This window comes from Oryzomicrobium sp. (assembly GCF_036820405.1).
GTDB lineage: Bacteria > Pseudomonadota > Gammaproteobacteria > Burkholderiales > Rhodocyclaceae > Oryzomicrobium.
This window is the reverse complement of sequence record NZ_DAISLS010000003.1, coordinates 110,883-277,248: the sequence shown is the minus strand read 5'-3', so window position 1 is coordinate 277,248 and position 166,366 is coordinate 110,883. Positions and strand designations below refer to the sequence as shown.

The following is a 166,366-nucleotide window of genomic DNA, read 5'->3' as shown; positions in this document are numbered from 1 at the left end:
AAGGCCGGTTCGACGAAACGGCGCTCAAGGCGCTGAACGTGGCGAGCCACCCGCGACCGATGAACGACCTATCGACGCCGGAGCGCGAAGCCCTGACCGGGTGGGGCGAAAACGCCCTGATGGTCAGCAACATCCCGGTGCGCGGCGGCACCATCACGGTCAGCGGCAAGGGCATCAAGCCGGGTCAGCGCGTATCCGCCCTGGGCCTGCCGGTTCCCCTGGATGGCGAAGGCCGCTTCGTGCTGCGCCAGATTCTGCCGGCCGGCCCCCACAGCGTCGAAGTGAACGTCACCGACGCCGAGGGCAAGTCGGCCCTGTTCCGGCGCAACCTGTCGATTCCCGACAACGACTGGTTCTACATTGCGGTAGGGGACCTGACCCTAGGCAACAACACGGTGCGGGGCCCGGCGGCGCTGGTGACCAACGACACCCAGCACTACCAGCAGGAAAGCTACGTTGATGGCCGGGGTGCCTTCTATTTGAAGGGCAAGGTCAAGGGCGACTGGCTGCTGACGGCGGCCGCCGATACCCGCGAACAGCCGCTGAAAGACCTGTTTTCCAACTTCTCGGCGAAGGACCCGCGCTACCTGCTGCGCAACATCGACCCGGACGCCTACTACCCGGTGTACGGGGACGACAGCACGACGGTGGACGACGCGCCGACCCAGGGCAAGTTCTACGTGCGGCTGGAGAAGGGCGATTCCCAGGTGATGTGGGGTAATTTCCAGACTCAGTGGAACGGGTCGGAATTGATCCAGTATTCCCGTGGCCTGTACGGTGCCCGCGCCCTGTACCGGGCCGAGGAAAGCACCTCGTTCGGCGAGCGGCGCAGCAACGTCGAGGCGTTTGCCGCCGACCCGGGCACCCTAGGGAGCCGCGACGAATTCCGTGGCACCGGCGGTTCGCTCTATTACATGCACCACCAGGACGTGACCCGGGGTTCGGAACGAGTGTGGGTGGAAGTGCGCGACAAGGATTCGGGCCTGGTGCTCGACCGCCGTTTGCTGACGCCGGCCCAGGACTACGAGATCAATTACTTGCAGGGCCGCATCATGTTGCGCGAGCCCCTGTCGTCCACCGCCGGTGCCAGCAGCCTGATCTATACCAGCGGCCTGTCCGGCAACCCGCTGTACCTGGTGACCACCTACGAATACGTGCCGGGCATCACCGCGGTGAGCAACCTGGCCACCGGCGTGCGGGCCAGTCACTGGGTGAACGACTACCTCAAGCTGGGCCTGACCGGCTACCACCAGGGCGAGAGCGGCAACGACCAGACCCTCAAGGGCGTGGACGTGACGGTGCGGGTGGCGGCGGGGACCACGGTGAAGGCCGAGGTGGCCCGTTCCTCGGGGCCGGGCAACACGACCATGAGTTCGGTGGATGGCGGCTTCGGCTTCAATGGCCAGAGCAGCAACACCACCCAGGACGCCACGGCCACCCGGGTGGAGGCCAACGTGGACCTGGCCGAGGTGAGCGACGGCGGCAAGGGCAAGGTCAGCGCCTACGTGCAGGACCGGCAGCGGGGCTTCTCCGGCCCGGGCCAGATCGCCCTCAACGGCGAGGCCATCCGCCAGGTCGGCGTGCGCGCTGCGGTGCCGGTGGGCGATGCCACCGAAATCCAGGTCAAGGCCGACGACCGCCGTGCCGACACCCAGGACTTCAGCAACGGCGAGGTCGGGGTGCGGCAGAAGATCAACGAGGAATGGGCCCTGGGCCTGGGGCTGCGCCACGACAACCGGACGACCCACATCGCCAATGCCAGTCCGATCCTGTCCCAGAACGGTGCCCGCACCGACGTGGTGGCCCGGGCCGAATACCGTCCCGACAAGGAAGGGGGCAAGCCCGGCGAGAAGGAAGACTGGTCGGCCTACGGCTTCATGCAAGGCACGGCGGCGCGCAGCGGCAACCGGGACGAAAACAACCGGGCGGGGTTGGGGGGCAGCTGGCGGGTGAACGACCGGGTCAAGCTCAACGCCGAAGCCTCCGAGGGCAGCATGGGGGCGGGCGGGTTGCTGGGCGCCGACTACCGCATCTCGGACCGCAGCAACGCCTACCTCAACTACCGGATGGAAACGGAAAGCCCGGACGTAACCTACCGGGGCCGTTACGGCAGCTGGATCAGCGGCAGCGACTACCGGGTGAGCGACGAGATGCGGGTGTTCGGCCAGACCCGCACGACCAGTGGCGCCGGTCCGCAAAGTCTGACCCAGGCATTCGGGGTGGACCTGGCGCCGAACGACCGGTGGAACTACGGGGCGAAGGTGGAGTTCGGCAAGATCAGCGACCCCCTGGCCGGCGACCTGGAACGTCGCGCCCTGGGGCTGTCCACCGGCTACAAGTTTGGCGGCATCAAGTACACGGGGGCCCTGGAGTTCCGCAGCGACGAAACCACCAGCAACACCAGCGGCGACAGCCGCCGCCATACCTGGCTGATGCGCAACACCTACGGCCAGCAGTTGGACAAGTCGTGGCGTCTGCTCGGCAAGCTCAATGTCTCGCGCAGCAGCAACAGCCAGGGGGCCTTCTACGACGGCAACTTCCACGAAATCGTGGTGGGCGCCGCCTACCGGCCGGTGGACAACGACCGCTGGAACACCCTGTTCAAGTACACCAACTTCTACAACATGCCCTCCGCCGGCCAGGTCACCGGCACCGGTACTGTGGCCGACTATGCCCAGAAGAGCCAGGTGCTGTCGGTGGACACCATCTGGGATGCCAAGCCCTGGCTGTCCCTGGGCTTCAAGTACGGCCTGCGCATCGGCGAGCTGCGGGCGAGCAAGACCGAGGGCGAATGGTTCTCCAGCCGTGCCGACCTGGTGGTGCTGCGCGCCGACTGGCACTGGATTCGGGAGTGGGACATCGTGACCGAGCTGCGCAACCTGCGGGCCAAGGAGGCCCAGGATGCGCGGGCGGGCGCCCTGGTGGCGGTGTACCGCCACGTGGGTCAGCACGTGAAGGTGGGGGCGGGCTACAACTTCACCACCTATTCGGACGACCTGACCAACCTGTCCTACCGCAGCCGCGGCTGGTTCCTCAACGTCCTCAGCACCATGTGAGCGAGATGTGGAGCCGCCTGGGGCGGTGCCGCCAAACGCACGAGGGCCGGTTTCCCGCAAGGGGCCGGCCCTCGTTGCGTTTGCTCTGGCGCCGGGGATCCCGGCGTCCGGGAGTGGTTATTCCCTATGAATTTTATTGTTTGAATATGGGGTAAATCTTATAAGGTCATTTAAGGTTCGAATATGACCAAAAAATTATGGTGCAAACCTTGTCAGATAAAGGAATAACGAAGTAACGCCGTAAATATGCGACAGTGAAAAAATTCCTTGCTTCGTTCTGACTAACGACTGACCGAGACGCGGGGAGAATGTTGAAAATCGACCGCTACACCGGCACAAGCGCCGGTTTTTTTATTTCATTCTATTGTTTTTAATGGGGAAATAAATTTACCGTGCACTGCACTAGCGATTGCCCCCGGGACGGAATGCCTGACTTTTGCCTGCCGGGAAGCGTGACATTGGCGTAAACGCAATGTTGCCGTGCCCCGGCGTTGTGCATTCCAGATTTGGTAAAAAATCACGAAAAATCGATATTAAAAGGCAAGTGCCAGCTTTTGACAGCTTAAGCCGGTTGTCAACCTTTAGCATGCGCGTCATCCCAAATTGCATTTTTGGTTTCGCTCATGCCGTCGCCCGTTCTTTCCACCGTACTGTCCCTCTTCCGGCCCCAGCCTGGTTCTGCCGGAGCCATCCTTAGTCGCCGCCCGGCCATCCTGGCGCGACGCCTGCTGACCGGGGGCGCCTTGTTCCTGGGCCTGACGGGGGCGGCGCTGGCAGGGGTGGACCTGAGCGTCTCGGCCTACACCTGGAGCCCGGACCCGGTGGTACGCGGCGGCACGTCGCTGTTCACCGTCGAGGTGACCAACAACGACATCACCGACGGGACCAGCAACCTGACCCTGACGGTGGAGCTGCCTGCCAACGTCGATTTCTCCACGATCACGCCGCCTGCCGGCTGCGCCTTCAATCTGGCCGCCACGCCCAAGCTCCTGACCTGTACCCAGGCCAACCTGGCCGCCCAGTCCAAGTGGACCACCCAGTTCAACGGCATCGGCTCGGCCGCCGGCGTCCAGTCCACCCGGGCGCTCATCGCCGCCAGCGGCAACGTGGACCCCAACCCGGACAACGACGACCTGACCAAGAACACCACGGTGATCAGCGGTGCCAACCTGGGGGTCGTCAAGACCGGCCCGGGCACCGCCACCGCCGGCGACACGGTGAACTTCTCCATCGTCGTCAGCAACACCAACGGCCCGGACCCGGCGACCCGCTTCCGCGTCACCGACAACCTGCCGGCCACCAGCGACTTCACCTACCAGAGCGCTAGCGGCTCCAATTGGTCGTGCAGCCGTGCCGGCCTGGTCGTGACCTGCGATTACACCGGTGCTCCCCTGGCTGTCGGCGTTTCCGCTCCGGCCATCACCATCACCGGCCGCATCATCACTTCCGCCGGCACCATCACTAACGGTGCCGTGGTGGCCAGCACCGATTCGTCGGTGGGCGATCCGGACCAGAGCAACAACGGTCCTTCCCTGGCGGTGGTGACGGTGAGCGCCGGCACCACCCTGGCCGCGGCCAAGACCATGGTGTCCGCCGCCACCGGCCAGACCACCTTCGCCACCGGCGAAACCGTTAACCTCAGCCTGTCGGTGACCAACCAGGGGCCGCAGAACGCCACCGGGGTGACCATCACCGACGTGGTGCCCGCCGGCTTCACCGCCATCGCCGCCGTCAACCCGGCCGCCCAGGGCAACTGCACCGTCACCGGCCAGACCATCCTGTGCACCGTGGGCGCCCTGGCCAACGGCGCCACCTCCTCCACGTATACGTTTACTGCCGTCGCCCCCCTCGTCGCCGGTAGCAGCAGCAACACCGCCACCGTCGGCCGGACCGGGCCGACCAACGGCAACAACATCGCCGCCACCGTCAATTACACGGTAGTGGCCCCGTTCGCTCACCTGACCCTGACCAAGAGCAAGGCGCCGACGCCGATCCAGGCCGGCCAGAACATCACCAACACCATCCGCGTCACCAACGCCAGTTCGTCCACCTCGGCGGCCACCGGCACCATCCGGGCCACCGATGCCCTCAGCCCCCACGAAACCTTCGTCTCTTATTCCGGCACCGGCTGGAGCTGCTCGGGCGTGGCAGTGGGCACCACCGGCACCGTGGTGTGCGACTACGCCGGGGCCAACCTGGCCCGGGGCGCCTCCCTGCCCGACCTGGTGATCGTCACTCTGGCCGAGGCGGGCTACCTGGGCAGCATTTCCAACACCGCGTGTACCGGCCAGACCGCCGGCTCGCCCCACCTGCCCTCGGACAACCTGTCCACCGGCAACTGCGCCACCAAGACTGTCACCGGCACCAACCGCAACGTGGACCTGGCCATCGTCAAGTCTGCCTCCACGCCGCTGTTGGCCAGTACGGACAACACCCTGTCCTACACCCTGGACATCGTGAACAACGGTCCGGACATGGTGCCCACGGTCAACGTCAGCGACGTGATCAACGCCTGGTACAACAGTTCGGCGGGTACCACCGGCGGCAGCGCCGTGATCGCCGGAGCCACCGCGGGCGAATCCTGCGCCTTCGGCAGCACGATCACCTGCACCCTGCTCAACCTGGACGTGGGGGCCGGCAACAAGCGCACCATCACCATCACCCTCAACCGCCCCCTCAAGGACGGGGCGGCCATCGGCAACACGGCCACCGTGTCCACCCCGGACGCCATCGACACCGTGCCGGGCAACAACTCCAGCTCGGTCAACGTGCAGATCGACCCGATCGCCGACGTGGCGGTGACCGCCATTGCCGGCAGCCCCAGCCCGGTCAAGGTCGGGGTGAACCTGGTCTACACCACCTCGATCAAGAACAACGGCCCAAGCACGGCGGCCAACGTGGTACTGCGCCACCGCCTGCGCCCGGCGGCCATGTCGCCGGCGCGGATGCAATTCGTGCCGGGCAGCGCCAGCATTTCCGGCACCTCCGCCAGCTGCAGCTACGTCACCTTCGCCGACGGCCTGTTCGCCGGCGACGAGGGCATCGAGTGCTCCGGCTTCGCCCTGACCAACAATGAATCCCGCCAGCTCACCTTCACGGTGATCCCGGCCTACTACGACCCCACCGGCTACCCGGACCCCCTCAACGGCAACTGCGCCCCGGACGGCAGCGGTAGCACCTGCGCCGACTTCGCCTCCGCCGCCACCATCACCACCACCACCGCCCAGAGCCGTACCGACAACGACAGCGGTGCCAACACGGTGAAGGTGACCACCAAGGCCATCGACCTGTCGGTCAGCGACAACGACACCGGTTTCGATCCGACGCCTTTCGGCGACTACATCGTCTACACGGTCACGGCCCAGAACAACGGCCCTTCCCAGGCCACCGGCTTCAAGCTGACCGTCACCCCGACGCCTCCGGCGGGCGCCACGCCCGACCCCTACACCATGACCTTCAGCACCGGCACGGGCTACGCCGTGCCGAGCGGTGCCACCTGCTCCCCCTCGGGCGGCGACGTGGTCTGCTACCTGGGCGCCAGCCAGGCGTCCAGCGTGCTCGCCGCCGGCACCAGCAAGATCTTCCAGCTGCGCTTCGACACCGGCCCCATCACCAACAAGCCGACGGGCAGCGTCACCTACAAGACCACCGCCAAGGTCGAGTCCTACGAGACCGGCGGTTCCGGCAGCGGCTTCTCCGGCGACAGCCTGCCGGGCAACAACGTGGTGTCCGAAACCACCACCGTGCTGCCCAAGACCGACCTCAAGGTCATCTCCAAGGCGGTCTCCAAGTCCCCGGTCAGCCTCAACGAACCGTTCAACTACACCGTCGTGGTGGGCAACCTCGGCCCCTCCGTGGCGCCCGGCGTGCGTGTCACCGACGCCCTGCCCAGCGGCCTGGCGGTCAACGGCACCATCACCGCCACCATCGGCAGCGGTAGCCTGACCACCAATACCTGCTCCACCTCGGGCACCGCCGCTTCCGGCGTTACCGTCAGCTGCGACCTGGGCCCCCTGCCGGTGGCCAGCAGCGATGCCGACGTCGCCGACCTGGTGACCATCACCATTCCGGTGAAGGCCGCCCGCGGCACCTACAAATCCGCCCACGGCTTCGACAGCGACCGGCCCAACACCGCCAGCATCGCCGTGCTGACGGTGGCCGGCGTGCCCGTGTCCTACGACCCGAATCCGGGCAACAACACCTCCAACGCGGTCAACGTCCGCATCCAGAAGTCGAGCATCGCCGGCTCGGTGTATGCCGACAACAACCAGAACAACGCCCTCGACGCCGGCGAGAAGATCGCCGCCGCCGTCACCTTCAGTCTCTACGGCAAGGACGCCTGGGGTAACGACATCGGCACCGCCGGCGCCCCCATCGTCGTCAGTTCCAGCGGCGGCGACTTCCTCTTCGACGAACTGCCGACGGCGGACGCCACCGGCTACACCGTGGTCGAGACCCAGCCGTCCGGCTACCACGACCGCTTCGAATTCCTCGGCACCTGGGCCGGCGCCGCCGCCGGCGACACCGGCGTCAAGCCCGCCGACACCTGCGACGGCGTGACCAACTGCGCCGCCAGCGCCGCGGCCAACACCATCGGCGCCATCAAGCTGCCCCTGAACACCGCCGCCACCGGCTACCTGTTCCAGGAATACCAGCAGGCCAAGGTGAGCGGCCACGTCTACAAAGACCTGAACAACGACGGCAACCGCAGCGGCGCCGGCGAGACCGACATCACCGGCATCCAGCTCAAGATCGCCGGCACCACCTACTGGGGTGCCGACCTGTGCACCTTCCTGGGCAGCGCCTGCACCCAGACCACCAACGGCTCGGGCTACACCTTCACCGTGCCGCCCAGCGACGGCACCGCCTACACCGTCAGCGAGCAGAGCCTGCCCGCCGGCCACTTCGACGGCAAGGACCAGAACGGCAGCGGCGTCGGCAACGTGATCGCTAACAGCGACAACCGCACCGCTCCCGAGGACATCGTGGTCGGCCCGGTCAAGCCCAACGACAACCTGACCGAGCGCAACTTCGGCGAACTGCCCTTCTCGTCGATTTCCGGCAGCGTCTTCGTCGATCCCAACACCAACGCCATCAAGGACGCCGGCGAAACCGGCGGGGTGCCCGGCATCACCATCACCCTGTCCGGCACCGACTACCTGGGCCGCAACATCTGCACCGTGCTCGGCTCGTGCACCTTCATGTCCGACCCCAGCGGCAACTACCAGATCACCGGCCTGCCTCCCGGCACCTATCAGCTGATCGAAACCCCGCCCACCGGCATGACCCACACCGGGGCCCAGGCGGGTAGCGCTGGCGGCACCGGCGGCGTCGGCAGCGGCGTCACCACCATCACAGGCATCACCCTCGGCGCCGGCGTGGACGCCACCAACTACAACTTCGGCGAGTTCGGCCAGGCCATCTCCGGCCGGGTCTACGTGGACCTCAACCGCAACGGCCGCTGGGATTCGGGCGAGCCCGGCATTCCCGGGGTGCAGATGACCCTGTCTGGCACCACTGCCGGCAACATCAACGTCTGCGCCGCCATCGCCCCCAGCCCCTGCACGGTGACCACCGCGGCGGACGGCGGCTACAGCTTCTCCGCCCTGCCGGCGAGCAACGGCACCGGCTACACCGTCACCGAGCAGAGCCAGACCACGGCCCCCCTCAACAATTACCAGGACGGTCCGGAAACCGTGGGCCAGGTCAATGGCACGGTCACCGGCAGCGCCGCGGTCAACGACCGCATCTCCGGCATCGTCATCGCCATCGGCCAGTCCGGCGTCGGCTACGACTTCGGCGAATGGGCCGGCAGCCTGTCCGGCCGGGTCTACCTGGACGCCAACGACAACGGCAGCTACGACGGCGGCGACTCGGGCCTGGCCGGGGTCCAGCTGACCCTGGCCGGCACCAGCCAGGCCGGCACGGCGGTGAGCCTGAGCGCCACCACCGCCGCCGATGGCACCTTCAGCTTCACCGGCGTGCCGGCGAGCAACGCCACCGGCTACACCCTGACCGAGACCCAGCCGGTCAACTACGCCGACCGCACCACCACCGCCGGTTCGGTGGGGGGCACGGTGAACAGCGGCACCGCCATTGCCGCCATCCGGCTCAACCCGGGCGTGGATGCTACCGGCTACCTGTTCGGCGAGAAGCTGGGCGGCCTGTCCGGCTATGTTTACTACGACGCCAACAACAACGGCGTGAAGGATGCGGGCGAAACCCCCATCGCCGGCGTCACCCTGACCCTGTCCGGCCTCACCGCCGCGGGCCAGAACGTCTGCGCCAGCGTCACCTGCACCGTCACCACCGGGGCCGACGGCAAGTACAGTTTTGCCAACCTGCCCAACGCCGGGGCGGCGGGCTACGCCGTCACCGAGACCCAGCCGGCGGCCTACGCCGACGGCAAGCAGAGCAAGGGCCTGATCGACGGCGCCGTGTGCGCGGCCTGCAACATCGCCACCGCCAACGTCATCGGCGCCATCCCCTTCAATGCCGCCTCGGCGTTCACCGAGTTCAACTTCGGCGAAGTCACCACCGGCTCCCTGTCCGGCCGCGTCTACCACGACGCCAACGACAACGGTGTCTATGACGCGGGCGAGGAACTGGCCGGGGTGCTGCTCACCCTGTCCGGCACCGACGACCAGGGCACCGCCGTGTCCCGCACCGCCACCACCGGCAGCGACGGTACCTACAGCTTCACCGCCGTCCGTCCCTCCAACGGGGCCGGCTACACCCTCAACGAGACCCAGCCCGCGGGCATCAACAACTACCCCGGGGCGACCGGCACCCAGGTCGGCACCCTCGGTGGTGCGGCCGTGGGCACCGCCGCCATGGACGTCATTTCCGCCATCGTCTTTCCCTCCGGCGGCAGCGGCATCAACTACAACTTCCGCGAGAACGCCTCCAGCATCGCCGGCTTCGTCTACCTGGACAACAACGACGACGGCGTGAAGGATGCGGGCGAAATCGGCCTGGCCGGCGTCACCGTCACCCTCACCGGCGGCAGCCTGCCCCCGGGCGGGCGTACCGTGGTGACCGGCGCCGACGGCAGCTACCGCTTCATCGGCCTGCCCGCCGGCGTCTACACCCTGACCGAGACCCAGCCCGACAGCTACCTGGACGGCAAGGAAACCGCCGGCAGCGTCGGCGGCACGGTCAACAACGGCAGCTTCGGCGCGGACCCCAGCCAGAACCGCATCAGCGCCATCTCGCTGCCCATGGGCGTGGCCGCCACCGGCTACCTGTTCGGCGAGCGGGGCGGGGTGCTGCTCGGCTTCGTCTATGCCGATGCCAACAACAACGGCGCCAAGGACCCGGGCGAGGACGGCATCCCCGGTATCCGCGTCGCCCTCTACGACAACGCCGCCACCCTCAACAGTGACGCCGCCTTCTGCAATCCGCCGGCCCGCTGCGCCACCACCGACGCCACTGGCGCCTTCCGCTTCGACGGCGTTCCCCCCGGCACCTACAAGCTGTGGGAAAACCAGAACGACGTGAACCTGATCGTCGACGCCGGCGGCAAGCCGCGCTACACCGACGGCAAGGAAACCGCCGGCGTGGCCGGGGGCACGGTCAACAACAGCTACTTCGGCAGCCAGGCCGCCTACAACTCCATCGGTTCCATCGCCATCACCCCCGACGTGCTGTCGGCCAACGCCGGCAACGTGGGCGGCTACCTGTTCGGCGAAGTGCCGCGCCAGTCCACCCCCGGGGTGCTCAAGCCGCCCATCGTCAGCGGCTACGTCTATTTCGACCGCGCCCACAACCGGGTCCGTCCCAGCGACGCCCTGGCCGACGACCGGGTCAAGGGCTGGGTGGTCACCCTGACCGCCGCCCGCAGCGACGGCACCAGTGAGGTGATCTGCCAGGTCAGCACCGACGACAAGGGCTTCTACCGCTTCGACAACCTGGTGTGCGGCGACAAGTACCCGAAGTGGGCCAACGGCCTGCCGACCACCGGCGCCTCCGCCGGCGGCGCGACGACCTACGGCACCTTCTCGATCGCCTTCGGCAGCCCGGGGGGCAACGGCTTCAACACCCGTCCCCAATCCGGCGGCGATGCCGGCGTCACCACCGCGGTGCCCGGCCAGATCACCAACATCTCCCTCAAGCCGGGGGACGAGGTGGCCGAGCAGAACCTGCCCCTGGACCCCTCCGGCGTGATCTACGACGCCGAGACCCGAACCCCCATCGCCGGGGCCACCATCGAGATCCTGGGCCCCTCCGGCGCCCCGGTGCCGCCGGCCTGCCTGAGCTCGGGCCAGAACCCGGTGACCACCGCCGCCAACGGCTACTACGAGTTCCTGCTGCTCAACGGCGGCGGTTGCCCGGGTTCGGGCACCTACCGGCTGCACATCGTCAGCGCTCCGGCCCGTTACAAGACCACCGCCTCGACCCTGGTGCCGGCCTGCCCGAGCACCCTGACGGTGGCGGCCCTGCCCAACCCGGCCGTGGTCCAGAACAACGCCAGCGCCCCGGCGCCGGCCACGCCCCTGGCCGCCGCCGTGCCCGGCGCCTGCCCGGCCGGTTCGGCGGGCCTGGCTGCCGGTTCCGGCTCCACCCAGTACTACTACAGCTTCGCCCTGGATTTCGCGGCGCCCTCGGGCAACGTGGTGAACAACCACATTCCCCTGGACCCGATGCAGTCCGGGGACCTGGTGGTGACCAAGACCACCCCCATGGTCAACGTCGCCAAGGGCGACCTGGTGCCCTACACCATCAGCGTGCGCAACAACCTGGCGGAGACCAAGGTGGTGGACGTGTGGGACCGCATGCCGCCGGGCTTCAAGTACCGCACCGGCTCCGCCACCCGGGAACTGCGCGGCAGCGCCCGCCAGCCCGCCGAACCGGCGGTGAACGGCCGCGACCTGACCTGGCGCAGCCAGACCCTGGGCGGCAACCAGACCTACGACTACCGCCTGGTGCTGATGATCGGCGCCGGCGTGGGCGAAGGCGAGTACGTGAACCAGGCCTGGGCCGTGGTCACCGGCAGCCCGATCACCTCCAACCTGGCCTCGGCCACGGTGCGCCTGATCCCGGACCCGACGTTCGACTGCTCGGACATCATCGGGAAGGTGTTCGACGACAAGAACGCCAACGGCTACCAGGATCAGGGCGAGCCGGGGATTCCGAACGTGCGCGTGGTGACGGCGCGGGGCCTGTTGGTGACGACGGATGCGGAAGGCCGGTTCCACGTGGCCTGCGCGGCGATCCCGCAAGCGGACCGTGGCAGCAACTTCGTGATGAAGCTGGACGAACGGACGCTGCCGTCGGGCTACCGGCTGACGACGGAGAACCCGCGGGACGTGCGGGTGACGCGCGGGAAGATGGTGAAGCTGAACTTCGGGGCGACGGTGCACAAGGTGGTGCGGCTGGAAGTGGACGGCCGGGCCTTCGTGGCCGGCGAGACGGCCCTGGCGCCCCAATGGGAGAAGAGCCTGTCCGGCCTGCTGACCCAGCTGCGCGAACGCCCCAGCGTGCTGCGCATCGCCTACCGCGTGGGCGATGAAGGCCGGAGCCTGGCGGTGGACCGCCTGTCCGAGCTGACCCGTCGCATCAAGGCCGGCTACGCCGACCTGACCGCCAAGGAAAAAGAGCAGGGCCGGGAGGTGCCCCCGCTCTTCATCGAAACGGAAACCCTCGGCAACGCCCAGGGGGGCCGGCAATGAAATCCCAGAAAATGAAGATCAAACGTTCCGTCGCCGCCACCCTGGCGGCCCTGTCCACCCTTTGCACCCTGGGCGGCGCCAGCGACGCCTGGGGCCAGGAAAGCACCAGCATCGACGAGCGCCGGCACAAGGCCGGGGGCGAATCGGCAAGCAGCGGCCCGCAATCCGCCTCCGCCAGCCTCGCCTACCCCCTGCCTGCCGGGATCACGCCGAATGACGTGCTGGCCATGCGCAGCGCCGCCGCCGGCCTGCCCCGGCGGGCCGCCGACGGCCAGGACACCCTGAGCGAAAGCGACCTCGGCGCCCTGTTCGAACCCGGCACGGCCAACCTCACCCCGGCGGCCCGGGAGGCCCTGGAGCGGCTGGCCCGGCGTTATGCCGGCAAGCCCGGCCTGCACTTGGCGGTGGCCGGGCACACGGACGGACGCGGCCTGTCCGCCCAGACCCGGCGCTTCTTCAAGGACAACCAGAGCATTTCCGAGGCCCGGGCCTTGGCCGCGGCCGATTTCCTGCGCCGCCAGCTGGGACTGCCGGTCGGCGACGTGGCCATGGCGGGCCGGGGCGAGGGCGAGCCGGTGGCGAGCAACGCCACGCCCGAAGGCATGGCGCGCAACCGCCGGGTGGTGGTGTCGGTCTGGTTCGATCCCCAGCCGGTGCGTGCCCCCCTGGCCCAACCGCAGCCCCAGCCCCTGCCCGCGCCGGCCGCGCCCGTGGTGCCGCTCCCGGCCGCAGGCATGGAAAACACCGCGGCGCCGGGCAAGCGCATCGACAACGGCCGGGTGGAAGTGCATCCGGTGCCGCCCCCCGGGGAAGTGCAGCCGGACGGCTTCGCCTACCCGCTGCCCTCCGGCGTGACCCTGGCGGAAGTCCGGGCCATGCGCGCGGCCGCCGCCGCCCTGCCGGCGCGCCGCGCCCAGCAGCAGGAAACCCTGAGCGAAAGCGGCGTCGGCGCCCTGTTCGAATCGGGCAAGGCCGACCTGCTGCCTGCGGCGCGGGCCAGCCTCACAGCCCTGGCCAAGAGCTACGCCGGCAAGCCCGGCCTGCGCCTATCGGTGGTGGGCCACACCGACAACCAGCGCATGTCCCTGCCGACCAAGCGCCTGTTCAACGACAACCAAGGCCTCTCCGAAGCCCGGGCCCTGGCCGTGGCCGACTACCTGCGCCGCGAGCTGAACCTGCCGGCACAAGCGGTGGCCATGGGCGGCAAAGGCGAAACCTCCCCGGTCGCCAGCAACGCCACACCCGAAGGCATGGCGCGCAACCGCCGGGTGGAAATCGCCATCTGGTACGAGGACGCGGCCCAGCAGGCCGCCACCCCGATGGCGGCGCCGGCCGAGCCTGCGGCCCCCTGCGCGCCGCAGACCGGCGACGCAGACCTGCCGTTCCGGATCACGGTGGACGGCGAAGACATGAGCGGCGCCCTGGTCAACGAAGCGGACCGCCAGCGCTGCACCGACGTAGCCCTGGAACGGGCCGACATCCAGGTGAAGTACGACGACCTGGCAGCCAAGCCCGGGCTGAACGTGTGGCCGGACAAGGACCTGGTGTTGCGCGGCACGGAAGCCAGCTTCCGCGGCTGGAGCAACTACCAGTTCTGGGTGAAGCGAGCCGAAGTGCGCCTCTTCCGCAAGGGCCAGCGTCCCGATAGCGCCCCTCTGGCGGTGATCCCCTTCGACTGGTCGAAAGGCGCCAAGTGGCCCGTGCCGGCCGAAGGCAACGACGAATACGCCTACCTGCTGCGGGTCTACGACGAGCAAGGCCGGTTCGACGAAACGGCGCTCAAGGCGCTGAACGTGGCGAGCCACCCGCGTCCGGTAAACGACCTGTCGACACCGGAGCGGGAAGCCATGACCGGCTGGGGCGAGAACGCCCTGATGGTCAGCAACATCCCGGTGCGTGGCGGCACCATCACCATCAGCGGCCGCCAGATCCAGCCCGGCCAGACGGTCAAGGCCATGGGCCTGCCCGCCCCGGTGGATGGCAACGGCCGCTTCGTGCTGCGCCAAATCCTCCCCTCCGGCCCCCATTCGGTGGATGTCCAGGTGGTGGAGGCCGACGGCCGCACCGCCAGCTTCCGGCGCAACCTCTACATCCCCGACAACGATTGGTTCTACATCGCGGTAGGCGACCTGACGCTGGGCAACAACACGGTGCGGGGCCCGGCGGCGCTGGTGACCAACGACACCCAGCACTACCAGCAGGAAAGCTACGTTGATGGCCGGGGTGCCTTCTATTTGAAGGGCAAGGTCAAGGGCGACTGGCTGCTGACGGCGGCCGCCGATACCCGCGAACAGCCGCTGAAAGACCTGTTTTCCAACTTCTCGGCGAAGGACCCGCGCTACCTGCTGCGCAACATCGACCCGGACGCCTATTACCCGGTGTACGGTGACGACAGCACGACGGTGGACGACGCGCCGACCCAGGGCAAGTTCTACGTGCGCTTGGAGAAGGGTGACTCCCAGGTGATGTGGGGTAACTTCCGCACCCAGTGGAACGGTTCCGAACTGATCCAGTATTCCCGCGGGCTCTACGGCGCCCGGGGCGTCTACCGCTCGGAAGAGGCCACCGGCTTCGGCGAACGGCGTAGCAACGTGGACGCCTTCGCCGCCGACCCGGGCACGGTCGGCACCCGGGACGAGTTCCGTGGCACCGGCGGTTCCCTCTACTACCTGCGCCACCAGGATCTGACCCGGGGTTCGGAACGGGTGTGGGTGGAAGTGCGCGACAAGGATTCGGGCCTGGTGATCGACCGCAAGCAGCTGACCCCGGCCCAGGACTACGAAATCAACTACCTGCAGGGCCGCATCATGCTGCGCGACCTGCTGCCCTCCACCGCCGGGGGCACCAGCCTGTTCTACACCAGCGGCCTGTCCGGCAACCCGCTGTACCTGGTGACCACCTACGAATACGTGCCGGGCATCACCGCGGTGAGCAACCTGGCCACCGGCGTGCAGGCCAACCACTGGGTGAACGACTACCTGCGCCTTGGCCTGACCAGCTACCACCAGGGCGAGAGCGGCAACGACCAGACCCTGAAGGGCGTGGACGTGACGGTGCGGGTGGCCCCGGGCACCCGGGTGAAGGCCGAGGTGGCCCGCTCCTCCGGCAGCGCCGGCGTCAGCACCACCTCCATCGACGGCGGTTTCGCCTTCGCCAACCAGAGCAGCGGCGCGGCCCGCGACGCCACGGCCAGCCGCGTGGAAGCGAGCGTGGACCTGGCCGAGGTGAGCGACGGCGGCAAGGGCAAGGTCAGCGCCTACGTGCAGGACCGGCAACGGGGCTTCTCCGGCCCGGGCCAGATCGCCCTCAACGGCGAGGCCGTGCGCCAGACCGGCGTGCGCGCCGCGGTGCCGGTGGGCGAGGCGGTGGAAGTCCAGGTCAAGGCCGACGACCGCAAGGCCGACACCCAGGACTACCGTAACGCCGAGGCCGCCGTGCGCGTCGCCGCCACCGACGAGTGGGGTGTCACCGTCGGCGCCCGCCAGGACGAACGCATCACCCGGGTGGCCAACGCCAGCCCCATCCTGTCCCAGAACGGCAACCGCACCGACCTGATCGCCAAGGTGGACTACCGCCCCAACAAGGAGGACGGCCAGCCCGGCGAGAAGGAAGACTGGTCAGCCTACGGCTTCATGCAGGGCACGGCGGCGCGCAGCGGCAACCGGGACGAAAACAACCGGGCGGGGTTGGGGGGCAGCTGGCGGGTGAACGACCGGGTCAAGCTCAACGCCGAAGCCTCCGAGGGCAGCATGGGGGCGGGCGGGTTGCTGGGCGCCGACTACCGCATCTCGGACCGCAGCAACGCCTACCTCAACTACCGGATGGAAACGGAAAGCCCGGACGTAACCTACCGGGGCCGTTACGGCAGCTGGATCAGCGGCAGCGACTACCGGGTGAGCGACGAGATGCGGGTGTTCGGCCAGACGCGGACGACCAGTGGCGCCGGTCCGCAAAGCCTGACCCAGGCGTTCGGGGTAGACCTGGCGCCGAACGACCGGTGGAACTACGGGGCGAAGGTGGAATTCGGCAAGATCAGCGACCCCCTGGCCGGCGACCTGGAACGCCGCGCCCTGGGGCTCAACGTAGGCTACAAGAATCAGGGCACCAAGTACGCCGGCGCCCTGGAATTCCGCTCCGACGATACCTCCCTCGGCGGCACCCGCCACACCTGGCTGATGCGCAACACCTTCGGCCAGCAACTGGACCGGGCCTGGCGCCTGCTCGGCAAGTTCAACATCTCGCGCAGCAGCAACAGCCAGGGGGCGTTCTACGACGGCGATTTCCACGAGATCGTGGCGGGCGCCGCCTACCGTCCGGTGGACAATGACCGCTGGAACACCCTGTTCAAGTACACCAACTTCTACAACCTGCCTTCCCCGGGCCAGGTGACCACCACCGGAACCACCGTGGATTACGCCCAGAAGAGCCAGGTGTTCTCGGTGGACACCATCTGGGACGTCCGTCCCTGGCTATCCCTGGGCCTCAAGTACGGCCTGCGCATCGGCGAGCTGAAGACCGGCAAGGTGGACGGTGAGTGGTATTCGAGCCGTGCCGACCTGGTGGTGCTGCGCGCCGACTGGCACTGGATCAGGGAGTGGGACATCGTGACCGAGCTGCGCAACCTGCGGGCCAAGGAAGCCGGGGACGCCCGGGCGGGCGCCCTGGTGGCGGTGTACCGCCACGTGGGCCAGCACGTGAAGGTGGGGGCGGGCTACAACTTCACCACCTATTCGGACGACCTGACCAACCTGTCCTACCGCAGCCGCGGCTGGTTCCTCAACGTCCTCAGCACCATGTGACCGTTCCGCCGCCATGGCGGCAAGACGGCGAGGCGGTGTCCGGCGGGCCGGCTCCTTCGGGACCGGCCCGTTGTCTTTGGACTTTTCCAGCACTGCCATCCGATGTGTCGTTTGCGGAGCGGGCGGTCAGGGGGCGGGTTACTCCTCAGCTTCCGCCGGGGCGGCGCAGGCGTCGAGTTCGGCCCGCTCCCGGGCGTCGAGCTGGGCCACCAGCCCGGTTTCCCAGGCCAGGTAGCGGCGTGCCGCCTCCCGGTTGCCGTCGTGGCGGTCATGCACGAAGAACAGGTAGTCGATGCAGTCTGCGTCGGCGGGCAGGGCCGGACTGGGGACCAGGGGATGGCCAGCGGCCTCCCAGGCGGCGGTGCCGCCGGCCAGCAGTTCCACCGTGGCGGCGCCCAGGCTGCGGGCTTCGTCTGCCGCCAGGGCGGCCACGGCCGGGTCGTCGGCCACCAGCACCAGGGCGCGGCCGGCCAGGGGCAGGGCGGCGAGGCGCGGCCGGATCGTCCACAGCGAGCCGGGAATGCGCCCCCGGCGGTGGGCCATGCTCGGGCGCAGGTCGAGGAGCAGGGCGCCCCGGTCGAGACGCTCCTGCACCGCCGGCGGTGCGATGGTGGGGAGGGCCGGTGGATCGGCAACGGGCGGGGCGACGGGCGTGAAGCCCGGGGCGGCGAGCCCGCCCCCGGCCGTGGCTTCCACCCCTGCCAGCACCCAGGCCTCGAAGCCCAGGCGGGCCAGCCAGGCGGCCACCACCGGGGCGCGGATGCCGTCGTCGTCGAACAGCACCAGCCGGGCGCGGCGCACTCCCACGTACTGGTCGGTGGCCTGGATGAGCTGGCCGCCAGGGGCGGACTGGGCGCCGGGCAGGGTGCCGGCGGCGAATTCTTCGGGGCTGCGCACGTCGCACAAGAAGGTGCTGCGCCCGGGGTCGGCGAGCAGGGCGGCGGCCCGGGGGCCGTCGAGGCGGCCCACGCCCCAGCGCCGCGCCAGGCGGCGGGCCTGGTGGCGGCGGGCCTCCGGGTCGGCCGGGTGGGCGTCGTCCGGGTAGCGCCGGGCGCTGCCGTGCTCCAGGGCCCGCTCGGCCAGCACCCAGCCCTGGGTGCCGTTCTCCAGGGCGTACACCGGGTTGGGCAGGCCCAGGTCGATCAGGGTCTGGGCGCCGATCAGGCTGCGGGTGCGGCCGGCGCAGTTGACCACGATGGTGGTGTCCGGCCGGGGGGCCAGGGCGTCGATGCGCAGGGCTAGCTCGCCGTTGGGGCAACACACCGCCCCGGGGATGTTCATCTTGCGGTATTCGGCGAAGGGGCGGCCGTCCACCACCACCAGGTCGCGGCCTTCGGCCTGCCAGGCGGCGAGCCGGTCCGGGGTGACGCGGGGCGTGTGGCAGCGGTGCTCGACAAGCTCGCCGAAGGTCTTGGAGGGCACGTTCACCCCGGCGAACAGGGCGAAGCCGGCGGCGGCCCAGGCGGCGGTGCCGCCGGCGAGCACCTGGGGCCGGTAGCCCAGGGCGGCCAGGCGGGCCGCCGCCCGGTCGGCCACGCTGCCAGTTCCTCCGCTACCGCTGCTGCTGTCGTCGCACAGGACCAGGCGCACCCGGCGGTTGGGCAGCAGGCGCGGGGCGTCCAGTTCCAGCCGGCTGTAGGGCAGGGGCACGGCGTGGAGCAGGTGGGATTCGCCGAATTGGCCGGCTTCGCGCACATCGCACAGGGCGAGCTCGGCGCCGTCGTGGAGCCAGTCCTTGAGGGTGGCGGGGGCGATGCGAGGGGCGGTCATGGGCGATGCGCTGCGGCGGCGTCAGCGCCGGGTGGCGACGCCGATGGCCATGGACTGGCAGGTGCCGGCATCCACGTCGAAAACGGTGCGCCCGGTCAGGGTTTCCAGGGCACGGCCGTACATGTGCAGGTGGCGGATCACCTGGTCGCCGCGAATTTGCACGGCGTGGATGTCGTCGGGCATCAAGGCGATGCCGTTGCCCGGGCCCACCACCACGGTTTCGCGCAGGCGCAGCTCGGCCCGGCCCGGCACCGCGCCGTCGTCCAGCCGGTCGTACACCTCGTTGTGCTCCTCGCCCGCGACGGCGGCGACGCAGGCCCAGGTGGTGTGGTCGTGGGGCGGGATGCGCTTGCCCGGGCGCATCACGTTCAGGTACAGGGCGAAGCTGCGGTCCGCCTCTTCGTGGATGAAGTAGCGGGCCTGGCGCTCCCCCTCCTCGGGCGGGGCGAACTCGGCACCGCTCCACCACTCGGACCGGGCGGCCAGGGCCTTCACCTCGTCCAGGATGGCGGCCAGGGCGGCCCGGTCGAAGGGCTGGCGGGCGGCCAGGCGCTGCATGGCGGCGATGGCCTGGGCCACGGCGTGGCGGCGTTCGTCGGCGAGGGACATGGGCGATCCTTGAAAAAAATTAATATATCGGGACGGCAAAAAGTTTAAGGTCCGCGCCAGTCGTGGGGCAATTGAATTATCCTGTCGGGAAACATGAAGGAAATTAATATATGAAGACCTTGGATCTGGCCCTGCTGCGCACCTTGCAGACCGTGGTGGACCACGGCGGTTTCGCCGCCGCCGCCGTCCGGCTGCACAAGACCCAATCCGCCGTCACCCACCAGATGCACCGGCTGGAGGCGGAACTGGGCTTCCCCCTGTTCGAGAAATCCGGCCGGAGCCGGCGCCTCACCGCCCAGGGCACCCGGCTGCTCGGCTACGCCCGGCGCCTGCTGGCCCTCAACGACCAGACCCTGCACGCCCTGGCCGGGGCGGGGGAGGGGGCCACCCTACGCATCGGCGCGCCCCATGACGTGGCCGACACCCTGCTGCCCGGGCTGCTCGCCGGCTTCGCCAAGGCCTATCCCCAGGTGCAGATCCAGATCCACGTCGGGCGCAGCCCCTTCCTCATGGACGACCTGCGCCGCGGCGACCTGGACATGACCCTGTCCACCCGCCTCGACCCGACCCTGCCCGGCCTGACCCTGCGCACCTCGCCCACGGTCTGGCTGTGCGCCGAGGAATTCTCCTACCGGCGCGGCGACCCCCTGCCCCTGATCCTGGCCGACGAGCCGAGCATCTTCCGCCAGCTCGCCTTGCAGACCCTGGAGGCCCAGCCCGCCGACGCCGCCGTGCCCTGGCGCATCAGCTACGAATCCCCCACCCTGATCGGCATCAAGGCCGCCCTGCGCGCCGGCTTGGGGGTCACCGCCCGCAGCATCGACCTGCTCGACCCCACCCTGCGCGTGCTCGGCCCTGTCGAGGGGCTGCCCCGGCTGCCGGACGTGGCCTACCACCTCTACCTGCGCGGCGACGGCGGCCACCCCATCGCCCGCCGCCTGTTCCTCGACCTGGCCGCCGGCGGCGTTCCCTTCGGCCCGCCGGTGGACGACGGCCCGGCGGAGTGACCGGTCCCGCCGGTCGCCAACCGCCCCCGCCAACCCTGCGGACGCCCCGCCCATGCTGGCCGCGCTGACCTCCCTGCCGCGCACCGTCTGGCTGCTCGGCCTGATCAGCCTGGTCAACGACAGCGCCAGCGAGATGCTCTACCCCCTCGTGCCGCTCTACCTGTCGTCGGTGCTGATGGCCGGCCCCCGGGCCCTGGGGCTGATCGAGGGCATCGCCGAGGCCACCGCCAGCCTGCTCAAGCTGGTGTCCGGCGTGGTGGTGGACCGGACCCGGCGCAGCACTCCCTGGGTGGTGTTCGGCTACGGCCTGGCCGGGGCGGCCCGCCCCCTGATCGCCTTCGTCACGGCCTGGCCCTGGCTGCTGGCGCTGCGCTTTGCCGACCGGGTCGGCAAGGGCCTGCGCACCTCGCCCCGGGACGCCCTGCTTGCCACCAGCGTGCCGCCGGAGCGGCGCGGCCTGGCCTTCGGCCTGCACCGGGCCATGGACAACGCCGGGGCGGTGGTCGGCCCCCTGCTGGCCGCCCTGCTGCTCGGCGCCGGCCTGCCGTTGCGCGACGTCTTCCTCTGGTCGGCCTTGCCGGCGGTCTTGTGCCTGGTCCTGGCCGCCGGGCTGCGGGAGCCCGCCGGGGCCGTGTCCCGGGAGTCCCGGAAGATCGACTGGCACCTGGCTCGGCTGCCCGGCCGGCTGCGCCGCTACCTGGCGGTGGTGGCTCTGTTCACCCTGGGTAACTCGTCCAACATGTTCCTGCTGCTGCGCGCCCGGGAACTGGGAGTGCCCGAGGCCCAGGTGCCGCTCCTGTGGGCCGCCGTCTCGGCGGTGGCGATGCTCGCCTCGACGCCCCTGTCGGGCCTGTCCGACCGGGTCGGCCGGGTGCGGCTGCTGGTGGCCGGCTACCTGGCCTACGGCCTCTTCTACCTGGGCCTGGGGCTGATCGGCGGCGACGGCCCCCTGCTCTACCTGCTGTTCGCCGGCTACGGCCTGTTCATGGCCGCTACCGAGGGAGTGGAAAAGGCCCTGGTGGCCGACCTGGCCCCGGCCGGCCGCCAGGGCACCGCCTTCGGCTGGTTCAACCTGACGGCGGGCGTCTGCCTGCTGCCCGCCTCCCTGGCGTTCGGCGCCCTGTACCAGGGCGTCGCCCCCTGGGCCGCCTTCACCTTTTCCGCCGCCTGCGCCCTGGCCGCCGCCCTGCTGCTGTGGCGCTGGGTGGGTGCGGAGGCGGAGACGCTGCGGCCGGCTTGATTCGGCCCGCTACTACGGGCGCGATGCCCTGGCTGTAACCGGGCGCGGCGACACTGGCGCCCGGCCGGTTCGGCCCCTGGCGCCGGACGCCTTTCTGGAGACCCCATGGAAGCCTTGAACAACGTCAACCTCTCCTCCCTGCTCGATTCCCTCGTCAGCCTCACCGCCGCCTTCGTCCTCGGCGGCCTGGTGGGGTTCGAGCGCCAGTACCGGCAGCGCACCGCCGGGCTGCGCACCAACGTACTGGTGGCGGTGGGGGCGGCCATCTTCGTGGACATGGCCAACCGCATGAGCGGCCACGACGGGGCGGTGCGGGTGGTGGCCTACGTGGTCTCCGGCATCGGCTTCCTCGGCGCCGGCGTGATCATGCGCGAAGAGGGCAACGTGCGCGGCCTCAACACCGCCGCCACCCTGTGGGGTTCGGCGGCCATCGGCGCCTGCGCCGGGGCCGACCTGATCCTGGAGGCGGTGGTGGGCACGGTCTACGTGCTGGCCGCCAACACCCTGCTGCGGCCGATCGTGAACGCGGTGAACCGCCAGCCCCTGGACGTGGCCTCGGTGGAAGTGACCAACACGGTCTACGTGATCGTCGAGCGGGGGCGCCAGAAGGAAGTGCTGACCATGCTCGAGGCGGCCCTGGAAGGGGGCGGCTACCCGGTGCAGGACCTGGAAATCCACGCCTTCGGCGAGGACGCGGTGGAAATCGAGGCCACCCTGGCGGCCACGGCGGTGGACGGCGACCATCTGGACGGCCTGGTGGCCCGCCTGGCCGCCTCGCCCCTGGTCAGCCAGGCGTTCTGGAGTCCGAGCACCAGCGAGTAGGGGGAACGGGCGGAACCGGCGGCTGCGCCATGTCGACACTGCCCGGCGCCGGGCGGGGCGGCTATGCTGAACGGAGGGCGGTGCGGGCGGCTTGCGGACCCAGGGTCAGGATTGACCGCCGGCCGGAGGTTCGGGCGCTGCGGGAGTTTCCGGCAACGCCTCGCCGAGCACCGTCCAGGCGTACATCAGGCTGGCCTCGCTGAATTCCCGGCCGCTGTCCCGGTCGCGCCACCAGGTGCCGGTATCGTCCTCGCCCAGGTACTGCCAGTGCCGCCGCTCGCCGCTGCACAGCTCGATCAGGTAGGTCCGGCGGGGAACGAGGAGCGGGGCGGGCATGGCGTATCGCGGCGAGGTCGGGGGTCCAAGGACTATAAACCGGCGCCGGCGCAATGCAATTGCGGCAATCGCCGACGCGGCGTCGGCACCCATCAGCAACGTAGCGGGAGGACGCACCATGGCACACCACGATCCAACCGGGCTGCCCGACGGCCCCCTGGCGGCCCTGCTGGTGGCCCACATGGCCGAGGCCCTGGTCTTCGCCGACAAGGAGGGGGTGATCCGGGCCTGGAACCCCTCGGCCGAGGCCCTGTTCGGCTTCACCGCTGCCGAGGCCCTGGGCCGCAGCCTGGACCTGATCATTCCCGAGCGGCTGCGTCCCGCCCACTGGCAGGGCTACGACCGGGCCCTGGCCCAGGGCGCCACCCGGCTCGGCCGGCGCGTCCTGGTCACCCGGGCCCAGACCGCCGCCGGGGGCACCCTGTACGTGGACATGAGCTTTGCCGTGGTCGCCGACGCCCAGGGGCAGGTGCTGGGCGCCCTGGCGGTGGCCCGGGACGCCACCGCCCGCTACCAGGAAGAAAAGGCCCTGCGCGCGCGCCTGGCGGCCCTGGAAAAGGGCGGCGGCGCGGACTAGCCGTGGAGCGGTTGTGAGGCTGTGAGATTGTGAATCGCCGCGCCCGGCGTGCCCCGGGCGGCTAGTGCGTCTGCTGGTCCAGCTTGTGGGCCAGGGCCCGCAGCGGCGCGCTGATCTGCACTTGGTAGGGCGTGGGCGCCGGGTCCAGCCGGCGCAGTTCGGCAGGGAGCAGGGCCAGTTCGGCGTCGGCGTGATGGCGCAGGAGGTCCAGGGGCTCCAGGGGCGGCTCCCGGCGGCCCTGGTGCATTACTTGGTGCAAGAGGGCCCGGCTGTGTTCCGGTGGCGGCGGCTCGCAGGCCAGGGCCACCACGTCGTAGCTGGGCCGGCCGTCGTCCCGATACACCCGGTAGACCTGCTTTTCCCCAGGCCAGGTGGCCTTGCCCGGGGAGCGCTTGCGCCGCGACTTGCCGGCATAGACCTGGAGCTTGTAGGCCGAATCCAGGTAGGGCGCATCGGCCGAGGTGGACAGGTGGGTGCCCACGCCGAAACCGTCGATGGGGGCGCCGGCCGCGACCAGCCGGGCGATCTCGCGCTCGTCCAGGTTGCCGCTGGCGAAGATGCGCACCTCGGCCAGGCCCGCCTGGTCGAGAATGGCTCGCACCCGCCTGGACAGTTCCGCCAGGTCGCCGCTGTCCAGGCGCAGGGCCTTCAGGCTCACCCCGCGTTGGCGCAGATCCGGGGCCAGGACCGCCACCTTGGCTGCTGCCGCCTCGCTGTCGTAGGTGTCCACCAGCAGGGTCACGTCCCGGGGGTGGGAAGCGGAAAAATGGCTGAAAGCCTGGGCCTCCCGGTCATGGGCCTGGATGTAGGAGTGGGCCATGGTGCCGAACAGGGGGATGCCGTAGCGCCGCCCGGCGAGCACCGTGGCGGTGCCGGCAAAGCCGGCCAGGTAGCTGGAGCGGGCGGCGAGCAGCCCGGCCTCGGCCCCGTGGGCGCGGCGCAGGCCGAAATCCACCAGCTGGCGCCCCGGCGCCGCCAGCACGCAGCGGGCAGCCTTGCTCGCCACCAGGCAGGAATAGTTGAGCAGGTTGATCAGCCGGCTCTCGACGAACTGGGCCTGGGCCAGGGGGGCCACCACCCGCAGCACCGGCTCGTCGGGAAAGAACACGGTGCCTTCGCGCATGGCGTAGACGTCGCCGGCGAAGCGGAAGTCGCCCAGCCAGTCGAGAAAAACCGGGTGGAAGCGGCCGGTGTCGCGCAGCCAGCGCAGGTCGTCGTCGCGGAAGCGCAGGGTGGCCAGGTAATCCACCGCCTGCTCGATGCCCGCCGCCATCAGGAAGTTCCACGACGGCGGCAGGGCACGGACGAAGAATTCGAACACTGCCGTGTCGGCCATGCCCTCGTCCAGGTAGGCCTGCAACATGGTCAGTTCGTACAGGTCGGTGAGCAGGGGGCTGCAATCGGTGTTCATGGCGCGACCTCGTCCCAGATCAGGGGGAATGCGCCGAGGCGCAGCATTTCGTCCTCGGCCCGCTGCCCGTCGCCGGGGCTGACGTCCACCGGTCGCACCGCGTCGCGCAGCAGCACTGCTTCCAGCCCCTGGACCAGGGCGTCGCGCACCGTGGCCAGCACGCAGTAGTCGGTGGCCAGGCCGCCGACGAAGACCCGGCGGCAGCCCAGGCGTTGCAGGTAGGCCCCCAGGCCGGTGCCCTGGAAGGCGGAATAGGCGTCCGCCTCGGCGCTGGCGCCCTTGGAGACGACGGTGGCCCCGGCCGGTATATGCAGGCCGGCGGGGAAGGCCGCCCCCGGGCTGCCGGCGACGCAGTGGGGGGGCCAGGGGCCGCCCCGGGCCTGGAACGAGCAATGGTCCGGCGGATGCCAGTCCCGGGTGAACACCAGGGGCAGTCCCGCTTGCAGAAAGAGGTGGATGTAACGGTTGAGGGGGGCGATCACCCGGTCCCCGTCGGCCACGCCCAGGGCGCCGCCGGGCAGGAAGTCGTTCTGCACGTCCACGACGAGCAGGGCGTCGCCCGGGCCGGGCAGGCGCGGCAGGGCGGGGGCGTCCGAGGGCGGTGGCACGGCAGGGCCTCGCAGATGGGGTGCCGGGGGGCCGGGGCCAGCAGGGGGCCGTCGCGGTTGGGGCGGTCAGGCGGTCCAGTGCACCCGTAGCAGGTTGCGCCCCGGGCTGTAGCGGAAGTCCAGGGTGCCCCGGCAGGCCCGGTGCAGGGCCTCGCCGATGCGCCGGGCCAGGTGGGTGTCGGTGGTGGTCACCAGCCACTCTCCCTCGCCTTCCTCGATGGCCATGACCCGGGCCTGGGCGCTGCCGTCGCCGCCTTTACCGTTCCGTCCGGCTTCCTCGTGGCGGATCAGGCGCAGCAGTTCGCCGCGCCGGGCGCCGAGGTCGGCACCGTGCAGGATCACGTAACCGGCGGGGAAGTGGTCGCGCAAACGCAGGCAGGCCGGGCATAGGGTGTTGCCGGCCGGGGCGTCCTCGTCGGGATGGCGGACCCAGCGGCCCTGGCGGTACACCGCGCCGCAGCCGGTGCAGGCGGCGGGCTGCCGCAGCTTGGCGCTGCGCCGGTAGCTGTCGTGAATCTTCTCTTCCCAGAGCTGGTGGCGTCCGGCGGAAACCGGGCCCCGGGCGGGCAGGTGGTGGGTTTTCATGGCGGGGGCTCCCGGCGGCGGCGACGCTTCCGCCATGGTGCTCCGGCCGCTGGCCGGAGCCGGGCGGGGCGGCCTGGATGGACTCCCACTTCACTATATATGCCGGCTCGGCGAGGGAAAGGCCATTTTGCTGGACGATGGCGACGGCTGTGCTGTAATCAAGAGAAGGCCCGGCGGCCGGGGCATCGCGCCGCCGCGCCGGCCCTGAGGAGGCTGCCATGGAGCGTCCCGCCGGAACCCGAACCTGCCTCTATTCCCCCGCTCAGCTGGAGGCGGTGGTGGCTGCCATGGCCGCCCGCCTCGCTCCCCTGGTGGCCGGCCGGCCCCGGCTGGGGGTGGTGGGCATCCTGCGCCGGGGTGCGCCCCTGGCGGACCGCCTGGCGGCGGCCCTGGTCGGTTTGGGCGTGGCACCGCCGCTGCGCCTGGACCTGGCGATCAAACGCTACGCCGACGACCTGACCCTGCTCCACCCGGACACCCGCTTCACCGAACAGGCCGGCCAGGCCGAACTGGACTTGGCCGGCTACACCCTGGTGGTGGTGGACGACGTGCTGTACACCGGCCATTCCCTGCTCCGGGCGGTAGGCTACCTGGCCGCCAAGGGGCCTGCCGAGATTCGCGTCGCCGTGCTGGTTGACCGGGGCGTGGCGCGCCTGCCGCTGCGCGCCGACGTGGCCGGGCTGCGCCTCGACGTGGCGCCGCCGGACGTGGTGGAGTGCAACGTGCCGCCCTACGAGGCGGATTTCCGCATCGAACTGCTCCAACTGGAGCGGCGGCCCGCCGCCTGAGCCGGACGGGGGGATGCGCCATGTGGTTCGCCGACCGGGATGACGCCGCCGACCTGCTGGCCCGGGCCTTGGCGCCGTGGCGGGGGCAGCATCCCCTGGTGCTGGCCGTTCCCCGGGGCGGGGTACCGATGGGGCGGCGCATCGCCGCTGCCCTGGACGGGGAGCTGGACGTGGTGCTGGTGCGCAAGCTGGGGGCGCCGGGAATGCCCGAATTCGCCATCGGCGCGGTGGACGAGTCGGGCTGGACTTGGCTGGCCGACCATGCCCGGCTGGCCGGGGCGGACGACGCCTACGTGGCCCGGGAGAGCGCTGCACAACGGGAGGTGATGCGCCGCCGCCGCGCCCGCTACACCCCGGTGCGCCCGCCCATCGATCCGGCCGGCCGGGTGGCGATCGTGGTGGACGACGGCCTGGCCACCGGCGCCACCATGCTGGCCGCCCTGCACGCGGTGCGTGCCCGGGGACCGCGGTGGCTGATCTGCGCCGTGCCCGTGGCCTCCCGGGAGGCCCTGGCCCTGGTGCGCCCCTGGTGCGACGAGGCAGTGTGCCTGTCCGTGCCCGACGACTTCGCGGCGGTGGGCCAGTACTACCGGGAATTCGACCAGGTGGACGACGATCGGGTGGTGGCCGCCCTGGCAATGCCGGCGCGACCGGAGCCGGAGCCAGGTTCCGTCTCCGATCCCGACGCCAACTCCAATTCCAATTCGGGCTCCGGCGCCTGAGGGGCCGGGCCGCGCCGCATCAGAGGAAGCGGTCGAGAATCTTGCGGCTGCCCTTGTCCAGGGCCGCCAGGTCGCGGATCAGGTAGTGGATGCCGTGGCTGTCGGCGATCAGCAGCCGCCCCTGGGCGAGGCGGCGGATGTCTTCCTCGCCCTTGAGGACGAAGGCGGTGGCGCCCCGGTCCGTATCCACCTCCCAGGTGCTCGGCGTGACGAAGCTGGAGACGGCGCGGATGCGCTGGATCAGGGGCATGAACTCGCGGCCGGCCAGTTCCTCGGCGACCAGGCTGCGCGCCGGCTCGGGGAGGGCGTCGAGGCGGTCGATCCAGACCAGCTCGTGGCCGTCGGCGGAAACCAGGGACAGGCCGCCGTCGGGGGCGGAGATGGGGAAGGCGCGCACCGGCACCACGCCGGCGTGGGTTTCGCCGGCGGCGTCGGTCAGTTCCAGCCGGCCGTTGGCGGCGCGGCGCAGGGTGAAGGCGGGCAGGGGGGCGGGGGTGGCGGTCATCGCGGGGTCTTTCGCGGGGCGCGGTCAGTCGTTTTCGCCGGCGGCGGAGGGGGAGGAAGATTCCTCGCTGTCGGCGTTGCGCGCCTGGGCCTGGTAGAGGCGGTAGTAGTGGCCTTCCAGGGCCATCAGCTCGTCGTGGTTGCCCACTTCGACGATCTGGCCCCGGTCCATCACCACCAGCCGGTCGGCCTTGCGCAGGGTGGACAGGCGGTGGGCGATGGCGATGGTGGTGCGGCCCTGCACCAGGTTGTCCAGGGCCTTCTGGATTTCCTTCTCGGTGGTGGTATCCACCGACGAGGTGGCTTCGTCCAGGATCAAGAGGCGCGGGTTGATCAGCAGGGCCCGGGCGATGGAGATGCGCTGGCGCTCGCCGCCGGACAGGGCCTGGCCGCGCTCGCCCACCAGGGAGTCGTAGCCGTGGGGCAGGCGCAGGATGAAGTCGTGGGCGTGGGCGGCCCGGGCGGCGGCGATGATCTCGTCGCGGGTGGCGTCGGGTTTGCCGTAGGCGATGTTCTCGGCGATGGTGCCGAAGAACAGGAAGGGTTCCTGCAACACCAGGCCGATGTTGCGCCGGTAGTCGGCGATGGGCACCGAGCGGATGTCCACCCCGTCGATCAGGATCGCCCCCTCGGCCACGTCGTAGAAGCGGCAGATGAGGTTGACCATGGTGCTCTTGCCCGAGCCGCTGTGGCCCACCAGGCCGATCATCTCGCCCGGGGCGATGGACAGGTTCATGCCCCGGATCACCGCCCGGTTGCCGTAGCGGAAGCCGATGTCGCGGATGTCGATGCGGCCCTTTACCTCGGGCAGGAGCACCGGATGGGCCGGCTCGGGCACGCTGGAGACGTGGTCGAGGATGTCGAAGATGCGCTTGGCGCCGGCGGCGGCCTTCTGGGTCACCGAGACGATGCGGCTCATGGAGTCGAGCCGGGTGTAGAAGCGGCCGATGTAGGCGAGGAAGGCGGTGAGCACGCCGACGGTGATCTGGTCGCGGGAGATCTGCCACACGCCGAAGGCCCACACCACCAGCAGGCCCACCTCGGTGAGCAGGGTGACGGTAGGGGTGAACAGGGACCACACCTTGTTCACCCGGTCGTTGACCGCCAGGTTGTGCAGGTTGGCCTCGCGGAAGCGTGCCGCCTCGCGCTTTTCCTGGGCGAAGGCCTTGACCACGCGGATGCCCGGGATGGTGTCGGCGAGCACGTTGGTCACCTCGGACCAGATGCGGTCCACCTTCTCGAAACCGTGGCGCAGCTTGTCGCGCACCACGTGGATCATCCAGGCGATGAAGGGCAGGGGCAGCAGGGTCACCAGGGCCAGCCAGGGGTTGATCGACACCAGGATCGCCGCGGTCATGACGATCATCAGCACGTCGGTGGCGAAGTCGAGCAGGTGCAGCGACAGGAACACGCAGATGCGGTCGGTTTCGGAACCGATGCGCGCCATCAGGTCGCCGGTGCGCTTGCCGCCGAAGTATTCCTGGGACAGCTTGAGCAGGTGCTCGTAGGTGGTGGTGCGCAGGTCGGCGCCGATGCGCTCCGACACCAGGGCCAGGATGTAAGTCTTGGCCCAGCCCAGGCCCCAGGCCACCAGGGCGGCGCCGAGCAGGCCGCCCAGGTACAGGGTGACCAGGCCCACGTCGATGGGGGTGCCGTTCTGGTAGGGGATCAGCACCTTGTCCATCAGCGGCATGGTCAGGTAGGGCGGCACCAGGGTGGCGGCGGTGGACGCCAGGGTGAGCAGGAAGCCGGCCAGGAGCCGGCCGTTGTAGGGCTTGGCGAAGCGCCACAGGCGGAACAGGGTCCAGGTGGACGGCGGGGTGGCGGTCTCCCGGGTGCAGATCGGGCACTCGTCCTGGCCGGCGGGCAGGGGCGCCTTGCACTGGGGGCAGATCCCGGCGTCGGGCACCGCTTCCGGCGTGCCGCTCACCAGGCTGTCGCGCAGGCTCTCGAAGCGGTCGATCAGGCGCAGGGCCGCCGGGTTGTGGCCCAGGGTGTAGCGCCAGGCGGCCAGGTGCCGTGGGGCGCCGCCGCTGGTGTCGATCAGTTCCAGGGTGCCCACGCCGGCGTGGTCGGAATGCTGCACGGCGAGGCCAGCACCCAGGTTCCAGGACTGCCAGGTCGTGTCGCCGGGGGCGCGGGCGAGCAGGCGCCGGTCGGTCAGCGCCACCAGGCCGGGGGCGAAGCGCAGGCGCGCATCCAGGTCGGTTTCGACCCAGGCTGCCAGGGTCTCGCCGGCGGCGACGGGGGGCGCGGCGTCGCCGGCCCAGTGCCCGGGCAGGGCGGCGGGGGCGGCGGAAAGGGCGGGGAGGCTGGTCGCAGCGGAAGAAACGGTGCTCATCGGGAAATACCTTTCCGCGCCGGGGCGGAAAGCCAGGAAAGTGACGCCGCCGTTCCGGCGGGGACGGCCCGGTGCGGCGACGTGAATCCGGAGCATTGCCCTCCCGCGGACGGGAGCGCGAGAGGGTGATAACGCCGGGGAAACGGCCGGGCGGCGGGGCGTTCGCGCCATGCCGGCGAGGGCGGGCGGAAACACCGGCGGGGCCGGGCCAGGGGCACAGTATACCGAAGCACCGGCGGCGGTTTTTCACCGTTGTTGGCGGAAAAATCGCCGCCGCCGCGCGCGGGGCGCGACGAAGGGGGCGGCGGAGTTGTATGATCCCCGTTACAGCACGTTACACGGTGGCGGACCGGTGCAGTAAACCCAATCCGGGCCTGCCACGTTAATGGGTTGGCGAACTTCCCCTTTTAGTTTTGCCGCGCACCCAGCCAGTACGTCCGGCCACACCCTTGGATTTATGAAAAAGAAAGACATTGAGTTCCTGCGCATCGTTTCCCTGCGCGGACCGAATATCTGGACCTACCGGCCGGCTCTCGAAGCCTGGGTCGATATCGGCGAACTGGAGGAATGTCCCTCCAACACCATCCCCGGCTTCTACGAGCGTCTTTCCAGCTGGCTTCCCTCCCTGATCGAGCACCGGTGCAGCTACGGCGAGCGCGGCGGCTTCCTGCGCCGGGTCCAGGAAGGCACCTGGCCGGCCCACATCCTCGAACACGTCACCCTCGAATTGCAGAACCTGGCCGGCCTGCCCGGCGGCTTCGGCAAGGCCCGGGAAATGTCCACCCGCGGCGTCTACAAGGTGATCGTCCGCGCCTGGCATGAAGAGGTCACCCGCGCCGCCCTGCACGCCGCCCGGGACCTGGTGATGGCCGCCATCGAGGACCGGCCCTTCGACGTCGCCGCGGCGGTCGAGCACCTACGCGACCTGACCGATTCCCTGTGCCTGGGGCCGAGCACCGCCTGCATCGTGGATGGCGCCGACGACCGGGACATCCCCTACACCCGCCTGTCCGAGGCCAACCTGGTGCAACTCGGCTACGGCGCCGCCCAACGGCGCATCTGGACTGCCGAGACCGACCGCACCAGCGCCATCGCCGAAGGCATCTCCCGGGACAAGGACCTGACCAAGACCCTGCTGTCGTCCTGCGGCGTGCCGGTGCCCGAGGGCCGCCTGGTGGACGACGTGGAGGACGCCTGGGACGCCGCCGAGGACATCGGCCTGCCGGTGGTGGTCAAGCCCTACGACGGCAACCACGGCCGGGGCGTGTTCACCAACCTGACCACCCGCGAGGAAGTCGAGGCCGCCTATGCGGTGGCCGTCGATGAAGGCAGCGGCGTCATCGTCGAGCGCTTCATTCCCGGCAACGAGCACCGCCTGCTGGTGGTGGGCGGCAAGATGGTCGCCGCCGCCCGGGGCGACATGGCCTGCGTGGTCGGCGACGGCCGCTCCACGGTGAGCGAACTGATCGAGAGCCAGATCAACTCCGACCCGCGCCGCGGCCGCAGCGAGGACCACCCGCTCAATTTCATCCGCCTCGATTCCGCCGCCCGTCTGGAACTGTCGCGCCAGGGCCTCTCCGGCGACGCGGTGCCCGCCGAGGGCCGCACCGTGCTGGTCCAGCGCAGCGGCAACGTGGCCATCGACGTCACCGACGAGGTCCATCCGGACGTGGCCGCCGCCGTCTCCCTGGCCGCCCGGGTGGTGGGCCTGGACATCGCCGGGGTCGATCTGGTGGCCGAGGACATTTCCCGTCCCCTCGAAGAACAGGGCGGCGCCATCGTCGAGGTCAACGCCGGCCCCGGCCTGCTGATGCACCTCAAGCCTGCCGAGGGCAAGCCCCGCCCGGTGGGCCGGGCCATCGTCGACCACCTCTTCCCCGAGGGCGAGGACGGCCGCATCCCCATCGTCGGCGTCACCGGCACCCACGGCAAGACCGTGGTCGCCCGGGTGGTGTCCCGCCTCCTCAGCCTGAGCGGCAAGCACACCGGCCTGGCGTGCAGCGACGGCCTGTTCCTCGACCGCCGCCAGGTGGAAAAGGCCGACAGCGCCAACTGGGCCGCCGCCCGCCGCGTGCTGCTCAACCGCTCGGTGCAGGCCGCCGTGTTCGAGAACAGCCCCCGCGCCATCTTCAGCGAGGGCCTGGCCTACGACCGCTGCCAGGTGGGTGTGGTCACCAACCTCAACGGCGCCGAGGGCCTGGCCGATCTGGACGTGTTCGAGCCGGACCAGGTGTACAAGGCCCTGCGCACCCAGGTGGACGTGGTGCTGCCCTCTGGGGTGGCGGTGCTCAACGCCCGGGACCCCCAGGTGGTGGAAATGGCGCCCCTGTGCGACGGCGAGGTGATCTTCTTCGGCCTGTCCGCCGACCTGCCGGCCCTGGCCGAGCATCGCGCCGCCGGCGGCCGCGCCGTGTTCGTGGGCGATGGCCAGGTGGTTCTGGCCAAGGGAAGCGACGAGACGCCGCTCACCGCCGTCACCGCCGTGCCCCTGGTGGCCGCGGGCGGCAGCGTGGACGACCTGCAGGTCGAGAACCTGCTCGCCGCAGTCGGCGCCGCCTGGGCCCTGGGCATTGCCCCCGAGCTGATCCGGGCCGGGGTCGAGACCTTCGACGTGCTGCCCGGCGAGCCGGGCAAGCGCGCCTGAGCGATCCGTCGCGGACCCGACACCCGTCCCCATCCGAACGAGGCCGACCTCATTCTTCATAGCGGCCGCCGCCCGATGACGCGAGGCGCGGCGGCCGGGACCAACAGGAAATCGTCTTCATGGAAGTTACGCGAATCCGCGCCCTGCGCGGCCCCAACCTGTGGAGCCGGCACACGGCCATCGAGGCCATCGTCACCTGCGACGAGCCGGAGCGCTCCCTGGCCAGCCTGGGCGAGTTCGAGGCCCGTCTGCGCGCCCGCTTCCCCGAGATCGGATCGCTGCAATCCATCAGTCAGGCCGAGCAGATTTCCCTGGCCCACGCCCTGGAAGCCGCGGCCCTGGGGCTCCAGGCCGAGGCCGGCTGCCCGGTGACCTTCAGCCGTACCGGCGCCACGGTGGAACCCGGGGTGTACCAGGTGGTGGTCGAATACACCGAAGAGGCGGTGGGCCGCCTGGCCTTCGACCTGGCCGAGGCCCTGTGCCGCGCCGCCCTGGACGACGCCCCCTTCGACCTGGCCGGCGCCCTGGCCCAGTTGCGCGAACTGGACGAGGACGAGCGCCTCGGCCCCTCCACCGGCTCCATCGTCGCCGCCGCCGTGGCCCGGGGCATCCCCTTCCGCCGCCTGACTTCGGGCAGCCTGGTCCAGTTCGGCTGGGGCAGCAAGCAGCGCCGCATCCAGGCCGCCGAGACCGACCTGTCCAGCGCCATCGCCGAATCCATCGCCCAGGACAAGGAGCTGACCAAGAAGCTGCTCCACGCCGCCGGGGTGCCGGTGCCCACCGGCCGGCCGGTGAAGGACGCCGAGGACGCCTGGGCCGCCGCCCAGGAGATCGGCGGGCCGGTGGTGGTCAAGCCCCAGGACGGCAACCAGGGCAAGGGCATCACCGTGAACATCCAGACCCGGGAACAGGTGCTGGCCGCCTATGCCGCCGCCGTGGAGTTCCGCGACGACATCATGGTCGAGCGCTTCCTGCCCGGCCAGGACTACCGGGTGCTGGTGGTGGGCGACAAGATGGTCGCCGCCGCCCGGCGCGAGCCGCCCCACGTCATCGGCGACGGCGTGCACACCGTGCGCGAACTGGTGGACCTGGTTAACAGCGACCCGCGCCGCGGCGAGGGCCACGCCACCTCCCTGACCAAAATCCGCTTCGACGACATCGCCCTGGCCCGCCTGGCCGAGCAGGGCTACACCGCCGAGTCCGTGCCGCCCAAGGGCGCCCGGGCGATCCTGCGCAACAACGCCAACCTGTCCACCGGCGGCACCGCCACCGACGTCACCGACGACGTGCACCCCGAGCTGGCCGCCCGGGCCGTGGCCGCGGCCAAGATGGTGGGCCTGGACATCGCCGGCGTGGACGTGGTCTGCGAGACCGTGCACAAGCCCCTGGAAGAGCAGGGCGGCGGCATCGTCGAGGTGAATGCCGCCCCCGGCCTGCGCATGCACCTGCAACCCTCCTACGGCAAGGGCCGCGCCGTGGGCGAGGCCATCGTCGCCAACATGTACAAGGACGGCGACGACGGCCGCATCCCGGTGGTGGCGGTGGCCGGCACCAACGGCAAGACCACCACGGTGCGCCTGATCGCCCACTTGCAGACCGTCTCCGGCCTGCGCGTCGGTATGACCGGCACCGACGGCGTGTACATCGCCGGCCGGCGCATCGACACCGGCGACTGCTCCGGCCCGAAGAGCGCGCGCAACGTGCTGCTCCATCCGGACGTGGATGCCGCCGTGCTCGAAACCGCCCGGGGCGGCGTGCTGCGCGAGGGCCTGGCCTTCGACCGCTGCAACGTGGCGGTGGTGACCAACATCGGCATCGGCGACCACCTGGGCCTGTCCTACATCAACACCGTGGAAGACCTGGCGGTGGTCAAGCGCGTCATCGTGCAGAACGTGGCGCCCAGTGGGGTGGCCGTGCTCAACGCCGCCGATCCCCACGTGGTCGTCATGGCCGATTCCTGCCCGGGCACGGTGACCTTCTTCGCCCTGGACCGCAGCCATCCGGTGATGGCCACCCACCGCGCCCAGGGCAACCGGGTGCTGTACCGGGACGGGGACTCCATCGTCGCCGCCCAGGGCGCCAACGAAGTGCGCCTGGCCCTGGCCGGGGTGCCGCTGACCCGCAACGGGGCGATCCTCTTCCAGGTCGAGAACGTGATGGCCGCCGTGGGCGCCGCCTGGGCCCTGGGCCTGGACTGGGACGTGATCCGCCGCGGCCTGGCGACCTTCGTCAGCGACGACAGCACCGCCCCGGGGCGTTTCAACCTGTTCGACTACAAGGGCGCCACCCTGATCGCCGACTACGGCCACAACCCGGACGCCATCCAGGCCCTGGTGAACGCCGTGGACGCCCTGCCGGCCAAGCGCCGCTCGGTGGTGATCAGCGGTGCCGGCGACCGCCGCGACGAGGATATCCGCCGCCAGACCGAAATCCTCGGCGACGCCTTCGACGAGGTGCTCCTCTACCAGGATGCCTGCCAGCGCGGCCGCGCCGACGGCGAGGTGCTGGGCCTGCTGCGCCAGGGCCTGGCCAACGCCAAGCGCACCGTGACGGTGGACGAGATTCGCGGCGAATTCCTGGCCATCGACACCGCCCTGGAGCGCTTGCAGGATGGGGACTTGTGCCTGATCTTGATCGACCAGGTGGAAGAGGCCCTGGCCCACATCAAGCAACGCATCGCCAACGCCTGACCTTGGGCCCCTCGCATTGAGGGGTGCCAACGACAAGGCCCGCCGGGATGACCGGCGGGCCTTGTCGTTTTTTCGTCCTGCCAAGCGCGGGGCGGGGCGGCCTTCAGCGGCCGGTGAGCCAGGCCGGCGGGCGCTTTTCCAGGAAGGCGGCGATGCCTTCCCGGCCCTCGTCGCTGGCGCGGATGGCGGTGATGCGTCGGGCCGTGTCCTCCATCACCGCCGGGCCGATCGGCTGGCCGGCCACGGCGCCGATCAGGTCCTTGCACGCCCCCACGGCCTGGGGGCTGTTGGCGGCCAGGGCGCCGGCCAGGGCGGCCACCTTGGCGTCCAGTTCGGCCTCGTCGCCGGCCAGTTCGTGCACCAGGCCCAGGCGGTGGGCGGTGCCGGTATCGAAGCGCTCGGCGGTGAGCATGTAGCGGCGGGCCTGGCGCTCGCCCAGGGCGGCGATCACGTAGGGGCTGATCACCGCCGGCAGAATGCCCAGCTTGACCTCGGTCAGGGCCAGAGGCTGGCCGGCCAGGGCCACCGCCATGTCGCAGGCGGCGATCAACCCGACGCCCCCGCCGTAGGCGGCGCCCTGGACCCGGGCGATGGTCGGTTTGCCCAGGCTGTGCAGGGTGTGCAGCATGGCCGCCAGGCGGCGCGAGTCGGCCAGGTTCTCGTCGCTGCTGTAGGCGGCGGCCCGCTTCATCCAGTTCAGGTCGGCGCCGGCGCAAAAGCTCTTGCCAGCGGAGGCCAGCACCACCACCCGCACGGCGGGGTGGGCGGCCAGTTCCTTGAGGGCGGCGTCGAGTTCGCCCACCAGCACGTCGTCGAAGGCGTTGTGCCGCTCAGGGCGGTTCAGGGTCAGGGTGCCCACCGGGCCGTCCCGGTCGAGGCGCAGGGTGGCGTAGGCGGAGAATGCGGGGTCGAGGTCGGACATGGGGAGTACCTTCGGGAGCGTCCGGGGGAAATTCCGGGCAAAAGAAAGGCCGCCCGCGGGCGGCCCCAAGGGGAGAGACGGGGAGGCCTTACTGGACCAGGGTCCAGTCGCCGTTCTTGATTTCCAGCAGGCGGAAGGCGGACAGGTCGAGGCCCATGTGGTCGGTGGGGGACATGGTCACCTTGCCGCCGGTGCCGATGTAGCCCTTGGTGGCTTCGATGGCGTCGCGCACCTTGGCCTTGTCGGTGCCGCCGGCGCGCTTGATGGCGTCCACCGCCAGCATCAGGCCGTCGTAGGCGTGGCCGCCGAAGGTGGACACGTCGGCCTTCCACTTTTCGTTGAAGGCCTTGGTGTAGGCCACCACCACCGGCTTTTGCGGATCGCTGGCGGGCAGCTTGTCGGCCACCAGCAGGGCCGCGGCGGGCAGGCGCACGCCCTCGGCGGCGGGGCCGGAGAGCTTGATGTACTCCTCGGAGGCCACGCCGTGGGACTGGTAGAGGGGCAGGGTGATGCCCAGCTGCTTGTAGTTCTTGGTGACGATGGCCGGGCCCTGGCCGAGACCGAACACGAACACCGCCTGGACGCCCGGGGCGTTCTTGATCTTGGTCAGCTGCGGGCTGACGTCGGTGTCCTTGGGTCCGTAGGTTTCGTTGGCCACCAGGGTGATGCCGTACTTGCCGGCCACCGCCTCGGTCTCCTTCTTGCCGGACTGGCCGAAGCCGCTGGTTTCGGAGAGCAGGGCCACCTTGGCGATGCCGCGCTTCTTCATGTCCTCGAACACCTTCTCGGCGGCCATGCGGTCGGTGTGGGGAGTCTTGAACACCCACTTCTTCACCGGCTCGACGATCACGACCGCCCCGGCCAGGGAGATGAAGGGCACGCCGGCGCGCTCGACCAGGGGCACCATCGACATGGTGGAGCCGGTGGTGGTGCCGCCGACGATGACGTCCACCTTGTCGTCGTCGATCAGGCGCTTGGCGAAGCTGTTGGCCTTGTTGGCGTCGCTGCCGTCGTCGTAGTGCACCAGTTGCAGGGGACGGCCCAGGACGCCGCCCTTCTTGTTGATGTCGTCCACGTACATCTGCAGGGTCTTCAACTCCGGGTCGCCGAGGAAGGCGGCGGGGCCGGTGACCGACAGGATGGACCCGATCTTGATCGGATCGGCGGCGAAGGCGCCGGAGATGCCGCCCAGTACCAGGGCGCTACCGGCCAGCAGGGTTTTCCAGGACTTCTTCATGGGTGTCTCCTCCACTCAAGTGGTGTTACGTATTGTAGAAAGAATTCTATATAAAAAAATTCTTTTGGCTATACCCGTTCGATGATCAGGGCTATTCCCTGGCCTACGCCGATGCACATGGTGCACAGGGCGTAGCGGCCGCCGCGCCGGTGCAGCTCGTACATGGCGGTGGTGACCAGGCGGGCGCCGCTCATGCCCAGGGGGTGGCCCAGGGCGATGGCGCCGCCGTTGGGGTTCACCCGGGCCTCGTCGTCGCGCAGGCCCAGGTCGCGCAGCACGGCCAGAGCCTGGGCGGCGAAGGCCTCGTTGAGCTCGATGACGTCCATCTGCTCCAGGGTCAGGCCGGTTTGGGCCAACACCTTGCGCACCGCCGGCGCCGGGCCGATGCCCATGATGCGCGGCGGTACCCCGGCGGTGGCCATGCCCACCACCCGGGCCTTCGGCGTCAGGCCGTGGCGTTGGGCGGCGTCGGCCGAGGCGACCAGCAGGGCGCAGGCCCCGTCGTTCACCCCCGAGGCGTTGCCGGCGGTGACGGTCAGTTCCGGGCCGTTCACCCCCTTCAGCTTGGCCAGGCTTTCCAGGGTGGTGTCCGGGCGGGGATGCTCGTCGGTGTCCACCACCTTGGGCTCGCCCTTCTTCTGCGCCAGCACCACCGGCACGATCTCGTCGGCGAAGCGGCCGGCGGCGTGGGCGGCGGCCCAGCGCTGCTGGGAGCGCAGGGCGAAGGCGTCCTGGTCGGCCCGGGCGATGGCGAAGTCGGCGGCCACGTTGTCCGCCGTCTGGGGCATGGAATGGGTCTCGTAGAGCGCCTTCATGCGCGGATTGACGAAGCGCCAGCCGATGGTGGTGTCGTAGATCGCCGCCTGGCGCGAGAAGGCGCTGTCGGCCTTGCCCATGACGAAGGGGGCGCGGGACATGCTTTCCACCCCGCCGGCGATCAGCAGGCCGGCCTCGCCGGCCTTGATCGAGCGGGCGGCCAGGCCCACCGCGTCCATGCCCGAACCGCACAGGCGGTTCACCGTGGTGCCCGGCACGTCCACCGGCAGACCGGCCAGCAGGGCCGACATGCGCGCCACGTTGCGGTTGTCCTCGCCGGCCTGGTTGGCGCAGCCGTAGATCACGTCGTCCACCGCCGCCCAGTCCACCTTGGCGTTGCGTTCCATCAGGGCCTGCATCGGCATCGCCCCCAGGTCGTCGGCGCGCACCCCGGAGAGGGCGCCGCCGTAGCGGCCGATGGGGGTGCGGATGGCGTCGCAGATGTAGGCCTGGCTTGCAGAATGATTCATGGCTTATCCCCGCTGCTGGCGTTCGTCGATGACGCGCTTGGCCTTGCCCACCTGGGTGCGCGGGATCTGGCCGAACTCCAGCACCGTGACCTTGGAGGACACGCCGATCAGGGTCTTGATCTGGTGCTGCAAGGTCTTGGCGATGGCCTGGATCTCGCCGGCCGAGAGGATGCCGGACTGGGGCAGTTGCAGCTCGCAGCGCACCTCCAGCTCGTCGAGCAGGCCGGAGCGGGTCACCACCAGCTGGTAGTTCCCGGACAGGCGCGTCTCGCGCAGGATCTGCTCTTCGATCTGGGTGGGGAAGACGTTCACGCCGCGGATGATCAGCATGTCGTCGGAGCGGCCGGTGATCTTGCCCATGCGCCGGAAGCTGCGCGAGGTGGGCGCCAGCAGCCGGGTCAGGTCCCGGGTGCGGTAGCGGATGATCGGCATCGCCTCCTTGGACAGGGAGGTAAACACCAGCTCGCCCTCGCTGCCGTCGGGCAGCACCTCGCCGGTGGAGGGGTCGATGATCTCGGGGTAGAAGTGGTCTTCCCAGATCACCGGGCCGTCCTTGGATTCGATGCACTCGCTGGCCACGCCGGGGCCCATCACTTCAGAGAGGCCGTAGATGTCCATGGCGTCGATGCCCAGCTTGCGCTCGATTTCGGCGCGCATCCCCTCGCCCCAGGGTTCGGCGCCGAAGATGCCGACCTTGAGCGAACAGGCGGCCGGGTCCAGGCCCTGCTTGATGAACTCCTCGGCGATCACCAGGGCGTAGGACGGGGTCACCATGATGATGTCCGGCTTGAAGTCCTGGATGAGCTGGATCTGCTTCTCGGTCTGGCCGCCGGACATGGGCACCACGGTGCAGCCGGCCCGCTCGGCGCCGTAGTGGGCGCCCAGGCCGCCGGTGAACAGGCCGTAGCCGTAGGCCACGTGCACCATGTCGCCGGGGCGGCCGCCGGCGGCGCGGATCGAGCGCGCCACCAGGTTGGCCCAGGTGTCGATGTCCTTCAGGGTGTAGCCCACCACCGTCGGCTTGCCGGTGGTGCCGGACGAAGCGTGCACCCGGGCGACCTTCTCCCGCGGCACGGCGAACATGCCGAAGGGGTAGTTGTCGCGCAGGTCGTGCTTGGTGGTGAAGGGAAACCTGGCCAGGTCGGCCAGGGTCTTCAGGTCCTCGGGATGGACCCCCACTTCGTCGAACTTCTTGCGGTAGTGGGGGACGTTCTCGTAGGCGTTGCGCAGGGTGGTCTTGAGCCGTTCGAGTTGCAGGGCGGCGATCTCGTCGCGGCTGGCCTTTTCGATCGGCTCCAGGTCGCCGGGTTGGGGCTGCTTCACAGGCATGGGTTTGTCTCCAGTGTTTTAGTAGTGCGATGCCGCTCTTAGGACTGGCGGCTCGTGGTGGTCTCGGCGGCGCCCGCCAGGCCGGCGATCACCTCGCCGCTGATGCGGTACGACTTGCCCCGGAACAGGGCGACGGTCTTGCCGTGGCGGTTGCGCACGGTGATGTCGTAGACCCCGGTGCGGCCCGACGCGGAACGTTCCACCGCCTCGGCTTCCAGCTCGTCGCCGACCTTGGCCGGGGCGAGGAAGTCGATGTGGCAGGCCGAGGCCACCGTGTTCAGGTTGTAACTATTGCACGCGTAGGCGAAGGCGCTGTCGGCCAGGGTGAAGATCAGCCCGCCGTGGCACATGGCATGGCCGTTGGTCATGTCCGGGCGCACCGTCATGGCCAGGGTGGCCCGGCCCGGGCCGACGCCGACCAGGCGCATGCCGAGCGTGCGGGTGGCCTGGTCCCGGGACCACATGGCGTCGGCGACCGCCTCGGCCAACTGCTGGGCGGCCTGGGGGTCGTGGGAGGTGTGGGAGTGGCTCATCAATGCAGGTCCTTTCCGGCGTGAACCCGTTGTTGCAGGAAGGGCGAAATCCGGTAGCGGTCCTCGCCGTAGGTGGCGGCCAGATGGCCCAGCACGGCCACCACGGCGGCCGGGCCGACGCGTTCGGCCCAGGCCAGGGGGCCGCAGGGGTAGTTGGTGCCCAGGCGCATCGCCGCGTCCACCGCGTCAGGGGAACAGACGCCCTGGTTCACCGCGTCGGCGGCCTCGTTGGCGAGCATGACCACGGTGCGCATCAGCGCCAGGCCGGGCACGTCGGCCAGCTCCGCCACCGCGAACCCGGCGGCCTGGAGCAGGCCGATCGCCGCCGCGCGCACCGCCTCGGGGCATTGCAGGGCGCAGGCCAGGGCCAGGCGCGGGGCGGCGGCGTAGTCCAGGGCCAGATCGATCAGTACCGTCGCCGCCACGCCGCTTTCCGCCGCCCGACGTGTGGCGGTGCGCCCGTCGGTGACGTACAGCACCGCCCCGTCGGCCTCGGCCAGGCGGCCGTCGTCGGCCGCCGGGCTGCGGCCGTGGGCCACCCCGGCGGCGCTCAGGCGCTGGGCCAGGGCGTTGGCCGCCGGGCTGGCGCCGAACAGGGTGATCTTGGCCGGGCAGGGCGCCGCGGCGGAGCTGACCGGGGCCGCAGCCGCTGTGCTTGCGCCTTCGCCGTAGGCGTAGAAGCCCCGCCCGCTCTTGCGCCCCAGGTAGCCGGCGTTGACCAGTTCTTCCTGGACCAGGGAGGGGGTGAAGCGCGGGTCGTGGTAGTAGGCCTTCCACACCGACGAGGTGACGGCGAAGTTCACGTCGTGGCCGATCAGGTCCATCAGCTCGAAGGGCCCCATGCGGAAACCGCCGGCCTCCCGGTACAGGGCGTCCAGGGTGGCGGTGTCGGCGGCGCCCTCGCTCACCAGGCGCAGGGCCTCGGCGTAGTAGGGGCGGGCCACCCGGTTGACGATGAAGCCGGGGGTGGAGCGGGCGTGGACCGGGGTCTTGCCCCAGGCGGCGGCGGTGGCGAACAGGGTGTCGGCCACGGCCGGGGCGGTGGCCAGGCCGCTGACGATCTCCACCAGGGCCATCAGCGGCGCCGGGTTGAAGAAGTGCAACCCGGCCAGGCGCTCCGGCCGGGCCAGCCCGGCGGCGATGGCGGTGACCGAGATCGACGAGGTGTTGGTGCCGAACAGGCAGTGCTCGCCGACCCGGGCTTCCAGGTCGCGGAACAGGGCGCGCTTGGCTTCCAGGTTCTCGACGATGGCTTCCACCACCAGGGCGGCGTCGGCCAGGCCGTCGAGGGACTCGACGGCGGCGAGCCGCGATGCGGCGGCATCGGCCTGGGCGGGGTCGAGCTTGCCCTTGGCGGCCAGCTTGGCCAGGGTGGCGCGCAACTCGTCCACCGCGCGGGCGGCGGCGCCGGGGCGGTTGTCGAGCAGGCGCACCGGATGGCCGGCCAGGGCCGCCACCTGGGCGATGCCGGCGCCCATGGCGCCGGCGCCGACCACCGCCACCGGGGCGGAGGGGGGCAGGGGGGCAGCAGCGGTGGTGGCGCTCATCACTGCCCCGTGAAGCGCGGCGCGCGCTTTTCCATGAAGGCGGCCACGCCTTCCCGGTAGTCCGGCGACTGGCCCAGCTCGCGCATGGCGTCGCGCTCGGCGTCGAGCTGGGCGGCCAGGTCCTGGCTCATGGAGGCGCGCATCAGCTGGCGGGTGCGCACCAGGGCCAGGGTCGGGGCGCTGGCGAACTGGGCGGCCAGGGCGTCCACCGTGGCGGCCAGCTCGGCGTCGTCCACGCACTGCCAGATCAGGCCCCATTCGGCGGCCTTTTCCGCCGGCAGCTTTTCCGCCAGCAGGGCCAGGCCCATGGCCCGGGCCATGCCGACGCGCTGGGGCAGGAACCAGGTGCCGCCGGTGTCCGGGATCAGGCCGATCTTGGAGAAAGCCTGGAGGAAGCTGGCCGAGCGGCCCGCCACCACCACGTCGCAGGCCAGGGCCAGGCTGGCCCCGGCCCCGGCGGCCACGCCATTGACGGCGCAGACGGTGGGCACGCGCAGGTTTTGCAGGCGCAGCACCAGGGGCTTGTAGTTCTTTTCCACCGAGGCGCCCAGGTCCGGGGCGGCGTCGCCGGCGGAAACCGAGCGGTCGTTCAGGTCCTGGCCGGCACAGAAGCCCCGGCCGGCCCCGGCCAGCACCAGGACGCGGATTGCCGGGTCGGTCTCGACCCGGCTCAGGGCTTCGCGCACTTCCTCGTGCATCCGGTCGGTGAAGCTGTTGAGCCGGTCGGGCCGGTTCAGGGTGAGGCGGGCGATGCCGGCCTCGACGGTGAAGGCGATAGTTTCGAAGCTCACGGCGCCCTCCTTAGACGTGGTAGCGCCGCTGCACGACGCGGAAGCGGTTGGCGACGAAGGCCGAGTCGGCGTAGGAGGCGTTGGCCGCCGGGTTGCCGCCGGTGCCGTGGTAGTCGGAGAAGGCCGCCGACTGGTTCACGAACACGGCGCCGGTGAGGTTGATCGACAGGGCCACCTTGCCGCGCCAGGTGGCTTCGGTCATGGCGTCGATGACCTCGGGGCGGGTCGAGTAGAGGCCCACGGTGAGGGCGCCGTGCTGGCGCACCACCCGCTCCGACAGGGCGATGCCGGCGGCGGTGTCGGCCACCTTGACGACGAAGCTGATCGGACCGAAGCGCTCTTCCATGTAGGCGGCCTCGTCCGTGGCGTCGCAGGCCAGCAGCACCGGGGTGCGCACCTCGGCCAGGGGGAACTCGGGGTTGGCGATCTTCTTCGAGTCGAGCACCACCTTGCCCAGGGACGGGGCGCTGGCGATGCGGTTGAGGGTGTCGGCGGACTGGATCGCGCCGAGCACGGCGGTGGCCACTTCCGGCTTGGCCAGGAAGGCGTCGATGGCGCCGGCCAGGTCGGCGCACACCTCGTCGAAGCTCTTGTGGCCCTCGTCGGTGTCGATGCCGCCGGCGGGGACGAACAGGGCCTGGGAGGTGGTGCACATCTGGCCAGAGTAGAGGGACAGGGTGAAGGCCAGGTTCTTGAGCATGGCCCGGTAGGCGTCGGTGGAATCGACCACGATGTTGTTCACCCCGGCCAGCTCGGCATAGACCTGGGCCTGGCGGCAGTTGTCGACCAGCCACTGGCCGAAGGTGTTGCCGCCGGTGAAGTCGATGGATTTCACCGCCGGGTGGGTGGCCAGCTGCTGGGTGGCGGCGCGCTGGGGGATCACCGCCAGGGTCACCAGGTTGGGGTCGATGCCGTTTTCCGCCAGCACGGCGCGGATGGTGCGCACGGTGATGGCCGCCGGCAGGATGGCGTTGCTGTGCGGCTTGACGATCACCGGGTTGCCGGTGGACAGGGCGGCGAACAGGCCCGGGTAGGTGTTCCAGGTGGGGAAGGTGCCGCAGCCGATCACCAGGGCCACGCCTCGGCCGACGATCTCGAAGTGCTTCTGCATCACCAGGGGCGGGTTCTTGCCCTGGGGCTTCTCCCAGCGGGCCTCGGCGGGGACGAAGCTCTGCTCGCGCCAGGCGTAGGCCACCGCCTCCAGGCCCCGGTCCTGGGCGTGGGGGGCGCCGGCCTGGAAGGCCATCATCCAGCCCTGGCCGGTGGTCATCATCACCGCGTGGGCCAGTTCGAAGCTCTGCTTGTTGAGGCGGTCGAGAATTTCCAGGCAGACCCCGGCGCGGCCGGCGGCGCCGATCTTCTGCCAGCCGACCATGGCCGCCAGGCCGGCGTCGATCAGGGCCTGGGGGTCGCATTGCGGGTAGGAGACGCGCAGCGGCAGGCCGTAGGGGGAGGCCTCGTCGCCGGCCCAGCCGGTCGTCCCGGGCTGGTCCAGTTCGAAGCGCTTGCCCAGGTGGGCCTCGAAGGCGCGCTTGCCGTCGTCCATGGCGGTCTCGCCATAGACCTTGGGGCTGGGCATTTCCGCGTAGGCGGACCAGTAGCCGCGGTTCTGGATGGCGGCCAGGGCGCCGTCCAGGGTGGCCCGATGCTTTTCGAACAGGGGGTGAACCATCGTTGTCTCCATCTTTCCGTTGGGGTGGGCGCGAGGGCCTGGTAATCAGTGGTGCCCAGGACCCCGATGGGGAAGGGCATGAATTACACGTTACAAAACGAGTTACGCCGTGTCAATGGTTTGTATCATATCGAGCGGCGGACAGGAAACTTGTGCGCCCGCGGCGGCTCATCCCCGGAATGGCCCGGAATAACGTGTTCATGCCGCTTTGTGGCTGTTCAAGGCCCATAACGAGGGGGGTAGAGGAGGGGCGGAAAACGCCGGGTCCCGATTCGTCGCCCGCTGCCTGGCCAAAAAATACGATACAAAAAACGTTGACAAACGATTTTGTAGGTAACATGATGAATTGGACGGCACGGGTGACGACGCTCGGCCGGGCACCTTGAAACCACACATAGCTGGAGGAGATATGGCAAACCACAAGGAACGTTTTTCCGATTCGATGGAGCTCCCGCCCGAGACTCAGCAACCGAACGTCTACCCCCTGTCCTGGCACTCCCACACCAAGAAGCTGCAAGAAGTCTGGGAGGCCGCCCTGCGTGAGAACTGGGACCCCGAAAAGCTGCCCTGGGACACCCTGGACGTGGACAGCTATTCCTGGGAAGAGCGGGAAGCCATCGCCTACTGGTGGACCCTGCTGTCGGTGTTCGACGCGTCCGCCCCCCCGGTCTTCGCCGAGGCCCTGATCAAGACCTACGAGGTCCATGAAGAAGATCCGGTGCGCAAGTGCTTCTTCTCCGTGACCCGCGACGAGCAGAACCACGAAATCATGTGCGGCCTGGCCATCACCAAGCTGCTCGCCCACCCCGATCCCATCACCTACGAGCCCAAGACCGACCTGGGCCGTCGCCTGCAGAAGAACGCCAAGTGGCTGTACTTCAACGGCGGCCGCTACTGGACCGGCTACAAGCAGGCCGTGCCCAAGTACGACCTGGCCGTGCTGTTCAGCTCCTTCCTGATGGGCGAGATTGCCGCCGCCACCATCTTCAAGCAGATGTACGACAACTCCCGGGAAGCGGTCTTCAAGGAAGGCTTCCGCAACATCGGCCGGGACGAAGGCCGCCACATGGCCATCTGCATGGCGGTGATGGAGCGCGACTATCCCAAGCTCAACCAGGCCAACAAGGACGTGGTGACCAAGCAGATCCGCGCCGGCTACCTGTTCCTCTCCGCCGTGCTGTTCGAGCCGCCGATGGAGTTCTGGGACCTGCCCTCCGACTTCATCGCCACCCAGCGCGAAGCCGAGGAAGTGGCGCGCATGGCCGGCTTCGGCATCCCGACCTACGAGATGAAGCTGGAAAACTGGCGCAACGCCATGCTCAACCTGAAGGGCGTACTCGACCGCTACGGCATCGAGTTCCCGGCGATCCCCGAAGTGGGCATCACCGGCAAGGAAATCAGCGACGTCGAGATGGACGACATCATCCCGGTGTTCTGATCGCCGCCCAGCCGGCAGCGCGCAGTACCGAAAGGGCCGGCCGGGTGGCCGGCCCTTTCACCCCAAGAGAAACCGATAAAAGCAACGAGGAGAGACGTTCCATGGCCCGTATCGTCATGCAACCTTCCGGCCGCGCGGTCGAATGCCGCTCCGGCGACACCGTCCTGATGGCCCTGGAGAATGCGGGCTACGCACTGCCCAACAACTGCCGGGCCGGCGCCTGCGGCGAATGCAAGGTCAAGGTGCTGTCCGGCCAGTTCGACCAGGGCATCGTCCTCGACATGGCCCTGTCCGCCGACGAGCGTCGCCAGGGCTACGGCCTGATGTGCATGGCCAAGCCGATCTCCGACGAACTGGTGATCGAGTGGGGCACCGAGGACGCCCGGCCCAAGCTCTTCCCGCCCAAGGAAAACGCCCTGTTCGTGGTGGTGGACAAGCGCCTCATCGCCAACCGGGTGATGGAACTGCGCCTGCGCCCGGTGGCGCCGCCGCTGCGCTACTGGCCCGGTCAGTACGTCACCATCGGCAACCCCGGCGCCGACATCCCGGCCCGCGCCTATTCGATTTCCAACGCCCCCCGCCCCGACGGCGAGCTGGTGCTCCAGGTGGCCCGCGCCGACGGTGGCCTGACCAGCGCCTGGATTCACGACAGCCTCAAGGTGGGCGACAACGTCAAGATTTCCGGCCCCTACGGCACCTTCATCGGCGACCCCTCGGTGGATGCCCCGGTGCTGTGCCTGGCCGCCGGCACCGGCCTGGCGCCGATTCTGGCCCTGGCCGAGGCGGCCCTGCGCCGCGGCTACCGCAAGCCGGTGAACCTGCTCTTCTCGGCCCGCACCCGGGACGACGTCTACAGCCAGGGCATGATGGCCTGGTGGCGCACCAAGCACCGCAACTTCGACTACAAGGTGACCCTGACCCGGGAAGAGGCCGAGGGCTACCTGCACGGTCGTCTGGACGCCCTGCTGCCCAAGCTCTACCCGGACCTGTCCAAGCACACCGTGTTCGTCGCCGGCAGCCCGGAATTCACCGACGCCTGCGTTGCCGCCGCCAAGGCCCTGGGGGTGCGCGACGACATGCTGCACACCGAAGGCTTCTTCTCCCAGCAGCAGATCGAGGTGGCCGATCCGGCCCACCTGCTGTCGGCCTGAGTCCTGGTCTAGGTCCTGGCCTGACTCTCGGCCTGACTCTCGGCCGGATGCGCAGCCCGATGCCGGAACAAGACTTTTGCCCGGACTTTTTGGCCGGATTTGCGGGGCGCACTGGCGATGCCGGTGACGCCCCGTTAACATTGCCCGCTTTCGCCCTTACCCCGACCCCGCCGTGACCGAATCCATCCGCCGTCGCCTCGATGCCTTCCGCCAGCAGCGCCGCGTCCAGGCGGGGTCCCTGATCACCTCCGTGTTCGGCGACGCAGTGCTGCCCCACGGCGGCCGCATCTGGCTGGGCAGCCTGATCCGCCTACTCGAACCCCTCGAACTGTCCGAACGGCTGGTGCGCACCTCGGTGTTCCGCCTGGCCAAGGACGAGTGGCTGCGCGCCGAGGCCAAGGGCCGCCGCGCCGACTACGAACTGACCCCGGCCGGCCATCGCCGCTTCGAGGAAGCCTCGCGGCACATCTATTCCTCCCACGCCCCCCAGTGGGACCGGCGCTGGCGACTGATCCTGGCGGTGGGCGAGTTCGACCCCCGGGAGCGGGAACGGCTGCGCAACGCCCTGTTCTGGCAGGGCTTCGGCGCCCTGGGGGCGGACTGCTTCGTGCACCCCAGCGCCGACCTGACCGCGGCCCTGGACGCCCTGGTGGCCGAGGGCATGGCCGACTTCCTCGGCCGGCTGATGCCGCTCTTGGCCGCCGATTCCCTCTCGGGCCTGTCGGCCAACGACGCCGACCTGGTGCGCCGCGCCTGGGACCTGGAGGACCTGGCCGCCGACTACGGCGAGTTCGTCGCCACCTACCTGCCGATCCTGGCCGACCTGCGCCGCGACCGGCACGCCGAAGTGGGGGACGAAGAGGCTTTCCTGTTGCGCATCCTGCTCATCCACGACTACCGGCGCATGCTGCTGCGTGACCCGGAGCTGCCCGACGTGCTGCTGCCGCCGGACTGGCCCGGCCAGCGCGCCCGGCTGCTCTGCCGCGACCTCTACCGGCGTCTGGTGGAGCCTTCCGAGCGCCACCTGCAAGCGCACCTGCGCCTGGCCGACGGGGGCTTTCCGCCCCTGGACCCGTCCTTCGCCGACCGCTTCCCGGACGACGATCCCCTCGCCGCCATCGCCCTGTAGGGCCGCGGCGTGCCGGGGTGGCGGAGCGGTTCATTCCGCCGCCGCCGTTCCCCTGCGGTTTTCGCATTGCCTCCCCGCTGTTCCGCACCGCCCGCCGGCATCGGCCTCGCTCCGGCCGGGGCGGCGTTGCGCGGGCCGGGCGGCCGGAGGGTTAGGGGATTGGCTGGTCGTGGGGGCCGTGGGCGTACCGCGCCCAGCCTTCGGTTTTTGCGTAGGCTGGCGGAGCGCAAATGGCCAAACTCAAATACTGTCGCGGACCTTGGCCTTTTCGGTGGGCCAATCCTTCGGATTTTCCGAAGGCTAAAGCCGAAGCGGCTTAACCCTTGCCCTGCTTGGCCTCCACCAGGGGCACCACGCCGGGGATGTGGATGCGCGGCCGGTCCGGCTCCACGGCGGCCAGCGGCGCGGTTTCCACCAGGGTGGCCAGGCAGCGCTTGGTCAGATCCTGGTAGGTGCGGGTGCCGGCCACCTTCCAGGCGATCTCCTCCTCGCTCAGTTCCCGCACCACCTTGGCCGGTACCCCGGCGGCTAGGTGCCGGGCCGGGATTTCCGCACCGGCCTTGACGAAGGCGCAGGCGGCGACGATGGCCGCCTCGCCCACCACCGCGTTGTCCATGATCACCGCGTTCATGCCGATCAGGGCGTTGCGGCCGATGCGGCAGCCGTGCAGCACGGCGCCGTGGCCGATGTGGCCGTCCTCCTCGACCACCGTGTCGGTGCCGGGAAAGCCGTGCATGACGCAGGTGTCCTGGAGGTTGGCGCCGGCCTCCAGGATCAGCCGGCCGAAGTCGCCGCGCAGGCTGGCGCCGGGGCCGACGTAGCAGCCCGGGCCGACGATGACGTCGCCGATCAGCACGGCGCTGGGATGGACGAAGGCGCTGGGATCGACCACCGGGACGATGCCGTCGATGGCGTAGACGCGAAGGGTGGGGGCGCTGGACATGGTGTGAGTCTCCTGGGGGAATGGCATAATTCCATTTGGTGGAACATGTTTTGAAATTCAGAATATCAAGGAATGCGCATGAGTGACGAGTCCGACGGCAAACACGGGGTCCAGTCCCTGGAGATCGGCATGGACATCTTCCGGGTGATGGTGAACGGCCAGCGCTCCATGGCCCTCAAGGACATCGCCGCGGCGGCGGGGATGCCCGCCTCCAAGGTGCACCGCTACCTGGTCAGCCTGATCCGCTCCGGCCTGGTGGAGCAGGACCCCCACACCTCCCGCTACGACCTGGGCTCCTTCGCCCTCAACGTGGGCTTGGTCTCCATCGACCGGCTCGACCGCATCCGCCTCGGCCTGGCGGCGATCGCCGCCCTGCGCGACGAGATCAACGAGACCACCGCCCTGGCGGTGTGGAGCGAGCACGGCCCGGTGATCGTGCGCTGGGAACGGCCGCGCCGGCCGATCACGGTCAACGTGGTCACCGGCACCGCCCTGGAAATGCTCACCTCGGCCAGCGGCCGGGTCTTCGCCGCCTACCTGGCCGAGGACGCGGTGCGGCCCCTGATCGAGCGCGAGATGGCCAATCCGGAGCTGCCCGATGAGCTGCGTACCTGGCCCAAGGTGCGCGCCATGCTCGACGCGGTGCGCCAGGACGGTTTCGCCGCCGTGTCCGGCTACTACCTGGTGCCCGGGGTCGAGGCCCTGGCGGCGCCGGTGTTCAACTTCAAGGGCGAGCTGACCATTGCCATGCTGGTGGTGGGGGTGCAGGGCATGTTCGACATGGCGGCGGAGGGCAAGGTGGTGCGCGCCCTGCGCACTGCCGCCGCCGATCTGTCGAGCCGGCTGGGCCACACGGGCCAGCCGCCGGGGCCGAAAATGTAGAAAATCCATTGATAAACAATCAAATAGCCGCATCGATACGTTTATTTCGATGCGGCTATTTTTTTGTATCATTTTCGATTGACAGAATTAGTTACGTATTCCAGAATGAGTTTCGGGAGGCTCGGGACCAGCCGCTGACTGCCCGCCACAAAAAAGGAGGTCACATGAAGGAGACAAACCAGGCCCGCCGCCGGGCCGCCATCGCTTGCGCGAACGGGGGGCTGTGATGCTTGCCCAGTTCCTGCAATTCCTCTTTTCCGGGGTCACCGTCGGCGCCACCTACGCCCTGGCCGCCCTGGGCTTCACCCTGATCTACAACGCCAGCAACGTGATCAACTTCGCCCAGGGCGAATTCATCATGCTCGGCGGCATGCTCGCGGTGTTCTTCTCCCAGATGGGCCTGCCCATGCCGGTGGCCCTGACCCTGGCGATCCTGGTGCCGGCCGTGGTCGGCGTGGTGGTGGAAAAGCTGGCCATCGAACCGGTCAAGGGGGCCGAGACGGTGACCCTGATCATCATCACCATCGGCGCCTCCCTGGTGATCCGCGGCCTGATCCAGGTCTGGCTGGGCAAGGGCACCTTCTCCCTGCCGGCCTTCTCCGGCAACGAGCCGATCGAGGTGCTGGGCGCCACCCTGCAACCCCAGAGCCTGTGGGTGCTGGGCGTCACCGCCCTGGTGGTGGTGGGCCTCTGGTACTTCTTCAACCGCACCCTGTACGGCAAGGCCATGCTGGCCACTTCGTACAACCGCCTGGCCTCGGAGCTGGTCGGCATCAACACCAACTGGGTGCTGTTCATCAGCTTCGCCATGTCGGCGGCCCTGGGCGCCCTGGGCGGCATCCTGGTGACGCCGATCACCCTGACCTCCTACGACGTGGGGATCATGCTCGGCCTCAAGGGCTTCGTCGCCGCGGTGGTGGGCGGCCTGGGCAACGGCCTGGGGGCCGTGCTCGGCGGCCTGCTGGTGGGGGTGGTGGAGGCCATGGCCGCCGGCTACATCTCGTCGGCCTACAAGGATGCGGTGCCCTTCGTGCTGATCCTGCTGATCCTCTTCTTCATGCCCCGGGGCCTGTTCGGCGCCAAAGTCACGGATCGGGTGTGACCATGCGCAAATCCCGTTACTTCGGCCTGGCGGTGATCGTCGCCGTGCTGCTGGTGCTGCCCCTGTTCCTGCAGAACGGCTTCCACTACGACCTGGTCATCCGCATGGCCATCAACGCCGTGATCGTGCTCGGCCTCAACCTGCTGATCGGCTTCGCCGGCCAGATCAGCCTGGGCCACGCCGGCTTCATCGGCATCGGCGCCTACGCCTCGGCCATCCTCACCAGCCACTTCAACTGGCCCCCCCTGGCGGCCATGGCCGCCGGCGCGGCGGCGGCGGGCCTGCTCGCCGCCCTGGTGGCCCGGCCCATCTTCAAGCTGAAGGGCCACTACCTGGCCATGGCCACCCTGGGCCTGGGCTTCATCCTGGCCATCGCCATGAAGAACGAGGCCGCCTACACCGGCGGCCCGGACGGCATGCCGGTGGTGCCGATGAGCCTGGCCGGCTGGGAGATCGCCGGCGAGAAGGCCTGGTACTGGGTGATGGCCCTGGTGCTGTCGATCAGCGTGTGGGCCTCCCTCAACCTGATCGATTCGCCCTTCGGCCGCGCCCTGCGCGCCCTGCACGGCTCGGAAGTGGCCTCCCAGGTGGTGGGGGTGGACGTGGTCCGCTACAAGGTCGCCATCTTCGTCATGTCGGCGGTGTTCGCCTCGATCATGGGCAGCGTCACCGCCCACTACGTCGGCTTCGTCACCCCCAACGTGGCCGATTTCTTCCACTCCATCGAGCTGGTCACCATGGTGGTGATCGGCGGGATGGCCTCGGTGTACGGCTCCGTGGTCGGCGCCGTGCTGCTCACCGCCCTGCCCCAGGCCCTCGCCACCTTCGAAGGCTGGGAGACGGTGGCCTTCGGCGCCATCCTCATGCTCTGCATGATTTTCCTGCCCAAGGGCCTGGTGCCCACCCTGGCCGCCAAACTGGGAAGGAGCGAATGATGCCCCTGCTCGAAGTCCGTCAATTGTCCAAGGTGTTCGGCGGCGTCAAGGCCGTGCAGAACGTCAGCTTCTCCATCGACGCCGGCATCGTCTATTCGGTGATCGGCCCCAACGGGGCGGGCAAGACCACCCTGTTCAACCTGATCACCGGGGTCTATACCCCGAGCGAGGGCGAGATCGTCCTCGACGGCGAGAACCTGGCCGGCAAGTCGCCTAACGAACTGGCCCGGCGCGGCGTCGCCCGCACGTTCCAGAACCTCCAGGTGTGCATGAACATGAGCGCCCTGGAGAACGTCATGGTCGGCGCCCACCTGCGCCTCGACCGCAACCTGATCAAGGCCGCCCTGCGCTTTCCCGGCCTAGCCGGCCGGGACCGCCAGCTGCGCCAGGAGGCCGCCGAACTGATGGCCTTCGTCGGCCTGGAGAAGTACGTCGGCTCCCGGGCCGACTGCATGCCCTACGGCGCCCTGAAGCGCCTGGAGATCGCCCGGGCCCTGGCCATGAAGCCGCGCCTGCTGTTCCTCGACGAGCCCGCCGCCGGCCTCAACCCCAAGGAAACCCTGGAGGTGGACGAACTGGTGCGCAAGGTGGCCGATTCCGGCGTCACCGTGGTGCTGGTGGAGCACGACATGAAGATGGTGATGAACCTGTCCGACCGCATCCTGGTGCTCGATTACGGCAAGAAGCTGGCCGAGGGCACCGGCGAGGAAGTGCGGCGCAACCCGGACGTGATCGCCGCCTACCTGGGCGCCCACGCCTAGGCAACGGGAGAGGGAGACAACTAGATGGAAGCCCTGCGCATCATCAGCGAGGAACATCGCAACCTGTGGCGCATCGCCACCACCGTGGACCACCTGGCCGACGAGCTCGACGGCGGCACGGCGGCGGTGGACGTGCCCTTCTTTACCTCGGTCTTCGACTACCTGGAACACTTCATCGACCGGGCCCACCACCCCAAGGAAGACGATTTCCTGTTCCGCCGCCTGCGCCAGCGCAGCGACGCGGCCGGCCCCCTGCTCGACCAGCTGGAAGCGGAGCACCGCCAGGGGCCGGGCAACCTGGCCACCCTGCGCGCCGCCCTGGCCGCCACCGCCAGCGGCGCGCTGGGCAACCAGGCCTTCGCCACCACCCTGCGCGCCTACACCGCCGGGCTGAAGGGGCACATCCGCACCGAGGAAAAGGAGATCCTGCCCCTGGCCCGCCAGGCGCTCACCGGCGACGACTGGCACGACATCGACCGGGCCTTCCTCGACAACAGCGACCCCCTGTTCGGCGAGAAGGTCCAGGGCGAGTTCCGCGAGCTGTATCACCGGGTGGTCAGCCTGGCCCCCGAATCCGTCGGCCTGGGTAGCCACGAGGCCGGCGTCCTGGCTGCCGGCGAGGCCGCGCCCCGGGGCGACCTGCTGATGTCGGTGCGCGGCGTGCAGAGCGCCTACGGCCGCATCCAGGCCCTGAAGGGCATCGACCTGGAAGTGCGCCGCGGCGAGCTGGTGGCCCTAGTGGGCGCCAACGGCGCCGGCAAGACCACCCTGCTGCGCGCCATTTCCGGCGTCCAGCCCCTCACCGCCGGCAGCATCCATTTCGACGGCCAGGACATCACCGGCCTGCGTTCCGACCTGCGCGTGCGCCGCGGCATCAGCCAGGTGCCGGAAGGCCGCCAGGTGTTCGGCCCCCTGTCGATCGAGGACAACCTGCGCCTGGGCGCCTACACCCAGCCCGCGGCCAATCTGGCCGAGGACATGGAGCGGGTCTACGCCATGTTCCCGATCCTCAAGGAAAAGCGCCACCTGCCCGCCGGCACCCTGTCCGGCGGCCAGCAGCAAATGCTCGCCATCGGCCGCGCCCTGATGGCCCGGCCCAAGCTGCTGCTGCTCGACGAGCCCTCCATGGGCCTGGCGCCGCTCCTGGTCGAAGAGGTGTTCAACGTGGTCAAGACCCTCAAGTCCCAGGGCATGACCATCTTCCTCGTCGAGCAGAACGCCTTCGCCGCCCTGGCCATCGCCGACCGGGCCTACGTGCTCGAAACCGGCAACACCACCCTGAGCGGCTCCGGCCAGGAGCTGCTCAACAACGAACAGGTTCGTGCCGCCTACCTCGGCATGTGATTCCCCCTTAGGAGCCGTCCCCCATGAGCAAGCAATTCGCCTCCGTCGCCGATCTCGAAGAGAAGAAGACCACCTTCACCCAGCTGTCCGAGCACTGCTGGGGCTACACCGCCGAGGGCGACCCCAACGCCGGCGTGATCATCACCGACGAGGGCGTCCTGATCGTGGACGCCCTGGCCACCCCGGTGATGGCCGGCCGCCTGATCGCCGAGATCCGCAAGGTCACCGACAAGCCGATCAAGCACGTGGTGCTGTCCCACTACCACGCCGTGCGCGTGCTCGGCGCCGCCGGCTACAAGCCCGAGGGCCTGGAGCAGATCATCGCCAGCCAGGGCACCTATGAGCTGATCGTCGAGCGCGGCGCCCAGGACATGCAGTCCGAGTACGAGCGTTTCCCCCGCCTGTTCCAGGCCTTCGAGAGCATTCCCGGCCTGACTTGGCCGACCCTGGTGTTCAAGGACGAGATGACCCTGTTCATGGGCGGCGTCGAGATCAAGGTGATGCACCTTGGCCCCGGCCACACCAAGGGCGACACCGTGGTCTGGGTGCCTTCCGAGAAGGTGCTGTTCTCCGGCGACCTGGTGGAGTGCGAGGCGGCCTGCTACACCGGCGACGCCCAGCTCGAGGAATGGCCCGCCACCCTGGACGCCATCGCCGCCCTGGGCGCGGAAAAGCTCATCCCCGGCCGGGGCCCGGCCCTGGACACCCCGGCCAAGGTGGCCGAGGGGCTGGCCTACACCCGGGACTTCGTCAGTACCCTGTTCGCCGGCGCCAAGGAGGCGGTGGCCCAAGGCCTCACCCTCAACCAGGCCATGGCCCACATCCGCAAGGCCATGGACCCCAAGTTCGCCCAGGTCTTCATCTACGAGCACTGCCTGCCCTTCGACGTGACCCGGGCGGTGGACGAGGCCAGCGGCATCAAGCACCCGCGCATCTGGACGGCGGAGCGGGACAAGGAAATGTGGCACGCCTTGCAACAGGCGGGCTAAGCGCTGCGACCCCAGCTAGGAAGCAACACCTGAAGGAGGTACCCCGCCGGCCATAACGACACCAATGACCCAGGACGGCGGGGCAAAGAACGAGGAGACCGGAAGTGCTATCAACCTATCAGTACCCGAAGTACGACTACGTCGCGCCGCCCGAGCAGCGCGGCCAGGGGCCGGGCCGTTACCCGGTGGTGGTGGTCGGCGCCGGGCCCGTGGGCCTGGCCGGAGCCATCGAGCTGGCCCAGACCGGCGTGCCGGTGGTGGTGCTCGACGACGACGACACCGTCTCGATCGGCTCCCGCGGCGTGTGCTACGCCAAGCGCGCCCTGGAGGTGCTCGACCGCATCGGCGTGGGCGACGCCTGCGTGGACAAGGGGGTGAGCTGGAACGTCGGCCGCACCTTCTTCCGCGACGAGGAAGTCTACAACTTCAACCTGCTGCCCCAGCCCGACCACAAGCGCCCGGGCATGATCAACCTGCAGCAGTACTACCTGGAAGAGTTCCTGGTGAACCGGGCCAAGGAGCTGCCCAACCTGGACCTGCGCTTCCGCAACAAGGTGGTGTCCGTGTCCCCCGCCGGCGACGGCGCCTCCCTCCAGGTGGAAACCCCGGACGGCATCTACTCCCTGGACACCGATTGGCTGATCGTCGCCGACGGCGCCCGCAGCCCGATCCGGCGCATGATGAACCTGGAGATCGAAGGCAAGATCTTCATGGACCGCTTCCTCATCGCCGACGTGGTGATGAAGGCCGACTTCCCCGCCGAGCGCTGGTTCTGGTTCGACCCGCCCTTCCACCCGGGCCAGTCGGTGCTGCTGCACCGCCAGGCCGACAACGTCTGGCGCATCGACTTCCAGCTCGGCTGGCAGGCCGATCCGGAAGAAGAGAAGAAGCCCGAGAAGGTCATCCCGCGCATCAAGGCCATGCTCGGCGACGAGCGCGAGTTCGATCTGGAATGGGTCAGCGTCTACACCTTCCAGTGCCGGCGCATGAACGACTTCCGCCACGGCCGGGTGCTGTTCGTCGGCGACGCCGCCCACCAGGTCTCGCCCTTCGGCGCCCGGGGCGCCAACTCCGGCATCCAGGACACCGACAACCTGGTGTGGAAGCTCAAGCTGGTGATGGAAGGCAAGGCCCCCGAAAGCCTGCTCGATACCTACAGCGAGGAGCGGGTGGCGGCGGCGGACGAGAACATCATGAACTCGACCCGCTCCACCGACTTCATCACCCCCAAGAGCAAGACCTCGCTCACCTTCCGCAACGCCGTGCTGACCCTGGCCCGGGACCACGCTTTCGCCCGCGCCCTGGTGAACTCGGGCCGCCTGTCGGTGCCTGCCTTCCTCACCGAATCGCGGCTCAACACCGCCGACACCGCCGCCTTCGGTGGCGACATGGTGCCCGGCGCGCCCATGGACGACGCCCCGCTGCGCGAGGCCGGCAAGAACGGCTGGCTGCTCGACGCCGTGGGCGGCCGCTTCGTCGCCCTGGTCTACGTGGCCGACCCGGCTGCGGTGGACGCCGCCACCGCCGACGCCCTGCGCGCCCTGTCCGACGCGCCGATCCCGGTGGAAGCCGTGCTGGTCGCCCCCCGCGCCGGCACCGCCCCGGCCGGCCTGCGCCTGGTGGAGGACTACGCCGGCCGCTTCGCCGAACGCTTCGACGCCCAGCCCGGCACGGTGTACCTGGTCCGTCCCGACCAGCACGTCGCCGGCCGCTGGCGCGCCTTCGACCCCGCCCGGGTGCGTGCCGCCGTCGCCCGCGCCACCTGCAACGCCTGACCGAGGGAGAACGACATGGCCCACCTCAACCTCAAGCCCAATTTCAGCGAACCCGGTGCGCGCTACTTCCGCGCCTTTTCCCCGGGGGATGACTTCTACGAGCTGCTGATCGACACCCACCGGGATCTGACCGACGAACAGAGCGCCCTGCTCAACGCCCGGTTGATCCTCCTCCTGTCCAACCACATCGGCGACCTGTCGGTGCTGCGCGAGGCCATGACCCTGGCCCGCGAAGGCGTCTGATCTCCGGCCGCCCCATATGGAGCACACCACCATGATCAAGAAGATCCACCACGTGGCCTACCGCTGCAAGGACGCCAAGGAAACCGTGGAGTGGTACGGCAAGTACCTGAACATGCGCTTCATCCTGGCCATCGCCGAGAACGAGGTGCCCTCCACCAAGGAGCCGGACCCGTACATGCACATCTTCCTCGACGCCGGCGGCGGCAACGTCCTGGCCTTCTTCGAGCTGCCCACCAAGCCGCCCATGGGCCGGGACCCCAACACCCCGGAATGGACCCAGCACCTGGCCCTAGAAGTCGACTCGATGGACGAGCTGCTCGCCACCAAGGCCCGGCTCGAGGCCGACGGCATCAGCGTGGTCGGCCCCACCGACCACACCATCTTCAAGTCGATCTACTTCTTCGACCCGAGCGGCCACCGCCTGGAACTGGCGGCCAACACCGGCACGCCGAAGATGGCCAAGATGCTCGACGACGTGAAGTGGGAAATGCTCGAAGAGTGGTCACGCACCAAGAAGGCCCCGCGCCACGCCGCCTGGATGCACGACGGTAGCGCCTCCTGAGCCCTGCCGGGGCGGCCGCGCTGCGTGGCCGCCCCGGATTCTCTTCCGCCTTTCCGAATTCCGATCCCATGGACCGCCTCACCGCCCTGGTCGCCAAGGCCCTGGAAGTGCTCATCGTCGCCTGCCTGGCGCTGATGGCCCTGCTCGTCTTCGGCAACGTGGTACTGCGCTACGGCTTCAATTCCGGCATCGCCTTCTCCGAGGAGGTGTCGCGCCTGCTGTTCGTCTGGCTGGTCTTCCTCGGCACCGTCCTGGCCTCCCGGGAGCACGCCCACCTGGGGGTCGATTCCCTGGTCAGGCGCCTGCCCAAGCCGGCCCGCCAGGCCTGCGTGCTGGTGTCCGGGGTGCTGATGATCGTCATGTGCGGCCTGCTCTTCTGGGGCGCCTGGCAGCAGGCCGGCATCAACCTGGACAACGCCATGCCGGTTACCGGCATCCCCTACGCGGTGCTTTACGCCGCCGGAGTGGCGGCGGCCCTGGGTCTGACGGTGAGCATCTTCTACAACATCTTCCAGGCCCTGGTTCACGGTGAGCGCGAGGCCAACATCGAGATGGTCCAGCACGGCGACCTGATCGAACCGGCCCTGCCGACCCACGAGGACGACCGGGAGGCGCGGCGATGACCCTGGCCGTCTTCCTCGGCTCCCTGCTCGGCGCCATGGCGCTCGGCATGCCCATCGCCTTCGCCCTGCTGGTGTGCGGCGCCAGCCTGATGCTCTACCTGGACCAGTTCGACGCCCAGATCCTGGCCCAGAACGTGGTCAGCGGCGCCGACAACTTCGTGCTGATGGCGGTGCCCTTCTTCATCCTGGCCGGCGAATTCATGAACGCCGGCGGCCTGTCGCGGCGCATCGTGGACATGGCCAACGCCTGGGTCGGCCACATCCGCGGCGGCCTGGGCTATGTGGCCATCGTCTCGGCCCTGGTGCTGGCCAGCCTGTCCGGCTCGGCGGTGGCCGACACCGCCGCCCTGGCCGCCCTGCTCATCCCGATGATGCGCAACGCCGGCTACGACGTGGCCCGCTCCGCCGGCCTGGTGGCCTCGGCCGGCATCATCGCCCCGGTGATTCCACCCTCCATCGGCTTCATCATCTTCGGCGTGGCCGGCGGCGTATCGATCACCAAGCTGTTCCTCGCCGGCATCTTCCCCGGGGTGCTGATGGCCATCTCCCTGGTGCTCACCTGGTGGTGGGTGGCCCGCCGCGACGCCAGCCGGGTGATGCCCCGGACGCCCCTGGCCGAACGGCTGCGCACCGTTGCCCGGGGCGGCTGGGCCCTGGTGCTGCCGGTGATCATCGTCGGCGGCCTCAAGGGCGGCGTGTTCACCCCCACCGAGGCCGGCGTGGTGGCCGCCGCCTACGCCCTGTTCGTCGGCCTGGTGGTGTACCGGGAGCTGACCTGGACGGCGATCTACCACGCCCTCTTGTCCACGGCCAAGACCACGGCGGTGGTGATGTTCCTGGTGGCGGCGGCCTTCGTCTCGGCCTACCTGATCACCGTGGCCGACATTCCCGGCCAGATTTCGGCCCTGCTCGCCCCCTTCATGGGCAGCCCGACCCTGCTGATGTTCATGATGATGCTGATCGTGGTCCTGGTCGGCACCGCCCTCGATTTCATCCCCACCGTGCTGATCCTCACCCCGGTGCTGCTGCCGATCTGCAAGGAGGCGGGCATCGATCCGGTCTATTTCGGCGTGCTGTTCATCATGAACAACGCCATCGGCATGGTCACCCCGCCGGTGGGGGTGGTGCTCAACGTCGCCGCCGGCGTGGGCAAGGTGTCCATGGAAGACGTGGTGCGCGGCGTCTGGCCGTTCATGCTGGCCGAGACCGCCGTGCTGTTCCTGCTGGTGTTCGTCCCCGAACTGGTGACGGTGCCGATGAAGTGGTTCCTGTAGCCGTAGCGCCTGCCCGACCCCGACCGAAGGAGGAGACAACGATGATAAGCAAAAACCGCAATCTGTTCGCCGCCGCCCTGGCCGCCTGCGCCGTCCTGACCGCCCCGGCGGCGGCCCTGGCCCAGACCGTCAACGCCAAGTTCAGCGTCACCCTGCCGGAGAAGTCCCACCAGGGCCAGGGTGCCGCCCGCTTCGCCGAGCTGGTCAAGGAAAAGACCCAGGGCCGGGTGCAGATCAAGGTCTACTACAACGCAAGCCTGGGCAACGACGTGCAGGTCACCTCGGCGCTCCAGGGCGGCACCATCGAATTCGTGGTGCCCCAGACCTCGACCCTGACCGGCATGATCAAGGACTTCGAAGTCCTCGACTTCCCCTTCCTGTTCGACAACGAGAAGGAGGCCGACGCCGTCCTCGACGGCCCCATCGGCCAGAAGCTGCTCGACAAGCTGCCGGCCAAGGGCCTGGTGGGCCTGGCCTACTGGGAGAACGGCTTCTTCAACGCCACCACCAGCAAGCATCCGATAGCCCGCCTCGAAGACTTCGCCGGGCTGAAGTTCCGCGCCGTGCAGGCCCCCATCTCCCTGGAAACCCTGAAGGCTCTCGGCGCCAACCCGGTGCCCCTGGCGGTGCCCGAGGTCTATTCGGCCCTGGAAACCAGGACCATCGACGGCCAGGCCACGCCCACGGCGGTGATCGCCGCCCTCAAGTTCAACGAGGTGCAGAAGTACCTGTCGATCACCAAGCTGTCCTACGGCGCCTTCCTGCCCCTGGTGAGCAAGAAGTTCTGGGACAAGCTTAGCCCCGACGACCAGAAGGCCCTGCGCGACGCGGCGGTGGAAGCCCGCGCCTTCCAGCGCCAGGTGGCCCGGGACGCCGCCCGCAGCGCCCAGGAGGACATGGCGCACAAGGGCATGACCGTCAACGTGGTGGCCCCGGCCGAGATCGCCCGGATGCGCGCCCAGGTCCGCCCGGTGTGGGACAAGTTCGCCAAGGAAGCCGGCCCCGACCTGGTCAAGGACGTCATCGCCGAAATCGACAAGCAGCGCCGCAAGTAAGCCGGCTCCTTGTCGCTACACCCATCGAACCCGGCTGCGCCCGGCGCAGCCAGCACCCACCAAGGAAAACGCAACATGAAGCTCGCCACCCTCAAGCAAGGCGGCCGCGACGGCACCCTGGTCGTCGTCAACCGCGCCCTGACCCACTGCCGCCCGGTGCCGGCCATCGCCCGTACCCTGCAAGCCGCTCTGGACGACTGGGAGGCCGTCGAGCCCCAGCTGCGCCAGGTCTACGAAGCGCTCAACAGCGGCGCCCTGCCCGACCCGCAGCCCTTCGACCCGGCCGCCTGCCATTCGCCCCTGCCCCGGGCCTACCAATGGGCCGACGGCTCGGCCTACGTGAACCACGTGGAGCTGGTGCGCCGCGCCCGGGGCGCCGAGCTGCCCCCCGAGTTCTGGACCGACCCCCTGATGTACCAGGGCGGCTCCGACAGCTTCGTCGGCCCCCGGGACCCGGTGGTGGCGGTGAGCGAGGACTGGGGCATCGACTTCGAGGCCGAGGTGGCGGTGATCACCGGCGACGTGCCGATGGCCGCCACTCCGGCCCAGTGCGCCGGCAAGATTCGCCTGCTGATGCTGGTCAACGACGTCTCCCTGCGCAACCTGATCCCGGCCGAGCTGGCCAAGGGCTTCGGCTTCTTCCAGTCCAAGCCGGCCTCGGCCTTCTCGCCGGTGGCGGTGACCCCGGACGAGCTGGGCGACGCCTGGCGCGGCGGCAAGGTGCACCTGCCCCTCAACGTCGAGCTCAACGGCAAGCCCTTCGGCCGGCCCAACGCCGGGGTGGACATGACCTTCAGCTTCGCCCAGCTGATCGCCCACGTGGCCAAGACCCGGGAGCTGGAAGCCGGCTCGATCATCGGTTCCGGCACCGTCTCCAACAAGCAGGGCGGCCTGCACGGTTCCAGCATCGAGCACGGCGGCGTCGGCTACTGCTGCCTGGCCGAGGTGCGCATGTACGAGACCATCGAGGGCGGCAAGCCCCAGACCCCGTTCATGCGCTTCGGCGACCGGGTGCGCATCGAGATGCGGGACGCCGCCGGCGCCTCCATCTTCGGCGCCATCGACCAGCAGGTGGCGCCCCTGGCGCGCTGACCCGGCGTTGCGCGCCGACCGGCGCCGGCGATCCACTGCATCCATAGAACAGGGCGGACACCGCCCGGGCCGGCGCGCGCCCCGCGCCCGGCGAGGAGGAGACCATGACCGACAGGCAACAGGGGGCGGCCCGCCGGGCCGCCGGCTTCGGCGCGCTGGCCGCGCTCGCGCTGCTCGCCTGGCTGTGGCTGGCCCCGGCCGGGGGCCTGGCGGCCCGCGCCGGCCAGAGCGTCCTGGCCCTGCTGGCGGCGCTGCTGCCCGGCTGGCTGGCCTGGCGCAATCCGGCCGCAACGGACATGACTGGAATCGCCCCGCATCCGGGCGGCGCCGCTGCCGACCCGGCCGACCCGGCCGAACGGGCCGAGGTGGGGGACGGGGCCGCCACCACCGGCCAGGCCGAGGCGCTGCGCCGGCGCGCCCGGGACGTGGTCGAGGAAACCCGCCGCATCGGCACCGCGGCGGCGGTGGACAGCGCCGTGCTGTCGCGTCGGGTCCAGGAAACCGCCGGGCTGGCCGGCCAGCAGTGCGCCCTGGCCGGCACCATCGTCACCGCCACCGGGGCGGCCAGCGCCGCCGCCGACACTGCCAGCCGTCACGCCGATGAGGTGCGCGCCGGCACCGAGGCCAACCTGGGGGCGGTGCGCGGCGCCCACCGGGATTTGCAGGAGGTGGGCGAGCGCATCCGCCGCATCTCCGCCGACACCGCCGGTTCCGCCGAGCGGGTGGGCGAGCTGGCGCGCCATTCCCGGGAGATCCGCGACATCGGCATGCTGATCAACGACATCTCCGATCAGACCAACCTGCTGGCCTTGAACGCCGCCATCGAGGCTGCCCGGGCCGGCGAGGCTGGGCGCGGCTTTGCCGTGGTGGCCGACGAGGTGCGCAAGCTGGCCGAGCGGGTCAAGACCGCCACCGGGGTGATCTCCGCCAGCACCGCGACCATGCAGCGCCTGGTGGAGGAAACCGAAGTCCAGATGGCCAGCATCCGCGACGATTCGGGTCACGCCGCCCAGGCCGTGGCGCGCACCGTGGGCGACTTCGATGCGGTGGTGGACGACCTGGGCCGGGCCGGCGAGGGGCTCGGCGTGGTGGCCGATTCCCTGCACCACATCCAGGCGGCCAACACCCAGATCCACGCCCAGACCGAGGAGATCAAGGCCCTGTCCGACCGGGTCAGTGCCAGCATGGGGGAATCGGCCAAGGCCGCCGCCTCCCTGCAAGGCCAGACCGAGCGGCTGTACGCCCTGGGTGCTCGCTTTTCGATCGCCGACAGCGCCTTCGACCGTATCCTGACCACCGCCCAGCGCATTGCCGCGGAGGTGGGGGCGTGCCTGGACGCCCACCGGCAAAAGGGCGCGGACGTGTTCGACCAGCAGTACCGCCCCCAGCCCGACACCAACCCGCCCAAGTTTTCCACCCGCTACGACCAGGCGGTGGAGACGGACCTGCAACGCATCTACGACGAAGGCATCGGCGGCCTGCCCGGAGCCCTGCTGGTGTGCGCCTGCGATAACCAGGGCTACATGCCGGCCCACCACCGCAAGTTCTCCGCGCCCCTCAACGGCGACGCCAAGCACGACCAGGTGTTCAGCCGCCACAAGCGCATCTACAACGATCCGGTGGGGCTGCGCAGCGCCCGCAACCAGGAACCCTTCCTGCTCCAGACCCTGCTGCGCGACACCGGCGAGGTGCTCTCCGAACTGGCCCTGCCGATCCGGGTGGACGGCCGCCACTGGGGCGCCCTGCGCACCGCCTTTCCCCCCGAGGTGCTGACCGGCGGGGGCGCGGCGGCGCCGGCCCGGACCTGAGGACACCATGAGCCGACCGACGCCGATCCTGGCGGTGCTGCTGACCACCCTGGTGGCCCTGGGGCCCCTGTCCACCGACTTCTACCTGCCGTCCCTGCCGGCCATCACCGCCGCCTTCGCCACCGACGGCGCCCACACCCAGCTCACCCTGTCGGTGTACCTGGCCGGCTTCGCTGTGGCCCAGCTGGCGGTGGGGCCTCTGGCCGACCGCTTCGGCCGTCGCCCGGTGGTGCTCGGCGGGCTGGTGGTGTACCTGCTCGCCAGCCTGGCCTGCTGCGTGGCGCCCAGCATCGAGGCCCTGATCCTGGCCCGCCTGGTCCAGGCCCTGGGGGCCTGTGTCGGCCCGGTGCTCGGCCGCACCATCGTGCGCGACGTGTGGGGTCCGGCGGATGCCGCCCGGGTGCTGGCCTACGTCAGCGGCGCCATGGCCCTGGCGCCCCTGATCGGGCCCTTCCTCGGCGGACTGCTCACCGTGTTCTTCGGCTGGCAGGCCAACTTCGCCGCCCTGGCCCTGTTCTCTGCCTTGCAGATCGCCGCCACCTGGCGCTGGCTGGCCGAGAGCAATCCCCACCCGGACCCCACCGCCACCCGGCTGGGGCGCATCGCCGCCAACTACCGGCGCCTGCTCGCCGACCGGGCCTACCTGGGCTACCTGCTCTGCCAGTCCTTCGCCTACAGCGCCCTGTTCGCCTTCATCTCCGGCTCGGCCTTCGTCCTGATCGGTCATTTCGGCCTGGCCCCGGCCACCTACGGCCTGTGCTTCGGCGTGGTGGTCACCGGCTACATGGCCGGCTCGGCCCTGTCCGGCCGGCTGGTGGGGCGCTTCGGCAGCGACCGGCTGCTGTTCGCCGGGGGCCTCATCGGTGCCGGCGCCGGCCTGGCCATGTGGGCCCTGGCCGCCAGCCCCCTGGCCTCGGTGGCGGCCCTGCTCGGTCCCATGGTGTTCGTCACCGTGGCGTTGGGCCTGGTCATGCCCAACGCCACCGGCCGGGCCCTGGCTCCCTATCCCCAGATGGCCGGGGCCGCCTCGTCCCTGATCGGCTTTGCCCAGATGTCCATCGCCGCCCTGGTCGGCATCGTCGTCGGCCACGGCCTGGAGGACGGCGGCCGGGGCGCCCTGACCCTGCTGCCGGCGGCCATCGCCGCCTGCGGCGTGCTGGTGCCCCTGTGCTACCTGGCCCTGGTGCGCACCGCCCATGCCGCCGGGCGCGCCAGCCCCTGACGCCGTCCCCCGGCCCTTCCGGAGTCCCGCCATGCTCACGCTCTACACCTACTTCCGCAGCTCCGCCGCCTACCGGGTGCGCATCGCCCTCAACCTCAAGGGCATCGACTACACCGCCGTCCCCGTGCACCTGCTCAAGGACGGCGGCCAGCAGAACCAGCCCGCCTACCGGGCCAAGAGCCCCCTGGGCACGGTGCCCGCCCTGGAGTGCGACGACGGGGTGCTGACCCAGTCCCTGGCGATCCTCGAATACCTGGAGGAGACCCACCCGGCGCCGGCCCTGCTGCCCGCCGACCCGGGCGGCCGCGCCCGGGTGCGGGCCATCGCCCAGACCATCGCCTGCGACATCCATCCGATCAACAACCTGCGCGTGCTGCGCTATCTGGTGCACACCCTGGGCATCACCCCGGAGCAGAAGAACGCGTGGTACCGCCACTGGGTGATGGATGGGCTGGCGGCGGTGGAAGCCCTGCTTGCCGACCCGCGCACCGGCACCTTCTGCCACGGCGACACCCCGACCCTGGCCGACTGCTGCCTGGTGCCCCAGGTGTTCAACGCCCAGCGTTTCGACTGCGACCTGAGCGGCTTCCCCACCTTGAGCCGCATCGCCGCCCACTGCGACACCCTGGACGCCTTCCGCGCCGCCGCGCCGGGAGCCCAGCCCGACGCCGAGTGAGACGGCTGCCGGCGCGATTCCGCCCGGCCGTTTCGTCCCGTCCCCCGATCTGCCGAGACCTGCCATGACCACTGCCGACCTGCCCCTGTGGACCCCGACCCCCGCCCGCGTGGCGGGCACCCTGCTGCACCGCTTCCTCACCCCGGCCAGCGCCCGGGCCGGCCGGCCGCTCACCGACTACGACGCCCTGTGGCAGTGGTCGGTGGACGAGCCCGCCGCCTTCTGGGATTTGGTGTGGAACGAACTTGGCGTGGTGGGCGACAAGGGCCCTGGTCCGGTCCTGGAAAACGGCGACCGCATGCCCGGCGCCCGTTGGTTTCCCACGGCCAAGCTGAATTACGCTGAAAACCTGCTCAACTTCGCCGGCCTGCCCGCCGACGGCGCTGACGCCCTCGTCTTCTGGGGCGAATCCAAGGTCCAGCGCCGGGTCAGCCGGATGGCGCTGGTGCGTCAGGTCGCCGCCTTCCAGGCCGGCCTGATCGCCGCCGGCGTCGGTCCCGGCGACCGGGTGGCGGGCTTTTTGCCCAACCTGCCCGAAACCCTGGTGGCCATGCTCGCCACCACCGCCCTGGGCGCCATCTGGTCTTCCGCCTCCCCTGACTTCGGCGTCCAGGGCGTGCTCGACCGCTTCGGCCAGATCGAACCCAAGGTCTTCGTCTGCGTCGACGGCTACTGGTACAACGGCAAGGCCGTGGACTGCCTGGCCAAGAACGCCGAGGTGGCGGCCAAACTGCCCACCGTGGTGAAAACCGTGGTGGTGCCCTACCTCAACCCGGCCCTCGGAGCCGGGGAGGTGGCCGCCATCGCCAACGGCGCCACCCTGGCCGACTTCACCGCCCCCCACACCGGGGTAGATACGCCCACCTACCACCGGGTCGGCTTCGATCACCCGCTCTTCATCATGTTCTCCTCGGGCACCACCGGCGTGCCCAAGTGCATCGTGCACTGCCACGGCGGCGCTCTGCTCCAGCACCTCAAGGAACACCAGCTGCACAACGACGTGCAGCCCAATGACCGGGTGTTCTACTTCACCACCTGCGGCTGGATGATGTGGAACTGGCTGGTCTCGGGCCTCGCCTCCGGCGCCACCCTGCTGCTCTTCGACGGCAGCCCCTTCGCCCCGGGTCAGGACGGCGTAGCCGGCACCCTGCTGTTCGACTACGCCCAAGCCGAAGCCATGACCCACTTCGGCACCTCGGCCAAGTTCATCGACGCCATCGCCAAGGCCGGCCTGAAACCCCGGCAGACCCATAAGCTCGACACCCTCAAAGCCATGATGTCCACCGGCAGCCCCCTGGTGGCCGAAGGCTTCGACTACGTGTACCGGGACGTCAAAGAAGACATCCAGCTCGCCTCCATCTCCGGCGGCACCGACATCCTCTCCTGCTTCGTCCTCGGCAACCCCATCGGCCCGGTGTGGCGCGGCGAGATCCAGTGCCGGGGCCTCGGCATGGCGGTGGACGTCCTCGACGACACCGGCGCCCCGATCCGGGAGCAAAAGGGCGAACTGGTCTGCCTGAAACCCTTCCCGGCCATGCCCGTCGGCTTCTGGAACGATGCGGACGGCGCCAAGTACCGGGCCGCCTACTTCGAACGCTTCCCCAACACCTGGTGCCACGGCGACTTCGCCGAGATCACCGCCCACGGCGGCCTGATCATCTACGGCCGCTCGGATGCCACCCTCAACCCCGGCGGCGTGCGCATCGGCACCGCCGAAATCTACCGCCAGGTCGAACAACTGCCCGAAGTGCTCGAAGCCCTGGTGATCGGCCAGGACTGGCCGAAAGGCTCCGGCGACGTGCGGGTGGTGCTGTTCGTACGCTTGAAGGAAGGCACCGTCCTGGACGAGGCCCTGATCCAGCGCATCAAGGAGCAGATCCGCAAGAACACCACCCCGCGCCACGTGCCGGCCCGGGTGGTTCAGGTCCAGGACATCCCGCGCACCAAGAGCGGCAAGATCGTGGAACTGGCGGTGCGCAACGTGGTGCATGGGGAGGCGGTGAAGAACGTGGAGGCCCTGGCCAATCCGGAGGCGTTGGAGGAGTTCCGGGGAAGGAACGAGTTGCAGGGGTAGGGCAGGGCCGCAGCGCGGCTTGAGATTACGCCTGCCTAAAAAGCAAAACGCCGGGTCGGGGACCCGGCGTTTTGCTTGGTTGAAGGTATCAGGCCTGTTCCAGGGCTACCGCTTCCTGAGGCAGGGGAGGGGCTTGGGGCGGCTGGGTCGTGGAAAAGTAGCTGACCAGTTCGTTGAGGTGGCCGGCGGCATCTTGCAGCCGTTCCGACATGGCGTAGGCGGCCTGGGTGTCCTGGCGGTTGTCCACCACCAGTTCGGCCAACTGGTCGACCCGGGCAAGGAAGTCCTCGAAGGCGAAGGATTGCAGGCGGATGGCATTCTCGATGCGCGCCACCAGCTCCGCGGCGTGTTCGCCGGCGCCGCCGTTCCCGCCCTGGACGGCCTCGTGCAGCCGGCCCAGCATCTGCTCCAGGTCCAGGGAGAAGGACTGGGTCTCGGTCAGGGTACTGCGCGCCTGGCTGAGCCGGTCGTGCTGGATTTCGGAGTGGTCGCTGATCTCGAACAGGGCCCGGTTGAGCTGGCCGCAGTGGGCCTGGATGCCCTTGGCCACCAGGCAGATTTCGTCGGTGATCACCTTCAGGTGCATCTGCATCACGGCGCTGGCCCGGATCAGCTGCCCCGTCTCGCCCTTGCCGAACACTTCCACCTCGCCGGTCAGGTCCCCCTGGGCGATGCGGTCGAAACTGCGTATGGCGGCGTGCAGCGGCGTGACGATGTCGCGGATGAAGAAGTGGCCGACCACCAGCACGGCCAGGATGCCGACGACGATGCCGGCCAGGGCGATCTTGCCGATCATCAGGTTACGTTCGCGCATGGACATGTAGTCGTCGTCGGAAATGGCCTGGACGGTCCGCCCCAGTTCGCCGATCTGGCTTTGCAGCCGGCCGAGGCTGGCCTGGATCAGGGGGGCGGCGGCCTTGCCGTCGGCCGGATCGGCCTCCTGGGCGGCGTTGAGCAATTGGTTGAGTTGGGTGAATTCGGCTTGCAGGCCATGCACCATCGCCTGTCCGCTCGGGGGCAGGGGCGTGCCCTCCAGCTCGGCGAGCAGGCGGGCGACGGTGATGGTCCGGGCCGGCGGCAGCGGGGCGGCGGGATGGCCGTTGGCGGTGGCCTCCGTGATCTGGCGCACCTCGGCGTCCATCTGGCCGACCTTGATGAGGGTGACGATGCGGTTCTTGTACAGGGTTTCCACCGTACCGTTGGACAGCATCAGGCCGCCGATGCCCAGGATGCCGCCCATGATCATCAGGAAGATGACGAACAGGGAGCCGAGCAGGAAGCCGGTCTTGATGGTCAGCAGGTTGTGCAGTGGATTGGCCTTGATCGGCTCGCCGCTGGCGGCGAGCTTGCGGTAGGCGTGTTCCGCCGCCGCGATCTCGTCCCGGCTGGCGGTTTCCCGGACCGACATGTAGCCGATGGTCTGGTTGTCCTTGCGCACCGGCACCACCACCGCCTTGACCCAGTAGAAGCCGCCGTCCCGGGTGCGGTTCTTGACGATGCCCTTCCAGGGATTCCCTTTCTTCAGAGTGGCCCACATGTGGGCGAAGGCCTGGGGCGGCATGTCGGGGTGGCGCAGCAGGTTGTGGGGCTGCCCGATCAATTCCTCGCGGCTGTAGCCGCTGATGTCGACGAAGGCGTCGTTGGCGTAGGTGATGACGCCGCGCAGGTCGGTCTTGGAGACGATGGCGATGCCGGGGGGGACGAGATGCTCTTCCTGGCTGACGGGGAGGTTTGTGCGCATGGTGCTCGGGCTCGGATGCGGGAAGTAGGCGAAAAGAAGTCTGGATGGGACGAAGGCCGGCGGATCAGCGGGCGGCCTGCCAGAGGCGGCGGATGATCAGGGCGGCGGACTGGCATTTGGCCGGCGAGACGCAGCCGGTGATGGCGAATTCGGGCTGGCCGGTGTCGCGCAGCACCGGGCTGCTCTGGGGCATGCCGGTGCGATCATAAATGCTGTATGCCATGGGCTTGCCGTCGGCGGCGGTGCGCTTGACCATGCAGATTTCGCCGTTGGCCAGGGACACCAGGGTGCCGGCGGGAAAGCGGGTCAGGGTCTTGAACAGCGCAGTGACGTGGAGTTCGTCGTAGCGATGGCCCTTTTCCAGGAACAGTTCCCGGATCACGTTGGCGGGAAACTTCCCCGGGACCCGTTCGCTGGTCAGGACCATGCTGGCGTAGGAGTCGGCCAGGTTGAGCAGGAAGGAGCCGGGCAAGGCCTCGCCGGTGCGCTTGTGCACCGGATAGCCGCTCCCGTCGGGGCGTTCGTGGTGCTCGCGCACGTAGCGCAGCCAGGGCTCGTCCTTGATGCCATGGGTGGCGAGGATGCCGGCGGACAGCTCGGCATGCCCCTGCACCTTGGCCCGGGCCGTTTCGGAGAGAGTCCGGCTGGTGCCGTCGGGAGACTGGTCGAATTCGTGCAGCCCCACGTCCCGGGTCAGGGCGGCGCACACCAGCGTGCGCCGCTGCGCGCCGTCGATGCCGCAGGACGGGGCCAGCAGGGCGGCGATGGCGGCGCCGAGCAGTTGGTGGCCCGGGCGGTACTCGGGGATTTCCGTGGTGAGGTAGGCCGCCGCCAGCACCGCATCGGCATCCTCGCCCACCATGGCGATCAACTGGTCGGCCCGTTCCTCCACGTAGCCCCGGATGTTGACGCCCAGGGCCGGCGGGTCGCAGAGCAGCTTGTGGATGCGGCGGATGCTGGTGATCAGGTCGAGGGTGCGGAAGAACACCGGGGCCTGGGCGGCCTTGCGGGGCGCGGCGGTATCGTCGCCCCCCTCTTTTTGCTCGCCCTCGTCGCCGCCCGCATCGATCTGGATGCGCTTTTGCTCGGTGTTGGGCGGGCCGATGTAGCAACCGCGCTCGAGCAGGCGGTCGATCAGGCTGGGCATGGTGATGACGTAGCCCTGCTTGAGCAGCAGGAGGCCATTGGCATCATAGAGCGGCCAGCCCAGGGGCTGGTGCAGAACGAAGTCGGCGGCGACGGCCTGCCTGGGTTTTGTCGACATGGCGCAGATTCGGAATATCGCGGGAAGGTCGTTGAAACTGCGGGTACGTTCTTCTGCCGGGTATTCGTGCTCTGTTTTTGTTTTTCGTCATGTCTTTTGTTTTTTGTATTTTATATAAATGTCAGCTTTTGTCAGCTTTTGCGAGTATTTGTCGTTTAATTGTTTGCCGCCAAATTTTATTTGCAAGTATTTGATTTGTTGAATTATTTGTTGCGACAAATATTCATTGCCGAATGGTTTTCAGAGGGTTTTGTTTAAAACTGCAATGGGGGGTGGTTGCATCCGGGTTTGATTGCGGCGCAAATAAGCGGCCGGTAATCCGGGCATCGCCAAAAATGAAAAAACCGGGCCCGTAGGCCCGGTTTCCGCTGCCGGTGGAAAATCGGTTAAGCCGGGTTCAGCGCACCACGTCGAAGCTGGTGCCCTTGGGGTCGGCGTCGAGCACGTCGAAGATTTTGTCGAGGATGCGCACCAGTACGTTCAGGCCACCCTGGTAGCCCCAGATGGGGAAGCGGTGATGGTGGTGGCGGTCGAACAGGGGGAAGCCGATGCGGATCAGGGGCACCCCGGTGTCGCGCTCAAGGAACTTGCCGTAGGAGCTGCCGATGAGGAAATCGGACGGCTCGGTGGCGAGCAGGGAGCGCAGGTGCCACAGGTCCTTGCCGCCGTAGACCTTGGCCCCCTGGCCGAAGGGGCTGGCCGCCAGCAGGGCCGTGATCTTCTCCACGAATTCCTTGGTCGAGTTGGTCACCACGATGTGCTTGGGCTCGGCCCCCAGTTCGAGCAGGAAGGCGGTCAGGCCGAACACCATGTCCGGGTCGCCGAACAGGGAAAAGCTCTTGCCGTGCAGGTAGGCCTGGGAATCGGCGATGGCGTCCACCAGGCGGCCTCGTTCCTTTTCCAGTTCTTCCGGAATGGCCTTGCCGGAGATCCGGGACAGGCTCATCAGCAGGGCGTCGGTGGCGGCTACGCCGACCGGGTTGTGGAAGGTCACCACCTCCTGGCCCTTGGCGGCGATGTATTCGCCGGTCTTGGCAGTGGAGAACCCCTGCAGCAGGAAGGTGGCCTGGGCGTCCAGGGCCGCCCGGGTGTCGGCCAGGGTGGTGCCGCCGTCGTACATGCGGAATTCGCCGTCGGCCGGGGTGTCGTAGACGTCCGACGGGTCGGACAGGATCGTGCCGTCGATGTCCATGGCCTTGAGCAGGCGTTTCAGTTCCCGGTTGTTGCCGACGCAATAGCCGTCGAAGCCGCCGTTGATCACCACCTTGCCGTTGCCCGTGCTGCGCTCGGCACCGCTCCAGGACTGCTGCAGCACGCCGCGCAGCATGTTGTCGTAGCCGGTGACGTGGCTGCCGACGAAGGAGGGGGTGTGGGCGAAGGGCACCGGAAAGTCTTCCGGCAGGGAGCCCTTCTGCTTGGCGGTCTTGATGAAGGCGTCCAGGTCGTCGCCGATCACCTCGGCCATGCAGGTGGTGGAGACGGCGATCATCTTCGGTTTGTACAGGGCGTAGGCGTTGGCCAGGCCGTCCACCATGTTGTTCAGGCCGCCGAACACGGCCGCGTCCTCGGTCATCGAATCCGACACGCAGGAGGACGGTTCCTTGAAGTGGCGGTTGAAGTGGGAGCGGAAGTAGGCGACGCAGCCTTGCGAGCCATGGACGTAGGGCAGGGTGCCCTCGAAGCCCGAGGCGCACAGCACGGCGCCCAGGGGTTGGCAGGCCTTGGCCGGGTTGATGGTCAGGGCTTCGCGCTTGAAGTTGAGTTCCCGGTACTCCCAGGACTTGGTCCAGTCCTCGATCTTCTTCACTTCGGCGGTGAGCGGCGCTTCCTCGAAGGCCTTCTTGCGCGCCATCAGCTCCTGGTACTCGGGTTCCTTGAAGAGCGCGTTGTGGTCGAGGATTTTCTCGGCGGTTTGCGGCATTTTGAATCTCCTTTAGCGAGCCGGACGGTCATCCCCGCACCGGTCGCGCAGCAGGTCGTGCAGGCGAAGGTCGTACTGGTATGCGGACGGGCGGCGGCCTACTTCTTCCACGGCGCCTTGTTCATGGCCCACACCGGGCTGTTGATGGCCATGTCCATGTCCCGGGCGAAGATGGCGAAGCCGTCGTAGCCGTGGTACGGACCGGAGTAGTCCCAGGAGTGCATCTGGCGGAAGGGAATGCCCATCTTCTGGAAGATGTACTTTTCCTTGACCCCGGAGCCCACCAGGTCGGGGCGGATCGTCTCGGCGAACTTCTCGAATTCGAAGCCGGTGACGTCGTCGTAGATCAGGGTGCCGTCCTTCACGTAATGGGTGGTGCGCTGGTAGTCATCGCCGTGGGCGAACTCATAGCCGGCCCCCACCACTTCCATGCCCAGGTCCTCGTAGGCCCCGACCACATGGCGCGGACGCAGGCCGCCGACGTAGAGCATCACCGTCTTTTTGTCGAGGCGCGGCTTGTACTTGGCGATCACCGCATCGACCATGGGCTGGTACTTGGCGATCACCTTTTCGGCGTTCTCCTTGATCTTGTCGTCGAAGTGGGAAGCGATTTCCCGCAGCGACGCGGCGATCTTGGAGGGACCGAAGAAGTTGTATTCCACCCAGGGAATGCCGTACTTCTCTTCCATGTGCCGGCTGATGTAGTTCATCGAGCGGTAGCAGTGGAGCAGGTTGAGCTTGACCTTGGGGGTCTTCTCCATCTCCTTCAGGGTGCCGTCGCCGGACCACTGGGCCACCACGCGCAGGCCCATCTCCTCGAGCAGGATGCGCGACGACCAGGCGTCGCCGCCGATGTTGTAGTCGCCGATGATGGCCACGTCGTAAGGGCCGGCCGCGTGCTGGGCGTCGGCCTTGTCCAGCACCCAGTCGCGCACCTGGTCGTTGGCGATGTGGTGGCCGAGGGACTGGGACACGCCGCGAAAGCCTTCGCAGCGCACCGGCACGATGGTCTTGCCAGCTTCATTGCCCTTCTTCTTGGCCACCGCCTCGATGTCGTCGCCGATCAGGCCGATCGGGCATTCGGACTGGATCGAGATGCCGTTGGCGAGGGGGAACAGCTGGTTGATCTCGTCGATCACCTTCTCCAGCTTCTTGTCGCCGCCGAAGACGATGTCCTTCTCCTGGAAGTCGGAGGTGACCTGCAGCACGACGAAGTTGTCCACGCCGATGGTGCCGCTGGCGTAGTTGCGCCGGGTGCCCCAGGAATACTGGCCGCAGCCCACCGGGCCGTGGGAGATGTGCACCATGTCCTTGATCGGGCCCCACACCACGCCTTTCGAGCCGGCGTAGGCGCAGCCGCGGATGGTCATGACGCCGGGCAGGGACTTGATGTTGGACTTCACGCCGCAGTCGGGCTTGCCCTCTTCATACACGTTGAGGTGCTTGGCGCGCTTCTTGGCCGCCTTTTCCGGATAGGCTTCCAGCACCTCGTTGATCAACGCCTTGTTGCGCGTCTTGTCGTCGAGAACCGCACTCATGGGTTTCTCCTAAGAATGGTTTTAAGGTTCGGGGGGCGCCCCGTGGGGGCGCGACCGCCCGTCAGGCGGTGACCTTGGCCTTGCCGACGATGGATTCGTCTTCCTTCTGCATGATCCCGAACTCGAGCAGCAGGTCTTCCAGCTCGTCCATGGAAATGGGGGTGGGGATCACGCCGTTGCCGGCGTTGGCGTGGACCTTCTGGGCCAGGGTGCGGTACTCGGCGGCCTGCTTGGACTCGGGGTCGTACTCCAGCACGGTCATGCGGCGCAGCTCGGCGTGCTGCACCACGTTGTCCCGGGGTACGAAGTGGATCAGCTTGGTGCCGAGCTTCTTGGCCAGGGCGTCGGCCAGTTCGTATTCCTTGTCGGTCTTGCGCTCGTTGCAGATCAGGCCGCCCAGGCGCACGCCGCCGGCGTTGGCGTACTTGAGGATGCCCTTGGAGATGTTGTTGGCGGCGTACATGGCCATCATCTCGCCGGACATGACGATGTAGATTTCCTGGGCCTTGTTTTCGCGGATCGGCATGGCGAAGCCGCCGCACACCACGTCGCCCAGCACGTCGTAGGAGACGTAGTCCACGCCGTCGTAGGCGCCGTTTTCTTCGAGGAAGTTGATGGCGGTGATGACGCCGCGGCCGGCGCAGCCGACGCCGGGCTCGGGGCCGCCGGATTCGACGCAACGGATGTCCCGGTAACCCACCTTGAGCACATCCTCAAGTTCAAGATCCTCGACGGAACCGGCGTCGGCGGCCAGGGACAGCACCGTGTCCTGGGCCTTGGCGTGCAGGATCAGGCGGGTCGAGTCGGCCTTGGGGTCGCAGCCGACGATTAGAATCTTCTGGCCCATTTCGGCCAGGGCCGCCAGGGTGTTCTGGGAGGTGGTGGACTTGCCGATGCCGCCTTTGCCGTAGAAAGCAATCTGACGCAGAGACATGATGATTTCCTCAGGGTGGTTGATGACGAATTGGCCCGGAATTCCCGGTTCACCCACCTTTCCGCAAGCCCTGTGCCAGTTGCGCCGATAGCGTACAACCCGCTGTTTTTACGTGGGTTTGTCCATTTCGATGGAGGCGCCTCCACCGTGTCTGGAAGTCGACAACGGCGTTCCGCCTGTCGACTTTCCCTCCAAGTGCGGCACCGGCCGTCGTGGCCGGAATGGCCGCAACGCCAGGCGTGGCGCGGGCCTGGGGAGGAAGGGCGGGAGGCGGCGGCCAGGGGAACGGTTCTTGCTGCCGCCGCCGTCATGGCCGCTCCCGACTCTTATCGCCACGCCACCAACCTGGTGGGCCTGCCCACCGGCCTGCTTGCCAGCCCGGACTACAACGACCACCCCCTGCGGCTGTCCATCCACGGCACGCGCGAAACCAATGCCGCCCTGTTCCGCATGCTCGGCGACGCTGCCGGGCTGGCGGACGCTCAGGCCGCCTTCCGTGCCTACATGAACGCCGTGTTCGATCTGGATGCGCCCAACCCGCCGGACCGCCTGGGCAGGAAGCGCCACCGCTCCAGCTACCTCAAGGTGCTGCACGGCTGGGGCTTCGACGCCAACGGCCCGGCCGGGGCCGTGCTCAAGGGCTGGGTGGAAAGCCGCTTCGGCCTGGCGCCGCTTTTCCACAAGGCGCCCCTGGGGCCCTACCCGTCTCCGGCGTGGATGACCTACGTGGAAGAGAAGATGGCTGCCCGCTACCACACCAACGCCATCGCCCAGCAGTTCGACCTGCTCTACGAATATGGCCAGTGGCTGTTCTGGGGCGACTGGCACGGTACTGCGGGGACGGCCCGAACCGCCCGCGGCGGTCTGCCCGGCTGGCCCTATCCGCCCTGCCGCCACCTGACCCTGTACCGGGGCGTCAACGACTTCTCCGAGCACCAGGTGGTGTGCTGGCTCGGCAAGCGCGAGGCCATCGCCCGGCACAACAACCTGGTCAGCTTCACCGACAGCCGGGAAACCGCCGACACCTTCGGCGACACCCTGCTCGAAGTGGCGGTGCCGATTTCCAAGATCCTCTTCTGCAACGCCCTGCTCGACGGCCCGGTGCTGCGTGGCGAGGGCGAATACCTGGCGATCGGCGGCGATTTCCGGGTGCGCCTGGCCTATCTGTAGCGCGGACAGGGCGATGAGCGACACCTCTCCTCTCCCCGACCTGGCTGCCCGGGTGCGGGGCGCCTACCTGGGGTTCGCCGTGGGGGACGCCCTGGGGGCCAGCGTCGAATTCCTCACCGCCGGCGAAATCCGCGCCCGCTACGGCGAGCTGCGCGACCTGGTGGGGGGCGGCTGGCTCAAGCTCAAACCCGGCCAGGTCACCGACGACACCCAGATGAGCCTGGCCCTGGGGGAAGCCATCCTGGCCGCCCGGGCCGCCGGCGAGGACTGGAGCCTGCCCCGGGTGGCCGAGCACTTCGCGGCCTGGCTCAAGACCCGGCCCATCGACGTGGGCAACACCTGTCGCCGCGGCATCGTCCGCTATATGCAGCAGGGCTCCCTGGAAGCGACGCCCCACGAGGGGGACGGGGGCAATGGCGCGGCCATGCGCAACCTGCCGGTGGTGCTGGCCACCCTGTCCGACCCGGACGACGGGCCGGGCAGCCGCTTTGCCCGCTACACCCTGGCCCAGTGCCGCTTCACCCACCACCACCCCTATTCGGATGCCGCCGCCCTGGCCCTCGGCCGCATGGCCCGCCGGCTCCTTGCCGGTCAGGGCCAGGACGCTGCCCGGCGGGTGGCCGACGACCTGGCCGCCGAGCGGCGCACCTTCCGTTTCGACCCCTACCCCCGGCGCGCCAGCGGCTACGTGGTGGACACCTGGCAGACCGTCTGCCACGCCTTCTTCTCCACCGCCGACTTCGAATCCTGCGTGGTGCTGGCGGTGAACCAGGGCGGCGACGCCGATACCAACGGCGCCCTGGCCGCCATGCTGGCCGGAGCCTGCTACGGCGAAGACGCCATCCCGCCGCGCTGGCTGCGCCGGCTCGACCGGGAGGCGCGTCAGGCGGCGGCGGACCAGGCGGAACGGCTGGCCGGGCTGGACCGGCCCGGGCACGTCCCGCCGTCGGCGCGGTCATAGGTCCAGGGAACGCGGCCCGCCGGGCCGGCGGTGGCGCCATGGGACATGAACGGGAGCAGCGAGAGTGGCCGACGATCTGCAAAAGGACGCCCTGAGCCTGGTCCATTCGGTGGTGATGGGGGTGGCCGGCACCGCGCCCACCTTCAGCATCTCGGCGACCATGGCCACCCTGATCGGCGCCGTCGGCGTGCTCGCCCCCGCCAGCCTGCTCTACTGCGGGCTGATCATGTTCGGCATCACCTTCGCCTACATGCACCTCAACCGGCTGGAGGCCAACGCCGGGGCCTCCTACGCCTGGGTCAGCCGCATCTTCAACCGCACCCTGGGCTTCTTCGCCGGCTGGACCCTGCTGGTGGCCTCCACCCTGTTCATGGTCTCGGCCACCATCCCGGCGGGCAACGCCACCCTGCTGCTGCTCTGCCCCAGCCTGGTCAACGACCAGCTGGCGGTGACCCTGGTGTCCATGGGCTGGCTGGTGGCGGTGAGCCTGGTGCTGATCCGGGGCATCGCCCTCACCGGGGCGGTGCAGGCAGTGATGACCGCCATCGAGCTGGCCATCCTGCTGGTGCTCACCGTGGCCGCCGCCCTGCGCTTCGGGCCGGCGGCGGCCCACCGGCTGTCCTGGGGGCAGTTGGCGCCGAGTGCCTTCACCCCAGCCGCCTTCGCCAGCGGCGCCATCATCGCCCTGTATTTCTTCTGGGGATGGGACGTGGCGGTGAACCTCAACGAGGAGACCCGGGATTCGGCCCGGCTGCCCGGGTTGGGGGCGGCCCTGGCCATGGTCATCATCACCTCGGCCTTCACCGCCTTCGCCGCCGTGGCGCTGCTCGCCCTGGGGGACGACGAGATCCGCAACGCCAGCACCAACGTCATCTTCGCCGTGGCCGACCGGCTCTTTCCCCGGCCCTGGAGCTATCTGGCGGTGCTGGCCCTGATGCTGTCCACCATCGGCACCCTGGAAACCTCGATCCTCCAGTTCACCCGCACCATGTTCGCCAAGTCCCGGGACGGCGCCCTGCACCGGCGCTGGGCCCGGCTCCACGCCGACTGGCGCAGCCCCTACTGGGCCACCTTATTGATCGCCGGCCTGGGCTGCCTGCTGTTGCTCCTGTCCTTGCTCTTCCACGGGGTCGGCGAGGTGCTCAAGGCCTCGATCAATGCCATCGGCGTGCAGGTGGCCTACTACTACGGGCTGGCCGGCTTCGCCTGCGCCTGGCATTTCCGCCACCGGGCACGCCAGTCCCTGGCCGACCTGGTGCTGATGGTGGCCTGGCCGGCCCTGAGCGCCGTCGCCCTGTGGGCGTCGGCGGTGGTGGCGGTGAGCCAGTTTGACCTGCCCACCGCCCTGATCGCCGTGGGCGGCGTGCTGCTCGGCGCGGTGCCCCTGGGGGCCAACCGCCAGGCCCGGGAGCGGGTTGCCGCGACCCCGCCCATGGCGGGGCGGCCTAGCGACGGCGGGTAGCCGGACCGGGGCTCCGGAGCGCGTTTGACGACGGGTGGATAGGTGGCCAGCCCGGGCCGTGGTAAGGTTGCCCGCTTCATTCCATTTCCATGGTGTAGCCATGTTTTTGGCGATGCCCGGGCAGTCCGCCCGCCCCGACCACGCATCCTCTTCCGTCCTGCCCCGCCGCGCCCTGGGGGCGGCCGGCCTTGCCGCAGCACTGCTGCTGGCGGCCGGTCCCCTGCGCGCCGAGCCGGACGCTCCGCCGGCCCCGTCCGCCCAGAGCCCCCAATCGGCCGCGGCGGACGCCTCACCCGCCACGCTCCCCGCCAAGTCCGCCTGGAGCGGCACCGCGGGCCTGGGGCCCATGGTCTTTCCCAAATACACCGGCGGCAACGGCATGCGCACCTGGCTGGTGCCCCTGGTGTCTGCCCAGTACGGCGACGTGGGGTACATCGAGCCCCTGCGCGCCGGGGTCTACCTGTGGGGCAGCGACGACCGCAAGATGGCCCTGGGGCTGGCGGTGGAGCCGCGCTTCGGCTTCCAGGCCCGGGACGGCGCCCGGCTGACCGGCATGGCGACGCGGCGCAACAGCCTGGAAGGCGGTCCGGCCTTCGACTGGGACCTGGGGCCGGTGGCCATCGACGTCTCGGTGTTCACCGACCTCACCAATTCCAGCCAGGGCGGTTCCGGGCGGGTCTACCTCTACCGGGATTTCGCCAAGGACGGCCCTTTCCGGCTGAGCGGCTACGTCGGCGCCGACCGCCTGGGCGCCCGCACCGCCAACTACTTCTTCGGCGTGAACCCGGACGAGGCCACGGCGGCCCGGCCGGCCTACCGGGCCGGAGCCAGCACCAGCGCCACCGCCGGGCTGGATGGCGGCTATAAGCTCAACGCGGAATATTCCCTGGTCTTCGGCATCCAGTCGGCGCGCCTCGGCGGCAGCCTCGCCCGCAGCCCCATCGTCGCCACCCGCCAGGCCAACTTGGGCTGGGTCGGCCTGGCCTGGAACCTCTGATCCGGCAGCGCGGGCAAGATAGGGGACGGCGGTCCAGCGTCCGGCGCCCGCCGTGCCCCCACCGGCATAACGGCGCCGCCTCTCTTGCCCCCTGAACGCTCCCGTTCCGGGGCGCCCGGCGCACCAAGAACAACATGAATACCGACGTTCTGCTCTTCGCCCTCGGCTCCGCCGCGCTGGCCTGGCTGTCGCGCAAGCCCCTGCGCGCACCGGGCAGCCACGGCTTCTACCGCTTCTTCGTCTGGGAAGGCATCCTCTTCCTGCTCGTGCTCAACCGGGAAACCTGGGGCAGCGGCTCCGTCGCCCCGCATGCGCTGGCCTCCTGGGTGCTGATGCTGTCCAGCATCCTCATGGTGTCCCTGGGCCTGCTCACCCTGCGCTTCAAGGGGGCCGTCGATGCCCAGCGCGACGAGGGCGGGGCCGGGCTGTACGAGTTCGAAAAGACCACCACCCTGGTGACCACGGGCGTCTTCGGCTACATCCGCCACCCCATGTACACCTCCCTGCTGCTGCTGACCTGGGGCGTGTTCTTCCAGCTGCCGAGCCTGACGGGCCTGGTCGCCGGCCTGGTCACCACCTGCCTGCTGGTGCCCACCGTCCGGGCCGACGAGCGGGAGTGCGCCGCCTATTTCGGCGAGTCGGCCTACGACGACTACCGGCGGCGCACCAAGATGTTCATCCCCTTCGTGTTCTGAGCCCCCGCTACATCGGGGCGTCGGCCCAAGCGCCACGACTGGCACGGGGTTGCGGGGGATGGGGAATGAAGCCGGCAATGCGGCGCGGAGAAACGCGCGGGCCGGCGGATGGACCGGCCCCAGCGCCGCCCGGCCCTACGGCCGGGGCATGCGCCGCAGCGGCTGGCTCGGGTCGGCCAGGCTGCGGGCGCGCAATTGGCCGCAGCCGCCGTCGATGTCCTGGCCGGCGGAATCGCGCAGCTTGGTCAGCACGCCCCGCGCGTGCAGCTCCCGGGCCAGGGCCTCGGCCCGGGCCCAGTCCGGGCGCTTGAAGCCCAGCTCGCTCACCGTGTTGTAGGGGATCATGTTCATGATCGCGTACTTGCCCTTGAGCAGCCGGACGATGCCGTCCATTTCCGCCGGGCTGTCGTTGACCCCCTCGATCAGGGTCCACTGGTACTGGATCGGGTAGCCGGTGGCCCGGGCGTAGTCCTCGCCCAGTTCCACCAGCTCGTCCGGGGTGAGGCGCGGCGCCCGGGGAAGCAGTTCGGCGCGCAGGTCGGCCCGGCTGGTGTGCAGCGACAAGGCCAGGGCCGGCTTGACCGCCTGGCGCGGCAGGCGCTCGAACACCCGGGGATCGCCGACGGTGGAAAACACCAGGTTCTTGTGGCCGATGTCGCCCACGGTGCCGAGCAGGTCGATGGCCTCCAGCACGTTGTCCAGGTTGTGGGCCGGCTCGCCCATGCCCATGAACACCACCTTCTTCACCCGCCGCCGGGCCCGGGCCAGCACCACCTGGGCGACGATTTCGGCGCTGCCCACCTGGCGCAGCAGCCCTTCCCGGCCGGTCATGCAGAACACGCAGCCCACCGCGCAGCCCACCTGGGTGGACACGCACAGCCCGTCCCGGGGCAGCAGCACGCTTTCCACCGTCTGGCCGTCGGCCAGGGCCACCAACAGGCGGGCCGAGCCGTCGCCGCCCGGATGCTCGGCGCGCACCGCGGCCAGGGCGTCTAGATCGGCTTGCAAAGCCGGCAGGTCGTCGCGCACCCCCAGGGGCAAAAAATCCTCGGCGCGGCGGCGCCGGGCGCCACTGTCCAGGGGCGCCGCCTGCAACCAGGAACGCAGCACCCGATCCTCGTGGCAGGGCTTGGCGCCCAGGGCGCGCAGGCGCTGGCGCAGGTCGTCGATGCGTAGCGGAGTGGAGGCGGGGGTGGTGGGGCTGGACACGGCGAAAGGGCGGACGGGGCGTAAAGGGACGTGAAAGCGGTGCGCAAGCAGCGGAGCGGGCCCCAGGCCCGGGGTTGGGCGACAGCCGGGGCGGCGCGAAAAACGGCGCACCTTAGCACCAAATCCGCCGCCGCGCCCGCCCCGCCGGGCACCAGCCCAAAGTCCGCTACTGGCGCGGACTTTGACGGGGTCCCTCGCAAACGCCGCGCCCCGCCTTGCGCTGCGCGATGGGCCTCTGGAAGTCCGCGCCCCGCCTGGGGTTTGGGGATGCCCGCCAAACCGGCCCCGTGCAGAGGGCTGGGGCGGCGGCGGGCTATGCGTTATGGTTATGGACTTCGCCACCCCATTCCCCCACCGCCATGACCACCGGCACCCCCGACCAGCAGCACGTCTTCGAACAACTGGGCAAGATGACCCGGGACCTGCACGAGACCTTGCAGGTGCTCGGCCGCGAGCACCAGTTCCAGGCCCTCGAACGCACCGCCGACGCCATCCCCGACGCCCGGGAACGGCTCAACTACGTCCTCTCCATGACCGAGCAGGCCGTCTCCCGGGTGCTCAACGCCGTGGACGCCGCCACCCCCGGCCAGGACCACTTACAGCAGGACGCCCGGCAACTGCTCGCCGACTGGGACCGGGTGGCCGACAAGCGCCGCGACAGCGCCGACTACCAGGCCACCCTGGCCCGCACCCGGGCCTACCTGGCCCAGGCCGACGACACCGCCGCCGCCACCAAGGCCCAGCTCAGCGAAATCATGCTCGCCCAGGAATTCCAGGACCTCACCGGTCAGGTCATCAAGAAGATCGTGGACCTGGCCCAGGACATGGAAACCCAACTCCTCACCCTGCTCGCCCGCACCGCCCCGACCGGCGCCGTGCCCGCCAAGAAAACTGAAGACACTGGCTTGCTCAACGGCCCGGCGATGGACTCGGATAAAGTGCAGAAGCAGGCGTTTGGGTCACAGGCGGAAGTGGATGGGTTTTTGGAGAGTTTGGGGTTTTAGAAAGAAAAGGGCTGCTCGGGAAGAGCAGCCCTGTTGCTTTTTATCGTCTTTGGCGTGCCAGAGAAGATGCAACTTGGCACTGGATAGAAACCATTGCCTTCACATGAACCCGCGGTCCACCTCTTTCCATATATCTGCAGCCGCCCCTTCTACATCCAAATATGACTTGGGGAGCAGCGGCGTACGAGCGACAGCATTATCTTTTTTCCACTCGACTGTATCGCCTTGTTTATTTTTTCGCTTTAATTTTGAACCGCTGCCTAACGACATAGAGAAAAGATCTAAAAATCTTCGTGCACCAACGCCTGTAAACGGCTCAAACGTGACCCTGCTTTGTTCTGGTTTGTTGTCTAAACTAGTTTTGAGTGAAATTGCATCAAAATGCAGGTCAAGCGCCCGACTTTTCGGATATGGCTCGACATAAACAACTCGCGTAATGCCAGCATCGATAATATGCTTGGCGCAGTTATGACAAGGAAAAGTCGTGCAATATAAGGTTGTGCCAACTGTCGATATTCCAATACGCGAACAAGACAGAATTGCTTCCATTTCAGCGTGGACCACCCGACCAAACTCTGTTAGATCGGATATTTTACTCTGACCAAGAACCTTTTCTAATTCCGCCAGCTTATCCTCGTTTGCAAGGGACTCTTCAATCAACGCGCTGGCAATTTCATTGATCATATCTTGTTGAGCAGCCTTGTTTGAGTCCTTTTCACGGGTGTAATCTTTCCCGTCATTTACATCAAGGACTTCGCCGGTCTCCGGGTTGACTTCCGCCCAATACTGTCCACCGCCATATTTCGGGGTGTCGTTCGCTCCGGTCGCGATTATTTGCTGGTTACGCGAAATAACAGCGCCGACTTGCCTGGAAAGATCGCTAGACCTGATCGATGAATTGAACGCCATAAACATGGCAAATTCGTCAAAGGTTGGGTTTTTGAATGGATTTGAAAAAAGAATATCTAAAAATCGTTGAAGAGTGTTCTTTACTTGGTCGTCGTTTTTTCCGAGGCTGATAAAGAAATCCGACAGGTGGAATGTATCCCTTGTCTTCTGACCGTGCTCGACTCTCTCGTCTTCGTCAATACGGATTAACTCATTCGCTTCAGTCTGGTTTAATGATTTGTCGTTTGTAAGGTAGTCGAGCCTGCGCTTTTCGTCCGCGTGAATACCAAACAAATAGAATCCTTCACCGTACACCCTGCGCAAAAATTCCACCTCATCAGGATGCTTTAATGAATTAATAATATAAGCGGTTTTCTTAGGATCGCCATCACGGCGTTCCTTAATTTTGTGAGCGGCACCTGCAGCGAGAATAGCATTATTCTCCGTTTCCTTCCGTAACAGGTCACCTTGATTCATGTAGTGCTTAATTCGCTCGTACTCTTTTATATCTTTCAGTGGTTCATTCAATAGACTAGAGACACGAATTTCTTCTACAGCATATCCAAAACCCTTGAGGCGATCTTGCAGTGGGTCGAGCACGCGCTTGTATTCGGTTCCAACGGCATTCACTATGCCTATAACCAGTTCAGTCTCCCTGAAGTTTCCGCTAAGAAAAAGTTTCTCTACTCCCTTAGCTATTTCCGGACTCCGTTTGGCTTCTACTTCCTTTTCCTCTAGCGTAGACAACTCAGCTGCTGGCGAATTTTCGCAATATTCCTCAGGGTAGAGTAGGTGCGGGACTCTTGCCTTTAGCAGACCCAATCCAGGGTCTTTTCCTTGTAGGTTCAACGTTCCCGTAGTTTCGAACCAATTTAGCACCCCGCCATTAAGACGGAGAACCTTCTTGTTCGTTTGATCTTCGTTCCAATCGTTCCCAAGAGACGAAAGCTTCGTTTTCAAATCTTCAAATGAACCTGTGAATTTTAAATTCATGTACCCCTCCCTATCCTATAGATGCGCTTATCTTTCCATTCCCCCGTCCAAGTAACACGGGGGGCTATGAATAAAATTCTAAGGGCATAAGACTACCTTTCTTCTTCAATCGTTAGCAATGACGTCGTTTTACTTAATTGCTGCATGCTGACATCCTTGGGTGTCTTTTGTATCGTGCAGCATCACTTGCCGAACGCTCCAACCACTCATGTCCCCTCTCTTCCTCGACTCCCTCACCCCCGCCCAGCGTTTCACCACCCCCGGCGTCACACTGACCGAAGCCGAGATCATCGACTTCGCCTGGCGCTACGATCCCCAGCCCTTCCACCTGGACGTGAACGCCGCCGCCGAGTCGCCCTATGGCGGGTTGATTGCCAGCGGCTTTCAGACCCTGGCGCTGTGCTTCCGGCTGTTCATCCAGTCCGGGGTGTTCGCCGAATCGAGCATCGGCTCGCCGGGCATCGACGAGCTGCGCTGGCTGGCGCCGGTGCGGCCGGGGGATACGCTCCATGGCGAGATCGAGGTGCTGGAGGTCAAGCCGTCGTCGTCCAAGCCGGATCGGGGTATCGCCCGCCTCAAGTACGTGGCGGTGAACCAGCGCGGCGAAGCGGTGCTGACCTTCATCGTCATGCACCTGTTGAAGCGCCGGACCAACGGTCAGGACTGAGTGCCGTGGCAGTGATGGCGATGGCGGCAATGCGGGACAGGGTGAAAGGGGCCCGGGCATGAATCCCGACGACCTGAACAAGCTGGTGACGGTGGCGATGCCCTTCGGCAAGCACAAGGGCACCCTGATCGCCGACCTGCCGGGCAACTACCTGAACTGGTTCGCCCGGGAGGGCTTTCCCAAGACCGAGATCGGCCGCCTGCTGGCGTTGATGCAGGAGATGGACCACAACGGCCTCAAGCCCCTGCTCGATCCCCTGCGCCGGGCGGTGCGCAAGTAGGGCGAGAAGGCCCGCGCGCGGCCGGTGGCTGGCGCGCCGGGGTGGGGGCTCGGGCGGGAGAGTGGGGGCGGAGAAGGGGCTGGAGCAGGGGCTGGAGCAGGGGCCAGGGCCCGAAAACGGCAGCCGCTTACCGGACCCGCCGGGCGGGGGGCGGGTTATGCCTCGGTCGGCGCCGAGGCCGGGTCCGCTGCCCGGGCCGGGGCTTCCAGGGTGCGGGCGCACACCCGGTCGCGGCCGGCGGCCTTGGCCTGGTAGAGCAGGGCGTCGGCGGCGCGCAGCACGTCCTTGATCTCGGCCGGGCAGCCCGGCGGCACGGCGACCAAGCCGATGCTGACGGTGACCCGGGGGCCGGCGGAAGAACCTTCGTGCGGCAGGGCGAGGCCCGCCAGTTCGGCGCGGATGCGTTCGGCCACGCGCTGGGCGCCGGCCTCGTCGGTGCCGGGCAGGATGCAGGCGAATTCTTCTCCGCCGTAGCGGGCGGCCAGGTCGCAGTCCCGTTCCAGGGCGCGCTGGATGGACCGGGCCACCTGGCGCAGGCAGTCGTCCCCGGCGATGTGGCCGTAGGTGTCGTTGTAGGCCTTGAAGTGGTCCACGTCGATGAGCAGCAGGGCGAAGTCGTCCTCGGCGCGCTGGCGCTGGGCCCAAGCATCGGCCAGGGCCTCGTCGAAGCGGTGCCGGTTGGCCAGCTCGGTGAGGCCGTCGGTGTTGGCCAGCAGCCGGTCGCGCAGGTCGATGAAGGTGACCACGGTGCCGATGAATTCGCCCTTCTTGCGCTGGGGGTGGGCCCAGTATTCGACCGGGAAGCCGCGCCCGTCGAGCTGGCGGAAGACGTCCCGGTGGATGCCCTGGTCCGTGGGCGGCGCCTCGGCCAGCATGGGGCAGCTCGCCGGGCGGCAGGGGTGGTCGCCGCCCTGGCCGTGGATGATGGCGTGGATGTCGCGCCCCACCAGGTCCTGCTCGCCCTTGGCGCCGAGCATGCGCAGCGCCGCCGGGTTGCAGAAGGTGCAGCGGCCCTGGGGGTCGATGCCGACGATGCCCGAGGCGGTGTAGTCGAGCAGCAGGCGGATCTTGGCGTCCGCCTCGGCCCGGGACCGCCAGGTGCGCACGATGACGGTGCCGGCGATGCCGCTCATGAAGGTGAAGCCCAGGGCCACGGCAAGCAGCGAGGCGGCCTTCTGGCGCCATTCTTCCAGGTAGTCGTCGCTGGCCAGCCCCACCAGGGTGATGAGGGGAAAGCCGTCGAGCTTGCGGTACGAGAACATGCGGTGGATGTGGTCGTTGCCGGCGTTGGCCTCGTAGGTGCCGTGGTCGGGGTTGGCGGCGATGGTGGCGCGGAAGGTGTCCGAGACGGTGGTCTCGCCGATCTTGCCGGTAGGCCGGAAGCGGGCCAGCAGGTCGAAATTGCGGCTGGCGTCGCCGCGCAGCACCACCGCGCCCTGGTCGCCGATATCCATGGCCTGGAACTTGGCGATGAACCAGTCGAGGGTGACGCTGGCCACCACCAGCCCGTCAAAGGCGTTGTCGCGGCCGGGAATGCGCGCCACCAGATGCATCACCGGCTTTTCCACCATCCAGCCGATCAGGGGTTCCGAAATCTGGAAGGTCAGGGACGGATCGGCGGCGAAGCGCTGGAAATAGGCCCGGTCGGCCGCCGAGCGCGTGGTGGCGGGGTGGTCGCTGCTGAAGATGACGGTCCCGCTGCGGTCGATCACGATCAGGTTGGCCAGCATGGGCAACTGGCCGCGCACCAGGTGCAGAAAATCCGGCACCGTCGCGTTTGCCGCGCCGCCCGTCCGTCGTTCCCGGGCCACCTCGGCGGCGCAGGCGGCCAGGCCGAGCTTGATGCGCGCCAGTTCGGCGGTGACGTTCTCGGCCAGCAGGGCGTTGAGGCTGCGCGACCGGGCGGCGGCCTTTTCCTTGATCTCCCGGTAGCTGCCGTGGGCGACGATGCCGAGCACGGCATAGACGAACAGGTTGGCGAGCAGCAGAAAGACCAGCAGGTTGAGGTTGGGCCGGGCAGTCGACCGCCAGGCGGCGTCGGCGGGGGAGGAAGGGCGTTTCCGAAACATGGTCGCGTGCTCGTGGCGTGATCGTGTTCTGCCGCCGGGGAGGGCCCGTGGTGCTGCAACGTCGGCCAAGGTTTCCACTATGCCCGGTTTGGCCGCGATGCTGGGTGAAAAACGTGTGAAAAACTGCGCAGAAAGTGGCTGAGAAAGTGGCTGAGCTAGGGCGGCCGGGACCGGCTGTCAGCAACCGCTGGTCAGCGGCGCCCAAAAGTCGCCATTGCTGTAGACCACGCCGCAACTGTCGGAATGCTTCACGCCGTTGTCGGCAACGTAAAGGGTACAGGCGGTGGAGCCGCTGCCGCCCTCAGTCCAGTAATAGGCGCCCTGGGACAGATTGACCGCCTGCCAGATGCCCTGGGGCGAGCAGGAGGGGGTGATGCCCACCACCTCGATCTGGAGACCGTTGCCGATGTCGATGTTGCGGGTCACGCCGTCGGCGCTGAACCCAGAGGCGATGGCCTTGGCGCTGACCAGGTTGATCGCGCCGCGCATGGCGGCCTGGCCGGCGATGAGCGAGGCGCGCCGGGCATCGCTGGATAGGTCGATGAAGCGGGGCAGGGCGCTGGCGGCGAGCACGCCGAGGATGACGACGACGACGATGAGTTCGACCAGGGTGAAACCGGCAGCGCGGGAGGGCATGGAAGGTGGATCGGGAAACGGGCGCCGCGCAGTATAGCGGTAGGGCGACTGGCCGGGATGCGGCGCGGCGCCGTACACCGGGCAAAAGTCTCGACCGGTGCGATGGCGTTCAATCTGGGGGCGCCAAGGCCGCCACCAAGGTGGCGGCTGCGTCGGCCAGGGGCCGGTCTATCACCGCGATGCCTTGCTCGGCGATGAAGCGGACCTCGTTGCGGGTCAGGCGGTCCGCCGGCAGCACGGCGTAGTGGGGGCCGGCGGAGCGTTTCATCACTTGGCGGGCGTAGTTGCGCGCAAGCTGGTCGGCAAAACGGCAGCCGAGGAAGAGAAAGCCCCGCCCGGCGCGGCGCTCCTGCACGTCCGGGGGGATCGGGGTCTGGATGTCGATCTCGGTGAGCACTTCGACGAAATCCGAGTCGGAGATGATGAAGTTGGCCGCCGGGGCGATGCTGCCGAGCGGCTTGTAGAGCAGTGGCCCTCGGGAGGCGGCGTCCTGCCTCGTTCCCGAAGGGCCATAGGCAAGGAACCAGGATTCGCGCACTTCGGCGCGGCTCACGCCCTGAATCTGGCTCCAGTCGCGGCTTTCCGGACGGATGCCCGGCGCGGCCCCGGTCCGCTCGGCCAGGAGCCGGGCATAGGCGTCGTCGTAGTTGGCGTCCACCACAAGGGGCAGGTCCAGGGCCGCCAATGCCCGGTACAGGGAGGGGGGGGCGGCGGAAACCGCGTAGGCCTCGCGCATCAGGGCGGTGAGGGTCTTGCGGTGGCGAAAGTTCTCGATGTACTGAGCCGTGGCCGTGGGGTTCCTGCGCACCCGGGCGGGTACCGCGACCCGCTTGGCGAGGAACTCGGCGAGAGCCTGGGGGGCCACCGGCAGGGCGGCGTTGGCCGGCTCCAGCAGCAGGGCTTCCGGCCCCAGATAGGGGATCAGGCGATGGCCGCGCAACCCGGCCGCTGCGGCGTCGAGCAGGGCCGCCGGGCACGCCGACGGCCTAGTGCCGGCGGTGGGGGCTGGAGCATTCATGGCTGGTCGTCCGTCATGCGTCGGCGCTGTCGAGGCGCCGGGCCTCGATGGTGATGGGCAGGGGCGTGTCGGCGGCCAGGGCCGGCAGTTCCAGCCGCCAGCCGTTTCCCAGGGTGATGGCGCCGCCCCACAGGGTGGCATGGTCGCTGGCTACCACGTCTTGCTCCAGGTCCTTCTTCGGTACGTACACCGACAGATTGCCGTTCTTGTCGCGACGCAGGGTGATCTTCATTTGCGATGCCTCGGTGATGTCGAGCGATTCGAGTTCGCGGCCCTTCATGCCGACCAGGCAGCCCCGGTCGACGAAGTCCACACCGTAGATGTAGAACTGCTGCAGGAAGGTGCCGATGGAGGCGACGTAACCCACGTCGCCCTTCTTTACCAGCACCTCGCCGATCTCCCGGCCGGGGAAGGTGCCGTCGTTGCGCACGTTCCGGCGTGCCCGCACCTTCTCGCCGTAGGTGTAGGCGGGAGGGCCGTCGAGTTCGACGATGTCGCTGTCGCGGGCGCCCATGGCGGCGGCCTCAACCTTTGCCGCCCAGGTCCGGCGGGCGCGCCATGAAGGCGATCGACGCCAGCCCGGAGCCGGAACTGCATCCTCCCGCCCCGGCGCCGCCGCAGCCGCAGACGTGGCGGGCGGCAGGGCTCAGGTACTTGAGGCCGCCGTCGGTGGCCGTCTCGCCGAAGTCGATGGTGTAGCCCTGCAACAGCGCGCAGGTTTCCGGGGTGAGGAAGAGGGTGGCGCCGTGCTGCTGCACCACGGTGTCGCCGGGGCTGGGGGCGTCCTCGATGCTGAACCGGGTGTCGAAACCGGAGCAGCCGCCGGGTTGGACCGCCAGGCGGAAGCCGGCGGCGGGGCCGCCCTGGCCGAAGCGGATCATGCGCCGCATGTAGGCGGCGGCTTTTTCGGTGAGGGTGACGCACATGGCGGAGTCCTCGTGTCGGGGTGGGGGAAGGGAGGCAGGGGGCCGGATCAGGCGGCGTAGCGCGGCACGCTCTTGTCCACGGCGATGCTGTCGGCGGGGCAGGCGGCCAGGCACTGGGGATCGTCGAAGTGGCCGACGCATTCGGTGCACTTGTCGGTGACGATGGCATAGACGCTGTTCTTCTCGACGATGGCGTCGTTGGGGCATTCCGGCTCGCAGGCAGCGCAGGCGGTGCAGGCGGAGGCGATGATCTTGTAGGCCATGGTGGGCTCCTTGAATGTGGGATGGGAAAAAGGGGCGGACCCGGGGCCGGTCAGGCCACCCGGGCCGTCCCGGATGGACGGGTGGCGGCGAGGCGGGCCTGGAACCAGGCCAGGGCCGAAGCTTCGATGTATTCGTGGGCGTAGTCCTGCACCGGCTCGATCCCTGCCTCTTTCAGTTCCTTCATCGGGCAGTGGCCGATCCTGGCCACCAGCACGGCGGCGCAATCCTTGAGGGCGTCGAGGATGGAGGGCATGGCCGCATCGATCTCGTAGCCGCCGGCGCAGTAGTGCTCCACCTTGCGATGGCCGACGAACTTGGCGCCGGCGGCGGAGACTTCGTAGACCTGGAATTCGCTGGTGTGGCCGAAGTGCTGGTTGATGCGGCCGCCACCCTTGGTGGCCACGGCCACCAGGGCCTTTTCGTGGGCACCGGCCAGGCCGGCCTTCTGCTCGGCTTCGGCGGCGCGCTGGTCGGCCCGCTCCTTCTCGACGAAGTCCCGGTAAGCCTGGCGGGCGGTGGGGTCGTAGGTGGCGGCAATGTCGCCCAGCTTGTCGCTGGTGAATTCCTGGCTGCGGTCCTCCCCCAGCATGCCCACGGCGTCGGCCCGGCACTGGCGGCAGTGGCGCATCAGCTTCATGTCGCCCTCGCACTCGTCTTGCAGGGCCTTCAGTTCGGCGGCGCTGGGGCCGCGCTGGCCGGTGAGGCCGAAATGGGTGCCGTGGGCCGGGTCGGAAATGAGGGGCATGATGTTGTGCAGGAAAGCGCCCTTGGCCTTCACCACCCGGTTCACTTCCTTCAGGTGCCGGTCGTTGATGCCCGGGATCAGTACCGAATTCACCTTCACCAGGATGCCGGCCTGGGTGAGCATCTCCAGGCCCAGCATCTGCCGCTCGTGCAGGATCTTCGCGGCTTCCAGGCCGTGCCAGCGCTTGTGGTTGTGGAAGATCCAGGGATAGATGTGCTGGCCCACCTCCGGGTCCACCATGTTGATGGTGATGGTGACGTGGTCCACGTTGAACTTCTTGATGGTCTCCACGTGGTCCGGCAGGGCCAGGCCGTTGGTGGACAGGCAGAGCTTGATGTCCGGAGCCGTCTGCTGGATCAGCTCGAAGGTCTTGAAGGTCTTGGCCGGGTTGGCCAGGGCGTCGCCGGGACCGGCGATGCCGACCACGGAAAGCTGGGGGATCTCGGCCGCCACCGCCAGCACTTTCTTGCCCGCCATTTCCGGCGTCAGCTTCTCGCTCACCACGCCGGGGCGGGATTCGTTGGCGCAGTCGTACTTGCGGTTGCAGTAGTTGCACTGGATGTTGCAGGCCGGGGCCACGGCCACGTGCATGCGGGCGAAGTGGTGGTGGGCCTCGCTGCTGTAGCAGGGGTGGTCCTTCACCTTCTCCCAGATATGGGCGGGCAGGTCGGCCGGGCCGTCGCTGGAACCGCAGCTGCCCGAACTACAGCCGCCCGGTGCCGTGGCCGCCCCCGGGGCAGCCGCGTGGATGGCGATGACCTTGCGCAGCGTTCCAGGGGGCGGGGGGCTGGGGTGGGCGGGGGCGGACATGGCGGGCTCCGGAAGAGTGGGGTCGTGAGCCGTTTTGCAATGGCCGTGCCAAGCCTGGGAGGATCAAGAAAATTCCGATTAATCATGGGGATGGCGAAGCCGTGGCGCCACCGCCGGGCTGTCGGGTCCGTGACAGGCATGTCTCGAATGCGACAGGGCGACGTCGCTGTCCGAGGCGCTGGGGCGTTCCGGTAGTCGGTGGGCAGAAGGCTGTTTTGCAAGGATTTTCGCCGGAGGCCGGCGTTGGGTGTCGTGATGGCACGGTTGTCGCTGAAGGGGTGGCGGCACGTTTCTCTTCACCCTTCAGGAGTCCTTCATGTCCGACCTCACCGTCATCGCCCGCCTGGGCGAAAAATTGCTCTCCCCGACCTTTTCCGGCGCCACGCAAAAGGCCGGCCGCTACGGTTTTCGCGGCGACTTGGGCCTCAGGTTTCCGCCCTCGGTGGCCGGCGAGGCCCGCCCGCCGGAAATCAAGGCCGACCAGGTGATCTTGGCCGGCGAAGGCGGTGCGGCCAGCTTCTTCGCCGGCCACGTCGATTCCCTCGCCCACCTGGAGTTGATCGTCGACGCCTTCGGCCCGGCCTTGGTGCCCAAGGGCAAGTATTTCGTCTTCGCCGGCAACGTGGACTTCGCCAAGCGCTACAAGGTGGAGGCGGGCGGTGTGCCCTTCTACGTGCTGCCCCTGGATGAAGCCACCGTGTGGAACGAGCTGCTCGATCTGTTCTACCTGGACCGGAGCGACATGAAGCGCCTCTCCAGCGAGGCCAAGGTCGATTCCCTGGTGGCTGCGGCCGAGGCTTTCACCGGCGCCGGATTTCCCGAGACGCCCTACGCCACCGCCGTCGCCGAGATGGGACCGGTCAAGGTGCCGGACAACCGGCCGGTCTGAGCCCACCGCGTTTTTGTTTTCTGCCCTGCCAGCGGAGGGGGCCATGGCCCACCTGATTTTTACGAGAAGCCCGGTTGCGGTGGCAATGCTCGGCAGCGGGCGGCCTTGGCCGCCGCAGGCCATACCCTGGAGGTGCGCGATCTGCTCGCCGCGTCCTGGACGCCGGCCTCCCCGGCCCCCTTTCTTCCTGGCTTGCCGGTGACGGCCTGGTTCAACCCGGCTGCGCCGTAGGCCGCGTCTACAGCCGCTTCACCGGGATGCGGTGCTTCTTCAAGGCGTAGCCGATCTGGCGCGGGGTGAGGTTGAGCAGGCGGGCCGCCTTGGCCTGGACCCAGCCGCATTTTTCCATGGCCGCCACCAGTTGTTCCCGTTCGGGTATGCCGGCAATGCCACCGTCGCCGGCCGGGGGGAATTCCCCGTCGTCGCGGTCGTCGCCGTTCTTGGGCGCGGCGGGGTGATGGCGTGGCGGCATGGCAATGGGAAAGGTCGGTGGCGCCGATGGTTGCCCGGCGGAATGGGGAGGCGCCACGAAGGAGCCGCCCGGAGTGCAGCGGTTCTGCTCGGCGTTGAGCAGCATCGACGAAAAGCACTGGCCCTTGAAGCAGCGCAGGTCGTCGGCGCGGATGTGATCGCTCCGGGTCATGGTGGCGGCCCGCTCGATGCAGTTCTGCAGTTCGCGCACGTTGCCCGGCCAGTTGCAGTGCAGCAGCAAATCCATGGCCTCGGCCTCAAGGGCCACGGCCCGGTCGTTGTCCTTGTTGAAGCGGGCGAGGAAGTGCTCCACCAGTAGCGGGATGTCGTCCTTGCGTTCGCGCAGGGCCGGCAGGAACAGGGTCACCACGTTGAGGCGGAAGTACAGGTCGGCGCGAAATTCGCCCTTTTGTACCATTTCCTCCAGGTTGCGGTTGGTGGCGGCCACCAGGCGGAAATCGGCCTTTAGGGTCTTGTTGCCGCCCACCCGCTCGAACTCGTGCTCTTGCAGCACCCGCAGCAGCTTGGCCTGGAAGGTGGGCGTGATGTCGCCGATCTCGTCGAGGAACAGGGTGCCGCCCTCGGCCAACTCGAAGCGCCCCTTGCGCTCGCTGGTGGCGCCGGTGAAGGCGCCCTTCTCGTGGCCGAACAGTTCGGATTCAAGCAGGGTTTCCGGCAGGGCGGCGCAGTTCACCTTGACGAAGGGGCTCTTGGCCCGGGGCGACAGGTAGTGGATGGCGTGGGCGATGGCCTCCTTGCCGGTGCCCGATTCGCCTCTCAGCAGCACTGTGGCGTGGCCCGGTGCGGCCTGGTGCACGTCGGCCAGCACCTCCTGCATGCGCTTCGACATGCCCACCACGTTGTCCACGCGGTAGCGGCCCTTCAACTGGGTCTTGAGCCGGCGCGTTTCCTGGCGGTGGGCTTCCCGCTCCTCGGCGATCTTGCGGTGCAACCGCCAGGACTGGCCGAGCAGGTTGGCCACCAGGGTGAGGATGCGCACGTCGCGTTCGTAGCGCACCGGCCGGTTGTCTTCCGGCGGCCGGTCCACCGACAGCAGGCCGATGGCCCTGCGCCCGTCGCGGATGGGCACCGCCAGCAGGGCGACCCCGTCGCGGCCTTGCCGGTCCTGGCCGACGAACAGGGGTTCCCGGGCGATGTCGGGCACCACCACCGGCGAGTTGCTCTTGAGCACCTGGCCGAACAGGCCCTGGTCGGCGTCCAGCACCGCGGGCGAGCCGGCGAATACGGCACCGGTGGCGCCGAAGACGTGCAGGCGACCGTCGCCCTGGACCAGGGCGATCAGGCCGTGGCGCATGCCCAGGTGGGCGGTGAGCACTGCCAGCAGTTGGCGGGCCCCGGTGTGGAAATCGAGGGGGGCGGTGAGGATCTTGCTGATCTCGTAGATGGTGACCAGCTCCCGGTCCGCCACCCGCTCCCGGGCTGCGTCCCCTGATGCGGGCAGGGTGTTGTCGATCGACATGGTTCAACCTCCCTGGGCGGGAGCCGTCCGCCGGACGCGGGGGCGTTGTCGGCTTTGCGACGGTTCCGGGTGTTAGTTCCATGTTGCTACGCACAAAACATGCCGTGATGCCGGAGTGCCCGTGAGCAGGGGCCGAGGGGGGCGATGGGGCATATCCCCCGCACCATCAAGGTGTGTCGGGTTTGCGACACGGGCTTACGGGGCACCGTAGCGGGGCGTTTGGAAAATGCTGCACTGAAACAAAGGCTTGCCTGGAATGGCGGGCGCTGGCATGGAAGCTGCGTTGAGCCCCCTGTCCGATGAATCGCTGTAGGGGAGCCGACATGAGCGCGCTGAAGGAAACCATTGCCGCCGTCTTCGACGAGCCGGCCTGCGCCCACAATCGCGCCAAGGACGACAAGGCGCGCAAGGCCGGCTGCAAGAAGCCCCTGGCGCCCGGGGCGGCGGCCGGCGGCTGCGCTTTCGACGGGGCCAAGATCGCCCTGCAGCCGGTCACCGACGTGGCCCATCTGGTGCATGGCCCGATCGCCTGCGAGGGCAATTCCTGGGATTCGCGCCACGTCCATTCGAGCGATTCCCTGCGCTACCGCACAGCTTTCACCACCGACCTGAACGAATTCGACGTCATCTACGGCGGCGAGAAGCGCCTCTACCGGGCCATCGAGGAGATCGTCGCCAAGTACCGGCCGCCGGCGGTGTTCGTCTACCAGACTTGCGTGCCGGCCCTGATCGGCGACGACGTCGCCGCCGTGTGCAAAGCCGCCAGCGCCCGTCTCGGCCTGCCGGTGATTCCCATCGAGGCGCCGGGCTTCGCCGGCAGCAAGAACCTGGGCAACAAGCTGGGCGGCGAGGCCCTGCTCGACCAGGTGGTGGGTACCCGGGAGCCGGAGCGCACTACAGCTACCGACATCAACGTTATCGGCGAATACAACGTGGTGGGCGAGTTCTGGCAGGTGAAGCCCCTCTTCGACGAGCTGGGCATACGCGTCCTGGCCACCTTCACCGGCGATTCCCGCTACCACGATCTGGCCTGCTCGCACCGGGCCAGGGCGGCGATCATGCTGTGCTCCCAGGCCCTCATCAACGTCGCCCGCAAGATGGAGGAGCGCTACGGCATTCCCTTCTTCGAGGGCAGCTTCTACGGCATCGGCGACACTTCCGATGCCCTGCGCCGGATTTCCCGGCTGCTGGTGGAACGGGGCGGCCCGGCGGACCTGCCGGAGCGCGCCGAGACGCTCATCGCCCGGGAGGAGGCCCGTGCCTGGGCGCGGCTAGAGCCCTTCAAGGCGCGCTTGCAGGGCAAACGGGTACTGCTGTTCACCGGCGGGGTGAAGTCCTGGTCCCTGGTGGCGGCGTTGCAAGAGGTTGGGTTGGAGATCGTCGGCACCTCGATGCGCAAGAGCACCGCCAGCGACCGGCAGAAGGTGATCGAGATCATGGGGGGCGACGCCCACGTCTTCGACGAGCTGCCGCCCCGGGAGATGTACCGCCAGCTCAAGGAGGCCCGGGCCGACGTGATGCTTTCCGGCGGCCGTTCCCAGTTCGTCGCCCTGAAGGCCAAGGTGCCTTGGGTCGAGATCAACCAGGAACGCCACCACCCCTACGCCGGCTACGACGGCATGGTGAATCTGGTGGCCCAGATCGACCGGGCCTTGCACAACCCGATCTGGGCCCAGCTGCGCCAGCCGGCACCCTGGGAGTCGGCGGACTGGCTGGATGGTTGGGGCGGGGAAGACCGCGCCGCGTCCTGTGGTCGCGGGAGTGCCGGCGCCGCTGCCGGGGAGATGCGCCATGGCTGAGATCGTCGTCAGCAAGAAAGCCTGCACCGTCAATCCGCTCAAGATGAGCGCCCCCATCGGCGCCGCCCTGGCCTTTCTCGGCATGGAGCGCAGCCTGCCCCTGGTGCATGGCGCCCAGGGCTGTACCGCCTTCGGCCTGGTGCTGTTCGTGCGCCACTTCCGCGAGACGATTCCGTTGCAGACCACGGCCATGAACGAGGTCACCACCATCCTGGGCGGCTACGACAACATCGAGCAGGCCCTGGTGAACATCCACAAGCGCGCCAACCCAGGGCTGATCGGTCTGGTGTCCACCGGCCTGACCGAGACCAAGGGCGACGACGTGGAGGGGTTTCTCAAGGACATCCGCGCCCGCCATCCGGAACTGGCCGGGATGGAGGTGGTGTTCGTGTCCGCTCCGGATTTCACCGGTACCTTCCAGGAAGGCTACGGCAAGGCGGTGGCGGCCCTGGCGCGGCGCTTCGCCCGGCCTTCCCGGGTGCGCCGCCCCTGGCAGGTGAACATCCTGGCCGGCAGCCATCTGTCGCCGGGGGACGTGGAGGCAATCCGGGAGCTGGTCGAATCCTTCGGCCTCACCCCGATCATGCTGCCCGACCTGTCCGGTTCCCTGGATGGGCACATTCCCGAGACCTTCCTGCCCCACACCCTGGGCGGCACGCCCCTGGAGGGTGCGCGCAGCCTGGGCGAATCGGCCGCCACCCTGGCCATCGGCGAGCACCTGCGGGAGGCCGCCGAAGCGATCGCGGCCCAGGCCGGGGTGCCCTACCAACTGTTCGACCGGCTCACCGGCCTGGCCGTCAGCGACGCCTTCGTCGCTGCTCTGGCCCGCATTGCCGATTGCGATCCGCCGGCCAGGGTGCAGCGCGAGCGCAGCCAGTTGCAGGACGCCATGCTCGATGGCCATTTCCATTTTTCCGGCACCCGCATCGCCCTGGCCGCCGAGCCGGACCTGCTGACGGGCCTGGCCCACCTGTTCGCCGAACTGGGCGCCGAGATCCACGCCGCCGTCGCCCCGGCGCCGACGCCCGGCCTGGCGACGCTGCCCTGCGCCACGGTGACCGTCGGCGACCTGGAGGATTTCGAGCATCTGGCCGCCACGCCGTCCCCCGATGCCTGGGGCGACGAGCGCACCGCCGAGCTGCTGGTCTGCCATTCCCACGGCCGCCAGGCTGCCGCCCGCCTGGGCCTGCCCCTGTACCGGGTCGGCCTGCCGGTGTTCGATCGCCTCGGCGCCGCCCAGCGGGTCAGCGTGCTGTATCGCGGCACCCGCCAGGTGATCTTCGACGTGGCCAACCTGATCCTGGAGGCTCGGGAACATGACGCCCATGACCCTTCTGCCACCGCGCACTCCACACCCGCCGCCACGGCGGCCCGCCCCGGTCGCGCCGCCGCCGTTCCGGGCGGGGCCCTGCCCGGCGGGCCTGCCACCGGGCAAGGCCCCACCGGCGCGCCCGCCGCGGCGGTTGTCGCTGGTGCCTGACCCTTCCCCCGCCACCTCTCCTTCGCCCCGAGGACGCTGCGCCATGAAAGTCGCCTTCACCACCCAGGACCTGACCCGGGTCGACGCCCACTTCGGCTGGGCCCGCCACATCGCCATCTACGAGGTGGGCAGCGATTCCGCCGCTCTGGCCGAGGTTGTCCAGTTCGACGGCGACCTCAAGGAGGACGGCAGCGAGGACAAACTTACCCCCAAGCTCGATGCCCTGGCCGGCTGCGCCATCGTCTATGTGGCTGCCATCGGCGGCTCGGCCGCAGCCCGGGTGGTCAACTCGCGCATCCACCCGGTCAAAGTGGCGGAAGGCACGCCCATCGCCGAGCTGATCGCCAAGCTCCAGGCGGTGATGCGGGGCACCCCGCCTCCCTGGCTGCGCAAGGTAATGCGCGACGCCGCCGGGGACGGCGCGCCCCGGGAGTTCGACCCGGATTCCGCCTACGTCTGATTTCCCAGGATGCCCGCCATGACCGCCACCACCGCCATCCCCCTGGCCAGCCGCGAGGACGCTCCGGCCCTGATCGCCGCCTCCCCCTTCCTCGCCGAACTGGTCAAGCAATTGCGCGCCCAGGACAGCTACGGCCACTGGGAGGGCAAGAGCGATGCCGAAATCCTCGCTCCCTACCTGGTCGATCCCAAGAGCCTGCCCATGATCGACGACCCGGACCCGGACGTGCTGTGGCGCCTGGAGTTGTTCTACAACGCCGCCGGATTGGCGGTGGAGCGGGCTACGGGGGTGATGTGCGCGCCCATGGTGAAGATGCACCACGAGGGCTTCGGTCGGGTGGTGCTGATCGCCGGCCGGCTGGTGGCCTTCAACAAGTACCACCGGGACGTGCACCGCTTCGGCGCGCCCTCCCTCGCCAAACTGGCCGCCCAGGGCGACAAGGTGGTGGATGAGGCGGTGGCCCTGATCGGCCGTTTCAACGCCGCCGCCACCTATGGTTGAGATGGCTGAGGAGAATCCGATGAGCGCCCCTTCCGTGAGCCCCGACGAGTTACGCGCCCAGATCAAGAAGCTGTCGGCCCAGGCCACCACCTGGAAGATGAACTTGCACGACCTGTCCGAGGAACTGCCGGTGAATTGGGAGGCCATCCCCGAGGTGGCGCGCCAGACCTTCGCCGCCTATGCCGCCCTGACCGAGGCGCGCAGGCGCCTGGCTGAGCTGGGTTGAGCTGAACTGAGCACCGCCCGTGCCGCCGCCGTTGCCCAGCCCATCCTCCTGCCGGGCCAAGCACCGGGGGTTTTTCCCGTTAGCGCAAGGAACATGACATGACCGACTTCACCGTGGTGCTGCCTTCCGGCGTGCACTGGACCCCTCGCTTCGTGCAGGGCATCGACGAGGAAAAATGCATCGGCTGCGGCCGCTGCTTCAAGACCTGCGGCCGCGACGTGCTCGAACTCAAGGGGCTCGACGACGACGGCGCTTACGTGGATTTGGAGGGCGACGATGACGACGAATACGAGAAAAAGGTGATGACCGTCGCCCACCCGGAAAACTGCGTCGGCTGTGAGGCCTGCGCCCGCAACTGTTCCAAGAAATGCATCGGCCACGCCGCCGTGGCGGCGTGATTCCCGGCGGGGAGGGGCCCTTCGTTTCACACGACCCGGCCTGAACCCCGCGCCAGACAAGGAGTTTGAGCCATGGGTGCCCGAGAACCGCATGTAGCCCCGACCTTGCGGGATGGGCCGGCAAAGTCCGCGCCCCGCCTGGAGTTCCAGGCCGCCCCTGGGGCATTACCGCCGCACCCGCCGGCCTTTCCGACGGACGTTGCCGCCATCCTGGCCTGCCTCGATCTGTCGGCCCTGCCGACCCGGGACGCGGCGCGGGGCGACGAATACGACGATCTGGCGGCCCTGCTGCTCGCCCACGCCGCGCCCAGCGCCGACACCGCCGAGGCCTACGCCCGGCGCGCCCTGGCCGCCGCCGTGGCGCGGGGCTGCCTGGGCGGCAACCACCTCTGGCAGGACCTGGGCCTGCCCAGTCGCCAGGCCCTCTCCGACCTGCTGGCGCGCCATTTCCCGGGCCTGCACGGAGCCAACACCCAGGGCATGCGCTGGAAGAAGTTCTTTTACCTGTGCCTGTGCGAGCAGGCCGACATCCGCGCCTGCCGCGCCCCGTCCTGCGGCGTCTGCGTCAGCCATGCCGAGTGCTTCGGCAGCGAGGATGGCTCGGTGCACCGGCCCTGACGAGCGCGGATTCCGGAGGCAAAAACGAGGCGCGCTGAGAGGGCGCAAGCGGCGACGCCCTCCGGCGGAGGGCGTCGTGGGGAAAACGGAAGCAGTGGGGCGTGGGGGCGGCCCCGCCGGCTCAGACCTTCTTCAGGAAGCAGGCCTTGAGCATGAAGTTGCCCTGGTCGAGCTTACAGTCCACCTCATGGTCGCCGCCGCTCACCAGGCGGATGCTCTTCACCTTCGATCCCTGCTTGAGGACGATGGAAGAGCCTTTCACCTTGAGATCCTTGATCAGCACCACTGCGTCACCGTCGTTGAGCACGGTGCCGTTGGCATCCTTGATCACCGCATCGGCCTCTTCCTCCGCCGCCGCGCCCGCCTGGGGCCATTCGTAGCCGCAGTCGGCGCAGACGAAGTTGTCACCGTCCGGGTAGGTGTTTTCCAGGGTGCATTGGGGGCAGGGGGGCAGGGTGGACATCGGCAGAGTTTCCAGTGAGTAGGCCGGAATTATAAGCGATGGGTAGAGCCCTAATGCTATTGCCGGACAGTGCGGTAAAATATGACAAAGATATGGTTGAAAATGCCCGTGAGTCGATCCAAAGAGGCATAAGAACACCTGGCAGAGCGTTCGCAGGTATGGCAATTCAATTGGCCAGGGGGTGGCGAAGTATCAAATCCTGGTGCTCTTCAAGGGGGAAGCATGATCATTTGGGGTTCTGGCGGAAATAGCGCTGATCTGGGGCAAGTTGAGCTCAGACATTGTGAGACGTGTGAGAAAGAGCGGCCGTTTAAGCTATTTCTCAACTATCGGTATGCGCACCTTTATTACCTGCGTTGGGTTACCGACAAGAAATATCATCTGGCATGCGATGTCTGTCGTCGGGGATGGGAGTTGAGGGCTGCTGATGTCGAAGCCAAGCTGGAAAAAAATCCAATTCCTGTAATGACGCGATATGGCTGGACCATCCTGTTGGGTATCGTGGCCTTTGTCGTTCTCTTGGCTAATATGCGTTAGCCAGCATTTCACCAGCCACATAAACGGAAAACGCCGCTTGCAGCGGCGTTTTCCGTTCTAAGGGGTTTGCGGCGCTTACGCCGGCACCCCCAGGATCACATGACTGGCCTTGAACAGGGCGGTGGCGGCCACACCTTCCTTGAGGCCCAGGTCGGCCACGGCGTCGTTGGTGACCACGGCGTGGACCTCGCTGCCGCCGGGCAGGGCGATCACCACGTCGCTGTTGACCGCGCCCTTGATCAGCTGGCGGATGGTGCCGGCCAGGCGGTTGCGGGCGGACAGCTTGATGCCCCCCTCCTCGGTCAGAATCATCACCCAGGGCGCCTTGACCAGGGCGATGGCCGGTTTGCCCACGGCCAATTCCAGGCTGCGGGCGCTGGCTTGGGTGACCACGGCGACGATGATGTCGCCGCCGGCGGTGGTCAGCTCCACCTCGGTGTTGATGGCGCCTTCGCGGACGGCGCTGACGGTTCCGGCAAAACGGTTGCGGGCACTGGCTTTCATGGCATTTTCCTTGGGGCGGGCGCAATGACGTTGAGATGGTAAAAGCAGAGCGCCGGCGTTATAGCCTGGGTTAGACGGCGAAATGGCGGGGCCGGCGCGGGGGTGATGGCAGCCAGTCTAGGGAGCAGCGTTGTTTAAAAACAACCATACCGGCCCGCACCAACTGGGTGCCGAAGGGGCGGCGGCATGACGAAAAGGTCCGGAATCGGTCAGTTTTTGGGGTTTGTTATATAGTCGCGTATATAACAACCGTAACGAGGTGTCGCCGATGACCCACCCCCATCCCAAGCTGGTCGGCAAGCTGGCCCTGGAAACCGAGTTCGGGCCCTTCCTCGGGGACACCCGCATCCGCCTGCTGGAGGCCATCGAGCGCCACGGCTCGATCTCCCAGGCGGCCAAGGCGGTGCCCCTGTCGTACAAGGCGGCCTGGGACGCGGTAGATGCCATGAACAACCTGGCCGACGAGGCCCTGGTTACCCGCACCACCGGCGGCCGCCATGGCGGCGGTACCCAGCTCACCGACTACGGACGCAAGATCGTCGCCCTGTACCGGGCGGTGGAGCAGGAATACCAGGACGCCCTGGACCGGCTGGCGGCGCGCATGGAGGAGGTGGAAGCCGGCGACGTGCATAAGTTCCAGACCTTGCTCAGGCGCATGTCGATGAAGACCAGCGCGCGCAACCAGTTCGTCGGCAAAGTGGTGGGCCTGCGCGAGGGCGAGGTGGATTTCGAGGTGCGCCTGCGCCTGGACGAGACCAACGAGCTGGTGGCGGTGATCACCCGGGAGTCGGCGGAAAACCTGGAGCTGGCCATCGGCAAGGAGGTGTTCGCCTTCGTCAAGTCGTCGTCCCTGCTGCTGCTCACCGACCCCAACGTGCGCACCACGGCGCGCAACCAGCTGTGGGGCGAGGTCAGCCACATCCACGACGGCCCGGTGAATGCCGAGGTGGGCCTGACCCTGCCCGGCGGCAAGACCGTCACCGCCGTGGTCACCCGGGACAGCGTGGCCAACCTGGGCCTGAGCCTGGGCTCCACCGCCTGCGCCGTGTTCAAGGCCTCCGCCGTGATCCTGGCGGTGTACGCCTGACGCCGCCCGCCCTTTCCCCTTCCCGCTCGAACCCTCGCAAGGAGCCCGTCATGAGAGCCCGTTTCCCCTTCCGCACCGCCCTGGCCGCCGCCTGCCTGCTGGCCGGCAGCGCCGCCGCCCTGGCCGATGAGGTCAGCGTGGCGGTGGCCGCCAACTTCACCGCGCCGATGCAGAAGATCGCCGCCCAGTTCGAGAAGGACACCGGCCACAAGGCGCTGCTGTCCTTTGGCGCCACCGGCAAGTTCTACGCCCAGATCAAGAACGGCGCCCCCTTCGAGGTCTTCCTCGCTGCCGACGACGAGACCCCGGCGCGGCTGGAGAAGGAAGGCGGCATCGTCGCCGGCAGCCGCTTCACCTACGCCATCGGCAAGCTGGTGCTGTGGAGCGCCAAGCCGGCTATCGTCGATGGCCAGGGCGAGGTGCTGAAGAAGGGCGGCTTCGACCACCTGTCGATCGCCAACCCCAAGCTCGCCCCCTACGGCGCCGCCGCCGTCGAGACCATGAAGGCCCTGGGCGCCTACGACGCCTTGGCGCCCAAGCTGGTCCAGGCCGAGAACATCGGCCAGGCCTACCAGTTCGCCGCCAGCGGCAACGCCCTGCTCGGCTTCGTCGCCCTGGCCCAGGTGGTGGACGAAACCGGCAAGCTCAAGGGCGGCTCGATGTGGGTGGTGCCGCCCAAGCTGTACTCCCCGATCCGCCAGGATGCGGTGATCCTGGCCAAGGGCCAGGGCAAGGCCGCCGCCGCGGCCCTGGTGAAGTACTTGCAGGGCGACAAGGCCCGGGCCGTGATCCGCGGTTACGGCTACGACCTGTAAGGCGCCCGGGACATAACCACGCACCGCCCTAACCCGCCATGACCTTCAGCCCCGACGACTGGGCGGCGATCCGCCTCACCCTGGAACTGGCCGCCACCACCACCGCCGTGCTGCTCCTGCTCGGCACCCCGGTGGCCTGGTGGCTGGCCCGCACCCCGTCGCGGCTCAAGGCCGTGGTCGGTGCCGTGGTGTCCCTGCCCCTGGTGCTGCCGCCCACGGTGCTCGGCTTCTACCTGCTGGTGCTGCTCGGCCCCAACGGGGTCGGCGGCCAGCTCACCCAGGCCCTGGGCCTGGGGCTGCTGCCCTTCTCCTTCCCCGGCCTGGTGGTGGCCTCGGTGCTGTATTCCACGCCGTTCGTGGTGCAACCGTTGCAACAGGCCTTCGAGGCCATCGGCACGCGTCCCCTGGAAGTGGCCGCCACCCTGCGCGCCGGTCCCTGGGACACCTTCTTCGCCGTGGTCCTGCCCCTGGCCCGGCCGGGCTTCGTCACCGCCACCATCCTGGGCTTCGCCCATACCGTCGGCGAGTTCGGCGTGGTGCTGATGATCGGCGGCAACATCCCGGACAAGACCCGGGTGGTGTCGGTGCAGATCTACGACCACGTGGAGGCCCTGGAATACGCCCAGGCCCACTGGCTGGCCGGCGGCATGGTGGTCTTCAGCTTCCTGGTGCTGCTGGCCCTCTACGCCAGCAAGGCGCGCCGCTCCTATGTCGGCTGATCCCATGATTCTTCCCCCGGACGGCGGCGCCATCCGCGCCCGCTTCGACATCACCTACCCGGGCTTCGCCCTGACGGCGGACCTGACCTTGCCCGGCCACGGCATCACCGCCCTGTTCGGCCGCTCCGGCTCGGGCAAGACCACCCTGCTGCGCGCCATCGCCGGCCTGGAGCGCCACCCGGGCGCCTACCTGGCGGTGAACGGCGAGGTCTGGCAGGACGACGACCAGTTTCTGCCCACCCACCGGCGGCCTCTGGGCTACGTCTTCCAGGAGGCCAGCCTGTTCCCCCACCTGACCGTGCGGCGCAACCTGGAATTCGGCCAGAAGCGTGCCCGGGCCGGGGTGGGGGCGGCGGAACGGCGTGCCGACCTGGAACAGAGCGCCGAACTGCTCGGCATCGCCCCCCTGCTCGACCGCCTGCCCGACCGGCTGTCCGGCGGCGAGCGGCAGCGGGCGGCCATCGCCCGGGCCCTGCTCACCCGGCCGCGCCTGCTGCTCATGGACGAGCCCCTGGCGGCCCTGGACTTCCAGCGCAAGGCAGAAATCCTGCCCTACCTGGAGCGGCTGCACGACGAACTGGAGATTCCGGTGCTCTACGTCAGCCACTCCCCGGACGAGGTGGCGCGCCTGGCCGACCACCTGGTGCTGCTCCAGGACGGCAAGGTGGCGGCCAGCGGCCCCCTGCGCGACACCCTGGCCCGCCTCGACCTGCCCACCGCCTTCGCCGACGACGCCGGGGTGGTGATCGAAGGCACGGCGGCGGAGTTCGACGCCGCTTACCACCTGCTGCGCCTCGACTTCCCCGGCGGCAGCGTCCACGTCGCCCACGGCGAGGTGCCCCCCGGCCGCCGCCTGCGCTTCCAGGTGCGGGCCCGGGACGTGAGCCTGAGCCTGTCGGCGGAGCGGGACTCGTCGATCCTCAACCGCCTGCTCGCCACGGTCACCGCCGTGGCCGACGCCGACACCCCGGCCCACGTGCTGGTGCGCCTCGATGCCGGCGGCACGCCGCTGCTGGCGCGCATCACCCGCCGCTCCCGGGACCAGCTCGGCCTGACCCCGGGCAAGCCGGTGTGGGTGCAGATCAAGGCGGTGGCCCTGCTCGCCTGAGGATCGGGCGCTGATCGAGGGGGGCGAGGGGCCGCTGTCTGGCTGGCCCGGATATTTCCGCCAATGTCGAGTCCGCGGCGCGGTTGCGACTATCGTCGTGTCGTATTGAATACAGCGCTCCCCTTTTGTCCAAGCGGCGCAATGTCGCGGTTTTGATCCATTCGGACACCCTTCTGCCGGTTTCAGGTCAGGTTTTTGACCTATCCGTAATTCGACGTATATGTTGATATACAGCGTACTGCCATAATCATGGGGGGCGCCGTCAGCTAATTGAGCTTTGACGGGTTTGTCCTGCGCGATTCGCTATATATATTTTTATATACCGATGACGGCAACGTGAGCCGTGCTGCCACCGTTTGAGAACAGAACAAAAGGGGAATTCCATGAAAAAGACCATCATCGCCGCTCTGATCGCCCAGGGCTGCGCCGGTGCCGCCTGGGCCGGGGACGAGGGCGTGTTCTCCCTCGGGGAGATTCGCGTCACCGCCGCGCCCATGAGCCAGGTGGCTCCTGGTAGCGCCAGCATCGATGCGGCCGAGATCCGCGAGCACGACAAGGTCACCGTGGGCGACGCCCTGGAAATGGCCCCCGGCGTGAACCTGAGCAAGGTCGGGGCGCGTAACGAGCAGATGGTCTATGTGCGCGGCTTCGACCTGCGCCAGGTGCCGGTCTATATCGACGGCATCCCGGTGTACGTACCCTACGACGGCTACGTGGACCTGGGCCGCTTCACCACCTTCGACCTGTCCCGTATCGACGTGGCCAAGGGCTTCAGCTCCATGATCTACGGCGCCAACACCCTGGGCGGGGCGATCAATCTGGTCAGCCGCCGGCCCACCAAGGCCTTCGAGGGAGAGGTCGGCGGCGGCGCCACCTTCACTAGCCGGGGCGAGCACAATGGGACCCAGGGCTACGCTAACGTGGGGTCGCGGCAGAAGGACTGGTACGTGCAGGCCGGCCTGTCCTGGGTGAACGAGGACTACTTCCGCCTGCCCGGCGGTTTTTCCCGCACCCCGGGCGAGGACGGCGGCAAGCGCGACAACAGCCGCCACGAGGACACCAAGGGCAGCCTGAAGCTGGCCTACACCCCCAACGCCACCGACGAGTACGCCATCAGCTTCGTCTCCCAGCACGGGGTCAAGGACGTGCCGCCCTATGCCGGCACCGCGCCCGGGGTCACGCCGCGCTACTGGAAGTGGCCGGCCTGGGACAAGGAGGCGGTGTACTTTCTTTCCAACACCCGCATCGGCGCCCATACCCTGCGCGTCAGGGCGTACCACGATTCCTTCGAGAACTCCCTGAGCGCCTACGACGACGCCACCTACACGGTCCAGAAGAAAAAATCGTCGTTCAACAGCTGGTACAGCGACTACACCAACGGCGCCGGCATCGAGGGCGACTTCGTGCTGGGCAGCGCCAACCTGCTCAAGGCCGCCTACAACATCAAGCAGGACATCCACCGCGAGCACAATGCCGGCGAGCCCTGGCGCCTGTTCAAGGACCTGACCCAGTCCCTGGCCCTGGAGGATACCCACACCTTCTCCAACCGCCTGTCCCTGGTCACCGGCCTGTCCTACGACCGTCGCCAGACCCAGGAGGCCCAGGACTACAACGCCACCACCAAGGTGGTCAGCGATTTCGCCCGGGACAGCGGCTTCGCCTTCAACGGCCAGGCCGGGCTGTTCTACAAGCTCGGCGAGACCGCCAAGCTGCACGCCACCGTGGCGCGCAAGAGCCGCTTCCCGACCATCAAGGACCGCTACTCCTACCGCATGGGATCGGCGATCCCCAATGCCGGCCTGGAGATGGAAAAGGCCAACCACTACGAGGTGGGGTATTCCCAGCTGCTCGGCGGGCGCCACCTGTTCGAGGCCAATGTCTTCCACAGCGACATCACCAACCTGATCCAGTCGGTGCGCATTGCGCCCACCGTTTGCAGCACCCCGCCTTGCAGCCAGATGCAGAACGTGGGCAAGGCCACCGCCAACGGTATCGAACTGGGGTTGCGCGGCGATCTGGCCAGTCTCGACTACACCGCCAACTACACCTACCTGAACCGGGAAAACCGTTCCGACCCGAACGTCCGGCTGACCGACACCCCTCGTCACAAGCTCTTTGCCGGCGCCACCTGGCGTATCGCCGGCGGCTGGAGCAGCACCGCCAGCGTCGAGGCCATGTCGTCGCGCTACTCCTCCACCGATGGCCTGCAACGGGCCAGCGGTTTTGCCGTGGCCAACCTCAAGGGCGGCTACCGCTTCGCCGGCGGCACCCGCATCGAAGCCGGCGTGCGCAACCTGTTCGACCGGCTCTATGCCTACACCGAAGGGTTCCCCGAGCCGGGCCGCACCTGGTTCGTCCAGTTCAACGCGCCGCTCTGATGCAAAGGTCCGCCATGTCCGCCCGCTCTATCCCCTTGGTGTTCCCCTGCGCCACCCGGCGCCGCCTGCTCCACGGCCTGGCCGCCGGTGCCTGCGCCGTCCTGGCCGCCCCCTTGCGCGCGGCGCCCCAGCCGGTGGTGGTGCTCACCAGCTATCCTGACGAAGTGGTCTCGCGCATCGAGGCCGCCTTCGAGAAGGCCCATCCCGGGCAGCGTTTGCAAGTGGTGTGGCGTATGCCGCACGACGCCTTGCCCTACCTGCGCCAGCCCGGCCAGGGCGGGGTGGATGTGTACTGGACCGCCTCGCCGCGCAACTTCGCCACCCTCAAGGCCGAAGGGGCCTGGCGCTCCCTGGATGGCCTGGGGGTGGATCGGCATGGCCTGCCCCCGGTGCTCGGCAACACCCCCCTGTCCGACCCGGACGGCCAGTACCTGGCCACCGAGATGGCCGGCTATGGTTTCGCCGTGAACCCGGGGGTGTTGGCCCGGCGCGGCGTCCCCCTGCCCGGCGACTGGGAGGATCTGGCCGACCCGCGCCTGGCCGGCGCCCTGGCCCTGCCCATTCCGGCCCGGGTCGGCTTCGCCCCGGTGATGGTCGAGATCGTCCTCCAGGCCTACGGCTGGGAACGGGGCTGGGCCCTGTGGAGCGAGATCGCCGGCAACGCTGTGCTGATCGACCGGGGGTCCACCTTCGTCGCCGACGAGGTGGCCGCCGGCCGGGTGGCGGTGGGCCTGTCCATCGACTTCTTCGTTGCCGCCGCGGTGGCCAACGGGGCGCCGGTCCGTTTCCTCTATCCGCGCCACGGCGGCGTCAATCCAGGCCAGGTGGCGGTCACCGCCGGGGCGCCCAACCCGGCCGGGGCCAAGGCCTTCGTCGAGTTCGTCCTGTCCCCGGCCGGCCAGGCGATCCTGGCCGACCCGGACATCCGCAAGCTGCCGGTGCGCCCGGCGGTGTACGCCAGTCTGCCGGCAGGCTATCCCAACCTGTTCGAGCTGGCTGCCGCCGGCGGCTACGGCTTCGACGGACGCCTCGCCCAGCCGCGCCTGGGGCTCACCGCCGCGCTCTTCCAGCAGCAACTGGTGGCGCCTCACGCCGAGGTGGGGGCCCTGTGGCGGCGGGTCCATGCCGCCGAGGCGCGCCAGCCTGCCGGAGCGGCCGCCCAGGCCGTGGCCGAAGCGCGCCGGGCGTTGGCCGCGCCGCTGGCGAGCGAGGCCGAAGCGGCCGACGAAGCCCTGCGCCGCCGCTTCCGCAGCCGGGTCGAAGGGGCGGACGCCACCGCCCTGGAGGACGTGGAGGAGCAGTGGCGCCGCCGGGCCGTCGCCCGCCGCGCCGAGGCGGCCCGTCTGTTGGCGGAGGCCGGGGCATGACCCGGCACCCCCGGCGCAACTTGCGCGGCGCGGTGGCGCTCCTCGCCGCCGCCCTGGCCACCCTGGGGGCGGCTGGCGTCCATCGCCTGGCCGGTGCGGCGGCCGCCGGCGACGACGGCCCCTACACCACCGCCGAAGCTACCCGGGAGGCCTACGGCCGGCCCTTCGCCACCCTGGACGAGGCCGGGCGGCCGGCGTTCTTCCGTGGCCGCAGCCTGTTCCGCCAGAGTTGGGTGGTGGCTCCCGCCCAGGATGCCGAGGTGGACGGCCTGGGGCCGCTCTACAACCGGCTGGCCTGCCTGTCGTGCCACCCCAAGAACGGCAGGGGCCAGGCCCCGGCGGGGCCGGACGAGCGCATGCAGTCGATGCTGGTGCGCCTGTCGCTCCCCGGCGTGGGCCCCCACGGCGGCCCCAGGCACCATCCGGCCTATGGCGACCAGCTCAACGAGGAAGGCATCCCCGGGGTGCCCGGCGAGGGCCGGGCCGCGGTGCACTGGGAAGAGGAGACGGTCACCCTGGGCGACGGCGAGGCGGTGCGCCTGCGCCGGCCGCGTCTGGAGTTCCGCGACCTGGCCTACGGTCCCCTGGACGGGACGCTCGTTTCACCCCGGGTCGGCCAGGCGGTGTTCGGCCTGGGCCTGCTCGACGCGGTGCCGGATCGGGAACTGGTGCGCATGGCCCGGGAAGCCAAGCCCGACGGCGTGGGCGGCCGGGTCAACCGGGTGTGGGACGCCGCCGGCCGGCGCACCGTGGCCGGCCGCTTCGGCTGGAAGGCCAACATGCCCAGCTTGCGCCAGCAGATCGCCGGAGCCATGGCCGGGGACCTGGGTATCACCTCGCCCCTGTTCCCCGCCGCCAACTGCACGCCGGTCCAGACCGCCTGCCGGGCCGCGCCCAACGGCGGCACGCCGGAACTGAGCGGCGCCCAGCTCGATGCCATCGAAACCTACCTGGCCCGCCTCGCCGCGCCCCGGCCCCGCCCCCGGGAAGGGGCCGAGCGGGGGGCCGCCCTGTTTGCCGCGGCCGGTTGCCCAGCGTGCCACCGGCCGCGCCTGACGACGGGAGCGACGGCGGCCGGGGCGCGTCACGGCATTCCCGCCGGAACGGCCTTCGCGCCTTATACCGACCTGCTTGTGCACGACATGGGGGATGGGTTGGCCGATGACCGTCCCGACTTCGCGGCCGGCGGCCGGGAATGGCGCACCGCCCCCCTGTGGGGCCTGGGGCTGCAGGCCCTGGTGAACGGCCACACCTACCTGCTGCACGACGGCCGGGCGCGGGACGCCACCGAGGCCATCCTGTGGCACGGCGGCGAGGCCCGCATCGCCCGGGACCGCTTCGCTGCCATGGCCCGGGCCGACCGGGCCGCCCTGCTGGCCTTCCTCGACAGCCTGTAGACGAGGGGCCGTGGTGGCTTGGCCTCAGGCCACCACGCCGATCAGCACCGACGATGGGCGGAAGGCCACGGTGACCGTCTGGCCCGGCGCGAAGGGGGCGGCCAGCTCGGGGCCGGCGTTGGCCACGGCGGTAAGGCCCGAGCCCAGGTCCACCACGATCTCGCGGCGACCCCCTTCCTGGCGCAGGCGCCGCACCGTCCCGTCGAGCCGGTTGTGGTCGGCGTAGGCGCTGCCTTCTCCACCGCCCAGCACCAGCACCGCCGAGGCCTTCACCAGGGCCACCACCTCGCTGCCCACGGCCAACCCCAGGGAAAGGGTGCTGTCCGGGGTGAGGCTCGCGCAGAGCCGTTGGTTGCCCGGCAGCTCCAGGTGGATCTGGTCGATCAAGGAGCCGTGTTGAATGGCAGCCACGCGGCCGCAAAACTGGTTGCGGGCGCTGGTGCGCACCGCCACCCGGTCGAGCAGTCGGGCATCGGCGTCGAAGTGGCCGCCGCAGCGTTCGCGCAGCCGGCTCCGCTCTTCTTCCAGGACCACCAGGGCCACCGCCAGGCGGCGTCCCCGGGGGGTGAGGCGCAGGGCGCAGCCCACCTCGGCCACCAGCCATTCGGCCAGGCATTCGCCGGCCAAGTTGTTCATCTCTTCAACTGCCTGGCGGGCGGCATCGGTTTCCTCGGGGGGGACCGGCAGCACTTCACGGGCGACGGCCCGCTCCAGCCATGCCAGGCGCGCGTTGGGACGGACCGGGCGGTTGGCGGCTCGGGCCGCCGGGGCGGGCATGGGCCGGGGAGGCAAGGTCTTGGCGGTCATGGTGATTCCTTCAATGGTTGGTTATAGCTCTTCATATACAACGATCGGCAGGAAAAAACACGGAGTCGCAGGGGAAGCCGGGGCCGGCCGCCGGGCCGGGCCCCGTCAGCCCCAGGCCGCCGCCGGGGCGAGAAGCCGTTCCACCGGCTCGTCGAACTCCAGGTGGCGGTCGAAGATTTCGGCGACGTCGCCGGGTTGAACCCGCTGGTACATCACCCCGTCCGGGTAGACCAGCACATGAGGACCGCCGTCGCAGGGGCCAAGGCAGGCGCAGGCGGTCACGGCGATGCGGCCATAGGCCTGGCGCCGCGCCAGCTCGTCCCAGAAGGTCTGGGCCACGGCCGCACCGCCGCTGCCGGCGCAACTGCCGCGGGGATGGCCCGGGGGACGCCCCTGGGTGCAGACGAAGACGTGTTTTCTGGCTTTCACGGCGGCATTCCTCAAATTAGGGCGCGGGCCAGGCGTAGTTCCAGGGCGGCCACGTGCTCGGCCTCCTCGGCGGCGAATTCCTCTGCCAGTACCTTCACTTCCGGGTTGCGGGTGGTGGCGGCAATGGCGGCGTAGAAGGCATGGCCGCGCCGTTCGCTGTCGAGTGCAAGTTCCAGGGCGGTGTGGGGTGGCAGGAAGCCGTCCACGCCTTCCCAGCCGGCGGTCTCCGGGCTGGTTCCGTCGGGCCATTCGTACTCGTCGGGGGCCAACTGCGGCGGGGAGCGGAAGCCGGCCCGGGCGGTGGCTTCGGCCAGGTGCTGGCGCGAGAAGACGGCCATCTGGCGGAAGCAGGCTTCGGTGTCGCCATTGCCGACGGTCTTCATGCTTTCGGCCAGCTCCTCGAAGCGCCGCGCGGCGTCACGTTCGACCTGGATGGCGTGGGTGAGAAAACGTTCGACGTCGTCCATGGGGCCTCTCAACCGAACTTGAACAGGATGCCGAAACCGCCCCGGGGCCATTCCCAGTCCAGGTTGCGGTGTTCGTCGCAGACGATGCGGCAGGTGCCGCACTCCATGCAGCCGTCGGTGATCAGCACCACCTTGCCGTTGCCTTCCTGGGTGTAGCAGCCCGCCGGACAGCACACCGTGCATTGCTTCTGGCTGCACTGGTGGGTGCACAGTTCGGCGTCCTTGATGCGGATGTGGGGCCGGCCGGCATCGACCCGGTAGCGGTTCTGGAATAGCTTTTCCTCGACCTTCTGGGTGGCGTGGGTTTCCATGGGCTGCTCCTTACTTCGATTCGACGGCGCGCCAGAACTTGAAGGCGTCGCTGATCAGTCCCCACCAGGAGCGGCGGGCAACGAAGGTCTGGCGGATCTGCCTTTCCTTGGTGCGCTTGTCCACGCCGTCCACCAGGATCAGGGTCTGGGCGGCCTTGGACAGCAGTTCCGGGTAGGTGGTGAAGAACTGGGGGTTCTTGTGGAAGATGGCGGGGGCGCGCCGGTACTTCTTCAAGTCCTTCATGACGAAGCTGTCGTCCAGCTTGGCCTTGTAGGCGGACAGGTTGGGGGCGGTGCAGGCCTTGCCGGCCGCCTTCAGCTCGATCACCGTCTGGGCGGCGAGCATGCCCGTGGTCATGGCCAGGTTGGAGCCTTCCCGGTGCAGGCCGTTGACGAACTGGCCGGCGTCGCCGGCGATCAGCCAGCCGTCGCCATAGACTTGGGGCACCGCGTCGTAGCCGCCCTCGGGGATCAGGTGGGCGGCGTATTCCTTCATGTCGCTGCCCTCGATCAGGGGGGCGATGGCCGGGTGGCGTTTCATCCGGTCGAGCAGCTCATAGGGGGTGACCGTCTGGCGCTTGAAATCGGAGAGCATGCAGCCCACCCCCAGGGTGATCGACTCCTTGTTGGTGTACAGGAAGGCGGTACCCATCATGCCGGCGGTGACCTTGCCGGCCATTTCGATCACTACTCCCTCGTCCTCGCCGATGGAAAAGCGCGACTCGATGGTCTCCTGGGGCAGGAAGTGGATTTCCTTGACCGCCAGGGCCATGTCCTTGGGGTCGAGCTCGGGGCGGAAGCCGGCCTTGCGCGCCAGGACCGAGTTGGCGCCGTCGGCGAGGATGACGCAATCGGCGTGGATCTCGCCACCCTTGCGGTCGGTGCGCACGCCGATCACCCGTTTGCCGTCGAGCAGCAGCTCTTCCACCGTGGCCTCGCAGATGACCATGGCGCCGGCGTGCTGGGCCTTCTTGCTGAACCACTGGTCGAAGTGGGCGCGGATGATGGTGTAGCGGTTGTAGGGCCGGCGGTTGAATTCTTCGGAGCGGTAGGTGGAGCCGACGCAAGAATCGTCGTCGAGTATCCACACCCGCTGCTCGATCAGGTGCCGTTCCAGGGGGGCGTCGTCGCGGAAGTCGGGGATGATCTTCTCGATGGCGTCGGCGTAGAGGATGGCGCCCTGGACGTTCTTCGAACCCGGGGTTTCGCCCCGCTCCAGTTGCAGCACCGACAGCCCGGCCTTGGCGCAGGTGTAGGCGGCGGCATTGCCGGCCATGCCGGCGCCGACCACGATCACATCGAATTTTTCGGCCATGGGAATCTCCTTGGCGGTCAGCCGGCCTTGCGGGCCTGGGCCAGGTGGGCGGAAAAGGCATGGGTCAACGCCGGCAGGATCTGCATGGCGTTGCCGACGATGCCGAAGTGGGCGAAGTCGAAGATCGGCGCATTGGGGTCGTTGTTGATGGCGATGATCACGTCCGCCCCGTCCATGCCCACCCGGTGCTGGATGGCGCCGGAAATGCCGGCGGCGATGTACAGCTTGGGCCGCACCGTCTTGCCCGACTGGCCCACCTGGCGGTCCAGCTCGGCCCAGCCGGCCTGGACCACCGGGCGGGAGGCGCCGACTTCTGCCCCCAGCACCTTGGCCAGCTCCCACACCAGTTGAAAATTCTCCGGGCGCTTCAGGCCCCGGCCGCCGGCGACGATGATGTCGGCGAAGGGCAGGTTGGGTTTGTCCCGGGTGTCGTCGGCGATGAACTCCAGCACCTTGGTGACGATGGCGTCCTCGACGAAGGCCAGGGGGTGCTCGACGATGCGGCCGCTGCGGGCCGGGTCGGCCTCGGGCATGGCCATCACCCGGGGGCGCACCGTGGCCATCTGGGGCCGGTGGCGCTGGGTCATGATGGTGCACAAGAGCGAGCCGCCGAAGGTGGGGCGGGTCGAGGCCAGGTTGCGGGTATCGGCCTCGATCACCAGTTCGGTGCAGTCGGCCACCAGGCCGGTGCCCAGGGTGGTGGCTACCGAGCCGGCCAGGTCGCGGCCCAGGGTCGAGGCGCCGAGCATGAGGATTTCCGGCTGGTAGACGTTCACCAGTGCGGTGAGGCCCTGGGTGTAAGGCTCGTTGCGGTAGTCGGCCAAGGCCGGGTGGCTGGCCAGGTAGCACAGGTCGGCGCCGTAGGCGAACGCCTCCTGGCAGATGGCGGCGAGGCGCTCGCCCGGTGGGCCCATCACCACCCCGGCTAGCTCCACCCCCAGGGCATCGGCCAGCTTGCGTCCCTCGCCGAGCAGTTCCCAGGAGACGGGATGGACCTGGCCCCGTTCGTTCTCGATGAACACCCAGACGCCCTTGTAACCGGCGAAGCGGGGGTCCAGTTCGACCTTCTTCTTGGCCGGTTTCTTGACCGTATCGTTCATGGTTTTCTCCCTTGCGGTTCAGCCGACGGTCTTCGTCAGTTCGCGGTCGAGCTTGGGGTGTTGGGTGAACACCTTGGCGAGCAGGGTCACCGCCAGGCCGACCGGGTCGTTGTCGGCGGTTTCGACGATCTCGGCGCGTTTCGCCCGGGGTTTCGGGGCGAACACCTTGCTCACCACCGTGGGGCTGCCCTTGAGGCCGACGCTGCCCGGGTCGTCGATGCCGGCGGCCTCCCGGTCCCACACCTTGACCGGGGTACGGGCGGCGCGGAACAGGTCGGCCATGTCGCCGAAGCGCATCTCGTTGGTGCCTTCGAGCATGGTGATCAGGCAGGGCAGGCGGGTTTCCAGCACCTGAACGCCGCCCTCGGCGCGGCGTTCGACGGTGATGCGCTTCTCGGCCGGCGATACCGCGACGATCTTCGACACGTAGGTGAGCAGCTGGAAATCGAGGCGCTTGGCGATGCCCGGGCCGACCTGGGCGGTGTCGCCGTCAATGGTCTGCTTACCGGTGAAGATCAGGTCCACCGGCATGTTTTCCTGGATTTTGCGGATGGTGGCGGCCAGGGCGAAGGAGGTGGCCAGGGTGTCGGAGCCGGCGAAGGCCCGGTCGGACACCAGGATCGCGTCGTCGGCGCCGAAGGCCAGGCATTTGCGCAGCGCCGCCTCGGCCATGGGGGGCCCCATGGATAGCACGGTGACCGTGCCGCCCAGCTGGTCCTTGAGGCGCAGGGCTTCTTCCAGGGCGAACAGGTCGTAGGGATTGACGATGGCCGGGACGCCTTGGCGCATGATGGTGTTGGTGACCGGATGGACGCGGATCTGCGCCGAGTCCGGCACCTGCTTGATACAGACGACGCTATGCATGATGGCCTCGGCGAAGCTGGTGGAGGGAAATGCGCTGGGTGCCCCGCTCGAATACCGGGAACACCTTGTGCTGCTGGGCGGTGCCGTTGACGAAGTCCCCGTAGGCGGCTTCCAGCCGGGAGCCCACGGCGGCCGGGCCGGCGGCAGCCACGGCGGTGAGGCCACCGTCCCGGGTCAGGTACTGCTGGAAGCGCTTGAGGATGTGCAGACGGTTCACGTTGACCACCCGGGGGTCGAAGGGCAGGCCGAAGTAGGCGAGAAATTCCTCGGCGGTGGACAGGGACGACAACTGCATCAGCCAGCCCGGGTGGGTCGGGGTGCGATCGACGTTGTCGGCTTCGATGACGGTGAAGGCGCTCATGGCGGACCTCGCAAGGCGGTGGCGGTAGGAAGGGGCTTGGCGCTACTTGGCGCTACAGGGGGCGGGGCTGGGGAGCCGGAATGCCCCGGGCAGGCAAGGGGCGGGCCGCACCCGGAATCGTCGCGGCAGCCGGACGCAGGGTGTCCAGGTAGTAGCCCATCAGCTCGCGAAAGCCCGGCGGGCGCTTGCACTCGGTGGCGTGGCGGCGTACCCGTTGCAGGATGCGGGCCGCCCGGTCGGCGTCCAGGTCGATGCCCAGGTCCCGGTAGGCCTGGATCAGGGCGGCGGACCCGGAGTGCTTGCCCAGCACCACCCGGTGGCCGCGTCCCAGCTCGGCCGGGTCGAAGCCCTGGTAGTTGTCCGGATTCTTGGTTAGGCCGTCGACGTGGATGCCGGCCTCGTGGGTGAACACCATGTCGCCGACGATGGACTTGTTGGCCGCCACCGGCCGGCCCGAGGCCAGGGCCACCAGGGCCGAAATGGCGGGCAGGGCGGCGGTGTCCACCCCGGTGGCGATGCCGTGCAGGTGCTTGAGGGCCATCACCGTTTCTTCCAGGGGGGCGTTGCCGGCCCGCTCACCCAGGCCGTTGACCGTGGTGTTGACCGCCGAGGCGCCGGCCAGGATGGCTGCCAGGGTATTGGCGGTGGCCAGCCCCAGGTCGTCGTGGGCATGCATCTCCAGGGGCAGGCTGGAGCGGCTCTTGAGCGAGCCGATACGGGCGTAGGTGGCGAAAGGGTCGAGCACCCCCAGGGTGTCGGCGTAGCGAAAGCGACTGGCGCCGGCCCTTTCGGCCGTTTCCAGAACCCGGTGGAGGAATTCCGGGTCGGCCCGCGAAGCGTCCTCGCCCCCTACCGAGACGATGAAGCCGGCATCCACCGCCTTGGGCACCATGCGGGCAACGGTCTTGAGTGCCCAAGCCCGGTCGCGCTTGAGCTTGTGCGACAGCTGGATGTCCGATACCGGGATCGACAGGTTGATCCAATCGGTCTGGCAGCGTCGCGCCGCATTCAGGTCGTCGTCGCACATGCGCGCCCAGCTCATCAGCCGGACCGGCAGCCCCTGGCGGGCCAGGGCGGCGATGACTTCCTGTTCCTCCCGCCCCATGGCGGGAATACCGACTTCCATTTCCGGAACGCCGGCCTCGGCCAGGGCGGTTGCGATGGCCAGCTTTTCGTCGGCGGAAAACGCCACGCCGGCGGTCTGCTCGCCGTCGCGCAGCGTCGTGTCGTTGAGGGTGACGAAAGGTAGGGGCATGGGGCACCTCGCAGGGTCGTGACCTGCGTAGTGCAACTTCGATGCCAGCCTGGGTTTTTACCGAAAACTGCTTTTAGAACAGCACGTTGCTTTCTAGTATCAAGTGTTGGGGCCGGGGGCGAAAGGCGACATTGTCGGGTTCGCGACAGGCCGGCGGGCATGGGCCGGCGCCGTTATGGCAGGGGGTGGCGGGCGGAAAAAATACACCCCGCCGAGCACTGGGCTGGGCGGGGTGTTTGCAGGGAGTTGCCTGAAGAGCGAGGACTGGCGCGGGGTTTGCCCGGGGCCGGTCCCGAGGGTCAGGCCCGGTGCCGGGCGACGCTCTCGGCCACCAGCCGGGTCAGTTCGTCTTCCTGGTAGGGCTTGCCCAGGTAGTGGTCCACCCCCAGCTCGAAGGCGTGGTTGCGGTGCTTATCGGCGGTGCGCGAGGTGATCATGATGATCGGGATGTCGCGCAGGCGCTCGTCGGCGCGCACGTTGCGGGTCAGGTCGAAGCCGTCCATGCGCGGCATCTCGATGTCCACCAGCAGCACGTCGGGGATCACGTCGAGCATCTGCTCCAGGGCGTCCACGCCGTCCTTGGCGGTGAGCACGTGGTAGCCCTCCCGGGCCATCAGGCGGCCGGTGATCTTGCGCACCGTCATCGAGTCGTCCACCACCATCACCGTGGGCAGGGTGGCGGTGAATGACGACGGGGCGGGAGTGGCGCCGGAGTCGGCGGACTCGGCGGCCGTGGTGGCGTGCTGGGGCCGTCCGGTGGGGGCCTGGAGGGCCAGGGCCACCGGGTTGAGGATCAGCACGATCTCGCCGTCGCCGAGCACCGTGGCGCCGTCGATGCCTGCTACCCGGGCCAGTTGGGGGCCGACGTTCTTGACCACGATTTCCTGGTTGCCGGCCAGCTCGTCCACTTGCAGGGCGATGCGCTGGGTACCGCTCTTCAGCAGCAGCAGCCAGTTGAGGCGGTGCGGTTCGGGCAGCGCTTCCCGCTCGCCGAGCAGGTGGGGCAGGAAGTGGTAGGGGTAGTCGTTGTCCAGCCAGGCTGTGCGGCCGGCTTCGCGGATGCGGCCGAGGACTTCGGCCTTGAGTTCCTGGACCTGCTCGATCATGGCCGAGGGGATGGCGTAGCGGCGGTTGCCGATGCGCACCAGCAGGGCCTGGGTGACCGCCAGGGTGAGGGGCAGGTAGATGTTGAAGCGGGAGCCGCGGCCGGTCTCGCTGTCCACCTCGACCCGGCCGCCCAGGACTTCCACTTCGGTCTTGACCACGTCCATGCCGACGCCGCGCCCGGCCACCCGGGACACTTCGCTGGCGGTGGAGAAGCCCGGCTCGAAGATGCAGGCCATCAGGCGCTGCCGGTCCTCGGCGGTTTCGGTGCCGATGACGGCGTCGACCAACCCGGCGGCCAGGGCCTTGTCCCGCACCCGGGCGAGGTCGATGCCGGGGCCGTCGTCGCTCAGGGTGATGTGGATCTCGTTGCCTTCCTGGGCCGCCTTCAGGGTCAGCTGGCCGGTTTCCGGCTTGCCCTGGGCCAGGCGTTCGGCCGGGGCTTCCAGGCCGTGGGCGACGCCGTTGCGTAGCATGTGCTCCAGGGGGGCGAGCATGCGTTCGAGCACGCCCCGGTCGAGTTCCACCTGCACCCCCAGGATGTCCAGGGCGGCCTTCTTGCCCAGTTCCCGGGCGGTCTGGCGCACCAGGCGGTAGAGCCGGTCGGCCTGGCTGCCGAAGGGCACCATGCGCACCGACAGCAGGGCTTGTTGCAGTTCCCGGGTCAGGCGCGACTGGGCGTTGAGCGCCGAGTTGGCGTCGTCCAGGTTCTTCAGCAGGCTTTGCTGCACCGTGGCCACGTCGTTCACCGACTCGGCCATCATCCGCGTCAGCTCCTGGAAGCGGGTGAAGCGGTCCAGCTCCAGGGGATCGAAGTCGGGCTTGGCCGTGTCGGCGACGACCTGGTTGGCCTGGATCTGGGTTTCGGCCTGGATTTCGATTTCGCGCAGCTGGCGGCGCAGGCGGATCACGTTCTCGGTAAGGTCGAGCAGGGAGCCCTTCAGGGCGCGCATCTCGCCTTCGATGCGGGAGCGGGCGATGGCGATTTCGCCGGCCTCGTTCACCAGCCGGTCCACCAGGTCGGCGCGCACCCGCAGGGTCGAGCGGCCGGCGGCGTCGGTCTCGGCTTCGGCCGGCTTGGTTGGGGTCCGGGGCTCGTGGCGGCGCTCGTCGGCGGCGGGCGTAGCCTCTGCCGGCGTTTCAGTGGCAGCCGCGACCGCGTCGACAGCCGGGCCGGGTTCGGCCGACGGGGCTGTTGGGCTGCTTGCCGGTGCGGAGAAGGCTGGCTCAACCGCGGACTCCACCTGGCTTGCGGCATCCGCGTCGGCGGGTGCCGGTTCCGGCCGGGAGTCGGCTAGGGATTCGGCCAGGGGTGCGCCCTGGGGCGGCTGCCGGTAGGTGGGGGGCGCCACTGCCTGGGAAGTCTGGCCCGTGGCCAGGCGCTCGACCTGCTGGGCGACCAGGTCGAAGGCGGCTTCGAGTTCATCCAGGTAGGCCGGGGCCACCGGGGCGATGCCGGCGGCCATTTCCACCCGGGATTCCAGACCGTGGGTCAGCTCGCCCATGGAGTAGGCGCCGGCCATGCGGGCACTGCCCTTGAGGGTGTGCAGCAGACGGAACATGGCGTTCTGGTGCTCGCCGTCGCCCGGTTCGTCGCGCCAGCGGCGCAGGCCGTCGGCGATGGCGGTGACCAGTTCCTGGGCTTCCTCGATGAAGATCGGCAGCAGGTCCTGGTCCGGGGAGTCGGGGGGCAGCAGGTCCAGGTTTGCGCTGTCGTCGATGGCGGGGGCGCTGCTGGCCGGGATTTCGGCCGCGTATTCTTCGGTGCCGGTTTCTGCGGCGGCGCCCAGGGCGGGGAAGGCGTCTGCCAGGTCGGGCAGGGCGATCTCGAGGAGGTCGTCCGGTTCATCCAGGCTGGCTGGGGGCGCCAGGGGCGTCGTATCGGCAGGCTCGGCTTCGTCCACGGCCGGAAGCAGAGCTGCGGCGGTCTCGTCGGCAGTGGCGGCCGGTGCGGCGGAGAACTCGGTCTCCATTGCGCTGGCTGGCGCCTCGCCGGAGCCTTGGGGGGCGCCCAGCTCCTGACCCAGGTCCTGATCGAGACCGAGGCCCAGTTCCAGGCTCAGGCCGTCGTCCACTTCCACGTCCAGCGCTTCCGGCTGGTCCGGGGCTTCGCCGGGCAGAACCAGGTCGGGAAAGTCGAGGGCGGGGGCGTCGGTGAAGTCGTCGCGGTGGCTGTCCAGGGCGGCGAAGGCTTCCAGGCTCAGGGGGCCGCCGACGCGGCTGGCGGACAGGGAGTAGAGCTCCTCCACTGCCATTTCCAGTTCGGGGCGGGCCGGTGGCGGAGCGTGGTCGGCCACCTTGGCGACCATGTCCTCCAGGGCGGACACGGCGTCGGCGAGGATCGCCAGGGCGTACGGATCGTCCGGCTGGGGCGCGTGGGAGCGGCGCAGCAGGGCGTGCTCCAGGGCGATGCCGAGGCGGTTGATGGCGCTCAGCCCCAGGGTGCCGGCGATGCCACCCAGGGTGTGGGCGGCCCGCTCGATGCCGCCGGGCAGGCCGTCGGCCGGGTGGGCGACCAGATGGTCCATGCCCTGGCGCAGGGCCTGCAGGTGGCCTTGGGCCTCTTCCAGGAAGATCTGGTAGAGGGTGGGGGAAATGGTCAGGGTCTGGGTGGGCGGGGGGCCGTAGTCCTCGTCCTGGACAGGGACGGGCGGCTCGGAGGTGAGGGCTTCCTCGGTAAAGGACTCCTCATCCATCGGCGGCCCGGCGGCGTTGGCGCCGTCCACGGCGCCTTCGGCGTCTGCCCCGGCATCCGCCGGCAGGTCGGGTAGCAGGGTTTCGGCGGGGGCGGCGCTTGGCGCCGGCGGGCCGCTACAGGCGGGGCCCTGGGTGCGCATGGCGTCGGCGAAGGCCACCAGGTCGGCCGGGTCCGGGGCCATGTGGTCGTGGGCGTCCAGGTGGCGCACCCACTCGGCGAACAGGGCGTGGGCCTGCTCCAGCAGTTCGAACAGGGGCGGGCCGACCGGGTGCTCCTGGCGCAGCCAGAGGTTGAGCACCTGCTCGATGGACCAGGCGGTCTCGCCGAAATCCTTGAGCCCCACCATGCGGCCGCTGCCCTTCAGGGTATGGACGTTGCGGCGCAGGATGGTGAGCACTTCGACGTTGCCCGGTTCCCGGTGCAGGGCGTCGAGCTGCTCCCGGTAGGTGCCAAGCACCTCCTTGGCTTCCTCGAGGAAGATTTCCAGCAGCTCGGCGTCGATCTCTTCGTCGCTGGCGGCGAGGAGCTTGAGGGTCGAGGCCGAGGGGGCCGCCGGGGTCGGGGCGAAGGCGGCGGATTCCAGGGACACCAGGGAGGCCGTCGGGTCCCAGGCGGCGCCGTCGTCGCCGGCGGCCGGGGCCGGCGGCTCTAGGCCGTCGAGGGCGCTGAGCACCGCCTGGGCCTGCTGGCCCAGCTTGGCGTCGGCCACCAGGTCGGCGTCCTTTTGCAGGGACTTCAGGTTTTGCTTCAGCTCCTGGCGCAGGGATTCGTCGGCAGGCTGGGCCTTGACCGCTTCCAGCAGGGCCTGGGTTTCCTTGGTCTGGCGGGCGATCTCCTGCTCCACCGTGGCCGGCTCGGCGGCCTCGGGTTGGGCATCCCGGGGACCGAGGCCCTGGACGAAGGCGTCGAAATCGGGCCCGCCCTTGCGCTTTTTGCCGCCGCTGTCCTGGCGCGCCAGTTCCCGGGGCAGGGTGTCGATGAAGAAGCCCAGGGCCGACAGGGTCTGGGCCACCTGCTCGCAGGCGGCCGGGTCCGGGGCGGCGTCGCTGGCGGCGAAGCCGGCGACGATGGCGTCGCAGCCGTTGATGGCGTGTACCGCCCCGTTCTGGCCGAGCATGGCCAGGGCGCCGGCGACCTGCTTGATGAGGGGCGAGACCCCGGGCAGGTCGGCCCGGTTGGCGGGGTTGCGGAAGAAGGTGTCGAGGATCTGCTCGATCTGCTGCAGGTTGCTCTGCATTTCCCGGGCGACCTGGGAGAGCAGCAGCTTTTCCTGGGCGAGCCGGGACATTTCGTCCAGCTCGGGCAGCTCGCTACCTTCCACCGGCGGGGTGCCGGCCATGCAGCCGTGCAGGCGTGCCACGGTGACGTCCACCTGGTGGGCAAAGTCGCCGCCCAGGCGGGCATAGTTTTCCTGGGCCATGTCGGCCAGCAGCAGGGCGGTGGCCATTTCCATGGCCAGGGGCTCGCCGTGTCGGCTGGGGTCGTCGCCCAACCAGGTGGCGCCGGCCTGGATGGCCTGGGCGAGGCGCCGGTAGTCGGTCTGGGTCAGCCCGTCCACCGCCTGGGCGAACAGGGCGGCCTTGTCGCGGAACACGGCCAGGGCCGAGGCCTGGCCGGCGCAGAAGCGGCCCCAGGCTTCCTCGGCTTCGGCGACGGCCTCCTTGGCGCGGCGCAGGGCGCCGGTTTCCGGTGCCGGGGCGGCGGCGTCGTGCAGCGAGGCGTCATCCAGGTTGTACAGGGCCCGGGCGGCTTTCGCTTCGGGGGCGCCGTCGCCGGCCTGGGTGAGGGCGTAGAGCACGTCGCGCTGGAGCCGTTCGGCCACGGTGCGCGAGCCGTCGATGAGGCGCTTGATCTGCTGGTCGATGCGGCTGAGCAGGCCGTTGATCTCGCCGTGCTTGTCCAGGTCGCCCTCGGCCAGGGCGGCGAGGAAGCCCAGGGCGCCCCACCAGAAGCTGCGGGTGGCCGGGGAATCCTGCATGGCCTCGATGGCCCGCACCGCGTCGCGCATGTCGGCGGCGCCGACGCGCTGGGCCATCCCCTGGCCGCGGATCCAGCCGAGCAGGCCGCGCTGGTAGCGGGCCCGGGCGGCGCGCAGGGCAGCGCCGGGGTCCGGCGGGGTGAGGGACGAGGCGCGCTTGGGCGGACGCCGCGACAGGTCGGGGAAGAACAGTTCGGCGGGGGAGGCCGCCGCGCCCCGGGCCTGGGCCAGGGACTGGTAGAGGGGGTACAGCTTGAGGGGCTGGTCCGGAGCGCCGTCGAGCAGGCCGTCCAAGTAGTGGCGGATGGCTTGCAGGGCCTGGCGGGCCAGGGCCAGGCGGTCCTCGCCGAGGGGCTGGTCCGCGGCTTCCAGGGCCGCCAGGTAGGCCTCGCTGGCCTCGGCGAAGCGGGTCACCCCGTCCAGGCCGACGATGGCCAGCGCCCCCTGGACCTGGTGCAGGTGGGTGCGGGCGAATTTGACCTGGGTGGCGTCGGCCTTGCTGGCGGCCTGGTCCAGGGCGCCCAGGGCCCGGTCCAGGGCCTGGTCGATTTCCCCCTTCACCCAGGTGAGGGGGCCGATGTCAAACACCTCGAACTCGTTGGCCATCAGCGCATTGCTCGTCATTGTCGCGGTCAGGGTGGGGCGGGAGCGTTCAGTTCACCTTGAAGCCGGCCACCGAGCCCTTCAGTTCGGAGGCGAGGCCGGCCAGTTCGCCCACCGCCTCGGCGGTGCGCTGGGTGCCGGCGGTGGTCTGCTCGGTGATGCGCAGGATGCCGGACATGGTGTTGGCCACCTGGGTGGCCGACTGGGCCTGGCCCTGGGTGGCGGTGGAGATGTTTTCGATCAGACTGGCGAGCTGACGCGACACGTCGCCGATCTCGGCCAGGGCCTGGCCGGCGGCGTCCGACTTGCGCGCCCCCTCGACCACGCCCTGGGTGGACTCTTCCATGGCCGCCACCGCGTCCTGGGTGTCGGTCTGAATGGTCTTGACGATGGCGGCGATCTGTTTGGTCGCCTCGGCGGAGCGTTCGGCCAGGCGCTGCACTTCCTCGGCCACCACGGTGAAGCCGCGGCCGGCCTCGCCGGCGGAGGCGGCCTGAATGGCGGCGTTGAGGGCCAGCACGTTGGTCTGCTCGGTAATGTCCGAGATCAGTTCCACGATTTCGCCGATCTCCTGGGACGATTCGCCCAGGCGCTTGATGCGCTTGGCGGTTTCCTGGATCTGCTCGCGGATCTCGTTCATGCCGCGGATCGAATCCTGCACCGCCTGGGTGCCCTTCTCGGCGGCGGACAGGGACTGCTGGGCCACCTCGGCGGAGCGGTTGGCGTTGCCCGACACCTGGTTCATCGAGCGGGCCATGTCGAGCACCGAGCGGCCGGCGGCCTGAATCTCGTCGGCCTGCTTCTCGGCGGCGGCGAGCAGCTCGGAGGAGTTCTGCTTGGCCATCTCGGTGGCGGCGGTCACCCGGTTGGCGGCGTCGTTGATGCGGCCGACCAGCACGCGCAGTTCTTCGATGGTGTAGTTGATCGAGTCGGCGATGGCGCCGGTGATGTCCTCGGTCACGGTGGCGGTCACGGTCAGGTCGCCGTCGGCCAGATCGCCCAGTTCGTTCATCAGGCGCAGGATGGCGTCCTGGTTGGCACGGTTGGACAGTTCCGATTCCTGGCGCTGGCGCTCGGCCTCCTCGGCGCGGCGGCGCGAATCGTCCAGGTACAACTTGCCCATCAGGGCCAGCAGGGCCAGGGCGGCCAGGGACAGGGCGGTCATCAGCACCGTGTTGGTGGCCCGGGTGACGAAGGCAGCCTGGTAGGCGTCCTGCAGCTTGGAGGTCTGCTCCAGCAGCTTTTCCGAATCGCGGAAGATGGCGGCGCCGGACTGCTTGGCCACCACCAGGCGCTGCATGCTGCCCAGGATGCCACCCACCGCGGCCTGGTATTCCTTGAAGGCGGCTTCGAGCTCGGTCAGCTTGGCCCGGGTGTCGCCCTCGGTGACCGCCTTGAGGGTCTCGCTGCCGCGCAGCAGACCGTTCAGGATGTCGCGGAAGTTGTTGGTGTCCTTGCCCAGCAGGAAGGCCACCTCGGGGTCGATGGCGTCGCCCACCAGCAGGGCCGAGGCGTTCTTGGCGATCCGCTGGGTGAGCATCACCAGCTGGTTGGCGGCCACGATCTCCCGGGCGCCGCCGCCGCCTTGCAGCTTGAGCGAGGCGGTCTGCTCGGCCAGCTCCAGCAACTGCGGGTTCTTGTTGTTGATGGTGGCCACGTCCTTGCCCAGGGAGACCAGGTTCTTCTCCATCTCCAGCAGTTTGTCGGCGTTTTTCTCGGTCTTGCCCCACTCGCCTTCCAGGGTGCCCAGTTCGGTGGTCACGCTGTCCGGCGAGGCGGGCACGCTGACCCCGTTGATCTCGCCGCCCTGGGCCAGTTTGCCGAGCAGGTCGGCGAACTTGGCGCGGGAGTCCTTGAGCTGGCCGAAGGCGGTCTGGTTGCCCTGGATGGCCAGGGAGGCGGCCTTGGAGATGCGCTGCGAGAGCATGCGCATCTCGCCGGCGGCGGACACGTAGGTGGTGCCGTTGGCCGCTTCCCGGTTGTCGCGCCAGACCAGCAGGCCGTCGACGAGCAGCAGCACCACCAGGGCGCCGCCCAGGATTTGCAACTGTTTGGCCACCGGGTAGCCGGCCAGGAAGCCGGGCATGGCCAGCTTGGGGGCGGACTTGCCTGCGGAGAAGGCGGCGGTACCGGCAGGACGGGGGGCGACGGGGTCGCGCAGGGGGCGGGCCGGGGCGGAGACGGTGGGGTCCGAGGCCGGATCGGGGCGTTTCGTGCGGGACAGACTGAACTGCGGCAGCTTGAAGTTGAAAGCCATGGAGGAGGACTCCCTGAGTGTTTCCCCACGGACGGCGTCGGCCGTCCGGCGATGAATGCGTTCCGCGATGCGTTGCCGCGGAGCGGCAGTATGGAATCAGCGTGGTGTCATGGTGTCGCCTGGTGTGCCTAGAGGCCGATGTGCATGAACTCCGGATCGGCCAGCAGGCCCTTCACCGACAGCTTGCGCCAGCAGCGCCCCTCGCTGTCCTCGACCCGTTCCCGGGCCCATTCCGGGCCGCTTTCCAGGGGCGGCAGCGGGGTCAGCCCCTCGCGCCGCTTGAGGCCGAGCAGGCGGGCGGCGAGCAGGGCGGCGTTGCTGCCGTGGCGAGCCCCCACCAGCACCAGCCGGGCGTTGGCGTTGTGCGGCGTGGGCTCGTGGCCGAGAAAGGCGGAGAAGTCGCTTACCGAGAACAGGGTGCCGCGGATGTTGGCCAGCCCGGCGTACCAGGGCTGGGTCAGGGGCACGCCGGTGATCGGCGGCAGGGGCACGATCTCGCCGGAATCGAACAACTCCAGCAGCCAGTTCTCGCCACCGGCCAGGACGCCCAGCAGGGCGGGCTCGGCTTCGCCTCGGGCGGCGCCGGCAAGGCGGGTGGCCAGGTGTTCCTGGAATTCGCGCAGGCTGATTTTCTTGGCCATGGAGCGTGTCCCTGGGAGCCGGTGGAGTGAGCGGGAGCGGCGGGGCCGGGCTTACAGGGCGGCGATCTTGGCCAGCAGCTCGTCGGCCTTGACCGGCTTGACCAGGTAGTCGAGGGCGCCCTGGCGCAGGCCCCAGATCTTGTCGGTTTCCTGGCCCTTGGAGGTGCACACGATCACCGGGATGTTCTTGGTGTCCTCGTCCCGGGTCAGGGTGCGGGTGGCCTGGTAGCCGTTCAGGCCGGGCATCACCACGTCCATCAGCACCAGATCCGGGTGTTCGCTCTTGGCCTTGGCGATGCCGTCCTCGCCGTTTTCGGCGGTGACGATCTGGTAGCCGGCCTTGGACAGGATTTCGGTCAGGTAGGCGCGTTCGGTGGGGGAGTCGTCGACGACGAGAATTTTCTTCACGGGCATGGCGAAAACCTTGGGCGAATGAGTCGGGTTGCAGCGATGGGACGGGGGGCGGTCAGGCCGGGCGCCGGCCTCGGTGGTCGGTGACCGCCTGGAGCAGGGTGTCCTTGGTGAAGGGCTTGGTCAGGTAGTGGTCGGAGCCGACCATGCGCCCCCGGGCCCGGTCGAACAGGCCGTCCTTGGAGGACAGCATGATCACCGGGGTGGCGGAGAACTTGGGGTTCTTCTTGATCAGGGCGCAGGTCTGGTAGCCGTCCAGGCGCGGCATCATGATGTCGCAGAAGATCAGGTCCGGCTGGTGGTCGGCGATCTTGGCCAGGGCGTCGAATCCGTCTTCCGCGAGCAGAACCTGACAGCCTGCCTGGGTGAGGAAAATCTCGGCGCTGCGGCGGATGGTGTTGGAATCGTCGATCACCATCACCTTGATGCCGTGCAGGGCTTGCGGGTCCGACACGTGATTCTCCTGAGCCGTTGTGCTTATGTTTTATATGGATTGCCAATGGTATTACAGGGGGCGATGGCTGCCTAGGGCGCCGCGGGCCGGTCGCCGGCCTGTCAAGATCAGATTTCCGTCAATTCGAAATCTTCCTTGCGCGCGCCGCATTCCGGGCAGACCCAGTTCATCGGCACGTCCTCCCAGCGGGTGCCCGGGGGCAGCCCGTCTTCCGGCGAGCCGGCGGCTTCGTCGTAGATCCAGCCGCAGATGAGGCACATCCAGGTGCGGTAGGGGCGGGAGTCGGCGCTGGCGGTCATGGGGCGGGGGGACGGTCCGGCAAGGCCGGCACCGCTGGAATCGTTTAGAATGAATCGATCTTACCGAATCGCCTCCGGCGCCGCCAAGCAGGCCTGATGGGCGGTACTCCGCTCCGCCCCCGCTGGGTTTTCCCGCCGGCATTCCCGTACTTCCATGTCCCAGTCCAGTCCTCCCCCCGCCCACTCCAGGGGGGGCGCGACGCGCCATGCTTCGCCCCCCATCGTCCTGACTTTCGCCGCTGCCGATCCCACTGGCGCCGGCGGGCTTCAGGCCGACCTGCTTACCCTGGCCAGCCTGGGTTGCCATCCCCTCTCCGTGCTCACCGCCGTGACGGTGCAGGATTCCGCCGCCGTGGATGCCCTGCAGACCGTCTCGCCGGCCTGGGTCGAGGACCAGGCCCGCACCCTGCTCGAAGACATGAGCGTGGCCGCCTTCAAGGTCGGCCGGGTCGGCAGCGTCGAGAACGCCGCCCTGGTGGCCGAAATTCTGGCCGACTACCCGGACATCCCGGTAGTGCTCGACCCGGTGGCCCTGGTCGCTGCGCCCCCGGGCAACGACGACGGACTGCGCCTGCCGGCGGAGGGCGCCGAAACTTCCGAAGCCTGGGGCGACGACTGGGAATCCCAGTGGGACGGCGAGCTGGAGTCGGACCGGGCCCTGGTGGCTGCCGTGGCCGAACTGCTCCTGCCCCTGGCCACCGTGGTGGCGCCCAATCAGCTCGAAGCCCGCCTGCTCGCCGGCGACCTGCCCCAGGAAGAGGACGATGCGGAAGCCGCCCCGGGCGACGCCGAGGCCGACGTTCCTGCCGCCGAGCTGGCCCGCACCCTGGTCGAGCGGGGCTGTTCCCATGTGCTGTTCACCGGGGTGCATACCCCCTCGCCCGACGTCATCAACCACCTCTACGATGCGTCCGGCCTGGTCCAGACCTACCGCTGGAAGCGCCTGGCCGGCCCCTTCAACGGCGCCGGCGCCACCCTCTCGGCGGCCATCGCCGCCAACCTGGCCAACGGCCTGGGGGTGGAGGACGCGGTGCGCGAGGCCCAGGACTACTGCTGGCACGCCTTGGCCGCCGGTTTCCGTGCCGGCATGGGGCGGCGCGTGCCCGACCGCTTCTTCTGGGCCCGGGGCCTGGCCGGCGACGGCACCTCCGCCTGAGTTCGAAGCGCCTACCACGTCCGTTCCCTCCGCCATGGCCCTGCCGTCCGCTTCCCGCTTCCCCGCCCCGCGCGGCCTTTATGCCATCACCCCGGACGGCCTGCCCGCCGCCGAGCTGTTCGCCCGGGCCGAGGCGGCCCTGGCCGGCGGCACCCGGCTGCTGCAATACCGGGACAAGCTGGCCGAGCCGGCCGAGCGTCGGCCGGTGGCCGAAGCCCTGGCGGCGGCCTGTGCCCGCCACGGCGCGGCCCTGATCATCAACGACGACACCGAACTGGCCCTGGCCGTCGGCGCCCCCGGGGTGCACCTGGGCAAGGACGACGGCGACCTGGCCGCCGCCCGGCGCCGCCTCGGCCCCGGCCTGCTGATTGGTGCCTCCTGCTACGCCGACCCGGCCCGGGCCGCGGCGGCGGCGCCCCACGTCGATTACCTGGCCTTCGGCGCCGTCTTCCCCTCGTCGGTCAAGCCCGGCGCCGTGGCCGCCCCCCTGGCCCTGCTCGGCGCCGCCAAGGCCGCCCACGGGCTGCCGATCTGCGCCATCGGCGGCATCACCCTGGCCAACGCGCCCCGGGTGATCGCCGCAGGGGCCGACTGGCTGGCGGTGATCACCGACCTCTTTTCCGCCCCCGACATCGCCGAGCGGGCGGCCGCCTACGGCCGCCTGTTCGCCGAAGCCGGGGCATCCGCCGAACCCCTGCTCTAGACCTAGACCTGCTTCACGGGAGAACCCAGACCATGACGTCCCGCAACGACACCCTGTTCGCCGCCGCCCGCCGCCACATTCCCGGCGGGGTGAATTCCCCGGTCCGCGCCTTCGGCTCGGTGGGCGGCACGCCCCTCTTCTTCCAGCGCGGCAAGGGCGCCCGGGTGGTGGACGCCGACGGCAAGTCCTACCTGGACTACGTGGGCTCCTGGGGCCCCCTGATCGCCGGCCATGCCCACCCGGTGGTGCTGGAGGCGGTGGCCAAGGCCATGGAAAACGGCCTGTCCTTCGGCGCTCCCACCGAGACCGAGGTGGCCATGGCCGACTACCTGTGCGAGCTGCTGCCCTCCCTGGAGATGGTGCGCCTGGTGTCCTCCGGCACCGAGGCCACCATGAGCGCCATCCGCCTGGCCCGGGGCTACACCGGCCGCGACGCCATCATCAAGTTCGAGGGCTGTTACCACGGCCACGCCGATTCCCTGCTGGTCAAGGCCGGCTCGGGCCTGCTCACCTTCGGTAACCCCTCCTCCGGCGGCGTGCCGGCGGACCTGGCCCAGCACACCCTGGTGCTCGACTACAACAACGTGGAGCAACTGGCCGACGCCTTCGCCCGCCACGGCGACAAGATTGCCGCGGTGATCTTCGAGCCGGTGGCCGGCAACATGAACCTGGTGGCGCCCCGCCCCGAGTTCCTCACCGCCATGCGCGACCTCACCCGCCAGTACGGCGCGGTGCTGATCGCCGACGAGGTGATGACCGGCTTCCGCGTCGGCCCCCAGGGCGCCCAGGGCCTCTACGGCATCGACCCGGACCTGACCACCCTGGGCAAGGTCATCGGCGGCGGCCTGCCGGTGGCGGCCTTCGGCGGCAAGCGCGAGATCATGGAAAAGATCGCCCCCCTGGGCCCGGTCTACCAGGCCGGCACCCTGTCGGGCAACCCGGTGGCGGTGGCTGCCGGCATGGCCACCTTGCAGCTGACCCGGGCCCCGGGCTTCTACGAGACCCTGGCGGCGCGCACCGGCCAGCTGGTGGACGGCCTGTCCGCCGCTGCCGCCAAGGCCGGCGTCACCTTCTCGGCCCAGTCCGTGGGCGGCATGTTCGGCCTGTACTTCCGCGCCGCGCCCCCCACCTCCTTCGCCGAGGTGATGACCTGCGACAAGGAGGCCTTCAACCGTTTCTTCCACGCCATGCTCGACGTGGCGCCGGAAGGCCACTACTTCGCCCCCTCGGCCTTCGAGGCCGGCTTCGTCTCGGCCGCCCACGGCGAGGCCGACATCGCCGCCACGGTGGCCGCCGCCGCCCAGGTGTTCGCCACCCTGGCCGAGTGATCGAGTAGGGCCTGCCTGAAACTCCGCGCCCCGCCTTGATCTCCGGGCGGGGCCTCCGGAGAACCGCGCCCTGCCTTGATCTTGCGGCAAGGCAAATGAAAACCCCCGCCAGGCCTAGGGCTTGGCGGGGGTTTCGTTTTGCGGCGCGAAAAACGGTCGGCGGTCGCGGTGCGCTGCCTGCCGGATCAGCCGCCCAGGTAGGCTTCTTCCACCTTGGGGTTGGCCAGCAGGTTGGCGCCGGAGTCGGCCAGGACGATCTTGCCGGTTTCGATGACGTAGCCGTGGGCGGCGATCTTGAGCGCCTGGCGCACGTTCTGCTCCACCAGCAGGATGGTCAGGCCGCGCCGGTTGATTTCCACCAGGATGCGGAAGATCTCCTGCACCACGATCGGCGCCAGGCCCATGGAGGGCTCGTCGAGCAGCAGCAGCCGGGGTTTGGCCATCAGCGCCCGGCCGATGGCGAGCATCTGCTGTTCGCCGCCGGAGAGGTTGCCGGCGAACTGGTCGGCCCGTTCCTTGAGGCGCGGGAAGAGCTGGTACACCTCGTCCAGGGATTCGGCGATGCCCGCCTTGTCGCTGCGGGTGTAGGCGCCCAGGATCAGGTTCTCGGCCACCGTCAGGGTGGTCAGGATGGCCCGGCCCTCGGCCACCTGCACCACGCCGCGCTGGACGATCTTGTTCGGCGCCAGGCGGGTGATGTCCTCGCCGGCGAACTCGATCTTGCCCCGGGCCGGTTTGAGCAGGCCGGACAGGGCCAGCAGGCTGGTGCTCTTGCCGGCGCCGTTGGCGCCCACCAGGGCGGTGATTTCGCCTTCGTTGAGGTGGAAGTTGATGCCCTTGACCGCCTCGATGTGGCCATAGGCGACGGCCAGGTCGTGCACGCGCAGGAGGACGCTCATCACTCGTCCTCCTTGCCCAGGTAGGCCTCGATCACGTCCGGGTTGGTGCGCACCTCGTCGGGCGTGCCCTCGGCGATGATGCGGCCGAAGTTGAGCACGGCGATGCGGTCGCACAGGCCCATGACGAAGCGCATGTCGTGCTCGATCATGAACACGCCGTAGCCCCGGTTGCGGATGTTGTTGATCTCTTCCATCAGGATGGTCTTTTCCGAGGGGTTCATCCCCGCCACCGGCTCGTCGAGCAGCAGCAGCTTGGGCTCGGTGGCCAGGGCCCGGGCGAACTCCAGCTTGCGCTGGTCGCCGTAGGACAGGTTGTCGGCCAGCATGTCGGCCTTCTTGTCCAGGCCGACCCAGGAGAGCAGCTCCCGGGCCCGTTCCCGGGCGCGCTTTTCGGCGGCGCGGCAGGCCGGGCTGTTGAAGAACAGGCCGAAACCGCCGTAGTCCAGGTGGTCGTGCATGCCCACCATGACGTTTTCCAGCAGGTCCATCTCCTTGAAGATGCGGATGTTCTGGAAGGTCCGGGCGATGCCCTTGTGGGTGATGCGGTGCGGTTCCAGCCCCACCAGGGAGTCGCCCTGGAAGTCGATGTGGCCGGCGGTGGGTTCGAGCAGGCCGGTGATCAGGTTGAACACCGTGGTCTTGCCCGCGCCGTTGGGGCCGATCAGGCCGTAGATGCTGCCGGCGGGCACTTCGAAGCTGACGTCCTGGAGGACGTGCAGGCCGCCGAAGCGCTTGCCGACGTTGCGGATGGACAGCAGGTTGGCGCTCATGCCCGACCTCCGATCATGCGTTGGAACCAGGCGCGGATGCGGCGCGGTTCCCAGATGCCCTTGGGCAGGAACAGCACCACCAGCACCAGCACGGCGCCGTTCACCAGGGAACGGAAGTCGTGCAGCGAGCGCAGCAGCTCGGGCAGCAGGGTCAGGATGGCCGCCCCGAGCATCGGGCCGATCAGGTCGGAAACCCCGCCCAGCACCGCCATGGTCAGGATGTCCACGGCGTTCTCGAAGCCGTATTCGCGCGGGCTGATGAAGAAGGTGAAGTGGGCGTTGAGGGCGCCGGCCACACCGGCGATGAAACCGCCCAGGGTGAAGGCCAGCAGCTTGTAGCGGTCCACGTTGATGCCCATCAGGCGCGCCGCCACCTCGTCCTCCTTGATCGCCTCGAAGGCGCGGCCGACCTTGGAGCGGCGCAGCCGGGCCAGACCGTAGATGGTCAGGGCCAGCAGCAGGGCGATGTGCCAGCCCTCGGTGGACAGGGGGATGCCGTTGAGGCCCTCGGGGCCGCCGGTGATCTCCAGGTTGAGCACGGTGATGCGTACCACCTCGCCGAAGGCCAGGGTGGCCATGGCCAGGTACACGCCGGACAGGCGCAGCACCGGCGCGCCGATGATCAGAGCCACCGCCGCCGGGGCCACGCCGCCGGCCAGCAGCACCGCCGGGAAGGACCAGCCCAGGTTGAGGGTGAGCAGGGCCGAGACGTAGGCGCCGATGCCCATGAAGGCGGCGTTGGCCAGGGACAAGAGGCCGCAGGACAGGGTCAGCCAGATCGACAGGGCGAGCATGGCGTGAACGCCCACCGAGAACACCAGGGTGCTGTAGGTGGACCAGAAGTCGCCGAAGTTGGCGGTAAGCCATTCCATGTCAGGCCTTCCTTTCCAGCTTGCGCCCGAACAGCCCGGAAGGCCGCACCAGCAGGATCAGGAAGAGCAGGCCGAAGGCCACCGCGTCGCCCATCTGGCTCGACAGGTAGGCCTTGCTGATGACCTCGGCGAAGCCGAGGAACAGGCCGCCGATCAGGGCGCCGCGGATGTCGCCCATGCCGCCGAGGATGATCACGGCGATGCCCTTGTGCAGCATCGGCTGGCCCATGAAGGGGGTGATGGCGTTGAAGTTGAGGCCGATCAGCACCCCGGCGATGCCGCCCAGGGCGGCAGCGGCGAAGGAGGTGATGTGGAACAGGCCCTCGACGTTGATGCCCAGCAGCCAGGCGGCCTTGGGCGATTCGGCGATGGCGCGCAGGGCGCGGCCGAGCTGGGTGCGCTTGAGGGCGACGAACAGCACCGCCATGAGCAGGAAGGCGATGGCGACGATGGCGATTTCCAGGGCACGCACATGCACGTCGCCGATGACGAACTCGCCGGCGGGCAGGGTTTCCTCGGGGAAGCGCAGTACCTCGGCGCCGAACAGGCCCTGGGCGGCGCTGGTGAGCATGATGCCGACGCCGATGGTGGCGATCATCGGGATCAGGTGGGGGGCGTTGCGGGCGCGCAGGGGCTTGAGGATCAGCATGTCCACCAGCAGGCCGACGATGCCGCTGGCGAGCATGGCGCCGAGCATGGCGACCCACAGGGAGGCCTGTAGGTGGGTGATCAGGGCCAGGGCGACGTAGCTGCCGACCATGAAGACGGCGCCGTGGGAAAGATTGATGACCGCCAGCACGCCGAACACCAGGGTGAATCCCAGGGCGAACAGCGCGTAGACGCTACCGAGCGTCAGGGCGTTGAGGAGTTGTTGTTCAAGCATCGGAGGAGTCCGCAGGCGTGGTGCCCGGTACAAGACAATGCGGGGCAGACTCGCATCCGCCCCGCATCGAAGGGTGTTGCAGGATTACTTGGCGTCGTAGAGCGTGAACTTGCCGCCCTTCACCAGGTAGATGAAGGGCTTCTGGTCCGCGTCCCAGCCGCCGGGCTTGCCGTTCTTGGTCACGGCCGGGCGGAACTTGAAGGGGCCGGTCACGCCGCTGATGGTGGCCTTGGGCAGGGCGTTCTTGAGGGCTTCGCGGTCGGCGTTGATGTCGCCGGTCAGCTTCACGTCCTTGAGGGCGGCGGCAGCGATGTACAGCGCGTCGTAACCCTGGGCCGCGAACTGGTTCGGCTCGCCGCCGAACTTCTTCTCGTAGGCGGCGACGAAGGCCTTGTTCACCGGGGCCGGGTTGGTATTGGACCAGGGGCTGCCGACGAAGGTGCCTTCACCGGCCAGCTTGGAGATCTCGAACAGCTTGGGCGAGTTGAAGCCGTTGCCGCCGATGAACGGCACCTTCAGGCCCAGGCCGCGGGCCTGCAGCATGATGTTGGCGGCTTCCTCGGCCAGGCAGGAGCAGACCACCGCGTCCGGGTTGGAAGCCTTGATCTTGGTCAGCTGGGCCTTGAAGTCCACGTCGCCCTTGACGTAGGTCTCGGTGGTGGTGACCGGCAGCTTCTGGTCTTCCAGCACCTTCTTGAACACGTCGTAGCCGCTCTTGGTGAAGGCGTCGTCGTTGCCGTAGATCACGGCGACCTTCTTCAGCTTGTAATGCTTGGTGGCGGTGGCCACGGTCACCGGCAGCACGTCGGATTCCATCACCGAGTTACGGAACACGTAGGGGCCGATGTCGGTGATGCCGTTGGCGGTGTTGGAGGTGCCGAACACCACGGTCTTGGCGGCGTTGGCCACCGGGCCGGCGGCGAACATGGAGTTGGACAGGGTCGGGCCGAAGACCATCAGCACCTTGTCCTGGAAGATCAGCTTCTTGAAGACGTTGATGCCTTCTTCCTTCTTGCCCTGCTCGTCTTCGATGACCAGCTGGATCTTGTTGCCGTTGATGCCGCCCTTGGCGTTGATCTCTTCGGCGGCCAGTTGGAAGCCGTTGCGGATCGACACGCCGTACTGGGCGGCGCCGCCGGTCAGGGCTTCGGCCACGCCGATCTTGATGTCGGCCGCCTGGGCCAGCCCGGCACAGGCCAGGGCGCTCACGAGGGCTAGGGTTTTGGGCAGGAAGCGCATACGTTCTCCAATGTTTTCTGGTTGGCGAAGAGTCCAAGCGAACCCTAAAGGGTACTTGCCGCACCCGTGAATGGCAAACCTGCGGTTTTCACGGATGCCGATGGAATCGGGGCGCGCGGGGGCGCGGACGGGGCGCGGGGATGCCGGCAAGCCCGCGTCAGGCGCCGAGCAGCCGGGCCACCGCCGCCGGGTTGGCCGGGAAATACCAATGCACGTAGGACGCCGTCAGGCTGCCGGCCCGGTACACCGGCTCGCCGGGGCGACCGTCGGGGCGCTGGGCCTGGGCCGTGGGCTGGAGCGGCGTGGTGCTGCGCGAGTAGTGGAAAGTGTGGCCGGTGAGCCGGCCTTCAGGCAACTCGGCCTGCTGCATGCCCAGGGCTGAGAGCTTGCGCTGCATGGCGCTCTCGCCGGGCAGCAGGGCGAAGCCGGCGTGGCGCTCCCCGTCCACCGTCACGATGTGCTCGAAGCAGGCCATCATCCCGCCGCACTCGGCCAGGAGCGGCTTGCCGGCGCCGACGTGGGCAGCCAGGGCGGCGGCCATGGCCCGGTTGGCGGCCAGAGCCGGGCCGTGCAGCTCCGGGTAGCCGCCGGGCAGCCACACCGCGTCGCAGGGGGGCAGGGCGGCGTCGTGCAGGGGCGAGAAGTCCACCAGGGTGGCGCCCAGGGCCGCCAGGCATTCCCGGTTGGCCGGGTAGGCGAAGCAGAAGGCGGCGTCGGAGGCCACTGCGATGGTGCGCCCGGCCAGCAGCGGCGGGAATTCGGGCGGGGCGGCGTCGGCGATGGCCACCGGCGGCGGCAGTTCGGCCGCCGGGGTGTCGGCGAGCAGGTCGGCAAGGCGGTCGAGGCAAGCGTCCAGGCCGGCGATCTCGGCCGCCGGCAGCAGGCCCAGGTGGCGCTCGGGCAGGGCCATCTCGGCGTCCCGGGGCAGGGCGCCGACCCAGGCGATGTCCTCGGGCAGGGTCTTGCGGCACAGCTCGCCGTGGTAGGCGCTGCCGACCCGGTTGGCCAGCACGGCGGAAATGGGCGCGCCGCCGCCCTGGTCGGCCCGGTAGTGCTTGAGCCCCCAGGCCACGGCGCCGAAGGACCCGGCCATGGCGGCGGCGTCCAGCACCAGCAGCACCGGCAGGCCCAGGCGCCTGGCCAGTTCGGCGGCGGAAGGCTCGCCGTCGTGCAGGCCCATCACGCCCTCCACCAGGATCAGGTCCGCCTCCCGGGCGGCCCGGGCCAGGCGCCAGCGGGCGTCAGCCTCGCCGCACATGCGGAAGTCGATGTTCTCGCAGGGGGCGCCGCTGGCCACCTGGTGGATCTGGGGGTCGAGGAAGTCCGGGCCGCACTTGAACACCCGTACCCGGCGGCCCTGGCGGGTGTGCAGCCGGGCCAGGGCGGCGGTGACGGTGGTCTTGCCCTGGCCCGAGGCGGGGGCGGCGATCAGCAGGGCGGGGACGGACAGGGGAGCGGTCATGATGGAAGCGAAACTGGGTGGCTGAAAGCCCGCGTGGATAGAGGCTCTACAAGGTGCATGGCTGGAGATGCGCGCCACGCCTTGCTCTCCGGGTAGGCATCGCGAAGATGCCCGTCCCTTCTAGGCATCAGTGCGGCGGCGCTCAGAACTCCACGCCGGGCATGGCCTTCACTCCGGCCTTGAAGGCGTGCTTGACCAGATTCATCTCGGTCACCGTGTCGGCGGCGGCCACCAGTCCTTCCGGGGCGGCGCGGCCGGTGATCACCACATGCTGCATGGCCGGGCGGGCGGCCAGGGTGGCGAGCACGTCGGCGAGGTCCAGCCAGCCGTACTTGAAGGCATAGGTCAGCTCGTCGAGCACCACCAGGTTCACCGCCGGATCGGCCAGATAGCCCCGGACCAGTTCCCAGGCGGCCTGGGCGGCCTTGGCATCCCGGGCCGGGTCCTGGGTCTCCCAGGTGAAGCCCTCGCCCATCACGTGCCAGGCGAGTTGGCCGAGGCACAGGTCGGCCACCTTGCGGTAGAAGCCTTCCTCGCCGGTGTCGGAGCGGCTCTTGACGAACTGCACCACCGCCACGCGGAAATCGTGGCCCAGGGCCCGGGCCACCACGCCGAAGGCAGCGGAGGACTTGCCCTTGCCGTTACCGGTGTTGACCACCAGCACGCCGCGCTCGTCCTGGGCGGCGGCGATCTTGGCGTCCACCACGTCCTTCTTGCGCTGCATGCGGGCGACGTGGCGGGCGTCCTTGGCGGAATCGTCGATGGGGGCGGGGGTGTCGCTCATGGGGGTCCTCGGGGCGTGGGTCGGCGGCTCGGGCCGCTCTGGGTCTTGGGGGAAGAAAGTCAGGCCGGCACGAACCAGCGTCGGCCGCCGTCGGCCAGCTCCTTGAGCGGGTAGCCGTACAGGCAAGACAGGGTGCGGGCGGTCAGAACCTGGTCGCAGGGGCCCTGAGCCACGGTGCCGTCGCCGAACACCAGCACCACCCGGTCGCAGTAGCGCGCCGCCAGGCCCGGGTCGTGCAGCACCAGCACCGTCGCCGCGCCGGCCTCGGCCTGGCGGGCAAGCAGCTCCAGGCTGGCGATCTGATGGTTGAGGTCCAGGTGGGCCAGGGGCTCGTCGAGCAGGTACAGGGACGGGGCCTGGGTGAGCAGGGTGGCCAGGCCGAGGCGCTGGCGCTCGCCGCCGGACAGGGTGGCCACCTGGCGCGCCTCGAAACCGGCCAGGCCGACCTGGGCCAGGGCAGCCCGGGCCAGCCGGGCGTCCTCGGCGGATTCCCACTCCCAGCGCCCCAGGTGGGGGTGGCGGCCGGCCAGGGCCGTTTCCAGCACGGTGGTGGCGAAGGGGTCCGGGGCGGTCTGGGCCAGCCAGCCGCGGACCAGGGCCGCGTCCCGGGCCGACAGGTCCGGATAAGGACGACCGGCCAGGCGCACCTCGCCGGCGCTCGGCGCGCGCAGCCCGGCCAGGGTCGCCAGCAGGGTCGATTTGCCGGCGCCGTTGCGGCCGAGGATGGCCAGCCGTTCGCCAGCCGAAAGGGTTAGGTCGAGGCCGGCGGTGACGGTGTGGCCGCCGACGGTCACGGTCAGCCCGCGGGTTTCCAGCAGGGGGGGCGCCGAGGCGTTGGCACTCATTTCGGCTGCCTGGTCAGAAGGAAGAGGAACACCGGCACGCCGATCAGGGCGGTGAGCACCCCCACCGGCAGTTGCAGCGGCGCTACCATGGTGCGGGCGGCGGTGTCGGCCAGCAGCAGCAGGCTGCCGCCGGCCAGGGCCGAGGCGGGCAGCAGCAGGCGCTGATCGTTGCCCAGGGCCAGCCGGGTGAGGTGGGGCACCACCAGTCCGACGAAGCCGATGGAGCCGGCCGAGGTGACGGCCACGGCGGTGGCCAGGGAGGCCACGGCGTAGATCAGACGGCGCACCGTGGGCACCGACACGCCCATGGCCTGGGCCTGGAGCAGGCCCCGGGCGAGCAGGTTGAGTTCCCGGGCGAAGGGCAGGGCGGCGGCCAGGCAGACCAGCAGGGCCACTGCTGGCAGCCAGGGGTGGGCGGCCTGGGCCAGATCGCCCATCAGCCAGAAGAGCATGCCGCGCAGCTTGGATTCGGGGGCGATGGTGAGCATCAGCGCCACCAGGGCGCCGCAGCCGGCAGCGACGATCACCCCGGTGAGCAGCAGCCGGGTCTGGGTCCAGCTGCCGTCACCCCGGGCCAGGCCGAAGACGAGCAACATGGCGCCCATGGCACCGCAGAAGGCGAAGCCGGTCAGCCCGAACACCGACAGCCCGAGCAGGATGGCCAGCAAGGCCCCGACCCCGGCACCGCCGGAAATGCCCAGCACGTAAGGATCGGCCAGGGGGTTGCGCAACAGCACCTGCATCAGCGCCCCGGCCAGGGCGAGCAATCCGCCGCAGGCAAACCCGGCCACCGCCCTGGGCAGGCGCAGGGCGCGCACGATCTCCGCCCCCGGCGAATCCCCCCCGGTCAGCGCCGCCAGCACGTCGGCCCGGTCCACCGCGATGCTGCCCGCCGCCAGGGCCACGGCGAAGCTGGCCAGGGCGAGCAGGATCAGAAAGGCGAGGGCGACCAGGGCGCGACGGCGGGTGGGCATGGGGGAGGGGATTGGCTCGGGCAGCGCGGATTATGCCCCGGACTAGAAGTCGTAGCGGGCCGAGACGTAGGCGGTGCGGCCGTCGGCGGGGTAGTAGTAGGTGTCGTGCTTGAATGAAGAGTAGCCCGCGAACGGCGCGTACTTCTTGTCCAGCGCGTTGAGCAGCTTGGCGGTGACCGTCCAGCGATCGATCTTCCAGGCGCCTTGCAGGTCCAGGGTGGTGTAGCCTGCCAGGCGGCTCTGGGTGTTAGTGAAATCGCTGCCATAGGGGCGGTCGCCCACGTAGCGCGCTGCCGCAGTATAGGTGCCGATCTGTCCGCCCTTCCACGTCACTTGCAGGGATGCCTGGTCGCGGGCGGCCAGGGGCACGGTTTTTCCGGCGTAAGAGCCGCTGCGGAAAGTGGCATCCAGATAGGAGTAGGCTAGGCGGCTGGACCAGCGCTCGGTGGCCTGCCATTCCACTTCCAGGTTGGCGCTGTCACGCCGGGTGGGTGAGAAGTTGGCGTTGGCGCCCGTGCCGGCGTCGTAGCCGATTTCATCGGTCAGATCGAGACGGGAGAGGGACAGGCGGCCGCTCCAGGCACCGGATTTGAGGCTGCCGCCAACCTCCTGGATCGTGCCGTGCTGGGGGCGCAGGTTGCCGGCAAAGACAGGGCGAAGCAGCACGTTGTCGTAGCCGAACAGTTCGTCCAGGTTGGCAAAGCGGAAGGTGGTGCCGGTCTTGCCATAGACGCGCCAACCGTCGCCGGCGTAGGCCAGACCAATGTCGTAGGCGTTGCGGGTGCGGGTGGCCGAGCCGTTCACGGCCGGCTGGAACCAGGCCGGATAGGCGTCCTGGCTTGCCGATTGACGCACGCGTTGGGTTCTGCCGCCCAAGGTGAGGCTGAGGCGCGAAATCAGATCGGTGCTGTTCTGGAAATAGAAGGCCGTGCTGGTCTGGCGGGCATTCTGATTGGGCCCCCCCTGGTTCTGGGCGCCTACCTTGCCATCGTAATAATCCATGCCGACAACGGTTTCACTGTCCAGGCGACCTAAGCCGTGGCGCCAGCGCAGGCGCGGGGTGAACGACACCATGTCGCGGTTGCGGTCGCTGATGTAATTGCTGGCGTAGTAGTTCGAATGCAGGTTTTGCTGTTCGACAGAGACTTCACCTTCGAGGGTGAGCGCATCGGTCAGCCCGTAGCTGAATCCGGGCCGGAGTCGGTAGCCGTCGCGGAATTGATTGTCGTTAGGCGTTGTGGCGTTGCGCGGATTGGTCCGATACCCCGCGCTCAGCAGGTTGCCAGGCAGGCCGGATGCCTCTTTGTAGACGGCGTAGTCAGTGAAGATTTCACCTCGTTCCAGCTTCAATCCGGCCCGGCCGCTGGCCGTCTGCTGGTCCTGCCAGTTGTTGTGGCGGTAACCGTCCGTGTCGGCATAGCGGGCGAACAGGTTGAAGTAAGCGCGGTCGTTACCGGTGGCGACGCTGGCATCCAGGCCGCGGAAGTTGTAGCTGCCCAGGGTGGCGGTCACCGAGCCACCCGGCTTGCCCGATTTGTCGGTGATGATATTGATGACGCCGCCGCTGGCGCCGTCGCCATAAAGCACGGTGCCTGAGCCCCGCATGATCTCGATGCGTTCGATGCTGGCAAGGGGAATCGCGGACCAGACGATGCTGCCTGAGTCCAGAGGATTGATGCGCTGGCCATCGACCAGAATCAGGGTGTTGCTGGTGGCCGTGGCGCCAAAGCCACCAATATCCACTGTGGCATCAATACCTAAAGGGCCATAAAGAGGAACTACATTGACCCCCGCCCGGGTGGCCAGCACGTCGGGCAGGCTCAGGCCCGGGGTGTTGCGGATGTCTTCCTTGGTGATGACGCTGATGTTAGCGGGAATGCGCGGGTCCGGCGTGGCGAAGCGGGTGGCGGTGACTACCACGGGGGAGAGGATTTCGTCATCGGCCCGGACGGTGCCGGCGATCAGGCTCAGGCTGGCGGGAAGGGCGCAAATGGCGGCCCGGAGGATGGGACTGGACATGGTGAGACTCCCTTTGTCGCCACGCACATGCGTCCCCGCAGGCCGTGGCCGTTCTTGATCAGCGCAAGGGAGTCGCCGGCGCAGGACCGGCCGGCAGGGCGGGAGTCCACGCGCCATGCCGCCTCCCGCAGCACTTCCGCTGGTGTTCCCGGCAGGCCGGTATCCGGGCTCGCGAGGCCGGAATCCTCCGGCGCGCCGCCCCGCCTTCCCAGGCGATGAACCCAGTGGCTGTGTGGGGCGACTGCTCGCTTACCGTTGCGGGGGCAGCACAGGCCTTGCCGACCTGGGGTCGGACGCACCTGTTTCCCGTTTAACCGCGGCGAAGGATTCGCCTGCGGCACCTGGCAAGGAAAAAATCGTCGTCGTTAGCAAGGGCGTGGCAGCCGGTTGCGGGGCGACGGCGAGGGCGGAGAATACCCCGCCGGAGGGGGCGGGAGCAAGGCGCGGGGCGGCGGCGCGAAGCCACAAAACACCTTCAAATCCGACGCTTACTCCTTGACCGGGAAGAGATTGCGCCTCTATAGTGCGCGCCATGGAGAACCACCTCGCCACCCTCGAAAGCAAGGTCGACCAAGTGGTCGGCCTGTGTCAGGCCCTGCGCGGCGAGAACGCCGCCCTCAAGGCGCAGCTGGCGGCGGCGGAAGCGCGCAACGCCGATCTGGCCGCCCGCATGGCGGCGGCCCGGACGCGGGTGGAAGGCCTGCTCGCCCGGGTACCCGAGGACGGCAAGTAAGCCGCCGGCGGTGCCGGTGCGCGGGTCTTGCGGCGCGATCCGTGATCCGCTTGCGACTGCCGGGCTCCGAGCCGCTCTGCGCATTCCCGAATTTCCGTACTCCACCCTTCCCCCTCGAACTAGCCAGCAAAGGTCCATGACCATGAGCGCCGAGTCCAATTTCCTCGACGTGCAACTCCTCGGCCGGGAATACCGGGTCGCCTGCCCGCCCGACGAGCGGGAGGCCCTGCTCGCCGCCGTCGCCCTGGTGGACGAGCAGGTCAAGGAGATCACTGCCCGCAGCCGCTCCGGCGGCGCCGAGCGGGTGGCGGTGATGGCCGCCCTCAACCTGGCCCACGAACTGCTGTCCCTGCGCCGCCGCCCGAGCGCGCCGGAAGCGGCGCCCGGCGCGGTTTTCGCCGCGGTCGGCGAGGGGAGCGAAGGGGGTTTTGACACCCCTGACTTTCAGCGTAGAATCGGTGCCATGGAGGCCAAGCTGGACGAGGCGCTCCGGGGCAAGGCGGATTCTTCCGCCGATGCGGCACCGCCCCGGTCCGACTCCTTGTTCTAGTCCTCCGCCGGGTGTCCCCTGCGGTGCCCGTGACGGCCATAGATTCTCTGAACCAAGTATGGGCTTAGGTTGCCCATCCAGTGCCGGCAAAGTGCGCGTCCTTGCGACGTACCAGATGCCGGTCGGTAAGCGACCACTCTGAACCTCCGGGTTCGAGATGCCGGCCGAAACGACACCTGCGGGGGCCAGTAATACTGGACACGGCGCGTTGAAACGCTGCAAGGCGGCTTCACCGCGCCGTTTCCTTTTCTGGAGCCCCGGCGGGCGGCCGCCGTCTCCCCCGGGTGGGTCCGCCAGCGTTTCCGGCGGGGTCGGCCGGGCGGAAAAATAAGCATAAAACCAACGACTAACGTACCCCCAACCCAAAGGACCCGTCATGGACTGGTGGCTGTTGAGCTATCCCCTCCTCGGCATTTTCGCCGGCTTCATCGCCGGCCTGTTCGGCGTCGGCGGCGGCCTGACTCTGGTGCCGATCCTGTTCATGCTGTTCAAGGCCCAGGGCTTCCCGGCCGAGCACGTCATGCACCTGGCCCTGGGCACCTCCATGGCCACCATCGTGTTCACCTCGATCTCCAGCATGCGCGCTCACCACAAGCACGGGGCGGTGCGCTGGGACATCGTTGCCACCCTGGCCCCGGGCCTGGTGCTCGGCACCTTCGGCGGCTCCCTCTTGTCCGGCCTGGTGCCGACCCGGCCCCTGGTGATGGTGTTCACCGTGATCGTCTATTACGCCTCGGCCCAGATGATGCTGGACTTCAAACCGAAGCCCCACCGCCAGCTGCCCGGCCGTGTCGCTCTGTTTTTGGTGGGCACCGGCATCGGCATCGTCTCCAGCCTGGTGGCGGCCGGCGGCGGTTTCCTGTCGATTCCCTTCATGCTCTTCTGTAATGTGGCCATCCACCAGGCGGTGGGTACCTCGTCGGCCCTGGGCTTCCCCATCGCCCTGGCCGGCATGATCGGCTACATCCTGGCCGGCGGCGACGACCAGGGCCTGCCCAGCGGGCACCTGGGCTACATCTACCTGCCCGCCCTGGTCGGCATCGTCGCCATGAGCGTGCTGGTGGCGCCCCTGGGCGCCAAGCTGGCCCATAAGCTGCCGGTGAAGCAGTTGAAGCGCGCCTTCGGCGGCTTCCTCGCCCTGCTCGCCACCAAGATGCTGCACAGCCTGCTGACGAGCTGAACCCAGTTCCAGCCGGTTCGTCCGGCTAGGCTTCCTGCGACGCCGCCCGCGTGCTGATCAGCGCCCGGGCGGCGTCGGCTTTTTCGGCCAGCCCGCGACTGAGGTGAAAGCAGAGGAAGAGGCGGGGATCGACCTCCTCCGCAGCGCCGGCCTCCGCCGCCACCAGGGCGGCCAGGGCTTCCAGGGCGATCAGGCGGGACTGCACCTCTTCGAGCAGGGCGGCGGCCCGGGCCAGGGCCTCCCGGGAACCGTCGTTCCCCCCGCCGGCGCCGGCCATGGTCAGCCGCGCCAGGCCAGGTGGGCGCCCAGGCCGAGCAGGCCGATGAAGAAGCAGCGGCGAAAGACCCAGGGCGAGAGCCGGTGGCGCAGGCGCTGGCCGAGGGCCATGCCGGCCAGGGCCGGGGCCAGGCAGAACAGGGAGAGGCCGCCCACGCCGGGGCGCAGGGCGCCTTGGCCGAAGAGGCCGGCGGCCAGGGCGACGGTGGAGACGGTGAAGGCCAGGCCCAGGGCCTGTACCAGATCGTCCCGATCCAGGGCCAGGGCTTGCAGGAAGGGCACGGCGGGCAGGGCGAAGATGCCGGTGGCGGCGGTGCTCATGCCGGTCAGCAGGCCCATCAGGGGCGACAGCCAGGGTTCAAACCGGGCCGGCACCCGGGGCTGCCAGGCGCTCAGGCCGAGCAGGGCGTAGACCATCAGGGCGATCCCCAGGGGGCCGCTGGCCTGACCCGGGCCGTGGCCGGGCCCAAGGGCCGCCAGGCCGGCCATGCCGAGCCAGGTGCCCAGGCAGATGCCCGCCAGCATCGTCGCCAGCCGCCGCGCCAGGGCGCCGAGGCGCGGCCCCTGGGCGAGCTGCCAGAGGTTGGTCACCAGGGACGGCACCACCAGCAGGGCGGCGGCCTCCAGGGGCGTCATCACCTGCCCGAGCAGGGCCATGGCAACGGTGGGCAGGCCCAGGCCGATCACCCCCTTGACCAGTCCGGCGAGGAGGAAGGCCGTGGCGATGAGGGCCACGGAGGCGGCGAGGTGGGAGCCGGAGAGGGCGAGATCGAGGGTCATGGCCGGCAGTATGGCGGGGCGATGGGGGGCTGAAAATGTGGGATACACTGACCCAGCCTTCGGATTTTCCGAAGGCTGGGTCCGCCGCCGTCCAGCCGTCGCGCTCAAGGTCCGCGCCCCTTCTTGCGATCAGGGAGGCACCATGCGTTTCGATCTCACCGACCTTCGGATTTTCCTGAGTGTGGTGGAGGCCGGCAGCATCACCGCCGGAGCCGTCCGCAGCCACCTGTCGCTGGCCTCGGCCAGCGCCCGCATCCGGGGGCTGGAAACCCGCCTCGGCACGCCCCTGCTGGAGCGCACCCGGCGCGGTGCCGTCCCCACCGCCGCCGGCCTGGCCCTGGCCCACCACGCCCGGCTGATGGAGCGCCAGCTCGACCACCTGAGCGCCGAACTGGGGGAATTCGCCCGGGGGCTGAAGGGTCGGGTGCGGCTGTTGTGCAACACCGCCGCCCTGAGCGAATTCCTGCCCCAGGCCCTGGGGGACTTCCTCGCCGCCCACCCCTCCATCGACGTGGAGGCGGAGGAGCGCTCCAGCGCCGCCATCGTCGCCGCCCTGGCCGAGGGGCTGGCCGACCTGGGCATCGTTTCGGACGCAGTGGATACCGGCGATCTGGCCACCACCCCCATCCACGACGACCGGCTGGTGCTGGTGGCGCCGCTCGGGCACGCGCTTCTGGCGGCGGCGGCCGAACCGGCGGGGGGCGAATCCCCATCGTCGGCGCCGACGGAGATGCCCGATAGTGCCCCGGCCGCTCTCCTTTCCCCGCTGCCCTTTGCCGCCACCCTGGCCTGGGATTTCGTCGGCCTGGCCGGAGCCAGCGCCCTCCAGGACTATCTGGCGGACCATGCCCGGCGCGCCGGCCAGCATCTGTGCTATCGGGTGCGGGTGAGCGGCTTCGACGCCATCTGCCGGTTGGTGGCAGCCCGGGTGGGGGTCGCCGTGGTGCCCGAGAGCGCTGCCCGGCGCCACGCCGGAACCCTGGGCTGGCGCCCCCTGGGGGATGCCTGGGCGAGCCGCCGCCTGCTGCTCTGCCGCCGCCGCGACGCCGCCCTGCCGGCCTACGCGGCCCGTCTGGCCGAGGCGCTGGCGGGCCGTCCGCCGGCGTGAGCGCGGCTCCGCCCGAGCCTTCTCCTCCCTTTTGCCTTCCCCGCCGTTCACCGCCCTAAGCGCGGGGAACGGGTCAGCGCGGCCCATTCACGCCCTGTCCGGGCCAAAGCGGCCGTCCGCCTGGGCGCGCGCCCGCTGGCCCGGGCTTGCCTCTTTTGTTGTGCGGCGCAGCAAATTGCCGTTGGCGGCCATGCCGGCACCGCAGATGTCGCCCTAGTGCCTTGGTTTGCAAGTGTTTTGCGGCAAGAACAGATACTGCCAAAGCACACTGCGAACAAAATTTACAATAAGTAAAACGAATTACGATAAATGCTATTCGGCAATGGTTTTTGCCGTAGCTACCCGTTTAATTAGCCATTTCTAGTTTTTCCTGTTTGCGACATGGATTACAAAATCAATAATTATGTGTACACGTCAACTCTTCTATATGTTATAAGTGCGGCGCAGCAATAATTTTTCATATAAGTAACGAGGGAGAGACGTCATGACCGCCAAGGTCTACGAGCGTATCCGCAACAATCCGCAGTTCGTCCAGCTGGTGGCGCGGCGCAGCCGCTTCGCCTGGCTGCTGTCGGCACTGGTGTTCGTGCTGTTCTACGGCTTCATCATGCTGGTGGCCTTCGCTCCGGAACTGCTCGGTCAGCCCGTGGCCGCCGGTTCGGCGGTGACCGTAGGCATGGCCGGCGGCTTCACCATCTTCGTGCTGTTCTGGGTGCTCACCGCCGTCTACGTGAAGCGCGCCAACGGCGAGTTCGACGAAATGACCACGACCATCGTGCGTCAGGCCCAGGAGCTGTGACCATGACCCGACTCTTCGCCCGTCTCTCCTGTCTGTTCGCCGCGGCCCTGGCCAGCGGCCTGGCCGTGGCCGGTCCCGCCGTCGAGGCGGTGGCCGAGAAGCAGCCCCTCAATATCCACGCCATCGGCATGTTCTTCGTCTTCGTGCTGATGACCCTGGGCATCACCTACTGGGCGGCCAACCGTACCAAGTCGGCGGCCGACTTCTACACCGCCGGCGGCGGCATCACCGGCTTCCAGAACGGCCTGGCGATCGCCGGCGACTACATGTCCGCGGCCACCCTGCTCGGCCTGACCGCCATGGTCTACACCCAGGGCTTCGACGGCTACGTGTACATGACTGCGTTCTTCGTCGGCTGGCCCCTGATCCTGTTCCTGATGGCCGAGCGCCTGCGCAACCTGGGCCGCTTCACCTTCGCCGACATCACCTCGTACCGGCTCGACCAGGGCAAGGTGCGCACCATGGCCGCCGTGTCGTCCCTGATCGTGGTGTGCTTCTACCTGATTGCCCAGATGGTCGGCGCCGGCCAGCTGATCAAGCTGCTGTTCGGCCTGGACTACACCACCGCCGTGCTGGTGGTGGGCGCCCTGATGATGGTCTACGTCACCGTGGGCGGCATGATCGCCACCACCTGGGTGCAGATCATCAAGGCCTGCATGCTGCTCGCCGGCGGCACCCTGGTGATGCTGCTGGCCATGAACCACTTCGGCTTCTCCTACGAGAACCTGGTCAACAAGGCCATGGAAGTGCACAAGAACGGCACCCGCCTGATGTTCCCGGGCAGCCTGCTGGCCGATCCGGTCACCGCCATCTCGATGAGCCTGGGCCTGATGTTCGGCACCGCCGGCCTGCCCCATATCCTGATGCGCTTCTTCACCGTGACCGACGCCAAGGAAGCGCGCAAGTCGGTGCTCTACGCCTCCGGCTTCATCGCCTACTTCTTCAACGTGATCTTCCTGATGGGCATGACCGCCATCATCATCGTCGGCACCGATCCCCAGTTCTTCGAGGGCGGCAGCATCGGCGGCAAGATCGTCGGCGGCGGCAACATGATCGCCATGCACCTGGCCAAGGCCGTGGGCGGCAACCTGCTGCTCGGCTTCCTCGCCGCCGTGGCCTTCGCCACCATCCTGGCGGTGGTCTCGGGCCTGGCCCTGGCCGGCGCCTCGGCCATCTCCCACGACCTCTACGCCCGGGTGATCATGAAGGGCAAGGCCAGCGAGGCTTCCGAGATCCGCATCTCCAAGTTCGCCACCCTGGTGCTGGGCGTGATCGGCGTGACCCTGAGCATCCTGTTCGAAAAGCAGAACGTGGCCTTCATGGTCGGCCTGGCCTTCGGCATCGCCGCATCGGCCAACTTCCCGGTGCTGATCCTCTCCATGTACTGGAAGGGCCTGACCACCCGGGGCGCCCTGCTCGGCGGCTACATCGGCCTGGCCACCGCCGTGGCCCTGGTGGTGCTGTCCAAGTCCGTGTGGGTGGCGGTGCTCGGCAACGCCGCGCCCCTCTTCCCCTACGACCAGCCGGCCCTGTTCTCCATGCCGGTGGCCTTCTTCTTCGCCTGGCTGGGTTCGGTCACCGACTCCAGCGTGCGCGCCAAGGAAGAGCAGGAACGCTTCGCCGACCAGTACGTCCGGGCCCAGACCGGCCTGGGCGCCGCCTCTGCGTCGAACCACTGACGCCCCGGCATCCTCAAGCGTCAAGCATTGCGCAGCACGCAGCGCCCCGGGTTCGCCCGGGGCGTTTGCGTTGACGGGGCGCAAACCCCGGCGCCGCCGCCCTTGAAAGCAGACGCCGACCGGCATAGCCTCGATCCCATACCGTCAGCAAACAAGGGAGGCAACATGCAGATCAGGTTTCTCGGTGCGGCGGGGGAGGTGACCGGCTCCCAGCACCTTTGCGAAGGCACGGTGGCCGGCGAGGCGCGCCGCTTCCTGGTGGATTGCGGCCTGTTCCAGGGCGGCCGCGATGCCCGGGAAAAGAACGAGCGGCCCTTCGCCTTCGACCCAGCCAGCCTCGATTTCGTCGTCCTCACCCACGCCCACCTGGACCACAGCGGCCTGCTGCCGCGGCTGTGCGCCGCCGGCTTTTCCGGGCCGATCTACACCACCCCGGCTACCCGGGAACTGCTCAAGATTTTGCTGCCCGACTCGGCCCACCTGCAGCAGGCCGACCGGGAACGGGCCGAGCGGCGCCAGGCCAAGGGACGTTGGCGCGGCGAGCTGCCCGAGGTGCTGTACGGCCAGGAAGAGGTCCAGGCCTGCCTGGCCCAGGTGCGCACCTTCGACTATGGCCTCACCTTCCAGCCGGTGCCCGGCATCCTGATGCGCTTCCACGACGCCGGCCACATCCTCGGCTCGGCCATCGCCGCCATCGACGTGGCGGTGGATCAGGTAAGCCCGCCCAAGACCCGCCGCCTGGTGTTCTCCGGCGACCTGGGCCACGCCGGCTGTCCCCTTACTCCGCCGCCGGAACTGGTGGCCTCGGCCGACGTGCTGGTGATCGAATCCACCTACGGCGACCGCCTGCACAAGACCATGGACCAGACCCGGGACGAGCTGGTCGAGGTGGTCGGCCACACCCTACGTCACGGCGGCAACATCGTCATCCCCGCCTTCGCCGTGGGCCGCACCCAGGAGGTGCTGCTGCTGCTCGCCCAGCTGGTGCGGGAAAAGCGCCTGCCCCACCTCAACGTCTTCATCGATTCGCCCATGGCCACGGCGGTCACCCAGCTCACCGCCCACTTCCGCGACGCCCTGGAAGAGGACGCCCAGGAAATGCTCGCCTGGCACGAGGCCCACCCGGAGGCCCTGCGCCTCAAGCTGGTCAGCGACGTGGAGGAATCGAAGGCCCTCAACCAGATCCGCGGCGGCGCCATCATCGTTTCCGCCAGCGGCATGTGCGAAGGCGGCCGGGTGCTGCACCACCTGGTCAACAACCTGCCCTACCGGCAGAACGCGGTGATCATCACCGGCTTCCAGGCCCACGGCACCACCGGCCGGATGCTGGTGGAAAAGGCCCGCACCGTGCGCCTGTTCGGCCAGGAGGTGCCGGTCAACGCCTCGGTGCACACCCTGGGCGGCCTGTCCGCCCACGCCGACCAGGGCGGCCTGCTGGCCTGGCTCAAGGGCTTCGCCGCCGCGCCCGGCCAGGTGTTCGTGGTGCACGGCGAACCCGAGGCTTCGGCCCGGCTGGCCGAGGTGATGCACGAGCGGCTGGGCTGGAAGCACGTGGCCCTGCCCGAGCGGGACGTGGCCTACCCCTGTTGACGGCGCCGGGCGGGGGCGGCCCTGGCCCCCGTTCCGCCCGGGGGTAAAATGGCCCGGTCCCCGCGCCGGGCCCGGCCGATGCCGCCGCGCCCGCGCTTCGCTCCCACGCCGCCCGGACCGACCGGGCGCGCCCCGCTTCAGGAATGCCCCCATGCGCAGCGAAACCCCCGCCCCCATCCTGCTGGCCGACTACACTCCGCCGGCCTACCTGATCGACACCGTGCACCTGGACGTGGACCTGCGCGCCGACGGCACGGTGGTCACCGCCACCCTGGCCTGCGTGCGCAACGCCGGAACCGCCCCCGACGCTCCCCTGGTCCTCGACGGCGAGGAACTGGAAACCCTGGAGGTGGCCGTGGACGGCCAGGCGCTGCCGGCCGATGCCTACCAGCTCGGCACCGAGACCCTGACCGTCGCCAACCTGCCGGCGCGCTTCACCCTGCGCACCCGGGTGCGCATCCAGCCCGACGCCAACACCCAGCTGTCCGGCTTCTACCGTTCCAAGGACGGCTACTTCACCCAGTGCGAGGCCCAGGGCTTCCGCCGCATCACCTGGTTCGCCGACCGCCCCGACGTGATGGCCCGCTTCACCGTCACCCTGCACGCCGACAAGGCCGCCTACCCGGTGCTGCTCGCCAACGGCAACCCGGTGGCCCAGGGCGACGAGGCCGACGGCCGCCACTACGCCACCTGGGAAGACCCGTTCAAGAAGCCCTGCTACCTGTTCGCCATGGTCGCCGCCAAGCTCGACGTGCTGCGCGATACCTTCGCCACCGCCTCCGGCCGCACCGTGCAGCTGGCCATCTACGTCGAGCCGGGCAAGCTCGACCAGTGCCCCCACGCCATGGAAGCGCTGAAGAAGTCGATGGCCTGGGACGAGGGCCGCTTCGGCCTGGAGTGCGACCTGGACCATTACATGATCGTCGCCGTGGGCGACTTCAACATGGGGGCCATGGAGAACAAGGGCCTCAACATCTTCAACACCAAGTACGTGCTGGCCCGGCCCGATGTGGCCACCGACGTGGATTTCGAGAACATCGACCGGGTGGTGGCCCACGAGTACTTCCATAACTGGACCGGCAACCGGGTCACCTGCCGCGACTGGTTCCAGCTGTCCCTGAAAGAGGGCCTCACCGTCTTCCGCGACCAGGAATTCGGCGCTGACACCCACAACCGGGACGTGGCCCGCATCCGCGAAGTGCGCGGCCTGCGCGCCGCCCAGTTCCCCGAGGACGCCGGCCCCATGGCCCACCCGGTGCGCCCGGCCTCCTACATCGAGATCAACAACTTCTACACCGCCACCGTCTATGAAAAAGGCGCGGAAGTGGTTCGCATGATCCAGACCCTGATCGGCCGCGACGGCTTTCGCGCCGGCATGGACGAATACTTCCGCCGCCACGACGGCCAGGCGGTGACCTGCGACGACTTCGTCGCCGCCATGGCGGCCGCCTCGGGTTTCGATTTCACCCAGTTCATGCGCTGGTACCGGGAACCGGGCACCCCCCGGGTCACGGCTGCCTCCGCCTACGACGCCCTGGCCCGGCGCTACACCCTGACCTTTACCCAATCCAACCCCAAGGCCAGCGACAACGCGCCCTACCTGATCCCGATCCGGGTCGCCCTGTTCGACGCTCAAGGCCAGGAGCTGGAAGGCCACAGCCGCACCCTGCTGCTTTCTGAAACCACCCAGACCTTCGCCTTCGAGAACGTGGCCAGCGCCCCGGTGCCCTCGCTGCTGCGCGACTTCTCCGCCCCGGTGCTGCTCGACTACCCCTACACCCCAGCCGAGCTGACCCTGCTGCTGGCGGCCGAGTCCGATCCCTTTAACGCCTGGGAGGCCGGCCAGCGCCTGGCCACCGGCCTGATCCTGGAGGCCACCGCCGCCATTGCCGCCGGCCGCGCCCCGGTGTGGCCGGAAAGCTTCACCGCCGCCGCCCGCACCCTGCTGGCCGGTTACGAAGCCCGGGGCGCCGCCTTCGTCGCCGAAGCCCTCACCCTGCCCGGCGAAGCCACCCTGGCCGAGCTACTCGACGAGGTGAATCCGGACGCCCTGCACGCCGCCCGCAACGGCCTGCGCCGCCACCTGGCCGAAGCCCTGCACGGCGAATTCGCCGCCGCCTACGCCGCCCTGGCTCCCCGTGGCCCCTACGCGCCGAGCGCCGACCAGGCCGGCCGCCGCGCCCTGCGCAACGTCTGCCTGGGCTACCTGCTCGAACTCGACGCGCCGGCCGAGCGCCAGCGCGCCCAGGACCAGTACGCCGGCGCCGACAACATGACCGACCAGTTCGCCGCCCTGGCGGCCCTGGCCAACGCCAATGCCGCCGCCGGCCCGGCCCGCGAGGCCGCCCTGGCCGACTTCTACCAGCGCTGGCAGGGCGAGGCCCTGGTCGTCGACAAGTGGCTGGCGGTGCAGGCCGGCAGCCGCCTGCCCGACACCTTGGCCACGGTGAAGCGCCTGACCGCCCACCCGGCCTTCGACCTGGGCAATCCCAACAAGGTGTACGCCCTGCTGCGCACCTTCGGCGCCAACCTGGTGCGCTTCCACGCCGCCGACGGCAGCGGCTACGCCTTCTTTGCCGAACAGATCAAGGCCCTGGACGCGCGCAATCCCCAGGTGGCTTCGCGCCTGGCCCGCTGCTTCGACCGCTGGAAGAAGTTCGACGCCGGCCGCCAGGCCCACGCCAAGGCCGCCCTGGAAAGCCTGCGCGACCACCCGGGCCTGTCCCGGGATGTGGGCGAAATCGTCATGCGCGCTCTGGGCTGAACGCAGCGATCAAACCGGCCCATCGCTGAACACAAGGCGGGGCGCGGCGTTCCACGGCATGGCCGTGAAGCGCCGCGCCCCGCCTTGTCTTTACGGACGCCTGTCTGGAGATGCCCTACTGGCGCGGGGTTTGACGGGGGAGGTCAATCGCCCCGGGCTGGCGGCACCAGCCGGGCCGCCAGCCCGGCGCAGGCCGCGCCGCACAGGTAGCCCGCCACCACGTCCGCCGGAAAATGGGCGCCGACGCTGACGCGCGAGATGCCCACCCACAGGGCGCCCAGGGCCAGGGCAGCACGCCAGCGGCGCGGGCAGGCCGGCCAGAACACCACGGCCACCAGCATGGCGAAGGTGGAATGGCCGCTGGGCAGGCTGTAGGGCTCGACGGTGGGGGCCAGCACCGCCACGCTGCCTGGGGGCAGGGCCGCCGCCGGGCGGGGCATGTCGAAGCCGTGCTTGGCGGCGCTGACCAGGATCAGGGCCAGGACGCTGGCCACGACGAAGACGCGCAGCAGCCGCGCCAGGGTGCGGGCCTCGGGCAATCGGGCCGTGAGCGTAGTTTGGGGCGCCAGGCGCCGGCAGGCCAGCAGCAGCGCCAGCCCGAGGGCGATCCAGCCCGCGTTCCAGGCACTGCCCAGCCGGGTGCCGGCGAGCATCAGGGTGTCCAGCACCGGGCCGCGCAGGCCGTTGATGGCGGCGAACAGCTCCCGGTTGAGGCCGCCCCAGTCGTAGAGCAGGTGCATCAGCATCGTGCGTTCCCGGCGGGGCGCGGCAGGCCGGCGGCCATGGCTCAGGCCCCGTCCGGCTTGCGGTACAGGGCCACGTAGGCGATGGCGTTGCCGTGGCGCGCCGCCAGGACGAAGCCGGCCTCGGCCGCCAGCCGGTCCACGGTGCTGCGGCGCTGGAAGTGGGGGTCGAAGACCACCTCGGCCACGGCCAGCAGGCCCCCGGGCCGCAGGGCGGCGAAAATCTCCGCCAGGGCCCGTTCCCGCTGGGGGATTTCCCCCAGCACCGTCACCAGGGCCGCCCGGTGGAAACGGTTCCGTTCCAGCCGGCCCTCGCCCAGCCCGGCCTGCACGAAGGCCACGTTGCCAAGGCCGGCGGCCCGGGCCTTGGCCTCGGCCCGGGCGAGCATGCCGGCCTGGAGGTCCACGGCGGTTACCGATCCGGACGGGCCGACCCGCCGGGCCAGGGGCACGGTGACCCGCCCCGGCCCGCAGCCGGCGTCGAGCACCGCCATGCCCGGCTCCGGCGCCAGGCAGTCCACGATGAACGCCGCCCGATTGGTACGGGTGAATGGGTTGTCCAGCTCCACCAGCCAGCGCAGCCACACCGGGCAGGGCAGGGCATGGCGGCGCGAGGCGAGCCGCCAGAGCAGGGCGCCGGCCAGCAACGCGGCCAGGGCGGCAGCGGCGAAGAGCGGGAGGCTGGCGGATTCCATGGTTCCGCCCTTACAGCAGCCGGGTGCCCAGGGGCACCGGCCGGTCCGGCACGCACAGGGCCACTTCGCCGTTTTCGTTGTGGAAGCCGGTGACCAGGCATTCGGACATGAGGGGGCCGATCTGCTTCTTGGGGAAGTTCACCACCGCCACCACCTGTTTGCCGACCAGGTCCTCGGGGCGGTACAGGTGGGTGATCTGGGCGCTGGATTTCTTCACCCCCAGTTCGGGGCCGAAATCCACTTGCAGCACGTAGGCCGGCTTGCGTGCCTCCTTGAACACCTCGGCGGCGACGACGCGGCCGACGCGCAATTCCACCTTGGTGAAGTCGTCCCAGCTGATTTCTTGCATGGCGTGGTTCTCGTGTTCTGCTCGAATGGTGGTTTCATAAAGCGCCCAGGGCCGCCAGGAGAGCGGCGGACAGGTACAGGCCGACTCCGAAGGCCCCATGGGCGAGCAGGCTGCGCAGCCGGGCCACGCCGGGCCGGGGCGTCTTCGCCGCGGCGATGCCGGCGCCCATGCCCGGTTGCAGGATGAGGAAGGGGGCGGCCACGGTCACCAGCCCGGTGGCGAGGGCCGGGCCGAAGGTGGGGGCCCGGGCCCATTCCACCCCGCACACTGCCAGCAGCGCTCCGGCGAAGGCGACGCCGATGGCGTAGTGGGCGCCCCAGCCGATGGCCCGTTCTCCCGCCACCGGCGCGGATGCGGCGATGCCGGCATGGATCAGCCGTCCCTGGGGCAGGTGGCCGATCCAGCGCCCCACCAGGGCGTAATCCAGGGACGGAATGGCGAACAGGCGTTTCATCGCCCAGGCGTAGACGTCCATGACCGCCGTGGCGCCGATGCCGATGAGGAGGGAGGAAAGAAGCAACGTGGGCCAGTCGTGCATGGTCTGCTTTGCGTGGATACGTGGGGGCGCGGGTGGACCGTCCGCAGGGGGCGGGAGGCGCCGGCTCCGGCGCCCCGGGTCAGGCCGAGGCTGGGTCGGCGCTGTGGTAGGCCAGCCAGAAGGATTCCCGGCAGGCGTTCTCGAACACCTGCCGGGCCGGCCGGATCGGTGCGCCGGCGGCGCCGTGGTCGAGCACCTCGTAGGTGATCCAGCATTCGGCGCAGGCCAGGCCGTCGGGAAAATCGTCCTCTTCCACCGTGCGCCGGATCACCGCGCCGTCGGCGAAGCGGTAGGTGGTGACCTCGCGGCGCACCTCCACCCCCTGGTCCTGCCAGGCGCTGCGCTCCACCGCCGCTTCGCGCACGGCGTGGGGGCCGGTCCGGCGGAGGATGGCGCTGACGTAGGGGGCGAGGGTGACCGTGCTCATGGGATAGGGGGATTCAAGCCAGGGCGGGATTCTGGCCGGCGGCGCGGGCCGCGGCCAGTAACGGTTTGTGAGCGTGTGAGCGCTGGGCGCGGGCGGCGCGCAAGGTCAGGGCTGCCAGCGGTAGGGGTAATCCATCTGCGCCGCGATCCGTTCCCGGGCGTTGTGGCCGGCCAGGCGCTCGACCAGGTGCAGGCCCAGGTCGATGGCCGAGGTGACGCCCCGGGCGGTGATTACGGCGCCGCTGTCCACCACCCGGGCATCGGCCACCGTGGCGCAGTAGGGGGCCAGCTCGGAGAAGGCCGAGGGGTGGGTGGTGGCGGCCAGGCCGCGCAGGAAGCCTGCGGCGCCGAGCAGCAGGGCGCCGGTGCAGACCGAGACCTTGAGGGGCGCGTCCCGGGCGGTGCCGAGCCAATCCATGAACGCCCCATCGTGTTGCAACTGCCGGGTGCCGAAGCCGCCTGGGACGAACAGCAGGTCGTAGCCCGCCAGGGACTGGCCGACCCGGTCGGCCTCCAGGCGCAGGCCCCGGTCGTCGGTGACGACGGGCGTCGTGGCGCAGACGTGCCAGTCCAGGTCCGCCATGAACTGCATCGTCTTCAGCCGGGTGAGGGGATCGTAGAAGCCGATGAAGTCCAGGCTGGTCATGCGGTCGAAGACGACCAGGGCGCATTTCATGAGCGGGAGCCTTTCCAGTAGGCGGTTCACGGGGCGGCCCGGGCCGCGAGCAGCACCAGGGCCAGGGCGATGGCGCCGGGGAGCGCCTGGACGAACAGGATCTTGCGGCTGGCCGTGGCGGCGCCGAACACGCCGGCGACGACGACGCAGCCCAGGAAGAAGGTCTTGACGGCCGTGCCTTCCGGCCCGAGCAGCAGGCCCCAGGCCAGGCCGGCGGCCAGGAAGCCGTTGTACAGGCCCTGGTTGGCGGCCAGCGCCTTCGAGGCGGCGGAAAATTCCGGCGTCAGGCCGAATGTCCGGCGGCCCCGGGGCGTGTCCCACAGGAACATTTCCAGCACCAGGAAGTAAAGGTGCAGCAGGGCGACGGCCGCCGTGGCGAGGGCTGCGAGGGTGTGCATGGTGCCGTTCTCCTGGGAGGGGCGATGCCGGGGCGGGCATCCCACCCGTCATGGTAGCGCGGGCCTGGGCCCGGCGCCCGCCACCTGCCATCCGCCGCAGGATTTCCCGTTAGTCCGGTTTGACCTCGACGATGGCCTTCAACGTCAGCGGCACGCCGTTGCGCAGTGAGCTGACGCCGATCACCGAGCGCGCGTGGCCGCAGGCGGGGCCGAAGACCGCGGCGAGCAGGTCCGAGGCGCCATCCAGCACCTGGGCGTGTTCCTCGAACTCGGGCACCGCGTTGAGGGCGCCGTGCAGCTCCACGATCTGGGCGACCGCGTCCAGGGAACCGAGCTTGCTCCGGATCACGGCGATCAGGTCCAGGCAGGCGGAGCGGGCCAGCCCGTAGCCCTCGGCAGCCGAATAGTCGCGCCCCAGCTTGCCTTTCGGCGGCGTGCCGTCGACCGGCAGGGGGGCTTTCCCGGAGATGAACAGCAGGTTCCCCGTGCGCACCGCCGTCGTGTAATTGCCCGCCGGCGGGCTCACCGGCGGCAGTACCAGGCCGAGATCCGCAAACCGTTGTTCTGCGCTCATCGCGGGGCTCCCATGGGTTGCCGGTTGGAGAGGGGTGAGGGGGGACTCAGAGGATGCCCAGAATGCCCAGGCATTCACGCCCCAGGCCGATGCGGGCCTTGAGGGCGCCGTCCAGGGCCGGCTTGGGGGGCATGTCGATGTTCAGGGCGAAGGCATACACCCGGCCGCCTTTTTCCACCCAGCCCACCCACCAGCCCAGGTCCGGGCGGGAGGCGTCGCTCCAGCCGGTCTTGGCGTGCAGGGACCAGCCCGGGCCGCTCTCCAGCAGGGTGATCTCGCGCACGTCGGCCTGGGCCTGCCGGGAAACGGGCAACTCGCCCCGGGCCAGCCGGGCCAGGAAGCGGGTCTGTTCCACGGCGCTGATGGTCAGGGTGCCGTCGACCCAGAAACGGTCCACCGCGGTGCCGATCTCGCCGTTGCCGTAGCCCAGGGCCTTCACGCCGGCCTGCATGCGGGCCAGGCCGGTGCGCCGGGCCAGCTCCTGGTACACCGGGAAGTTGGACACCTTGATCGCCTCGCGCAGCCCCATGTCCTTTTCCCAGGCCTTGTTCCACTGGGGCTTGCCGCCGTAGGGCAGCGCCTGGTCCACGCTGGCAACGGTGCCGCTGTCCAGGCCGATCAGGCTGTTGGGAATCTTGAAGGTGGAGGCGGGAATGAAGCGGGTTTCGGCCCGGGCCCGGTCGTGGCCGATCAGCCGGTCGGCGGCCACGTCATAGACGACGAAGGTGCCGACCAGGCCGGCCCGGGCGAAGGCCGCCGCCAGGCGCGGGTCGTCCTGCCAGTCGCTGGCGTGGAGTGGCAGGGCGAGCAGGGACAGCAGTAGGACGAAGAGTTTTTTCATGATGGGGGCGCCGCGCAGCGGACGCGGGGGGGCGGAAGTGGAACGTGGACAGCAGGGGTGCGCAAAGCACCGTGGGCCGCCAGCCTACCGGGGCGGCCGCGCCGTTTCAATCGGCGGATATGCCGATGCCGGCAGGATGGGGAGCGGCGGGCCCGCCGCCGCCGGCGAAGCGCCAGGTGCCCTTGCCGGCCCGCTTGGCGGCGTACAGGGCGGCGTCGGCGGCCCGCAGCAGGGCGTCCGGGTGGGCGCCGTGGCCGGGGTAGAGGCTCACGCCGATGCTGACGCCGATCTGGATTGCGCTGCCCCCATCCATGTACAGGTCGAAGGGCGGTTCGAGCTGGCGCACCAGGCTGCCCGCCACCGCCGCGGCGACGCTCTCGTCCGGGAGGTCTTCCAGCACCACCACGAATTCGTCCCCGCCCAGGCGGGCGAGGGTGTCGGTGTCGCGCAGCCGAGCGCCGATGCGGCGGGCCACCCGCTTCAGCAGTTCGTCGCCGGTGGCGTGGCCCAGGGTGTCGTTCACCGGCTTGAAGCCGTCCAGGTCGAGGAACAGGACGGCGCACAGGGTGGCGTCGCGCCGCGCCCGCTCGATCGAATGGGCCAGGCGCGAATTGAGCAGCAGCCGGTTGGGCAGGCCGGTCAGGGGGTCGTGGTGGGCCAAAAATTCCAGGTGCGACTTGGCGTGCTGCATCCGGGTCAGGTCCACCCCCACGCCGATGTAATAGAGGGGTTGCCCGGAGCCGTCGCGGATGGCGCTGACGCTCAGCCATTCCTGGTACACGTCGCCGTTGCGCCGGCGGCTCCAGATCTCGCCTTGCCAGGCGCCGGCGGCACGGACGGCCTGCCACATTTCCCGGCAGGCGTCCTGATCCTCGCCGCCGCACTGGAACTGGCCCAGATGGTGGCCGATGACGTCTGCCGCGCTGTATTCGGTGATCCGGCTGAAGGCCGGGTTCACCGCCAGGATGTGGAAATCCAGGTCGGTGATGGCGATGCTTTCCTGGACGTTGCGGAACACCGCGTCGGCCAGTTCCAGCCGGGCATTGGCCGAGCGCAGTTCGGCGGTGCGTTCGGCCACCCGGCGGTCGAGCAGGTCGTTGGCGTCCACCAGGGCGGCATGGGCCCGGCGGCTGCCGGCGAAGTCGCGGCGGACCAGGACGATGGCCGTGGCGGCGATGCCGATCGACAGCAGGGCGCCGCCGGCCACCGCCATCAGGGCCCGCTGGCTGTCGCGGCCGGCGGCGCCGCGCCGGTCGGCCAGGGCGCGCTGCTCGGCGTCGAGCATGTCGCCGACGGCCTGGCGGATGGCGGGCGCCGCGCTGTCCGCCAGGGGCGCCCAGCGGCCCGCCGGGCCCAGGTCGGGTGCCGGGGCCGTGGTGTGTGCACCGAGCAGGGCGGCGACCTTCGCCAAGCGCCCGCCCTGGGCCGATTCGTCGGGCGCCAGTTCGGCGAGGCGGCGGAAGGTCCGTTCCAGGATGCGTTCCGGCCGCCGTTCGGGGTCCGGCGCCGCGTCCCCGGCCAAGGCGCGGGCCAGGCCGGCGCTGGCGGCCTCGTCCAGGGCTGCAAGCATGTTCCGCAGCAGGGCGATCCGCTCATGGCTGCGAGCGGCGTGGCGGGCATCGTCCTCCAGGCGGGAGATGCTGTGGAAGGACAGGGCCGCCACCAGGGCGATGAGGGCGGCCACCAGGTAGAGGCAGCGGATGAACAGGCGCTCGTCGGCGTGGGGGTGCGTCTTGGGCGGCGGGGGCGGAGGCTGGGTGGGGGGAATGGAGGAGAACATCGGGGAGAACATCGCGTCGGTCGGTCGTGCGGCAATGTCGCCTGGATAAGGTAGCGGCCGTGGCCGCCGCTGTATTCAAGATTGGTGCGCGTTTTTCAACATTCGTAAAAGCGCGTGGGCCGGGGGCATTGGCTGCACCTCAACCGGACGGCCGGGCGGCCCGGCGATGCCGCTTGGCATCAGCCGATCATGCGTCGGTAGGTCGCCGGCGAGGTGCCGACCAGGCGCTTGAAGGTGGAGCTGAAATGGGTCTGGCTGGAGAAGCCGCAGATGGCGGCGATGTCGGCCAGGGGCAGCAGCCCTTCGACCAGGAGCTGCCGGGCCCGGCGCACCCGGGTTTCGATCACGTACTGGTGGGGCGTCATGCGAGTCGACACCTTGAAGCGGCGGATGAACTGCACCCGGCTCAGGCCGGCCAGGGCGGACAGGGCGTTGATGGTGATGTTGTGGCCCAGGTTGTCCTCGATGCATTCGAGCACCAGGCGCAACTGGCGCGAACTCAGGCCGTGCCCCTTCCATTGCCGCCGGTGCGGCTTGAGGGCAGGGGCCTGGGGCGAGCGTTGCAGCACGTGGGCGGCCAGGGCCCGGGACAGGTAGCCCATCTTCAGGCCGGCGCCTTGGACGGATTCGTACAGGCCGTGCTTGACCGCCCGCAGGAGCTGTAGCAGGCCCGGATCGTCCAGGGCGAAGCCGCCCAGGCTCGCCGGTTCGGGGGGCGGTCCGGCGAACAGCTGGCTGGCCACTTCGAACAGCACGTCTTCGCGCAGGAACACGTGCAGCACCAGGGTGGGGGCGCCGATCACGTCCAGCACCGAATCCCCGGGCGGGGTGACCGTCACCCGGCCGGCCGGGCCGGAGCCCCGGTATTCCAGGTCGCCGATGAGCCGGTGCAGGGACCATTCGCGCAGGGCGGCGGCGAACCACAGGGCTGGGACCGCCCGGCGCACCGCCACGTGGGGGCGTTCCTCGGCGACCACGGCGTACAGGTCGGTCCAGCCCAGCCCCTCGCTGTCCTTGACGACGGTAACGGCGTCGCCGGCCTCGAAGCAGGTCTGTTCGCGGCTGTATTCGTCCGGATGGGACAAGGGAGCAAGGGAAATTTCCGGGAGCGGAACATGGAAACGCGCATCCGCCATCGATCGACCACCTGAAAGTGCAACGCCGAGTGCTACGGCCAGCAAATCTCCCGGAGCCGCGGCGCCAGCGCTTCAGCGGGCGCTCACGGCCGCCCGGGGAATGCGTTCATGGTGCCGGCAGTCGCCCGGCATATCTTCAAGATTGGTGCCGAAGTTTCCAGGTTCGTATCAAAATCGCCGTGAAAAAATGCCGCCCGACAAAAAAGGCACGGAACGATCCGTGCCTTTTTTGTCGGTTGGGGCGTCGCGGGGACCCGTCAGCCTGGCCGCGCCCCGGCCAGGCGGGCGACGCCGTGGCGCAGCACGCCCCAGCCCAGGGCCAGGGCGAAGGCGGCGGCCAGGCCCCACTTGATCAGGGAACAGGTGCCGGACAGGGTCACCAGCCCGCCGCCGGCCCCGAGCGCCAGGGCGAGCAGATGCAGGTGCAGGGCGTTTTCGGCCAGGTCGCACAGCCCGGCCACGGGCAGGGCCCAGCGGGCGGCGCGGCCCAGGGCCGGCGTGCGCCCGGGCAGCAGGGCGGTGCGGGTGGCCGTCAGGTAGCCGAAGGCAGCGTAGAGGAAGGGGTGGAGGAAGTCGTAGGGGAAATGGGCCCGGTAGGCCGCCACCCCGGCCGGTCCCCAGGCCTCGATCACCCACCAGAAGGCGTCGGGGGTGAAGGCCAGTTGCAGGGCGAAGAGGCTGGGGTTAAGGGGCGCCAGCAGGTGGGCCAGGTTGGCCTGGGAGACGGCGAAGGCCAGGGCGGCGGCCCAGACCGGCAGCAGGGAGGATCGGGCGGAGGCGTTCTGCGGCATGGGGGTGGTGCGGTCAGGCGGTGGCGGCCGGGGTCTTGTCCTTGGGCACCCGCCACAGGTACCAGGCGGCGATGGTGCGGTAGGGGCGCAGGGCGTCGCCGGCGGCGGCCAGTTCGCGCCGCCCCGGGGCGGCGGGCAGGGACTTGAGGCGCCGGTAGCCGTCGCGCACGCCGAAGTCGTCCACCGGCAGGATGTCGAGCCGCTCCAGGGTGTAGATCAGGAACATTTCCACGGTCCAGCGGCCGATGCCGGGCAGGGCGGTGAGGCGCGCCACCAGGGCGTCGTCCTCCAGGGCCAGGGCTTCTTCCCGGCCGGGCACCAGCCCGCTGGCGGCGCCGGCGGCGAGGGCCTGGATGGTGGCGACCTTGCGCGTGGAGAAGCCGCAGGCCCGCAGCGCCTCGGGGGCGGTGGCCAAGATCTGCTGGGGCGTGGGGAAGGGCGCCTCCGGGAAGAGGGCGAGGAAGCGGGCGACCATGGCGTCCGCCGCGCGCACGTGCAGCTGCTGGTAGGCCACGGCGCGGATCAGGGCTTCGTAGGGCTCCCGGGCCGGTTTGGGGGCGTGGGTGCAGGGACCCACCGTGGCCACCAGCCAGGCCCAGTCCGCATCCACGCCGGCCAGGTGGGCGCTGGCATCCCGGTAGGGGACAGGGTTTTCAGGGGCGATGGGGGGCATGAAGGGCAAGGGCGGCGACGGGGAGCGCCAAGCCTATCAGGCATGGGGCGCGGCGGCGCTCCGTTTCTTGCGCTGCCGTGCCGGACGCAGGGGTGCGCCAGTGCGATTCCGGCGGGGCGGCGTGGGAAAATTCGAAAGCAAGCAGCGGAGTGCGGCATCGGGCCGGGCCGGCTACAGTGCGCTCATCCCCTGCCAGAAAACCAGGTGCCATCGTGAAAACCGCTGTCTCCACCCCTCCCTCTATTCCTCCTTCCGCCGACCGGGCGGACCAGGCTGACGCCAAGGCTCCGGCCCGGGAAACAGCCCAGGAACGGACCGACGATCCCCGCTGGGCCGCCCTCGCCGCCCGGGACGCTCGGGCCGATGGCAGCTTCTACTACGGGGTGACCACCACCGGGGTGTATTGCCGCCCGTCTTGCGGCGCCCGGACGCCCTTGCCGGCGCACGTGCGCTTTTTCGCCGACCGGGCTGGCGCCGAGGCGGCAGGGTTCCGCCCCTGCAAGCGCTGCCGGCCGGACCTGCCGCCCCCCGCCGAGCGCCACGCCGCCACGGTGGCCGACGCCTGCCGCCGCATCGCCGCCGCCGACGGGGTGCCCCGGCTGGCGGACCTGGCGGCCGGAGCGGGGATGAGCCCCTACCACTTCCACCGCATCTTCAAGGCCGTCACCGGCCTGACCCCGCACCAGTACGCCGCGGCGGACCGGGCGGCGCGGTTGCGCCAGGCCCTGGCCGAAGGGGGCGGCGTCACCGAGGCGATCTACGCCGCCGGCTTCAACGCCAGCAGCCGGGTCTACGAGAATCCGGCGGCGCTGCTGGGCATGGCGCCGGGCCGCTACCGGGACGGGGGCGCCGGCGAGACGATCCGTTTCGCCATCGGCCAGTGCTCCCTGGGGGCGATCCTGGTGGCGCGCAGCGGGCGCGGGGTGTGCGCCATCCTGCTCGGCGACGACCCCCAGGCTCTGGCGCGGGATCTCCAGGACCGCTTCCCCCGGGCCGAGCTGGTGGGCGGCGACGCCGGGTTCGAGGACTGGGTGGCCCGGGTGGTGGGCTTCGTGGATGCGCCCCGGCTGGGCCTGGACCTTCCCTTGGACCTGCGCGGCACCGCCTTCCAGCAACGGGTCTGGCAGACCCTGCGCGCCATTCCGCCGGGGCAGACCGCCACTTACACCGAGATCGCCGAACGCATCGGCGCCCCCCGAGCGGTGCGCGCCGTGGCCCAGGCCTGCGCCGCCAACCCCCTGGCGGTGGCCATTCCCTGTCACCGGGTGGTGCGCAGCGACGGCGGCCTGGCCGGCTACCGCTGGGGCGTGGAGCGTAAGCGCAGCCTGCTCGACCGGGAGTCGGAGGAATGAGCGTTCCCGTCGGGCGGTTCATGCCCCTGCCCGGAAAGCCAATAGGGACGGGCATCTCCGATGGAGTGGTCCGGAGAGTGGCGCCCTGCCTTGATCGGCGCCGGTGCCTTTCGGAAAACCAATAGGGGCGTGGGGTTTGCACAAGGCTATGCGAGGATGCGCGCTCCGGCGGGCTGTGCATCCGCCAGTTTTTATCGCCATTGAATCCCGCGATCCGTCATGACCCTGGACCTGTTCGGCCCGCCCGAGGCGGGCATCGACCCGACGCCGCCCTGGCGCGAGGACATCGCCCCGGGGGCCGTCCTGCTGCGCCGCCATGCCCTGGCCGGCATGGATGAACTGCTCGCCGCCCTGGCGGCGGTGGCGGCCGCGGCGCCCTTCCGCTGCATGGTCACCCCCGGTGGCCTGGCCATGTCGGTGGGCATGACCAACTGCGGTGCCCTGGGCTGGGTGAGCGACTGCCACGGCTACCGCTATGCGCCGTGCGATCCGGACAGCGGCCGGCCCTGGCCGGCCATGCCGCCCGCCTTTGCCCGCCTGGCGGCGGAGGCGGCCGCTGCCGCCGGGTTCGCCGGCTTTGCCGCCGACGCCTGCCTGATCAACAGCTACGCCCCGGGCACCCGCCTCTCCCTGCACCAGGACAAGAACGAGCGGGACTTGCGCCAGCCCATCGTCACCGTGTCCCTGGGGCTGCCGGCCACCTTCCTCTTCGGCGGGCCGCGCCGGGAGGACCGGACCACTCGCCATCTGCTCACCCACGGGGACGTGGCGGTGTGGGGCGGCCCGGCGCGGCTGCATTTCCACGGCGTGCTGCCGGTGCGGGAGGGGGATCACCCCGTGCTCGGCCCCCGGCGCGTCAGCCTGACCTTCCGTAAGGCGGGCTAGGGGGGGCCGGCCGCCGCCTACAGGGCGACCAGTTGCAGCTTGATGGCCACGTCCAGCGCCAGGGCGGCGGCGAGCAGGGACCAGGCGGCCACCTTGCAGCAGCGGGCCAGGGCGCGGTTGTGGCGCCCGTTGCCGCGCCGGTCGTAGCGGTCCGCGACGGCGCTGCCGAGCAGCAGCGCCGCGCACAGGATGGTGGCGAACATCAGCCAGATCGGTAGGCCGTGCAGGTGGAGGCCGCCGCTGCGCTTGCCCGGGATGTACAGGTCGTCGTAATGGATGCCGAGCAGGCCGTAGCCCA

142 protein-coding genes, 1 other RNA gene and 1 riboswitch (1 of these 144 running past the window's edge) are annotated in these 166,366 nt (G+C 69.2%); of the genes, 68 read left to right on the top strand and 75 right to left on the bottom strand.

What is annotated here, in order from left to right:
- The 3 genes from V7Z98_RS04270 to V7Z98_RS04260 form a co-directional block, all read left to right on the top strand.
- The coding region (locus V7Z98_RS04270) for a hypothetical protein (RefSeq protein ID WP_334157112.1) at positions 1–3,056 on the top strand (3,056 nt) is incomplete at its 5' end.
- 623 nt (positions 3,057–3,679) lie between these two features.
- Positions 3,680–12,727: an SdrD B-like domain-containing protein gene (locus V7Z98_RS04265; RefSeq protein ID WP_334157111.1), complete on the top strand. Its 9,048-nt coding sequence runs from the start codon at positions 3,680–3,682 to the stop codon at positions 12,725–12,727.
- 11 nt (positions 12,728–12,738) lie between these two features.
- Positions 12,739–17,526 carry an OmpA family protein gene (locus tag V7Z98_RS04260; RefSeq protein ID WP_334157110.1) on the top strand — a complete coding sequence of 1,596 codons (4,788 nt, stop codon included), beginning with the start codon at positions 12,739–12,741 and terminating at the stop codon, positions 17,524–17,526.
- A gap of 138 nt (positions 17,527–17,664) precedes the next feature.
- On the opposite strand, the gene V7Z98_RS04255 is transcribed toward V7Z98_RS04260, so the two are convergent.
- Positions 17,665–19,296, bottom strand: coding sequence for a rhodanese-like domain-containing protein (locus V7Z98_RS04255; protein ID WP_334157109.1), 1,632 nt, complete (start codon positions 19,294–19,296; stop codon positions 17,665–17,667).
- A gap of 21 nt (positions 19,297–19,317) precedes the next feature.
- Positions 19,318–19,905 (bottom strand): cysteine dioxygenase family protein, encoded by a 588-nt coding sequence (locus tag V7Z98_RS04250; RefSeq protein WP_334157108.1) that lies wholly within the window; start codon positions 19,903–19,905, stop codon positions 19,318–19,320.
- Positions 19,906–20,015: 110 nt separating this feature from the next.
- On the opposite strand from V7Z98_RS04250, the gene V7Z98_RS04245 reads away from it, so the two are divergent.
- The 3 genes from V7Z98_RS04245 to V7Z98_RS04235 all read left to right on the top strand — a co-directional run bounded on the left by V7Z98_RS04245 (position 20,016) and on the right by V7Z98_RS04235 (position 22,974).
- The gene (locus V7Z98_RS04245; RefSeq protein WP_334157107.1) at positions 20,016–20,912 is read left to right on the top strand and encodes a LysR substrate-binding domain-containing protein; all 897 of its coding nucleotides are present in this window, start codon (positions 20,016–20,018) and stop codon (positions 20,910–20,912) included.
- Positions 20,913–20,964: 52 nt separating this feature from the next.
- A complete protein-coding gene (locus V7Z98_RS04240; protein ID WP_334157106.1) occupies positions 20,965–22,152 on the top strand; it encodes an MFS transporter in 1,188 nt (395 codons plus the stop codon).
- A 105-nt stretch (positions 22,153–22,257) separates the two neighbouring features.
- Entirely contained in the window at positions 22,258–22,974 is a 717-nt protein-coding gene (locus tag V7Z98_RS04235) for an MgtC/SapB family protein (protein WP_293263438.1), read from the top strand.
- Between the two features lie 105 nt (positions 22,975–23,079).
- Here the strand turns inward: V7Z98_RS04235 and V7Z98_RS04230 are convergent, their stop codons facing one another.
- Positions 23,080–23,310: a hypothetical protein gene (locus V7Z98_RS04230; protein ID WP_334157105.1), complete on the bottom strand. Its 231-nt coding sequence runs from the start codon at positions 23,308–23,310 to the stop codon at positions 23,080–23,082.
- A 118-nt stretch (positions 23,311–23,428) separates the two neighbouring features.
- Between V7Z98_RS04230 and V7Z98_RS04225 the strand changes: the two genes are divergently transcribed.
- Complete coding sequence (locus V7Z98_RS04225; protein WP_334157104.1) at positions 23,429–23,887, top strand: PAS domain-containing protein; 459 nt, start codon at positions 23,429–23,431, stop codon at positions 23,885–23,887.
- 61 nt (positions 23,888–23,948) lie between these two features.
- Here V7Z98_RS04225 and V7Z98_RS04220 read toward each other — a convergent pair whose 3' ends face one another.
- The 3 genes from V7Z98_RS04220 to V7Z98_RS04210 form a co-directional block, all read right to left on the bottom strand.
- Positions 23,949–25,298: a nicotinate phosphoribosyltransferase gene (locus V7Z98_RS04220; protein ID WP_334157103.1), complete on the bottom strand. Its 1,350-nt coding sequence runs from the start codon at positions 25,296–25,298 to the stop codon at positions 23,949–23,951.
- The gene (locus V7Z98_RS04215; protein WP_293263430.1) at positions 25,295–25,906 is read right to left on the bottom strand and encodes an isochorismatase family protein; all 612 of its coding nucleotides are present in this window, start codon (positions 25,904–25,906) and stop codon (positions 25,295–25,297) included. The genes V7Z98_RS04220 and V7Z98_RS04215 overlap by 4 nt, the downstream gene beginning before the upstream one ends.
- Before the next feature lie 66 nt (positions 25,907–25,972).
- Complete coding sequence (locus V7Z98_RS04210; protein WP_334157102.1) at positions 25,973–26,491, bottom strand: BCAM0308 family protein; 519 nt, start codon at positions 26,489–26,491, stop codon at positions 25,973–25,975.
- 218 nt (positions 26,492–26,709) lie between these two features.
- On the opposite strand from V7Z98_RS04210, the gene V7Z98_RS04205 reads away from it, so the two are divergent.
- Complete coding sequence (locus V7Z98_RS04205) at positions 26,710–27,279, top strand: phosphoribosyltransferase family protein (protein WP_334157101.1); 570 nt, start codon at positions 26,710–26,712, stop codon at positions 27,277–27,279.
- 20 nt (positions 27,280–27,299) lie between these two features.
- Complete coding sequence (locus V7Z98_RS04200; protein WP_334157100.1) at positions 27,300–28,001, top strand: phosphoribosyltransferase; 702 nt, start codon at positions 27,300–27,302, stop codon at positions 27,999–28,001.
- Positions 28,002–28,020: 19 nt separating this feature from the next.
- On the opposite strand, the gene V7Z98_RS04195 is transcribed toward V7Z98_RS04200, so the two are convergent.
- Together V7Z98_RS04195 and V7Z98_RS04190 are read right to left on the bottom strand one after the other, a co-directional pair.
- On the bottom strand, positions 28,021–28,506 hold the full coding sequence (locus V7Z98_RS04195) for a cyanophycin metabolism-associated DUF1854 family protein (RefSeq protein WP_334157099.1): 486 nt from the start codon (positions 28,504–28,506) through the stop codon (positions 28,021–28,023).
- 24 nt (positions 28,507–28,530) lie between these two features.
- Complete coding sequence (locus V7Z98_RS04190; RefSeq protein WP_293263420.1) at positions 28,531–30,846, bottom strand: cyanophycin metabolism-associated ABC transporter; 2,316 nt, start codon at positions 30,844–30,846, stop codon at positions 28,531–28,533.
- 457 nt (positions 30,847–31,303) lie between these two features.
- Here V7Z98_RS04190 and V7Z98_RS04185 point away from each other — a divergent pair, with 457 nt between their 5' ends.
- Together V7Z98_RS04185 and cphA are read left to right on the top strand one after the other, a co-directional pair.
- Positions 31,304–33,490 carry a cyanophycin synthetase gene (locus V7Z98_RS04185; protein ID WP_334157098.1) on the top strand — a complete coding sequence of 729 codons (2,187 nt, stop codon included), beginning with the start codon at positions 31,304–31,306 and terminating at the stop codon, positions 33,488–33,490.
- 119 nt (positions 33,491–33,609) lie between these two features.
- Positions 33,610–36,180: a cyanophycin synthetase gene (gene cphA, locus V7Z98_RS04180; RefSeq protein WP_293263416.1), complete on the top strand. Its 2,571-nt coding sequence runs from the start codon at positions 33,610–33,612 to the stop codon at positions 36,178–36,180.
- Positions 36,181–36,283: 103 nt separating this feature from the next.
- On the opposite strand, the gene V7Z98_RS04175 is transcribed toward cphA, so the two are convergent.
- The 8 genes from V7Z98_RS04175 to paaN all read right to left on the bottom strand — a co-directional run bounded on the left by V7Z98_RS04175 (position 36,284) and on the right by paaN (position 45,497).
- A complete protein-coding gene (locus V7Z98_RS04175) occupies positions 36,284–37,102 on the bottom strand; it encodes an enoyl-CoA hydratase/isomerase family protein (protein ID WP_334157097.1) in 819 nt (272 codons plus the stop codon).
- Positions 37,103–37,190: 88 nt separating this feature from the next.
- On the bottom strand, positions 37,191–38,339 hold the full coding sequence (locus V7Z98_RS04170) for an ABC transporter substrate-binding protein (protein ID WP_293263412.1): 1,149 nt from the start codon (positions 38,337–38,339) through the stop codon (positions 37,191–37,193).
- A gap of 68 nt (positions 38,340–38,407) precedes the next feature.
- Entirely contained in the window at positions 38,408–39,625 is a 1,218-nt protein-coding gene (gene pcaF / locus V7Z98_RS04165; protein WP_334157096.1) for a 3-oxoadipyl-CoA thiolase, read from the bottom strand.
- Between the two features lie 3 nt (positions 39,626–39,628).
- Positions 39,629–40,954, bottom strand: coding sequence for a phenylacetate--CoA ligase PaaK (paaK, locus tag V7Z98_RS04160; protein WP_334157095.1), 1,326 nt, complete (start codon positions 40,952–40,954; stop codon positions 39,629–39,631).
- A 38-nt stretch (positions 40,955–40,992) separates the two neighbouring features.
- The gene (gene paaI / locus V7Z98_RS04155; protein ID WP_334157094.1) at positions 40,993–41,487 is read right to left on the bottom strand and encodes a hydroxyphenylacetyl-CoA thioesterase PaaI; all 495 of its coding nucleotides are present in this window, start codon (positions 41,485–41,487) and stop codon (positions 40,993–40,995) included.
- Positions 41,487–43,034: a 3-hydroxyacyl-CoA dehydrogenase gene (locus tag V7Z98_RS04150; RefSeq protein WP_334157093.1), complete on the bottom strand. Its 1,548-nt coding sequence runs from the start codon at positions 43,032–43,034 to the stop codon at positions 41,487–41,489. The genes paaI and V7Z98_RS04150 overlap by 1 nt, the downstream gene beginning before the upstream one ends.
- The gene (gene paaG, locus V7Z98_RS04145) at positions 43,034–43,825 is read right to left on the bottom strand and encodes a 2-(1,2-epoxy-1,2-dihydrophenyl)acetyl-CoA isomerase PaaG (RefSeq protein WP_334157092.1); all 792 of its coding nucleotides are present in this window, start codon (positions 43,823–43,825) and stop codon (positions 43,034–43,036) included. Before paaG ends, V7Z98_RS04150 begins: the two co-directional genes overlap by 1 nt.
- Positions 43,826–43,835: 10 nt before the next feature.
- On the bottom strand, positions 43,836–45,497 hold the full coding sequence (gene paaN / locus V7Z98_RS04140) for a phenylacetic acid degradation protein PaaN (protein WP_334157091.1): 1,662 nt from the start codon (positions 45,495–45,497) through the stop codon (positions 43,836–43,838).
- A 409-nt stretch (positions 45,498–45,906) separates the two neighbouring features.
- On the opposite strand from paaN, the gene V7Z98_RS04135 reads away from it, so the two are divergent.
- The 3 genes from V7Z98_RS04135 to paaX all read left to right on the top strand — a co-directional run bounded on the left by V7Z98_RS04135 (position 45,907) and on the right by paaX (position 49,215).
- Complete coding sequence (locus V7Z98_RS04135) at positions 45,907–46,935, top strand: hypothetical protein (RefSeq protein WP_293263398.1); 1,029 nt, start codon at positions 45,907–45,909, stop codon at positions 46,933–46,935.
- A 101-nt stretch (positions 46,936–47,036) separates the two neighbouring features.
- The gene (locus tag V7Z98_RS04130) at positions 47,037–48,086 is read left to right on the top strand and encodes a 2Fe-2S iron-sulfur cluster-binding protein (protein WP_293263396.1); all 1,050 of its coding nucleotides are present in this window, start codon (positions 47,037–47,039) and stop codon (positions 48,084–48,086) included.
- A 172-nt stretch (positions 48,087–48,258) separates the two neighbouring features.
- Positions 48,259–49,215: a phenylacetic acid degradation operon negative regulatory protein PaaX gene (paaX, locus tag V7Z98_RS04125; protein WP_293263394.1), complete on the top strand. Its 957-nt coding sequence runs from the start codon at positions 48,259–48,261 to the stop codon at positions 49,213–49,215.
- A gap of 316 nt (positions 49,216–49,531) precedes the next feature.
- Here paaX and paaY read toward each other — a convergent pair whose 3' ends face one another.
- On the bottom strand, positions 49,532–50,158 hold the full coding sequence (paaY, locus tag V7Z98_RS04120) for a phenylacetic acid degradation protein PaaY (RefSeq protein WP_334157090.1): 627 nt from the start codon (positions 50,156–50,158) through the stop codon (positions 49,532–49,534).
- Between the two features lie 78 nt (positions 50,159–50,236).
- Between paaY and V7Z98_RS04115 the strand changes: the two genes are divergently transcribed.
- The 17 genes from V7Z98_RS04115 to V7Z98_RS04035 all read left to right on the top strand — a co-directional run bounded on the left by V7Z98_RS04115 (position 50,237) and on the right by V7Z98_RS04035 (position 68,575).
- Positions 50,237–51,040 (top strand): IclR family transcriptional regulator, encoded by an 804-nt coding sequence (locus V7Z98_RS04115; RefSeq protein WP_334157089.1) that lies wholly within the window; start codon positions 50,237–50,239, stop codon positions 51,038–51,040.
- A gap of 226 nt (positions 51,041–51,266) precedes the next feature.
- Complete coding sequence (locus V7Z98_RS04110; RefSeq protein ID WP_293263388.1) at positions 51,267–52,142, top strand: branched-chain amino acid ABC transporter permease; 876 nt, start codon at positions 51,267–51,269, stop codon at positions 52,140–52,142.
- 2 nt (positions 52,143–52,144) lie between these two features.
- A complete protein-coding gene (locus tag V7Z98_RS04105) occupies positions 52,145–53,077 on the top strand; it encodes a branched-chain amino acid ABC transporter permease (RefSeq protein WP_293263386.1) in 933 nt (310 codons plus the stop codon).
- Positions 53,074–53,838, top strand: a complete 765-nt coding sequence (locus V7Z98_RS04100; RefSeq protein WP_334157088.1) for an ABC transporter ATP-binding protein — start codon at positions 53,074–53,076, stop codon at positions 53,836–53,838. Before V7Z98_RS04105 ends, V7Z98_RS04100 begins: the two co-directional genes overlap by 4 nt.
- 24 nt (positions 53,839–53,862) lie before the next feature.
- Entirely contained in the window at positions 53,863–55,182 is a 1,320-nt protein-coding gene (locus tag V7Z98_RS04095; protein ID WP_334157087.1) for an ATP-binding cassette domain-containing protein, read from the top strand.
- 23 nt (positions 55,183–55,205) lie between these two features.
- Positions 55,206–56,171, top strand: a complete 966-nt coding sequence (locus V7Z98_RS04090; protein ID WP_293263382.1) for an MBL fold metallo-hydrolase — start codon at positions 55,206–55,208, stop codon at positions 56,169–56,171.
- Positions 56,172–56,275: 104 nt separating this feature from the next.
- Entirely contained in the window at positions 56,276–57,946 is a 1,671-nt protein-coding gene (locus V7Z98_RS04085; RefSeq protein ID WP_293263380.1) for an FAD-dependent oxidoreductase, read from the top strand.
- A 15-nt stretch (positions 57,947–57,961) separates the two neighbouring features.
- Positions 57,962–58,189 (top strand): DUF2783 domain-containing protein, encoded by a 228-nt coding sequence (locus tag V7Z98_RS04080; RefSeq protein ID WP_293263378.1) that lies wholly within the window; start codon positions 57,962–57,964, stop codon positions 58,187–58,189.
- Between the two features lie 31 nt (positions 58,190–58,220).
- Positions 58,221–58,751, top strand: coding sequence for a VOC family protein (locus tag V7Z98_RS04075; protein ID WP_293263376.1), 531 nt, complete (start codon positions 58,221–58,223; stop codon positions 58,749–58,751).
- 68 nt (positions 58,752–58,819) lie between these two features.
- On the top strand, positions 58,820–59,374 hold the full coding sequence (locus V7Z98_RS04070; protein ID WP_334157086.1) for a TRAP transporter small permease: 555 nt from the start codon (positions 58,820–58,822) through the stop codon (positions 59,372–59,374).
- The gene (locus V7Z98_RS04065) at positions 59,371–60,648 is read left to right on the top strand and encodes a TRAP transporter large permease subunit (protein ID WP_293263372.1); all 1,278 of its coding nucleotides are present in this window, start codon (positions 59,371–59,373) and stop codon (positions 60,646–60,648) included. The genes V7Z98_RS04070 and V7Z98_RS04065 overlap by 4 nt, the downstream gene beginning before the upstream one ends.
- 41 nt (positions 60,649–60,689) lie before the next feature.
- On the top strand, positions 60,690–61,703 hold the full coding sequence (locus V7Z98_RS04060; protein WP_334157085.1) for a TRAP transporter substrate-binding protein: 1,014 nt from the start codon (positions 60,690–60,692) through the stop codon (positions 61,701–61,703).
- A 75-nt stretch (positions 61,704–61,778) separates the two neighbouring features.
- On the top strand, positions 61,779–62,795 hold the full coding sequence (locus tag V7Z98_RS04055) for a fumarylacetoacetate hydrolase family protein (protein WP_334157084.1): 1,017 nt from the start codon (positions 61,779–61,781) through the stop codon (positions 62,793–62,795).
- A 104-nt stretch (positions 62,796–62,899) separates the two neighbouring features.
- Positions 62,900–64,603 carry a methyl-accepting chemotaxis protein gene (locus tag V7Z98_RS04050; RefSeq protein WP_334157083.1) on the top strand — a complete coding sequence of 568 codons (1,704 nt, stop codon included), beginning with the start codon at positions 62,900–62,902 and terminating at the stop codon, positions 64,601–64,603.
- A 7-nt stretch (positions 64,604–64,610) separates the two neighbouring features.
- Positions 64,611–65,825, top strand: a complete 1,215-nt coding sequence (locus tag V7Z98_RS04045; RefSeq protein ID WP_334157082.1) for a multidrug effflux MFS transporter — start codon at positions 64,611–64,613, stop codon at positions 65,823–65,825.
- A gap of 31 nt (positions 65,826–65,856) precedes the next feature.
- Positions 65,857–66,501: a maleylacetoacetate isomerase gene (gene maiA / locus V7Z98_RS04040; RefSeq protein WP_334157081.1), complete on the top strand. Its 645-nt coding sequence runs from the start codon at positions 65,857–65,859 to the stop codon at positions 66,499–66,501.
- A gap of 64 nt (positions 66,502–66,565) precedes the next feature.
- On the top strand, positions 66,566–68,575 hold the full coding sequence (locus V7Z98_RS04035; protein WP_334157080.1) for an acetoacetate--CoA ligase: 2,010 nt from the start codon (positions 66,566–66,568) through the stop codon (positions 68,573–68,575).
- Positions 68,576–68,663: 88 nt separating this feature from the next.
- Here the strand turns inward: V7Z98_RS04035 and V7Z98_RS04030 are convergent, their stop codons facing one another.
- The 5 genes from V7Z98_RS04030 to nifH all read right to left on the bottom strand — a co-directional run bounded on the left by V7Z98_RS04030 (position 68,664) and on the right by nifH (position 75,973).
- Complete coding sequence (locus V7Z98_RS04030) at positions 68,664–70,316, bottom strand: PAS domain-containing protein (protein WP_293263358.1); 1,653 nt, start codon at positions 70,314–70,316, stop codon at positions 68,664–68,666.
- Between the two features lie 64 nt (positions 70,317–70,380).
- Positions 70,381–71,580 carry an HD-GYP domain-containing protein gene (locus V7Z98_RS04025; RefSeq protein WP_334157079.1) on the bottom strand — a complete coding sequence of 400 codons (1,200 nt, stop codon included), beginning with the start codon at positions 71,578–71,580 and terminating at the stop codon, positions 70,381–70,383.
- A 397-nt stretch (positions 71,581–71,977) separates the two neighbouring features.
- On the bottom strand, positions 71,978–73,501 hold the full coding sequence (gene nifK, locus V7Z98_RS04020; RefSeq protein ID WP_293263354.1) for a nitrogenase molybdenum-iron protein subunit beta: 1,524 nt from the start codon (positions 73,499–73,501) through the stop codon (positions 71,978–71,980).
- A 98-nt stretch (positions 73,502–73,599) separates the two neighbouring features.
- Positions 73,600–75,039, bottom strand: a complete 1,440-nt coding sequence (nifD, locus tag V7Z98_RS04015; RefSeq protein ID WP_334157078.1) for a nitrogenase molybdenum-iron protein alpha chain — start codon at positions 75,037–75,039, stop codon at positions 73,600–73,602.
- Between the two features lie 61 nt (positions 75,040–75,100).
- Positions 75,101–75,973 (bottom strand): nitrogenase iron protein, encoded by an 873-nt coding sequence (nifH, locus tag V7Z98_RS04010; protein ID WP_334157077.1) that lies wholly within the window; start codon positions 75,971–75,973, stop codon positions 75,101–75,103.
- Positions 75,974–76,282: 309 nt separating this feature from the next.
- Between nifH and V7Z98_RS04005 the strand changes: the two genes are divergently transcribed.
- The 5 genes from V7Z98_RS04005 to V7Z98_RS03985 all read left to right on the top strand — a co-directional run bounded on the left by V7Z98_RS04005 (position 76,283) and on the right by V7Z98_RS03985 (position 81,258).
- Positions 76,283–77,143, top strand: coding sequence for an NAD(+)--dinitrogen-reductase ADP-D-ribosyltransferase (locus V7Z98_RS04005; RefSeq protein WP_334157076.1), 861 nt, complete (start codon positions 76,283–76,285; stop codon positions 77,141–77,143).
- Positions 77,144–77,156: 13 nt separating this feature from the next.
- Positions 77,157–78,104 carry an ADP-ribosyl-[dinitrogen reductase] hydrolase gene (gene draG / locus V7Z98_RS04000; protein ID WP_334157075.1) on the top strand — a complete coding sequence of 316 codons (948 nt, stop codon included), beginning with the start codon at positions 77,157–77,159 and terminating at the stop codon, positions 78,102–78,104.
- A gap of 64 nt (positions 78,105–78,168) precedes the next feature.
- Entirely contained in the window at positions 78,169–79,566 is a 1,398-nt protein-coding gene (locus V7Z98_RS03995; RefSeq protein WP_334157074.1) for an APC family permease, read from the top strand.
- A 100-nt stretch (positions 79,567–79,666) separates the two neighbouring features.
- Entirely contained in the window at positions 79,667–80,563 is an 897-nt protein-coding gene (locus tag V7Z98_RS03990) for a MipA/OmpV family protein (protein WP_293263344.1), read from the top strand.
- Between the two features lie 134 nt (positions 80,564–80,697).
- A complete protein-coding gene (locus V7Z98_RS03985) occupies positions 80,698–81,258 on the top strand; it encodes a methyltransferase family protein (RefSeq protein ID WP_293263342.1) in 561 nt (186 codons plus the stop codon).
- 135 nt (positions 81,259–81,393) lie between these two features.
- Here the strand turns inward: V7Z98_RS03985 and V7Z98_RS03980 are convergent, their stop codons facing one another.
- On the bottom strand, positions 81,394–82,467 hold the full coding sequence (locus V7Z98_RS03980; RefSeq protein ID WP_334157073.1) for an RNA methyltransferase: 1,074 nt from the start codon (positions 82,465–82,467) through the stop codon (positions 81,394–81,396).
- Positions 82,468–82,826: 359 nt separating this feature from the next.
- Between V7Z98_RS03980 and V7Z98_RS03975 the strand changes: the two genes are divergently transcribed.
- Positions 82,827–83,471, top strand: coding sequence for a protein phosphatase CheZ (locus tag V7Z98_RS03975; protein ID WP_334157072.1), 645 nt, complete (start codon positions 82,827–82,829; stop codon positions 83,469–83,471).
- Between the two features lie 99 nt (positions 83,472–83,570).
- Here V7Z98_RS03975 and V7Z98_RS03970 read toward each other — a convergent pair whose 3' ends face one another.
- Positions 83,571–85,352, bottom strand: coding sequence for an anti-phage dCTP deaminase (locus V7Z98_RS03970; RefSeq protein ID WP_334157071.1), 1,782 nt, complete (start codon positions 85,350–85,352; stop codon positions 83,571–83,573).
- 208 nt (positions 85,353–85,560) lie between these two features.
- On the opposite strand from V7Z98_RS03970, the gene V7Z98_RS03965 reads away from it, so the two are divergent.
- Together V7Z98_RS03965 and V7Z98_RS03960 are read left to right on the top strand one after the other, a co-directional pair.
- Positions 85,561–86,019 (top strand): MaoC family dehydratase, encoded by a 459-nt coding sequence (locus V7Z98_RS03965; RefSeq protein ID WP_334157070.1) that lies wholly within the window; start codon positions 85,561–85,563, stop codon positions 86,017–86,019.
- A 58-nt stretch (positions 86,020–86,077) separates the two neighbouring features.
- A complete protein-coding gene (locus V7Z98_RS03960) occupies positions 86,078–86,299 on the top strand; it encodes a DUF3820 family protein (RefSeq protein ID WP_293263334.1) in 222 nt (73 codons plus the stop codon).
- Between the two features lie 155 nt (positions 86,300–86,454).
- Here the strand turns inward: V7Z98_RS03960 and V7Z98_RS03955 are convergent, their stop codons facing one another.
- From V7Z98_RS03955 to nifB, 7 genes are all read right to left on the bottom strand, one after another.
- The gene (locus V7Z98_RS03955; protein WP_334157069.1) at positions 86,455–88,368 is read right to left on the bottom strand and encodes a diguanylate cyclase domain-containing protein; all 1,914 of its coding nucleotides are present in this window, start codon (positions 88,366–88,368) and stop codon (positions 86,455–86,457) included.
- A gap of 177 nt (positions 88,369–88,545) precedes the next feature.
- Positions 88,546–89,004, bottom strand: a complete 459-nt coding sequence (locus V7Z98_RS03950) for a prepilin-type N-terminal cleavage/methylation domain-containing protein (protein ID WP_293263330.1) — start codon at positions 89,002–89,004, stop codon at positions 88,546–88,548.
- Between the two features lie 109 nt (positions 89,005–89,113).
- Positions 89,114–90,022, bottom strand: a complete 909-nt coding sequence (locus tag V7Z98_RS03945; protein ID WP_334157068.1) for an SIR2 family NAD-dependent protein deacylase — start codon at positions 90,020–90,022, stop codon at positions 89,114–89,116.
- Between the two features lie 13 nt (positions 90,023–90,035).
- A complete protein-coding gene (nifT, locus tag V7Z98_RS03940) occupies positions 90,036–90,536 on the bottom strand; it encodes a putative nitrogen fixation protein NifT (RefSeq protein WP_293263326.1) in 501 nt (166 codons plus the stop codon).
- Between the two features lie 10 nt (positions 90,537–90,546).
- Positions 90,547–90,948 (bottom strand): HesB/IscA family protein, encoded by a 402-nt coding sequence (locus V7Z98_RS03935; RefSeq protein ID WP_293263324.1) that lies wholly within the window; start codon positions 90,946–90,948, stop codon positions 90,547–90,549.
- Between the two features lie 47 nt (positions 90,949–90,995).
- A complete protein-coding gene (locus V7Z98_RS03930) occupies positions 90,996–91,211 on the bottom strand; it encodes a 4Fe-4S dicluster domain-containing protein (protein ID WP_293263322.1) in 216 nt (71 codons plus the stop codon).
- A gap of 50 nt (positions 91,212–91,261) precedes the next feature.
- Positions 91,262–92,767 carry a nitrogenase cofactor biosynthesis protein NifB gene (gene nifB, locus V7Z98_RS03925; protein WP_334157067.1) on the bottom strand — a complete coding sequence of 502 codons (1,506 nt, stop codon included), beginning with the start codon at positions 92,765–92,767 and terminating at the stop codon, positions 91,262–91,264.
- 316 nt (positions 92,768–93,083) lie between these two features.
- On the opposite strand from nifB, the gene V7Z98_RS03920 reads away from it, so the two are divergent.
- Positions 93,084–93,656: a hypothetical protein gene (locus V7Z98_RS03920; protein ID WP_334157066.1), complete on the top strand. Its 573-nt coding sequence runs from the start codon at positions 93,084–93,086 to the stop codon at positions 93,654–93,656.
- 238 nt (positions 93,657–93,894) lie between these two features.
- Here V7Z98_RS03920 and nifA read toward each other — a convergent pair whose 3' ends face one another.
- Positions 93,895–95,607, bottom strand: coding sequence for a nif-specific transcriptional activator NifA (gene nifA / locus V7Z98_RS03915; protein WP_334157065.1), 1,713 nt, complete (start codon positions 95,605–95,607; stop codon positions 93,895–93,897).
- A gap of 323 nt (positions 95,608–95,930) precedes the next feature.
- On the opposite strand from nifA, the gene nifE reads away from it, so the two are divergent.
- The 7 genes from nifE to V7Z98_RS03880 all read left to right on the top strand — a co-directional run bounded on the left by nifE (position 95,931) and on the right by V7Z98_RS03880 (position 101,089).
- Positions 95,931–97,406 carry a nitrogenase iron-molybdenum cofactor biosynthesis protein NifE gene (gene nifE, locus V7Z98_RS03910; RefSeq protein WP_334157064.1) on the top strand — a complete coding sequence of 492 codons (1,476 nt, stop codon included), beginning with the start codon at positions 95,931–95,933 and terminating at the stop codon, positions 97,404–97,406.
- On the top strand, positions 97,399–98,886 hold the full coding sequence (nifN, locus tag V7Z98_RS03905; protein ID WP_334157063.1) for a nitrogenase iron-molybdenum cofactor biosynthesis protein NifN: 1,488 nt from the start codon (positions 97,399–97,401) through the stop codon (positions 98,884–98,886). The genes nifE and nifN overlap by 8 nt, the downstream gene beginning before the upstream one ends.
- 43 nt (positions 98,887–98,929) lie before the next feature.
- On the top strand, positions 98,930–99,346 hold the full coding sequence (nifX, locus tag V7Z98_RS03900) for a nitrogen fixation protein NifX (protein WP_293263310.1): 417 nt from the start codon (positions 98,930–98,932) through the stop codon (positions 99,344–99,346).
- An 18-nt stretch (positions 99,347–99,364) separates the two neighbouring features.
- A complete protein-coding gene (locus V7Z98_RS03895) occupies positions 99,365–99,847 on the top strand; it encodes a NifX-associated nitrogen fixation protein (protein WP_293263308.1) in 483 nt (160 codons plus the stop codon).
- Between the two features lie 19 nt (positions 99,848–99,866).
- The gene (locus tag V7Z98_RS03890) at positions 99,867–100,073 is read left to right on the top strand and encodes a CCE_0567 family metalloprotein (RefSeq protein WP_293263306.1); all 207 of its coding nucleotides are present in this window, start codon (positions 99,867–99,869) and stop codon (positions 100,071–100,073) included.
- Positions 100,074–100,171: 98 nt separating this feature from the next.
- Positions 100,172–100,471: a ferredoxin III, nif-specific gene (gene fdxB, locus V7Z98_RS03885; protein WP_334157062.1), complete on the top strand. Its 300-nt coding sequence runs from the start codon at positions 100,172–100,174 to the stop codon at positions 100,469–100,471.
- Between the two features lie 72 nt (positions 100,472–100,543).
- Positions 100,544–101,089, top strand: coding sequence for a nitrogen fixation protein NifQ (locus V7Z98_RS03880; protein WP_334157061.1), 546 nt, complete (start codon positions 100,544–100,546; stop codon positions 101,087–101,089).
- Between the two features lie 121 nt (positions 101,090–101,210).
- Here V7Z98_RS03880 and V7Z98_RS03875 read toward each other — a convergent pair whose 3' ends face one another.
- Positions 101,211–101,552, bottom strand: a complete 342-nt coding sequence (locus V7Z98_RS03875; RefSeq protein ID WP_334157060.1) for a zinc ribbon domain-containing protein YjdM — start codon at positions 101,550–101,552, stop codon at positions 101,211–101,213.
- A 612-nt stretch (positions 101,553–102,164) separates the two neighbouring features.
- On the bottom strand, positions 102,165–102,593 hold the full coding sequence (locus V7Z98_RS03870; protein WP_334157059.1) for a TOBE domain-containing protein: 429 nt from the start codon (positions 102,591–102,593) through the stop codon (positions 102,165–102,167).
- A 268-nt stretch (positions 102,594–102,861) separates the two neighbouring features.
- On the opposite strand from V7Z98_RS03870, the gene V7Z98_RS03865 reads away from it, so the two are divergent.
- The 7 genes from V7Z98_RS03865 (at position 102,862) to V7Z98_RS03835 (ending at position 111,464) form a co-directional block, all read left to right on the top strand.
- A complete protein-coding gene (locus V7Z98_RS03865; RefSeq protein ID WP_293263294.1) occupies positions 102,862–103,680 on the top strand; it encodes a TOBE domain-containing protein in 819 nt (272 codons plus the stop codon).
- A 50-nt stretch (positions 103,681–103,730) separates the two neighbouring features.
- Positions 103,731–104,495: a molybdate ABC transporter substrate-binding protein gene (gene modA, locus V7Z98_RS03860; protein WP_334157058.1), complete on the top strand. Its 765-nt coding sequence runs from the start codon at positions 103,731–103,733 to the stop codon at positions 104,493–104,495.
- Positions 104,496–104,533: 38 nt separating this feature from the next.
- Positions 104,534–105,214: a molybdate ABC transporter permease subunit gene (gene modB, locus V7Z98_RS03855; RefSeq protein WP_334157057.1), complete on the top strand. Its 681-nt coding sequence runs from the start codon at positions 104,534–104,536 to the stop codon at positions 105,212–105,214.
- Positions 105,215–105,218: 4 nt separating this feature from the next.
- A complete protein-coding gene (gene modC, locus V7Z98_RS03850) occupies positions 105,219–106,322 on the top strand; it encodes a molybdenum ABC transporter ATP-binding protein (RefSeq protein ID WP_334157056.1) in 1,104 nt (367 codons plus the stop codon).
- Between the two features lie 383 nt (positions 106,323–106,705).
- On the top strand, positions 106,706–108,700 hold the full coding sequence (locus V7Z98_RS03845) for a TonB-dependent receptor plug domain-containing protein (RefSeq protein WP_334157055.1): 1,995 nt from the start codon (positions 106,706–106,708) through the stop codon (positions 108,698–108,700).
- Between the two features lie 14 nt (positions 108,701–108,714).
- Positions 108,715–110,067: an ABC transporter substrate-binding protein gene (locus V7Z98_RS03840; RefSeq protein WP_334157054.1), complete on the top strand. Its 1,353-nt coding sequence runs from the start codon at positions 108,715–108,717 to the stop codon at positions 110,065–110,067.
- Positions 110,064–111,464 (top strand): di-heme oxidoreductase family protein, encoded by a 1,401-nt coding sequence (locus V7Z98_RS03835; RefSeq protein WP_334157053.1) that lies wholly within the window; start codon positions 110,064–110,066, stop codon positions 111,462–111,464. Before V7Z98_RS03840 ends, V7Z98_RS03835 begins: the two co-directional genes overlap by 4 nt.
- 24 nt (positions 111,465–111,488) lie before the next feature.
- Here the strand turns inward: V7Z98_RS03835 and V7Z98_RS03830 are convergent, their stop codons facing one another.
- The 15 genes from V7Z98_RS03830 to V7Z98_RS03760 form a co-directional block, all read right to left on the bottom strand.
- On the bottom strand, positions 111,489–112,271 hold the full coding sequence (locus V7Z98_RS03830; RefSeq protein WP_334157052.1) for a TOBE domain-containing protein: 783 nt from the start codon (positions 112,269–112,271) through the stop codon (positions 111,489–111,491).
- 105 nt (positions 112,272–112,376) lie between these two features.
- Positions 112,377–112,700 (bottom strand): (2Fe-2S) ferredoxin domain-containing protein, encoded by a 324-nt coding sequence (locus V7Z98_RS03825; RefSeq protein ID WP_334157051.1) that lies wholly within the window; start codon positions 112,698–112,700, stop codon positions 112,377–112,379.
- A gap of 11 nt (positions 112,701–112,711) precedes the next feature.
- Entirely contained in the window at positions 112,712–113,167 is a 456-nt protein-coding gene (locus V7Z98_RS03820) for a ferritin family protein (protein WP_334157050.1), read from the bottom strand.
- Positions 113,168–113,175: 8 nt separating this feature from the next.
- Positions 113,176–113,478, bottom strand: a complete 303-nt coding sequence (locus tag V7Z98_RS03815) for a ferredoxin family protein (RefSeq protein ID WP_293263274.1) — start codon at positions 113,476–113,478, stop codon at positions 113,176–113,178.
- Positions 113,479–113,488: 10 nt separating this feature from the next.
- Positions 113,489–114,793, bottom strand: coding sequence for an FAD-dependent oxidoreductase (locus V7Z98_RS03810; RefSeq protein WP_334157049.1), 1,305 nt, complete (start codon positions 114,791–114,793; stop codon positions 113,489–113,491).
- Between the two features lie 17 nt (positions 114,794–114,810).
- Entirely contained in the window at positions 114,811–115,893 is a 1,083-nt protein-coding gene (locus tag V7Z98_RS03805; protein WP_334157048.1) for an electron transfer flavoprotein subunit alpha/FixB family protein, read from the bottom strand.
- 18 nt (positions 115,894–115,911) lie between these two features.
- On the bottom strand, positions 115,912–116,757 hold the full coding sequence (locus tag V7Z98_RS03800; RefSeq protein ID WP_334157047.1) for an electron transfer flavoprotein subunit beta/FixA family protein: 846 nt from the start codon (positions 116,755–116,757) through the stop codon (positions 115,912–115,914).
- Positions 116,750–117,118, bottom strand: coding sequence for a nitrogenase-stabilizing/protective protein NifW (nifW, locus tag V7Z98_RS03795; RefSeq protein WP_334157046.1), 369 nt, complete (start codon positions 117,116–117,118; stop codon positions 116,750–116,752). The genes V7Z98_RS03800 and nifW overlap by 8 nt, the downstream gene beginning before the upstream one ends.
- A 52-nt stretch (positions 117,119–117,170) precedes the next feature.
- Positions 117,171–118,373 carry a homocitrate synthase gene (gene nifV, locus V7Z98_RS03790; protein WP_334157045.1) on the bottom strand — a complete coding sequence of 401 codons (1,203 nt, stop codon included), beginning with the start codon at positions 118,371–118,373 and terminating at the stop codon, positions 117,171–117,173.
- A 299-nt stretch (positions 118,374–118,672) separates the two neighbouring features.
- Positions 118,673–124,777 (bottom strand): hybrid sensor histidine kinase/response regulator, encoded by a 6,105-nt coding sequence (locus V7Z98_RS03785; protein ID WP_334157044.1) that lies wholly within the window; start codon positions 124,775–124,777, stop codon positions 118,673–118,675.
- 28 nt (positions 124,778–124,805) lie between these two features.
- The gene (locus tag V7Z98_RS03780; protein ID WP_334157043.1) at positions 124,806–127,013 is read right to left on the bottom strand and encodes a methyl-accepting chemotaxis protein; all 2,208 of its coding nucleotides are present in this window, start codon (positions 127,011–127,013) and stop codon (positions 124,806–124,808) included.
- Between the two features lie 128 nt (positions 127,014–127,141).
- Positions 127,142–127,654 (bottom strand): chemotaxis protein CheW, encoded by a 513-nt coding sequence (locus V7Z98_RS03775; RefSeq protein ID WP_293263258.1) that lies wholly within the window; start codon positions 127,652–127,654, stop codon positions 127,142–127,144.
- A 51-nt stretch (positions 127,655–127,705) separates the two neighbouring features.
- Positions 127,706–128,068, bottom strand: coding sequence for a response regulator transcription factor (locus V7Z98_RS03770; protein WP_293263256.1), 363 nt, complete (start codon positions 128,066–128,068; stop codon positions 127,706–127,708).
- A 52-nt stretch (positions 128,069–128,120) separates the two neighbouring features.
- Positions 128,121–128,483 (bottom strand): response regulator, encoded by a 363-nt coding sequence (locus tag V7Z98_RS03765; protein ID WP_334157115.1) that lies wholly within the window; start codon positions 128,481–128,483, stop codon positions 128,121–128,123.
- Positions 128,484–128,626: 143 nt separating this feature from the next.
- Positions 128,627–128,779 (bottom strand): rubredoxin, encoded by a 153-nt coding sequence (locus tag V7Z98_RS03760; RefSeq protein ID WP_293263472.1) that lies wholly within the window; start codon positions 128,777–128,779, stop codon positions 128,627–128,629.
- Between the two features lie 193 nt (positions 128,780–128,972).
- On the opposite strand from V7Z98_RS03760, the gene thiD reads away from it, so the two are divergent.
- From thiD to hemL, 3 genes are read left to right on the top strand one after another with little or no spacing between them, the layout of a single operon-like run.
- Positions 128,973–129,974: a bifunctional hydroxymethylpyrimidine kinase/phosphomethylpyrimidine kinase gene (gene thiD / locus V7Z98_RS03755; protein WP_334157041.1), complete on the top strand. Its 1,002-nt coding sequence runs from the start codon at positions 128,973–128,975 to the stop codon at positions 129,972–129,974.
- A gap of 34 nt (positions 129,975–130,008) precedes the next feature.
- Complete coding sequence (gene thiE, locus V7Z98_RS03750) at positions 130,009–130,677, top strand: thiamine phosphate synthase (RefSeq protein WP_334157040.1); 669 nt, start codon at positions 130,009–130,011, stop codon at positions 130,675–130,677.
- 32 nt (positions 130,678–130,709) lie between these two features.
- Entirely contained in the window at positions 130,710–132,005 is a 1,296-nt protein-coding gene (gene hemL, locus V7Z98_RS03745) for a glutamate-1-semialdehyde 2,1-aminomutase (RefSeq protein WP_293263250.1), read from the top strand.
- A 185-nt stretch (positions 132,006–132,190) separates the two neighbouring features.
- On the opposite strand, the gene V7Z98_RS03740 is transcribed toward hemL, so the two are convergent.
- From V7Z98_RS03740 to V7Z98_RS03695, 10 genes are all read right to left on the bottom strand, one after another.
- Positions 132,191–132,904 carry an ABC transporter ATP-binding protein gene (locus V7Z98_RS03740; RefSeq protein ID WP_293263248.1) on the bottom strand — a complete coding sequence of 238 codons (714 nt, stop codon included), beginning with the start codon at positions 132,902–132,904 and terminating at the stop codon, positions 132,191–132,193.
- The gene (locus V7Z98_RS03735; protein WP_293263246.1) at positions 132,904–133,674 is read right to left on the bottom strand and encodes an ABC transporter ATP-binding protein; all 771 of its coding nucleotides are present in this window, start codon (positions 133,672–133,674) and stop codon (positions 132,904–132,906) included. The genes V7Z98_RS03740 and V7Z98_RS03735 overlap by 1 nt, the downstream gene beginning before the upstream one ends.
- The gene (locus V7Z98_RS03730) at positions 133,671–134,546 is read right to left on the bottom strand and encodes a branched-chain amino acid ABC transporter permease (protein ID WP_334157039.1); all 876 of its coding nucleotides are present in this window, start codon (positions 134,544–134,546) and stop codon (positions 133,671–133,673) included. Before V7Z98_RS03730 ends, V7Z98_RS03735 begins: the two co-directional genes overlap by 4 nt.
- A gap of 1 nt (position 134,547) precedes the next feature.
- Complete coding sequence (locus V7Z98_RS03725) at positions 134,548–135,429, bottom strand: branched-chain amino acid ABC transporter permease (RefSeq protein ID WP_293263242.1); 882 nt, start codon at positions 135,427–135,429, stop codon at positions 134,548–134,550.
- Positions 135,430–135,513: 84 nt separating this feature from the next.
- A complete protein-coding gene (locus V7Z98_RS03720; protein ID WP_293263240.1) occupies positions 135,514–136,668 on the bottom strand; it encodes an ABC transporter substrate-binding protein in 1,155 nt (384 codons plus the stop codon).
- 157 nt (positions 136,669–136,825) lie between these two features.
- Entirely contained in the window at positions 136,826–138,130 is a 1,305-nt protein-coding gene (locus V7Z98_RS03715) for a cobyrinate a,c-diamide synthase (RefSeq protein WP_334157038.1), read from the bottom strand.
- A 142-nt stretch (positions 138,131–138,272) separates the two neighbouring features.
- Positions 138,273–138,914 (bottom strand): cob(I)yrinic acid a,c-diamide adenosyltransferase, encoded by a 642-nt coding sequence (gene cobO, locus V7Z98_RS03710; protein WP_334157037.1) that lies wholly within the window; start codon positions 138,912–138,914, stop codon positions 138,273–138,275.
- Positions 138,915–138,973: 59 nt separating this feature from the next.
- Positions 138,974–139,759, bottom strand: a complete 786-nt coding sequence (locus V7Z98_RS03705) for an ABC transporter ATP-binding protein (RefSeq protein ID WP_334157036.1) — start codon at positions 139,757–139,759, stop codon at positions 138,974–138,976.
- The gene (locus V7Z98_RS03700; RefSeq protein ID WP_334157035.1) at positions 139,756–140,733 is read right to left on the bottom strand and encodes a FecCD family ABC transporter permease; all 978 of its coding nucleotides are present in this window, start codon (positions 140,731–140,733) and stop codon (positions 139,756–139,758) included. Before V7Z98_RS03700 ends, V7Z98_RS03705 begins: the two co-directional genes overlap by 4 nt.
- Positions 140,734–140,775: 42 nt before the next feature.
- Positions 140,776–142,752, bottom strand: a complete 1,977-nt coding sequence (locus V7Z98_RS03695; RefSeq protein WP_334157034.1) for a TonB-dependent receptor — start codon at positions 142,750–142,752, stop codon at positions 140,776–140,778.
- A 137-nt stretch (positions 142,753–142,889) separates the two neighbouring features.
- A riboswitch (cobalamin riboswitch) is annotated at positions 142,890–143,112 on the bottom strand.
- Between the two features lie 172 nt (positions 143,113–143,284).
- Between V7Z98_RS03695 and V7Z98_RS03690 the strand changes: the two genes are divergently transcribed.
- The 4 genes from V7Z98_RS03690 to V7Z98_RS03680 all read left to right on the top strand — a co-directional run bounded on the left by V7Z98_RS03690 (position 143,285) and on the right by V7Z98_RS03680 (position 145,215).
- The gene (locus V7Z98_RS03690) at positions 143,285–143,485 is read left to right on the top strand and encodes a hypothetical protein (RefSeq protein WP_293263228.1); all 201 of its coding nucleotides are present in this window, start codon (positions 143,285–143,287) and stop codon (positions 143,483–143,485) included.
- Between the two features lie 136 nt (positions 143,486–143,621).
- On the top strand, positions 143,622–144,035 hold the full coding sequence (locus V7Z98_RS03685) for a cell division protein ZapA (RefSeq protein ID WP_334157033.1): 414 nt from the start codon (positions 143,622–143,624) through the stop codon (positions 144,033–144,035).
- Between the two features lie 12 nt (positions 144,036–144,047).
- Positions 144,048–144,224, top strand: a non-coding RNA gene (gene ssrS, locus V7Z98_RS17840) — 6S RNA.
- 187 nt (positions 144,225–144,411) lie between these two features.
- Entirely contained in the window at positions 144,412–145,215 is an 804-nt protein-coding gene (locus tag V7Z98_RS03680; protein WP_293263226.1) for a sulfite exporter TauE/SafE family protein, read from the top strand.
- Between the two features lie 25 nt (positions 145,216–145,240).
- Here V7Z98_RS03680 and V7Z98_RS03675 read toward each other — a convergent pair whose 3' ends face one another.
- Both V7Z98_RS03675 and V7Z98_RS03670 read right to left on the bottom strand, forming a co-directional pair.
- Positions 145,241–145,492 carry a hypothetical protein gene (locus V7Z98_RS03675; RefSeq protein ID WP_334157032.1) on the bottom strand — a complete coding sequence of 84 codons (252 nt, stop codon included), beginning with the start codon at positions 145,490–145,492 and terminating at the stop codon, positions 145,241–145,243.
- A gap of 2 nt (positions 145,493–145,494) precedes the next feature.
- Entirely contained in the window at positions 145,495–146,271 is a 777-nt protein-coding gene (locus V7Z98_RS03670) for a sulfite exporter TauE/SafE family protein (protein ID WP_334157031.1), read from the bottom strand.
- Between the two features lie 142 nt (positions 146,272–146,413).
- Between V7Z98_RS03670 and V7Z98_RS03665 the strand changes: the two genes are divergently transcribed.
- The 5 genes from V7Z98_RS03665 to pepN all read left to right on the top strand — a co-directional run bounded on the left by V7Z98_RS03665 (position 146,414) and on the right by pepN (position 154,211).
- The gene (locus tag V7Z98_RS03665; protein WP_293263220.1) at positions 146,414–147,379 is read left to right on the top strand and encodes a LysR family transcriptional regulator; all 966 of its coding nucleotides are present in this window, start codon (positions 146,414–146,416) and stop codon (positions 147,377–147,379) included.
- Between the two features lie 484 nt (positions 147,380–147,863).
- Positions 147,864–148,178: a DUF485 domain-containing protein gene (locus tag V7Z98_RS03660; RefSeq protein ID WP_293263218.1), complete on the top strand. Its 315-nt coding sequence runs from the start codon at positions 147,864–147,866 to the stop codon at positions 148,176–148,178.
- A 2-nt stretch (positions 148,179–148,180) separates the two neighbouring features.
- Entirely contained in the window at positions 148,181–149,857 is a 1,677-nt protein-coding gene (locus tag V7Z98_RS03655) for a cation acetate symporter (protein WP_293263216.1), read from the top strand.
- Between the two features lie 165 nt (positions 149,858–150,022).
- A complete protein-coding gene (locus tag V7Z98_RS03650) occupies positions 150,023–151,447 on the top strand; it encodes an MBL fold metallo-hydrolase (RefSeq protein WP_334157030.1) in 1,425 nt (474 codons plus the stop codon).
- Between the two features lie 151 nt (positions 151,448–151,598).
- Positions 151,599–154,211, top strand: coding sequence for an aminopeptidase N (pepN, locus tag V7Z98_RS03645; RefSeq protein ID WP_334157029.1), 2,613 nt, complete (start codon positions 151,599–151,601; stop codon positions 154,209–154,211).
- 143 nt (positions 154,212–154,354) lie between these two features.
- Here pepN and V7Z98_RS03640 read toward each other — a convergent pair whose 3' ends face one another.
- The 13 genes from V7Z98_RS03640 to V7Z98_RS03580 all read right to left on the bottom strand — a co-directional run bounded on the left by V7Z98_RS03640 (position 154,355) and on the right by V7Z98_RS03580 (position 163,831).
- Positions 154,355–154,957: a phosphatase PAP2 family protein gene (locus tag V7Z98_RS03640; RefSeq protein WP_334157028.1), complete on the bottom strand. Its 603-nt coding sequence runs from the start codon at positions 154,955–154,957 to the stop codon at positions 154,355–154,357.
- Between the two features lie 41 nt (positions 154,958–154,998).
- Positions 154,999–155,649, bottom strand: a complete 651-nt coding sequence (locus tag V7Z98_RS03635; protein WP_334157027.1) for a class I SAM-dependent methyltransferase — start codon at positions 155,647–155,649, stop codon at positions 154,999–155,001.
- A gap of 10 nt (positions 155,650–155,659) precedes the next feature.
- On the bottom strand, positions 155,660–155,998 hold the full coding sequence (locus tag V7Z98_RS03630; protein WP_293263206.1) for a tRNA-binding protein: 339 nt from the start codon (positions 155,996–155,998) through the stop codon (positions 155,660–155,662).
- Positions 155,999–156,032: 34 nt separating this feature from the next.
- A complete protein-coding gene (locus V7Z98_RS03625; RefSeq protein ID WP_334157026.1) occupies positions 156,033–156,536 on the bottom strand; it encodes a DUF2938 domain-containing protein in 504 nt (167 codons plus the stop codon).
- A 79-nt stretch (positions 156,537–156,615) separates the two neighbouring features.
- A complete protein-coding gene (locus V7Z98_RS03620) occupies positions 156,616–156,963 on the bottom strand; it encodes a hypothetical protein (RefSeq protein WP_334157025.1) in 348 nt (115 codons plus the stop codon).
- Positions 156,964–157,068: 105 nt separating this feature from the next.
- Positions 157,069–157,638, bottom strand: a complete 570-nt coding sequence (locus tag V7Z98_RS03615) for a DJ-1/PfpI family protein (protein ID WP_334157024.1) — start codon at positions 157,636–157,638, stop codon at positions 157,069–157,071.
- A gap of 26 nt (positions 157,639–157,664) precedes the next feature.
- Entirely contained in the window at positions 157,665–158,036 is a 372-nt protein-coding gene (locus V7Z98_RS03610; RefSeq protein ID WP_293263198.1) for a DUF1304 domain-containing protein, read from the bottom strand.
- Between the two features lie 109 nt (positions 158,037–158,145).
- Entirely contained in the window at positions 158,146–158,610 is a 465-nt protein-coding gene (locus V7Z98_RS03605) for a RidA family protein (protein WP_334157023.1), read from the bottom strand.
- A 46-nt stretch (positions 158,611–158,656) separates the two neighbouring features.
- The gene (gene blaOXA / locus V7Z98_RS03600) at positions 158,657–159,451 is read right to left on the bottom strand and encodes a class D beta-lactamase (RefSeq protein ID WP_334157022.1); all 795 of its coding nucleotides are present in this window, start codon (positions 159,449–159,451) and stop codon (positions 158,657–158,659) included.
- 106 nt (positions 159,452–159,557) lie between these two features.
- Positions 159,558–161,243, bottom strand: a complete 1,686-nt coding sequence (locus V7Z98_RS03595) for a diguanylate cyclase domain-containing protein (RefSeq protein WP_334157021.1) — start codon at positions 161,241–161,243, stop codon at positions 159,558–159,560.
- A 167-nt stretch (positions 161,244–161,410) separates the two neighbouring features.
- On the bottom strand, positions 161,411–162,316 hold the full coding sequence (locus V7Z98_RS03590; protein WP_293263190.1) for a helix-turn-helix domain-containing protein: 906 nt from the start codon (positions 162,314–162,316) through the stop codon (positions 161,411–161,413).
- Between the two features lie 308 nt (positions 162,317–162,624).
- Positions 162,625–163,158: a hypothetical protein gene (locus tag V7Z98_RS03585; RefSeq protein WP_334157020.1), complete on the bottom strand. Its 534-nt coding sequence runs from the start codon at positions 163,156–163,158 to the stop codon at positions 162,625–162,627.
- Between the two features lie 13 nt (positions 163,159–163,171).
- Positions 163,172–163,831 (bottom strand): DNA-3-methyladenine glycosylase family protein, encoded by a 660-nt coding sequence (locus tag V7Z98_RS03580; RefSeq protein WP_334157019.1) that lies wholly within the window; start codon positions 163,829–163,831, stop codon positions 163,172–163,174.
- Positions 163,832–164,043: 212 nt separating this feature from the next.
- Here V7Z98_RS03580 and ada point away from each other — a divergent pair, with 212 nt between their 5' ends.
- Positions 164,044–165,183: a bifunctional DNA-binding transcriptional regulator/O6-methylguanine-DNA methyltransferase Ada gene (gene ada / locus V7Z98_RS03575; RefSeq protein ID WP_334157018.1), complete on the top strand. Its 1,140-nt coding sequence runs from the start codon at positions 164,044–164,046 to the stop codon at positions 165,181–165,183.
- A gap of 219 nt (positions 165,184–165,402) precedes the next feature.
- Complete coding sequence (alkB, locus tag V7Z98_RS03570; protein ID WP_334157017.1) at positions 165,403–166,068, top strand: DNA oxidative demethylase AlkB; 666 nt, start codon at positions 165,403–165,405, stop codon at positions 166,066–166,068.
- Positions 166,069–166,085: 17 nt separating this feature from the next.
- Here the strand turns inward: alkB and V7Z98_RS03565 are convergent, their stop codons facing one another.
- Positions 166,086–166,366, bottom strand: partial view of a hypothetical protein gene (locus V7Z98_RS03565; protein ID WP_334157016.1) — the final stretch only. 337 nt of this gene lie beyond the right edge of the window; only the last 281 of its 618 coding nucleotides appear in the window; its start codon lies beyond the right edge, outside the window — the gene reads right to left on this strand; the stop codon is at positions 166,086–166,088.

Bases quoted from the DNA above. Each gene is read 5' to 3' on its own strand.
- V7Z98_RS03725 (WP_293263242.1), bottom strand. From the start codon at position 135,429: ATGCTTGAACAACAACTCCTCAACGCCCTGACGCTCGGTAGCGTCTAC.
- V7Z98_RS03820 (WP_334157050.1), bottom strand. From the start codon at position 113,167: ATGGACGACGTCGAACGTTTTCTCACCCACGCCATCCAGGTCGAACGT.
- V7Z98_RS03580 (WP_334157019.1), bottom strand. From the start codon at position 163,831: ATGCCCCCCATCGCCCCTGAAAACCCTGTCCCCTACCGGGATGCCAGC.
- V7Z98_RS03960 (WP_293263334.1), top strand. From the start codon at position 86,078: ATGAATCCCGACGACCTGAACAAGCTGGTGACGGTGGCGATGCCCTTC.
- V7Z98_RS04185 (WP_334157098.1), top strand. From the start codon at position 31,304: ATGAAAAAGAAAGACATTGAGTTCCTGCGCATCGTTTCCCTGCGCGGA.
- V7Z98_RS04095 (WP_334157087.1), top strand. From the start codon at position 53,863: ATGGAAGCCCTGCGCATCATCAGCGAGGAACATCGCAACCTGTGGCGC.
- V7Z98_RS03615 (WP_334157024.1), bottom strand. From the start codon at position 157,638: ATGAAATGCGCCCTGGTCGTCTTCGACCGCATGACCAGCCTGGACTTC.
- V7Z98_RS03715 (WP_334157038.1), bottom strand. From the start codon at position 138,130: ATGACCGCTCCCCTGTCCGTCCCCGCCCTGCTGATCGCCGCCCCCGCC.
- nifN (WP_334157063.1), top strand. From the start codon at position 97,399: ATGGCTGAGATCGTCGTCAGCAAGAAAGCCTGCACCGTCAATCCGCTC.
- V7Z98_RS04195 (WP_334157099.1), bottom strand. From the start codon at position 28,506: ATGACCGCCACCCCCGCCCCCCTGCCCGCCTTCACCCTGCGCCGCGCC.
- draG (WP_334157075.1), top strand. From the start codon at position 77,157: ATGAGCGACACCTCTCCTCTCCCCGACCTGGCTGCCCGGGTGCGGGGC.
- V7Z98_RS03585 (WP_334157020.1), bottom strand. From the start codon at position 163,158: ATGCCGCAGAACGCCTCCGCCCGATCCTCCCTGCTGCCGGTCTGGGCC.
- V7Z98_RS04100 (WP_334157088.1), top strand. From the start codon at position 53,074: ATGATGCCCCTGCTCGAAGTCCGTCAATTGTCCAAGGTGTTCGGCGGC.
- alkB (WP_334157017.1), top strand. From the start codon at position 165,403: ATGACCCTGGACCTGTTCGGCCCGCCCGAGGCGGGCATCGACCCGACG.
- V7Z98_RS03635 (WP_334157027.1), bottom strand. From the start codon at position 155,649: ATGGAATCCGCCAGCCTCCCGCTCTTCGCCGCTGCCGCCCTGGCCGCG.
- V7Z98_RS03630 (WP_293263206.1), bottom strand. From the start codon at position 155,998: ATGCAAGAAATCAGCTGGGACGACTTCACCAAGGTGGAATTGCGCGTC.
- V7Z98_RS03685 (WP_334157033.1), top strand. From the start codon at position 143,622: ATGACCATGAGCGCCGAGTCCAATTTCCTCGACGTGCAACTCCTCGGC.
- V7Z98_RS03810 (WP_334157049.1), bottom strand. From the start codon at position 114,793: ATGGCCGAAAAATTCGATGTGATCGTGGTCGGCGCCGGCATGGCCGGC.
- V7Z98_RS03945 (WP_334157068.1), bottom strand. From the start codon at position 90,022: ATGAATGCTCCAGCCCCCACCGCCGGCACTAGGCCGTCGGCGTGCCCG.
- V7Z98_RS04060 (WP_334157085.1), top strand. From the start codon at position 60,690: ATGATAAGCAAAAACCGCAATCTGTTCGCCGCCGCCCTGGCCGCCTGC.
- maiA (WP_334157081.1), top strand. From the start codon at position 65,857: ATGCTCACGCTCTACACCTACTTCCGCAGCTCCGCCGCCTACCGGGTG.
- pcaF (WP_334157096.1), bottom strand. From the start codon at position 39,625: ATGAATCATTCTGCAAGCCAGGCCTACATCTGCGACGCCATCCGCACC.
- V7Z98_RS04025 (WP_334157079.1), bottom strand. From the start codon at position 71,580: ATGTCGACAAAACCCAGGCAGGCCGTCGCCGCCGACTTCGTTCTGCAC.
- nifD (WP_334157078.1), bottom strand. From the start codon at position 75,039: ATGAGTGCGGTTCTCGACGACAAGACGCGCAACAAGGCGTTGATCAAC.
- V7Z98_RS03880 (WP_334157061.1), top strand. From the start codon at position 100,544: ATGGGTGCCCGAGAACCGCATGTAGCCCCGACCTTGCGGGATGGGCCG.
- V7Z98_RS03920 (WP_334157066.1), top strand. From the start codon at position 93,084: ATGTCCGACCTCACCGTCATCGCCCGCCTGGGCGAAAAATTGCTCTCC.
- V7Z98_RS04090 (WP_293263382.1), top strand. From the start codon at position 55,206: ATGAGCAAGCAATTCGCCTCCGTCGCCGATCTCGAAGAGAAGAAGACC.
- V7Z98_RS04205 (WP_334157101.1), top strand. From the start codon at position 26,710: ATGGAGCGTCCCGCCGGAACCCGAACCTGCCTCTATTCCCCCGCTCAG.
- V7Z98_RS03835 (WP_334157053.1), top strand. From the start codon at position 110,064: ATGACCCGGCACCCCCGGCGCAACTTGCGCGGCGCGGTGGCGCTCCTC.
- V7Z98_RS04115 (WP_334157089.1), top strand. From the start codon at position 50,237: ATGAGTGACGAGTCCGACGGCAAACACGGGGTCCAGTCCCTGGAGATC.
- cobO (WP_334157037.1), bottom strand. From the start codon at position 138,914: ATGAGCGACACCCCCGCCCCCATCGACGATTCCGCCAAGGACGCCCGC.
- V7Z98_RS04035 (WP_334157080.1), top strand. From the start codon at position 66,566: ATGACCACTGCCGACCTGCCCCTGTGGACCCCGACCCCCGCCCGCGTG.
- V7Z98_RS03955 (WP_334157069.1), bottom strand. From the start codon at position 88,368: ATGTTTCGGAAACGCCCTTCCTCCCCCGCCGACGCCGCCTGGCGGTCG.
- V7Z98_RS03785 (WP_334157044.1), bottom strand. From the start codon at position 124,777: ATGACGAGCAATGCGCTGATGGCCAACGAGTTCGAGGTGTTTGACATC.
- V7Z98_RS03775 (WP_293263258.1), bottom strand. From the start codon at position 127,654: ATGGCCAAGAAAATCAGCCTGCGCGAATTCCAGGAACACCTGGCCACC.
- modC (WP_334157056.1), top strand. From the start codon at position 105,219: ATGATTCTTCCCCCGGACGGCGGCGCCATCCGCGCCCGCTTCGACATC.
- V7Z98_RS03805 (WP_334157048.1), bottom strand. From the start codon at position 115,893: ATGAACGATACGGTCAAGAAACCGGCCAAGAAGAAGGTCGAACTGGAC.
- V7Z98_RS04105 (WP_293263386.1), top strand. From the start codon at position 52,145: ATGCGCAAATCCCGTTACTTCGGCCTGGCGGTGATCGTCGCCGTGCTG.
- pepN (WP_334157029.1), top strand. From the start codon at position 151,599: ATGCGCAGCGAAACCCCCGCCCCCATCCTGCTGGCCGACTACACTCCG.
- V7Z98_RS03935 (WP_293263324.1), bottom strand. From the start codon at position 90,948: ATGTGCGTCACCCTCACCGAAAAAGCCGCCGCCTACATGCGGCGCATG.
- V7Z98_RS03665 (WP_293263220.1), top strand. From the start codon at position 146,414: ATGCGTTTCGATCTCACCGACCTTCGGATTTTCCTGAGTGTGGTGGAG.
- V7Z98_RS03890 (WP_293263306.1), top strand. From the start codon at position 99,867: ATGAGCGCCCCTTCCGTGAGCCCCGACGAGTTACGCGCCCAGATCAAG.
- V7Z98_RS03740 (WP_293263248.1), bottom strand. From the start codon at position 132,904: ATGAGCGTCCTCCTGCGCGTGCACGACCTGGCCGTCGCCTATGGCCAC.
- V7Z98_RS04005 (WP_334157076.1), top strand. From the start codon at position 76,283: ATGGCCGCTCCCGACTCTTATCGCCACGCCACCAACCTGGTGGGCCTG.
- V7Z98_RS03970 (WP_334157071.1), bottom strand. From the start codon at position 85,352: ATGAATTTAAAATTCACAGGTTCATTTGAAGATTTGAAAACGAAGCTT.
- thiD (WP_334157041.1), top strand. From the start codon at position 128,973: ATGTCCCAGTCCAGTCCTCCCCCCGCCCACTCCAGGGGGGGCGCGACG.
- V7Z98_RS04030 (WP_293263358.1), bottom strand. From the start codon at position 70,316: ATGCGCACAAACCTCCCCGTCAGCCAGGAAGAGCATCTCGTCCCCCCC.
- thiE (WP_334157040.1), top strand. From the start codon at position 130,009: ATGGCCCTGCCGTCCGCTTCCCGCTTCCCCGCCCCGCGCGGCCTTTAT.
- V7Z98_RS04175 (WP_334157097.1), bottom strand. From the start codon at position 37,102: ATGTCCGACCTCGACCCCGCATTCTCCGCCTACGCCACCCTGCGCCTC.
- V7Z98_RS04200 (WP_334157100.1), top strand. From the start codon at position 27,300: ATGTGGTTCGCCGACCGGGATGACGCCGCCGACCTGCTGGCCCGGGCC.
- V7Z98_RS03985 (WP_293263342.1), top strand. From the start codon at position 80,698: ATGAATACCGACGTTCTGCTCTTCGCCCTCGGCTCCGCCGCGCTGGCC.
- V7Z98_RS03865 (WP_293263294.1), top strand. From the start codon at position 102,862: ATGACCCACCCCCATCCCAAGCTGGTCGGCAAGCTGGCCCTGGAAACC.
- nifW (WP_334157046.1), bottom strand. From the start codon at position 117,118: ATGAGCGCCTTCACCGTCATCGAAGCCGACAACGTCGATCGCACCCCG.
- V7Z98_RS04230 (WP_334157105.1), bottom strand. From the start codon at position 23,310: ATGCCCGCCCCGCTCCTCGTTCCCCGCCGGACCTACCTGATCGAGCTG.
- V7Z98_RS03845 (WP_334157055.1), top strand. From the start codon at position 106,706: ATGAAAAAGACCATCATCGCCGCTCTGATCGCCCAGGGCTGCGCCGGT.
- V7Z98_RS03840 (WP_334157054.1), top strand. From the start codon at position 108,715: ATGTCCGCCCGCTCTATCCCCTTGGTGTTCCCCTGCGCCACCCGGCGC.
- V7Z98_RS03870 (WP_334157059.1), bottom strand. From the start codon at position 102,593: ATGAAAGCCAGTGCCCGCAACCGTTTTGCCGGAACCGTCAGCGCCGTC.
- paaK (WP_334157095.1), bottom strand. From the start codon at position 40,954: ATGCCTGTGAAGCAGCCCCAACCCGGCGACCTGGAGCCGATCGAAAAG.
- V7Z98_RS03965 (WP_334157070.1), top strand. From the start codon at position 85,561: ATGTCCCCTCTCTTCCTCGACTCCCTCACCCCCGCCCAGCGTTTCACC.
- V7Z98_RS03895 (WP_293263308.1), top strand. From the start codon at position 99,365: ATGACCGCCACCACCGCCATCCCCCTGGCCAGCCGCGAGGACGCTCCG.
- V7Z98_RS03680 (WP_293263226.1), top strand. From the start codon at position 144,412: ATGGACTGGTGGCTGTTGAGCTATCCCCTCCTCGGCATTTTCGCCGGC.
- V7Z98_RS03975 (WP_334157072.1), top strand. From the start codon at position 82,827: ATGACCACCGGCACCCCCGACCAGCAGCACGTCTTCGAACAACTGGGC.
- V7Z98_RS03650 (WP_334157030.1), top strand. From the start codon at position 150,023: ATGCAGATCAGGTTTCTCGGTGCGGCGGGGGAGGTGACCGGCTCCCAG.
- V7Z98_RS04130 (WP_293263396.1), top strand. From the start codon at position 47,037: ATGGCCCGTATCGTCATGCAACCTTCCGGCCGCGCGGTCGAATGCCGC.
- V7Z98_RS04245 (WP_334157107.1), top strand. From the start codon at position 20,016: ATGAAGACCTTGGATCTGGCCCTGCTGCGCACCTTGCAGACCGTGGTG.
- V7Z98_RS04045 (WP_334157082.1), top strand. From the start codon at position 64,611: ATGAGCCGACCGACGCCGATCCTGGCGGTGCTGCTGACCACCCTGGTG.
- V7Z98_RS04170 (WP_293263412.1), bottom strand. From the start codon at position 38,339: ATGAAGAAGTCCTGGAAAACCCTGCTGGCCGGTAGCGCCCTGGTACTG.
- V7Z98_RS03950 (WP_293263330.1), bottom strand. From the start codon at position 89,004: ATGCCCTCCCGCGCTGCCGGTTTCACCCTGGTCGAACTCATCGTCGTC.
- nifB (WP_334157067.1), bottom strand. From the start codon at position 92,767: ATGTCCGCCCCCGCCCACCCCAGCCCCCCGCCCCCTGGAACGCTGCGC.
- V7Z98_RS04240 (WP_334157106.1), top strand. From the start codon at position 20,965: ATGCTGGCCGCGCTGACCTCCCTGCCGCGCACCGTCTGGCTGCTCGGC.
- V7Z98_RS04080 (WP_293263378.1), top strand. From the start codon at position 57,962: ATGGCCCACCTCAACCTCAAGCCCAATTTCAGCGAACCCGGTGCGCGC.
- V7Z98_RS03640 (WP_334157028.1), bottom strand. From the start codon at position 154,957: ATGCTGATGCACCTGCTCTACGACTGGGGCGGCCTCAACCGGGAGCTG.
- V7Z98_RS04190 (WP_293263420.1), bottom strand. From the start codon at position 30,846: ATGAGCACCGTTTCTTCCGCTGCGACCAGCCTCCCCGCCCTTTCCGCC.
- nifV (WP_334157045.1), bottom strand. From the start codon at position 118,373: ATGCCCCTACCTTTCGTCACCCTCAACGACACGACGCTGCGCGACGGC.
- modB (WP_334157057.1), top strand. From the start codon at position 104,534: ATGACCTTCAGCCCCGACGACTGGGCGGCGATCCGCCTCACCCTGGAA.
- V7Z98_RS03610 (WP_293263198.1), bottom strand. From the start codon at position 158,036: ATGCACACCCTCGCAGCCCTCGCCACGGCGGCCGTCGCCCTGCTGCAC.
- V7Z98_RS03735 (WP_293263246.1), bottom strand. From the start codon at position 133,674: ATGAGCGCCAACCTGCTGTCCATCCGCAACGTCGGCAAGCGCTTCGGC.
- V7Z98_RS03605 (WP_334157023.1), bottom strand. From the start codon at position 158,610: ATGAGCGCAGAACAACGGTTTGCGGATCTCGGCCTGGTACTGCCGCCG.
- V7Z98_RS04075 (WP_293263376.1), top strand. From the start codon at position 58,221: ATGATCAAGAAGATCCACCACGTGGCCTACCGCTGCAAGGACGCCAAG.
- fdxB (WP_334157062.1), top strand. From the start codon at position 100,172: ATGACCGACTTCACCGTGGTGCTGCCTTCCGGCGTGCACTGGACCCCT.
- V7Z98_RS03670 (WP_334157031.1), bottom strand. From the start codon at position 146,271: ATGACCCTCGATCTCGCCCTCTCCGGCTCCCACCTCGCCGCCTCCGTG.
- nifA (WP_334157065.1), bottom strand. From the start codon at position 95,607: ATGTCGATCGACAACACCCTGCCCGCATCAGGGGACGCAGCCCGGGAG.
- V7Z98_RS03730 (WP_334157039.1), bottom strand. From the start codon at position 134,546: ATGGAATGGCTTACCGCCAACTTCGGCGACTTCTGGTCCACCTACAGC.
- V7Z98_RS04055 (WP_334157084.1), top strand. From the start codon at position 61,779: ATGAAGCTCGCCACCCTCAAGCAAGGCGGCCGCGACGGCACCCTGGTC.
- V7Z98_RS04135 (WP_293263398.1), top strand. From the start codon at position 45,907: ATGGCAAACCACAAGGAACGTTTTTCCGATTCGATGGAGCTCCCGCCC.
- V7Z98_RS03765 (WP_334157115.1), bottom strand. From the start codon at position 128,483: ATGGTGATCGACGATTCCAACACCATCCGCCGCAGCGCCGAGATTTTC.
- V7Z98_RS04255 (WP_334157109.1), bottom strand. From the start codon at position 19,296: ATGACCGCCCCTCGCATCGCCCCCGCCACCCTCAAGGACTGGCTCCAC.
- V7Z98_RS03875 (WP_334157060.1), bottom strand. From the start codon at position 101,552: ATGTCCACCCTGCCCCCCTGCCCCCAATGCACCCTGGAAAACACCTAC.
- V7Z98_RS04225 (WP_334157104.1), top strand. From the start codon at position 23,429: ATGGCACACCACGATCCAACCGGGCTGCCCGACGGCCCCCTGGCGGCC.
- V7Z98_RS03930 (WP_293263322.1), bottom strand. From the start codon at position 91,211: ATGGCCTACAAGATCATCGCCTCCGCCTGCACCGCCTGCGCTGCCTGC.
- V7Z98_RS03700 (WP_334157035.1), bottom strand. From the start codon at position 140,733: ATGCCCACCCGCCGTCGCGCCCTGGTCGCCCTCGCCTTTCTGATCCTG.
- V7Z98_RS03690 (WP_293263228.1), top strand. From the start codon at position 143,285: ATGGAGAACCACCTCGCCACCCTCGAAAGCAAGGTCGACCAAGTGGTC.
- blaOXA (WP_334157022.1), bottom strand. From the start codon at position 159,451: ATGAAAAAACTCTTCGTCCTACTGCTGTCCCTGCTCGCCCTGCCACTC.
- V7Z98_RS04235 (WP_293263438.1), top strand. From the start codon at position 22,258: ATGGAAGCCTTGAACAACGTCAACCTCTCCTCCCTGCTCGATTCCCTC.
- V7Z98_RS03595 (WP_334157021.1), bottom strand. From the start codon at position 161,243: ATGTTCTCCCCGATGTTCTCCTCCATTCCCCCCACCCAGCCTCCGCCC.
- V7Z98_RS04265 (WP_334157111.1), top strand. From the start codon at position 3,680: ATGCCGTCGCCCGTTCTTTCCACCGTACTGTCCCTCTTCCGGCCCCAG.
- V7Z98_RS03800 (WP_334157047.1), bottom strand. From the start codon at position 116,757: ATGCATAGCGTCGTCTGTATCAAGCAGGTGCCGGACTCGGCGCAGATC.
- V7Z98_RS03770 (WP_293263256.1), bottom strand. From the start codon at position 128,068: ATGCCCGTGAAGAAAATTCTCGTCGTCGACGACTCCCCCACCGAACGC.
- V7Z98_RS04065 (WP_293263372.1), top strand. From the start codon at position 59,371: ATGACCCTGGCCGTCTTCCTCGGCTCCCTGCTCGGCGCCATGGCGCTC.
- nifX (WP_293263310.1), top strand. From the start codon at position 98,930: ATGAAAGTCGCCTTCACCACCCAGGACCTGACCCGGGTCGACGCCCAC.
- nifT (WP_293263326.1), bottom strand. From the start codon at position 90,536: ATGGGCGCCCGCGACAGCGACATCGTCGAACTCGACGGCCCTCCCGCC.
- nifK (WP_293263354.1), bottom strand. From the start codon at position 73,501: ATGCCGCAAACCGCCGAGAAAATCCTCGACCACAACGCGCTCTTCAAG.
- V7Z98_RS03780 (WP_334157043.1), bottom strand. From the start codon at position 127,013: ATGGCTTTCAACTTCAAGCTGCCGCAGTTCAGTCTGTCCCGCACGAAA.
- V7Z98_RS04150 (WP_334157093.1), bottom strand. From the start codon at position 43,034: ATGAGCGCCACCACCGCTGCTGCCCCCCTGCCCCCCTCCGCCCCGGTG.
- V7Z98_RS03705 (WP_334157036.1), bottom strand. From the start codon at position 139,759: ATGAGTGCCAACGCCTCGGCGCCCCCCCTGCTGGAAACCCGCGGGCTG.
- V7Z98_RS04220 (WP_334157103.1), bottom strand. From the start codon at position 25,298: ATGAACACCGATTGCAGCCCCCTGCTCACCGACCTGTACGAACTGACC.
- nifE (WP_334157064.1), top strand. From the start codon at position 95,931: ATGAGCGCGCTGAAGGAAACCATTGCCGCCGTCTTCGACGAGCCGGCC.
- modA (WP_334157058.1), top strand. From the start codon at position 103,731: ATGAGAGCCCGTTTCCCCTTCCGCACCGCCCTGGCCGCCGCCTGCCTG.
- V7Z98_RS03655 (WP_293263216.1), top strand. From the start codon at position 148,181: ATGACCCGACTCTTCGCCCGTCTCTCCTGTCTGTTCGCCGCGGCCCTG.
- V7Z98_RS03720 (WP_293263240.1), bottom strand. From the start codon at position 136,668: ATGCGCTTCCTGCCCAAAACCCTAGCCCTCGTGAGCGCCCTGGCCTGT.
- V7Z98_RS03660 (WP_293263218.1), top strand. From the start codon at position 147,864: ATGACCGCCAAGGTCTACGAGCGTATCCGCAACAATCCGCAGTTCGTC.
- paaN (WP_334157091.1), bottom strand. From the start codon at position 45,497: ATGGTTCACCCCCTGTTCGAAAAGCATCGGGCCACCCTGGACGGCGCC.
- cphA (WP_293263416.1), top strand. From the start codon at position 33,610: ATGGAAGTTACGCGAATCCGCGCCCTGCGCGGCCCCAACCTGTGGAGC.
- V7Z98_RS04110 (WP_293263388.1), top strand. From the start codon at position 51,267: ATGCTTGCCCAGTTCCTGCAATTCCTCTTTTCCGGGGTCACCGTCGGC.
- V7Z98_RS03990 (WP_293263344.1), top strand. From the start codon at position 79,667: ATGTTTTTGGCGATGCCCGGGCAGTCCGCCCGCCCCGACCACGCATCC.
- paaI (WP_334157094.1), bottom strand. From the start codon at position 41,487: ATGAGCCACTCCCACACCTCCCACGACCCCCAGGCCGCCCAGCAGTTG.
- V7Z98_RS04070 (WP_334157086.1), top strand. From the start codon at position 58,820: ATGGACCGCCTCACCGCCCTGGTCGCCAAGGCCCTGGAAGTGCTCATC.
- V7Z98_RS04260 (WP_334157110.1), top strand. From the start codon at position 12,739: ATGAAGATCAAACGTTCCGTCGCCGCCACCCTGGCGGCCCTGTCCACC.
- paaY (WP_334157090.1), bottom strand. From the start codon at position 50,158: ATGTCCAGCGCCCCCACCCTTCGCGTCTACGCCATCGACGGCATCGTC.
- V7Z98_RS03760 (WP_293263472.1), bottom strand. From the start codon at position 128,779: ATGTGCCTCATCTGCGGCTGGATCTACGACGAAGCCGCCGGCTCGCCG.
- V7Z98_RS03675 (WP_334157032.1), bottom strand. From the start codon at position 145,492: ATGGCCGGCGCCGGCGGGGGGAACGACGGTTCCCGGGAGGCCCTGGCC.
- V7Z98_RS03815 (WP_293263274.1), bottom strand. From the start codon at position 113,478: ATGGAAACCCACGCCACCCAGAAGGTCGAGGAAAAGCTATTCCAGAAC.
- V7Z98_RS03830 (WP_334157052.1), bottom strand. From the start codon at position 112,271: ATGACCGCCAAGACCTTGCCTCCCCGGCCCATGCCCGCCCCGGCGGCC.
- V7Z98_RS03620 (WP_334157025.1), bottom strand. From the start codon at position 156,963: ATGAGCACGGTCACCCTCGCCCCCTACGTCAGCGCCATCCTCCGCCGG.
- V7Z98_RS03625 (WP_334157026.1), bottom strand. From the start codon at position 156,536: ATGCACGACTGGCCCACGTTGCTTCTTTCCTCCCTCCTCATCGGCATC.
- V7Z98_RS04050 (WP_334157083.1), top strand. From the start codon at position 62,900: ATGACCGACAGGCAACAGGGGGCGGCCCGCCGGGCCGCCGGCTTCGGC.
- hemL (WP_293263250.1), top strand. From the start codon at position 130,710: ATGACGTCCCGCAACGACACCCTGTTCGCCGCCGCCCGCCGCCACATT.
- V7Z98_RS03695 (WP_334157034.1), bottom strand. From the start codon at position 142,752: ATGTCCAGTCCCATCCTCCGGGCCGCCATTTGCGCCCTTCCCGCCAGC.
- nifH (WP_334157077.1), bottom strand. From the start codon at position 75,973: ATGTCTCTGCGTCAGATTGCTTTCTACGGCAAAGGCGGCATCGGCAAG.
- V7Z98_RS04250 (WP_334157108.1), bottom strand. From the start codon at position 19,905: ATGTCCCTCGCCGACGAACGCCGCCACGCCGTGGCCCAGGCCATCGCC.
- V7Z98_RS04210 (WP_334157102.1), bottom strand. From the start codon at position 26,491: ATGAAAACCCACCACCTGCCCGCCCGGGGCCCGGTTTCCGCCGGACGC.